Source organism: Leucobacter albus (assembly GCF_039528015.1).
Classification (GTDB): Bacteria; Actinomycetota; Actinomycetes; order Actinomycetales; family Microbacteriaceae; genus Leucobacter; species Leucobacter albus.
In genome coordinates this window covers 1-230686 of the sequence record NZ_BAAAKZ010000003.1, presented here as the reverse complement: position 1 = coordinate 230686, position 230686 = coordinate 1, and the positions used below count along the sequence as shown (strand labels likewise).

The following is a 230686-nucleotide window of genomic DNA, read 5'->3' as shown; positions in this document are numbered from 1 at the left end:
TAGCTCGGATTCATGAGGTCGTGGACGGTTCCCCATCCCGCGGCAGGACGCATCTGGAAGAGTCCGAGCGAATCATGGTCGGAACCGTTCCCGTCATTCGGATAGTCACCCGACTCTGGGTAGCTGCCCGTGTTCGCAAGCATGCGCAGGCTCGATTCGGTCAGCGCTGCCATCAACGCAATCAGCACCCCGGGACGCCCGACCCCGGCAGTCTGCCCACCGACAGTGATGATCGTGGCCGCGTGGGTGAGCTGCGCCCGGTTCAGCGTGATCGTTTCCCCATTCTTCGTGGTCGCCATGAGGGACTCTGGGATCGGTCCTACGGTGAGCGAACCCGGCGTACACGCAGTAATCGCTGGGCTCGCGAGCGCCGCAACAGATACGACAGTGACCGTCGGCCCAAAGAACAGCCCCAGGAGTGCGAGTGTGACAAGTACGTTTCGGAACATGGTCATCACTGCAACGGGGTATCAAGCTGCGAGAGCCGCAACAGTTGGCACTGACCCGCACCGTCATTGTCCTCTGCGTTGCTACCTGATGCGGGGTTGTCGCACACGAGGAACACGGTGAAAGCGACCGGTCGTTCGGCCTCGATAGGTTCGGTGCCCCATGTACCCGCGCGGTGCCGGATACCTGTGACGGTATAGGCCGTCATTCCAGGGAGGATCTGCCCAGGGGCTGACTGCTGCACGGCGGTCTCCCACGTCGCCGGAACCTCGAGCTCGGTTATCGTGATCCATTGCCGGGTTTGATGCGTCCGAAGTTGCACCCAGGCTGCAGGAGTTGGGAAGTAGCTGCGTACATCGCTTGCCGCGGCGTCTGCTTCTAAGGTCGACGTCACATCAGCGACAGCTTGCGCATAGTCCGACGGCGAATATCCGCTCGTCGTATCCCAGACGAACAACCCTTCGATGATCGCCCGAGCAGTCTTCTCGGGGTCGCTATTCATGGGAATCGCCTGAGACCCGTTTCCCTGAGTCGTATCGGGACTCGGTCGTGTCGTTGTCTGTTCTGGCACGTCGGTAGCCGTCCGCTCTCGGGCAGGGCTTGTGCCGGTGAAGAGTCCGTAGAGTCCAATGCCCACCAGAGTAAGAAGCACGAGGCCGCCGGTGATTGCGGCGATGAAGGCGGCGCGGTGGCGTCGATCCGTGAGATCCATCCCGGGGTCCTTCCAAGCAAAATGAGGTCGCTGGGAAGGTACACACGTGCACCCTCATGAAAGAACGGGTTAGGTGATCTCGCGGTGCTGAGGACGGGACGCTCGCGCAATCGCCGCGAACTCATTACTTGCCGAGAGCGTGCGTTCAAACTGCTCCCACTGGGCAGTAGTGAGCTCAGCCCCGATCACAACTGGGTCGTACCGGTCGACCCAGTCAGCAAGATCGTTCCACAGGTAGATAAAAGACCGTGCAGGAAGGAGCGGCTGCACGGACGGTTCGACCAGGCGAGCCACCGGCCCGGAGGCTTTCGGTGTGCGTCGCTTCGTTGTGACTTTTACACGTTCGAGCGCTTGCTGTGCGAGCTGTTCGAGGTCGGCCGCACGAGCAGTGTGTTCTAGCTCACGGACACGCGCAGCCCCAGATATAGCTGCATCTCGTACCCGGGCAGGCTGTGTCTGGTCATTGGCGAGAGCATCAAGTTCAGTGAGCGTTTGTGCAACATGAATGCGCTGCTGTGCGCCGGTGATCGAGCCACCGTCATCGATCCCCGCAAGTTCTATTGCGGCTTGCTCTCTGAGTGGTTCTGGGGTTTCTGGATGTGCGAGGAGTTGTTGCAGTTCGTTAATGCGTTCCAACGATGTGTAAGCGTTACGAGCAGTTACTAGAAGCGCAGCCTGCTTTCGGGTATCACCAGCGGACGGTGCCGCCACCGTGGCGGCACCGTGTGACCTGGGGTTTTCCTCTTTCGATGTGAACTGTGAGGCTACCTGGCGGCGGGTGGCATCCTCGATCATCACTGCTTTCACCTCGGCATATAAAGTGGCCTCCTCAGTACGGGTGAGGGGCTTGTGCAGCACGTTTTCGTCCTGCTCGGCGAGGAGCTGCCCAAGCCGTGTGGAGAGTCCCGACCGCACCCAAACGTTGACGGTCTTCCAGCCGATCCTGCGGATTGCGGCGAGGCGGCGAGCCCCGCAGATCAGCATCCCGTCCGGCGTGATGGTGATTGGTTGCAACAAGCCATCACGTGCAATTGATTCCATCAACGGGTCGAGATCACCGAGGTCCTGTCGGTGCCGTGCACCCACCCAGATCGACCCGACTGAACGTTCGAGTTCGATGTGCCCCGTTTTCGTGCTCAAGGCTGTGCCTTCTGCCTAGCGGCGGGAGCCGAGTGAATGATTTTGGTGACAAGTTCGTTGTCGTGGAGCAAGTAACTGAGTGGTTCCCCGATCAGTAAACGCAACAGAAGGCCGCGTCCGGCGTTGGTGCCTGCGAGGTGCGCGTCTGGGGTGCCGAGAAGAATGCGGAGCGTGCGGAACCAAGTTTCGGATGGCAAGTCGAGTAATGCTTGTGCGTGTCGGTCACGTCGTAGGGATTCGTATGCTCCGGCGCGGGAGGAAGACTCTGCAAGTCTGGAGCACACGTATTCGACTGCGGCCCGGGCGGCATTGGATTCCCAGCCCAGCAGGCTGAGTAGCAGGATGGCGTCGCTGACCGCGGCTGTCACTCCATCAAGGTCATCAGGATGAGTGTCATCGTCGTCAAAGGGTGAGGTTGTGGCATGGAATGCGGGGTGGTAATCGGTGAGTTGGTTTTCTCGGTCCGAGAAGCGTTCCGCGTCATGAAACTGCGAGTAGCGGGGACGACGAGCCTGGTGTACTGAACACAGCAGTCCGTGTGCCCGCCCCTCCGCGATACAGGTGATCTGAACGGCGCGAGTGATGACGGCCCACGGGTCGTCGGCACGTCGCACCGAGGGGGTGCGCATCGCCTCGAATGCTGCTGTTGCTGCTTCCCAGGGGTCGAGGCCATGTTTTCTTGCGAGAGCCGCATACTTCGTGGCCGCATGACGCATCAATTCGGTGGCAGCAGGGTCACTGCGCCACGCATCTGGGCCCGCCTGGTCAAGCCTGATGAGGAGCCGTCGTAGGCTCTCGGGGTGTTCGAACTCGGGTCTGGTTCCTGTCTGATTGCGTCGCATTGCGGCACCTCCTACATGGAAGGTGCACACGCGCTCCCCAGCACCATAGTTGGGTCTCGGGAGCTGGCACATGTCAACTCACCGGAACCCGATCCCGATAGTTCTGCTCTGAACCGATTGACGGTGTGTAGCGGAAGTCTCGAACACGTTGAAGGTTTCGAACGTGTTCTCGTCCTGCGCTGGATGCCGCGCAGGTAGATGATCCTGCCGGCTAGTAATTCGGGCTTGACTGGGAAGGTGGCGCACTCGGGCAGCGAGGTCGGTTTGTAGATTGAGGCCGCGGCCCGCGAGCCGGGCGCTATGGGCGGCGATCAGATCGGACGGGCGTACCCATTCCAGCCCTCGCCCAATCTTGGAACTCGGGTGCGGACGCACCAGCGAAGGATCCTTATGGACCGCTAGCGCTGACCGCTCCGCATCCAGTACTGCACGGTCCGATATTGCGGCAACTGCTGGTAGATCTTGCTCAGGGAATCGCCCTTGAACGTGTTGAGCATCATTCATGATGCACCTTCCAAGGACTCAGCAGGGGAAGGTAAAGCCGGGGTAAACCAGCGGCCCACCGTTGACGGATGTACCCCCAGGTGTCGTGCGATCTGCTTGTTTGACCAGCCCTCGTCATCTCGCAACCGCGAAGCTAACATCCGCCGCATACTCACCGGAACTGTCGCCACTGAGGAAAGTTCAAGCTCATCCTCAACTTCCAACAGACTATTGACGCTTGGCTGTGCAGTGCGTTCAACGGATGGTGTAGCTTCCTCCCTTACTGAGATTTCAACTGATGTTGGGACTACTACTGGCTCGTGTGTCGCGTGTGAGGTTGGTTTGGTGAGGATGACGGTGAGATGGGTGATAGCGAGAAGCACGAGTGGCGGTACTGCGGCGACGCTTGCGGCAAGGATCCTGGGGACATCAGCATCGGCGGCGATCACCGCATGAATTGCGTTCGCGGTGACGGAGACAATCGCGCCGGCCGCAAGCAAGGTCCAGGGATACCAAGTTGGTCGGCGTTGCCCAGCAAGTGCCACCACGGCAACGGTGGCGACGACGATGATCCCGTCCACGATGAGCGGCCACGCCCACGCCTGACCGCCATCGATCCCCGAGCGTCGAGCAAGGTCAGCCAGCGCGGTGAACGACAACCAAAACGCACCAGCCGCGATGAACACCGTCCCGGTGATCGCCGTCACCACGGCCAATCGTCGTCCCTGCGGCATCACAGGCCCGGTCATGACAGAACCCGCCCTGCTTGACCCCTCGCGACGCGATCCGAATCGGCCCTCACTGTTTCGGCCTCTCGAGTTTGTGCGTGGCGTGTGGTGCGGTAAGCGGAGCGGATCGTCGCGATGATTTCTCGCGGTTCCAGTCCGGCGTGCTCTGCCGCTGGCCTCAGCGCATCCAGTGTCGCAGACGGCGGGGTGCCAGTTTCGGCGAGGCGGCAGGCGGCCCAGAACAGGCCGCGGTTGCGTTCGCCCTCACTGCGTGCGGCGACCCACCCGGCCAGCACCCGCGCATCGACATTCTGCCGGATATCGCTCGGCGCGCGGCTGGTTGGGGTCGGGATGGATGGATCGAGGAAGTTCCTCAGTCGAGTTGCGTCCACCGACTCGGAGGGACTGCCGGAAGCGACGATGAGCCGGTACGGCACGCGCAGCCTGTTCGGGCGGACGATTACCGATGGCGGGGCGATGACGTATCCACCGGCACCCCGGAAGTCCACATGCGCCCGCGCTGCCTGCCACGACGGTTGCGGCCGTTCGGCATCAGCCGGGTAGTAAGCGTGCATGCCGCCTGACGGGGTGCGTACCAGCGTCGTCCAACCCGTCGCGTGACCTTCCCGGTGCGCGGCACGGAACGCCGGGAACCCGGTCCCGTTCGAGTTCACATCAACATCGACGACCTCCACACCAGAAGCGGCACCGGTCGGGATCCCGATGTTCGCCGCCGGCCATCGCCTCCACCACGCTGCTACCTGGCCGAAATCAATTGATGCTTCATGGAAGCCATGCTTTACGAGCGGGCGCTTCCCACTCGGCACGCACGGAAACACTGGCACCCCCGCAGAGGCGAACCGCATGACGGCGGCGCGTACCGACAATCCGGCTACCTGAGCAAACACTTCAATGGTGTCCATCAGAGCCTCCTCGCCACAGCACGAATGGAACTCTGAGCAGAAGATTCAGAGAGAGAATCAGCACTCACCACGGGCGCGGATCTCGGCGCCCTCTTTCGAGCGGTCGGGATGTCACGAGTGAGGCCCGGAGGGTCGCCGTTGCCGATCTGCGCGGTATCGAGACCATCGAGGATCGTGGCGGCGGTCTTGCGGACGTACTCGCCCGTTGCCTGCACAACCTCCACCGGAGATCTACCATCGACGTTCCCCGCCCACCCGGCGACATAAGGGATTGTGTAGGAGCTGGTGTCCATACCGTGTGCGGCACCGATCATCAAGGCGACCGACTCGGCCTCGACCTCACCAATCCCACGATGCTGAACCACAGCCGGATGATCCGGACCATGGAGCAGAACATGAGCGAGCTCATGCGCGAGAGTCTTGACCTGCGCAGCAGCATCCATATTGCCCCGCACCGCGACCGACCGCGCCGCGAAATCAGTGACCCCGTTGGCCCCGTGGATCATGCCTTCGTGTGGCACCCGGAACACAGTGAATCCTTCCGTCTCCACTCGCGCAGCAAGACCCTCCCAGAGCCCAGCCGGTGCTTCACCTTCCAACAGGTGCGGGCGCGGTGGTTCCGGAATCGGGTCACCTGTGGTCTGTGATGCGTCCCAAACATAAGCGGGGCGTACTCCGATCATGCGGGAGCGCACTGCCTCACCGGGCTTGGGTTTCTCGAAGCGACCAAGCCTGCGCCACGACTCCGCAAGGTTTGGATTGCTCGACGCGAAACGGCCCGTGACCGGGGCGAGGATCATGTACCCCGATTGCCCCTTCTCCACCTGCCGACCGAGACTCTGCCATTGCTTGAACCCCGCCACATGCGAGGGCATCGGCTCCGGCACACGGCCCGCCTCGAATGCGGCCTGATGCTGCGTCCAGATCAACAACGTGTTGTTGAACGAACGAGCGCGGAATCGGGCGGCAAACTCCAATGCCTGCCGCCAGTCCTCACCCGAGGTCAGTTGCGCGACCGCATCGGTCAGCTTCTCGTGCAGTGCATCGAGCTTCGCATCGCGCGCCGCTCGCGCCTCCTCTATCGTCACCGTGTGCTCCTTCCGGCACGTCACCCCCTACACGGCGGGTAACCCTTGCGACCAGAAGGTGCGCCAGGCGGAACAGCGAATACTTAGAGACGGACGACGGACAAAAGTAAGCGACCGCCAGGTACAACACTGAACCCGACGTGGTCAGACCCGGTCTATCGCACAAGCCGTAACCCTTGTGATCCGAGCACCGATTCATGGCCGTTTCACCCGGATCGACGCGCGTTTACTCCGGGTCCGACCCGGCCGGGCCTTTGCGGCTGATCCGGCGATAATCGCTCGGAGAGACCCCGACACTACGGCGAAACTGACGTGCCGCGAAATCGGGATCGCCCCACCCGACCAACGCCGCGATGACCGAGATCGGCGAGTTAGTAATTTCGAGCAGTCGTGCCATACGCTCTGCACGCAACATCGTCAGATAGGCAATAGGAGATTTCCCGAACGCCTCAGTGAAGACCCGCCGCAGCTGCGACGGAGACAGGTGTACCTCTTCCGCAAGGTTAGGCACCGACCAACGACGGTCGAGCTCATTGGCAAGGAGCTCAGCAACCCTCCGAGCCTCACTGCGTAACGGACGAAATGCCCGGTGCCTGGGTGCCGACGGCACAATCGTGTTCCGCTGTGTCGATGCAACGCGTTGGTGTGTGGTGTCAAGGTTCGGAACTACCACGTCTAGGACAGCAGAGAGTAGCGACTGAGCTCGGTAGAAACTTTCTGCCCGCAGCCCGTCAATGCTCAACGTTGAGAGTTCGTCCAGCCAGGGCATCATCAACCCGGCTCGGCTCTCCCCAAGCCGGACAATCTGAGCAGGCCCGGAGTACTGAGTTTCTAAGAAGTCGCTGGCGTCGATTCGATTTTTGAACCGCGCAGCATACTGCCAAAATACCTGATCGATCACATAATCACGATCCAGATACAGGGTTGTCGTCGTTAGCCAGCCCTCGGGTTCAGCCCCGCATAGTGTGTTCGCAGCAAGAACAATAACGTCACCAACGTTGATGTGGAGACAACCAAACTCGCTAAAGAGACGTGCACCTCCCGCACGAACGATTATGAACTTGACGCAGTCGAACGCGACCGGCGCTACAGGCACGTAGTGGCTCTGAGTACGTACGACGATTGGAGAGTACTGGGCTGGAGATGGCAGTGTTTCAGCGAATGGATCACTCATCACGGATCACAGATCCCCGGCGAAAGAGACAATCTCTCCTCCGCTTATGCGAAACACACGCCAGCACCACCGCAACCGTGTTTCACCTATCGGCCGTTTCCCTCGACCAAATGAGCCAGAGAAATGGAATCTAGAATCGACAGGCGTTTTCGTGCACTTAGCGCTGGTCTCAGAGTGCAAGTGGTTCGTCCGCACCGTAGAAGTTCGCGTAGTGGTCGGGTTTCCCAGGCTTCGGAGTAATGAGAAAAGTCATGTCGCATGATGTCAACTGCGATTGGCAGTAGACCTGAACAGCGAAAGAATAATTCGCTTGACATCTTTAGTCCGTGGTGCTCTCGGTTGGTCAATCAGGGAATCGGTGTTCCAGGATATGGATCACCATTGAGCGTGAACTCGGCGATGAAATTTGGCATGATCATTGCGGTGGCGATTAGATTCACGGTCAGAAGAACCACGCTGACTGTTGCTGCAATCTTGAGAAAGCGATCGCGTTCCAGGAGCTCGCGGCCTTTCGAGTCTCGGGTGCGCCCGAGAACGATAAGTATGACGTCGACCAATGTCCAGATTCCGAAGCCACCGAGGGTGACTAACTTGAGTATTCCGGTGCCAATCTTTCCTAAATAGAAGCGGTCAACACCGAAAGCTCCAAGAAACTGTGCAAGTGCCCATGTACTCAGGAACCCACGTTGTCCGTCAGCCTTGGGAAGGCTGTTTTGAACTTCGGTTTCAGTTGGGTTGGTCATGACGACTTTCCTCATAATTACTCCTTGGTCTATTGGGGGGCAGATAGCGTGTTGAAAGTGACGATCGCGAAAATAAAGACAGCGAGTGTAATGACCATGGCCGGATTACCAAAGTTGATTGCCCAGCCAATTCCAACGCGTCGAGTTACGAACCATGCAGGGTCATTTGGGTTTAGATAAAGCAGACCTCCGAACCAATACTGATCCGTGTCAGGCTCGTCTTTGAATGATGCACCGTTGAGATAATCACGTCTTACTTCTCGCATTTGCATTACATACGTCACTATCTGAAACACGGTCACTGCCCCAAAGCAGGCGAAAAACGCAATAGTTGCTGGCACCAACGGCAAGGGCTGGTTGGGCTCTGCCCAACTGGCCATGCTCAATGCTGATGCGAGAATCGCCGTCGAAAGTGCGACTGTTGCGAGAAGGCTCTGCCCGATCTGATGCTGTTGGTCCGCTCGGAGTCTTGCCTGGCTTTCCGCGTCATTAGGGTGAATCCGTCGCGGCACATGCCGCATAAGATGCGCTAAGCCAAGTAGGCCGGATGTCGCGATGGCGCTTCCAAGAATTCCCCCGAAGACGACGGTCACACTCTTAGCTGCTTGTGCGGACACATTCCCATCGCTGTTCCAAAGCGTCGGGAGTTCGTCCGGTAATGAGCCATAGGAAATCCAGCCCACAAGCGAGGTCACGATGATGACCGCATAGCTGGCCATGTATGGCCACAATCGCACTCGGGGACGGACTGTGTCCTTGGCGGTCATAGTCGCCACCATTCTCGTCTTCGCATCTTTGAACCAGTCGCCTTCTTGCTTCGCACGCACAATACGGTTGCGAAATATACCGAAAGCGATCACAACTGAGACGACAAAGGCAACTGGCGTTACGATCTTCGTGGCATCTTCGGAAACAAGGGACAATGCAGCCGCGAGTCCAACGCTGAGAAGTCCGATGCAAACGACCGCTACGCGGAACCGAAGAGCTGTGGAGCGAATAATCTGCTCATCGACTCGATCACCCGGGATACCCACGCCCATCGGCATGGTTGGACGTGATAGCGAGGGCATTGCGAGGAAGACGGCTACCAAGAGACACAACTCGGCGAGAGAGCTTTGAAAAGAACTGATCGCGAAAGTCATAGTGCACCGTCTGCATGCGCACGAATATTTGCATACTGTGCATGAACTATATGCGTGACGATATCTGATATTCGATCCATTACTGACACGTCAGATATTCCCTGTGCAAGCGCTTCTGAAATGAGTGTGCGGACACGATCCTCCCACCCGTTAACGAAGCTTTCTGGAGTTTCAATTTCGGATGTGTCGCCAATGACGGAGCCAGACTTGTGGTTCGTGCGGACGAGACCTTCTTGACGTAAAGAGTCATAGGCCTTCACGACCGTCGCGCTGTTGATCCCAAACTGACCTGCAAGTTGTCGTACTGACGCGAGGCTGTCTCCTGGACGTAGGTCGCCCCGGGCAATCGCTTCAACGATTCGGTCACGGATCTGTTGGTAAATCGGTACCTCCGACCGTGGATCAATCTCGATCATTCTCGCTCCTGTCTGATCTGTATTAGAACATATACTACAGATTACAAACAGCCTGTGGCTAGCTCGTTTCACCCTGTGCTGTGTATTTCTCGAGTTTGGAGCGCAGTCTGCCCGAGGCATCACTTTGCTCTCAGGATGAGTGGAGACTGAGTAACACCTTCCTAGGTTCCGCCTGATCTTCTGGGAAGTTGCCTTTACATAGAGGGTGGGTTTCGGAGAGATCTATTTCGAAGTTCAATGGGCAAGAGCCCGAAGCGCAAGATCCGCTTGGAGCGGCAAAACACCATTCCCAAGCGCGGTGATTTGCTGGTTAACAGAAAGGCCAAAGCTAGAGTCGACAACCCAGCCAGTGTCGAGGCCCATCAGCCATTCGAGAAATGCTGGTGCGGGTCTAGGCGTGCCCGTCTCGTGGAAAAGTGCAGGCGCGGGAGCCTCGTGTCCAGTGATGTGTTCCCATCGGGCTATGGCGTCGGCATACTTTCCCCAGCGGTGAAGATTCCGTCGATCAGAGTCCACAACGTCTCCGATTCGTTCCGCCATGCTGGCGAGCCGTAGGGCCCGTGTAGGGCGAGGTCGATGATTTGGTGGGAAATGGCGATCGTACCTCGGCGTGCTCGCACCTGGTCCAGGCTCTCTCCACCCCTGGTTGAATCTGAGGCGAGCGGGGTGCGCAGCAGTGCGACCGGCAAGAACGAAAATCCGGAACCGAGGATGTGGTGCGCCGATTGCGGAAGCGGGTAGACCGATCCATGCCGCATCCATCCCGAGGTCGGCCAGGTCTCCCAGAACTGCTCCTGCTGCCCGAAGAGGTCGAGGTGTGGAATCTCCCAAAAGCCAAGGGTCGGGTTCCAAACGGCGAGGGGTTGCACCGGTTGGGGTTGCGGAATGGATGTTGCAGTGCGCATCGTTGCCTCCTTCTGAGTATTCGCGGATCGCAGGTGCGGAGAGCAGCCCGCGGACGTTCTCGATGACGACCCACTCTGGTTGCAGCACTTCGATCGCGGCGACCATGTGCGCCCAAAGTCCCGAACGGGTGCCAGGTTTTAGCCCGGCCATTTTCCCGACGGTGGACACGTCTTGGCAGGGAAAACCCCCGCAGAGAATATCCACGGGAGGAACGGTGCTCCAGTCGATGGTGGTGATGTCGCCAAGGTTCGGGGCATCTGGCCAATGGTGAGAGAAGACACGGGCGACTGGTTCATTTATCTCGGCGAACCAGATTGTTTTGGCTCCGAAAACTTCCTCAATGGCTAGGTCGAGTCCTCCGTAGCCGGAGAATAATGATCCAACTCGTAGCGGTTGAGTTTGGTCTGGGGTCGGCAGGTTGAACATGTAATGCCTTTCTGGACAGTAGGTCCCGAAGTTCAGCCGATGGCGATGGCTTCGAACTGGTCACCTGTCAGGTGCACAATCTCTCCCAGTGAGCACCGACAGGACTCGCACGCGGCTACTGCGCTTGTCCTCTCTAAGGCCGTCTGCTGTGTCCCGGTTGAGTCGTCTTATGAGTTGCCACGCGTCTTGCAAGCGAGGTCCGGCACCCGATTAGCCGGGCGGCGGAGGGGGCTGTGGAAGGGTGATGACGCCTACCTCGTTCTCGAACGAAGGACGGTGTGTGGTGACAGTTTCGATGCGGGTGATGTCCGCAGGTGACGGCTACAAGTACCTGCTGCGTACGGTCGCTTCCGGGGATGGGGATCGTGATCTGTCGACCCCTTTGACGCGCTACTACGCGGAGAAGGGCAGTCCGCCCGGTCGTTGGCTTGGCTCTGCTGTGGCTGCCCTTGGGGGCAGTGCGATAACTGTGGGCGATCAGGTCACCGAGACTCAGCTTCAACTCTTGGTCGGGATGGGGCGTGATCCCGTGACCGGTGACGCTCTAGGTAGTGCGTACCGGAACTATCCCACTGCGACCGAACGCATCCAAAAACGCACTGCTGCCCTTGACTCCGGGCTCGGCCCAATGGAACGAGCAGAGGCGGTCGCTGCGATTGAGGAGGAAGAAGCGACGAGAGGCACGCGAAAGGCTGTTGCAGGGTTCGACTTCACCTTCTCGATCCCGAAGTCCGCATCTGTGCTCTGGGCGGTATCGGATGCGGGGACGCAATCATTGATTGCGGACGCACACCGTGCAGCGGTTGCAGAGATGGTTGCGTTCATGGAACGCGAGGTTGCGGCAACCCGTGTCGGTGCAACCGGACGCAACGGGGCTGTCGCGCAAGTAGACGTAACAGGACTGATTGCCACCGCATTCGATCATTACGACTCCCGTGCCGGCGATCCACACCTCCACACGCACGTCGTCATCTCGAACAAAGTACAGACTGCGCACGACAGGAAATGGCGTTCACTTGACGGACGCCCTCTCCACGCCGGAACAGTCGCACTATCTGAACTACACGAGGCAGCGTTCGCCGACCACCTCACTCGTACCTTCGGCATCGAGTGGGAGGCCCGAGACATGGGTCGCGACCGCAACCCGGCATGGGCAATCAGCACGGTTCCAGAGGAGTTAGTGGTGGAATTTTCCTCGCGGGCTCGCCATATCGAGCAGGAGAAGAACCGGCTCATTGCAGAGTACGTCGAACGGCACGGACGGCAACCGTCGCTGAGAGCTATCATCAAGTTCCGCGCCCAAGCGACACTTAGCACTCGCCCAGAGAAGCAGGTTCGGTCTCTCGCTGACCTCACCACCGAGTGGAGAGCACGCGCATCCCACCTCCTCAGCAAGGACTCCACCTTGTGGTCGCGTACCGTCACTACAAACAGCGCACCATTACTGTTCCGAGCCGACGATATACCGTTGGAGGTGATCGCCTCGCTTGGGCGCAGAGTGGTCGAGGCCGTTGGAGAGAAACGGTCGACGTGGCGGCGGTGGAACCTCACTGCCGAAGCTGCCCGCCAAACCATGCAGTATCGGTTCGCCACAATGCAGGATCGCGAGGCAGTCCTCGGTATGGTTGTGGATGTCGCCGAGCAAGCATCGTTGCGACTCACCCCGCCTGAGCTCGCGAGCAACCCTGCCGTGTTCCGCCGTTCTGATGAAACGAGTGTGTTCCGCCCCAAGGGATCAACGGTCTACTCGTCGGACGAACTACTGGCCGCAGAAGATCGTCTTCTCGAACGATCCCGCGTCAGCACAGCTCCGACCATCCCGGTTGAAGTGATCGAGAAGGTGACCACACTTCCTGACAGAGAAGGCCGCATGCTTGGAGACGACCAAGCCAGGGCTTTGGCGTCGGTCGCTGTATCAGGGCGGGTGTTGGATGTGCTGGTCGGCCCCGCAGGGGCGGGGAAGACCACGGCGATGCGTGCCCTTCGTACAGCGTGGGAGGGCACCTATGGACGTGGCAGTGTCGTCGGGCTGGCACCGTCGGCTGGCGCTGCGCAAGTCCTTGCGGACGACCTCGACATTCGAACCGAGAACACTGCGAAATGGTGGGATAGCCACCAGCGCACTGGTTCCACCTTCCGAGCGGGGCAGTTGGTCATCATCGATGAAGCATCGCTTGCAGGCACGTTCTCGCTGGACCGGATCACGGCCCTGGCTGAGCAGGCCGGGGCGAAGGTACTGCTGGTGGGTGACTGGGCGCAACTCCAATCCGTCACCGCAGGCGGTGTGTTCTCCCTCCTCGTCCATGACCGTGACGATGCCCCCGAACTGATCGATGTTCACCGCTTTGTGAACGAGTGGGAGAAAGCCACCTCCCTGGACCTCCGCTATGGCTGCTCCGAAGCGATCGATGCCTACGCCGATCATGACCGCATCACAGGCGGTGAGACGGAGACAATGATCGATGCCGCTTACATATCCTGGCGCGCCGATGCTCTCGCCGGACGAACAACCGTGCTGATCGCTGACGCCAACGAATCTGTACGTGCACTGAACCAGCGCGCCCGCGCCGATCTAATTCTCGATGGCACCGTCGACGCTCTCCGAGAGGTTGCGCTCCACGATGACACCCGCGCCTCGCTCGGTGACGCGGTCATTACCCGCCGTAACGACCGGCGCCTCCGAGCCGGACGCGATTGGGTTCGCAACGGCGACCGCTGGACGGTCACCCACGTAGGAGGCGATGGCTCCATTACCATCCGCCGCGCTGGCACACGCCGCGGCAGCTCCGTGGTGTTACCCGCCGCGTATGTCGCTGAACATGTCGAGCTTGGGTATGCGGTTACCGCGCATCGCGCCCAGGGCATCACAACCGACACGGCCCACATCCTCGTCGACGCGAGCACCACGCGGGAGAACCTGTATGTCGCAATGACCCGAGGCCGCGAAGCGAACCGCGTCTATGTTGCCACTGATAAACCCGACGACTCGCACGACGGTCCACACCCGAGTGACAATCCAGATGCCACTGCACGGTGCGTGCTCTATGGCGTGCTCCAGCACGTCGGCGCAGAACTGACCGCGCACGAGACCATCACCACAGAACAGGACGTATGGGGGTCGATAGCGCAGCTCGCAGCGGAGTACGAAACCATCGCCCAAGCCGCACAACACGACCGCTGGGCCACCCTAATCCGAGCTTGCGGGTTCACACACGAAGACGCGGAAAACACGATCCGCTCTGATGCTTTCGGGGCGCTCACCGCAGAACTCAGACGTGCGGAAGCGGAACACCACAACGTCGAAGCATTGCTCCCACGCTTGGCTGAGGCCCGAGAATTCGGGGACGCTGATGACATAGCAGCAGTCCTACATCACCGTCTCGCACGCGTCACCATTCGGCCCGCTAACTCAGGACGCGCCCGTAGAGTGCCTCGACTAATCGCCGGCCTAATCCCAGAAGCCACAGGTTCAATGACCATCGAGATGAGGAGAGCCCTCACCGAACGACGCGACCTCATTAATCAACGAAGTAATGCCGTCCTCGACCAAGCTTTCTCGGAAGGACAGGATTGGACGAGATCGCTTGGGGAGGTACCTTACGATGCGAAGACAGCCGCAATATGGCGGTGGCAGGCACAAACAATTGCTGCGTATCGGGATCGCTACGGTGTCTCCGCCCCCACACCCCTCGGCCCAACGCCCGACGGCGATGCGCAAAAGATTGATGCTGCCCGCGCAAGAACCGCTCTCGCGAAAATCCATGACCTCAGAACGCCCGAGCCCGGAGAAAGCTCAACGCGACCGGCTCGACGCGACGTTGTCAGTCAGACGCTGTGATGACCACCCTTCCGAATGCCACCCTCACGTCGTACCCTGTAACAGAGGCGGGTTTCCCTTGATATAACGTCCCTCGGGACAGGCTACGGCCGCTCTTACACGCACCGTTTCAAAAAAAAACATTGTGCCTGTGAGAGGAACCCATCATGATCCGCCAGCTTTGGATGCTTAGCATCCTCACCCGCACCATACTGCGTCGGTACTTGCCCACCAACATCCTCCTCGGCGCGATCCGCACTAGACGAGGACTCAAATGGGGAATCCCAGCGATGTTGCTTTCCATGCCCTACCTGATCGTGGCGAGCATCTGCACAACTCTCATCGCTGACAGCGGGCCTGGTTGGCTTAACTTTCTCGTTTTCCTATGCCTATGGAATGCGATGAAATTTATTGTCATGGGTCCTGTAAGTCTCGTGCTCCTCCTCGTTCCCGCCTCCGAGAAAGCCCCGCAGCACGCGCGGACCAACTCACTTCGGTGAGGAACGTTGGTGAGTCTGTAGAGGAGAGATTACGGAGGCGGTCGATAGGCTGGGACCGTGCGTAATTGAAATTTGCTAGAGATGATTCGGTTTGCATGTCAAGAAGCGGAAGCTTCACGTTCTTGTAATTAGTTCAGCCCGGTGATCTCACCGACGAAGATGCCGGAGACACGATGACGACTACCCCGACCCCTCACGCCCTGACTTTCATCAAAGGCAGCAAACGATATGACGAGGCTTCGAGCTCAACAACACAACAACTTCCATACGAGCTAGCGAAGAGTGATTTCAACGAGGTCCTGTCCTCAAAAAATTTGACATTCTTGTTCGGGTCAGGCTGTTCGTCGCATATTGACCCCAAAAAGGGAGAGCAAGGTATTCCCACAATGGGGCCGCTAGCTCAAGGCATTCTGGCGGACGGCAAGGCGGAAGTCGCAGAGAAGTATGGACTAACAGCAGAAGTGAGAAATTCACTTCTGGGTGACCTTGGCATTGATCTGAGCGATGACGACTACGCATGGAATCTCGAACGGCTCATGGAAGTGATGTTCGGGTTTCAGTTCGCACTTGCCAAGACCAAGAAAGACGCACTTATCCAGGCAAAAGTTTCGCTGGATACCGCAATCGAAGCCATTAAACGTTATGTTTTCGACTCCTGTAAAGACGGACAAAGCCAAGAGTCCGCGGAAGTTGTTCTCGATTTTTATCAGACCTTTTACCGCAAGCTATCTCAACGTTCTAGGTCGCTCCCGCGTCCTACGATCGCTACCACCAATTACGATCTCTTCAACGAGATCGCAATGGACCGTACGAGCATTCCGTACATCAATGGCTTTTTGGGCTCGGTCGAGAAAAGATTCAATCCAGCATCCTTCCGGTACACGATTGCTCAGCGGCTCGATATGACATCGCAGCGGTGGACGTCCCTGGATAATTTGGTCTATTTCTTGAAGCTTCACGGGTCTCTCAATTGGCACAGTACTGATACAGGGCTCTTCCCTGTAGAGGAACGCTCTCTGGGCGAGAGCGAAGGTGGCAAAGCGATGCTGATTTATCCCACCCCGGCAAAACAGAATGCCAGTTTTGCGGCCCCATACTCCGACATGTTTCGCGAGTTTCAAACAAAAGTGGTCCAGGAACAGAGTGTGCTTGTCACCGTCGGATATAGCTTTGGTGACGAGCACGTAAACAACATCATCTATCAGGCGTTGACCATCCCAACATTCAGATTAGTGATTCTGGCGAAGCCAGCAACCGATGACGAGGCCAGCAATAAGCAGTTAAAAACACTGCAAGACCTGGGAGACCCACGGATTTGGGTTATAGGTACTGAAGACTCAGCCTCAGAGTGGAAAGCGCATTACTTCAGAGACTTCGTCGAGGACATCATGCCGACTGGCGAGCTCGACCCCGCCGAGGACGCGATCTCAAAGATCCTTGAGCTTATTGGCGAAGGCAAGAAGGAGAAGAAGGAGAACGAAGATGGCGGCCAGTAGTGCTCAACGCCGCAGACTCGGAACGGTCGTCGATGTCTTGGCGGATCGATTCCGAGTGGAAATGGTTGAGACCGCAGACGGCTACACTCTTGTCGGATTCGACGGCCAACACTACGTGGCTCGTATTGGTTCTCTCGTTCTTATACCTCTCACTAACGCATACGTCGTCGCAGAGGTCACCGGATTGCAAGAGCGCCCCGACTCTGGGGAAGGATCAAGCGCTTCTAGGTCGTTAGAAGATGTAACACACGCCTCGTCCCGACAACTGGATCTCTCACCGCTTGGGACACTCCCATTCGATGCTAAGGAGAGCTTTGCGTTCGGAGTATCCGAATTCCCGCCGCTCTATGCTGATGTGCTCCACGTCGAGAACAAAGATCTCGACAGGATTCTCAATGTAGCGGACCAAGAAGTGCCAGTTCCCGGCTCTTCACCGCAGGCAACGAAGCTAAAGACGCTAACTGTCGGCACTTCTGCTGTATTCAGTGACTACGAAGTGAAAGTGCGAATCAACGAGTTCTTTGGAGCCCATTCTGCAATTCTAGGAAACACCGGCAGCGGAAAGTCATGCACAATTTCAAGTTTTCTCCAGGAAGCTCTAGGGAAACAATCTCTGGCCCCTGCGGGTGGCAGTACTTTCATTCTCTTCGACACAAACGGCGAGTACCGGCAGGCCGTCTCGGAACTTCCCCTTCCAATTCACCGTCACTACGCTCGCATTAATCATTCTCACGCGGCCCCGCTCGAACCCTCGGACCCGTATGACGACAGAGAGACCCTGGAAGACTTCCAATTGCCTCATTGGCTATTGTCTCCTGAAGAATGGGAGCTGCTCTTACAAGCTAGCGACCGAGTCCAGCGCCCGGTCCTCCGAAACGCGCTCGGACTCACCTCTCTGTTTTCCGCGACCACGCCACCTGGCTCTCTCACGGAACTGCAGGATCATATTTTGGCGTCATGTTTGTTGCAGGTACTTTTCGATAGTGAAAACGAAACCGCGGCAAGATCGCAAATTTTGGGTCTTCTCAACGTCTACCAATTCAATGGCGTTACGGCTGACTCGACTGGCAAAAACGTATCTCCAAACACATATATTCCAACCCAAATCGGACTGAATTATGGGTCGTTTGGTCAACAGCAACGAGCCAATCTTGAAACCATTCTCAAGCGATTCAAAAAGAATGATGCAGAAATTCCGGCATATCAGAATGCTCCGTTCCCGTTTTCACAACTAGTATCGGCACTCGAACTCGCCATCCTATTCGAAGAAAGTCATGGCAACCGACGCGTTCGCGATAATTGTTCAACCCTTCTGACTCGTGTGAAATCCCTACAAACACGAGATGAGTTTGATTTCCTCCGAGCAACACCAGCACCTGGTGGCCCAGGGAGTCTCACCCCATCCCTCTTCATCGACCGACTCTTAGGTATCGCATCTGAAGGAGGAACCAAGAAGAAGCGCTCTCAGGTATACATCCTTGACCTCAGCACGGTCGACGATGAAGCAGTAGAAGTCGTCTCGTCGGTAGTAACTCGGCTCCTTTATGACCGCCTTAGACGCGCAACATCTCGAAACACCTACCCTGTCAACCTCATTCTTGAAGAAGCACACCGATACGTTCCTCGGCAGTCCAACGGCGCGAGTACGCTAGACGCCCCAAAGATATTCGAAAGAGTCGCAAAAGAGGGCCGAAAGTATGGTCTCTTCCTAATGCTCTCCTCACAACGGCCAAGCGAGCTTTCCGGAACTGTTCTATCGCAATGCTCGAATTACGTTATCCATCGCATCCAGAACCCTGAAGATCTCCAACATATAAGACGAATGACGCCATTTATCTCTGACTCGGTGCTCAACAGACTCGCTTCGCTCCCGAAGCAGTTCGCTCTCGTTTTTGGAACATCTGTGAGTATTCCGACAACCTTTAAAGTGCGCACAGCCAACCCTCTCCCCAATAGTGACGACTCAGATGTGAGCGCCTTCTGGTATCGAGAGGCGAAGGAAATTGATGTTCTTCCAGCATGAGGAAGTTAGGATTTCACTACCTGCTGGCCCCAAATGGATCGATTAGGCTGTGTAGCCCACATTGCGCGCAGATGAAAGCGATGCGAATCCCTTTGTCGGTCGGGAAGGGATCCGGCTCACAGTCGCTACCGCACTGGGAGCAAGTGCGGTAATCCTCGTTCAGAGAATGCTGCATGTCCCAAGGGTAATACGTTTTGCTTTTTGCCGAGCCAGGCAGGATCCCTAGTGCGCCCGCAGCCATGCTTGGGTCAACTGGCCTGCATCGTCGTCAGCGCATTGAAACGACCCTCAACCTGAAACTAACGATCTTCATTTGAATGATCGGTGTTGCATCCCATTTAAGATCTAGAATGGCCAGACTCTGGGCTCTTCAAGTTCCTTCGGCACAGTGACCGCTACTGCATTTGGATGAGATTGAAGAAGTTGCCGAACGGTTCGCACGGCGAGGTAGGACTCAACAATTAGACGACGTTGTTCCGTCCAAGTCGCAAGATCGTACTCGTTCGCGCGCAGGGTATGAGCCACGTTGGATCGCGTCTTTCGAATTTCCCGAAGTATCGCTGCTGCGGAAGTCACGAGACCGTTCGGGTCATGTGTGACTGTTCGCTCCATCCAGTCGATCAGCATGCTCAGCGTGCCCCGCTGGCCCTGGTAAGTATTTCCCTCCCCATCACTCCTCTCTTCTTTGAGTGGCATGCCCATTTTGCCAAAGAACTTCTGGTCGAGATTGTCGATTAGAAGTTTGTTCAGTTGCTCAGTGAAGTTTGACAATTCCCGCTTTGTTGGGCGAATCAAGTAGCCATAGTCGGTTGGGCGGTCTTCGCCCTCGTAGAGATTCCGAAAGAGCTTGGGGTATCCGATCGTGTCGCATATCTCATTAACCAGATTCATTTCCATGAGGATCGCTGTATAGGGGCTAATGCGCTCAGGAAACTCGCCCATAAGATGCGGGCGCACCCAATCTGGGTGAAGCACCCAGTCCTGGCGATCATGCTCGAACGACTTCCAGTACGACTGCTCGGCGGGTGAGAGGTCGTGGAGGTACCGAAGAGGAACACCGACCACAATCTCGTCGTTGCCCGTATCGCGATCAAAGCCGATACTGAAAGTCGTCAGGTAGGTCTCAAGTGGAGTGTTCTCCTGCGCTCGAATCTCGCCACCGATGTCCAAGGTGTAGTCGTAGCGAGGATCATCGCGGTACCTGCCAAGCACCTCGGCTTGGAAGAATACCGATTCAAGTTGGGCGTGACCAAGCGCGAGGGCTGCTGAGTAGGGAGCGCCCGGGTATCGGTCGCCCGCGGACATCGAGCCAAGTGTGTGTCGCGTTGGATAAAGCACCGCTGAATGAATCTCGCCGCGCCGCTGCACTTCTGCCAGGTTGTTAGCGGCTGACTGGTGCGGGAACCCGAGAATGTGTGGGTTGACCATCTCGTGCCCAAAGTTTGCGTAGATCACCCCCTCGGCCACGAGTTCAGTGAGTAGCGCTGTGGCGTTAGCCGGCAACTTTTCAACCACACCCATGAGCTGAGGCGCAGCAACGCCGTTGAAGTCAGAAGAATCGAGATACTGCGTGACAATCTGCTCGCACAAAAACTCTTTGATGTCTTCCTCTGAATTGGAGGTGGGTTCAGCTTCGACCATGATCCAATCGTCTCGTAGATTGTCTCCCGACGCGAGCAGCCTTCCATCGACAGGTAGCCCCTGTCGAATTCGATGGCTACTCGGATCGCTCTTTGGTACAATATTTTCAGGCGGTCTGGACTGCCTGTCTCCGAGTCTGAGCCCCCACGCGGCGAAGACGTCAAGGACAACCGAATATGCGGAATCCAGAGAAGCAGTACCTGTTGGTTCGAGAACATTCTCTCATGTCACAGGGCTTGTAGGCGTGGGGTGCATAGCCCGGAACACGAGATTGAAATGACCCCCAACAACGTCCCGAACCGTGCGCTCCAGCAGGACGCGCGAGCTTGGTCTAAGTTCACCGGCACAAAGTACACAGCTGCTCTCCGCCAGATGAGTTCCCCGCTCGCCCAAGGGCTGCTCGGGAAGCGCGTCAGCGCTCGCCAGCTGATTCGCACACTCACCGAGCACGATCTGGTCGGCGTACGAGGCGGGGATCCTGTCCTCGGTGAGAACGGGTTCCGCTCGGAATCACCGTGGCAGTTCGACGGTAAGACGGACTTCATCGAGCTTGCCCTGATCACGGACTTCCTTCGGTTGTTCACGCCCACCTCGACCGCGGATGTGGGCAGTTACTCCCTGAAGTACACCGCCGAATGGTTCCTTAGCCCGCACAATTCCTACGTATCCAATGGTCGGCTGATCTGGGCTGCAGCAGCGATGGGCCTCTCGATCACTGACCCTGACGGTGAGGGCCCCAACCTCCTGATCGGCGTCTCCGAGCGTGAGCACGATTACGTGCGCCGAATGGTCGGGCCCGGTCAGAGGCGGCCTCACGTCGACCACTACCAGCCCTCCGGGTACGAGTACCTGCGGGACGCAATCACAAAGGCCGCAACCGGCGAACTCATCGCAACTGACTGGGTGCCGCCGTTGCCCGTGGGTGAGCCTGCACCGTTCCATGACTGGCTGATCCGTCAGGTCGGCCGAAACGATGTCGTGGGCGACCTTGCAGGAGACTACTCGGCAGGCATCCGTGACAGCGATCACCGTATCGCTCGAACCGCTGGTGACCTCCTGACGGTTTTCCACGAGGTTTCACATTCCCCTGAGGCTTACGATGCAGTCGTAATGTCGATCGCGGAGTGGATGCGAGCGGCGCCCTCCGCGACTCCAATTCGTACCGCGCTGATCGGCGGAAGTAAAGACGATCATCAGGGGTGGGGCGCAGGTGCGGGAACCACAGAACAGTATGAGTACCTGTGCCCCTGCGGCGCAGGGACGATTATCGAGGAGCACGACAACATCCCCGGCTTCCGCGATCAAGACGTGCGGATCTTCTGCGACAAGTGCCGCGAAGAATGGCGCTTCGTTGGTGGCAGAGGCGTGCGGGACTGGGCGCTGGAGCCCACGGCCATGAGTACCCCCGCATAGCAGTCTCCTCGTGAACCAAGTGCCGCATCAAGCAAAAGCGCGACTCAGCTTGATGCGGTGCTTAGGTCTGGGCGGCTACGCTGACCCGTCGCGGGCAGGTGGATGAATCATCTGCACATTTGAGATACCACCTTGATTTACGCAGTCCTGAGCGAACTCGTGAACGCGCCAGAAGAAGTCCAATGGCGGTTTGACAGCGTTCACAGAGATCTCAACCGGCGTATAGCGATGCAGCGGGACTGAGACGCCATCATACGCGAAACCCATATTGTCCTTCGTTAGAATCATCAACGGCCCTTCCCCAGCCCACTCAATCCCCAGACGCAGGTCGTACTCATTGTTATCGGTTGCCTCCGCCGTGGTGCGCATGAGTGCCATCAGATCAGCGATAGCGCACTCTATAGCTGCAGACTCCACCTGCCAGCCCTCAAAGTAGTCACCGCTCCTCGTGCGATGCCCGCCGACGGCGGCGGCGACGGTCACCGAGCCGTCGTGGTGGATACTTATCCACGCTTCACGCCACACCGAGCGTTCACCGGTCGCCGTATTCACCGCGACCCAGCGGCGCAGCCCAGGACGAGGGTTGTCGCGATCGACATTTTCTAGTGGGTGGATACCTCCGTGCCCGGCATACGTCAGCGCCAGCCCCACGGTGTTCGTCATTATCTCTCTTGCTTTTTCACGGGTGAGGCGGTCACGGAATCGAGGGATTCGGGGGTGAGCCACCGCGATCAGCCAGGAACGCTTGCCACTATCTCTGCCCGCTGCGGCCTCGGCATAGAGCGCGTCCAATGCTTCGGCGGCATGTCGCCGTTCCTCAAACCGGGCCCTGTACATGGCCTCGACTTGGCGCTCTTTCATCCATGCGGTGTCCGCGTCGTTGCGAACAGGAGCGCCGAAAAGGTCGTTCTTGTAGATCAGATGCGGGCCGTCGACGCTCGCAGGGATAGTCACGGCAACGGCTCGCGTGTCACTTCCGAGGCGTTCGATCTGCAGCCCGAATACAGGGGGTGAGATCGCAGTGACGGCGGCGCTTCTATAGGCCCTCTCATGCACCTCTGTCAGCTCACCAACATCCACTCGGCTGATAGCCGCTTTCTGATCTTCCTTGACACCGTAGACGATCATTCCGCCGCCACTGTTAGCCATCGCTGCGATGTCCTTCGGGACATCCGTCTGGGAAAGGTTCTTTATCGGTGGTAGCTCAGATTTCCAGTCCAGGTCATCGGTTTCGACCGCACCGACAGCGACCGCAGCGTCCAATATCTCGTCGGTCAGGGAACTGGGCGGGAGGCCAAGGGCTCGGTGTAGCGGTGTGAAGCTCATGCTCCAAGGGTATGGGGCAGCTCTGACACTGTGACCACTTAGCACAAGACGAACCGGCGAGATCTCTTCGACGATGAGTCTGCTCCTGTTTATCCGTACTCCTAATCAGGAGGCAAGTGGTTGTCGATACGAAAGGTGGGACTTGCGATACAACAGCGAATCAGAAACACCCGCTATCAGGGGTGTCGGGAGCGAGTACATGCTCAAGAGCGAATGGTGTCTGAGGGCAGTAAAAGCTCGATAGCGGTCGGCTACAACGGTGACTTCGTAGTTCATGTTAGCTATTGACTTGACGTGCCTGATTAGGAAGTCCCTGCAAGTCACCAGTGCGCCGAGCTCCCTTGTTGTTGGAATGGGGCACCCAATTGGGGTGTACTTTCCATGGCTTGCTGAGGCACGCAATAGCAAGTACGCCATCGGAAGTTGAGATGTCAGCGGTTCGGTCGAATTCGGATGGGTCCGGAAGGCTACCCAAGCGGGCGTCAGGCTGTCGCCCGCTTTCTGTGCAAGCACCGGGTGATGGGCACAAAGTGAACAGCGACTGAACTCTTCGCTGGGATTGTGTTTCAGGGTTGAGAGTTGGATCGAACATTGTCAATATAGATATATGTCAATTCAAGATGTTGAGTTAGTGATTGTTGGCTCCGGCCCCGCTGGGTATACGGCAGCGGTGTACGCCGCGCGGGCTGGACTTGCCCCGGTCGTGCTTGCGGGCTCAGTTACTGCCGGTGGTGCACTGATGACAACAACCGAGGTAGAGAACTTCCCAGGGTTTGTCGACGGAGTCCAGGGGCCGGAACTGATGGACGCGATGCGTGCGCAGGCCGAACGGTTTGGGGCTCGAATCGTGTATGACGATGCAACCAGTCTCGATCTAGAAGGTTCGGTCAAGACGATTCACACCGGTGCTGGCGAAACGTTTACGGCGGCTGCGGTCATACTCGCCATGGGATCTGCATATCGCAAACTTGGTCTCCCCGAGGAGGAACGACTCTCTGGTCACGGTGTCTCGTGGTGTGCCACCTGTGATGGGTTCTTCTTTCGAGAGAAGCACATCGCAGTTATCGGTGGTGGAGACTCTGCAATGGAAGAAGCGCTGTTCTTAACCCGCTTCGCCTCGAAGGTCACCCTTGTGCACCGCCGCGACGAGTTTCGTGCTTCGAAGATTATGGCTGAACGGGTCCTCGCTGATCCCAAGATCGAGGTGGCCTGGAATTCAGAGGTTGCAAAGGTTCTGGGCGACGATCAGGTCACTGGCCTGCTACTCAAGTCCACCGTTGATGGCTCAGAGCGTTCCCTGGATGTGACCGGGGTGTTTGTCGCAATCGGTCATGATCCACGTTCTGAGCTAGTCGCTGACCAGGTCACGACCGACGCAGATGGATATGTCACAGTCTCACACCCTTCTACACGCACGAACCTGACGGGCGTATTTGCTGCAGGTGACCTTGTGGATCATACCTACCGCCAGGCGATTACCGCGGCAGGCACAGGTTGTGCAGCGGCGCAAGATGCTCAGCACTATCTCTCTAGCCTCAGCACCACCGAGCACCGCTCGGATCTCGCAGCGGTGGTCACAGAATGAGCGTCAACAACACTATGACTCGTGTCGCGCCGAAGCGCATGTCCACCCTCGACAAGTGGCTGGCCGTATGGATCGGCCTCGCAATGATCGCCGGGCTTCTACTCGGTCGCTTCATCCCGGGCCTCTCTGAACTCCTGACCAAGCTTGAAGTTGGCGGGATCTCGGTGCCGATCGCGCTGGGGCTCCTCGTGATGATGTACCCCGTACTCGCGAAGGTTCGCTACGACAAAGTCGCAGCGGTCACAGGTGACAAGAAACTACTTGTCTCGTCACTCGTACTGAACTGGCTAGTCGGCCCGGCACTGATGTTTACACTCGCGTGGATCTTCCTCGCAGATCTACCGGAGTACCGCACTGGCGTGATCATTGTGGGTCTCGCACGCTGCATCGCAATGATCGTCATCTGGAACGACCTCGCTTGCGGCGATGGTGATGCCACCGCCGTACTTATCGCAGTGAACTCTGTGTTCCAGGTGGTCATGTTCTCTGTGCTCGGCTGGTTCTATCTGACAGTGTTGCCAGGCTGGCTCGGGCTCGAAACACAAGGCCTTGACGTCTCGATATGGCAGATCGCACTCAACGTGATCATTTTTCTTGGCGTACCGTTGGCAGCCGGGTTCGCGTCGCGGTGGATCGGCGAAAAGCGTCGTGGCCGCGAATGGTACGAGGCAAAATTCCTCCCGAAGATCGGCCCCTGGGCACTCTACGGGCTGCTCTTCACCATCGTGCTCCTGTTCGCATTCCAGGGTGAAGCCATCACCAAAAACCCGCTCGACGTTGCACGCATCGCGGTACCCCTACTGGCATACTTCTCCATCATGTGGTTTGTGGGCATGCTCGTCGGAAAATCCATCGGCCTCGGCTACGCCCGCACAACCTCGCTCGCGTTCACCGCAGCAGGCAACAACTTTGAACTCGCCATCGCCGTCGCCATCGGCACCTTCGGGGCAACCTCAGGCCAGGCACTTGCCGGTGTCGTAGGCCCCCTCATCGAGGTCCCCGTACTCGTGGGGCTGGTCTATGTGTCGCTCTGGATGGCACGAACCTGGTTCAAGGCAGACCCATATGCGAACGAATCGAGAACATCATGACCACATTGAACGCAGCGCTCGAAGTAGATAACTGCACTCCGACCGCCGAACACGCAATGGGCGTAGACGCTGCGGCTTCCGTTGCCAACACATTGAAAGCGTTGGCTGAACCACTTCGGCTACGCATGCTCTCCGCCATCGCCACCGACCCTCGCGGGGAATCCTGCGTGTGTGACCTGGCGGAGCTGGCTAACGTTTCACAGCCCACCGTCTCACACCACCTCAAAGTGCTGAAGGATTCTGGTCTCCTTGCGTCGGAACGCCGCGGAACGTGGGTCTGGTATCGGATTCTTCCTTCGCGCAAGAACGCGGTCACCGCGCTTCTCGAATCATTTGCGCCAGCAACCCTGCTCGAGTCTGAAGAAGATGCTGAGGCACGCGCAGAAGCACTGCGGACAATGGATGCGCGAGTGACACGTCTGGCTGACGAGCTTGCGAATGAGCTGACAGACATGAGCCGTGATCTGGTGGTCGCGATCGTGCGTGAGTCCTATGCCGGGCTGGTACGCAGCGCGAAGCTCACACAGCACATGGTCCCGCTCACTGAACGATTCGCGCGGCAGCGCCTCGCAGACCTGGCGCGCACCCGAGAGTCTGCCGTGCCACAGGTTCTCTTTGTGTGCGTTGCCAACGCGGGCCGTTCGCAACTCGCAGCAGCCCTCCTGAACAAGCTCTCCGCTGGCACCGTGATCGCTCGGTCTGCGGGCTCAACGCCAGCAGCCGACGTGCATCCCAGCGTCCGCAAGCTGCTCGCGGAGATCGAAGCGCCTGAACTCGCTGACGCAGCGTTCCCGAAGCCACTAACTGATGACGCGGTTCGCGCCGCCGACGTCGTCATCACGATGGGTTGCGGAGACGTGTGCCCCATTATTTCGGGCGTGCGTTACGAGGACTGGGCCGTGGGTGACCCGGCGCTCGCTTCCGAAGCGGGCACGGCTGCAATCCGCGACGACATCGCGACCCGAGTACAAACACTCCTGACTTCACTCACCTAATCAAAGAAGGCTCTGGACTATGACTGACACCAAACCATCCGTTCTGTTCGTCTGCGTACACAACGCCGGCCGTTCACAAATGGCCGCCGGATACCTCCGCCACCTCGCAGGCGACCGTGTCGAGGTACGTTCAGCGGGATCCATGCCCGCTGACCAGATCAACCCCGCAGCTGTCGCTGCGATGCTTGAAGAGGGCATTGATATTGCGGCAGAACAACCCAAAGTGCTTACCGATGAGGCTGTAGAAGCCTCAGACGTTGTCATCACGATGGGGTGTGGTGATACTTGCCGGTTCTATCCTGGCAAGCGGTACGAAGACTGGGTTCTCGAAGACCCTGCAGGCCAAGGTGTTGACGCTGTCCGGCCCATCCGTGATGAGATCAAAGCCAGGATTGAGGCACTCCTCACAGATCTTCTCGGCCAGTAACGCCTCGCAATACTAGTAAGGGCTGGTGGGAACAACTGTTCCCACCAGCCCTTCTTTCACATGTCAGCTTGTGGCTTGTGCACCCACGAGCTCGATGGGCTGCGGTGAAGTTGAACAGCATGAGGTGCTCGCTGTCTCGACCGCTGGAACCCCACAGGATTCGCTACTTGCTGAATCTTGCGCTCCGGGTTGAATGCCGCACGAGTTCCCGACATTCTCTTCGCTGGGAGCGTCGAATAGGCCTGCCCCTCCGCACACGCCGGTGTCAGGGAGCACGAGATCGACCCGCTGTGCACCCTCGTGATCGCCAGCGAGTTCCGCAGCAACGCTACGGACCTGCTCGAATCCGGTGAGTGCTAGGAACGTGGGTGCACGCCCATAGGACTTCGCGCCGACGATGTAGAGGCCTGCGTCTGGGTGGGCGAGGTCTGCTGCTCCGGTCGCACGAATCGAACCACACGAGTGGATGTTTGGATCTACCTCGGTGGCAACGCGTGACGGTGCCTGCAGCCGAAGATCCATGTCCAGGCGAACTTCCGACAAAATCGAGAGATCGGGACGGAACCCAGTGAGCACGATAACCCGATCAGCAGGCTCAAGTGAGCGGCCGTCGTCAGCCGTCAATACGGCCCGTGGGCCATTCATCGACACTGAATCTGTTCGGAACCCAGTAACGAGAGTGACGAGCCCATCAGAGACGGCCTTCTCAGCAAGCTGTCCCAGCGCGCCACGTTCGGGGAGCTCGTCTGCGGCACCACCGCCGAAAGTGTTCCCCACAACGCCACGACGCAGCACCCAAGTGACCCGAGTGGACGGATCTTGCTTCACAACGCGAGCAAGTTGCGAAATCGCAGTTTTCGCAGACGCACCGTTCCCGACGACCACGACGTGTTCTCCAGCTAGCGTTCTGACATCTTCCATCGAGGGAATCTGGTAGCAAATAACGCCTGACGCTGCGGCGGTACTTTCACCGATTGCAGGGAGTCCACCTGACCCAGCAGGGCTGGGAGCGCTCCAGGTGCCAGACGCATCGATAACGGAGGTGGCTTCGATCCGCTCCTCGCTGCCATCAGTGTTCAGCACATGAATAACGAAAGGCTGCTCCTCCCGACCAGCATCAACTGATCGATCGCGGCCTTTTTTGCTCACGCCGATAACTCGTGAGCCATAACGCACCCGGTCGCCGAGCGCGCCAGCAAGCGGTGCCAAGTACTGTGAAATCCACTGTTCACCAGTGGGATAGCCGTCGCCAGGTTCGACCCAACCGGTAGTCGCGAGGAGTCGCTTACTTGCGCCGTCCATGACCTCGTCCCACTTCGAGAAGAGTCGCACGTGCGCCCACTCGGAAACCGCCGAAGCCGGGCCCGCGCCCGCTTCGAGCACGAGGGGATCCATGCCCCGCTCAAGCAAGTGGGCGGCAGCAGCAAGTCCCTGCGGACCTGCTCCGATTACGACAACTTGGTGCATCACAAATCTCCATCCATTGACATTCTTCGATATGAAGAATCTACCTTCTCATATCGACAAGTGTCAATATGTGGGGCAGAATGAGATGCATGGAAACTTTGCAAGCTGTCGACGCCTCGGATACTCAGCCAAGCTGCTGCAGCGCACAGGACGAACTTGTTGTTGGAGACGAACAGGCGCAGCGGCTCGCAAAGGTGTTCAAAGCGCTCGGCGATCCAACGCGAGTGAAGCTTCTGTCTCTGATTTCCGCCAGCGCAGATGCTGAGATGTGCGTATGTGACTTGACGGAGCCGGTCGGTCTCTCGCAGCCGACGGTGTCACATCACATGAAGCAGCTCGTCGAGGCAGGGCTCGTGACCCGGGAGCAGCGGGGGCGCTGGGCCTATTACAGCCCGGTAACTTCCGTGCTTACTGAAGCAACAAGATCCTTGACCGCATAGCGAGCTTTGTGGAGCGGGGAGCGTTCTGCAGCGTGAGTCTAGTTCTGTCCGCGCCGTTGAATCAGCGGTAAACTAGCGTCACATCTAGGGTGTACTTTCCATTGGGTGCTGAAGCGCGCACGATGACCACTACACCCCGTGTAACCGGCGCTGCATGAAGTAGTTCTTGGGAGAAGTGGCTGTCCTATATGAGGAATCTCTTGCGGGACAGTCGCTATCGCGGCCACTTTCTCTGTGCTTTTCAGCGCTAAATATCGCATTATTTGCGAAGCTAAATGTCGCAGTCCCAAGACTCGAAAGTTGTCTCGCCCAGCTAAGGTGCCAGTCCACCGGGCGACCGTGAAGCAGCCCAAGCCTCTTATGGGACGCGCGAGTCAATGGTTGCCCTCTTATCGACCGGCAGGCATTCCTGGCCACGACACCCGCAGCTACCGGGGCGGACCGTTGCTCAGATGTATCGGCAGACCTGGTCGGCTGAACAGGCGTTCGGCTCAGGGGTGCTGGCATTTTCGTGGAGCTGGGAGATGGTTTCCCTGAGGGCCAGGAGTTCGGAGATCTGGGCATCAAGTTCCCCCATGCGCTGCCCCAGCAGCCCCTGGACGTGCGAGCACGGTGTCTGGCCGTGCTCGCGGATCTTCAAGATCTGCCGGATCTGGCCGAGGGTCAGCCCGGCGGCCTGGCCCCTGTGAATAAAACCGATCCGACCCACCGCATCCTCGGCATAGTCCCGGTAGCCGGAGGCCAGGCGCTCGGCCGGAGGGAGCAGCCCCGTCTCCTCGTAGAACCGCAGAGTCTTGGTCGTGGTTCCGGTCGCTTCCGCAAGCTGTCCGATCCTCATGTTTGTTGGTTCCTCTTCCGATGGCCGCCACACTTGACCTTCCATTGTACTGGAAGGTTCATAATTGCTCATAGGACGTTTTGACCCACAGAAGAAGAGGCACCTAATGAACAACGAACAGCTCGATTTAGCGATCATTGGCTCCGGCGGCGGAGCGTTTGCGGCCGCGATCCGAGCCACTGGCCTGGGCAAGCGCGTCGTTATGGTGGAGCGCGGCACTGTGGGCGGGACATGCGTAAATACCGGCTGCGTGCCGTCCAAGGCCTTGCTTGCCGCCGCCGAGGCCCGCCACGTGGCGCTGAACTCCGCCCGCTTCCCGGGGGTGGAGACCTCTGCGAGCCCGGTGGACATGCCCGCCCTAATCCAGGGCAAGGCCGCGTTGGTGGAAAGCATGCGGTCGGAAAAGTACGTCGATCTGGCTGCGGACTACGGCTGGACCATGATCGAGGGGGACGCCTCGTTCACTGGGGCCCAAGACGCACCGCTGCTTAACGTCGCCTCCCCGAACGGCGCACTGCGAACGATCGAGGCCGAACACTACCTCGTGGCCACCGGAGCCGCGCCATGGGTGCCGCCCGTCCCCGGGCTGGCCGAGGCAGGGTACCTGACCTCAACGACGGCGATGGAGCTGGACGAGGTGCCCGAATCCATGCTGATCCTGGGCGGGGGCTATGTTGCCATGGAAATGGCACAGCTTTTCTCCCGGCTGGGCTCCCGAGTGACCATGCTGGTTCGCTCCCGGTTGGCATCACAGGAAGAGCCGGAGGCTTCCAAGGCCCTGGCCGGGGTGTTCGCCGACGAGGGCATCCGGGTGGTCAGGCGGGCCACCGCCAACTCCGTGGCCTCCGGCCCGGACGGGGTCTCGGTGACGGCAAGCGTGGCCGGGGGCGAAGAGGAATTCCGCGCTTCCCACATCCTCGTGGCACTGGGCCGCCGCCCCGTCACCGATGGACTGGACCTTGACGCCGTCGGCGTGAAGACCGGCACCACGGGCGAGATCGTGGTCGACTCCCGCCTGGCCACGTCCAACCCACGCATCTGGGCCGCCGGGGACGTGACCGGCCAGAGGGAGTTCGTTTACGTCGCGGCGGCCCACGGCGCGATGGCCGTGGACAATGCGTTCACCGATGCCGTGGCCGAGGTCAACTACCGGAACCTGCCGCGGGTCACCTTCACCAGCCCCGCCCTCGGGTCGGTCGGGATGACGGAGAAGGAAGCTGTCGCTGCGGGGATCCGTTGTGAGTGCCGGGTCCTGCCCCTGGAGTACGTGCCGCGCGCTGTGGTCAACCGCGACACGCGTGGCTTCATCAAGGTTGTTGCTGAGTTGGGTACCGGACGGATCCTGGGCATCTCCGCAGTGGCCAGGGACGCCGGGGAAATCGCGGCCGCTGGCGTCTACATCCTCGAAGCGGGAATGACCACCGCACAGGTCGCCGCCGCTTGGAGCCCTTACCTGACGATGGCCGAGGGCATAAGGATCGCCGCCAAGGCATTCACCACCGACGTCGCAAAGCTCTCCTGCTGCGCCTGATCCGCAGCCCCCACGACCGAAGCAAGTGACGGCCAGCCATTGTCGTTTGTCTCGCTATGCAGAGAGCGAACCTTGACCGCGACGGTTGTTCAAGATTTGCGATCCTGAACAGACCGCACAAAACGCTCATGTTCTATCGGGATGAGCACTAGGGTGGACCCTTGCGGCTGGGCACGTCAACCAATGATCAGTGATTTGAGATATCATCATGAAATGCTGATCAATCAAGATGCTTCGATGGATGCGTGCGGGCTGGACCCCGCTGCCGCCTTGTTCCATTCCCTTAGCGACCCGATTCGATTGAAGATCGTCAGGCGTATGGCCCACGGTGAGGTGCGCGTTAGTGACCTCACCCGCGAACTTGGCCTGGCCCAGTCCACGGCCTCGATGCACGTGGCCTGCCTGCGCGACTGCGGCCTGGTCGAGGGCCGCTCCGAGGGCCGCAGCGTGTACTACTCGCTGTCCCGCCCGGAGCTGATGGACATGCTCGCCCAGGCCGAGATCCTGCTTGCCGCCACCGGCAACGCTGTCAGCCTCTGCCCGAACTACGGCCCCGACAGCACCACCGCCCCAATGATTGAAAAGGAGAACGCCCGATGAGCGACGCATGCGGATGCAGCGACGAGACAACCGAGAACGGTGAAGTCGAAGAAGCTCTGGGGTTCTGGCAGGTAACCGAGGTCCGAGCGGCTGCGGTGGCCGGGGTGCTGCTGCTCGCCGGATGGATCATCTCGCTGGCCGGAGGCCCCCGGTTCGTAACGCTTCCGTTTGAGCTCGGTGCGCTGCTGGTTGCCGCCTGGACGTTTGTGCCCTCCACTCTCCGACGCCTGTTCAAGGGAAAGATCGGCGTCGGTACGCTGATGACAATCGCCGCCGTTGGCGCTGTGGCCTTGGGTCAGTTCGAAGAAGCCGCGATGCTGGCCTTCCTGTACGCAATTTCGGAGGGACTTGAGGAATACTCGCTGGCGAAGACCCGGCGGGGCCTGCGGGCACTGCTGGACCTGGTTCCGGCCGAGGCACGAATCCTGCGCAACGGCATCGAAACCACCGTGTCCCCCTCCGTCTTGATCCCCGGGGACCGCATGGTTGTGAGGCCCGGGGAACGCCTGGCCACCGACGGGCGGGTAGTCACCGGACGCACCTCCCTGGACACCTCGGCCCTGACCGGCGAATCGGTCCCCGTCGAGGCCGGCCCCGGCTCCGAGGTCTATGCCGGGTCCATCAACGGCACCGGCCCACTGGAGGTTGAAGTCACCAGCACAGCGGAGAACAACTCGCTGGCCAAGATCGTGCACATCGTGGAAGCGGAGCAGTCCCGCAAAGGTCCGGGCCAGCGGCTGGCCGATTCCATCGCCAAGAAACTGGTCCCGGGCATCCTGATCGCCGCGGCGCTGATCATCGTCTTCGGCTTCATCGTCGGGGAACCGGCACTGTGGTTCGAACGTGCCCTGGTCGTGCTGGTGGCTGCCTCGCCCTGCGCGCTGGCCATCTCCGTGCCCGTGACCGTGGTGGCCTCCGTTGGCGCTGCCAGCCGGATCGGTGTACTCATCAAGGGCGGCGGTGCCCTGGAAACCCTGGGGAAGATCCGCACCATCGCCTTGGACAAGACCGGAACCCTGACCCGGAACAAGCCTTCGGTGATCGAGATCGTGGGCACCGGGTCCGCGACCCGGGAACAAGTCCTTGCCCTTGCAGCAGGCCTGGAAGCCCGCAGCGAACACCCGTTGGCCCGCGCCATCCTCGCTTCGACCACCGGCAGGGCATCGGTCACCGACGTGGACACGATTCCCGGGGCGGGCCTGGAAGGGCAACTAGAGGGCAGGCGTGTCCGGCTCGGCCGCCCAGGTTGGATCATTCCCGGTGCCTTGGCCCCGGACATAGAGCGGATGCAGCGCGCCGGGGCCACCGCTGTGCTCATCGAGGACGACGGGCAGGTCATCGGTGCCATCGGCGTCCGTGACGAGCTGCGCCCCGAGGCCCGCGAGGTCGTCGCCAGGCTCACGGCATCCGGCTACACCATGGTCATGCTCACCGGGGACAACGTCATCACCGCAACGGCCCTGGGCAAGGCAGCGGGCATCACCGAAGTCCATGCGGACCTGCGCCCGGAGGACAAGGCGGAGATCATCCGCACCCTCAAGTCCCGGCAGCCGACCGCAATGGTCGGGGACGGAGTCAATGACGCGCCAGCCCTGGCAACGGCAGATACCGGCATTGCCATGGGGGCCATGGGTACAGACGTGGCCATCGAAACCGCAGACATCGCGCTGATGGGCGAAGACTTGAATCACCTGCCACAGGTCCTGGACCATGCACGCAACACCCGTCGGATCATGCTCCAGAACGTGGGCCTGTCGCTGCTGCTGATTGCCGCACTGATCCCTTTGGCACTCTTTGGGGTGCTCGGCTTGGCAGCGGTGGTCCTCATCCACGAGCTGGCCGAAATCGTCGTGATTGCCAACGGTGTCCGGGCCGGTCGGCTCCGCCGCAAAACCGCGCTACAGACCGTGCAGCCAGCCTCGATCCTGGAACCCTCGGCATGAGCGGCCAACTTGTGGCTCGTTCCTCGGCGCAGGTTCGAACCGCGCGTATTGTCAGGGCCGCGATGCTGCTTGGAGCCGTTGTGCTGGTCGGTGTGGATCTAGCCCTCAAGGCATTGGCCGAAAGCTTGCTTTCCAACGGCCAGGTAATTGACCTAGGGCTGATCAACCTCCGGTTGCTCTATAACCCGGGCGTCGCGTTCAGTTTTGGCGCGGACCTTCCCGCCTGGGTCATCGTGGCGGTCACCGGGCTGATCATCGCCGGACTGACCTGGTATGCGGTTTCCTCGGCACCGACCATGGGCAGAATGTCCCGGGCGGGTGCGACGTTGCTGCTCGGCGGGGCGTTTGGCAATTTCATTGACCGGTTGGACGGGCGCGGCGTGGTGGACTACCTGCACACCGGGTGGTTCGCCACCTTCAACCTGGCAGATGTGTTTGTCACTGCGGGAGTTGTTCTGTATGCACTCGGAGCGCTTCGTGCCGCCCCTTCCAAGGACGGCGACTGACCACCTCTGCGCATGCGCGCTGACATGCTGGCGAAACTAAACCACCGACGTCCCGTATGACGAACGGCAAACGGGAATGAGAACTATTCCTTCAAGTCGATACTTGACCAGGCCGAGGACGGAAAGTCCGAGTTTCCCTCAGTATCCGCGCGTTGAGTGTGGGCTGAGCCCTACCGGATAAGGTCCCTGCCCCACTTCTGCTTGTGTGCCTTCGCAATTTGACGAAGATTGCCACGAATTTGCTTCAACTCGATCGTGCTAGGTGCACCGTCATCATGATTTCCTGGATTGAGCACCTTCGGGATCACCTGCCATTTCCCTTTCTCATCAGCAGATAAAGTGAACGGTCCCAGCAGCGGGATAAGATCTCCGAGCATCGTCGCTTCCTGTTCGACGTCTGTAACGGATGTAAAAATCCCAGAAGCGGTTCGGTTTGTCGCAATAATCTGTTTGGCGAGCCGTTCGGCTGCACTTCGATATGCGGTGCATGCACCACGGCGACCGACTGCCGTGGGAGCGTTCAGTCCGTCCTCTCCTTGCAACATGTAATTACTGAACAAGTCAGAGGATTGCACTGGCTCGGTGCCTTCTGCGACGTTGAGAAGGGTCAAGTCGTAAGTGATCGGCCCCCAAGACTCATTAAGTGTCTGGGCAAGTTCGGCAAGCTTTGGGTCGTAAGTGGTAACAATTACTTGAAAACCCGATGAAAGTAGCTCGGCGAGGGTGTTTTGACAGAAAGTTAGACGATGATCTCCGTCGCTTCCCGGGATCGGGTCATCAAGAAACACGAAAGGTGATTGAACGAGTTCAGCACGGGCGAGAAAAGTGGAGAGCCCGAGCGCGTTCAATTGGGAGTCGCTAAATACGCCGAGAGCGTCGCGTTCGACAGCGTTTCCTTCGGCGTCCGCCTGCAACGCGGCGACAAGGTTGACGAAAATAGCTCCAGCTGCGCGGCGTTTGACTCCAGCAAACCCAACAAGTTCTTCCGGTCGGATCGAACCCCACCATCGCATGATTGCGGAACTCATCTTGGCGAAGCGATCGTCGAGTACGGTGCCAATAGCCTTCTTTAGGGCTCCATCGGCACTTTTTAAGCGCTGCAGAACTATGGTGCGTCGCTTCTCCGAATACTGTTCCGCCACGAGTTCTTCGAGCAGCCTCAAAACGTCCAGCAAGTCCTGGGTCCCTTCGGACTGAAGACGGGTGCTTAATAGCGGTTGGACTGCTGTCCGCAAACTTACGATCTCATTATCAGCGGATAGCTCATCCAAGAATTCGGATAAGAGTTCCTCGAGGTCGACCAACGAGATGGTTGCTCCATCTGGAACATTTACTCTTCGATGGACAAGATCCACCATTTCTGCCGCTGTGGCATCCACATGCCGGGCGGCATCGACAACTTCTTGTGCACGGGCAGCAATGCGCCTGACGTACTCTAGCGCCGCGGTCAGTAAAACAGGGATCTCTGTGCTCAGACCCGCAGCTGCGGAGGCCACAGCCTGCTCGCGGGTGTGGTCCCAGGCGGTGGCGCTCGGAATTGAATTCTTGACCGAGTTGGCCCAAGTTTGGAGATGAGTGCGAAAGTTTCTCACGGCGTTCTCCGCGGCAGAGGACGCGGCTGAGAGTTGTGTTGTGTCGCGTAGACGAGTCTGGATATCCTTGACGCGTTCGGGCGTGAGTCCATCCGCTGTCAAACAGACCGGGCAGTCAACCGGCTGATCAATGTGTGCGATTTCAGGCACCCGCAGGACTGCAGTCAGAACTGGAAGAAGCGTCGCCGAGATCTCGTCCGCGCGTCGGATCTCTTCAATGTATGTGCTCAGATCAGGCACTGGGGGAAATTCTGTTGGGAGCGCAACAATGAAGTCATTAAGTGGAAATACTAGATCATTGCGCTCCCGAACCAACTGATCGAGCGTCTCAATTAGGTGCGAGATCGATTCGCTCTCCCTCCCAAGAACGTCTGTACCTGCTTCGAGTAGTACTTGTTCCATGCTCACACGCAAAGTTTCGCGATTTGGTACGTCGAGCTGCTGAATCTTGATTGCAAACGCAGCAAGATCCGTCTGAGAGAGGCGCTGCAACGACAGAAGTCCTGGACCCGTTGAGACATGTTCGAGATCGGCTGCTTGTGCACGGACACGTTCTCTAAACAGGTCAAGATCGGATAGTGCGAGAAGAGCCTTGAAATAGGTAGCACGCTGTTTGGGCTCAGTCGACAAGACATATCGCAGGGTGTGCTGCAGCAACACAGGTGCTGCAATCGCACCTTCGATCGTGTCAATACCAAGGAATGATAGTGATGAGACTTCTTCTCCATCGACGGTGAGGCGAGAATCGCAGTCCGTTGCTCCGGAGAAGTCAGTTACAAGTTCACGCCGAACCTCTCGGATGATGCCGGCATCGTTGCGAATCCCGGCTGCGACCCACACCGGATCATTAGCTGGTAGGTGCGCATTGCGCAGGCTCTCGTTGTACTCGGCTTTTGCGCCACCGAACAGATCCCGCCTACTACTACGGCCAGTCACAAGGAACTCAACTGCCTCTGCGAGACTTGTCTTTCCCTGGCTATTTCCAGCGTGCACCACTATTAGATTTGAAGTCAGATCCATGCGACGCGCTTCCGAACCGAATGCTCGGAAGCCCCGAATCTCAAGCCACTCAAGTCTCATTTGTTGACGTGTCTTCAAGACAACCATTCCTGAACGATCGCGGAGAGCGCCTGATCAAGCTCAGTGGATGTCTCAGCGGTTGCTCCAGCAATCGCTAACTCGCGTGCGTCAACGGCCGCTTTGGTGTCAGGGAGCGCGGCGAGCAGATCATCAATGTTCGGCAAGAATGTGGTCATGGAATGATCCTCCCATCATTCACTGACCCATTCCGCTTTCGACACCGACCGAAAGCTCGCCGGGTAACTGAACAAGTAGAGCTTCTCTCTAGAGTCCCGTCGGCAACTAGGGTACTCGGCAATCGCGCGTCCCAAGACACCCGCCTGCGGCAATGTCCGGTGAGCGATGCAATTCGGTGCAGTTAATTTTGGTGAAGTAGGGGCTGTCTGGGATGGGAAGTATCATTCCTCCGAGGTGTTTCTCTTGACAGCGCAGTGGTAAACTGGGAGCCAACCACAGGGTGTACTTTCCATTGGGTGCTGAGGCGCCCGAGTTTGGCCGAGCCGTGCTCGATGACCTGCGGGAGCCGCTCGAGTCGGGCACCATCACCATCTCCCGCGCACGAGTTCACACGGTGCTGCCCGCGAAGCTGCAGTTGGTGCTTGCGTCAAACCCCTGCCCCTGCGGCAACGCCGGCGCCCCCGAGACCGCGCTCGACTGCACCTGCAGCCCGCACACAAGGGTGCGCTACCGGAGCAGGCTCTCCGGCCCGCTCACCGACCGCATCGACCTGCGGGTCACCGTGCACCGCGTGAGGAGCGTGCTGCAGCACGCCGCCGCCGCGCCCCGCACCAGCGTCGAGCTACGCGGCCTGGTCGAGCGTGCGCGGCTTCGGGCGAGGGAGCGCCTCGCCCAGACCCCGTGGGAGCTCAACAGCGAGGTTCCCGGGGAGTGGCTCCGGGGCGAGACCGGCCGGCTTCCCGCGCAGGCCACGGCGACCATCGACCGCGCCCTCGCCCACGGGGCTCTCACGGTGCGCGGGTACGACCGGTTGCTCAGGGTCGCTTGGACAATCGCTGATCTTGCAGAAATCCACCAGCCAGGGCGCGCAGAGATCGCCAGGGCGCTGATGTTGAGAGGAGCACCCGCATGAACACCCACCCAACCGGTGACAACGAGGTCGTTGCCCCCGAGTCGCAGCACCCCGCCCCAGCCGAGGGCGGCATCCACGTCGACGACGAGCTCCGCAGGCTCCTCGTGCGGCTCTGCGGCGAGCGCGAGCTCACCGCGGCCGACCTTGAGAGCGCGCTCGCCCGCGCCGTCTGGTCTCGGCTGTCAGAGCCGGGTGACGCGGTGGCCGGGCTGATCGTTGCCAGGCTCGGGCCGTTCGCGGCGCTGAAGCTGCTCGAGCTCCCCCACGCAGCCCGCAAGCTCGCCCAGGCGCTGCAGGCCGCTGGGAACGACACCCCGGTGTCGGTTCGCAAACTCGGCGAGGGGGTCAAGCGCTGGCTCCCGCGCCTCGATCGCACGGCGACGGTGAAAGACTTGATGACTGCCGTGCGCACGGGCATGTCGTTGCTCACGAGGGAGTCGCCGAACTGGCCGGAGCGCCTCGACCTGCTCGGAGACCACGCCCCGCTCGCGCTCTGGGTGCGGGGCAGCGAGTCGCTGCTCAGCGGCACGGACGCCGAGCCGCAGCCGCAGCCCCCGGTGACCGGCTCCCTCGCCGTGATCGGGGCGCGCGCGTGCAGCGGCTACGGGGCCCACGTCACGGCCGAGCTCACGGGCATCGCCTGCGCCGCGGGCGTCACAATTGTCTCGGGCGCCGCGTACGGCATCGATGCCGCCGCGCACCGCACCGCCCTCGCGACCGGCTCCCGCACCATTGCCGTGCTCGCGGGCGGCGTCGATCGCCCCTACCCCATCGCCCACACCGACATGCTCAAGCGCGCCGCCGAGCGCGGCAGCGTGTGCTCGGAGATGGTTCCAGGGTCGTCGCCGACGCGCTGGCGTTTTCTGCAGCGCAATCGCATCATCGCGGCGCTGTCTGACGCGGTGCTCGTCACCGAGGCCGGCGTTCGCTCAGGCACGCTGAACACTGCCGGGCATGCCGCCGAGCTCGGCCGGCGCCTGGGAGCGGTGCCGGGGTCGGTGACGTCGGCCTCCTCGGCGGGGTGTCACCGCCTTATCCGAGAGTACGGCGCGACACTCATTGGCAGCGGCCCCGACGTGCTCGAGCTCGTTGGGGTTGACCCGGTCGCCGGCATGTTCGACACCGACGAGCGCGACCCGAGCGATGTCGAGCGCCCAACCTCGCTGCACCTGCGCCTCATGGATTCGCTGCCGCTGCGCGGAACGCGTTCGCTCGAAGACGCGGCCACCCACGCAGGAGTCACCCTCACGGAGGCGCAGCACTCGCTCGCTGAGCTCGAACTGCTCGGCCACGTGACCCGCGTCGAGCTGAGCGACACGGGCTTCACGGAGTGGCGGCTGATTCGGCGCGCGTAGGTGCCGCGGTGCCGCGATGCCGCGATGCCGCGATGCCGCGGTGCCGCGATGCCGCGATGCCGCGATGCCGCGGTGCCGCGGTGCCGCGGTGCCGCGCGATTGTTCTCGGCACCGCGCGCATTCCAGCGCCATCGGCGACAATAGGAGCATGACTCTCAGCGAGGCGGTAGCGGCGTTTCTCGATGCGGCGCGCCTGGAATACGGGTACTCGGAGCACACGATTCGCTCGTACCGGCGCGATCTGCTCGGGTTCACGGAATACGCCGAGGCACAGGGCGTGCGCGGGCTCGACGGCATCGAGCTCGAGCTCATGCGCGGCTGGTTGTTCGAGCGGCAGCAGCGGGGGCTCGCCCCAGCGACGATCGCCCGGAATGTCGCGACGCTGAAGTCGTTCGGCTCCTGGCTCGAATCGCGCAGCCTCGTGCCCGGCAACCCCGCCTCGCGGCTGCGCACCCCGCGCACCCCGAAGAGCCTGCCGCGCGTGCTCACGCAGGAGCAGATGTCGCGGGTGCTCGACCGGGCAGCGGAGCGCGCGGCAACGGGCGACCCCGCACAGATTCGCGATCACGCTGTGCTCGAGCTGCTGTACTCGTCTGCGCTGCGCGTCTCGGAGCTCACCTCGCTGCAGCTCACGGGCTTCGACCGCCGCGAGCGCAGCGTGCGCGTACTCGGCAAGGGCAACAAAGAGCGGGTCGTGCCCCTCGGCGCACCGGCCGCGCGTGCGCTCGAGCGCTACCTCGCCGAGGCGCGCCCTGCGCTGCTCGCACGCGCCGCCGATACCGCCGCCAACACCGCGACCGCTGCCGGGAAGACGAGTGCTGGCGCTCCGGTCAGCCCAGCGCCCGCCCCGCCGACGACAGCACTGTTTATCGCGAACACCCGAGGCCAGGCAATGAACGGTGGCGCGGTGTATCGCCTCGTGTCTCGCGAGCTCGAGCGGGAGCCAGGCGGCGGGCCGAGTGGCCCACACACGTTCAGGCACACCGCGGCGACGCACCTGCTCGACGGCGGGGCAGATCTGCGCGTGGTGCAAGAGATGCTCGGCCACGCGAGCCTGTCGAGCACGCAGGTGTACACCCACGTCTCGATGGAGCGCCTCGCCGCGACCTACCGGCAGGCCCACCCGCGGGCCTAGGCCCCTCACCAGGGCAGCAGCACCGGGCGATCGTAGAAGTAGCGCAGCGGGTTCACGTAGGCGTCGTCGACGCGCACCCCCAGATGCAGGCACTCCGCGAGGCAGTGCCCTCCCTCAGCGAGCACCCCGATCGCCTGCCCGCGCTCGACCGCGTCGCCCTCGGCAAGGCCCGACTCGGCCTGTTCGAGCGGTTCGAACGAGACGACGGTGCGCGCGTCGACGCGAATCGAGAGCACGTGCCGATCAGCTACCGGCCCAACGAAGCTCACGACCCCTGAGACCGGCGCGAGCGCCCTGCCCCCCGGCGACGCGGGGAGGTCGATGCCGCGATGCCCCGGAGCATATGGCGACGGTGGGGGCCGGTACGGCCCCGATACGCTCAGCGGCGGGCCGAGCGGCGGCAGCCATGCCCCGCGCCGGGCTGGCGCGGCAGCGCCAGCGAGTGCGGCAACGGGGGCGGCAGCGAGTGCGCCAGCGGGCACAGCAGCGCTGAGCGTGTCGGGCACAGCGGCAGGCACAGCGGCAGGCGCAGCACCGGGCGCAGCGGTCGGCACCGCCGCGTGCACGGCAGCGGCAAGGCCAACAAGGGCGAGGGAGATACGCGCCGCGCCAGACCGAGAGGCAGCCGCGAGGGCATCGGTCACGGGCGCAGCGATTTTGGGGCGCGAAAACCTGGAACGTGGGAACATGCACCCAGTGTGCGGCGCAGTGCGCCAGCGGGCGCCCCGGGGTCAGCGAGCGTGGGCAGTGCGGCGCACCCGCTCCCCCAAGCACGCCTGGGGAGAACGACTACTCGTCGATCGACAGCTCCTGCGGCAGCTTGAACTCGCGGGCCGACAGCTCCTCGACGTTCACGTCCTTGAACGTGAGCACGCGCACCGACTTCACGAACCTGTCGGAGCGGTAGACATCCCACACCCACACGTCGCTCATCGTGAGCTCGAAGTAGAAGTCGTTCCCCGCATCATTGCGCTTCAGATCTACCTCGTTGGCGAGGTAGAACCGGCGCTCGGTCTCGACTACGTAGCGAAACTGGCTCGCGATATCGCGGTATTCGCGAAACAGCGCCAGCTCGGCTTCGCGTTCGTAATCCTCAAGATCGTCCTCATTCATCACCCACCATCCTATGCCGCTTCGCCGACACGCGGGCACCACCATCTCCAGCTTGACTCATTCGAACATATGTTCGAATATGGTCGCATGAGTTCCGCGGTCTCGCTCCCAGATCTGCGGCAGCGCATCAGCGAGATGCAGCCGCTGCGCATCGACGAGCGTGCCCTGCCCACAGCCCCGGGGCTCGGGGCGCTGCTGCCCGGCGGCGCGGTGCGCGCCGGGGCGGCGTATTCGGTGCGTGGGTCGTGGCAGCTCGCGCTCTCGTTTCTCGCCGAGGCCTCCCAGGGCGGCGCGTGGTGCGGCGTGCTCGGCTGCCCGGCGTTCGGCGCCGAGGCGGCGGTCGCGCTCGGCATCGCACTCGACCGCTGCGTGCTCATCCCGGCACCGGGCAAGCACGCCCTCACGCTCGCCGGCACGCTGAGCGAGACGCTGTCGGTTGTCGTCGCCCGCTTCGATGCCAGGGTCTCCCCCGCAGACATCGAACGGCTCTCGGCCAGGCTGCGCGAGCACGGCTCGGCGCTCGTGGTTGTCGGAGATTGGGCGCGCAGCGAGTCGCGGCTCACGGTGACCTCATCGCGCTGGGTGGGGCTCGGGGAGGGCCACGGCGCGCTCGCGACGCGGGAGCTCACCGTGCAGTCGGAAGATCGCCGCGGCGCGAAGCACCACTCGGTGCGATTCGAGCGCGGTGGGCTCTCGGCCACGAGCCGCCAGGCACCCGCGGCGCGCGCCCTGAGGGCGGTGTGACGTGCCTCCCGAACGCGTGATCGTGCTGCACTTCACCGAGTGGGGCCGCGACGACGAGCCAGAGGCCCCGAGCGATTTCGCCCCGGTGTTTGCGAGGCTCACCGAGCTCGTGCCAGCTACCGAGGAGCTTCGCCCCGGCCTCGTCGCGATGCGGGCGCGCGGCCCGGCGCGCTACTACGGCGGCGAGCCCGAGGTTGCGCGGGCGCTGCTCGAGTTCGCGCGCTCGGAGGCGCTCGGCGCGGCGCGGGTCGGCATCGCCGACGGCCGGTTCGCCGCTGAGCAGGCGGCGACCGCGGAGCCGGCGCCAGCCGACGGCGTGCGGGTCGTCGCAGTCGGCGGATCCGCGGGGTTTCTCAGCGATCTCCCCGTCACGTGCGCCACCGACGAGAAGCTCGGGGCGCTGCTGCCAGGGCTCGGCATCTACACGCTCGGCGCGTTCGCGGCGCTGCCCGAGGATGCGGTGCGCGCACGCTTCGGCCCCGGCGGCGTGCTCGCGCACCGGCACGCGCGCGGGGAAGACGGCGAACGCGGCGAGCCGGTGCGCCCGCAGCTGGCCGCGAAAGACTTTGCGGTAGGCATCGAGTTCGAGCCGCCGCTTTCGGGCACCGAGCAGCTGTCGTTCGCCTGCAGCACGCTCGTCGAGGGGTTCATCGGCGCGCTCACCGCCGAGCGGCTCGTGTGCACGTCGCTGCGGGTCACCCTCACCGACGATCTCGGCATTCGCCACGAGCGAGACTGGGCGCACCCGCGATTCTTCTCACCGCAGGATGCGCTCGCGCGGCTCCGGTGGCAGTCGGAGAGCCTCGTGGCGGGGTTCGCCGGCGGGGCGGGCGAGGAGCGAGCGGGGGCTGGCATTGCCGCGGTGCGGATCGCGCCGGTGCGCACCGACCGCACCGCTTCTCACGAGCCCGGGCTCTGGACGAGTGGGCCAGACGAGCGCGTGCACCACCACCTGAGCCGCGCGCAGGGGCTGCTCGGCCCGGCCGGGGTCGGCACGCTCACCCTCGACGGCGGCAGGCTGCTGCACGAACGCCAGCGCTTCACGCACTGGGGCTCGGCCCCGAGGCGCAGCCGCGCGACGGGGCCGTGGCCCGGAGCGCTCGCCACCCCGCAGCCGACGCTCGTGTTCACCCCGCCGCTGCGCGCGCGGCTGCTGAATGCGCACGGCGACCCCGTCGAGATCGACGAGGCCGATCTGCTGGCGGCGCCACCGGTGACGCTCAGGGTTGAGGGGCACACAGCCACCGGCAGCGTGCGCGGCTGGTCAAAGCCATGGCCTATTCGCGAGCAGTGGTGGGCGGGCCGGCCCGAGCGGTTCCGCGTGCAGGTTGAGCTCGACACGGGCGACGGCTGGCTGCTGCTCGCCCGCGTGCGCGAGGCCGCAGCAAGCGCGCACGCCACGAGCTGGTACGCGGAGGGCCGCTATGACTGAGCTGGCACCCGCCCCGGGGCCCACCGGGTACGCCGAGCTGCACGCGCACTCGCACTACAGCTTTCTCGACGGCGCCTCCTCCCCCGAACGGCTCGTCTCCGAGGCGCGCGCGCTCGGGCTCGCGGGCCTCGCCCTCACCGACCACGACGGGTTCTACGGCGCGCCAAGGTTTGCCGAGGCCGCGCTATCTGCGCCCGATTTCCTCACGGTCTACGGCGCCGAGCTCACGCTCGGGCTCGACGCTCCGCAGCTCGGCGCCGCCGACCCGGCGGGCAGCCACCTGCTCGTGCTCGCCCGCGGCGCCGCAGGCTATCACCGGCTCGCCTCGGCGATCACCGAGGGGCAGCTCGCCGGCGGCGAGAAGGGTCGCCCGGTGTACGACCTCGAGGAGCTCGCGGCCCAGGCGGGCGACGACTGGGTCGTGCTCACCGGTTGCCGCAAGGGGGCCGTGCGGCGGGCGCTTGCGCACGGCGGCGCGGCGGCAGCCGGTGCCGAGCTCGACAGGCTACGCGCACTGTTCGGGGCCGACAGCGTGTACGTCGAGCTCACCCACCACGGCCACCCCGGCGACGACGAGCGAAACGCGCGCCTCGCAGAGCTCGCAGCGACAGCCGGGCTCCCCACGGTCGCGACTGGGGCTGTGCACGCCGCCACCCGCCCCGAGACCCGCACCGCAGAGGCGATGTCGGCGATCCGCGCCCGCCGCAGCCTCGCCGAGCTCGACCCGCACCTGCCTGCCTCTGGCGCCGCGCACCTGCGCAGCCCCGAGGCGATGCTGCGCCACTTCGCCCTGCACCCGGGCGCCGTGGCCCGCACCGTGCCCCTCGCGCGCGAGCTCGCGTTCTCGCTCAGGGAGGCGACGCCGAGGCTGCCAAAGCTCGCGCTGCCCGAGGGGCACACCCAGATGAGCTGGCTGCGCGAGCTCGTCTGGCAGGGCTCCGCCGAGCGCTACGGCGCTGGTCGAGACGCGCTCGACGCGCCACGCCGGGAGCGCATCGAGCGCGAGCTCGACGTCATCGAGCAGCTCGACTTTCCCGGCTACTTCCTCATCGTGCACGACATCGTGCGCGAGGCGCGAGCCCGCGGTATTCTCTGCCAGGGCCGCGGATCCGCCGCGAACTCGGCTGTCTGCTACCTGCTCAAGGTCACCTCCGTCGACTCGATCTTCTACGGGCTGCCGTTCGAGCGCTTTCTGTCGAGCCTGCGCGAGGAGGAGCCCGACATCGACGTCGACTTCGATTCGGAGCGGCGCGAGGAGATGATTCAGTACGTCTACGAAAAGTACGGCAGGCGCAACGCGGCCCAGGTCGCGAACGTCATCACGTACCGGCCGAAGGCCGCCATCCGCGACGCCGCGAAGGCGCTCGGTTACAGCGTCGCCGAGCAGCGCGCGTGGACGAAGCAGCTCAGCCACCACGACCCGTTCCCGGGCGATATCGGCGGGCCGCAGGCGGCCGGCGAACCTGACGAGCCGAGTAACGCTCGCGCGCGAACGCGGCGGCAGCCGCCGGGCTCCCGCATCGCGGCAGCAGAAGCCGAACGCCGCTCCCCCTACGAGGCGATTCCCGAGCCGGTGCTGCGGCTCGCAAACGCGCTCAAGGGCGCACCGCGCCACCTCGGTATCCACTCGGGTGGCATGGTGCTCACCGAGCGCCCCGTCGGCGAGGTCTGCCCCATCGAGCACGCGCGCATGGAGAAGCGCACGGTGCTGCAGTGGGACAAAGACGACTGCGCGGCGATGCGGCTCGTGAAGTTCGACCTGCTGGGCCTCGGCATGCTCAGCGCGATCGATAAGACGCTGCGCATGGTTCAGGCCGCAACCGGCGAGGAGTGGACGTTCGACTCGATTCCGAAAGAGGAGGCGGGGGTGTACGACATGCTCTGCCGGGGCGACGCGATCGGGGTGTTTCAGGTCGAGAGCCGGGCCCAGCTGAACACGCTGCCACGGCTGCGCCCGAGGAGCTTCTACGACCTCGTCATCGAGATCGCGCTCATTAGGCCCGGCCCCATTCAGGGCGGCGCGGTGCACCCCTACCTGCGCAGGCGTGCGGGGAAGGAGGCGATCACGTACTCGCACCCGAGCCTCGAGCCCGTGCTCGCTCGCACCCTCGGAATTCCGCTGTTTCAGGAGCAGCTCATGCAGATCGCGACGACCGTCGGCGGGTGCACGGGCGAAGACGCCGACCTACTGCGGCGCTCGATGGGCTCCAAGCGCGGCAAGGAGCGAATGGACTCGCTGCGCGCGAAGATCTTCGCTGGCATGCGCGAGAACGGCATCGATGGCGAGCAGGCGGAGCTCGTCTACACGCAGCTCGAATCGTTCGCAGACTTCGGCTTCGCCGAGAGCCACTCGATCAGCTTCGCGCTCATCGTGTACGTGAGTTCGTGGCTGAAGCTGCACTACCCCGCCGTGTTTCTCGCCGGGCTGTTGCAGTCGCAGCCCATGGGGTTCTATTCGCCGCGCAGCCTGGCCGAAGACGCGAAGCGGCACGGCGTGCGGGTGCTGCCGCCAGACGTGCAATTTTCGGCGGTGCACGCGGGGGTCGAGGCTGGGGCAGGCGACGTGCCCGCGGCGGGCGGCGGATCCGCGACTGTCGCCGGTTCCTCGGTCGCCGGCGTGCCCGCGACTGTCGGAGCCGCTCCCCCAACGCCCCAGCCGACCGGGCTGCCCGAGTGCGCCTCCGGAGATCACCCGCCGGTTGGCCCGTTCGACGAGCACGCACCAGACACGAGCGGCAAGCACCGCCGCGACGGCAGATTCGCGGTGCGGCTCGGGCTCGCCGAGGTGCGCGGCATCGGCTCGAGGGTCGCCGAGCGTGTCGTCGCGGCCCGCGCCTCCGGCCCGTTCTCAGACCTCGCAGATCTCGCCAGGCGCGCCGATCTCGACCGCGAGCAGCTCGAGGCGCTCGCGTCTTCCGGTGCCTGCGCGGGGCTCGGCCTGACGCGCCGCGACGCGCTCTGGGGCGCGGGGCCAGCCTCCGAGAATCGCGATCGGTTTCTGCCGGGCATCGCCGTGCACGTGCAGCCGCCGCTCCTGCCCGTCTTGTCAGACGCCGAGCAGACCTCGCTCGATTTGTGGACGACGGGGGTCGCCACGGGCACGCACCCGCTCGCACTGCTGCGCGAGCCGCTCGACGCCAGGCGCGTGCTGCGCTCGGACCTCGCGCGCGCCTCACCAAACGGCAGCACCGTCGCCGTCGCGGGGCTCGTCACGCACCGGCAGCGGCCCGGAACCGCGGCGGGGGTCACCTTTCTCACGCTCGAAGACGAACGCGGCACCGTGAACATCGTCGTGTGGGCGAAGGTGTGGCAGGAGCACCGGTTCGTCGCCCAGTCGTCGCCAGCGCTCATCGTGCGCGGCGTCGCCGACCGCTCCCCCGAGGGGGTGTTCAACGTCATTGCGCACGGCTTCGAGCCCCTGCCGGCGCCGCAGGCCGTCGCGTCGCGCGACTTCCGGTAGGCCCGGCGCCGGGGCGCGCCTGGCCGGCTCGGCGCCCGGCCCGGGGCAGCGCGCTGCCGGGCACCGCGGGCCCGGCAGCGCCGGAGCGAGCCGGCGCCCCGGCGCCGCGGCGCCGCGGTGGGCCTACGCGCTGCGGCGGCGAATGCGAATGTGGCGCTGCTGCATCATGCCCTGCAGCCCCTCGGGGCCGAGCTCGCGCCCGAAGCCCGACATCTTCCAGCCGCCAAACGGCGCCTGCAGCTCCGACACATCGTTGATGTTCACGCCGACACCGCCCGCGTGCAGCCCCTCGGCGACGCCCCAGGCGCGGTCGAGGTCGTCGCCGTAGACATACGCTGCGAGGCCGTAGTCGCCGCGGTTCGCGAGATCCACCACACTGTCGTTCGCCCCGAACCGGTGCATCGCGACGAGGGGGCCGAAGCTCTCCTCGCGCATCACCAGCGCGTCGATCGACACGTGGTCGAGCACCGTCGGCTCGAAGAACATCGACCCGTCGAGGCCGTCACGCACGGCGGCGTGCTTGCCGCCTGCGCCGAGCGTGGCGCCCCCGGCCACAGCCTCGTCGATGTGCCGCCGCGTCTTCTCGATGACCGCCGAAGTGGTCACCGGGCCGCCGGTGATGCCGGCCTCGACGCCGTGGCCGAGCGTGATCGCGCGCGCCTCGGCGGCGACCGCCTCGGCAAACTCGTCGGCGATCGTGTCGGCGACGAAGATGCGGTTCACGGCGATGCAGATCTGGCCGGCGTTCGAGAACGACCGGCGCGCTGCGGCCGCTGCCGCCTCGGCGACGTCGGCGTCGTCGAGCACGATGAACGGCGAGTGCCCGCCGAGCTCGAGCGTGACGCGCTTCATCGTGCCAGCCGCCGAGCGCATGATCGCCTGGCCCGTCGCGGTCGACGCGGTCGCGGTGATCGCGGCCACGTCGGGGTGCTCCGACAGCCTGGAGCCTGCCTCGAAGGCGCCGGGCAGGTCAGAGAGCACGCCCTCGGGCAGCCCCGCGTCGATGAAGCACTGCACGAACGCGGCGATCGCGAGCGGCGCCTCAACGGGCGGCTTCACCACGACCGAGTTGCCAGCGGCGAGCGCCGGCCCGATCTTCCAGGCGTAGAGGTCCACGGGGTAGTTCCAGGGCACGATCGCGGCGACGACCCCGAGCGGCTCCCAGGTGACGAGCGAGCGAATATCCTTGCGCACGGTCGGGCGTATCGAGCCCCACACGCGCCGGCCCTGCTCGGCGTAGTAGCGAATCACCTGCGCGCCAAAGGAGATCTCCTTCACACTGTCGGGGATCGGCTTGCCCTGCTCGCGGGTGAGCAGCTCGGCCATCTCAGGGGTGCGCTCGTCGACGAGCTGAGCCGCGCGCAGCAGAATCTGCGCGCGCTCGTCTGCCGTGAGCAGGTTCCAGCGCATGAAGCCTGCCTGCGCCGCTGCGACGGCGCGGTCGACGTCGGCGGCATTCGCCACCGCGCTCGTACCGACGAGCTCGCCGGTCGCGGGGTCGCGCACCTCGATGGTGTCACCGCTGAGCGACGGCACCCACTCGCCCCCAATGCAGAGGGCGCGGTTTGTGCCGGTCATGGTTACAGCACCTCCGGCGCCGAGAAGTCGCGCGAGCGCAGCCGGCGCCACAGCTCGGCGTAGTTGCGGTCGTTCTGCTGGTGCGCGAGCTTCGTGCGGTTCGAGTTCGTGTTCACCATGATCATCGGCGTCTCACCGCGGGCGACGAGGGCCGCCGAGGTCGAGGCGTTGATCGCGTGGCCGACTGCGACAGCGATCGAGGTCGAGGTCGGGCCGACGGGAAACTCGAGGCCGTCGATGTACTGCGACGCATCCTCAAGCGGAATGCCCGTGTCGATGACGACGTCGGCGATCTCGTAGAGTCGCTTGCCGCTCGAGTGGCGGCTTTCGACCTGCGAGGAGTGCGGCACCGAGGTCACCGCGATCACCTTCAGGCCGCGCTCCTTGAACTCGACTGCCATGTCGAGAATCACGGCGTTGATGCCGGAGTGCGAGAACAAGATGAGCGAGTCGCCCTCCTTGATCTGGTGGGAGCGCAGGATCGCCTTGCCGTAGCCCTCGCGGGTGTGCAGGAAGCGGTATTGCGCGGTTCCCTGGTCGCCGATGACGTGGTGCATGAGGGCGATCGAGCTCTCGACGATCGGGCGGAAGCCTGTCACGCCGCCGGTGCGGGGAAACATCTCGAGGGCGGCGAAGCCGCCGTGGCCGGTGCCGAAGGTGAAGACGAGGCCGTCGTTCTGAATCGAGTCGGCGCAGATCTCGGCCGCCTGGCGAATCGCGTCGTCTTGCGAGTCGCGCACGCCGGCGAGCTTCGCGATGACGTCGTCAAAGTATCCGCTTGCAATGCTCATGGGTTTTCCTTCTTTCGTGTGTGGTGTTGACGGGGTCGGGCGGCTCCGCCCGACCCCAAGCTGTTCGGGGCTGTTCGCAGCTGTTACGAGACGAGCGTCTCGAGGCCCGCGCGCAGCAGGTCGAGCTCGGCCTGGCGCCGGTCTTCGCCGTCGAGCTTCGCGAAATCGTCGCCCGAGACGCTCGCGAGGCAGAGCGAGGCTGCCGCGATGCCGCGGGCCCGCGCCACGATGAACACGGCGCTCGATTCCATATCGGTCGCGACGATGTGCTGGGCGCGGCGGCGCGCCATGAGCTCGGCCTGCCCGACAGGGTTATCGCGACGCATGAGATCGGTGTAGAAGCCGTCGGCGCTCTCGTAGATGCCCGTCACGACGGGGCGGCCGGTCGCCGCGGCAGCTGCCTCGGCCTTCGCGGTGAGCGCGAAGTCGGGCACGGCCGGGTACTCGGCGGGCAGGTAGCCGTTCGAGGTGCCCTCGCCGCGGGTCGCGCCGTGCGCGACGACGAGCGCACCGAGCTCGGTGTCGCCCGCGGTCATCACCGTGCCGAGCCGGAGCACCCGCTTCACGCCGATGTAGGAGAGCTCCTCGACCACCACGGCGGCGATGGGGGCGCCCATGCCGAACGCGCTGATCGTGATGCGCCGGCCGCGGTAGGTGCCGGTAGCGGTTGTCAGGCCGCGGTCTTCGTTGAGCAGCTCGGCGTCTTCGAGCAGCTCGGTCGCGAGGAGTACCCGGCCACGGTCGCCCACGATGATGGCGTCTTCGCCGACCTGGTCGGGCGTGCAGTGGATGTACCAGGCTTCTCTTGTTGCAGTCATTGTTTCCTCTTCGTGTTGTGGTCAGTGTCGCTCGCGTCGCCTGGCGCTCAGGCGCGGGCGGCGAGCATGCGCGCGGTTGCCGCCGCGGCCTCGGAGATGTGGGCGAGCAGTGTTGCAGTGTCGCGCTCCCCCTGCCCCGCGATGAGCGCGGCGAGGGTGCCCGAGAAGGTGTCGCCGGCGCCCGTCGTGTCGACGCCGCGCACGGGCTCCGCCCCGACTTCTCCGACGGTCTCGAGGGCAGCGCCACCGGTGACGCGGCGCAGCTCGGAGCCCGCGGCTCCGCGGGTGACGACGATGTGCGTGCCCGGCCGGGCGTTCGCGGCGATCGTGGCGAGATAGCCGCTCTCGCCCTCGCTGAGCGTGACGATGTCGGCGCGCCCAGCCAGCCTCGTCGCGAGGTCTGCCGGCAGCGAATCGGGGTCTTGTTTCAGCACCCAGAACACCGTGCACTCGGCGCTGATCGCGTCGAGCAGCTCGCGCGTCGCCCGCTCGGGCCCGATCGTCACGACGACCGTGGTGGCGCCGGCGAGCAGCTCGCGCTGCGCAGCGCTGAGCCCCTCGGTGTGGCAGTCGCCCGGGTCGAACAGGCAGATCGTGCCGTCGCCCTCTGGGTAGAGCAGATACGCGTTCGGGCTGCGCGAGCCGAGCACGGCGATGCCCGTGGTCGCCGCGTTGCCAGCTGCGACCGCGTCGATCCACCCCGCTCCTGCTGCGTCTTCGCCGACCCACGAAAGCGCCGCGACGCGCAGTGCGCCTGCGGAGTCACCGGCAGCCGCTCCCGCCGCGGCCCCGCCAGCCGAGACGCTGCCCGCCGCGCGCGTGACGTGGGCGATGCCGCCGTAGCGCGGCCACTCGTCTGCGCGGCCGCGGATCTGGGTCGTCGCGTCGACGCCCTGGAACGGGGCGAGCTGGAGGGCGAAGTCGACGCTCGCGTAGCCGCTCACGACGAGCAGCGCCTCACCGCTGCTCACAGCAGCTCCAGCGCATCGGCAAGGCTCACGACGCTGCCGAAGTAGCGCTCGATGTCTTCGAGGCTCGCCGCGGCGAGGTGCGGGCGGTTTGAGTTCGTCGCCTCGCGCGGCACGACGACCTCGAAGCCGCCAGCGAAGGCGTCTTGCACCGTCGCGCGAATGCACACGTTCGTTTTCACCCCGGCGACGATGACGCGCCCGATGCCCTGCTCGCGCAGCACGAGATCGAGGTCGGTCGCGTAGAACCCCGAGTAGCGGCGCTTGGGCACCACGATCTCGTTCGCGCGCTCGACCGGCTCAAACCCCGGGAAGTAGTCTGCGTCGTGCTCGCCGCTCTGGTGGTGCCGGGGCAGCTTCGCGAACTCGAAGTCTTCGAGGCCACGGTAGTGCCGCTCGACCGAGTGCACGAGCAGCGCGTCGCGCTCGCGTGCGGTGTCGCGCAGCGCGGCGAGCGCGGGCAGCGTCGCGGCCACCTCGGGGTAATAGTTGGGTTGCCCCGCCTCGTAGAACGAGTTGATCACGTCGACGAGCAGCAGCGCCGTCTTGGGTGAGGAGGTAGTCATGAGTGATTCCTATCGAGGGTTCTGTCGGGGTCACACGGCGACGCGGCTGCGGCGACGGAGGGTCGTGTAGCCGGTCCAGGCGAGCACCGCGACGACTGCGACATACGGCAGCGTCTGAATGAGTTCGGTGGGGAACACGCTGTTCGTCTGCATGCGAATCTGCAGCGCGTCGAAGAACGAGAACAGGAGGCAGGCGAGCGCCGTCGGCAGCGGGCGCGAGCGCCCGAAGTAGAACGCCGCCAGGGCGACGAACCCGCGCCCCGCGATCATGTTCTCGTTGAACAGGCCGCTCACGCCGAGCGCGAGGGCGACGCCGCCGAGGCCGGCAAGGAGGCCGGCGAGCGACCCCGCGACGTCGCGCACCGCGAGGGTGCGCACCCCGAGCGAGGCCGTCGCGAAGTCGTTTGCCCCGGTCGCACGCGTGCGAATGCCCCAGCGGGTGTTCGAGAACACCCACGCGAGGAGCGGCACGAGCGCGACGGCGAGCCAGAACAGAACGTCTTTGCCGCTGAGCACCGCGCCGAGCACGGGCACGTCGGAGACTCCAGGGATCGTGAGCTTCGGAATGCGTGGCTGCTCGGGGAACCTGAGCGTGCCAGACACCCCGTAGTTGCTGCGCAGAATAAAGCCGACGACGCCGAGCACGAGAATGTTGAAGCCCAGCCCGACGATGATCTCGTTTGCAGCCAGCCTCGTGATCACGAGGCTCATAATGAGGCCGGCAACGGCGCCTGCGGCGCCGCCGACGAGCACGCCGACGACCCAGCTGCCGGTCGCTGCGCTCGAGATGATGCCAGCGAACGCGCCGACGAGCATCTGGCCCTCGAGGCCGATGTTCACCACGCCCGCGCGGCGGTGGATCGCGCCGCCGAGGGCGGCGAGCACGATCGGCACTGCGAGCAGCAGCGTCGAGTTGATGATGCTGTCGATCATGCTGCGACCTCCGTGTTCTTCTCTGCCCTGCGCCGCTTGAGCAGCCGCGGCACGGCGAACTGGGCGACGGCGAGCAGCATGACGGTGCCCTGCAGAATGCTGATGAGCTGAATAGGGATGTTGACGAACAGCTGAACCGTTGCGCCGGCGGCCGCGAGGGCGCCAAAGGCGACGGCCCCGATGATCACCCCGACGGGGTTGAAGCGCGCCAGCAGGGCAATCGCGATGCCCGTGAAGCCGAAGCTCGCGGAGAACCCGACCGAGAAGCGATGCACGACGCCGAGCGTGTGCACCGCGCCGCCGAGGCCGCCGATCGCGCCGGAGATGAGCATCGCGCTCATGAGCACCGTGCGCACCCTGAGCCCCTGCGCGAGCGAGAACCGCGGCGCCTTGCCGACGGCGTCGAACTCGAAGCCGAGCTTGGTGCGCTTGATCCAGAAGCCGTAGAACACGATGAGCACGACCGCGATCACGAAGCCGGCGTTGAGCTGGCCAGGGGGCGCGAGCGCCGGGAGCTCGGCTGCGGGGGCGACGTACTCCGTCGCAGAGTTCGCCTGCCCGGGAGCGAGAAAGAAGCTCTGCACCAGCCAGGCCGTCACCCCGGTGACAATGAAGTTGAACATGAGCGTCGACACAACCTCGTCGACGCCGAGCCAGGTGCGCAAGAGCGCGGGAATCAGCGCGACGAGCACACCGGCGATCATGCCTGCGAGCAGGCATGCGGTGACCGCGAGCACGGGCGACAGCCCGCCGACGTTCACACCGACGACCGCGGCGGCGAGCCCGGCGAAGCCGAAGCTGCCCTCGACGCCGACGTTGAAGACTCCGCCGCGAAACGCGATCGCCGCGGCGAGGCCGGTGAACAGCAGCGGCGTTGCCGCCGTGAGCGTCGCGTTCAACCGCGCAGCGTCGCCGAATGCCTCCTGGGCGAGCATGCCGTAGATCTCGAGCGGGTTCGCCCCGCCGAACAGGAGCGCGACCGCGCCGACGAGCAGCGCGATGACCACGGGAACCGCGATGCGCCAGGCCGACTCCCCCGCGGCGCTCCATGAAAAGCCGCGCCGCACCGGCGTCGGCACGTAGCTCGTGTGTGCGCCAGTGTCTGGCGTCTGTTGCTCCGTCACGCTGTCTCCGATTCCGCTGACTGGCCGGCCGATTCGCCCGCGTGCGCCATTCCCAACATCAATTTGCCGAGCACCACCCTGTCGGCGTCGCGCCCGAGCTCTCCGACGATCTGCCCCTGGTGCAGCACGAGAATGCGATCGGCGAGCGCCTGAATTTCGTCGAGCTCCTCGCTGAAGAGCACGACAGCGCTCCCCGCGTCGCGGGCCGCAAGCAGCTGCTGGTGAATAAACGCGATGCCGCGAATGTCGACGCCGCGCGTTGGCTGACTGGCGACGAGCACCTCAGGGCGCTCCCGCAGCTCGCGCGCGATGACCACGCGCTGCTGGTTGCCACCCGACAGACTCGCAATCGGATCCTTCTCTGACCCGTAGCGCACCGCGCCTGTCGTGAGCACCGAGCTCACCGCCTCGCGCACGCGCGCCGGCACGAACCAGCCAGCGCGGGTGAGCGCACCGAGCGCCGGCCCCGCGATCGCGTTCACCGCGATCGACAGGTCGAGGGCGAGCCCCTCGTGCTTGCGGTCTGCGCTCACGTAGCCGAACCCGGCGCGGCGGCGCACGCGAGCCGAGACGCGCGTGAGTTTCGCGCCGCGCAGCGACACCGAGCCGCGGCTCGGCCTGCGCAGGCCGATGAGCGTCTCGGCCAGCTCATCCTGTCCGTTCCCAGAGACCGCCGCGATGCCGACGATCTCGCCCGCGCGAACCGCGAAGTCAACGCCGGCGAGCCGCTCGGTGCCGCGATCATCGCTCGCCGCGAGGCCGCGGCACTCGAGCACAATCTCGCCGGGGCTGCCGGCAGTGACGGTCGCGTCTGGCTGCGCTGCCCCGCCCATGATGAGCTGGGCGAGGCCCTCAGTGGTGGCCTCGGCCCGCGGCATCGGCGGCTCGGTCTCGCCCGAGCGCAGCACGGTGATCGCGTCGGCGACCCGCATCACCTCGCCGAGCTTGTGGCTGATAAAGATCACGGTCTTGCCGTCATCGACAAGGCGGCGCAGCAGGTCGAGCAGCTGTGTCGCCTGCGCCGGAGCGAGCACCGCCGTTGGCTCGTCGAGAATCAACAGGTCTGCCCCGCGCCCGATCAGGCGCAAAATCTCGACCTGCTGCTGAATCGCGATGGGCGCGTGCGCGGCCTGCACCTCCCAGTCGATCTCGGTGCCGACCGACTCCGCGAGCACCGCGGCCTCGCGCCGCGCCCGCTTCCAGTCGATCCGGCCGCCTGCGATCGGCTCGTTCCCGAGCACGAGGTTCTCGAGCAGCGACAGCTCGGGCACGATCGCCAGCTCCTGCTGCACGAGCCCGATGCCGCGCTTGATCGCGTCGCGGGCGCTCGTCAGCCGCACCGGCTCGCCGTCAATGAAGATCTGCCCCTCGTCGGGCTGGTCGAGCCCGTAGAGCATCTTCATGAGCGTGCTCTTGCCCGCGCCGTTCTCGCCGATCACCGCGAGCACCTGGCCGCGGTACGCCGTCAGCGAGACGTCTCGGTTTGCTCGGACCGGGCCAAAAGATCTTGCGACCCTGCGCGCCTCGATCCGGGGAGGCGGCGCGGTGTGGCCGCCCGCCGCCCTGGTTTCGCTTTGCATCGATTCAGACTTCCCTGTCGAAAAGAGTGTGGTTACTGACCCTTGAAGTAGTCGGGGTAGCCGTCGGTGACGACGTTGTGCACGGTGATGTCGCCCGCGACAATCGCCGCCTTGAGCTCCTCGATCTTCGCGAGCGTCTCGGGCGCGATGGCATCCTTCGTGAATTCGAAGTCGGTGAGGCCAACCGCGTCTTCCTTCAGCCCGAAGGTGATCGTCTTGCCGCCGGGGAACGAGCCAGCGGCGTAGTCTGCGACGACGCTCTCGACCGCGAGATCTGCGCGCTTGAGCACGCTCGTGAGCACGTTGCCCGGCGCAACACCATCCTGGTTGTCATCGACGCCGATCGCGTAGCGGCCCGCATCTTGCGCCGCCTGAATCACGCCGGCCCCGGTGCCGCCCGCGACAGCGTAGACGATGTCTGCGCCCTGCTCGAACATCGACTGCGCCAGCTGCTGGCCCTTCGCCGGGTCGGCGAAATCGTTCGAGTATGCGGTGAGCACCTCGACCTCGGGGTCGACCGCCTTTGCCCCCTCGATGAAGCCGACGAGGAACTTGTCGATGCCGACGCTCGATGCGCCACCGATGACGCCGAGCACCTTCTCTGGGTTGATGTTCGGGTCGCTCGTGTTCGTCGTCTGGAGCGCGGCGAGGGCGCCCGCGAGGTACGACCCCTCCTGCTCCTGGAACAGCACCGAGGCGACGTTGTCGCCCTCCGACTCAGCGTTGAAGATCACCCAGTTGCTGTCGGGGAAGTCTGCGGCAACCTTGCCGATGACCTCGTTGTGCGAGAACTCGAGGTCGACGACGAGGTTGATGCCCGCCTGGCCTGCGCGGCGAAGCAGTTGCTCGCCCTGGCCAACGATGTCTTCCGACTCGATGGTGCTGCCGTTGAGCCCGGTGCTCTCGAGCACCCGCTTGTAGCCGACGTTCGCGAGATCGTTGTACGACTGGTCGCCGAGGCCGCCCTGAGCGACAACGAGTGCGACCTTGTCGCCGGCGGCGCCGCCTGCGTCGCCGCCCGAGCTACTCGGGGCGCACGCCGTCAGCGCGATGAGCGTAGCCGCCACCGGTGCGCAAAGCAGTAGTCGAGTTCTGTTCATGTGATCCTCCATTGGATGGGTGAGTGAGAGTGACGCGGTACAGGTAGTGAGTGCCGAGGTAGCGTGCCCTGACGTGCTCGAGCAGCTGGCCTGAGGAGTCGCGGGAGTGCCGATCCACCTCGATCAGCGCAGCACCAGGGTCGACAGCGAGCTGCTCGGCCTCGAGCGGCTCCGCGTTGATCGCGCGCAGCGTCTCCTCGCCGGCGGCGAGCTGCAGGCCCGCCTCGCGCAGCGCGCGGTAGAACGAGAAGTCTGGCTGGGCTGCGGCCACCTCGGTGAGGTCGGCCTTCTGCGCGACGTGCTCGGGCACGATGAGGCGCTGCAGCCCGACGGGCGTGCCGCCAACCGTGCGCAGACGCTCGATCATGACGATGGGAAACGACACGGGAAAGGCCGAGCTCGGGCGCTGCGGCGCGTCTGGGGCGAACACCGCGTAGTCGAGCAGCACGCTGCCCGGGCGCAGGCCGAGGTTGCCGATGTGCTCGCTGAAGCTGCCGAGCTCGGGGAGATTGCGCTCCATCGGGCGCGATCGCACGAACGTGCCCTTGCCCTGGCGGCGCGAGACGAGGCCGCGGTCAACGAGCAGTTCGAACGCCTTGAGAATGGTGGCGCGCGACAGGTTGTTCTCAGCCGCGAGCGTTGGCTCGCTCGGGAGTTTCGTGCCCGGAGCGAGGTTCGCTCCCACAATGTGGGCCTCGAGCGCGTTGGCCAGCTGCATGTACAGCGGTGGCGCGCCGCGCGTGTTATCGAGCTCAAACAGCATCTTTGCCTCCTGGGCGAAACCCAACTTATCCGGTTGTCCGGACAAGTATATGCCCAGAGCGGCGGCGCGCAAATCGATTCGGGAAATTTCCCAGCTTTCCGGTCTCGCCTGGCTAAGCTGGCGATGTGCATACCTCAACTGCTTTGCTCACCGATCACTACGAGCTCACCATGGTCGACGCCGCACTCAAGGCCGGCACCGCCAACCGCAACAGCGTGTTCGAACTCTTCGCCCGCAGGCTCTCGGGTGCCCGCCGCTACGGCGTCGTCGCCGGCACTGGCAGGCTCCTCGAAGCCATCGCAGACTTCAGGTTTGGCGACGCCGAGCTCGAGTTTCTGCGCGCTAACAGCGTCGTCGGCCAAGACACGATCGATTGGCTCGCGAACTACAGGTTCACCGGCGACATCTGGGGCTACCCCGAGGGCGAGGTCTTCTTCCCCGGGTCGCCCCTCGTGACCGTCGAGGCGAGCTTCGCCGAGGGCGTCATTCTCGAAACGCTGGCGCTCAGCATCATGAACTACGACTCCGCTGTCGCAACGGCCGCCTCGCGCATGGTCTACGCCGCGAGCGGAAAGCCGCTCGCCGAGATGGGGTCGCGCCGCACGGGAGAACGCAGCGCAGTTGCGGCCGCCCGCGCGGCCTACGTCGCGGGCTTCAGCGCGACATCAAACCTCGAAGCTGGCCGCAGCTACGGCATCCCAACAATGGGCACCGCAGCCCACTCGTTCACGCTGCTGCACGACAGCGAGCGCGAGGCCTTTGCAGCACAGGTTGCCGCGTTCGGGCCCGACACGACACTCCTCGTCGACACCTACGACACCGAGCAGGGGGTGCGCACCGCCGTCGAGGTTGCCGGCACCGGGCTCGGGGCCGTGCGCATCGACTCCGGCGACCTGCCCGTCGTTGTCGTCGAGGTGCGCGAGTTGCTCGACTCGCTCGGCGCGACAAACACCCGCATTACCGTCACCAACGACCTCGACGAGCACACCGTCGCCGCCCTCGCGGCCTCTCCGGTCGACTCATTCGGCGTCGGCACCTCGGTCGTTGTCGGCTCCGGGAGCCCCACAATGGGCATGGTCTACAAGCTCGTCGCGCGCGAAGACGACAATGGCGAGTGGGTCTCTGTCGCGAAAAAGAGCGCAGACAAGGCCTCCGTCGGTGGGCGCAAGAGCGTGCGGCGCCTGCTCAACGCGCGCGGCGCAGCCCGTGCCGAGCTCATCTACCTCGGCGACGGCCCCGGCGGTGAGGCCGAGGGCGCCGAGGTGGCCGATTCGAGCCGCGAAATTCTCGAGCCGCTCGTCGTCGGCGGCGAGATTCAGCAGCAATACGTCGGAAGCGACGGCATCGAGCTGGCCCGCAAGCGGCACCGTTCGAGCGTCGCGGAGCTCCCCCGCGTCGCCATGAGCCTCACCCGCGGCGACCCCGCGATTCCCACGGAGTACCGCTAGGGGTGACCCCGGAGCGCCTGGGGGCGCCTGGGGGCGCCTGGGGGCACCTGGGGCGGCCCGCTGCGCTCGCACTGGGATCTGCACAAGATAGGCCAGATCGGGCGGGAATGGGCCGTGGTTCGGCCGATCGCCTATCGAAGAGCGTGCGCTCCGGGGTGGCGCCCCGGGCAAGCACGTAAGTAGGGCCGTAAGCGGGGCCGTAAGCGGGGCCGTGAGCAGCGCCGGGTTAGCGCGAGAAGCCCCCTACTTCTTCATGCGCTCGTAGACTTTCTTGCAGTCGGGGCACACGGGAAAGCGCTCGGGGTCGCGCGACGGCGTCCACTTCTTGCCGCACAGGGCGCGCACGGGCTTGCCCGTCACCGCCGACTCGACGATCTTGTCTTTGGGCACGTAGTGTGAGAAGCGCTCGTGGTCGCCGTCTTCAATCTGCGAATCCTCGAGCAGCTTCTCGAGCTCACGGTCCATGACGTCGAGGCCGCCGCCGGTCTCTGGTTCGTTACGCGAGAAAATACCCATGCCAGGCATTCTACCCTCTCAGGCCCGCCGCGCCCACCGCCCGTCGCGCCCGGCACCCGCCTAGTCGAAGATCTGCGTCACCGCGAGAATCTCGGGGCCCTGGCGATCGAAGATCTTCCCGCCGATGGCGACGCCGCCGAGCAGCACCACTGCCCCGAAACCAATACCGAAGACGAGCGCCCACATATTACCGATGAATGACACGTCGGCAATCGCCGCTGCAGACACCCACACGGGCGCCACCGACAGCACGAGGGCGACGAGCATCGAGACAGTCTGCGACGTGCCCGAGCCCGAGCCCGACCACTGCGGCTGCACGAACGGGCTGTCACCCGGCCGCGTCGCCGGGTATGGCATGAGCGCTGAGAACACGCTCGCCACTCCGGTCGCGATGCAGAGCACCCCGATGTTCATGCCGATCACGGCGGGCAGCACCCGCCAGTCACCCATGAATGTCACCGTGACGCTCGAGCCGATAATTGCCGCGGGCACGCCAAACAGCAGCGCGGGGGCGAGCCTGCCCGCGCGATCCGCCCAGCCGCGAATGCCGCTCGCGACATGCTCCCAGATCGCCGTAGAATCCATCGCAATGTCGTTGTGCTGCGACCACCCGAGCAACAGCATGAAGATCGGCAGCGGCAGCGCGGCAGCGAGCATCACGTCGGCACCGGCGACGAGGAAAGCCACGACGATCGCCACCGGAGCGATGGGCATTGCGATGAGCGCAATTCTGTAGCGGGGGTCGCGCTGCCAGTAGGTGAGCTGTCTGGCCGCGATGACGGGAGCAGGCCGCGCAGGGAAGCGCTCAAACCACCCGAGCCCGCGCCTGGCGCTCAGCACGTCGCGCGGGCGTTCGATCGAGTTCAGCGAACGCGCCACGATTGCAAACCACGCGATCGCGAGCACGACCGCGACCCCACCGACGACTGCGAGCCGCATCATTGCGGCAGCCGTATCGCCCGAGCCGGCCTCGCCGATCGCGGCGAACGCCGCACCGAACGGCGTCCACGCGACCACGCCCGCGGCGTCGACGAGCACCTGGTTGGTGTCGGAGCGCAGGCTCTCGGCGATGACGAACACGAGCAACGGCAGCAGCGCAATGCACAGCACCCCGCCCGACAGCCTGAGCCCGCCGGCAAAGCGCTCGCCGACGAGCAGCTGCGACAGCCCCGCGCCAACGCGCACGGCGACAACCGCAAACAGCGCGGCGAGCACGAGCGCGGCGACCGCGAGGCCACCGGCCGCCCGCCACTCCGGGCGCGCGAAATACATTGCAACGAGCCAGGCGACGAGCACCACAAACGACCAACTGACGACGGTCGTCACGAGCATCGACCAGGCAACCTTGCCGGCGCCCGCGGGAAACAGTGAGAACTGCCGCGGCGCAAGATTGCGCCTGCTGTCGAACAGCGGCACGAAGAAGGCGCCCGCGAGCACGACGCCGCCGACCAAGATATCAAGCACGTTGCGCAGCTCGCCCGGCTCGGTGAGCCAGGCGACGGCGAACGGCGTCACCGCGGCAGCGCCGACGCACACAAGCAGCCCGAGAGTCACCCTGACCGCGCGCCCAAACGAGCCCCGAAACAGGCCCCCGGCGAGCGCTACTCGGAGTCTGAAGAGCCGTGCAACCACTGCAGCCCCTTCTGCGTCTCGTCGACGCCGGTGAGCGCACGGAAGCGGTCTTCGAGGCTCACGCCGTCGCGCACGGCGTCGACCGTGCCCTGCGCGATGACGGAGCCGTCGACAATAATCACGACGTGGTCGCACACGCGCTGAATGAGTTCGAGGCTGTGGCTCGACATCACGACGCTGCCGCCGCCCGCGACGTACTTCTCGAGAATGTCGGTGACGTTCGCGGCCGAAACAGGGTCAATCGCCTCAAACGGCTCGTCGAGCACGAGCACGCCTGGCGCGTGAATCATCGAGCAGGCGAGCGCGATCTTCTTCTGCATGCCCGCCGAGTAGTCAGACACGAGCCGGTCGAGCGCAGATTCGAGGCCGAACGCCTCCGCGAGTTCACCGCTGCGCTTTGCGACCTCGGCCTCTGCGACGCCGTGCAGCACGCCCGAGTAATACAGCAGCTGTGCGCCGGTTAGCCGGTCGAACAGTCGCAACCGGTCGGGCAGCGTGCCGATGAGCCGCTTCGCCGCGGCGCCGTCTGCCCACACGTCGACATCGCCGACGGCGACGCGACCGGAGCTCGGGCGGAGCAGCCCGCTGATCATCGAGAGGGTTGTCGTCTTGCCCGCGCCGTTCGGGCCAACGACGCCCGTGAGCGAACCGGCGTGCACCTCGAACGAGACCTCGTTCGCGGCAACCGTCGCACCGAACACCTTCGTGAGCATTTCCGTGCGCAGCACCACGGGGTTCTGCTCGGCGATGCGGCCGCGCTCGCGGGCGCGCACGACCGACGGCGTCGGCACCTCAATGCGGCCTCGCGCCGGCGCTGCGTGAGACTCAGGGGCCGCCTCAGCCGCGGGCGCTACGGGCGCCGCGGCTGCACCCTCGGGCGCGGCGCTGCGGGTGCGCCTTGCGCGCGACGCCGCGACGGGCATCGCGATAGTGTCGTCGCCGGGCGTGGCGGCGGCAGCTTCGGGTGACGACGGCGGATCCGCGGGCGCTGCAGCAGGCGTTGCGGCCGGCGGAACAGCAGCACCGAACCCCGTGCCCGGAAGTGATTCGGACGGCGATGGCGGGGTTTCTGGCAGCACCCCCCTAACTTATCAAATGAATCGCCGCCCGCGAGCATGCTGCGGAGCACAGGCGAACGCGGCAAGATAGACACTGTGAAAGCATCCGAACATCATCACGGCGGAAACCGTGGCTCCGCGTGGTCTTCGCTCTGGCTGCTGACGAAGCGCGACCTGAAGGTGCGCTACTCCACGTCGGTGCTCGGCTACCTCTGGTCGGTGCTTGACCCGCTGCTCATGAGCGTCATCTACTGGTTCGTGTTCACGCAGGTGTTCGATCGCTCGGTCGGCGAACAGCCCTACATCGTGTTTTTGCTCGCGGCGCTGCTGCCGTGGATGTGGATCAATGGCTCCCTCACCGACGCGACGCGCGCGTTCTTGCGCGATGTCAGGCTCGTGCGTTCGGTCGCGCTGCCGCGCTGGATCTGGGTGGGGCGCATCGTAGCTTCCAAGGGCATCGAGTTTCTCCTGAGCATTCCGGTGCTCGTGCTGTTCGCGGTGTTCTCGGGCGCGCGGGTCTCGTGGGAGCTCGTGCTGTTCCCGCTCGGCATCGTGCTCCTCGCGACCCTCACGCTCGGCCTGAGCCTGATCATCGCGCCGCTCGTCGTGTACTTTCGTGACCTCGAGCGCGCGGTGAAGCTGATTCTGCGCGTGCTGTTCTACGCCTCGCCGATCATCTACGGCGCTGCAGACCTCCCGGAGTTTGCACAGCCACTCGCCTGGCTCAACCCGCTCTCCGGCATCTTCGGCCTGTTTCGCGCCGGCTTCTTCCCTAGCCAGCTCGATTGGGGCCTCGTCGCGGCGGCGGCTGCCATCTCGCTGCTCGCGCTCGCGCTCGGCCAGTGGGTGTTCCGCCGTTCTATCGGCGGCGTATTGAAGGAAATTTGACCCGAATGAGCAACGAAGTTCCCATCATCTCCGTGACAGACCTCGGCGTGCGGTTCAAGCGCAATCGAAGCTCGAGGCGCAGTTTCAAAGACCTCTTCGCCGGCGGCGCGCGCCGCACGAGGCCCGGTGAGTTCTGGGCGCTACGAAACGTGTCGTTTGACGTTGCCCCAGGCGAGGCGATCGGCGTCGTCGGCCGCAACGGCCAGGGTAAGTCAACCCTGCTCAAGCTCGTTGCCGGCGTGCTGCTGCCCGACGAGGGCAAGGTCAGCGTGCACGGTGGCGTCGCCCCGCTCATCGAGCTCACCGGAGGCTTCGTCGGCGACCTCACGGTGCGCGACAATGTCTGGCTCACTGCCGGGCTGCACGGCCTCTCGAAACGCGAGATCGCGGAGCAGTTTGACGAGATCATTGGCTTCGCCGAGGCCGAAGCTGTCGTTGACACCCCGTTCAAGCACCTGTCGAGCGGCATGAAGGTGCGCGTCGCGTTCGCCGTCGTGTCGCAGCTCGACGAGCCGGTGCTCATCGTCGACGAGGTGCTCGCCGTCGGCGACAAGGCGTTTCGCGCGAAGTGCTACCGCCGCATCGACGAGCTGCTCGCCGAGGGCAAGACGCTCTTCCTCGTCTCGCACAACGAGCGCGACCTCAGGCGGTTCTGCACCCGCGGCCTCTACCTCGACAAGGGTGCGCTCGCTCTCGATGCCGACATCGACACGGTGCTGGAGCGCTACAGCAAGGAGCACCCCGCATAGCGCGGTGCCCGGCTAGCCAGCGGCGCCCGGCTAGTTGGCCGCCTTCGCCGAGCGCTCGGCATCGGCGCGCGCCAGCAGCTCGTCGATAGCGGCGTGAAAGCGCTTGGTCGGCGCACCCGGTGAGGTGTCGCCGAAGTACCTCGTCGACCACTCGCCGAGCCGCTCGCGCGCGCCCTCGTCGCCGATCACCCGGTCGAGCACCGCGGCGATATCGGGCGTCTGCGACGCGTCGAGCCACTCGCACACCGACAGGTAGCCGCCCTCATCGACTTCAGCCTCGGCGGCGGCCGGGCGGGTCACCATGAGCGGCCGCCCGGTCGCGAGCCGGTCGTAGATCATCGCCGAAATATCGCAGATCGCAACGTCGGGCTGCAGCAGCTGCCACCCGAGAGTCGGCGCTGTGTCGTACACGTGCTGGGCGGCAGCATCGGCCTGGTTCGCCGCGGCGAGCATCGCGATGATGCGCTCGTTCGCGGCGCCAAACTCGGGGCTCACGACACCGGAGCGCGGGTGCGGCCGGTACACTACGCGGTGGCGGCCAGTCGCGATCAGCTGGCGCACGAGCTCCTCGCCGTGGGTGAGCACCGAGCCGTAGAACGCGGCGGGCCGGTCGCCCTCCCACGTCGGCGCGTACAGCACGACCGTGCGCTCGTCTGGTGTGTAGGCTGGCTCGCCCGACAGGTGGTCGGTTTGCGGCCTGCCGATTGCGAGCGTGCGGGTGTTCACGTCGTAGTTCCACAGCGCCTTCGACAGCCTGGCACGCGCCGCGTCACCGGCAACGAAGGCGTAGTCGTACGCCTTGTGCTGGTTGCTCGTCATGTACATCTTGTCGCTCTCGCCGTGATTGACGAAGACGTGCCAACGCTCGCCGTAGCGCATCATCTGGAAGTTTCTCGTGTTTTGGTTCACGTAGAGCATCACGTCGAGCTGCTGCGTCTCGATGAAGTTCTCGATGCTCGTGACCTTCGGCACGAAGGCGACGTCGAGGCCGCTCTCGCGCATGAGCTGCAGCGCGCCAGCCGCGTTGCGGGCGAGCACGACAACGGGCTGGGTCTTCGACAGCTCGACGAGCGGGGCATACCACTGCCGCATCTGATAGATATTCACGTCACTGTCGGCGAAGTAGACGCCCACCCGGTAGCGCTGTTCGGGGAGATCCCCGCGCTCCGCGAGCAGCGCCTTGAGCTCGAAGAACGCGCGCCGCCCCTTCAACACGCGCTTGGCAAGCTTCACCGCGCGTTTGCTGTCCTTCACAATCTGCATCCCACCAGAATACCCGGCGCCCGCGGGGCAGGCGCTCCGAGGCGAAAACCGGCCACGCGCCAAGCGCCGCGCGGCGAAGCCAAAGCCCGCTGTGGGAAGATCGTGGCGTGACTGATTCGCCCCTCCCGCCCCTCCCCGCGCTCCCCGCGGTGAGCTATGTGATGCCAGTGCTCAACGAAGAAGGCTTCCTAGCCCGCGCGGTGGAGGCCGTGCTCGCCCAGGCCTACGACGGCGAGAAAGAGCTCGTGCTGGCGCTCGGCCCATCGCGCGACCGCAGCACGCAGATCGCCGAAGGCATCGCTGCAGCAGACCCCCGGGTGCGCCTCGTCGACAACCCCGAACGCGACATCCCTGCGGGTTTGAACCGGGCCATCCGGGCGAGCACGCACCCCGTCGTGATTCGCGTCGACGCCCACTCAGAGCTCACGCCCGACTACACCGCGCGGGGCGTGCAGGCGCTGCGAGACACGGGCGCGGCGAACGTTGGCGGCGTGATGCGCGCCGCCGGCACCTCGCCGGTGCAGCGGGCGATCGCCCGCGGCTACAACAGCCCGTACGGCCTCGGCGGCGGCGCCTATCACGGCGACGGCACGCCGGGGCCGGCGGAGTCGGCCTACCTCGGCATTTTTCGCCGCGAGGCGATCGACGCGGTCGGCGGGTACGACCCCGGCATCCTCCGCGGCGAAGACTGGGAGCTGAACCTGCGCATGCGCCGCGCCGGCTACACGGTGTGGTTCGAACCGGCGCTCGGCGTGACGTACTGGCCCCGCGCGAGCTTCGGCGACCTCGCGAAGCAGTTCTTCGCGACGGGCACCTGGCGGGCGGTGCTCGTGCGCAAGTACGGTCGCGCGAACCCGTGGCGGTTCTTTGCGCCGGGCACGCTCGTCGTGTCGCTCGCCGCGTCGCTCGTGGTAATGCTCCTGCTGCTCACATCAGTGCTGCCGTGGGGCTGGTGGGCGCTCGGGCTCGCCCCGCTCGCGACCTACGCGCTCGCGATCGCGTTCGCGGTGTGGCGTATCCCGGAGCAGCGCGGCGCCCGCGACCGCCTGCTCACCGCGGCGGCGCTCGTGACGATGCACACGTGCTGGGGTGCGGGCTTTCTTCGCGGCATCACACTCGGCGGCGGCCGCGTGGTGGATCGCTCGCGCGCGTAGCCCGCGCGCTGCCCACAGAGCGCGGCCCACAGAGCGCTGCCCACAGAGCGCGGCCCACAGAGCGCGGCCCTGAACGAACCGCCAGTAAACGCCACCCTCAGAGCGCGCCGAGCTCGGTGAGCCGGTCGACAACCCTGGCGGCGGCGCGCCCATCGTCGTGCGGGGTGAACGTTGCCCGCCAGGCGGCGTAGCGGTCGCGGTGCTCGGCGATCCACCCGGCGGCATTGCCCTGCTCGCTCAGCTCGCGGGCGCGCGCGACAACCTGCTCGCGGCGCTCGAGCAGCGGCCCCGGCGCCAGCGCCTCGAAATCGAACGTGAAGCCGCGCTCGCTATCGCGGTAGCTCGCAAGGTCTGGCACGAAGAACGCGAGCGGCACCCCGGCAACCGCGGCGTCAAACATCAGCGACGAGTAGTCGGTGACCACGAGATCGGCCGCGAGAATGACGTCGTTGATATCGGGGTGCGTTGACGCGTCAATCACCCGCGGATCCACTCGGAGGTAGCCCCCGAACGCGTGCGTGCGCGTGTGCCCGCGAGCCACAACGACCCAGTCGTCGCCGAGCTCTGCCGCGAGCGCGTTCACGTCGAGATCGTCGACGACGCTCGTGCCGCGGTCGCGCCACGTCGGCGCGTAGGCGAGCACGAGCTTGCCGTCGGGCACGCCGAGCGCGAGCCGAGCCGTCTGCGCGTCGATCGGGTTGCGGGAGCCGCCGAGATCTGCCCGCGCCAGCCTGTCGTCGCGCGGGTACCCGGTCTCAATGATCTCGCCGTCGAAGGCGTAACTGCGCCGAAACTGCTCGGTGGAGTGCGGGTTCTGCGACAGCATCAGACTCCACCGCCGGCTCTCGCGGCGAATCGCCAATCGCGTGCGCAGCGACACGTTCGGGCGGCCGAGTGCGAGGTGCTTGAGCATGGTGCCGTGCCAGGTCTGCAGCACGGTCTGCCCGGCGGCGCGCCTGAAGCTGTAACGCAGCCAGTCGTTCACGACGACGAGCTTCGCCCCGCGCCGCGCCGCGAACCACTCGCGCCCGCCAACGAGCAGCGGCGTCGCCCCCGCCGGAACGCGCTGAGACTCGCTCGTCACGCTCCAGTAGCGCGCAAGGCCCGGCTCGCGCGACGCGATCTCGCGGTCGATCGCGAGCGGGTTGCAGCTCACCTGGCGGCCGTAGAAGCTCTCGAAGAACACGCCGCCCGGGGGCACGAGCTCCGCGGCGGGGAGCCCGAGGCGGTCAATCGCCGCGAGCACGCGCGCGGCCGAGTTGCCGTCGCGGTGCGGGTGGAAGCGTGCCGCGAGCGCACGCGCGGCACGCACCGATTCGCGCTTAGCCGGGGTGGCCTCGGTGAGCACCCCGGTGAGCAGCTCGCTGACGCCTGCCCAGGTTCGCTCGATCGGCGTCGCCGCCGTCACCTCGAGCGCCTCGTAGAGCCCGCGCGTGCGCGAGTACTCGTCGAGGTCGGGCGCAAACCACAGGATCGGCCGCTCGAGCAGCGAGAAATCGACCGCGATTGAGGAAAAGTCAGTGATGACGGCGTCAAAGGCGCCGAGGAGCGGGGTGATATCGCGCGCAAGTTCGCTGCCGAAGAGGTGGATCCGCGGGCCAGCCGCAGCACCGTACTCCCCCTCGCCCAGCGGGTGCGAGCGAATCACGAGGCGCGAGCCCGTGGCCGCAAGCGCCTCGTTGAGCCCGGCGACCTCGGCCGGCGTCGGTATCGCGGGGTCGGGGGCGCCGTCGCGCCAGGTCGGGGCGTAGAGCACGAGCTTCTCGCGCTGCGCGATCGCCGGCGCGCCCTGCGCCTCGAGCGCCGCCGCGACCGTGTCTCGCGCCGCTGCGGCGAGCGCGGGCTCGAGCGCCTGCCTCGCGAGCGCGTCGTCGCGCGGATCGCCGAGCACCAGCACCTTGCCCGGGGCGACGCGAAATGCCGAACGGAGCCGCTCGGCAGCCGTCACCGAACCAGCAATGTACAGGCTCACCTGCTTCGTGCCGCGCTCGTACATGCGTTTGAGCAGGCCGCGCACGATCGCAGGGCCGCGCACCGCGGTGGTGACGGGCGAATCGAGGTGGATGCGTTTGAGCGGGGCACCGTGCCAGAGCTGCACGACGGCGCCGCCGAACACCCCAAAGCGGTTCACATCGCCGAGCCCGTGCGTGACGACGAGCGTGCCAGCGCGCAGCGTCGCCCAGTACCCGTGCCGGCTCGCGCGACGGATCGGGGTGAAGCCCTCGGCGGCCGCGAGGTCGCGCTCCGCGTCGGTTGCGACGAGCCACGCGATGGGCGCGTCTGGCCGGTCGCGCCTGAGCTGCCTGGCGAGCGCGAGGGCGCCCTCGCCGACGCCGACGCCGCTGCCAAACACCCAGCGCTCGCTTGCGCGCGGCACGAAGAACGCGAGCACCCACGACAGTGCGTACTTGGGTATGGCTAGGAGCTTGGCGAGGTTGCCACTCGCGAAGTGGAATCGGCTGGTATTCATGTGACTCTAACTGTAGAACACGAAAGCGGGCACCGTTTCGGGTGCCCGCTTTCGTGAGAGAGAAGAGGGTGTTACCAGTCGAGCGTGCCGAGCTTCGCCTCAACCTGACCCGCGACACCCTGCCGGGTGTAGTCGATCGTCACCTCGCTGTCGCCAGCGTGCATGCGAATCAGCGCCGAGACTGAGGTGCCGTCGGCGGCCGGAACACCGTCGACCGCGGTAATCACGTCGCCGACCTTCAGGCCCGCGTTTGCCGCGGCACCGCCGCGCACGATTTCCTTGATGAGCCCGCCCGCGTGGTTTGCATCTTCGTCATCGTCGAGGCTCGAATCTGCCACGCTCGCGCCGAGCATGCCGTGGCTCGGCTTCTCCCCCGCGATGATCTCGTCGGCAACCCGCGTTGCGAGATCTGCTGGGATAGCGAAGCCGAGGCCCGCGCTCGAGGCGTTGCCCTCGGTCGCCCCGGGTGACGCGATCGCGACGTTGATGCCGATGAGCTCGGCGCGCGCGTTCAGCAACGCTCCGCCGGAGTTACCCGGGTTGATCGACGCATCGGTCTGCACCACAGGCAGTGTGACCTGCCCGCCGGTCTGCTGCTGGGTCTCGGGCTCGCCCGGGCGGTCAAACCTGAAGTCCCACGGGAAGCCGCCGCCACCGTCTTGTTCACCCTCGCCGCCCTGATCTTCCTGGCCCTCTTGGCTCGGGTCTTGTGGAATCAGCGCGCTGCCTACCGAGATGCCGCGGTTCAGCGCGCTCACGACGCCACTCGTCACCGTGTTCGAGAGACTCATCGGCGCTCCGATCGCGACGGCCAGGTCGCCGACGTTGACCTTGCTCGAGTCTGCGACCGCGATCGGGGTGAGGTTCTCGGCCTCGACCTTCACGACCGCGATGTCTGAGTAGGGCGCGACGCCCACAAGCTTGCCCTCGAAGACGCGCCCATCGCTGTGCTTCACGCGAATGCGCGGGTCTGCGGCCGCGCCGTCGAGCGTGACCACGTGAGCGTTCGTGATGATGTAGCCGTCTTCGCTGTAAATGACCCCAGAGCCCGAGCCCGCCTCGGTCTGCGATTCGACCGAGATGGTGACGACGCTGGGGGTGCCCACGGCCGCGACACCCGAGATTTCTGTCGCGGTCTCAGGGTTGTTCAGCGTCACGGTGCCCGGCTGTTGCGAGACCTGGCCGCCCTTCGGCGCGGCATTCGCCATCACCAGCGAGGAGACGCCGCCGCCGACGATGCCACCAATGAGCGCAGCAACGGCGAGACCCGCGAGGAACGTTCCGGTCGAGTGGCCGCGCTTCGTCGTGGCTGGCTTGCCCTGCGGGCCGGGGTGGCCCGCAAACTGCTGACCAGCGTGGCTCTGGCCGGGCTGCGCCTGGCCAGGGTGCTGGTCGCCGGGCAGCGGCTGGCCGGGCAGCGGCTGGCCGAACGCGTCGTGCAGCGGCACCGTCGGGTGGTCGTGCGTGCCCTGTTGGTACGGTGCCTGCTGCTCCCGCGACTGTTGCCTCGCCCCGAGATTCGTCGGCACACCGGGGAGCCCATTCGCGGGCACACCGGGGAGCCCGTTCGCGGGCACACCGGGGAGCCCGTTCGCGGGCACACCGACCTCCGGGGTCTGCGCTGCCGGGGCCGGCGTGGAGCCGGGCGCCGGGTAGCCGCCCAGCTCGCCAGCAGAGGGGTTCGGCTGCGGCGCATCCTGCCGCGCATCGTCGTGCTGGCTCGGGCCCTGGCCGTCTTCCGGCCCTGTGGGCGTCGCACCCGCTGACGGGGGCAAAGTATTCTCAGCCATCGTGGCTCCTCTCTCGATGACTCAAGCATTCCGGTTGAACCTATGAAAATCATTTGGGAACGCTGCAGAGCGACTGGAGATCCGAAAACCTGTCGCCCCGCTCGCACCCGCCGCGCGCCATGCTGACGCCCCGCATTCACGCCAAGAGCGCGCGCTTTCGCCGCATCCCGAGGAGCCCAAGGCACAGCCCGCCGACCCCAGCGACCGCGACGCCGAGCGATATGTACCCTTCTCGCGAGGCCCAAGGCGCCGGGCCGACCGCGCCCGTTGCCGCGAGCTCGCCAACAACCTGAGCGGTCTCATCGGGCACCCCAAAGTCATCGCACCACTCAACAAACTTGCCGGCGATCTCTGGCGCCTGGTCTTCATCGAACAAACATGCTCGTACAGCCACCCACCCCTGCACTGCGTCTGGCACAACAAACGGCGGGGCCTGCTCCCAGGTGTCGGGCGCCGAAAGCGCCACGCGCACCTCGCCAATTTCGCGGGCGGCCGCGGGTGGGTCTGGCTGCTGCGTTGGGCGGCTGTCGAGCTGATAGAAGGTCAGCCGAATGACGGGGCGCAGCCGCTCGCCGGTTTCGTCGCGGAGCCACTCCCCGCCGAGCAGCGTGGCACGCACCCTGTCGATCAGTTCCCGGCTGTCAGGGCTCACTGAGTGCTGCACGAGGCGCGTCTCCCAACGCAGTTCGGTTGGCACGATCTGACGTTCCGTGAGCACCCCGAAGCGGTCTGCGAACACCGCACCAAGCTCGAGAACTTCTGAGGCACGAATCTCGTCGCTCTGCCGCTCTTCAGCGATCGACCACACCCAGTAGTAGTACCCAGCGGCGGCGCCAGCCAGCGCGAGCTCCGCCTCGTAATCGCCGGGGCCGCGCGAAATGTCGAGCGTCGCGCGCGCCGCGATCGGCGCGTCGGTGGGGGCGAAGTCCGTCTCGGCCTGTGGCTCGGCGAAGGGCCCAAACAGCACCCCGTCTGCGAGCAGCGGGAGCGGCTCGACCTCGTCTCCCCGAGTCGGCCAGCGCCCCTCTGCAACCCCAACGCTCACGCGGTCACGAAACACGCCCTCTGCCCCGGTCACGATCTCCTCAGGAACCTGCGTGCCGAGCGTCGGCGCAAAGCGCGCATCGAACGTCGCGACGACCGGCGCCAGTTCACCCCGGTTCTCGCCCACGACGGGCGTGACGCCTGCTCCCAGCCGCTGTTCGGCGTGCTGGGTTGAAGGGTGCACAATGAGTTCGGCGGGCCAGTACTTTTCGGCAAGCGCCCAGTCGGCGCGAATTGTCACGTCGTTGAAGCGTTGCCAGGCCGGCTCGTGCGGCGTCGCCGACCACTCGACGGTGCCGGGTTTACCGTTCGCCACGGTCAGCTCCGTCTCACCGCCGGCGAACACGCCACCCTCAATTGTGAGCGCCGTGGTGCCCGCCGGGTAGCTCACCGTGCCGTTGCCGTGCTCGTCGACGCTGTCGAGCTTCAGCTCCCCCTCCGGGAATGCGTTGCCTGGCCCGAGCGCTTGTGTTCGCGCCTCAGCCGCTAGCCGTTTGCCCGCTTCAATGTGCGGAGCGCCGCCATGGCTGCGAAACATCTCGTACTTGCCTTCGATCCACCCCTCATTGCCCGGGCCGCGGCGAAGCTCCCACAGCGCGATTTGCACCGCGACCGCGCGCTGCTGATCTTGAGTGTCGCCGTGCTCCGCGAGCACCCAGTTCAGCTGCCTGAGCACCTCACCCGAGGCGGGGGCCGTGGTGACCTGCCCCCGCCACCCCCACTGATCGTCGACCCAAATCGAATAGCCCGGCAGCTCGGTGACCCGCACGGGCTCGAGTTGATCGCTGAGCGGCGCCTGCGCCCCGGGTTCAAGGCAATAGGCGAGCGACCCGTCGGCGAGCCCGAAGCCGCCGATCTCATAGGTTCCGAACTTAAACATCCCTTCGAGCGACGCGGCCTGGGCGCTCGTCACTGCAGCAGGGAGCATGAGCGGTGCCGCGAGTAAGGCGGCGAGTACGCGGCGACGCGCCCGCCCGCGGCGCGTTGGTGTGGTGACAGTCATCGGTGAAAGCCTCTCGTGTCGTGGTAGCTGGGCTGCCAGCATGCACGCGAACCGGCACGACTGGCGCGGCCTCTCCACAGGCGCAAATCGCCGCCGATTGGCGCACCACACAAATCGGTGCTAGAGTAAATTCTTGTGCCGCGGGGTGGAGCAGTTCGGTAGCTCGCCGGGCTCATAACCCGGAGGTCGTAGGTTCAAATCCTGCCCCCGCAACCAGAGATTGGCCCCTGATCAGGAATTTATTCCAGATCAGGGGCCTTTCGCTTTTCGCCAAACGCCCACCAACCCCGGCGCCCCGGCTGCGGCACCCAGCGTCGATCCGGCCGGCCCGGCCGCCCCGAAGCCGCGAAGGCGCTCTCGGGCAGCCCGGCCTAGCGCCGGGTTCGCCCACCCACCATCATTGAATTTCTCAACGCTTCGGCCGCTGTGGACAACGCTTCGGCCGCCGCGAGCAACGCCTCCGCTCGACGCCATGCCCCGGGCCCAGCGCCACCGGGCAACACGCCCCGGGCACCACCGGGCAACACGCCCCAGGCACCACCGGGTTCGCGCCCCTCAGCCACGCCCTGTACAGTAGTAACTACGCCGCGGGGTGGAGCAGTTCGGTAGCTCGCCGGGCTCATAACCCGGAGGTCGTAGGTTCAAATCCTGCCCCCGCAACCACGAGAAAGGCCTTTGGCCCGGAAGCATTTCCGAGCCAAGGGCCTTTCGCCTTCCCGCAGCCAGCGGCGCAGTGCCCGCCCAGGGGAATCTCACTGCCAGGAGGGTCGACGCTTCCGTGGCGATCGCGAGGCGGCCCCAGAGACCGAGCTTCGCTACCCGACGGTCAGCGCATACCCCAACTGTCGACGCGACCCTGTAGGCTGGCAACTTCCCCGTGGGTGCACAACACCAGATGCGCGACACGTCTTGCACTACTAAGATCTCGGTCGAGATTCCTGCTATAGCCACCCAAACGAGGGCCCAACAGCCCCGCACGCTCCGCCCGCCGCGGCCGTAGATAGGCAATCTGCCGTCAATCGCATCAGATCGGCGACACGGAGGCTAGCTTGTGCAGATCACCGGGCTACCGCAGACAATATCGGCCGCGCAGGGGCTATCTTGTGCAGATCACCGGGTTACCGCAGACCAGAACGACGGCGCAGCCGAGAGCCCCCGCCTACTTCTTCTTCGCGCGCAGCGTCTTGAACAGCATCTGCCCGAGCACGAACGCGAGCAGCAGCGAGAATGCGACGTTCGAGGCGAACGGCGTGATCTTTGTGGCGAGCACAGACCCGAGCGGCGACAGCACGCTCGCCGCGATGCCGAGCACGAGCGCGCTGCGCAGGTCGACGTTGCGGCGGCGGAAATTGCCGAGCGTGCCCGAGATCGAGCCCGGAATGAGCATGATGAGCGAGGTACCCTTCGCAACCAGGTCGTTCGAGCCGAAGAAGAACATGAGCGCCGGCACGACGATCACGCCCCCGCCGACACCCAGCAGGCCAGAGAGCACGCCGGTGACGAGGCCGAGCGCGACAAGGCCCACCCCGATCCACACGGTCATTTCGATCTCGGCCTCGCGCTGCGGCACGACGAACCACAGGCTCACGACGATGCCCAGCAGAAACACCATGAAGAGCCACCGCAGAAAGCCCGTCGGCACTTTCGCGAGCAGGTAACTGCCGATCTGCGCGCCGACGACAATACCGACGGCAAGCAGCACCGCAGCGATCCAATCGACGTTGCCCTGCACAGCGTAGCCAATACCGCCGACAACGGCCGCTGGCAGAATCGCGGCGACGGAGGTGCCTGCCGCGAGGCGTTGCTGGTAGCCGAGGAAGATCGTGAGCAGCGGAACGAGCACCACGCCGCCGCCAATGCCGAAGAGGCCGGAGAGCATTCCGGTGAGCGCGCCGAGCAGCGCGAGCACCAAGATCGAGGGGCGGGGCAGGTCAAAATCAGTCGAAGTCATCAGGGCCTTTCAGTGTGTTCGTGGGTGCGAGGGGCGGATCCGCGGATCTGCAGCCCGCTATCCCGTTGCAGCCACGACGATCGCCGAACCGTCGGAGCGCGGATCGCTCGCCGCGGTGTACCCGATGGCACCCTCGTCATCGCGATCAATTCTTACGACATTGGAGTGCCCGAGCGACTCGTCGCGGGAGGGCACCGTCACGAGCGCGAACCCCGCCGCCTGGATGGCGGCCCTCGCGCTCTCTGGCACATCGGCCTCCGCGACAACGCTCGCCTGGGTGTCTCCGGTAACCTCCTCGACCATCCAGCGCGGGGCGTGGGTGGCGCTCGCAGGCTCCTCCCCCGCCAACATGCGCTGCAGCAGGTGCGTGTGCACCTGCGGCTGGGCGGCGCCGCCCATCGTGGCTGGCACGTACCTGAGGTCGTCGCCGTCGAGCACCATCACGGGCATCAGCGTGTGCCGCGGGCGCTTGCCCGGGGCGAAGGCGTTTGGCGACTCGGGGTCGAGTGAGAACGAGGTGCCGCGGTTCTGAAAGATGATGCCGGTCTCTGGCTCCAAAATGTAGGAGCCGAAATCCCAGTAGACAGAGTTAATGAACGACACGGCCCAGCCGTCGGCGCTCACCGCCGAGAACCCGACGGTGTCGCCGCTCGCCTTCGCATCGCCCCGAATCGGCCGGTCAGGGGCCGCCGCCGCGACGAGCTGCTCGCCGGTTGCGCCGTCGAAGGTCGGGTCAGACAGGAGCTGGGTGCGCACCAGGTTGCTCTCGTAGAACGCGCGAGCGAGTTCGCCCGCACCCGCGCCGAGCGGGTCTTCGATGCCGTCGGTGATCGCGTTCAGGGCGCGCAGGAACATAAACCCTGAGGTGTTCGGCGGGCCGGTCAGTACGCGCAGGCCGCGAAACTCAGTCTCGATCGGCTCGTCCCAGAAGGGCCGGTATGCGGCCGTGTCGGCCACCGTGATCTTGGAGCCGCGCGCCGCAAGGCCGGCCACCCACGAGCTGGCGAGGTCGCCCGAGTAGAAGGCATCGGGGCCGCCCTCGGCGAGCTGCTGTAGCGAACGTGCGAGCGCGGGCTGCACGAGCTGCTCCCCCTCGGCGAGCGGGGCGCCGTTCGGGTAAAACACCTCTCTGGCGCCGGGGTCCCGCGAGAACTCGGGCTGGGCTGCCCGCAGCTCGCGGGCGACCGAGCGGGAGTTCGGAAAGCCGTCGCGAGCGAACGCTATCGCTGGCTCGAGGTGCTGCGCCCAGGTTCGGGATCCGCCGAGCTCGTGCAGTGCCTCCCACCCACGCACGCCACCCGGCACCGTCACCGTGTCGATTCCGCGCAGCGGCAGGGCGTCGCCGTGCCGCTCGCGGAGCGCTTCGAGGCTCTGCCCGGCCGGTGCGGTGCCCGTGGCGTTCAAGAAGCGGATCTTGCCATCTGGGCTGCGGACAATGGCGACCAGGTCGCCACCGAGCGCAACGTTGTTGGGGTAGACGACGCAGAGCGTTGCCGCCGCGGTGATCGCGGCATCGATGGCGTTGCCACCCGCGCGCAGCACCGCCGCGCCCGCCTCGGTGGCGAGGTGGTGCGAGGTCGAAATCGCTCCGAGAGGTGCGGCGGTCATATACCTGTCTCCTGATCTGCCGATGGCTGGGTGGTTGGCGCTCCGGGTGCCGGTTCGGCGCCCTGTTTGCCGGCGATCGCAATCTGCGCGGCGATATCGAGCACGTGTGCGCGTGCCTCGGCCTCGGCGAGGTCGCCGTCGCCCGCGGCAATCGCCTCGAAAATGCGCCGGTGCGCCGCGCTCGACACCTGCCGCCGCTCGCGGGTCTGGTATCGGCTGCCGCGGCTCGGCGCGATCTGCTGCGCGATCTGCTCGTTGATGAGCTCGAGCAGCGGGTTGTGCGTGTACTGGGCGATGGACTGGTGGAAGGCGCGGTCGAGCTCTGCGTAGCGCTCCTTCGTCGTGTCTTTCTCCATTGCCTCGACAAGCTCGCGCAGCTGGGCGAGGTCGCGCGGTGTCGCCCGCCCCGCCGTGATTCTGGCTATCGGCGGCTCGACTATCGCGCGCAACTCCATAATGTCGCGAATCTGGGCGTCGGCAGCATTCACCGCCTCCCCGATGCGGTCGGCGAGGCCCGTGCGCTCCCCCGGGCCAAGCACGACCGTGCCGCGACCCGGCTTGCGGTCGATCAACCCGCGGTTCTCGAGCTCCCGCAGGGCCTCGCGAATCGACACGCGCGAGACCCCCAGGTGCTCGGCGAGCGCGCGCTCAGGGGGCAGCCGGTCACCTGGCGACAGCTCGCCGTCGAGAATGAGTCGCTCGAGATCAACCGAGAGGCGGTCGGGCAGCGACAGCGTCGTCGCGGGCTTCATGGAGTTCCAGTCCATCGCCGTTCCTTTCGTTCGCTAGTGGGTTTCGCAGCTCGCCGAAGCGCCAACTCCTCGAAACTATCGGGTTTTCGCTGGCGCCCCGCCGCAATTGACGGATCGCGTCACGGCAGTGTATATTTGCGAATCGTTCGGGAAGTTGGTCTGACCAACTGCTCATTAGCCTACACCGAACGCCATCACATTCGATACCCGCTGAGCCCGGCCCTCACGCCACACGCGCGAACACGGCACGGCCCTGCCCGTATGCCCATGGAGAATCAATGACGAAACCCCGCCCAGCCAACACGGCCGCGTCAGGCGCGCCCGAGCCGCCACCGCACCCCGGAACCGGGGTGACAAGCGCACTCGGCATAGTGGTCGACGACGCCAAGCCAAGCGGGCTGCTGACGCTCTCGGGCGTAGAGATGTGGGAGCGCTTCAGCTTCTACGGGCTCCAGGTGCTGCTCGCCTACTACCTCTACTACTCGCTGAGCGAGGGAGGGCTCGGCCTCCCCCAGCCCGTCGCTCTCGGCATCGCCGGCGCGTATGGCGGGCTCGTCTACATTGCGCAGATTGTCGGCGCGTGGGTGGCTGACCGCGTGCTCGCACCGAAATACGTCGTGCTCGTCGGCGGGTCTGCGATTCTCGCCGGCCACATCATGCTCGCCGTCGTGCCCGGCCTTGCCGGCCTGGTGATCGGCCTCGCGCTTATTGTCATCGGCACCGGCGGGTTGAAGGTCAACACGACGATGATGGTCGGCGAGCTGTACCCTAACGGCGGCCCGCGACGCGACGCCGGGTACTCGATCTACTACATGGGCATCACCCTCGGCGCCTTCGCCGGGCCGCTCGTCACCGGCTGGCTCAACCAGGCGTGGGGCTTCCATATCGCCTTCGGCGCCGCCGCGGCGGGAATGGCGCTCGGGCTCGGCCAGTACATCTTCGGCATGCGTCGGCTCCCCGCGAGCACCGGCAGAGTGCCCAACCCGCTGCCCCCGGCAGAACGGATGCGGTGGGTCATCATCGCAGCGGTCGCCATCGTCGCAATCGCCCTCGCCGTCGCGTTCGGGCTCGTTCGGCCAGACAACATCAGCAACGTCGTCGCGCTCGTCGTGCTCGCGGCAACACTCGGGTTGTTCACGATGCTGCTCACGAACAAGAAGGTCACCGCGCCCGAGCGGCGCGCGGTCGTACGCTATGTACCGATCTTCCTCATGAGCCTGGTGTTCTGGACGCTGCTGTTCCAGCTGTTCACGGCCTTTGCCGTCTTTGCCGACACCAAGATCAACCTCACCGTCGGGTCGCTGACAATGCCGCCCTCGCTCATCGTGACGCTCGAGAGCCTCGCCGTTGCCGCGATCACCGCCCTGCTCGCTGTGCTGTGGACCCGCAGTCGCGCTTCGCGCATGCGGCCCGTCACAAAGCTCGTCGTCGGCGTCATCGCCATGTCTGTCGGCGCGGCCGTCATCGTCCCCTTCGGTCTGAGCGCCGGCCAGTCGATGCCGCTCGTCATCGCGCTGCTGGTGATGGTGTTCTTTGCGCTGGGCGAGTCGTTGTTTGCACCGGCGGCCCTCTCGTTCACCGCCGAGCTCGCACCCAAGGCGGCGAACTCGCAGATGACCGCACTCTACTTCCTCACAATGGCCGGCGGTTCGACCTTCGCTGGGTGGATCTCGCAGTCGTACCGCGAGGGTGCTGAGGCGCAGTACTTCGGCATCGTCGCAATCGTGTCGTTCGCACTCATCGCTGGCCTCGGTGTCGCCTACAGGTTCGTGGAGCGCGCAACGCTCAAACGGTAGAACCGCTCGTAACAGCCAACAACAACGGCACCAACACGAGAGTGGGCCCGGGGTTACCCCCGGGCCCACTCTCGTGTTTCAGCAATCAGAACGACTGGCGCTATGCGCCGGCCTGCAGCGCCCGCTCCAGCGCCTCCGAGAGCTTCTTGTCGGCCTCAGCAAACTTCGTGAGGTCGCCCTCCTTCATCGCCGCATCGCGCTCGTCGATCGCAGCCTTCATATCTTTCAGCGCCTGCGTGAGTGCCGCCGGCGTCTTGCCGCCCGAGCTTTCGCCCGGCTCGGCTGGCTCGCCGTTGCCGTCACCATCGCCCTCGGCCGGAGGCACCTCGGCGTCGCTATCGCCGTCACCGGCGTTCGCACCTGAGTTACCACCAAAGAGGGTGTCGAGCGCGCCGTCAAGCGTGTCTTCGAACGCGATGTCATCGCCGAACGAAACAAGCACCTTCTGCAGCAGCGGGAACTTCGTGCCCGACGACGCTTCGAGGTACACGGGCTGCACGTACAGCAGGCCACCACCGACCGGGAGGGTCAGCAGGTTACCGCTGATCACGCGCGTGCCGCCCTGCCTGAGCAGGTTGAGCTCGGTCGAAACCTTCGGGTCGGTGTTAAAACTGTTCTGCACTTGGCCGGGCGCCGGAATGGTGTTGCTCTTGGGGAGCGTCAGCAGTTTCAGCGTGCCGTAGTCTTCCGAGACCTTGCCCGCCTCGGAGCCAGCGTTCGAGTTTGCGGCGAGATACCCGGTGAGAATATCGCGCGCGCCCTCGCCACGAGCGTCAGGAATGTACGTCGAGTAGATCGAGTAGGTCGGCTCGGCACCAACGCCCGCAGACAGGGTGAGGTAGTACGGCGGCTGAGCTGGCGCGCGCTCAGTCTCGCTCGCGGTTGCTACCGGGTCATCTGGCGTGCGCCACGCGTCTTCGGCCGAGTAGAACGCCCCGGCATCGGTCACGTGGTACTTGCTCAGCACCTCGCGCTGCACCTTGAACATGTCGGTCGGGTAGCGCACGTGGCTGAGCAGCTCGCCGCTCATGTCGTCGACGCTCTTGAGTGTGCCCGGGAAGATCTTGCCCCACGACTTCAGCAGCGGGTCTTCGGTATCCCAGGCGTAGAGGTCAACGCTGCCGTCGTAGGCGTCAACGGTTGCCTTCACCGAGTTGCGAATGTAGTTCACCGGTTTCGCCATCATGCTCACGCGCTGGTTGTCTGCGTCTACCGTGAGCGCGTTCATGTCGGTGACCTCGGAGTACGGGTACTGCGCTGAGGTCGTGTAGCCGTCAATAATCCACTTCAGCTTGCCGTCAACAACCGATGCGTAGGGAGCGGCATCGATCGTGAGGTAGGGGGCCACCTTCTGCACGCGCTCGACTGGGTTGCGGTCGAACAGCACCTGCGAGCCGTCGACGACGGCGCCCGAGAGCAGAATCTCGACGTCCTGGAACTTCAGGGCGAACATGATCTTCGTGAGAATGTTGTCGAGCTTCGGCCCGCCATCGCCCTTGAAGGTTGTGAGGTTCGCGCGGCCACCGACCGCGGCCTCGACCTCGGGGTCGAGATCTTCAGCCGGCACGTCTTCTTCGGCAGGCGCATCACCGTTCGCGTCGCCTTCAGCAGCGGCGTCGCCGTCAGCAGCGGCGTCGCCGTCAGCCGGGTCTTCCTTCGCAGTCACCGATGCCACGGTCGATGCGGCGCTGCCGCCCTCCGCGGGAGCCGCGTCTTCGGCGTCGGCTGCCGGCGCCTCTGGGGTGCTCTCGATGTCTGACGGGAAGTCGAGCTCGATAGCCTTGTCCCGTTCGCCACCGACGATCGAGTAGTCGGGCGAATCCATGCCGAAGTACACCCGCGGTTCGAACTTGCCGAGGCGGCCGTCGGTCGGAATGCCACCCTCGAGGAACACCGGCTCGCCGCCGGGCGAGCGCTGGTTACCGTAGGCTGCGACGAGGCCGTAGCCGTGGGTGAACACGAGCGTGCGGTTGTACCAGCTCGACTGCCCCGAGATGTCGATGTCGCGAATCGCCGAGACGGTGTCTTCGACCTGGCCGTCAAGCTCGTAGCGATCGACGTTCAGCGACTTCGGGAACTTGTAGTACTGCTTGGATTGCTCGAGCTGCGCAAAGGTGCGCGAGATGACCTCTGGGTCCATAATGCGAATGTTCGAGGTGGCGACCGCGTCATTGCGCAGCGCGCCGGGCTCGGCGTCGGTCACCGCGTCGTAGCGCTCAATCTTCACCTCGTCGAGGCCGTAGGCCTTGCGCGTCGCGTCGATGTTACGCGAGATGTACTCCGACTCCATGCTCTGCTCGTCGGGAACAACGCGGAACTGCTGGATCGCCCAGGGGTAGCCGACGCCAAGCACGAGGCTCGACACGATGAGCAATGCGGTGCCGATGACCGGAATGCGCCACTTGCCAGTGATCGCGGTGACGATAAAGAGCACGGCGACAATCGCCGCGATGCCCGCAAGAATCTGCTTACCCGGAATCGTGGCGTGCACGCTCGAGTACATTGCGCCCGTCGCGTAGCCGTCGGTGCTCGTCACTGTCGCGTACTGGTCGAGCCACAGGCTTGCGGCCTGGATCAGGAGGTACAGGGTCGCGAGAATAGCGGTCTGAATGCGTGTCGACTTCGACACGCGCAGCTCACGCTCGGTGAACGAGATACCACCGTAGAGGTAGCTAGTCGCGGCACCTACGAGCAGCGAGATCAGCACGGCGGCAGAGGCAAACCCCGCGATCGACTGCCACAGCGGCAAATCGAACAGGTAGAACGAGATGTCAAAGCCGAACTGTGCGTCTTTCTCGCCCGACGGCTCCGAGTTCCACCACAGCAACACGGTGCGCCAGCTCGAGGCGGCCGCGATACCGGCGAAGATGCCGAGCACTGCCGGCAGCACCCATTTCACCAGCCTGCGCAGCGGCTCGACGACCTCTTGGTAGCGGTCGAGCTGCGCGGTCAAGCGAGCATAGACCGGGCGTTTGCGGTACGCAATGTCAATGGAGAGAAACACCGGAATCGACATCGCGAGAAAGCCGACGATAAACATGGCGCCTGCCGCTATCCACTGCGTCGCAAACACGGGCAGGTACCCGAGCTGGTTGAACCATAGGACCTCAGTCATCACTGACGAGACCGCGAGGAACGCGATGATCAGCACGACCACGAGAATGATCGTGATTGCGAGCGGGGAAAGTCGGCGCGATCGGGGGGCAGAAGTAGTCTGTTCGGTCACCCAACGATCGTATCGTTCGCCCGCTGAATAAGTTGTGGGAGCTACAACACATTCGTAACTGTTCGCAGTGGGCGCAATACAATCGCGCGTCTCACGGCGGCGTCTCACCTCGCGTGCCGTAGCGTTATTACCAGTACGAGGCATGAGGAGAACGCCGTGAACAACGACGATACACAGCCAGAGGGGCCGAACGAATCGTCGAGCCCCAATTTCGAAGAACTGCAGCGCTTGCTGCAGAACATGCTCAGCGGGCAGCAAGACGCCGAGCTCGATCCGTCGGTGCTCGCCAAGGCCGCGGGCATCTCTGCAGACCCCGCTGTGCTCGGCGCGCTGTTCTCGACGCTCCGGGGCGCAATGTCGAACCCGAGCGACAAGATCGATTGGTCGGTCGCGCGGCGCACGGCGCTCGATGCCGCTGGCGGTGAGCCCGCGACCGATTCGGCCGCGGCAGATCGCGCGTTCCCAGTCGCGTCGCTCTGGCTTGACGAGGCAACGCAGCTCGGCCCGGTGTCTGATTCGCCTCGCGTGGTCAACCGTATCGAGTGGGTGCAGCGCTCAATCGATACGTGGATTAGCCTGGCCGAGCCGGTCGCGGAGTCGGTGTCGCGCGCACTCATGAACTCCGTGAACAGCCAGATGCCCGAGGAGATGGCGGCGGCCCTGCAGCAGGCGACGCCGATGCTCCGCAGCGTTGGCGGTGCACTGTTCGCGGTGCAGCTCGGCTCGATCGTCGGGCAGCTGTCAGGCGAGGTTGTGTCGGCGGGCGATGTTGGCATTCCCCTCTTTTCCGGTGAGGGCAACGAGGGCGGGGCCTTGCTCCCGGGCGGCATAGCCAAGTTCGCGGAGGGCCTTGACCAAGATCTTGAGGCGGTGACGCTCTACCTCGCAGTGCGCGAGCTCGCTCACGCGCGGTTGTTCCGGCACACCAAGTGGCTCCGCTCGCACCTGCTCACCGCGATTACGGATTACGCGCGCGGGATCCACATCGACACCGAGCGCATCGAGGAGGTCTCGCGCGAGATCGATCCGTCGCGGCCAGATCAGCTCCAAGAGATTCTCGCGAGCGGGGCGCTGTTCCCGCCAAAGACCGAGGCCCAGGAGGCGGCCCACGAGCGCCTCGCCACGATGCTCGCACTCATCGAGGGGTGGGTCGACACCGTGACAGAGGACGCGACGCGCAGGTTGCCCGGCGCCAACGGCATCGCCGAGATGGTGCGCCGTCGCCGCGCGACAGGTGGCCCTGGCGAGCGCGCGTTCGCCGCCCTTGCCGGGCTCGAGCTGCGGCCGCGCCGGCTGCGCGAGGCCGCACTGATGTGGCGCACCGTGGTGGATCGCGGGGGGCAGTCGGCTCGCGACAACCTCTGGTCGCACCCCGATATCATGCCCTCGGCCGAAGAGATCGACGCACCAGATCTGCTTCTTTCCCGCATCGGGCTGCTCGGCGACGGGACTGCCCCGGTCGATCCGTTCGACGACGAGCTCAAGAAGCTCCTGAGCAATGAGCTCCCGCCACGCGATCTCGGCGCTGGTGATACCGACGGCGCCGGTGGCGACGGCGATGCTGACGGCACCGGTGATTCTGGCGGCAGCGAGCCGGGAGCATCGCCGCGCGCGTAGCACGACGGGTTGTTCACACCGCGCTGAAAGCCGTCGGCGTTCGATTATGCGTGTGGACAACCCGGTAGCGCGGCCAGCGCGCCCCAGACTGCTGAGATGACCCACACAGTTCCCACCACTCAGCTCACCCCAGACCGCCCTCTCGTATGGGAAACTCCCACCACGCTGCGCGTCGGCTTCGACCGCGTCGTCGCCCGCGTCGAGGCGGCCTCGCCGCAGACGCAGCGAGTCATCGCCATGCTCGTGCACGGCGCCACGGCCGAGGAGCTCGCGCGGCACGACCCGGGCGAAGCACAGCGGGTGCTCGACGCGCTGCGCCCGGCGCTCGTCGCCCGGGAGCGCCTCGTCGACCCCGTGGCAGATCAGCTCCCCGCAGAGGCCGACGGCGGGCCGCCCACCCGCCTGAGCGCTGCCCCTCATGCCCCCGTCTCCCCCGCGCTCCGACACGCGTCCATGGAGCTCGCGTACAGCGCGCGTTCGGTCGCCACTCGCCAACGCCTTCGCACCGCAATCTACGACGACGGCAGGGCGCTGCCGGGGCTGCGCCAAGCGCTCGAGGCGAACCGGCTGTGCTCCTGCGAGCGCAGCGGCGGCGAGCCAGAGCTGGCGATCGAGGTGCTGCGCTATCTCGAGCCACTCGGCCGCAGCAGTCGCTGGCTGCGAGCCGGCGTGCCGCACCTGCTCATTCGATTCACCGACGACGCTGCGAGGGTCGGGCCGCTCGTGTCGGCGAGCGGAGCGCCCTGCCACGGCTGCGAGGCACTGCACCTCACCGACCAAGACCCGGCTCTCCCTGCCATCTCAGCACAGCTCTACGGCTGGGTACCGGGCTCAGAGGCCCCCGAAACGATGCCCTTCGTCGGCGCAGCAGCAGCGCACTACATCGCGTGTTGGCGCCGCGGCGCGCGGTGGGTGCATAAGCGCCAGCTCATTCTTCCCGTCGAGCACGGCGCACTCGCCGCGCTCCCCTCGTTCACCACGCTCACCACACACCCCGAGTGCGGCTGCGCGATTAGAAGTGCACCCCGGCCTCCGCCACGAACCGCGACGGTGGCCGAGATGAGCGCGCCGCACTCGCGAAGCCCGACATCAGCAGTGAATCGCGCGCTCTCGTGAACGCGACGTAGGCCAGCCGGCGCTCCTCCTCGATGTCTTCCTCACTCTGCGCGTGCGAGATCGGAAAGATCCCTTCGCTCAGGCCGACAACGTGCACCAGCGGCCATTCGAGACCCTTCGCGGCGTGCACTGCGCTCAGCGTGACCGCTTCCATTCGCGGCTCGTGCTGCGCCTGCTGACGTGCCTGCAGCTCTTCGCTGAACCCGACGATGCCGGTGCCTGGTGGCATGTCGTCTGCGAGTGACAGTATCGAGCTCAGTGCTTCCCAGCGCTCGCGCTCCGCTGCGCCCTCAGGTGGCTTCGCCGTCCACCCGACAGCCCGCAACATGTCACTGACAATCTGAAACAGCGGCCGATCGTCTGCGACCTTGGCCTGGCCCCGAATAAGCAAGATCGCGCGCCGCACGTCTGCACGGTCATAGAACCGCTGCGCGCCGTGCACGCGCACCGGTATGCCCTCGGCTGCGAGCGCCTCTTCGAGCCTCGCAGACTGCGCGTTCGTGCGGTACAGCACCGCGATGTCAGAGGCAGCGACCCCCTCAGCGCGCGCCTGCGAGATCGCCTGGGCCACCCCCCGCGCCTCGTCTTGCTCCGTTTGGAACCAGCCGAACTGCGGCACACTGTCGCTCTGTTCGCGCATCGGGCTCAGCTGCAGCGCCCCCGGTTTGTCGCGCATCAGCCGGTTCGCGCCGACAACGATGGGCGGCACAGAGCGGTAGTTGCGTTCGAGCCGAAACTCGCGGGCGTTCGGGTGCTCGCTGCCGAACCGCAGCAGGAATGAGCTTGTCGCGCCGGCGAAGGAATAGATCGTCTGGCTCGCATCGCCGACGACACACAGGTCGTCGCGCGCCCCCAGCCACAGATTCAGCAGCCGGTGCTGCAGGGGCGACACGTCTTGAAACTCGTCGACCGTGAAGAAGCGGTACTGCTCACGCACCTGCAACGAGGCGCGTGGTTCGACCTCGAGCATGCCCGACAGCAGCACCAGCACATCCTCGAAATCGATCTGCCTGCGCTCCTCGAGCAGTTTGGTGTAGCGCTCCTGAATGTCGATGACCTGTTCGGGCGACAGCCCAGCGAGTGCCGGCCGGGAGTCGAGGCGCTCCGCGTAGCTCTCGATGCTCAGCATCGACACCTTGCGCCACTCGATCTCGGCGGCGATGTCGCGCAGCGTTTCACCGCTCAGTCGCAAACCGAGCGACTCGACGGTTTGCGAAAGCGCTGCGACCTTCCCCGGCAGCAGCTGTGGCGCGTCTCCCCCAACAAACTGCGGCCAAAAATGGCTGAGCTGCGCGAGCGCCGCCCCGTGAAACGTGCGCGCCCGCACACCGTCTGCGCCGAGCTCGCGCAGCCGCCCCTGCAGCTCGCCGGCGGCCTTTCGCGTGAACGTGACGGCCAGCACGCGCTGCGGGTCGTACACCCCCGTTCGCACGCCGTAGGCGATCCGGTGCGTAATGGCGCGGGTCTTGCCTGTGCCGGCGCCGGCGAGCACCGACACAGGGCCGCGCAGCGCCTGGGCGATCTCGCGCTGGTCGGGGTCGAGCGCTCGCAAGATCTCCGCGGCGTCGCCGGTCACTGATCTGCTTCCGCGGCCCACGAGTGCAGCAGCCACCCCGCGATCGAGAGCTCGCCTGGCAGCTTGATGCCCGAGTGCGGCGAGCGGATCTCTTCGCGCGTGAACCAGCGCAGCTCTGAGATTTCGGCCGGGTCGGCAGCGAGCTGCTCTGGGTCTTGGTCGGCGGCGAGCGATGCGTGGAAGCCAAGCATGAGCGAGCGCGGGAACGGCCATGGCTGCGAGGCGACGTAGCGAATCTCGCCGACGCGCACCCCGGCCTCTTCGAACACCTCGCGAGCGACCGCGTTCTCGAGGGTCTCGCCGGCCTCGACGAACCCTGCGAGCAACGAGAATCGCCCGGTCTCCCACAGCACGTTCGAGCCGAGCAGCACCCTGTCTTCGTGAGTGATCAGCACGATAACCGCGGGGTCGGTGCGCGGAAAGAGCTCGCCGCCCGCGGCCGTGCGGCGCGACCACCCGCCGTCGGCGACTGTGGTCGGTTCGCCGTCGCGGGGCGAGAACCCGGCGGCCTCGTGCCAGCGAATCACTGCGAGCGCCATTGTCACGAGCTCGCGTTCGGCTGGGGGCAGCCGCAGCACCGACGTGAGCACGTGCTGCCAGGTCACCCCCGGTTCGCTCTCGGTTTCTTCGGCCGCAATGGCGAACACCGCTGCACCATCGTGCAACCCGAGGTAGATGCGTTCATCGACCGGAGCATCGACCTCGCGTGCCGAGACAAGGGCGAGCACACCATCGCGATCCCGAATCGGAATGCTCTGCGCCGCGACGCGAAGCACCACCGTGCCGGGCTGCTCCCAGGCCCGCTCGAGCAGTTCGGCGGAGCCCCGAGTTGCCGCGTCTCGATCGATCAGGCCTCCGGCCAGCGGCACTTGTTCCACACTCATACATCGATCTTCTCAGACTTCGAGGTGCTGCCAGCGCACGGTTTGCTCTGAGACTGCTGCGCGGTGCGCGTGGCGCGGCCCGTGATGCGGCCGGGGTGCATACGCTAATGGGCATGGCCACTCTCACGCTTACCCTCGCAGCGCTCGCGACGTCAGCGGTGCCCGGTCTCGTCGCCGTGGCGGTGCGACCCCATCACGCGTCTGGCGATGAATTCGCGGCGGCGATTCTCACCACTCCAGACGACGAGATTATGGTGAGTGTGCCACGCACGCAGCAGGCCGAGACGCTCCAGTCTGCGACCGTGCTCGGGCTGGCCGCGCTCACCGAAGGCGCACGCGCGGAGCTGCCGTTCGAGGCGCCACGCTCGCTTGGCATGACCCGCGCGGGAGACACCCGTGCGGTCGCCACAACATTCGTGCAGGGTTCGCGCTTCGACGTCGCAGACCTGCGGGCCGACGCTATCTTAATTGACTCGATCGCAGAGAGTCTCGCGGCTATCCACGCCCTCCCGCGGAGCGTTGCGCAGCAGGGCGGCCTGGTCGAGCGGAGTGCGCGCGATCAACGGCTGCTGGTGGCTAGGGTGGTCGATCGCGCCCAGTCAACGCGCTATCTGCCGGAGACCGTTCACGCACGGTGGACAGAGGTGTTGGAGGCCGCCGAGCTGTGGGATTTCGAGCCCCGCATCGTGCACGGCACGATGGGTGCAGACGCTCTCTTGATCGACGACGATCGCATCGTCGGCGTGCTGGACTGGTCGGGGCTGTCAGTCGGAGACCCGGCGAGCGACGTCGCCTGGCTGTGCGAGGCCGGATCCGATGTCTTCGACGCAGTGATGAGCCGCTACGCCAGGCGCTCGGGAGTCGGTGACTCTGCTGCGCTGCGGAGCCGCGCCGCCTTCTACCACGAGCTCGAGATCGCCAAGTGGCTGCTGCACGGCGTCGACACGCACGACACCCAGGTCATCGAAGACGCCGTTGAAATGCTCGACAGACTAGTCGACAGGCTGAGCCTGCTCGACGTACCCGTGCCGAGCCGCGAGCCTATCGGCGAAGCCGCCGCGCTCGACCTGCTCGACCAGACGCCAGCCGTCTCTGACAGGCTGTCTGAGACCGCAGCCTACGAGGCGCTCGACGAAGATCGAATGTTCGGCTTCGACACCGACTTTATTGAGCCGCTGCCAGAGGACGGTGCCGGTGCTGGTGCTGGGCACGCGGAGGGCGCCTCGCCCGCCGAGGGTGCCTCGCCCGCAGAGGGTGCCTCGCCCGCCGAGCTTGGCGAAGCAGGGGCTTCTGGCGCCGCTGGGCCCGGGGTGGCTGACGCCGTCGGCAAACCGGGTAGCGACGGGCGGGCCGCGCCAGACGAGCAGCTCACCGAACCCGTCGACGACCTGCTGACCGAGCCGATCAGCGACGAGGATCTGCCCGACGCGCCGCGCCGCTAGCGAGCGCCGCGGCGCCCCGCGCCAGGCCCCGCGCTGCCCGCGCCAGGCCCCGAGCTACCCGCGCCAGGCCCCGAGCTGCCCGCACCAGGCCCCGCCCCGCGCGGAGCCGCCCCGCGGAGTCTCGGGCCCCGCCGATCGCCGACCCCTGCAGGTACCTCCGAGCACACCCCCTCGCAGCCCTGCACAAGGGTCCGGCTCGGGGGCAACGCAAGGGTTCGCGGCCGCGCGACCCCGGCAGGCCGCGCTGCCCCAGCAGGCCAGGCGGGCCCAGCAGGCCAGGCGGGCCCAGCAGGCCAGGCGGGCCCAGCAGGCCAGGCGACCCCGGCAGGCCGCGCTGCCCCAGCAGGCCAGGTGGGCCCAGCAGGCCAGGCGGGCCCCGCGCCTAGTACTCAGCCAGCGAGGCGCTCGGCCGCGCCCAGCCACAACTCCTCGAGCTCGGCAAGGGTGCGCACGGCGTCGCCGCGAATCTCGACGTTCTCGGCGACGTAGAACAGCGACACATCGATGCGCTCGGGCGCGACGTCGGCCCACTGCGCGTAGGCGTGACGGTACAGATCGAGCTGGAAGAACCTGCTCTCGCGTTCCGCGTCGTTCGCCGGGGCTCGCCCCGACTTCCAGTCGACGACCTCGAAGCGAGGGAGCCCCTCGTCGGTCGGCTGCTCCAAACGGTACACGGCATCGAGCTTGCACACGAGCGTGCGCCCCGCGAACGGGAGCGAAACCTCAAGTTCGACCGCGATGGGTTGCCGCGTCGCCCACCTCGATTGCTCGTATACCTCGATGAGCGGAGCAAGTTCAGACTCGGCGTCAAACTCGCCCCGGCCTGGGTCCCACTCCTCCGGGTCTAACCCGAGCAGCGGCAGCGCGGTGCCGCCAGGCGTCGTCGCGCGCCGCTCCACCCACTCGTGGAAGCGGTTGCCGACCCTGGTGCGGCGATACGGCCGCTGCGGCACCGGGCGAAGTCTGTGGCGCTCGGCGCCCTTCGGATCCGCCACGAATTCGTGGAACGTCGACGCGGTGACGCGCTCGGGGAGCGAGGCGGCAACCGCCGCGGTACCCGCGCGCACCCGCTCGGCTGCTTCCCGCTCGGCCAGCAACAACCTGACGGTCTCGTCAACGGGGCCGCGCGCGGGGCCATCGGCCATGTCGGCATCACCGGCTGGCCTCTCGCTGATCGCCTCGCGCACCGCACGCGCGGCCCGGAAGACCCCAGCGGCGCGATTGCCGAGCGGGTCGAGCGGCCAGTTCGCGGTGAGCTCGGCGAGCTGGCTCGGGTCAGCCTCGTGTGTGCTTTGCTCTGGCAACTCCGGCACGAATCGCTCGCGCAGCTCCTCGAGGTACACCGACGGCTTGCGCTGACGCGTCTGCCCTCCCCAGAACGAGCCAGAGAGCAGCAGCAGCCCCGCCGAGCGGGTGATTGCCACGTAGGCGAGCCGCCGTTCCTCCTCGGCGTGCCGATCCTTCAGCTCGGCCCGGTACTCGTCGAGGCGCTCGCACAGTTCTTTCTGGGTGGTCGCGATGCGCCAATTGAGCTGCGGCCGCGCGGCGCGATCGCCGCGCAGTTCGTCGGGCAGCTCTCCCGTGCGAAGCCAGCCTGCCCCGCTCCTAGCCGCCCCGGGAAACTCGCCGTCGACGAGCCGCGGCACCGCGACGATATCCCACTGCAGCCCCTTCGAGCCGTGCGCGGTGATGAGCTGCACGGTGCCGGGAAGCGGCGCCGCGACATGCTCAGCGACCTCGTCGTCTTCGATCGCTCGCTCGACCCACTCAAGCAGCGAGGCGAGCGTGCCGCGGGTGTCGATTGCGAGAAACCCCTCAGCGAGCTCGGTGAATGCCTCGATATTTGCGAGCGCACCGGCGGCCACTCCCCTGGCTTCGTTCGCCTCAAGCTCGATGTCGAGGCGCAGCGCGTGCGTCACCGCCCCAATAAGTTCGGAGGTGCTCCCGCCGACGCCCTGTCTGAGGTCTCGCAGTAGCAACCCAGCCTCGCGGAGCCGCTCCCGCCCCGTCTCGGTGACCCCCTTGAGTGCGCTGTGATCGAGGTCGCGCATGCTTGCGATCGCGTCGAGCGCGTCAATGAGGGTGAACTCCCGGTCGGGGTCTGGCAGCACGCTGTCGGTTGCGCGATCGAGCTCGTCGAGGGGCTGCTGCCGCACGTCGCGCCCCCCGAACCAGCGCGCGGCGTCGCGCAAGCCTGCAAGGTCGGCGACACCGATGCGAAAACGCGGCCCTGCGAGCAGTCGAATGAGGTCGCCGCCCGCATCGGCGTACCAGAGCGCCCGCAGGCAGCTGACAATGTCGGTGATTTCGGGGGTGCTCAGCAGCCCCCCGAGCCCGACGATGCGGTTTGGCACGCCGGCCTCGGTGAGCGCTGCGGCGAACCCTGGCATCGAGGCGCGCTTGCGAAAGATCACCGCGGCGGTCGGAGGTTCGCCTTCTTTGCCAGGGACGTCGCGCCTGGCGCGCGCGATCCACTCGGCGAGTTGCTCGCGCTCTTCGTTCACTGTTTCGGGGTAGATCACGTCGACGCTGCCCTCGCCTGCGCCGGGCCGCGGCCGCAGCTCGGGCACGTCGACGGCGGCGTTAGCGCGCAGCTCCGCTGACACAGCGTTGGCCGCTTCAAGCACGAGGGTCGGGTTGCGCCAGCTCACCGAGAGCGTGAGCGTGGCGGCGGCGTCACCGCCACGGAAGTCTGCGTGGAACGAGCGGAGCCCTTCTGCCGATGCGCCGCGCCACGCGTAGATCGACTGGTGCGGGTCGCCGACCGCCATCACCGGTATACCGCCGAACAGTTTTGCGAGCAGCCTGGTCTGCCCGACGGAGGTGTCTTGCACCTCGTCGAGCAGCACCGCCTGGTAGCGGCCGCGCAGCACGCCAAGGGCCTCGGGAGCAGCCTCAAGCGCCTGCGTCGCGAGTGACAGCTGGTCGGAGAAATCGATGAGGCCGCGGCGCTCCTTCTCGGCGCCATACGCGCGCGCGAGCCTGGTGATCAGCGGGGTCTCTTCGATTGCCTTCACCGCGTCGCGAACCTTCGCGTAGACCTTGCCGCTCGGCTTTTCGGGGTCTTCTTTCTCGTTGTAGGGAAGCCTGGTTACTCCGCGAAACTCTGCGACGAGCTGGTCGACACGGTCGAAGCTCGTGAGGTGGTCTGCGACCGCACGATCCATCGCGATGACGTGACGAATCAGCGTCGGCGTGCGCAGCTCGCTCGTCACCAGCTCGGCGTCGTCGCTCGCGAGCAGGGTCTCCCGAGCCACCCGCCAGGCCGTTGCATCATCGATGACGACTGCCCCCGGCGCGAGCCCGGCCGACGCACCGAACTCCTGCAGCACCCCGGCGGCGAAGGAGTTGTATGTGCTGACGTCAGGCAGCTCGAGGCCGTCTGCGAGGCGCTCCTGCAGCTCGAGAGCCCGCCCAAGCTCGGGCTCGGTGAGCTCGCCGCGCTCGCCGAGCTCGGTGAGCCGCGCAACGAACGCGCCGAGGCTCCCGACGATGCGCTCCCTGAGCTCTCCCGCCGCTTTGCGGGTGAAGGTGAGGCCGAGCACGGAGTCGGGCGCGGCGAGGCCGTTCGCGACGAGCCAGACGACGCGGTTCGCCATCGTTTCTGTCTTGCCGCTGCCGGCACCCGCAATGACGAGTGTGCTCCCCGCGAGCGGGTGTTCGATGACGGCGCGCTGCTCGTCGGTTGGCAGGAGCGGCTGCTCCCCCGGCGCGGCAAGAATCTCTGCGACGCGGGCGGCCGAAAACACCGGAGCGCTCATGCGTGGCTCACCGCCTGAATGATGTGCAGCCGACAGTTGCCCGGCCGGTGCGGGTCGGAGCAGTGGTGCTCGATGCGCGCCGTGAACTCGCCGGCGGCCATGATGTCGGCCACTCCCGCGACGCGCTCGATGAGCTGTTCACGCGCCTCGTCGCTCAACCCCGATTGCTCACGCACGACGTACCCCTTTCCCTTCGCCGCATCTGGGTGCACGTACAGCAGCCGGGCCGCCGTGTGGATCGCCTCGGCGCCGGCAGGCTCGGCGCAGGCAGCCTCGGCGCCGGCAGGCCCGGCGCCGGCAGGCCCGGCGCAGGCAGGCCCGGCGCCGGCAGGCTCGGCGCAGGCAGCCTCGGCGCCGGCAGGCCCGGCGCCGGCAGGCTCGGCGCCCGCGGCCTCGCCGAGGTCAAACGCCCCGAGCATCACCCCGAGCTGGTAGGCCTGCAATTGCACGTGTTGTTCGGCCTCTGGCTTCGTCGCCGGGGTGCGGCCCGTCTTCAAATCAACGACAGTGATCTCGGCACCCTGCGGGGTGCGACGCAGCTCGAGCCTGTCTGCGATGCCCCGCAGCTCGGCGCGGCCGGCCCGGAGGCTGAAACTCGACTCGCGGCCGAGAAGCTGCTTGCCAGACGCCTCGAACTCCCGGAGATAGTCGGAGAGGCCGCCGGCCATCTCGGCCGCGGTGCGACGCGCGCGCTCCGACTCCCACTCCGCGTCGAACGGGAGCTTCTTCCACTCGGCCAGAATCGCGTCGAGCAGCTGCTCGGGGTCGTGCCCGGTCACCGTTTCGAGCGCGTGGTGCACGAGCGTGCCCAGGCTCGCCTGCACGCTGCCGGTGCCCCCGCCGAGTGCACCGATCACCCAGTCGAGGGCACACGTCTCGGCCTTGTCGAGCTGCGAGGGGCTGACCGGCACCGGCCGCGGCTCTTCGCCCTCGGGCTGCGCGTAGAGCGGCAGCGTGCTCGATGGCTCAAGCACCCCGTACCAGTCGTCGGGGCTCGCCCCGCCGACGCCGGCCTCTGCGAGAGCCGCCAGTGACGTCACCGCCAGGTCATCGCTCGGCGCCTCGACGGCCCGCCGGCGCATCGCCGCGGTGATGCCGCGCAGCGTCAACCTAGAGCTCGGCAGGCCCTCCACACGAAACTCGGAGCCGAGGCCGAAGAAGGGGCTGGGGTGGCTGTCTTCGTCGGCCACGGCGACGACGAGCAGCTCGTCTCGCGCCCGCGCGCAGGCGTGCAGAAAGAGCCGCAGTTCGTCGTGCGTAGTCTCGCGCCGCGACGGCATCAGCGCCTCACCACCCCGCAGCCAGCGTTCGAGCGCCGCTGCGCCGAGCAGCGAGCCACGCGCGCGCAGGTTCGGCCACGAGCCGTCTTGCACGCCGACGACCGCGACGAGCGAAAACTCGCGCCCAATCAGCCCCTGGGGCGTCGTCACCGTTACGGTTTGGCGCTCGCCGCGCCGCGCAAGCGAATCTTCTGGCACGGTGTTGCGCAGAATGTCTTCGAGCAGCTCGCTCACTGGCTGCTCGCTGTCTTGCTCCTCGTGACGCTGCAGCGCGAAAAACAAGCCGACGACGGCGTCGAGCGAGCGGTTCGCCTCGTCGGCGCGCAGGCCTCGCCCGGATATCGCTTCTTCTTGCCAGCGGGCGGCGAGCTTGGCCGCATCCCACAGGGCCCAGAGCACCTCGCGCGGGGTACCGCCGTTGTCGTGCACCCGGGTGCCGGCGGCGGCCATCAGGCCGAGTCGGCGAATCGCACGGCCCCCCGCGCTGTCGATCGCGGGGCTCGGGCCAGGAAACTCGAACGCCTCGAACAGCACCTCGTCGACGCTCGCGGGCTCCCTGCCCTCCTCGCGGGCGAGGCGCCGCTCATCGAGCAGCAACGCACCCCGCAGCCGACGCACCGCGACCGGATCGAGCCCTCCGGTGACGCCGCCGGCGAGGCGGAGCACCCCCGCGGCGTCGAGCGGCGCGATGCCAAGCGCGTGCTGCAGCAGCGCGACGAGCTCGCGCACGATCTGGTGCTCTCGCAGCACAATGCCTCCGGCGGCAACGCCGGTCGGAACCTGATGCCCCGCGAGCAGCCTGGCGACTCGCGTGACCTCGGAGCGCGTGCGGCAGACGACCGCCATGTCGCCCCACTCGAGCACCCGGCCGGTGTCGAGCCCGAGCTTTCGCGCGCGCATGCGATGTGCGACGGCGCCGAGCTGCTCAGCTGGCGTTGCGACCCGCGCAAACTCGACCGACCCGCTCGCCTCGGCCCCGGCGCCAGCGGCCCCGGCGCTCTCGGCCGCCCGCTGCTCCCCCGTGCCCGACGCGCCGATCTTGCCGCTGAGCTCTCGCACAAACCCGCGAATCTCCGCGCCGTGACGATACACGCGCGTGAGCACGACGAGCTGTTCGACGGCCCCCGGCGTAGCGACCCAACCGCGCCGCCCGAGCTCGGCGCTCAGGCCGGCGAGCACCCGCGTATGCTCGCCCTGAAATGCGCTGGTTGCCAGGTCGGGGTCGCCAAAGACCCACACAGCGCTGCCCACTGACGCGCACGCGGCAATCAACGCGAGCTGCCCCTCACCCAGCTCTTGCGCGTCGTCAACGATGAGCAGCTTCGGCACCTCGGCCCGCCCCTCGCGAATTGCCTGGGCTGCGAGCCTGAGCAGCCCGCTCGAGCTCACCTCGCTGCCGCGGGTCAGCGCGAGCGCCTGCTGTAGCTCGGAGAGCAGCCCCAGCGCCTCAAGCCACCGGCCGGCAAGCGCGGGGTCTGGGCCGGCCGTGTAGGCCTCGCCCGCTCCCGCTTCGAGCACACGATGGAGCTCTGCGGCGAGCGCACTCGGCTCGTAGCCAAAGTCGTCGAGTACCCGCCACAACTCGCGCAGCTCTGCGCGAAACGGGGCGCTGAGCAGCACCTCGGGGGCCAGGGTGTCACCCGCGCGGGCGGAGGGGCCGCTCCCCTGCCGCCCGTGCGGGCCGTCAGGGAGCGGGGTGCCCATCTCGTCGGCAGCGTTGCTTGATTCGCTGCCGCCAGCCAAGCGCGCGAGCACAATTTCGGCAATGGCCTCGTCTTGCACGGTGCCGGTGAGGAGCCGCGCGGGCGCTTCACCGGCGACCGCCGCCGCGCGACCGAGCACCGAGAAGGCGAACGACGACGCGGTGCGCACCGGCGCGCCACCCATCGCCTTGGCCACCCGCGCGTGCAGTTGTTCGCGCAGTCGAGCCGCGACGAGCCGATTGGGCGCAAGCACGAGCGCGTCGCCCTCGCTCCACCCGGCGCGCGCGAGTACGCGGGCAAAGCTCTCGACCACGAGCGCTGTCTTGCCCGTACCCGGAGCCCCGAGTACGCGGGCGTGCTCGGTGGGGTCGAGCCCGAGCACGAGCTCTTGCGACGGGTCAAATTCGATCATGCATTCAGCCTACTGAGCACCTCAGACATCGGCGGCAGCGTGTGGCATACTCAAAGTTGGCTCCGTGCAGTCGCACGGCCCTCAGAGTGGAGGAACGATGACCCAGGCTGCAGACGCGCTGTCGAACACCGCCGCGAACGGTTCGCCGAAGAAGAAGCGGCGGGGCCTGCGCGTCGTCGGGTGGATCCTCGCCTCTCTCGTGGTTATCGCCCTCGTGGCCGCCGGGCTCGGGGTATGGACAGTGCAGCGATCCTTCCCGCAAACCACTGGCAGCGTCACCGCCGCTGGCCTGAGCGGCGATGTCACCGTGCAGCGCGACGCACGCGGCATCGCGACAATTACCGCCGACACGAGCGAGGATCTGTTCTTCTCGCAGGGCTATGTGCACGCGCAAGATCGGTTCTGGGAGATGGATTTTCGCCGTCACCTCACGAGTGCCAGGCTCTCGGAGCTGTTCGGCGAGTCGCAGGTCGGCACCGACTCATTCCTGCGCACGCTCGGCTGGCACCGTATCGCCGAGCAGGAATATAAGAATATGAGCGATGAGGCGCGCGGCTACTACGAGGCGTACGCCGCCGGTGTGAACGCCTACCTCGAGGAGCGCCAGGGTGCAGCGCTCTCGCTCGAGTATGCCGTGCTCGGGCTGCAGAACCCGGGCTACGAGCCGGAGCCGTGGGAGCCCGTCGACTCGATCGCGTGGCTCAAGGCGATGGCGTGGGATCTGCGCACGAATATCGAAGACGAGACCGCCCGCGCGCTGCAGGCGCAGTTTTTGAGTGCGGATCAGCTCGCAGAGCTCTACCCGGGCTACCCTTTCGAAGAGCACCCCGTGATCCTCGCCGACGACCCGGCCGGGCGCCGCGTCGTCGCCGTCGGCAAGCTCGAGCAGGGCGCCGCCTTTGTCGAGGAGCAGTTTGGCAAGCTCATCGAGTCGCTGAACCTCACTCCGCTCGAAGAGCTGCTCGGCAAGGTTGACTCGCTCATCACGTCGCAGGCCGAGGGCGTCGGCTCGAACTCGTGGGTCGTTTCGGGCGAGCACACAACAACCGGCAAGCCGCTGCTCGCGAACGATCCGCACCTGGGCGCGGCACTCCCCTCGGTGTGGACCCAGCTCCAGCTGCGATGCTCAACGGTGTCGGAGGAGTGCCCCTTCGACGTCGCCGGCTACAGCTTCTCTGGCCTCCCCGGCATCGTGATCGGCCACAACCAAGACATCGCCTGGGGGTTCACGAACCTCACCACCGACGTCGCCGACCTCTTCGTCGAGAGCGTCGAGGGCGACAAGTACTGGTACGACAACGAGTGGCACGACATGACCACGCGCGAGGAGACCATCAGGGTCGCGGGCGGGGACGACGTGCAGCTCACCGTGCGCGAAACCGGGCACGGCCCCATCGTCTCTGGCCTCACGGGCGAATTCACCGCGATCGCCGAGAACCCCCGTGCCGAGACGCCCGAGGGCGAGATTCTCCCGGTTGGGCCCGGCACCATGGGCGGCACCATGCCGTACTCGGAGGCGGCACTCGCGCTGCGGTGGACGGCGCTCGACGCCGGATCCACCCCCGAGGCGATCTTCATGCTCAACCGGGCCGAGAACTTCACCGACTTCCGTGAGGCCGCGAGCAAGTTCGACGTGCCGGGGCAGAACCTCATCTACGCAGACCCCGAGGGCAACATTGGCTACCAGGCACCCGGCAAGCTGCCGATTCGCGCCCAGGGCCAGGAGGGCTACCTGCCGACGCCGGGCTGGTCGAGCGCGTACGACTGGCAGGGGTTCATTCCGTTCGAAGAGCAGCCCTGGTCGTACAACCCGAAGGCCGGCTACATCGTCACCGCGAACAACGCGATTGTGAACGACGACTACGCCCACTTCCTCAGCCGCGACTGGGACTACGGCTATCGCGCCGCCCGCATCGTCGAGCTGCTCGAGGAGAAGATCGCAGCCGGGCCGGTGAGCGCTGCAGACATGGCCGCGATCCACATGGACAATCAGATGCCTGCGGCGAAGGCGCTCAAACAGGCGTATGCCTCGGTGAAATCAGACGACACTAATCTGCAGGCTGCGCTCGAGCTGCTCGCGGGCTGGGACGGCCAGAACTCGATGGACTCGGCGGCCGCCGCCTACGCGAACGTGCTCTGGGAGCACGTCACCGCGCGGCTCGTCTCGGGGCACGACGGCGACATTCCGCGCGACGACCAGTCGCGGTTCGCGCGCGTGCTCGAGCTGCAACTCGAAAACCCAGACTCGGAGTGGTTGACCACGAACGGTTCAGAGACCACAGACGAGTTCTTGCTCGGAGCCGCCGACGACGCGCTCACCGAGCTCACAAAACTGCAGGGCAAGAACGCCGAGAAGTGGAACTGGGGCAAACTCCACGCCATCACCCTCACCCACGGCACGTTCGGCGAGAGCGGCATCGCGCCCATCGAGGCGCTCTTCAACCGCGGCCCGTACGACACCCCGGGCGGCTCGGGCGTGGTGAACGCGACCGGCTGGTCGCTCGGCGAGGGCTACGCGACCTCGACCGCGCCATCGATGCGCATGGTCATCGACGTTTCAGACTGGGATGCGTCGACCTGGCAAAACCTCACGGGCCAGAGCGGGCACGCGTTCCACAAGAACTACACCGACCAGGTCGACGGGTGGACGCGCGGCGAGCAGTACGCGTGGGCGTACACCCCGGCTGCGGTCGAGGCGGTGACGAAGGACACGCTGACGCTCACACCCGCGAAGTAGGCCGCCTGCGGGCTGCGGGCTGCGGGCTGCGGGCTGCGGGCTGCGGGCTGCGCAGGATCGCAGATCTGCAGTAGAACGGTAAGCACCGGCCCGCTCCGGCCGACCCTGTGCAGATTTCCCCGGTTACGGCTGCGCTGACGGCGAACGGGGGCCGATTTTGGGGCGGCAGCAGCACCCGCGGCCATACACTCAGATACAGACAGGGTTGCGGCTCGAGCCGCCACCAAACACGATGTTTCCAGGAGGCAACTGTGGAAGTACGGATCGGCATCAACCAGTCGGCACGCGAGCTCTCGTTCGAAACCGACGCAACTGCCGACGAGCTCGGCGCGCTGATCCAGGCAGCGCCGACGGGGCTCGTCTCCATCGCTGACAGCAAGGGTCGCACCTTCCTCGTGAACCGCGAGTCGATCACCTACGTCGAGCTCGGCAGCGACACCTCGCGCAAGGTCGGCTTCGTCAGCTAGCTCCTCCCGGGCCCCGATCACCGAGGCCCACCGCGGCCCAGCCTGGTGGCGCGGGCCAGCGGGTCCCCGCACGCACAGACCCCGCGGAATTCTCGAAGTCCGTGTCACTTTCCCCCAAGTTCAGACCCGAAAACGGGGCTTTGCTGGGGCAAAGTGACACGGACTTTCTCGTGCGCCAGGCCGCCGGCGAGCCGAACAACGCTGTCGGCCGCCGCAAGATCGTCTGGGTCATGGGTAACGCAGGCGACAGCGACGCCTCGGCTTGCCTCTGCCGCGAGTAGGGCTCGGGTGCGCGCACGGCTATCGGCATCGAGACCAGCCGCCGGCTCATCGAGCAGCAAGATGCCCGCACCGACAGCAAGCCCCTGCGCGATCAGCACACGCTGCCGCTGCCCACCCGACAGCTCGGCAAACGGCCGGTCAACAAGGTCGAACGCGCCCACCCGCGTGAGCGCGTCGGTCACACGCTCAGCACGCCCGACTCGCTCAGCAAGCCCGACTCGCCCGACACGCTCAGCACGCCCGAATAAGCGGGCCCCAGCGCGATCCCCCGCCCGGCGGCGAGCGCTTCGCCCTGCCGGCGCCGCGGCCCCGAGGGCGACCACCGCGCCGGCGGTGAGCGGCAGCTCGGCCGGCGCCAGGGGTCGCTGCACGACGAGCGCGACTGCGGCGTCGCGTTCCACCCGCCCTTCGTCGGGCAGCCGCACCCCAGCGAGCAGCTCAATGAGGGTTGATTTGCCGGCCCCATTGGGCCCGGCGATCGCCGTGACACGCCCGGCCGGCAGCTCGAGGCTGACATCGCTGAGCACGGGCGTGCGGTCGTAGGCATAGTACAGAGCGGTTGCGCGCAGCGGCGAGAGTGAGACCATGCTCAACAACCTAGCATGTTGAGAATGGTTTTCATTATCTGTAGTGTCTGTGTCCATGCACTGGATTCTCGACGCCCTCGGCTCCGCCTTCTTCGTGCGAGCGCTGCTCGGCGGGGCGCTCGTCGCCGTCACCTGCGGCGTCGTCGGCACGTGGGTCGTCATTCGCGGAATGGCGTTTCTCGGTGAGGCGATCGGTCACGGAATGCTGCCCGGCGTCGCGATCGCCACCCTCGTCGGCGTTCCCCCGGTCGTCGGCGGCGCCGTGTCGGCGATCACCATGAGCGCGCTCATTTCCACGCTGCAGCGCCGCGGCAAACTCTCGTACGACACGAGCATCGGGCTGCTGTTCGTCGCGATGCTCGCCACCGGGGTCATCATCGTCTCGCACTCAGGCAGCTTCGCAACTGACGCCACCGCGCTGCTCTTCGGCGATGTGCTCGCGATCTCTGCGGCGAGCGTGTGGCTGCTCGCAGGCGTCGCCGTCGCCACCTGCGCAATCGCGTACGCGTGTCACCGCGCGTTCGTCGCGCTCGCATTCGACCCACGGGTCGCGAGCAGTCTCGGCTATCGCCCGAGACGCGCCCAGGCCACGCTCGTTGGCCTCGTCGCACTCGCGGTCGTCGCTTCAGCCCAGGCCGTCGGCACCCTACTCGTCGTCGCGCTATTACTCGGGCCCGCCGTCGCCGCGCAGCCCTGGCGCACAGGCATCCCAGCCCGCATGGTGCTCGCGGCGTGCCTCGGGGCGGCCGCGGTCGTCACCGGCCTCGCGATCTCCTGGCTCGCGGGGAGCGCCGCCGGATCCACCATTGCGGCGACCTCGATTGCCGTCGCCGCACTCTCCCACCTCGCGCGCACCGCGCGCCGGGCGTCGCCAAGCGCTGCCCCAGCCCTCGCACAGTCCACACACTAGAAAGCCCGACATGAAACGACTCTTGTACATTGCCCTCGCCTGCGGTGTCACGCTGCCGCTCGCCCTCGTGGCGTGTGCGCCGGCCTCGCCGCAGGCCCCGGCGCCGCCCACGCAACCAGCATCACCGCACGCCGATGCACCCGGGCACGGCGCGATCTCGGGGGCGACGGAGGCGGCGGAGCCCCAGCTCCAGCTGCTCACCGTCTCACATTCAGGAGAAGTTGGCCTGCTCAACCTGCTCGATGGCTCCGAGCGAACCCTCGACCCGCTCCCCTCTCCGCAGAGCCTCATCACCGACGGGCGCTACGTGTTCGGCGTCACAAGCGACGGGGTCACCGTGACAGACGGGGGCGCCTGGACGTGGGATCACGGAGACCACTTCCACTACTACTCCGCGGAACCGGCTCAGCTCGGGCTGCTTCGCGGAGCCGGGCCCGCTCGTGTCACCGGCGGCCCGCTGTCGACCTCGGGAGGCACGGGAGTCTTCTTCGCTGGTTCGGGCGAGGCGGTGCTGCTCGACAACGCGAAGCTCCACGACGGCACGATTGGCGAGCGATTCCGAGTGTCGGTCGCGCCACACGACGGCGTCATCGCCCCTCTTGGCGACGGCGCCGTCGTCTCGGAGCCCACTCAGCACGGGGCGAGCGGGCAGCTCCGTGCCTACGCCCCAGACGGCGCGGCGACCGACACTGTGGCCCCATGCGATTCCCCGCACGGGGCAACCGCGACGCGAGCCGGGGTGGTAGTTCTGTGCACCGGAGGCGCCGTGCTTGCAAGCGCCGAGGGCGCGAGCGAGGGCGCGGGCGCCCTCCCAGAGGTCACATTCACGGAGATTCCGGTCGCCGCCGCGACCCCAGACCAGTTGCCGCTCGAGCTCGCCGGCCGCAAGGGCCGCCCAACGCTCGCCGGGGTCGCCGCTGACGGCTCGGGCGTATGGGTGCTCGACGCGAGAGCGCGCAGCTGGAGCTGGATCTCGGCCGCCGCACCGCTCACGCACGCCACCGCGGTGGGTGACGACGCCGAGCACGTCGTTGCACTCGACACGAGCGGCCGAGTTCGGGTGTATCGCGGCGGCGAGGAGATCGGCCTCTCTGAGCCGCTCCTCGACCCAAGCGATCTCGGCGCGACGGATCTCGGCTCGACGGATCTCGACCCGACGGGTCTCGACCCGAGCGCCCTCGACGCCGACGCCCGCGCCCACGCCCGCGTCACGCTCACCGTCGACGACAGTCGCGCATACGTCAATTCCCCCGCGCGCGGCGTCGTCTCCGAGATCGACTTCGCAGACGCGGCGAGGGTCGCGCGCGAGCTGCGCCCCGGTGTCTCCCCCGTGCTGTTCGCCGAGGTCGGGCGATGAGCCCGCGCCGCGCCGCCAACCGGCTGCGTGCCAGGCTCGGCGCTGGGCTCGCGGCCCTGTCGCTGGCCGTGATCGCAACGGGGTGCGCCGCCGGTGCTTCAACACCGGAGCGCGTGAGCATCGTCGCGACCACAAACATTCTCGGGGACGTCACCTCCCAGATCGTCGGCGATGCAGCCGAGGTCACCACGCTCATGCAGCCCAACGCAGACCCGCACTCGTTCGAGATCTCCGCCCAGCAGGCTGCCGCGATGGATCGGGCGTCGCTCGTGGTCTCGAACGGGCTCGGGCTCGAGGAGGGGCTGCAGCAACATCTCGACCGGGTCGCCGCGGCGGGCGGCTCGCAGTTCATCGCCGGTGCTCACGTGAGGGTGCTCGACTACGGCGCGACGCCCGCTGCAGCTGCGGGCACCGATGACGGGCGGCCGCTCGTCGAGCAATCTGGCGTGACTGCGGCGCCCGATCCACATTTCTGGACGGATCCGCAGCAAATGATTGCCGTGGTGCGCGCACTCACCGCTGAGGTCAGCAGCCTCCCCGCGCTGAGCGCCGGTGCCCGCGCGGCGATCACGAAGCGCGGCACCGACTACCTCGCGGAGCTGGCGGCGCTCGATGACACGCTCACGGCCGAGCTCGACCGGGTGCCGCAGGATCGGCGGGCCCTCGTCACGAACCACCACGTCTTTGGCTATTTCGCCGCCCGCTACGACTTTCGCATCCTCGGCACGGCCATCCCTGGAGGAACGACGCTCGCCGCCCCGAGCGCCGCCGACCTGAGCGACCTTGTTCGCGCCATCACCGAGGCGGGAGTGCCGACAATCTTTGCCGAGTCGTCGGCGCCCGACCGGCTCATGCGGGTGCTCGCTGCCGAGGCAGGAATCGAGGTGCGCGTGGTGCCACTGTTCACGGAGTCACTCACGCCACCTGGCGGAGGCGCCGCGACATACATCGACATGCTCACCGAGAACACCACCCGAATCGTTGACGGCCTGGCGCCGCCAGCAGACCAACCCCATCCGCATCACCAGTGAAGTAAGGAACACTATGCATCACCACAATCGACCACACGGGTCCCTCCCGGCGCGCCCGTCACGTCTCCTCGCCGCCGCTGCTGCGGCGCTCGGCATCGCGGTGCTTGCCGGGTGCAGCGCGAGTGCGGCCCCGGAAGAGACCGGTTCGGGCGGAGCGCCCGGTGCCAGCACGAGCGCAGCGGGGAGCAACACCAGGCTGGCGGTGACCACCCCCGGCGGCATCACCGTACTCGACAGCGATGTCGCTGGCGGCTCGCTCTCTGTCGCCGGCAGCGTCGACACCGAGGCCTTCACACGGCTCAACGCATTCGGAGACGGCAAGCACCTGCTCGTGACCACTTCTCAGGGGTTCGAGGTGCTCGATACCGAAACTGCCGCGTTCACAGGCCAGACCTTCCCCGCCACGGCGGCTGGCCACGTGGTGCGCCACGGTGACGCGACCGTGCTCTTCGATGACGGCACCGGGCGCACAACCATCCTCGATCGCGACGGGCTTCTCGGCGACGCAAGCTCATCGACGCCGCGCCACCACGACGCCGCAGATCCCCACCACGGCGTCTCCATCGTGCTCGCCGACGGCACGCTGCTCACGACCGTGGGCAACGCAGATGCGCGCAGCGGCGCGGTCGCGTTGGAGCCCCACGACGACCACTGGCACGACCTCGCGCAGTCAGACGAGTGCCCGAGCATTCACGGCGAGGGCACCGCCGCAAACGAGGCCGTCGTCTTCGGGTGCGAGAACGGCGCGCTGCTCTACAGCGACGGCGCGTTTACCAAGCTCAACGCCCCCGACGCGTACGGGCGCATGGGCAACGCGTACACGAGCGAGCACAGCCCGCTCGTCGTCGGCGATTACAAGAATGACCCCGACGCGGAGGGGTACCTGTTGAGCCAGGTCGCGCTCATCGACACCGCGGCGAAAACCCTCGCCGTGCACGAACTTCCGGAGCGGGTGCGCTACACGTACCGCGATGTGGTTCGCGGCCCCGAGGGGCACGCGTACATTCTCTCCACCGACGGGTCGATCCACGTGCTCGATGCGAAGACCGGGGAAATCGTTGACGAGTTTGCTGTCGTCGCCCCCTGGGAGGGGCCCGCAAACTGGCAAGACGCACACCCGACGATCGTCGCCGACGGTGACATCGCCTACGTGACGGAGCCAGCGGCACGCGCGGTGCACACCGTCGACCTTGCGAGCGGCAAGGTGATCGCAAGCGTCACGCTCGATGCCGCACCAAACGAGATCGCTGTCGCACTCGGCTAGCCCGGCAGGCGTTTGGGTGGCTCCGCGAAATGCGGGGCCACCCAACCGCGGCCGACGCTCAGGGGCGCGGGGCGAGCCGCCGTGCCGCCATCACCGAGAGCACGACAAGCAACACCATCGTCGTCACGTCGGCCGCGATGTAGATGTAGTGCCACGGCGACTGGCCGGGGTCGGCGCCGGCGAGCACGAGATCGGTGCGCGCGTTCAGTGGCGGGCGGATCAGCAACACCTTTGCGAGGTACACGACCGTCACCGCCGCGAGCACCGTCAGTTGACCGCGCGTCGCGCGCAGCGCGGGCGCAACCCTCGGCCACAGCGTGACGGCGATGAGCGCGGCGAGAATGAGCCCCTCGGCGATGTTTAGCGCGAAGAACACGAGGCGACCGATGCCAAGGCCGAGCGGAATCGTGATGCCGGGAGCCTGGAACTTCAGCGGCGCCTCGATGAACGAGATCGCCGCGATCATGCCAAACCACAGAATGGGCAGTGCGAGCCGCCAGACGGGCAGCGCCGCTCCACGCGTGGGTGCAGTCATTCGATTCCTCCGGTTGGGGTGTTCGGTGCGAATACCTGGGTGTTTGGGTGCGGGTGAGCTTGTCAGTCTCCGAGCGCGCTCTCCGGGAGATTGAGCTCGGCCACGACCGCGTCGAGCAGCGCGTCGGCTACCGCCCGCTTCGTGCCGGCAGTCGCCACGACGACGTCGCCCTCGGCGTCGAGCACACGCACCTCGTTGGTCTCGGATTCGAAGCCCTCGCTCCACCCCACCGCGTTCACCGCGAGCAGGTCGACGCCCTTCCGCGCGAGCTTGCGCCTGCCGCGCTCCAGCAACTCGTCTTCGTCATCGACCGTCTCGGCGGCAAAGCCGACGATCACCTGATCGTCTTGCCTGTCGCGCACGAGGCTCACGAGAATGTCGGGGTTCTCGACCAGGGTGAGCGTGGGAGCCGCCCCAGGCGAATCCTCCTTGCGTATTTTCTGGTCGGCCACCTCGGCGACGCGGTAGTCGGCCACCGCTGCCGCCATAATGACGACCCGGGCCCCGCGAGCTGCGGCGTGCACGGTGGAGTCGAGCTCGGCGGTGGTGCCGACCGTCACGAGCCGCACCGCCTGGTCTGACGAGACGGCCTCGAGCACTGCACCGTCGATATTCGCGGCGAGCAGTACCACTTCGGCGCCCCGATCCGCCGCGGCGGCAGCGATCGCAACGCCCTGCCGCCCGCTCGACCGGTTGCCGAGGAAGCGCACCGGGTCGATCGGCTCGCGGGTGCCGCCCGCGGTGACGAGCACGCGCACCCCCACAAGGTCGCCGCGCGACCGCTTGGCGGTGTCGACAACGCCGGTAGCCGGAGCTGCTGCACCACCGACATCAGCGGCGCGGGCATCAGCGAGCATCTCTTGCACCCGCTCAAAGATGTCGGCAGGCTCGCTCATGCGGCCCGGGCCGCTGTCGTTGCCCGTCAGCCGCCCGCTCTCCGGGCCGACGACGGCGACGCCCCTGGAGCGCAGAATCGCGACGTTGTCTTGGGTGGCGGGGTGCTGCCACATCTCCGTGTGCATTGCGGGCGCGACGAGCACGGGCGCACGCGTCGCAAGCAGCGTCGTGCCGAGCAGGTCGTCAGCGAGCCCCGCCGTCATGCGCGCGAGGGTGTTCGCCGTCGCCGGGGCGACCACCACGAGGTCGGCGTTCTGACCGAGCGCGACGTGCCGCACCTCTGGCACGTCGTCGTGCACCGAGGTGGTGACGGGGTTGCGGCTGATCGCTTCCCACGTGGGCTGGCCGACGAAGCGCAGCGCATCGGCGGTCGGCACGACGTGCACCTCGTGCCCGGCCTCGACGAGCAGGCGGGCGAGGGCGACGGCTTTGTACGCGGCGATCCCGCCGCTCACTCCGAGCACAATATTCTTCACGCCCCCATCCTCGCACTGGTCGACGCTTTCCAACACATACAGTGCCGGCTCTCGACCTACAGTGCCGGCTCTCGGGCGCAACGCGGCTCCCCCGATCTCCGAGCAGGTGCGCCCCCGCCCGCACTCGGGGGTCTACCGGATGGGCGAATGCTGTGTGTTTCGAAAGAGTGGAAGAATGATCAACACGCTTCCGACCGACCGGTTCTCCGGTGAGGGGTACACGCAACACATGAGCTACGTCCAACAGTGGAAACACACGCCGCGATACGCCGGTTTCTTGTTCGCGAGCTTTCCCGTCGCGCTCGTCGTTCTTGCGATCGTCATCTCGCTGTTCTCCGTGGGGCTCAGCCTCGCCCTGTTCGGCGTCGGGCTCGTCATCTGGCGCTTCGGCCTCGTACTGTCGCGAGACCGCGGCGCGGTGTGGCGTGACTGGGTCGTGCGCGCTGACGGCCGCCCGATCGCGGCTCCGGCCGTGCCCGGCCCTCCCGCGCACGCCGAGTCGTGGGTGGCGGAGATGCGCCGGGCGCTGTCGGTGCGCAGTGACTGGCGTGCGATGCTGCACCAGGGGCTGCTCGGCTTCATGGTCGCGGCGCTGACGTGGTCGGTCGCGCTGCTGTGGGCGGTGACCGCCGTCGCCGGGCTCCTGTACTGGGCGCTCGTGCGTGTGGTGCCGCAGCACCCCGATAACATCAGCGTGTCTGAGCTCATCTGGCCAGACCGCGTCGGCGTCGACATCTCGCCGATCGCGGCCGATTCGATCCTCTACGCGGCGCTCGGCCTTGTCTTCCTCGTGACTCTGCCACCCATCTACCGTGTGCTGGTCGCGGCGAACTGGCAGCTCGCGCGCGTGCTGCTCGGCGAGAGCGAGAGCGACGCGCTGCGGCGGGAGGTAGCGGATCTCGAGTCGTCCCGCGGCGCTCAAGCCTCGGCGGAGAATCGCACGCTTGGGCAACTCGAACGCGACCTGCACGACGGCCCGCAGCAGCGCCTGGTGCGCCTCCAGATGGATCTCGCCACCGCGGAGCGCCGCCTCGCAGACAACCCTGACGCAGCGGCCGAGGCCATCGGCGAGGCGCGGAGCACGGCGCGGGAGACGCTCGACGAGTTGCGCGCCCTCTCCCGCGGGTTTGCGCCGCCGATCCTCGCCGACCGCGGGCTGCGGGCCGCGCTTGGGACGCTGGCCGCTCGCGGCCCGATCCCGATCTCGCTGGCGGTCACCGCCACCGTTCCGCTGCCGGCAGAGATCGAGCGCGGGCTGTATTTCGTTGCGACCGAGTTGATCGCGAACTCGGCGAAGCACTCGGGTGCCTCGCAGATCAGCGTGACGCTCGCCGATGGGCCCGGCCCGCTCGATGTGACGCTCGTCGTGCAAGATCATGGCTCGGGCGGCATCGTCGAGCTCCCCGGCCACGGCATCGCGGGCCTCAGGGAGCGCGTGCGCGGCATGGGCGGGTCGTTTCAGGTCGTGAGCCCGGCCGGCGGCCCGAGCATCGTGAGCGCCACGGTGCCGGTTCCCCGCCAACCCGTATCCTAGACAGCGTGCCAGAACTCCATCGCCCGCTCCGTGTCGCCCTCGCCGAAGACTCGGTGCTGCTGCGCGAGGGGCTCATCCGCCTCTTCGATGAGGCCGGCTACGACACTGTGCTCGCGGTCGGCGATGCGGAATTGCTTCTCGCGGGCCTCGACGAGGCCGCACCCGACCTCGTCATCCTCGATGTGCGCATGCCCCCGACGTTCACCGACGAGGGCGTGCGCGCGGCGATCGAGATTCGGAGGCGCGCACAGCGGCCAGCGGTGCTGCTGCTCAGCCAGTACGTCGAGGTCGTCTATGCGGCCGAACTGCTCGCGGGCGGCGCGGAGGGCGTCGGGTACCTCCTGAAGGATCGGGTGGTCTCGCTCGACGAGCTCGAAGACGCCGTCGCGCGGGTGTCGCGCGGCGGCACGGTGCTCGACCCGCACGTGGTGCGCGAGCTCATGAGCCGCCGATCCGACCCGATCTCGCTGCTCACAGCGCGCGAGACCGAGGTGCTCGCCGCGATGGCCGAGGGGCGCTCGAACCAGGAGATCGCGGCCACCCTCGTCGTCGGCCAGGGAGCAGTTGAGAAGCACATCTCACAGATCTTCCAGAAGCTCGCGCTCGACGATTCACAGGGCGGGCACCGCCGGGTGCTCGCCGTGCTCGCCTGGTTGCAGCGCGGCTAGGCGGCGCGGCTAGGCGAGCGCGGCTAGGCGAGCACGGCTCAGCAGCCGAGCACCGAGCGACCCCTGCCCAGCATCGCGCCGCTACACTCGGGTGCATGTGCACCGTCGTCATCGAGGTTCCCCAAGACACTTCAACACCAACCCGCGTGCTCGCGGTTCGCGACGAAGACCCGAACCGGCCGTGGGACCCGCCGGGCGAGTGGTGGCCCGAGGAACACCCGGGAACGCTCGGGGTGCGCGACCGGCGCGCGAACGGTGCCTGGCTCGCGCTCGCGCCGCAGGCGGGCCGGCTCGCCGTCATGGTGAACCGAGCGGCGGAGATGACCGAACCGGCTGGCGGCTTCACGTCGCGCGGCGGCCTCGTGCTCGCGTCGGTCGCTGGCGACGCCGTTGCCGACCCGCCGACGGCGGCCCCGTTTTCGCTCGTCGAGGTCGACGGGCACAGCGCTCGGGTCACGGCCTGGGACGGCGTGCGCTTGCGCCGCGAAGAGCTCTCCCCCGGCATCCACATGCTCGCCCACCACGACGTCGACGACAACCGCTCGGAGCGCATCGCGCGCTGGCTGCCAGAGTTTCATCGGCTCGCGGGCGCGCCGCAGGAAAGCTGGCGTGCGCGCTGGCTCGAGCTGCTCGCCCGCACCGCAGAACTCGAACCGACCCACGACGAGGCGATCGTGCGCGACAACCGGCCGCTCGGCTACCCGACGCTGTCGCTGCTCGCCTGCGTCGCCGACGTTGCGGCCGACTCCGTGGAACTCGAGTGGGCACCGTTTACGCCGCCGGGCACCTGGGGCGATCCGTTGTTTCGCGCCGCCTAGCGAATCAGCCGCGGATCACCGGCGGCAATAGGGGCTTGCCGCGTTAGGCAAGCGGGGGTAGCATGCTGCCATGCCGCGGCCGCAGAAGTACCGAGACGTGATTAGGTTCTTGCGCTCGAAAGGATGGGTGCTTCTGCGGCAGGGCAAGGGGGCGCACGAACTGTGGGGGCACCCCTCTGGGACGCCTCACCTGTCGGTTCCGCGGCACCGAGAAATCAGCGCGGGGATCGTCAAACAAATCACGGACGTCTTCCCTGACGCTCCGCAAGCATGGAGGTAAACACGATGATCACCAACTACGACGTTGTTGCGTACCGCGACGGCAAGTGGTGGACCTTCGAGATTCCCGCGCTCACCTCGCCATCACCCAACACACCCGGCCACCCCATTGTGGCGATGGGCCAAGCTCGAACGGTCGCCGACATTGCCGAGGAGGCCCGTGACGTCATCGCCCTGTGGGCTGAGGTCGATGAGTCGAGTGTTTCGGTGGAGGTGTCGTACCGCCTCCCTCCCGCCGTGCAGCGCGCTCTCGACGACGCCAAAGGCCTTGACGCGGCCGGGCGGGCAGCCCTCGATGAAGCTGCGGCGCTCCGCCGCGACGCCGTGCGTCAACTGCGGACTGTCAGTGGCCTCAGCCAGGCCGACTCTGCTGCGGTGCTCGGGTTATCACGTCAGCGCGTGCAGCAGCTCGAGGCAACAACAAGACAGTAGCCGGTGGGAGAGGCGCCGGCGGTGAGGTCGGTAGGCGCGCTACGCCGCGCGCTCGAGCAGCACGGCAACTTCGAGGTGACCCGTGTGCGGAAACATGTCGAACAGCCTCGCCTCGCGCACTCGCAGCGACGGCATGCGCGCGAGGTCGCGGGCGAGGCTCTCGGGGTTGCAGCTCGAGTAGATGACGTGGCGGATCGCGGAGCCCTCGATCCACCCCGCGAGGTCTTCGCCGATGCCGCGCCGTGGCGGGTTCACCACGACGAGCTCCGGCAGTTCAGCGGGCGCTGCGGCGAGCGCGAACTCGGTCGCGTCGCCCGCCAAGAACCGCGCCGCGATCCCCGCCTCGCCAGCGGAGCGCTCGGCCGAACGGATCGCCTGCTCGCTGAGCTCGACGCCGAGCACGTCGCGCGCGGCCCCGGCTGCCGATCGGGCAGTGAACAGCGCGAACCCGCCGACGCCGCAGTACAGGTCCCAGAGTGACGCGGGATCCACCCGGTCGACCCACGCGCCCGCCTGCTCGTAGAGCGCGAGCGCCACCCGCGTGTTCGTCTGGAAGAAGCTCTGGGGGCGCAGGTACAGGGTGATCGGTTCGAGCCCGTCGCCCAGCTCCATCGCGAGCGCCGAGCCAACGAGCGGCTCCTCGCGCTCGCCCTCGAGCACGGCCTTGTGCTCTGGCAGCAGATTCACCGAGATCACGGCCGCCTGCGGCAGCAGCTCGCCAAGCTCGCGCACGTGGCGGCGGATCGCGGCGAGCCCCCGTTCGCTGCGCACCACGAAGCGCAGCATGAGCTCGCCGGCCGGGCTCGCGGTAACGTGCACGTACTTCAGCTCGCCTGAGCGCTTCGGCACCGAGTACGGCCGAATGCCGAGCTCGTTCACGAACGCCGCGATCACCGGAATGGCGTCGTGAATCGCGGGCTCGTGAATGAGGCAGTCGGTGAGGTCGACGCCGCTACCACCGCGATCGAGAATGCCGAGGGTCACCGCGCCGCGCGCTCCCCCGACGGCGAGTTTCGCGCGGTTGCGAAAGCCTGCGACGCCGCCCGAGACTGCCGGCAGCCAGGCGGCGGCCGGAATCTCGGGCAAGAGTTCGACGCAGCGCGCCTGCTTGGCTGCGAGCTGCTCATCGATGGGGGTCTCGATGAACGTGCACGACTGGCACACCCCCGCGGTGAAGTAGCGGCAGTTCGGCGGGGCTAGCAGGGTTGTGGGCACGGGAGACACCGGTCTCTAGGCGGTGAGGCCGAGCCCGTCCATGCGGCGAATGTGGTCGGCGATAAGCTCGGTGAACACGGGCTCGACCTCGCTCTCAACAAACTCGCGCTGCTCGCTGAGATTCAGCACGGCGCGCGACACGAGCAGGGTGTCGCCGACGAGGCGGCGCCCCCAGAGCGCGAGCCAGCTCGAGAGCTTCGGGTCGTCTTCGAGCGCCTGTTCGAGCAGCCCCTTGAGCGCCTGGCGCCCCTCACCACCGGTGAGCACGGCAATCACCTCGGTGCGATACGAGTCTTTCAGGCCCGTCGCGAGGCTCGCGAAGAAGTCATCGAAGAGCCCGCCAACGAGGTAGAGCGAGAGCACGTGCTGGTGCCAGTCTTCGGTGTCGATGCGCTCGACGTAGTCGTTGATCACCTTCGTGTAGGGGCGCATCACGGCGTGCGCCTCCTCGCCGCGGCGGCGAATCTCGTCTGCCAGGCGCTGGTGCTTCGACAGGGTTTCGCCAGCGACCCGGGCGAGGGTTTCTTTTGCCTCGAGCGTCGCGGCGCCCGAGACGCCCCGCGTCGCTGCCTCGTAGAGTTCGAGCTGCAGATAGGCGGTCAGGCCGAGAAACGGCATGATTCCCGGGGCAAACTCGGCGAGGTCAACCCGCTCGGTCGTCGTCTCGCTGGCATGCGACAGCGATGCCTTTGACGTCGTCTGCTTCTTGCGCAGTCCCCGGATCCACTCGAACACGTTGTTTAGCTTACCCGCGGTTCGCGGTCGCGCGGGAATACCCTCTCGCAGAACCCCTCTGCCCGCGCGACCGCCCCGGCGCCAACGTTCGTGCCATAGAAATAGCACAGTCAGAATCACGCAGATGTCGCCTGCACCCATAGACTGGAGGGACACGTATTATTCTTCGCCACCGTTGGAGTGGCGAAGGCTGCGCCCTGTACGACGCGCAGCACTGCACAATCGAACACAGAACAGGACCAGCGTGACCACATTCGTAGAACTCGGCATTGACCAAGACATGGTCGATGCGCTCGCCGAAAAGGGAATCACCGAAGCATTCCCGATTCAGGAGCAGACCATCCCCCTCGCCATCACCGGCCAAGACATCATTGGCCAGGCGAAGACCGGCACAGGCAAGACCTTCGGTTTCGGCCTGCCGCTCTTGCAGCGCCTCGGCGAGAACCCAGAGCCCGGCGTGCAGGCGCTCGTCGTCGTGCCCACCCGCGAGCTCGCCGTGCAGGTGTACGAAGACCTCGAGCTCGCAACCAAGCACCGCGGCACCACCGTCGTGCCGATCTACGGCGGCAAGGCCTACGAGGGCCAGATCGAGCAGCTCAAGGCCGGCGCGCAGGTCGTCGTCGGCACCCCCGGGCGCCTCCTCGACCTCGCGAGCCAGCGCATCCTCGACCTCGGAAACGTGCGCGAAATGGTGCTCGATGAGGCCGACAAAATGCTCGATCTCGGCTTCCTCGCCGACATCGAGAAGCTGTTCTCGAAGACCCCTGCGAGCCGCCACACCATGCTGTTCTCGGCGACCATGCCCGGCATCATCGTGTCGCTCGCGCGCCGCTTCATGGCGAACCCGATCCACATCCGCGCGACCGACCCCGACGAGGGTGCAGCGCAGGCGAACATCGAGCACATCATCTACCGCGCGCACTCCCTCGACAAAGACGAGGTCATCGGCCGCATCCTCCAGGCCGAGGGGCGCGGCAAGACCGTCATCTTCATGCGCACCAAGCGTGCTGCAGCCCGCCTGCAGGAGGAGCTCACCGACCGCGGCTTCAGCGCGGCTGCGGTGCACGGTGACCTCAACCAGGATCAGCGCGAGCGGGCCATGGCGGCGTTCAAGGCCGGCAAGAAAGACATTCTCATCGCGACCGAGGTTGCCGCGCGCGGCATCGACGTCGACGACGTCACCCACGTCATCAACCACACGGTGCCCGACGACGAGAAGGCCTACCTACACCGCGTCGGCCGCACCGGCCGCGCAGGCCGCACCGGCATCGCGGTGACGTTCGTCGATTGGGACGACATGCACAAGTGGGCGCTCATCAACAAGGCGCTCGACTTCGGCATCGCGGAGCCAGTGGAGACGTATTCGTCTTCGCCGCACCTCTTTACCGAGCTGAACATTCCCGAGGGCACGAAGGGGCGGCTGAAGGCCACCCCCGTGAAGGAGAGCGCGCCACGCGGCGAGCGCAGTGAGCGCAGTGAGCGCAGTGAGCGCAGCCGCACCCGCACCTCGGGCGGCCGCTCGGGTGGCTCGGGCGCTGCTCGCTCCGAAGGCGGCTCGTCGAGCGACGCCGAGGGTGGCGCGACGCGCACCCGCCGCCGCACCCGCAGCGCGAACCCGCAGGGCCGCGGCCGGCATGAAGCTCACGGCCACGAGCAGCACGGCCACGATGCCGACGGTGGCAGCGAGCCGGGCGCACCCGCCCCGACGACCGGCCCCGATGGCGAGGCGGCTCCTCGCAGGCGCCGTCGCCGCGGCGGCCGTGGGCGTGGTGCCGGCGCTAATGCTGGTGCTGCGGCTGCTGGCGGCGAGGCTTCGGGCGCCGGCGAGGCATCGGGCGCAGAGCGCGCCGGCGATGCCCCGGTCACCGCGTCGGCACCGGCCGCGTAGCGCCGGCCCAGCGCCCGGCCGCGAGCCCGGCTCCCGGGCCCGGCTCCCGGCCGCGAGCCCGGCTCCCGGGCCCGGCTCCCGGCTCCCGGCTCCCGGCCGCGAGCCTTCGCGCCAACGTATATGGCAGTAGTTGTCGTCATTCCTCGCGGCAGGCGACAACTACTGCCATATTGGCGGTGGCCCGGCGGCGGCAGGTCGCCCGCCCGCGGCTAGCGCGGCGTGACGACCCGCTCGCGCAGCAGCGCGACCGTCGCGGCAGGGGTCGTATGGGCGCCGAGCCGGTTCGGCTTGCCTGCGCCGTGGTAGTCGCTCGACCCCGTGACGAGCAAGCCGGCGACCGCCGCTGCCTCGCGCAGCGGCGGCAGCCAGTCTGCGCGATTCTCGGGGTGCTCGAGCTCGATGCCCGTGAGCCCGGCCGCAGCAAACTCGCGCACGGCGTCGGCCGATGTCGGGGTGCGCTGCCGCTCGGCGACGGGGTGCGCGAGCACCGACACTCCCCCGGCCGCCCGCACGAGCGCGATCGCCTCGAGCGTGTCGAGCGCATACGTCGGCACGTAATACGGCGAGCGCGGGTGCAGCACCTCGGCGAACGCGGCGCTGCGATCAGGGAAGTAGCCGGCGGCGACGAGCGCGTCGGCGATGTGCGGCCGACCGACAGCGATGGTCTCAGAGGCCCCGACCACGAGGTCCCAGCTAATGGCGTAGTCGGCCGCGAGCCGATCCACCATCTGCCGCGCGCGCCCGAAGCGCGACTCGCGCACGCGCGCGAGCGCCCCCATGAGTTCGCCGGCGAGCGGGTCGATGCCGTAGCCGAGCAGGTGCCGCGATTTCCAGTTGTGGATCGTGGTGAGCTCGATGCCAGGCACGAAGTCGATGCCGTGGCTCTTCGCGGCCTCGCGCGCCTCGCCCCAGCCGGTGACGGTGTCGTGGTCGGTGAGCGAGAAGCCCTCGAGCCCGAGCCCCGCGGCCTCGGCCGCGATCTCGCTCGGCCTGGTCGTACCGTCGGAGTGCACGGAGTGCGTGTGGAGGTCGTAGCCCGGGCGCCCTGTCATTCCCTCAGTCTATGCATGTTCACGGCTTTTCCGTGCCCGGCACCAAGGTCAGCGCCTTCCCTCAGCAGAAGGTGAAAGAATGGCGGCATGACCGAAAACGCGAATGCCACCCACGAGGCTGAGATCGATAACTCGAACCGGAGCACAACTCCGCAGACCGAGACGTTTCTGAACTACATTTCGTCGCACTGGGCCGACCGTGTTGATGAGCTGCCGGCCGAGCTTGGCGTTGCGAAATATGCGGCGGATCGCCGGCTCGCACTCGCAGCACAGTTCCCTGGCAAGCGGCTCGTCATCGCAGCCGGCGCCCTCAAGCAGCGCTCGAACGACACGTTCTACCCATACCGCCCGCACAGTGCCTTCGCCCACCTCACCGGCTGGGGCTCGGAGTCGGAGCCGGGCGCGATCCTCGTGATCGAGGCCTCGGGTGCGACGACGCTCTACTTCCGCGAGCGCGCAGGCCGCGATTCAGACGAGTTCTTCGCGAACCCCGAGATCGGCGAATTCTGGATCGGGGCGCGCCCCTCGCTCGCGCAGGTCGCTGCGCTGCTCGGCGTGCAGACCGCGCACCTCGCGGAGTTCGCGGCGGCAGACGGCGACGTCACCCTCGACAACGACGAGCTCGCCCGCGCGGCCTCAGAGCTGCGGCTCGTGAAAGACGAGTACGAGCTCGCCGAGATGCAGGACGCGGTCGATGCGACCCAGCGGGGCTTCGACGAGGTGCTCGCTGCCCTCGGCGACGCGAGCGCGCACCCCCGCGGCGAGCGCATCGTCGAGGGCGTCTTCAACCAGCGGGCTCGGCTCGACGGCAACGAGGTCGGCTACGAGACCATCGCCGCTGCAGGCCCGCACGCGTGCACGCTGCACTGGATTCGTAACGACGGGCCCGTGCGCGAGGGCGACCTGCTGCTGCTCGATGCCGGCGTCGAGCTCGACAGCCTGTACACCGCAGACATCACCCGCACGATTCCGATCTCGGGCACCTTCTCCGAGACCCAGCGCAAGGTGTACGAGACCGTGCTCGAGGCGGCAGACGCCGCGCGCGCGATCGTGAAGCCGGGGATTCGCTTCGGCGATGTGCACGACGCCGCGATGGCCGTGATCGAGCGCGCGACCCGCGAGTGGGGCTTCCTGCCCGAGGCCGACGGCACGCCCTACCACCGGCGCTACATGGTGCACGGCACGAGCCACCACCTCGGCCTCGACGTGCACGACTGCGCGCAGGCGAGGCGCGACATGTACCTCGACGGCATTCTCGAGCCAGGCATGGTCTTCACGATCGAGCCCGGGCTCTACTTCCAGCCAGACGACCTCACCGTGCCGGCCGAGTTCCGCGGCATCGGCGTGCGCATCGAAGACGACATCGTCGTCACCGAAGACGGCTGCGTGAACCTCTCGGCGAACATTCCGCGCACCGCCGACGATGTCGAGGCGTGGGTGCGGGGCGCCCGCACGGCGTAGCCGCGGTTCGTCATAGGCCGGGTTCCGTTGGGTGTCTTCCCAGCGGGACCCGGTTTATTGCGCGCCGCACACTGGTGGTTTAGTTCCAGGCCCCTCCGAGATTTCTCGGGTCGTTGCGATCGCACCGCCTGACCTATGCACAACCTCACTCGATGCCACGTTCCTCATCAAATGCTCTCAGCGCAGCGAGTGCCTCTGCCTGCGTCGCTCTGCGCGCTTCCCGGAAGGCAACGACATCCCCGAGTAGGAACCGATGGTGTGAACCAACGCGGCGAGATTCCAGCAGCCCGTTGGTGACGAGTTGCATCAAGGTGGGACGAGAAACTCCAAGAAAGCTGGCCGCCATGGTCGTGGTCAGCTCCTCAGGCACTTCCCGCATGCGCACCTCGCCATGAGCCAGGCCGGCTATCAACGGCGCAATCATCGCAACAACCTCTTCCGGCAGAACCAGTTCGCTGCCGTCGTCCATCACCAGGGTGGTCGCAACGATCTCCCGACCCTGCGACTGCGAGAGCAATTCGCGCGCCTGGCTTCGCACCGACTCGGCTACGAAGGTAGTCTGCGCCACTCGAGACCCTGCGGCCCCCATCTCAACCTCCCAAACGCCTCAGCTCCAGCGCATCGGCGTGCGCGTCGAGGACTGAGCGACTTCCCTCCGCCAGTACCGCTTCCCTCGATGACGACGTACCATGGGTATATGTTGGGCTCAGCACTGAAGAACCAGCTCGATGACCTCACGCCTGCTGAGCTCGTCGAGCTGAGAGATGTCATTCAAGCTAGGATCGACGACATTGAGTCGGATGAAGTGAACAACCTCCTCACACGACGCGTTGCAGAGGCGGACGCGGCTCCCCGCGACTACCTCTCTTTGGAGGAGTGGAAAGCTCGACGACGCTCGTCTCAATCCGCATGACCTACAGCGTGCGGCTCATGGCCGCCGCGCTTCGTGATCTGGATGCTATCGAGGGGTACTACGAGCAGCACGCCCCTCGAGATACCGAACGTTGCCTTGATGCCATTGAAGCCACGCTTGGTCGCCTATCACTGCATGCCCATCAGGCGCCTCAGCGCCGGCTCGGATTGCGGCGCGTCAGCACAGAGGCATTCCGTTACCACGTCTGGTACAGGCTCTTCGAGTACGAGCGCTTCGTGCAGGTTGTCGCTATTCTTCATCACGCACGCGGTGATGAGGCGTTGGCCAGCCGACTACCCTAACGGAGCGGCGCTGGTTGTTACATCTCTGACGTGGGGGCAAGGCGCATACCGCGGACGCACACGTTCGCTGCGAGGCGTTCAAGCACCCTGCTCTGCCTGAATGCGTATATCAGGGTGAACGAGCTGACGCAGTGAGCGTTCCAAAATGGCCCCTGGTACGTCACGACACAACATCAGCATACGCTGGAGTGATGTGTCTCCAGGCGCCGAGTGCGCTCTCAGTACTGGCGCAACATAGGAACCGGCCGAGCGCAGTTCGATAGTATCGCCGGCTTCTCTAAGCCAGGCCTGTGCGCGCAAGACACGATGCCCGTGATGCGCCAGGAGAACGACCAACCAGGTATGCAGCGCGAGCCATGAGACGCTGTCAGGAAGCAAAAATTCATGGGCATCGAAGGGTACACGGGCCTGTGCCCGACCGTTGCAGCCGCTCACTCTGCTGGGGCGACTGTGCCGGCCAAGGTTTGTGCGGCCCGCCCCCTCTGTGCCCACCGGCTGCTGCCAGAGGAGCCGGGTCAACGGGTACGCCGAAGTGAACTCCTCCGAGAACGCATCACGCTGATTCGTGTCAACTAGTTCTGAATTCACCACCACGCACTCGGTGGCAAATACTGCGCCCACCAACCCACGGGCTGTTTGCCCGCAGCGGAGCATCTCCCCATCAACAACATGAACAATGCGAGGCATGGTGATCTGGTGTCGCAGTCGCGGGTGCGCGTTGATACGCTGCAACACGGCAATGGGATCGGCTTGATCGTGAAGCACGACCGCTATCGTGTCGTGCCCGTCTGGAGGCCGCGAAACCGCAGCCTCCAGAGCGAGCAGGAGCGCACTGTATCCGTCGCCACATCGGCAGCCAATCGACCGCTCAGAACCACAAGCGCATGTGTCGCCACCGGAGTAACTCATCGTGCCTGGCCAGTGTTCCGGTTCTGGCACCAGCAGGAGGGCCGCGCCGAGCGACAGCGTCTGCATCAGACCCGCGAATGCGCTCACTCCACCGGAGCCAGCGTTTCGAGTCACGAGCACGAGTGGGAAGCTCATCGTTGACCGCCCGGCTTGCTCAACCAACTCACATCCAATACATCGATTGGCGCCCCGGTGAGTGTGAGGAAGCCGGCTGCGAGCCCAATAGCACCGTCGACGATGATCCGATTCCCCGTGCCACCTGTGAGCATGAATCTATCGTGGTCAACGTCAGCAACTCCAACGTTTGACCCGTCGAAGAGCTTCTTGATCACCTCACCACGCTGAGCCTTCGCGATAGCACGATCGGACGGCGCAGACTCTGCCCACACCGAGCCCCATCCCGAGGACGAAGCCGGTCTACAAGAAACACACACGGGCAATGTCCTTTCTCTGCGTCAGCGCGCACCCCGCTGCCACGTTCAGTCCACCCGAACGGCCCCGGGAGGGAGACTACGGGCGCCAAGAATCACAACAGCAGCGATCACTGTGGGCACCACTCCCCACAGCATGGCGGTTGTGTTCCAGCTCACGCCCGCTCCGAGACTCGCGGTAACCAGGATTCCGGCGATCACTGCCCCGACTTGACCGCCGGCATTGATAATTGCGCCGCCCGTAGCGCGGGTGTGAACCGGAAAGCTCTCTCCGTTGAAGAACAGCAGCGCCGCAAACGGGCCGATCAGAAAGAACAGACCGGCGGAGTACCAAACGATGATGAGCACAGATTGCTCAGATGGCGTCCAGACCATCGCCGCAAACGACAGCCCCGCCAGCAACCACCCCAAGGCGATCGTGTTCCTTCGCCCGATCCGGTCCCCAAGCCAACCGTGAAAAAGGTAGCCGAAAAAGGCTGTGCCGTTCGAAATCATCAAGATCAACAAGGAGTCGCTGAAGTCGATGTCCTTGCCTGTGGCAGACGTCAGCAATGAAGTTCCCAAGATCACAAACACCAGCACACCGAACCAGCTCAGGGTGAATCCGAGCCCGATGCATACAACCGCGCGAAGGGATTCTCCTTTAAACACCGCGCTCAGGGGTGCAGTCTGCTCTTCGATGCTTACGCCGGCAGCGGCAGCGAAGGCTCGCGCCTCGGCCACGTGACCCGCACGAAGGAGCTCGAGCGCCGCCTTGCGATTCTTGAATTGCGGGCTCTCTTTGAGCCAGATACCCGCAATCGCAATGAAGATGGCGGGAAAGACAGCCACAACGAAGCAGAGTGCCCACCCGCCAATCGGGAACAACACATACACTGAAGCAGCCGCGATAACGCTGCCGATAGGCCACCCTGACTGAACCATGGAGTAGATGAACCCGCGACGTTTGGCCTGCTCGGGCGATGTGTACACCTGCGCGAAGAGCTCGTTCAGGTACGTGGCGTTGAGCGCTTGTTCTCCGTAACCGAGCCCCGCAACTGAGCGCACGAGAAGCAAGAAGACGAGCCCGATCCCAGCGCTCAGGCCAATTGCCCAGCCCGCTACCGCTGTCAGCGCAGACGCCACTGCCGCACCGATGACAGAAATGATGATTCCCTTTCTGCGCCCGATCTTGTCGACGATTGGCCCGATACCGAAAGCGACAACCGCCGTTCCGACAGTGACCCAGGTATTCACCGTGGTCGACTGAGCCTCAGTCCACCCCATGTCGGCCGCGAAACTCGGCAGTAGGTTGCCAAAGAGTACAAAGTCGTAGACAGCAAACGTCCACGCGAAGAAGCAAATCCAGGTCGCTACCCGCACGTCTTTCAAGGTGACTTGATGAAGTTCGGGCATGCGTATCGTGGGTGAAATGGTCATCGAGAGATCCTCACTGATCGTCGAATTGAATTGAAATATGCTGTGAAGCTACATTGCTTCGGTTGCGAACCTGTGGGACAGCTCGGCCCTGCTTGCTCCGGCAGCGAGTAGCAAGCGCAGGAGCACCCGAGCCTTCACCCCGTCCAAGACGCCACCACTGGTAAGGCCGTGTCTGAGCAGATCTTTCTCTGCCCCGGGGAAGCCGTATGTTGCTGAGTAGACTTGCCCAGCCCCGGTACGGGAGACAAATACGACCGGCATCCGAGCCGCCAAGTTCGCGAGACGAGCTACGTCCCAGCTCGGCAGATGGCCTCCGCCCATTGCCTCGACCACGACGGCGCTGTATCCGCGAGCATCCAGATCTTCCAGGACACGCAGGTCGTCATCCATGCCAACCGTTATCAAGGCCACCTCGGGCAGCGAATCGACGTCGACACCGTTGACTTGGACCGGTCGTGTCCGTTCCCTGGGAAGCAGCGGGAGGTGGACAACGCCCTCGGTGACCCACCCAACCGGGCCGAGATTCGGTGACCGAAACGTATCGACAAATGAGCTATGAGTCTTTCGCACGTACCTGGCGAGGTGAATCTGATCGGCGAACACGACGAGCGGGCCGTACCCGCGAGCCTGAGGCGAGGCGGCAACGTGCACTGCCGCAAGAAGATTAGCTGGCCCGTCAGCTCCGGCAAGCCCCGGGTTGCGCATAGCGCCTGTCAGCACTACTGGCTCATCTACGTCGAGCAACAGGTCAAGCAGGTAGGCGCTCTCCTCCAGGGTATCTGTACCCTGCGACACCACAACCCCGGTTGCGCCCGAAAGCAGTTCACTGCGAATCGCTGAGGCGAGGTCAAAGATCGCACGAAAGGTGAGATCGCCCGAGGCATGTTGACTGTATGTTACAGCGCGCACTTTCGCGTGTTCGGCGAGTCCGGGAATTCCGGCGACCAGGTCGGAAGCGTCGAGCGTCGGCACGGCGGCCTGGCCGGGCGCGGTCGGGATAGATGCGATAGTGCCGCCTAGCGTAAACAGCACAACGTTGGGGAGCGTGGGACTCATTCTGGCCAATCGTAGAATGTGAAATTATTGAGGACGATCTCGGTGGTGCGCCCGCCCCGGGCGAGCGCACCACCGCTGCCGCGCTAGGGCAGTTCTCGGTCGAAGGGGTAGCGGCTGTTCTCAGCGAATGGGAACCTGGCCCGAAAGTCTTCGGCGACGTTCTCGAAGGTGTCAAAGGTCACGCCCGGGTGCCGTTGCATATGTTCGATGAGCCGCTCGAGCATCATCAGCACCTGAGGGCGACCCGATACGTCCGGGTGAATGGTGATTGGGAAGATTGCGTAGTCGTATTCCCGGTATACCCAGTCAAACTGTTCCCGCCACATGTCTTCAATGTCGCGCGGGTTCACGAAGCCGTGCGAGTTTGGGCTTCCCTTAATGAACATCATTGGCGGGAGGTCGTCTACGTACCAAGAAAAGTTGATCTCCACGAGGTCGATTTCTTTGCCGCGCACGAGAGGCTTCATCCAGTCGGCCGCGTTTCTTGAAAAATCTATGTTCGTCCACGTATCGCCGGTTCGCGCATAGAAGGGCTGGAAGTCATGGAACGCCTGGCTGTGGTCGTAGCGGAAGCCGTTCTTGAGCAGCAAGTCGGTCGTGACGGGAGAGAGCTCGCACCAGGGAGCGATATAGCCGCGGGGCCGCAACCCCGAGAACTGCTCGATGAGTTCGATGCTCTTGTTCAGCACGTCCTCTTCTTGCTCGGGGGTCATCGCGATCGGATTCTCGTGGCTGTACCCGTGCGCAGCCAGCTCGTGACCAGCTGCAACGATCTGTTCGATGCGATGCGGAAAGGTTTCGATCGAGTGCCCGGGCGCGAACCATGTCGCACTGAGGTCATACTTTTTGAACAGGTTGAGCAGCCGAGGGATTCCGACCTCCCCCGCAAACATTCCCCGCTGAATGTCCGCAGGTGAGTCTTGCCCACCGTACGATCCCAGCCCCCCTGCTACCGCGTCAATGTCTGCTCCGATGCAGACCTTGATTTCCTTAGGCATCTCTCGTCCTTTCAATTGTGCGAAGACTTCGGTGTCTCAGAATCATCCCTCCGGGAGGAGATTCGACGCTGCGCCGCACGATCGCAGTAACGTCAGCCTAGGGTACACAATCGTTTGGGTCAATCGTTTGCGTCAAACGATTGTGTAAAACCAAATTGTGACGAGGCGCCGATGACCAATGCACCCGTGCGCCGCGTGGGAGGCTCAGCGTCGAGTGCTCGCGCGCGCCACGATCTCAGGCATCAGCGCCTCCGACTCGAGCTGTTTGCCGTCTGCGAGGTCAGCCAGCATCGCCATGCTTCGCTCACCCATCTGTTCCATCGGCGAGCGCACACTTGTGAGGTTCACGCCTTCCGCCAAAGGCGTGTCGTTAAACCCACACATCAGCACGTCCTCCGGAACCCGCAGCCCGCGCTCGCGGAGCAAGCCAGTGGCCCCGATCGCAGCGAAGTCGTTTGTAGCAAACACCGCTTCAGGTACGCCGGCGATGTCGAGTATCCCCGCCATCGCCTCACGACCAGACACTGCGTCGAAGTTGGTGTAGATCGCGGTGATGCGGGAATCTGGGATTCCCGCTTCAGTCAGCGCGTCTATGAACCCGGCGACGCGATCCTGCGCGGTTGAGGCACCGGCCTGGCCAGCGAGCACCCCAAACGAAGTTCTGCCAGTACCGAGCAGATGCTCCGCAGCAATGCGCCCTCCCGCGTAATCGTCGCAGGTAACAGAGAGCTCACCAGGTAACCTCCGACTAACAAGGAGATAGGGCACACCACGCTTGGCGAAGTCTGCGAAGAAACCGGGGCTGTCGAGATGCGCATCACCAAAAATCAGCCCTGCGACGTGTCGATCGAGAATCTGGTCAGTGAGCGCGCGTCTTCGCTGCTCGTCGTCGTGCGAGCTTGAGACGATGGAATAGTAACCGCGCGTCGACGCCTGCCGAGCGATCCCCTCGTAGATCGAAGCGAACACGTAGTCTTGCAGGCTCGGAGCGATCACTCCGACCATGTTGGAGCGCGACGTGCGAAGCGAGGCCGCATGCGGGTTGCGCGAGTAATTGAGCTCGTTCGCCAACCGGTGAATCCGCGCAACAGTCTCAGCCGACGCCCACCGAGACGATCCCTCGTCGGGGTCATTGAGCACCCGAGAGACCGTCGATGGGCTCAGCTCCAACGCGGCAGCAAGATCCTTGAGCGTGACCGTACCCGTCGTACCCATCTTGTCACGTGCCTTCCACTCGGGTTGCAGCTAGCGTATCGCGCTTCGCGCTGCGCCTCACTACCCAAGCAGCCAACCCCAAGCATCACCCAAGCAGGGCGAGCGCGAGCCGCGCCTACTCCCCCGAGAGCACCCGGCGGGCCTCGTGCAAAAGCTCGGGCTCGGTGATGAGGTCGTAGCGGGTCGCAACCATCTGCATGATTGACGAGAAGTCGCGGCGGTTGCGGTTGAGCGCGTACGAGAGCAGGCCGAACAGCATGCCGAAGCCCGCACCGATGACGATCGCCGAGAGGAACACCCCGCCGATGCCGGCGTTGTCTGGCTGGAAGATGAAGAGCAGAAGGCCGAGGAAGAGGCCGAGGTACGCGCCGGAGAGCGCGCCCATCCACGCGATCTTGCTGTAGCTCAGTCGGCCGGTGACGCGCTCGACGCTGCGCAGGTCGTTGCCGAGAATCGAGACGCGCTGCACGGGGAAGCCGCTGCGGGCGAGCACGTCGACGGCGTGCTTCGCGTCTTCGTAGCGATCGTAGGTCGACACGATCTCACCCTTCGGGATCTCGGGCTGCATGGGGGCGCGAGAATTCGGGAATCCGGGAGTGCTCATGGCTTGATTCTTCCACAGGAGCCACAAAGATGCCCGGATTGACTGGATTTCTCCTGCCCGGGTTCACGGCGGGCAAGCGCGAGCCTCGCGCCGGCGGGGCCCCGGGCACAGCGCACCTCCCGCGCCTGCGTGTCGCGCACCTTCTCCAGCCGAATCCGACCCTGGCGCGGTACCGTAGAGGGGTGAGCAGTTCGCGGGTTTTTGTCGGCCGTCTCGCCGGTCGCGGTGTCTTTGACCCCGTCGGTGATCAGATTGGCAAGGTTCGCGATGTCTTGATCGTGTACCGCGCGGCCGCAGCGCCGCGCGTTGTCGGCCTGATCGTCGAGATCCCTGGCAAGCGCCGCGTGTTCGTGCCGATCAGCCGCGTCACTTCTATCGCGTCTGGCCAGGTCATCACGACGGGTCTCATCAACATTCGCCGCTTTGAGCAGCGCCGCGGCGAGACCCGCATGATCGCGGAGATGATCGGCATGCGCGTTGACCTCGCTGGCGATGCCGGGCAGGCGAGCGTGCGCGCCACCGTCGAAGACGCGGCGATCGAGCGCACGCGCGCCGGCGAGTGGATCGTGTCTGAGCTGTTCGTGCGCACCCCGAAGACCGGCGCGGCGTTCGGCCGCGGGCCGGCGCGTACCGTGCGCTGGTCTGAGGTCGAGCGCCCGAGCGAAGACGGCGGCCCGCAGTCAGCCGAGCTGCTCGTGCAGACCCTTGTCGACCTGAAACCGGCCGACCTCGCAACGACCCTGCTCGAGCTCCCCCAGGGGCGCATGGCACCTGTGCTCGAGGAGCTCGCCGACGACAGGGTCGCAGACGCGCTCGAGGAGATGAGCGAGACCGATCAGATGGCGATCCTCGCCCTCATTCCCTCTGGTCGCACGGCCGACGTGCTCGACCGCATGGAGCCCGACGACGCGGCCGACCTCATCTCCGCGCTCCCCGCCGCGCAGGGCGCGGAGCTCCTCGATCTCATGGAGCCAGAGGAGGCCGAAGACGTTCGCCGCCTGCTCGAGTACGAGTTCGACACCGCAGGCGGCCTGATGAGCCCGACACCGATCGTGCTCGCGGCCGAGTCGAGCGTCGCCGAGGGCCTCGCGATGATTCGCCGCGCTGAGATCCCGCCTGCCATGGCTTCGGCCGTCTACGTCACCCACCCGCCCTACGAAACACCGAGCGGCGAGTATCTCGGCATGGTGCATTTTCAGCGCATGCTCCGCTTCCCGCCGCACGAGCGGTTGAGCGCGCTGCTCGACTCCGAGATCGAGGCGGTGCCCGTCACCGCGAGCGCCGCCGAGGTGTCGCGCAGGCTCGCGAGCTACGACCTCGTCGCGCTGCCCGTCGTCGACGATCAAGACAGGCTCGTTGGCGTCGTCACAGTCGACGACGTGCTCGACCACCTGCTGCCAGATGACTGGCGCCACGCAGACTCCGACCCGAACGAGCTCGGGGGTCGCGCATGAGCCGCTTCACGCGCCGCAAAGACCTCGCAGCACCCCGCGCTGGCATCGCCTCACGCGGCCCGGCGAGCTCGCGCGTTGACGGCAATGAGCGCTTCGGCCGCTGGACGGAGGGCATCGCCCGCGGCATGGGCACGCCCTGGTTCTTGCTCGCGCTCACGCTGTTCTGCGTGCTCTGGCTGGCCTGGAACACGTTCGGCCCGAAAGAGCTGCGGTTCGACTCCCCCTCGCTCGGGTTCACGGCGCTCACCCTCATCCTCTCGCTGCAGGCCTCGTACGCGGCTCCGATGATTCTGCTCGCGCAGAATCGGCAAGACGACCGCGACCGCGTGCAGATCGAGCAAGACCGCAAGCAGGCCGAGCGCAACCTCGCAGACACCGAGTTTCTCGCCCGCGAGGTCGTCGCGCTGCGGCTGTCGATCAAAGATCTCCCCGACCGCGATTTCCTGCGGCAGGAGCTTCGCTCACTGCTCGCGGAGCTCGAGCAGACCGAGGCGGATCAACGGGCCGCGGGCGAGCCAGCGCCCGCCGACCGGGGCGAAACTCCCGGGCACCCCACCCAGGACCCAGCCCCAGCCCCAGGCCCAGACCCAGACCCAGCCACGCAGCCGGCAGGACAGGAGCAGCGCAATGACTAGCCAGACCCGAAGCTCGGCAGAGCAAGGCCTCTGGGATGCGCTGTCGCGGGTCAACGACCCCGAGATTCACCGCCCGATCACCGAACTCGGCATGGTCGGCGAGCTGCGCGTCGACGAGGCGGGCGCGGCCGAGGTGCCGCTGAAACTCACGATCGCTGGTTGCCCGGCGGCGCAGCGCATCGAGCGCGAGGTGCGCGAGGCCACGCTCGCCGCTCCGGGCATCACCGCGGCCGCGATCGACGTCAGCGTGATGAACCCTGCCGAGCGGCAGGCTTTCGTCGAGCTCGTGCGCGGGCCCGCAAGGCCAGTGCAGTTCGGGCCAGACTCGCTCACCCGCGTCATCGCGGTGACGAGCGGCAAGGGCGGGGTGGGCAAGTCATCGCTCACGGCCTCGCTCGCGGTCGCGCTCGCGCAGCGGGGGCTGTCGGTCGGCCTCGTCGACGCAGACGTGTTCGGCTTCTCGATCCCCGGTATCCTCGGCCTCAGCCGCGACGGCGTGACCGCGCAACCAACGCGCGTCGGCGACATGATTCTGCCACCGGAGACGCACGGCGTGAAGGTGATCTCGATCGGCATGTTCCTCGGCGACGCCGACCCCCGATCCACCGCCGTGTCGTGGCGCGGGCCGATGCTGCACCGCACAATCGAGCAGTTCTTGCGCGACGTCTGGTTCGGCGACATCGACGTGCTGCTGCTCGATCTGCCGCCCGGCACTGGCGACATCGCCATCAGCATCGGGCAGCTCCTCCCCCAGGCCGAGGTGCTCGTCGTGACGACCCCGCAGGAGGCAGCGGCCGACGTTGCCGTGCGCAGCGCGCTCGTCGCGCGCCAGACCGGTCAGCGCGTCATCGGCGTGATCGAGAACATGGCTGGGCTCGCGCAGCCAGACGGCACGGTGCTCGAGCTGTTCGGCACGGGCGGCGGGGCTGCCGTGGTTGATCGGCTGAACTCCTCCGAGAGCGCGGCCGGCCAGCCGCCTGTGAAGCTGCTCGGGAGCGTGCCGCTGAGCCCCGATTTTCGCGCGGGAGGCGACAGCGGATCGCCGGCTGTGCTCACACGGCCCGATGACCCGGCGGCGGCCGTGGTACTCGAGATTGCCGGCCGGATAGCGGCGCAGGGCCGCGGGCTTGCCGGCAAGTCGCTCGGCGTCACGCCCACACGTTAGGCGCGTGCCAGACGGCCCGCTGCGCGCGGCACCAGCCCATGCGCGGGCCGGCGCGCGTGCCGACGCTTCGGGGCAACGCTCGGTCCGACGTCTTCTGAGCTACGTCGCCTCGTCGTCGAAGCGCACGGTGCTCACGCCGTCGGCAGAGATACCCTGCCTCGCCCGGCGGGCGGCGGCGAGCTCCTCGAGGCGCTGGCTGCGCTCCTCCTGCCGCGCCTCGCGCTCGTCTTCCACGAGCGCGTCCCTGATGATGCGGCGCGGGTCGTACTGCCGCGGGTCGAGCTGTTTCCAGTCAACGTCGTCAAACTCCGGACCCATTTCATCGCGCAGCCGCTCTTTCGCGCCGTCTGCCGCGCGCTTCAGCGAGCGAATGAAGTCGCTGAACTTCTTCGCGTAGATTGGCAGCCGAGTTGGGCCGAGCACAAACATCGCGATCACCAAGATGATGAGAATCTTCGGGATGCTGAGGCCGTCCATTCACTCATCGTACCGAGAAGCCGCTGGCGTTGGCGACTCGCGCGCCCAGGGTCGCACCCGAGCGTCGCAAACTCGCCGGGCTGCCCTGGGCCACCACGGCGAGCCAGTGCGCGAAACACGCCAAACCGCTCTATCATGTAGTCGGCATAACGACGGCAGCGGTAGAAGAGGAAATGTGAGCAAGCTCGAACGCAACTGGCAATACACGGAGCAGTATCCGAGCGAGACTGACGCGCTCGTGCGCGCCCGCCGGGTGTCGCTGGAGATCGGCATCGAGCCGGTGTCTCGGGCTGTCTCTGCCGAGCTATCTGCCCTCGCGGTGCTCTCGGGCGCCCGCGCGATCTGCGAGATCGGCACAGGCGTTGGGGTCAGCGGCCTGTCGCTGCTGCGCCACCGCCCCGAGGCTATCCTCACCTCTATCGAGATCGAGCCGGAGTACCTGCGCGAAGCGCGGGCCCTGTTCAGCGACGCCGGCATTCCCGCCTCGCGCGCCCGCCTCGTCGAGGGCGATGCGCGACACGTCATGCCCCGCCTGAACCTGGCAGCCTACGACATTGTGCTCCTCGACGCCGAGCAATCACAGCTGCTCGAGTATTTTGAACACGCCCTCGGCATCGTGCGACCGGGCGGCGCCATCGTCGTTCCGAGTGCACTCGCGCACGGCCGGGTTCCCGACCCCGCAGCGCGCGACGAGGCTACGCAGGCCATGCGCGATCTCCTCGCGGTCGTCGCCGACTCAGACGCGATCGCGCCAGCCCTCTCCCCCGTCGGCGACGGGCTGCTCACCGTCGTGAAGCTCGGCGCTTAGCCGCTCACACAAAAAGAGGGCCCCTCGGGGCCCTCTTTTTCTGCGTGTGTAGTCGGCTAGTCGCCGAGCACGCCCGCAAGCACATCACGAAGCTCAGCGGCCTCCTCGTCGTTGACTGACACCACCAGACGGCCACCGCCTTCCAGGGGAACACGCACCACGATAACGCGGCTCTCGCGAACCGCTTCCATGGGCCCGTCTCCGGTCCTGGGTTTCATTGCCGCCATGACGCCTCCTCGCATGTTTGGTCGTTCCCCTCTATTATCTCCCGAGAAGCGGGGTCGCGGAAATTCTATGAACCTTTTATGCAATCCTGAGCAATAAATGTCGGATTGGGTGCACAGAATGCGCTATTAGCGCCCGAGGTGGCGCTCACCCGAGCCCAAGTACAGCTGCTGGGGGCGGCCGATCTTCGTCTGGGGGTCGAGGCGGGCCTCGCGCCACTGCGCGATCCAGCCGGGGAGGCGCCCAATTGCGAACAGCACGGTGAACATGCGAGTCGGGAAGCCCATGGCCTTGTAGATCACGCCGGTGTAGAAGTCGACGTTCGGGTAGAGCTTGCGCTCCTTGAAGTAGTCGTCCTCGAGCGCGATCTGCTCGAGCTCCTGCGCAAGCGCGAGCAGCGGATCGTTCACGCCCAGCTCTTCGAGCACCTTCGCGGCCGAATCCTTGACGATGCGGGCGCGCGGATCGTAGTTCTTGTAGACGCGGTGCCCGAAGCCCATGAGCTTCACGCCGTCTTCCTTGTTCTTCACCTTCTCAACGAAGGTCTTCACGCTCTGCCCCGAGTCGCGAATCTGGGCGAGCATGTCGAGCACGGCCTCGTTGGCGCCGCCGTGCAGCGGGCCAGAAAGAGCGTTGATACCCGCGGAGACGGAGGAGAACATGTTCGCCCCGGTCGAGCCGACAAGCCTCACCGTTGAGGTCGAGGCGTTCTGCTCGTGATCGGCGTGCAGAATGAGCAGCTTGTCGAGGGCATCGACGAGCACAGGGTTCATCTCGTACGACTCTGCCTTGTTGCCGAAGTTGAGTCGCAAGAAGTTCTCGACGAAGCTCAGCTCGTTCTTGGGGTAGAGGAACGCCTGGCCGATCGACTTCTTGTGCGAGTACGCGGCGAGCACCGGCAGCTTCGCGAGCAGGCGAATCGTGTTGACCTCGACGAACTCGGGCACTGCGGTGTCGAGCGAGTCTTCGTAATAGGTCGACATGGTCTGCAGGCCGCCGGAAAGCATTGCCATGGGGTGCGCGGTGTGCGGCACCGCCTCGAAGTAGTACCGCATGTCTTCGTGCAGCAGGGTGTGATGGCGAATCTCGGTATCGAAGCGGGTGAGCTCTTCGGCGCTCGGCAGCGCGCCGTAGATCAGCAGGTAGGCGACCTCGAGAAATGTCGATGCCTGCGCAAGCTCATCGATCGGGTAGCCGCGATAGCGCAGAATGCCTGCTTCGCCGTCGATGTAGGTGATCTCGGATTTGGTCGAGGCGGTGTTCACGAAGCCGTAGTCGAGCGCGGTGTAGCCGCTCTGCTTCGTGAGCGTGCTCACGTCGATCGCATCAGGCCCGTCCACCGAAGCAATGATCGGGAACTCAGCGGACCCTCCAGGGAAGCTCAGTTTGGCGGTGGCCTGAGCCGCAGGTGTTTCAGTCACGTCATCTCCTCGTGAGGTCCGTTCGAGCACGCCCCTAGGGTGTGGGCAGCGGTCATTTTCACCTTACCCGCAAACACGGGGGTTCACGAACCAAATGGCTGAATCATGCCGCTTTCTGACAGAAAGTACTTCGACATCAAACAAAATACGCGGTTTTTGGGGCCCGACTCTCGGCGTGTCACAACCCCGACCCACGCCCCCAATGAGCGAGTCTCAGGTCTCCTGTGGCGGCAGCGCCGCAATGATCGGGTGGTCAAAGTTATACACGCCAACCTTCGCCGCGCCCCCGGGCGAACCGATCTCATCGAAGAACTCGACGTTCGCCTTGTAGTACTCGGCCCACTCACCCGGCAGGTCATCTTCGTAGTAGATCGCCTCGACCGGGCACACCGGCTCACACGCGCCGCAGTCGACGCACTCGTCGGGGTGGATGTAGAGCATCCGCTCGCCCTCGTAGATGCAATCGACGGGACACTCGTCAACACAGGCACGGTCTTTCAGGTCCACACACGGAAGCGCAATCACATAGGTCACAGTGCCCGCCTTTCAAATCAACCTGCGAATATGTCTATCCTATCGCCGGTGAGGCTCACTCCCCCGCATCGCGAGCACGAGCGACTAAGAGCCCACTGGGACGCGCATCACCATGAACGTCGCCCACGAGGCCCCGAGTACGATCGGGCCGACCGCCACCTCGCCGGTACCGCGAATCAGCGCGGAGACGCCAAGCACCAGCACACCCGCGAGCAGCAACCCCAGGAACACGAATGAGACGTTCACTGCCGCGGGCCCAGCAAGCCCCCATGCGGCCGCATATGCTGCCAACGGTATGAGCTTGACGTCGCCGGCGCCGATAGCTCCCGATGCTCGCAACCAGATCAGCACGCACAGCAGCGTGATCACGCCGGTGACTAGCCACGCACCGACGCCAGCAACCCCGTCGCCACGCAACTGGCCCGCGAGTGTGAGTAGCGGTAGCGTCCAGAGCGTTGCCCACACCAGCAGACCGTTCGGCAGCGTGTGCGTGCGGTGATCCACACGGGCAAGCACCGCCGAGAAGAACCCAAAACCAAGGTACGCGACGAGCGCGAGCACCCATGCGAACACGGCGCCCCAGCCGGGCAGCTGCTCGCCGCGCACCCACGCCCCGCCGTCGCCGGAGGGCAATGGCAGGAGCACCGCGTAGGCGGCGCCACCTGCGATGGCGCCAAAACCGCCCGCAATGAGATCCTCAAGCGCGACCGCCGGAGGGAAGATACCGGGTTTAGCCCGCGGTGACTTCCGTGCCAATGCCCTGCTCCGTGAAGATCTCGAGCAGCACAGAGTGCGGTTCGCGGCCGTCGATGATCGCGGCCTTCGGCACGCCACCCTCGACCGCGTCGAGGCAGGCGCGCATCTTTGGGATCATGCCTGACTCGAGTGTGGGCAGCATCGCTTCAAGCTCGCCCGCGGTAATCGATGAGACAAGCGAATCGCGATTCGGCCAGTCCGAGTAGAGCCCGGCAACGTCGGTGAGAATCACGAGCTTCTCGGCGCCGAGCGCCTGGGCGAGCGCCGAGGCGGCGGCGTCTGCGTTCACGTTGAGCGACTCCCCCGGGTGGTCGACGTCTGGGGCGATCGAGGAGACCACGGGAATGAGCCCCGCGTCGAGCGCGGCGAGCACCGACTCCGGGCGCACCCCAACGATGTCGCCGACGCGCCCCAGGTCAATAAGCTCGCCGTCGACCTCGAGGGGCGGGCGGCGGCGGCCGATGAAGAGCCCCGCGTCTTCGCCCGTCGTTCCCGAGGCGAGCGGGCCGTGGGCGTTGATCTCGTCGACGAGTTCGGGGTTCACCTTGCCGGTGAGCACCATGCGCACAACATCCATGGTCTCGGGCGTCGTCACGCGGTAGCCCCCCGCGAAGGTGCTCTCGATGCCCAGCCGGTCGAGCATGCGGTTAATCTGCGGGCCGCCGCCGTGCACGATCACCGGGCGAATACCGGTGTGGCGCAGGTACACGACATCTTCAGCGAAGGCCTTCATCAGCGCGTCGTCGATCATCGCGTTGCCGCCGAACTTGATCACCATGATGCGATCGCGAAACTTCTTGAGCCAGGGCAGCGACTCGATGAGCACCGCGGCTTTCTCGGCGGCGATTCCGTGCTCGAGCGGGGGCGTAATGTTTGTCATCGGCTTCCTAGCTCGAGTACGCGGAGTTCTCGTGCACGTAGTCGTGCGTGAGGTCGTTCGTGCGCACCGTCGCGGCGAAGGCTCCCGCGAAGAGCTCGATCTCGACGTGCGTCTTGCGCGGCGTGAGGTCGCACTCATCGACCGGGCGATCTGGGGCACCGGCGTGGCAGAGCCGCACACCGTTGAAGCTCACGTCGACCGCGTAGGGGTCGAACGCGGCCTCGGTGGTGCCGATCGCGGCGAGGACGCGGCCCCAGTTCGGGTCGTTGCCAAAGATCGCTGCCTTGAACAGGTTGTTCCGCGCGACCGAGCGGCCCACCTCGAGGGCGTCTTCAACGCTCGCCGCGCCGCGCACCTCGATGTCGATGTCGTGGCTCGCGCCCTCGGCGTCTGCCTGCAGCTGGGCGGCGAGCGAGTCGCACACCCCCGCAAGCGCCGCGGCGAACTCGTTCTCGTCGGGGGTGACCCCCGAGGAGCCGCTCGCGAGGAGCGTCACCTGGTCGTTCGTCGACATGCAGCCGTCGGAGTCGAGCCGGTCAAAGCTCACCGCGGTCGCGCGCCGCAGCGCAGCGTCGAGCGCAGCGTCGTCGAGCTTCGCGTCGGTCGTGATCACGACGAGCATTGTGGCGAGGCCCGGCGCGAGCATGCCCGCTCCCTTCGCCATCGCACCAATCGCCCAGCCATCGCCCTCGTGCACCGCGGTTTTCTCGACCGAGTCGGTGGTGAGGATGGCGGCGGGCGCGGTGGTGTCGTCTGCGGCGAGCGCGGCCACGAGCGCAGGCACGTTGTCGACGATCTTGTCACGGAACGTCTGGTCGCCGGTGCCGATGAGGCCGGTGGAGCACACGAGCACGCGCTCGGAGCCGCCCTCGATCACCTCGGAGGGAACCGCCGCGTTCGCGTCGGTTTGCACCGCGAGTTCACGCGCGACGGCCTCCGCGGTGAGACGGGTCGTCTCGTAGCCAAAGTCGCCGGTGAAGCAGTTTGCGCCGCCCGAGTTGAGGATCACGGCGCGAGCTGGGCCGCTCTGCGCGACCTTGCGGCTCCAGAGAATCGGGTTCGCCTGGGCACGGTTCGACGTGAACACGACTGCGCTTGCCGGGGCCGGGCCGTCGTTCACGACGAGGGCGAGGTCGGGCTTGCCAGAGCTCTTCAGACCGACGGTAATGCCCGCCGAACGGAAACCTGCGGGGGTAGTGACGGTCACGGGGCGACTCCATTCACGCTCAGGCCGGTGGCTTCTGGGATGCCAAGGGCGATGTTTGCCGACTGGATAGCGGCGCCTGCCGTACCCTTGGCGAGGTTGTCTACTGCGGCGACGACGACGACGCGGCCCGCGGCCTCGTCGATCGCGATGCCCATGAGGCAGGTGTTTGCGCCGATCGTGTCAGCGGTTCGCGGGAAGACGCCCTCGGGCAAGACGTGCACGAACGTCTCGCCTTCGTAGGCCGCTTCCCAGGCCGCGCGAACATCGGCCGCGCTCGTGCCGGGCACGATGCGGGCCGTTGAGGTCGCGAGGATGCCGCGGCTCATGGGAACGAGCACCGGGGTGAAGCTCAGCGTCGGGTTCTTCGTCGCGCCTGCGCCGCGCAGAGCCTGCTGAATCTCTGGGATGTGCCGGTGCGTGCCGCCGACCGCGTAGGGGTTCGCGGTGCCCATGAGCTCGGCACCGAGCAGGTGGGTGTGGGCGGCCTTGCCTGCGCCCGAGGGGCCGACGGCGAGCACCGAGACGATGTCGGTCGGCTCGATGACGCCCGCCGCGATGCCGGGGGCGAGCGAGAGCGCGACGGTCGACGCGTTGCAGCCGGGGGCCGCAATGCGCGTAGCGCCCGCGAGGTGGTCGCGCTGGCGGGTCGGTTGGGCGCCCTCTGCAGCGCCTTGAACGATGAGCTCCGGAACCCCGTACGCCCACGCCTCGTTGTAGTCGCCGCCGTAGAACGCGGCCCAGTCTGCCGGGTCGCTCAGGCGATGATCCGCCCCGCAATCTACCGCGAGGCGCACGTTCGTGAGCTGCGCCGTGAGCGCACCCGACGCCCCGTGCGGCAGCGCGAAGAATACAACGTCGTGACCGTCGAGCACCTCGGGGGTCGTCTCGCGCAGCGTGAGGTGCGCGAGCGAGCGCAGGTGCGGCTGCGACGCGATAAGCGGTTTGCCGGCGTTCGAATGCCCGGTGACCGTTCGAATCTCAAACTCCGGGTGCTCAGCGAGCAGCCTGAGCAGCTCGCCCCCCGCATACCCGCTCGCTCCGGCGACCGCCACACTGTACGTCATCTGCACCCTTTCTCGCGCACCTCTATTCTGGCACCTTGTGCGGGTGCGCAAGAACGGGCGGCGTGCGGCTGTGGATAGCGGCGATTAGCGGTGCTTGAAGTTCGCCTCGCGCTTCTCGGCGAAGGCGCGCATGCCCTCGGTCTGATCCTCCGTCGCAAACAGCGCCTGGAAAGCGATCTGCTCGACGCGCAGACCCTCGCTCAGCGACGACTCCTCGGCGGCCTGCAGCGCGTTCTTCGCGGCGTACAGGGCCGGAAGCGGCTTCGAGGCGATGAGCGCTGCGGCCTGCTTGACCGTGTCGATGAGCTCGGCCGCCGGCACAACGCGCGAGACGAGGCCCGAGCGCTCGGCCTCCTCCGCACCCATCATGCGGCCGGTCAGCACCATGTCGGCCGCCTTGTACTTGCCGATCGCCCGCGGCAGGCGCTGCGTGCCACCGAAGCCCGGAATCACGCCGAGGTTGATCTCGGGCTGGCCGAACTTGGCGTTGTCTGCTGCGATGATGATGTCGCACATCATCGCCAGCTCGCAGCCCCCGCCGAGCGCGAAGCCCGATACCGCAGCGATCGTCGGGGTGAGCATTTGCTCGATGCCGCCCCACGAGGGGAACGCGCCGCCCGCGAGCACGTCGGAGTACTCGAGCTCGAGCATGCCCTTGATGTCGGCGCCCGCAGCGAAGGCGCGCTCGGAGCCCGTGATAATGATCGCCCCGACATTGGGGTCGGCATCGAACTTCGACGCCGCGTCGACGAGCTCAGCGATGAGCGTGTTGCTCAGGGCGTTGAGCGCCTCGGGGCGGTTCAGGGTGATCGTCGCAACGCGACCCTCGACCTCGGTAATGATTGCGGTGTACTGCGTCTGCTCTGACATGGTGACTCCCTCTGGGTACGTGGCTTGTACCCCCACGCTATCGGGTCAACCGTCAGAATTCGGCGATGACGATCTTCTTCATGGCGAGCAGCTTCTCGTACGCCCCGTCGCGCTCCATGAGCTCGCCCATGTTCGCGGGAACGATTTGCCAGCTCACGCCGAACTCGTCGACGAGCCAGCCGCACTGCTCGGCCTCGGGCACCGCCGAGAGGCCAGCCCAGAGCGCATCGATCGCCGCTTGGTCTTCGCAGTTCACCTGCAGCGACACTCCGTTCGTGAAGCCGTGGGCAGTGCCAGAGCCGTTGTCGGAGGCCATGAACCACTGCTCCCCCACTCGAAACTCGCCGAAGGCGAGCGCCTCCGCGGTCGCGTCGCCCGCTGGCTCGCCGTAGGGAAACTGCGTTCCGACGGCGCTGCCGCCGGGGAGCCCCGAGAACAGCTCGACGTAGCGGGCGGCTGCCGCCGCCGCGCGGTTTTGCGCCGGGCCGTCAAACATCAGTGCTGGGATGATGAGCGGCCGCGGATCTCCTTCGGGCCGCGTGAGCATGAGCTGCCAGCTCACACCGAACCGGTCTTGCACCCAGCCGTAGTGCGCCGCGAACGGGTACTCCCCGAGGGGCATCATCACGAAGCCGCCGTCGCTGAGCTTGCCCCAGAGCGCGTCGAGCCTGCGTCGGGCCTCTGCCGCGGGGGTGTCGGCCCCGACGGTACCCGGGCCTGCGCCGTCTGAGCCTTCAGCACCGAAGAACAGCGGGTCGAAGTTGACCATGAACGAGATCGAGGGGTTCGGCGAGAACTCGGGGCCAGCGTTCACCAGGGCGAGCTGCGTACCCTCGATAACCACGTCGACGACGAGCGCCTCGCCCGCGAGATCGCGCTGAAAGTCGAGCAGCCCCTCGGTCGGGTAGCGCGCCGACACCGCTGCGCGGGCGTCAAACCCGGCCGAGCCGAAGGCGTCGGCGTAAAACTCGCCCGCCTCTTCGGCCGTGCGATTGCACCAAAAGTTGGGAATGACGTGCTGCGTCATGGGTTACCGCGCTCCCTCCGCGAGCCAGTCTTCATAGCTCACACTGTCGATCTCTGCCCCGGGGCCGGGTAGGCACCCTCCGGTACGAATTGCCCGCCCAAACTTGCCTGGCAGCGGCAGCTCGATCACGGTCTGGCTGAGCCCGTGAGTCTCGAGCACCATGCGGCCGAGGTCGGCCATCCAGAGCTCGTCGGGGCCAGCGAGCTCCCCTGCGAAGCCCCGCGGCGGCCCGGATGCCAGCTCGACGAGGCGTCGCGCGACGGAGCTGGCGGCGACCGGTTGCGAACGCATCTTCGGCATCACCGTCCACGGGCCGAGCGAGAACGAGCTCTGGTCGGCGAACTCGAAGAACTGCGTCGCCCGGAGCACAGTCCACGGGGTCTCGCCCTCGCTCACGAGCCGCTCCTGGAGCGCCTTGCCGGCGTAATAGCCATACGGGTGCTGCGCAGCACCGACTATCGACAGAGCGACGTAGTGCTGCACGCCGGCGGCGGCTGCGGCTCGCAATAGGTGTTCCGTGACTGCCCCGAAGAACGCCTCCGAGCCAGAGAGCTTCGGCGATGCCGAGACATCGATGACTGCGTCGACGCCCGAGAGATCGAGCCCCGCTGCGGTCGTGAGGTCGACCGGCAGAGTAGTGAGCCTGCCGGTTGTGGCGTCGGGCAGGGGCTCCCGCAGCCCGCCCGGGTGGCCATCGCCGCCGGGGCGCCTCGCGAGACCCAGCACATCGTGCCCGGCCTGGAGCGCCTCGCGCATCACGTGAGCGCCGACCGTGCCGGTGCTACCTGCGACTGCGATTCGCATGGGCGCCTCCTTTGTCCGGTCAATGAGCTGCGCACGCCGACGCACAGCGGAGTGTTTTGTGCGGCTAAGACTACGCCCGCGAGCGACGCAGCGCCAGCGATACCCGGGGCACAGCGGCAATTCCCGGGCTCCCCGGCAACACACAGCGGGCGGGCCCGGCACACAGCCAGGCCCGCCCGTCGCGGTCAATCGGTCTGCCAGCGGCAGCCGGCACGCAGCTAGTCGCGCAGCTTCGCCCCAAACGCCCGCTCGGCGGCCGCGACACCGGCGAGCTTCGCCGCGCTCGCCTCCTCGGCCTTCAGCGTGCGGTCGGCCGCACGGAAGCGCAGCGCGAACGTGAGCGCCCGCTGCCCGTCGTCAATGCCCTGACCCCGGTAGTCTGCGACAACGTGAGCGTGCTCGAGCAGCTCGCCGGCGCCAGAGACTACCGCTGCGAGCACGTCGCCCGCAGGCACCTCGGTCGCAACCACGAGCGTCAGGTCTTGCGTGGCGGCGGGGTAGCCCGACAGGTTCGATGTCTCGGGCTCGCGCGGGGCGAGCTCCATGACGCGCTCGAGGTCGAGCTCGAACGCGCTGACCCTGCCCGGCAGGTGGTACTCGGCGACCAGCTCGGGCAGGAGCTCGCCTGCGACGCCGACGACCTCGCCGGCAACGATGAGCTCAGCGGTGCGGCCGGGGTGGAACGCCCGGTGCGCGCCCTGGCGCACGGTGAGCGCCGCAGAGACTGCCCCGACCGTGATGCGCGCAGCATCGATCGCGTCGGCCCAGTCGTATTGGCGCCCAGGCTCCCCCGGCTGCTGCTCGATCGCGTCACCGAGCAGCAGCGCGGCGGCGCGGTGCGGCTGCACCGGAATCGAGGCGTTCAGCGCCGCGAGCGTGGCCTCGGCGGGCCGCTCGGCGAGCGGCGGCACGGTGTCGGTGCCGAGCTCGCCCGCGGGCGAGACGGGTTCAAAAACCCGCCCGAACTCGACGAGGGCGAGGTCGGTGATGCCACGCGAGACATTGCGCTGCGCGGCGGTCACGAGGCCCGCGAGCAGCGAGCGGCGCATGAACGGGGTCTCGCCGTCGAGCGCGTTCGCGAGGCGGATCGCGTCAACCGGCTGACCCGAGGCGCCACCAGCGGCAGCGCTCTCTGGGCCGTACCCGAAGTTGTCGAGCTGCGCGCGGGACACGAACGGGTAGCTCTGCACCTCGTCGAAGCCAGCCGCGGTAATCACATTCGCGGCACGGCGGCGCAGCCGCTGCGAGCGGGTGAGGCCGCGGCCTGCTGGCGCAACGGGCAGCTCAGACGGAATGCGGTCGTAGCCGACGATGCGCGCGACCTCCTCGACCAGGTCGGCCGGGCGGGTGAGATCGGAGCGCCAGCTCGGTGCTGTGACACTCAGCGTCGGTGTAGCGGCCGAAGCATCGGTAACCGTGCAGCCGATCATGGTGAGTGCGCCGCGCACCTCGTCGTCGCTGTAGTCGGTTCCGAGCAGCCCGTTCACGCGGGCGATGGGCAGCAGCACCTCGGCTGGCGCCCACGGGGCGATGAGGTCGCTGCCGAAGGTGTCTGCGGTGCCGCCTGCGAGCTCGACGAGCAGGTCGACCATGCGCTGCGCAGCCGCCTGGGCAACGAGCGGATCTACGCCGCGCTCGAAGCGCTTGGAGGCCTCGCTCGAGAGTTTGTGCCTGCGCTGGCTGCGCGCGATCGAGATCGGGTCGAACGTCGCGGCCTCGATGAGCACGTCGGTCGTGTCGTCGTCGACCTTCGTCGACTCACCGCCCATGACGCCGGCGAGGCCGATGGGGCCGGACTCGTCGGTGATGAGCAGATCTTCGACGTCGAGCTTTCGTTCCTGGCCGTCGAGCGTCTCGAGCGTCTCACCCGCACGCGCGCGGCGCACGGTGATGCCCCCGCTGAGCTTCGCGAGGTCGTACGAGTGCAGCGGGTTGCCGAGCTCGAGCATCACGTAGTTCGAGATGTCAACCGGAAGCGACAGCGCGCGAATGCCGGCGAGCTGCAGCCGCGCCACCATCCACGCCGGCGTCGGCTTCGTCGCGTCGATGCCGCGCACGACGCGGGTGATGAACCCCGTCGCGCCGACGCGGCCACGAATCGGTGCGTCGTCGGAAATGGTCACCGAGAAGCCGCTCGCGGGCGCGAGCTCGCGAATCGCCGGGTCGGTGAACGCCTCGCCGGTAGCGTGCGAGTACTCGCGCGCAACGCCGCGCACCGAGAACGCGTAGCCGCGGTCGGGTGTGACGTTGATCTCGACCGCGGTGTCGGCGAGCCCGAGGAGCTCGAGCGCGTCGGTGCCGACCTCGGGGTCGGTGCCGTTCTCGGCGCTGAAGCCGAGGCGCGAGAGCACGATGATGCCATCGTGATCTTCGCCGAGCGTGAGCTCGCGCGCCGAGGCGATCATGCCGTCGGAGACGTGGCCGTAGGTCTTGCGCGCGGCGATCTTGAAGTCGCCGGGCAGCACAGCGCCCGGCAGGGTCACAACGACCTTGTCGCCCGGCCCGAAGTTGTGGGCACCGCAGACGATGCCGCGCACGTCTTCGCCGCCGTCGGCGGCACGCTGCCCCTCGGGCGCGACGCGCACCTGGCACCAGTTAATGGTCTTGCCGTTCGACTGCGGCTCTGGCTCTGCCGAGAGCACCTCGCCGACCACGACGGGGCCCGAGATGTCGAAGCGGCGCACCGACTCCTCTTCAAAGCCGACGCGCACGAGCTTCGCGTGCACGTCTTCGGGGGTGGTGTCTGCGGGCAGCGAGACGAACTCGCCGAGCCAGCTGAGTGGGATCCGCATTAGACGAGGCCTCCGAACTGTGCGTTGAAACGAATATCGCCCTCAACCATGTCGCGCATGTCGTTGAGGTCATTGCGGAACTGGAGCGTGCGCTCGATGCCCATGCCGAACGCGAAGCCCTGGTACTCCTCGGGGTCGATGCCAGCGGCGAGCAGCACGTTCGAGTCGACCATGCCACAGCCGCCCCACTCGACCCACCGGGCTCCGCCCTTGGCGTTCGGCTGCCAGACATCCATCTCGGCAGACGGCTCCGTGAACGGGAAGAAGTTCGGGCGCAGGCGAATCTTCGCCTCGGCGCCGAACATCTGTCGCGCGAAGTGCTCGAGGGTGCCTCGCAGGTGGGCCATCGTCAGCCCCCTGTCGATCGCGATGCCCTCGATCTGGTTGAAGACGGGGGTATGGGTCGCGTCGAGCTCGTCGGTGCGGAACGTGCGACCGGGGGCAACGACGTAGACGGGCAGCTCGCGGTCGAGCAGCGAGCGCACCTGCACCGGCGAGGTGTGCGTGCGCAGCAGCAGGTGGCGGTCGGCTGGTTCCACGAAGAAAGTGTCCATGAGTGTGCGCGCCGGGTGATCGGGGTCGAAGCCGAGCGCGTCGAAGTTGAACCACTCGTGCTCGATCTCGGGGCCCTCCGCGACTTCCCAGCCCATGCCGACAAAGATGTCGCTCGCCTCGTCCTTGAGCTGCTCAAGCGGGTGGCGCGAGCCGGCGCGACGGCGCACCGGCGCCTGGGTCACGTCGACGGTCTCGGCGACGAGACGAGCCTCGGCCTCGGCAGCTGCGAGCTCGCTCTCGCGGCCCTTAAATGCTCCCTCGAGCCGACCCCTGGCGGCTCCCATGAGCTTGCCAGTCGCTGCCTTCTCGTCTTTCGGAACCTCGCGCATGAGCGCGTTGAGCGTCGCGATGGCTGAGTCGTCGCCAACGTGCTCGGTCCGCGCGGCCTTGAGCGCCGCGACTGAGTCGGCCGCACTAAAGGCGGCAAGAGCTTCAGCGACGGCGGCTTCGACCGCTTCCTGCGAAATCGGGTTGGGGTTCGTGGTGTTGTCTGACACGAGCACTCATCCTACCGTGCTTCACCGCGCAGCGCCCCGGTGCGCGGCACGGCAGGGCGACTGCGAGGCGCAGCTCAGGGTGCGCAGGTTAGGATTAGCCCTATGGCCAGGCGACCGCAGCCGATGAGCCGCGCGGCACGCACCGCTCGCGGCGCAATCGGCGCTGCGCTCTCGGCCGTGCTCGCGGCGTCATCGCACTCGCTGGCCGGCGGTGAGGTGTCGGCGTTCGCGGTGTTCGTGACGGCGACAATTGCCCTGCCGTTCTGCGTCGCGCTCGCCGGCCGGGTTGCCTCTCTCTGGCGCATCGGGATTGCCGTCGGCGCAAGCCAGTTCCTCTACCACTGGGCCTTCGCCGGCATCGGGGTGTCGACGTCGCTCGGCGCAGCACCCGAGTTTCCGAGGGGCTCGCACGCGGCTCACCTCGCGTCGCTCGAACGCTTCGTACCGAGCGTGGTTGAGGCGGGCTCCGCCGATGCCCTGATGTGGGGCCTGCACGCGGTCGCAGCCGTGTTCTCGACCCTGCTCATCGCTCGCGGCGAGCGCGCAGCCCTTGCCCTCGGGCGTTCCATTCGTCGAGCGCTCCCCCGCCCGGTGCGCGTCGCCGCCTTCGAAGGCCCCGTGGTGGTGCCGGCACGGCTCGATCCACCGCTGCTTCGCGATCAGATTTACACCCTGTCGTCGCGTTCCCTGCGGGGCCCGCCGCGCGCCTGCGCGATCCCCCAGCACTAGCAAGCAGTAGGAACAACCGCCCGGGCTCCGGGTTAGACAGGATCAGCGATGCACACGCATACCCAGATTCAGGATGCAGCGCGGCTGCCGAAGGCTCTCACGGCACTGTTCGCCGCGCTCCTCGGCCTCGTATTCGCCGCGTTCGTAGCGCCGGGCACCCCGGCGCAGGCGCACGACCAGCTCATCGATGTCACGATCGAGACGAGCGACGCGGGTGAGGCGCAGGCATTGCGACTCACCTTTAGCGACAACGTGCTCGAGATAGGCACCGAGATCCACGTGACCGCGCCCGACGGAGGCGACGCCGCAAACGGCACGCCGACGTTTAACGGCCGCGACGTGACGCAGCCATTCAAGACCCCGCTCACCGACGGCAACTACACGTCGGCCTGGCGCGTGGTCTCGAGCGACGGGCACCCGATCGAGGGCGGTTTCACGTTCGACATCACCGAGGGTGCGGCGGGCGAGATTCGCCCCTACACGGGCACCGAGGAGCAGGGCTCAGACGCCGACCAGAACGCCGAGACGGCCATGGCGGAGTCTGACGGGCCGGGGATCGCACTCCCAGCAACGATCGGCGCGGCGGTGCTCATCGCCGCGGCCGTCGCCATTCCGATGTTTATTCGCATGCGCAAGAGCGCACCATCCGCGGAGGGCCAAGACCCCCGCGCAAGCGAGGAGTAATTCATGTTCATCACACACCGCACCCAGCGTTCGCGCCGTGCGGCGGTCGGCCTTGCCGGCGCCGCTGCAGCGTTTGCGCTCGTACTCGCCGGCTGCTCGTCTTCGAGTGCCCCAGAGAACTCGGCCCAGGAGCAGAGCGCACCCGCCGCTGAAACCGGCGTCACCGCGAGCGACATGTGGGTCAAGGCAACCGCCCCAGACGTGCAGCCCGGCGAGGCGATGAGTGGCGTTTTTGGCACACTCGAGAACCACGGCGACGAAGATCTCGTGATCACCTCGCTGAAGAGCGACGTCGCAGGCGTGACCGAGCTCCACGAGGTCGTCGACGGCAAGATGCGCAAGATCGAGGGCGATGTCACCGTGCCAGCCGGGGGCAAGCTGCAGCTCGAGCCCGGCGCGAACCACATCATGCTCATGGATATTCAGCAGCCACTCTCCCCCGGCGATGACGTCACCATCACCCTGACGTTCTCCGACGGGTCGACGCTCGAGATCGTGGCGCTCGTGAAAGACACCTCGGGGGCGAACGAGAGTTACGAGGATATCGAGATGGATCACGGCGACATGGACATGTCTGAGGGCATGGACATGTCGGGTGACGCTGACGCGATGTCCCATGGCTAAGGAGCACCTCAAAGCATCAGAGAACGAGGCGCACCGCCTGAGCCGCCGCGCCCTCCTCACGGGGGGCGCGGTCGGCGCGGGCATCGGCGCGCTGCTCGGCGGCGCCGGGGGCGTAGCCGGCGGGTACGCGCTCGCCGAGCGCGACCGCGCGAACGAGCCGCGCTTCGACCCGGAGGCCGAGCCGGCGCTCACGCCGTCAGCCGACCGGGAGGGGTTCGGGGGCGAGGCGCTGTCGTGCCACGGCGATCATCAGGCGGGCATCGTCACGGTGCCCGCGACGCACGTGCGGCACATCGCCTACACGCTTCGCCCCGAGACCGACCGCGCCGCCATTGCCCGCATGCTGCGGCTACTCACCGGCGACATCGAGGCGCTCACGGCGGGCGTTGCCCCGCTCGCAGACCCGGAGCCCGAGCTCGCCGAGCGGCCGGCCCGGCTCACCGTGACGCTGGGCGTCGGCGCCGAGCTTGTCGATCGCGTCGACCCGGCAAAGCGCCCGGCGTGGCTCGCACCGCTGCCCGCGTTTACGCTCGATCAGCTCGGCAACGGCTTCGACGGCGGCGACCTGCTACTCATCGTGCAGGCCGACGACCAGCTGCCGGTCGCGCACGCTGCCCGCATGCTGCACCGCGACCTCGACCGGTTCGCCGAGGTCGCATGGGTGCAAGAGGGTTTTCGCCAGGCCCGCGGCGCCGAGGCGAAGGGCGCCACGATGCGCAACCTCATGGGCCAGGTCGACGGGACGGTCAACCCCGCCCCCGACGATGCCGATTTCGACTCGCTCGTCTGGGTCGATAGCGCAGCCGGCCAGCCGTGGCTCGTCGGCGGCTCGGCGTTCGTGCTTCGGCGCATTCGCATGGAGCTCGACACCTGGGACAGGGTCGACCGGCCCGGCAGGGAGCAGACCATCGGGCGCACACTGGCAGACGGCGCCGCGCTGTCGAACCCACACGGCGGGGAGAACGCGCCAGCCGACTTCGACGCGAAGAACGCACTCGGGTTGCCGATTATCTCGTCGGCGGCGCACATTCGCCGGGCTACCTCGCAAGACCCGAGCGAGCGTATCGTGCGCCGGGCGGTGAACTACGACACGGGGCACGAGGCCGGGCTGCTCTTCGGCTGCTACCAGCGCGACCCGCTTCGGCAGTTCGTGCCCATTCAGCGCCGCCTCGACGAGGCAGACCTGCTCAACGAGTGGGTGACGCACACCGGGTCGGCGGTGTTCGCGGTGCTCCCGGGGTTTCGCAGCGGCGAGACCCTGGGGGCCGCGCTGCTCGCGTAGCTCGAGCTGGTTCGGCGCGCTGGGCGCTGTGTCGGGGCGGATCCTCGGCGCAGCGCCCAGCGGCGTTGTGCCCGCTCCCTCCCCTTGCGGAGCCTCACGAGGCCGCCGATCACGACACCCCAAAGCCAGTCCTGCTATGGTAGAAAGGTTGTTAGCCGACGGATGGTTGAGATCACTGTTCTCCCGACCGCACTGGCCTTCCCCGCGGGCGCCGCAGCGCGCATTCTCGCGCGTTTCGGCCACGCCAGCGCGACCGGCTAACGGCACTATGAGAGTGAGGATGAGTAGTAACGTGAATGGGAATAAGCGAGTAGCAATTATTGGGGCCGGCCCGAGCGGCATGGCCCAACTCAGGGCCTTCGAATCGGCCGAGCGAAGGGGCATCGAGATACCCGAGCTTGTCTGTTTCGAGAAGCAGGCTGACTGGGGAGGCCAGTGGAACTATTCCTGGCGCACCGGCCTCGACGAGCACGGGGAGCCCGTGCACTCGAGCATGTACAGAAACCTGTGGTCGAACGGCCCAAAGGAGGGCCTCGAGTTCGCCGACTACTCGTTCGATGAGCACTTCGGTCGCCCCATCTCGTCGTACCCGCCACGCGAGGTGCTCTGGGATTACATCGCGGGTCGCCTCGAGCAGAGCGACGTGCGCAAGTATGTTCGTTTCACCACGGTAGTGAGGCTCGTCACCTTTGACGAGGCAACGCAGCTGTTCACGGTGACGAGCGAGCACCTGCCGACTGGCGAGACGACAACCGAGGAGTTCGACAATGTCGTCGTCGCGAGCGGGCACTTCTCATTTCCGTTCGTTCCGACCGTCGACGGCATCGAATCGTTTACCGGCTTCGTGACCCACGCGCACGACTTTCGCGGCGCCGAGGCGCTCGCGGGCAAGGACGTGCTCGTTGTCGGGTCGAGCTATTCTGCCGAAGACATCGGCAGTCAGGCCTACAAGATGGGTGCGAGCTCGGTCACCGCTGCCTACCGCACCGCGCCAATGGGCTACGAGTGGCCGGAGCGCTTCGAGGAGCGCCAGGGCCTCGAGCGACTCGAGGGCAACACGGCGTTCTTCGGCGACGGCACGACGAAAGAGGTCGACGCGCTGATCTTCTGCACCGGGTATGTGCACAAGTACCCGTTCTTGCCGCAGCAGTTCGCGCTCTCGGGGCCGAACACGCTCTACCCAGAGCGGCTGTACCGCGGCGTCGTGTGGCACGACAACCCCGGGCTGTTTTACGTGGGTGCGCAAGACCAGTGGTTCACGTTCAACATGTTCGACGCGCAGGCGTGGTACGTGCGTGACCTCATACTCGGCACGGCGGCGATGCCGACGGCGGCGGAGCGCGAGCGGTCGATGACCGAGTGGCAGACCCGCTACGCCAACACCGCAGCAGCAGCGGCCGACCAGATTCGCTTCCAGGGCGACTACGTGCGCGACCTCATTCGCGCGACCGACTACCCCGAGTTTGATATCGACGAGGTCACCGAGATCTTCATCAGCTGGTACATGGATAAGAAGACCAACATCATGGGGTACCGCGACTACTGCTACCGGTCGGTGATGACCGGCACGATCGCGACGAAGCACCACACCCCGTGGATTGAGGAGCTCGACGACTCACTCGAGCGCTACCTCTCCCCCGGCCCCTCAAGCCGCGAGCCGGCAACCGCCAGCAGGCCGTAGCCGTTCGCGAGGCGCGACCGGTGTTAGCGCACCGGCCGCGCCTCGCCCTGCTCGAGATCGTAGCGATCGCGGTAGGCCACGATCTCGGCCTGGTGCGTCGCTGCCCACTCGGCGATCGCCATGACCGGGCCGACGAGGGTGCTGCCGAGCTTCGTCGCCCGGTACTCGACGCGCGGCGGAATCTCGGCGTAGACGGTGCGCTCGACAAGCCCGTCGCGCTCCAGCTGCCTGAGCGTGAACGTGAGCATGCGCGCGGAAATGCCAGGGGTCATTCGCTTGAGCTCGGTGAAGCGATAGGGCCCGCGCTGCAGCATGCCGATGAGCATCATGCTCCACTTGTCGCCGACGCGGGCGAGGATCGAGCGGAACACCTCAGCCTGTTGGTCGTCGACGTCGCAAATGTGCTGCATGCTCGGCTCGCTCTCGCCCGAGTGTGGGAGTGCTACCGGTGCGCTCGTGGCGAACGTCGGGCCCTGCCGCGCTCCCGGATCCACCCCGCGGGGCACTTCGGCGACCCCCGTCGTTCCAACGATTTCACTGCGCATTCCGCTCCCCTCCCGCGCATCCCCGCCACGCGCTAGTTACACCGAGGTAACTCAGTCACGTTGCGGTGCCCGAGGCCCCGTAGTCGATACTTACTCACTGTACCTCAGTTACCTTTAGTTACCTTTGGAGTTAGTGCAGTGCTCGTTCTTTCAATCATCACCTGGGTGCTCACGGGCATTCTCGCGCTCATGTTTCTCATGGCTGGCGGGATGAAGCTCGCCAAGCCGCACGCAGACATGCCAATGGCAACCCTGCAGGAGCTCACCCCCGGCCGCGTAAAGTTCATCGGTGCCGCAGAAGTGCTCGGGGCGATCGCCATCGTCGCGATCCCGCTCATCGGCATCGTGCCGGTGCTCGGGCCCCTCGCCGCGGTCGGCCTCGCAGTCATTCAGTTCCTCGCGATTTTTGCGCACCGCAGGCTCGGCGAGCCCTTCCACATGAACATCGTGCTCATGCTGCTCGCGATCGCCGTCGCGGTGCTCTGGTTCGTGGCGCTGTGACAGCCACGCCGACCGGGCAGGTTCCGGCCCAGCCACAGGAGCAGAGTTCGCCGGGCGCACGAGCTGGTGCACAGCCCAGCACACGGCCCAGCGCACAGCCCGGCTCGCGGCCCGGCGCGACCGGCACGCAGGCGATCTGGCTGCTGCTCGGGGCCGCGTTTGTCACGATCTTGAACGAGACTGTGATGGGCGTCGCGCTCCCCCACCTCACCGAGGATCTCGGCATTTCGCTGAGCGCGGCGCAGTGGACGACAACGGCGTTCATGCTGGCGATGGCGGTCGTGATTCCGACCACCGGGTACCTGCTGCAGCGTTTCACCACGCGGCAGATCTTCACGCTCGCGATGTCGCTGTTCACGGTGGGCACGCTGCTCGGAGCGGTCGCCCCGACCTTCTCACTGCTGCTCTTCGCCCGCGTCGTGCAGGCGAGCGGCACCGCGATGATGATGCCGATGCTCATGACCACGATCATGGCGCTCATTCCTGCCGACTCACGCGGGCGCTTCATGGGCCGCATCACCATCGTGATGGCTGTCGCCCCCGCGCTCGGCCCGACGGTGTCTGGCCTGATCTTGAACACGTTCTCGTGGCGCGCGCTGTTCTGGTTCGTGCTGCCGATCGCCATCGTCATGCTGCTTATCGGCCTCGTTCGCCTGCCGAACATCGGTGAGACGCGCAAGACCCCTCTCGATGTGCTCTCGATTCCGCTGTCGGCCATTGGCTTTGGCGGCCTCGTCTACGGGTTCTCGACGATCGGCTCCGGTGGGCGCATCGCCGAGGGCGGCATCGTGCTCGCAGCCGGCGTTATCGGCCTCGTGCTCTTTGTGTGGCGTCAAATCGTGCTGCAGCGCGCAGACGGTGCACTGCTCGACCTCAGGGTGTTTCGGTCGCGGCCGTTCGCGCTCTCGGTGTCGCTCGTTACCATCATGATGGCGGCCATGTTCGGCACCCTCATTCTGCTGCCGATCTACCTGCAGAACGTGCTCGGGCTCGACCCAGTGACCACGGGGCTCACGATGCTGCCAGGTGGCCTCATCATGGGGCTTATTGCGCCGCTTGTCGGCCGCCTGTTTGACCGCTTCGGGCCGCGGCCGCTCGTGATTCCCGGCGCGATGCTCGCGAGCGCGGTGCTGTGGGCGCTCACGCAGCTCACCGAGCACACCTCGCCGGTGCTCGTCACGCTCGCGCACGTTGGGCTGTCGCTCGGGCTCGCCTTCATGATGACGCCGCTCATGACGAGCGCGCTCGGGTCGCTCAAGCCGCAGCTCTACTCGCACGGCTCGGCGACCGTCGGCGCGGTGCAGCAGGTCGCAGGCGCGATCGGCACGGCGCTGTTCGTGACGGTGCTCGGGATGCGCTCGGCGAGCTCCGCTGCCGCCGGCGCGAGCGAGGCCACGGCGAGCGCCGACGGGATCGCCTTCGCGTTCTTCCTCGGGGCGATCCTGTCGCTGTTCGCCGTCGTCGGGGCGTGGTTCGTGCGGCGCACGCCGGCTGCGTAGTTGAGCGCTTCAGGTCGGGATCGGAGCGCTTCAGCTCAGCCGCGGCGCACGCAACTACAACGCAGGGCCCCCGGAGAGATTCTCCGGGGGCCCTGCCGCTTTCGTGCGAGACTAGCGCGCGGCCTGGCTCCGCTCGGGCGCGTGCACCGCGGCGCCCGCCGCCTCGAGCCTCGCGATGACCTCGGCCTCAGCGAAGCTCCCGGCGAAGATCTCGGAGCCGGGCTCGAGCGCCCGCCCCGCTGCGAGCGGCGTCGCTGCGACGACGTCGAAGCCGAGGCTTCCGACGAACGTGGCGGCCGCTTCGGCGGCTGCGGCATCATCAGACACCGCCGCGAGGCCCCGTCGGTCAGGGGCGCCAGCCGGCCGCGCGTCTGCCTCCATCTCGTGGTACCCGACGTGATTCAGGGCCTTCACCAGCCGCGCGCCCGCGAGGTGCGCGGCAACAGCCTCGCTCGTGCTCTCGTGGCCGTCGAAGATGGCGGGCAGCGCGCCGTCGGTCGGCTCCCAGTGGTTCATCGCGTCGAGCACGACCCGCCCCGTAAGCATTGCGGGGTCAAGGCTCGCGAGCTTCGGCAGCGGAATCGAGAGCACCACGATATCGCTCCCCACGACCGCGTCGCGCGCCGCGGCGACAGCGACGCCCGGAGCCATGATCTCGGTGATGAAGCGCACGGGCTCGGGGTCGCCCGAGCCCGCAACGGTGACCTCGTGCCCGGCCGCGAGCGCGGCACGCGCGATCGCCGTGCCAACCTTGCCAACGCCGAGCACCGCGACGCGGGTCACTTGCTCGCCCCCGCGCGGCCGGCACCGGTGGCGGGATCCGCGACTGCCGAACCGGCCGAAGCCACGGGCGACGCCCCCGATGGCAGCACCGCGTCGAGCGGGCTCGGCACGACCTCGGGCTCGGCGCCAAGCTCCGCGTCGACGAGCGGCTTCACCTTTGTTCCGAGCAGCTCGATCGAACGCAGCAGGTCGCGCTGCGGCAGGCCGAGGAAGTCCATCTGCAAGAACTGCCGCGCATGGCCCATCGCCCCGTGCAGCCGGACGATGCGGTTCGCGATTTGCTCGGGTTCGCCGATGAACAGCGCGCCCCGCTCGGCCTCGATGTCGTAGTGCTCGCGCACGGGCGGCGCGAAGCCTCGACGCTTACCGATGTCAGACATGCTGCGATACCAGGCCGGCCAGAACGTGTCGCGGGCGCCGCGGTCGGTCTCGCCGATGAAGCCGGGGTTGCCGACAGAGATGAGCGGCTGCCTCGTCGTCTCGGGGCCAGCGGCCCAGGCCCTGCGATAAAGCTCGGCGAGCGCTTTGAAGCGCGCCGGGTCGCCGCCGAGAATGCCGTACGACACGGGCAGCTGGAGCTGGCCCGCGCGCACCGTCGAGTTCGGGCTGCCGCCCGTGCCGAGCCAGATTGGCAGCGACCCCCGGTCGGGCCGCGGCACGACGAGCTGCTCCTCGAGCGCCGGGCGCACGGAGCCAGACCACGTGACGACCGGCTGCTCGTTCACGCGCAGCAGCAGCTCGAGCTTCTCGCTGTAGAGCCTGTCGTAGTCTTCGAGCCGATACCCAAACAGCGGGTACGACTCGACCGATGAGCCGCGGCCAGCGGTGATCTCGGCGCGGCCGTTCGACAGCGCGTCAAGGGTCGCGAACTGCTGAAAGATGCGCACGGGGTCGTCGGTGCTCAGCACCGTGACGGCGCTTCCGAGCCTGATGCGTTTCGTGCGCGCAGCCGCGGCGGAGAGGATCACCGACGCCGCCGAGGCCGGCATCTCTTCTGTATGGTGCTCGCCGATGCCGAAGAACTCGAGCCCGACCTGGTCGGCGAGTTCGATGGCTTCGAGTAAGTCGCGCTGCGCCTGCGCGGTGCTCACGAGCTTGCCCGTCGCCGGGTCTGTCGCCTGGTTTCCGAAACTGTAGACGCCGAGTTGCACGCCGCTCCCCCTTCAAATTCGATGTGTGTACATCTCACTGTGAAGCAGCGGGCGGCCAGGCTCAACTCTCAGGTTAGTCACTTACTATTGGTTAGCATGAGCACCATGATCGAGCATCAGACTACGGCGGCGGCCGGCACCTCAGCCCCGGCGACGGGTGCCGCCACCGCGGTTCACGCGATCGACGACGCCGAGTGCCGCCTGTTCCGCGAGGCAGCGGAGCTCGCCGGGCGCAAATGGACCGCGGCGATCTTGCTCGCCCTTGCCCGCGGCGCCGAGCGCTTCTCCGAGCTCCACGCGAGCATCGACGGCATCTCCGACAGGCTCCTCGCCGCGCGGCTGCGCGAGCTCGAGAGCCAGGGGCTCGTCACCCGCACCGTCGTGCCCAGCACGCCCGTGCAAATTCGCTACGGCCTGACAGGCTCGGGCGCAGAACTGATTGCTATTCTGCAGCCACTCGTGCGTTGGGCGAAGCGCAGCGAGTCGCGCCAGCAGGGCCCGTCGGCGTAGCTCCCCCGCTACGCCCGCTGCGCGAAGGCCGTCTCGTAGAGCAGCACGCTCGCGGCCGTCGCGAGGTTGAGCGACTCCGCGGCGCCGAAGATAGGCAGCTTGATCGAGCGGCCGATTGTCTCGCGCTCGGCCTCGCTCAGCCCGCGAGCCTCGTTGCCAAACACCCACGCAACGTTGCCCCGCAACTGCGAGCGCGCGTCGGTGATCTCAACACCGCGCACGTCGGCGGCGATGGTTTCGAGGCCGGCCGCGCGGGCGGCCTCAACGACCTCGTCAAGCGACCCAGCCGTAACGACGGGCAGGTGGAACAGGGAGCCCGTCGTTGAGCGCACAACCTTCGGGTGCCACGGGTCGATCGACTCGCCCGCGAACACGACCGCGTCTGCTCCGGCCGCGTCGGCCGCGCGGAGCACCGTGCCGGCGTTGCCGGGGTCGCGCACCTCGTGCAGCACCGCGACGAGCCTCGCCCCGGCGAGGGCCTCGGCGAGCGGCGCCTCGGGAATACGTGCGACAGCGAGAATGCCCTGGGGCTGCACGGTCTCTGCCATGGCAGCGAGCACCTGCTGCGTCACGCGCTCGACGGCGACGCCAGCCTCAGACGCGAGCCGGTCGAGCTCCAGCTGCCAGCCCTCGTCACCCATTGTCGTGTAGACGACCTCGGCGAGGGTGGGGCGGTAGGCGAGTAGCTCGCGCACCGCCTGCGGCCCCTCGACCAAGAAGCGGCCCGTCTCGGTTCGTTCCTTCTTGCGGGCGAGCGCTGCGACGCGTTTCACGCGCGGGGCCTTGGGGTTCTCGATGAGTTCAGTCACCACACCAGACTACCGCCGCCGACACGCCTCACACCGCTGGCCCAATGCCCGCACGAAAAGCCCCGCGTGAGAAACGCAAAAACCCCGCCACCACGAAACCGTGGGGCGGGGTTCTTGGGCGCTAGTTACGCAGCAGCCTTCGGCGCCGAGGTGTCCTCGGGCAGAGCCTTCTTTGCAACCTCGACGAGCGTTGCAAACGCAGCGGGCTCGTTGGTCGCGAGCTCCGAGAGCATGCGGCGGTCAACCTCAACACCGGCGAGCGCGAGGCCCTGGATGAAGCGGTTGTAGGTGAGGCCGTTCGCACGTGCACCAGCGTTGATGCGCTGAATCCACAGGCGACGGAAGTCGCCCTTCTTCTTGCGACGGTCGTTGTAGGCGTACTCGAGCGAGTGGATGACCTGCTCTTTTGCCTTGCGGTACAGGCGCGAACGCTGCCCGCGGTAGCCCTCGGCGCGCTCGAGAATTACGCGACGCTTCTTGTGGGCATTGACGGCCCGTTTAACTCTTGCCATTTCAGTTCTTCCTTAACGAGATAAGTTGTGGGCCGGCTTTAGTGACCGAGGAGCTTCATCGCCTGCTTGGCGTCACCCTTCGACAGCACCTGCTCTGCGTTCAGGCGGCGCTTGCGACGCGAGGACTTGACCTCAAGGTTGTGGCGCATGCCGGCCTGCTGCTTCATCAGCTTGCCGGAGCCGGTTACCTTGAAGCGCTTCTTGGCCCCCGAGTGGGTCTTCTGCTTTGGCATCGGTTTTCTCCTTGTTGTGGTGCACCGCCGAAGCGGCTGCGTCATGGGCGCGCGACAGAACTGGGCTATCGCGCAGCCACGGGTCTTATTCGGCGTTGTCTGCGGCCGGCTTCTCAGCGGCGCGGCGGTTCGCCTTCTCCTCAGCGCGGCGAGCATTCTGCTCCGCCTTCGCCTCGGACTTGTTCTTCACGGGGGCGATGACCATCACCATGTTGCGGCCATCAATCCGGGGGTTCGACTCGACAGTGCCGTACTCGGCAATGTTCTCGGCGAACTGCTGCAGGAGGCGCACACCCTGCTCCGGGCGCGACTGCTCGCGGCCGCGGAAAAGGATCATTGCCTTGACCTTGTCGCCCTGCTCGAGGAAGCCGATCGCACGCTTGACCTTGGTCTCGTAATCGTGCTTATCGATCTTCAGTCGGAAGCGAACTTCCTTGAGAACGGTGTTCGCCTGGTTGCGGCGCGCTTCCTTGGCCTTCTGAGCCGCCTCATACTTGAACTTGCCAAAGTCCATGATCTTGGCAACGGGAGGCTTAGAATTCGGCGCGACCTCAACGAGATCGAGATCCGCCTCTGCTGCAAGGCGCAGGGCAGTATCGATCGGCACGACTCCGACCTGCTCGCCACTGGGTCCTACCAGTCGCACCTCGGAAACGCGGATTCGGTCATTCGTACGGGGCTCGCTGATCGCCTACTCCTCTGATCTCATGTGATTAACACTGCTCGACGGTGTCGAGGCTCACGGAAATGAGATCGGGAACGCACGCGTACCCACACCCTTTAGCTGCCGCATGAAATGCGACGGAGTGCCAACTACCCGATAACCTTGTAGAGGTTCCGGGTGGGAGAATCTCCTCTTCCGTAGCACCGGCAAGATTGCCGATAACCTTCAGAAGCTTAGCACACTGAGCGAAGAAATAGACAGGGGCGCTTTTATGAGCGAGCAGCAGGCCGACGCGGCAGCACACACAACAGATCACGACGCGGTCTACCCGGAGGGTGACGAGGCCGCGCAGGCCGTGCGCGACATCGCCGATGTCGCCGCGGTCGAGGTCATCACCACCGCGGCAGTGCACCTGCTCAGCGCGGCCGCCGTGAAGGTCGGCCTCGCCGACGACCCCGACAACCAGATCGACCTCGACGAGGCCCGCAAGCTCATCAACGCGCTCGCCGGGCTCATCACCGCGGGCGCCCCCGAGGTGAGCGACATGCACGCCCGCAGCCTGCGCGACGGCCTGCGGTCGGTGCAGCTCGCCTTCCGCGAGGCCTCCCCCATTCCCGATGCGATCGGCAAGGGCCCCGGCGAGAAGTACACCGGCCCGGTGAACTAACTCCGCGAGGCGAATGCAAAGGGGCGGATCCGTGAGTGTGCACTCACCGATCCGCCCCTTTGCGCATCCCGCCTAGTCAGCGACGCCTCGGTCACAGTGCCGCACTGGGGTGCCGCGCAGGGGCGCCGCACTGGGGCGCCGCGCCGACCTGTGCGACCCCGCGAACCGCTACGGTAGCTCCGCGAGCGGCGCCCGATCCACCGCCGAGATGTCTGGCAGCGGCCCGCCGAGCCGCGCCTCCCGCCACAGATCGATGCCGGCGTCGACCGCGAACTCGTCGATCTCGGCGACCTCGGCCGCGGTGAAATCGGTGCGGGCAAGCGCCGCGAGGTTCTCGGTGAACTGGGCCGAACTGCTCGCCCCGGCGACGAGGCTCGTCACGCGCGCGTCGCGCAGCGCCCACGAGATCGCGAGCTGCGCGAGTGACTGCCCGCGCGCCTCGGCGATGGCGGCGAGCCCACGCAGCCGCTCGATGACCTCGCCCGTGAGCGCCTGCGAGTTGAACGAGCCGCCGGCCGCCGCGCGGCTCCCCTCGGGAATGCCCGCGAGGTACTTATCTGTGAGCATGCCCTGCGCGAGGGGGCTAAAGCCGATCACCCCAAAGCCCTCCTCGGCGGCGACGTCGAGCAGGCCGTCTGCCTCGATCCACCGATTCATCATCGAGTACGAGGGCTGGTGGATGGCGAGCGGGGTGCCGAGCCCGCGAAGCAGCGCGGCCATCTCTCTGCTCGCCTCGGCGCCGTACGACGAGATGCCGACGTAGTGCGCGCGCCCCGAGCGCACGATGAAGTCGAGCGCCGCGGCGGTCTCTGCGAGCGGCGTCTCGGGGTCTGGCCGGTGGTGGTAGAACACGTCGACCCTGTCGACGTCCATGCGCTGCAGCGAGCGGTCGAGGCTCTCAACGAGGTACTTGCGGCTGCCGCCCGTGCCAAACGGGCCGGCCTGCATCGCCCAGCCGGCCTTCGTCGAGATCACGATCTCGTCGCGGTGGGCCGCGAGGTCTTCGCGCAGAATGCGGCCGAAGTTGATCTCTGCCTGGCCGCCGAGCGGGCCGTAGTTGTTTGCGAGGTCGAAGTGGAACACGCCGGCGTCGAAGGCGTCGAGCACCGTGCTGCGCTGCGTGAGCGGGTCGCGGGTGTTGCCGAAGTTTTGCCACAGCCCGAGCGACAGCGCGGGCAGTTGCAGCCCGCTCCTACCGGAGCGGCGAATGGGGGTGCGGTCGTATCGTTCTGGTGAAGCGGCGTAGCTCATGCTCCCAGCCTAGCCGCGCGCGGCGCGACCGGGAGCCCGGTGTGCGAGAGAATGGGAGGCATGTCTGCCGCTGCCACCCCCTCCGCCCCGGGCTCCCGGCGCAGCGAGGCACTCCTCGGCGTGCGCGACTCGCTCGGCGTCGGCATCGGCATCTTCCCGCTCGGGGTCGCGCTCGGCATTCTCGTCGTGCAGGCCGGCCTGCCGCTGTGGGTTGCCCCCGCCCTGTCAGTCGTGATCTTCGCTGGCTCGGTCGAGCTGCTCCTCGTCGGCATGCTGGCGGCCGCAACTCCGCTCCTCACGATCGCCATCACCGTCTTTGCCGTGAACTTCCGCCACGTGTTCTACGCCTTCTCGTTCCCGCTCTCGCGGGTGCGGCCAGGGCTGCCGCGCGCGTACTCGGTGTACGCGCTCATCGACGAGGCGTACGCCACCTACGTGATGATTCCGCCTGAGCGGCTCACGAGCACGCGCATCGTGAGCGGCCAGGCGATGATGCAGCTCTACTGGGTGGGCGGCGGGCTCATCGGCATCGCGATCGCGAGCGCGCTTTCCGCCCCGATCGAGGGCTTCGAGTTTGCGCTCGCGGCAACGTTTACGGTGATGACGCTCGACGCCGTGCGCTCCAAGCGCGAGGTGCCACAGGCGCTGCTCGCGGCGCTCGCGGTCGCCGTCGCCGTCGCGGCGTTCCCCGACAGCACGATGCTCGCCGCGCTCGTCATCTTCGTCGCGCTGCTGGCGGTGCGCTACGCGGTCGCCGCCCGGCGACGGGGCGTGGCGGATCCTGAGCCGCCTGACGAGCGGCCCGCCGACGGCGAGACGGGCGAGACGGGGGCAGCGGCATGACCTGGTACCTCATCGCTGCGATCGCGCTCGGCGGCATCATCACGCTCGGGCTGCGGGCGCTGCCCTTCGCGATGCTCAAGCCGCTGCGCCGCTCGAAGTTCGTGCGGTCGCTCGGCGAGTGGATGCCCGCCGGCATCGTGCTGATTCTCGCGGTCGTGGTGCTGCGAGACGAGATCGTCGCTCGCGGCGCCGACTGGTGGATGGTGCTGGTCGCAACCGCGGTCACCGTCGCGGTGCACCTGCTCGCGGGCCGGCGGATTCTGCTCAGCGTCGCCGCCGGCACCGCCTGCTACGTCGCGCTCGTCAACCTGCTGTGACGGGTGCGCGCAGGCTCACGAGGAACAGCTCGGTGAGCTGCTCAGGCACCGGGCTTTCGGCGGTGAACTTCTCTGCCGAATACCAGTGGAAGAGATAGTGCACGTCTGAGAAGAAGTGCGCGATGAGCACGGCGACGGGCACGTCGTCGCGAAAACTCCCCTCGCGCTGCCCCTGCCGCAGGAGGTCGCCGAAGGCGTCGTTGTAGATGCGCCGCCGGCGCACGACCTCGGCGCGCCTTGGCGCCGAGAGCATCTCCATGCTCCGAAAGAACACCGAGCCCTCGGCGAGGTGCTCGATCGATGTTTCGAGCACGTCGACGCAGGCGGCGCGCACCACGTCTTCGGTCGCTCCCCCGGCGGCGATGATCGCGTCGAGCCGGCTCTGCTGGAGCGACAGCAGCGAGTCGTAGATGCCGAACAGCAGGTCGTCTTTCGACTCGAAGTAGTGGTACATCGCCCCCTTCGTCACCCCGGCGGCTGCCACGATGTCTTGCACGCTCGTGTTGGCGTACCCGCGCTCGGCGAACAGCGCAACCGCCGCCCGAATAACGCCCTCGGCGACCTGCGATTGCTTCATTCAACCCATTCTTCCCTATGAACCGCTAGAGAATTGGCCGAATGCTGCCGCCGCCGTCGATCGGCAGCGTCTGCCCCGTGACCCACGCGGCGTCGCTCGACAGCAGAAACGCGACGGGCCCCGCGACATCGGCGGCCTCGCCGAGCCGCCCGAGCGGGTAGGCGCTCGCGGTCTCGGCCTCGTGCCCCTCGTAAAGTGCGCGCGCAAACGATGTCTTAATCACGGCGGGCGCGACCGCGTTGACGCGCAGCCGCGGTGCGAGCTCGAACGCCAGCTGGGCGGTGAGGTTCACGAGGGCGGCCTTCGAAACGCCGTAGAAGCCGATGCCAGGGCTTGCGGCGAGCGCGGCCGCCGAGGCGAGGTTCACGATGCTCGTGGTGAGCCCGGCGGCCACCGCGTCGCGGCTCCAGTCGAGCGCCGCGATGACGTTGACGTCGATGATCTTGCGAGCCGCACCAGTGTCGACGTCTGCGAGCGGGCCGTAGGCGGGGTTGATGCCCGCGTTGTTCACGAGGTGGTCGAGCCTGCCGTGCCGTTCGGCGACGTGCGCGAAGACCGCGGCCCGGTGCTCGGCGTCGTCGGCGCGCCCGGCGACGCCCGTGGCCTGTGGGCCGAGCGCGTTGAGGGCGGTTTCAAGGCCCTCCTGTTTGCGCCCGGTGATGACTACCGAGCCGCCCTCGGCGACGAGCCGCTCCGCGATGGCGAAGCCGATGCCGCGGGTCGCTCCGGTGATGATGGTAACGGTGTCAGCGAACCGTGTTGCTGTCATGACGCCTCCTTGCGTTGGCCGGCGAACCGGGGTGGGTGTGAGTGTGAGTGCGCGGTCGGGTGCGTGGTCGGGTGCGTGGTCGGGTGCGTGGTCGGGTGCGCGGGCCGTCGCTTGCCCCGTTGGGCGCGGCGGCCGGCGCTAGCGCCGCAGTTGCGCGCGGCCGAGGCTGTTGAGGTGCACCTCGTCTGGCCCGTCGGCGATGCGCAGGGTGCGCACCCCCGCGTACAGCGCGGCGAGCGGCGTGTCGTCGGAGACCCCGGCGGCGCCGAAGAGCTGGATCGCCCGGTCGATGATCGCCGCGACCGCGCGCGGCACGGCAATCTTGATCGATTGGATCTCGGTCATCGCCGCGCGATTGCCGACGGTGTCCATGAGCCACGCGGTTTTCAAGACGAGCAGCCGCAGGGAGTCGAGCTGGATCCGCGACTCCGCGATCCACTCGCGAATCACGCCCTGCTCCGCGAGCGAGCGGCCGAACGCGTGGCGCGAGTTCGCGCGGTCGACCGCGAGGGCGAGGGCGCGCTCGCCCATGCCGAGCGCGCGCATGCAGTGGTGGATCCTTCCCGGCCCCAGCCGTGCCTGTGCGATGGCGAAGCCGTCGCCCTCCGCGCCGATGAGGTTGCTCGCCGGTACGCGCACCCCATCGAAGCTGATCTCAGCGTGGCCGCCGTGGTCGCGGTCGTCGTAGCCGAACACCGTGAGCGGCCGCACAATCTCGACGCCGGGGGTGTCTCGCGGCACGAGAATCATCGACTGCTGGCGGTGCCGCTCGGCATCGGGGTCGGTCTTGCCCATCACGATGAAGATCTCTGCCTCGGGGTTCATCGCCCCCGTCGACCACCATTTGCGCCCGGTGATGACGTAGTCGTCGCCGTCGCGGCGAATCAGTGTGCCGATGTTGGTGGCATCGCTCGAGGCGACGTCTGGCTCGGTCATGCAGAACGCCGAGCGAATCTCGGCGCGCAACAGCGGCGCGAGCCAGCGCTCCTGTTGCGCTGGGGTACCGAAGTCGGTGAGCACCTCCATGTTGCCGGTATCGGGCGCGGCGCAGTTGAGGGCCTCGGGGGCGAGCCTGGGGCTCCACCCCGTGATCTCGGCGACCGCGGCGTACTGCACGTTCGTGAGCCCCGCTCCCCCAGTGACCTCGGGGTCGCCCGGCAGAAACAGGTTCCACAGGCCGCGCTCGCGCGCCTTCGCCTGCAGCTCCCGCACGATCGGCTGCGTCGCCCAGTTCGTTGGGTCTGCCGCGAGCTGTTCGTCAAGCACGGTCTCTGCTGGGATGACGAACTCATCAAGAAACTCTTGTACCTTTGCGGTGAGTTCGACGGTCTTCGTGTCGTGCGCGAAATCCATTAGAGCACCTGCAATCCGTTCTCGACGAGTGGGCCAACAAGCTCACCAATGCGATCGAAGCCTTCGCCGACGGTGCCGCCGGCCTGGTAGCGGTAGTGAATTCCCTCGAGAATCACCGCGAGTTTGTACGCCGCGAAGGCGCGGTACCAGTTGAGCGCTGGCGTGGCGATGCCCGCCCGCGACGCGTAGTGGTCTGCGAGCTCGGCGAAGCTTGGGTAGCCGGCCGCCGGGTTCACCGCGCTCGGAATGGCCTCGCTGCCGGGCAGCTCGGCGATGTCCCAGTACAGGGCGAACATGCCGAGGTCGACGAGCGGGTCACCGAGCGTCGCCATCTCCCAGTCGAGAATCGCTGAGATGCGCGGCGGGCGACCGTCGACGAGCGCGTTATCGAGGCGGTAGTCGCCGTGCACGATGCCGGTTCGCGTGGTCGTGGGGGGCGCAGCCTCGAGCGCCGCCTGGAGTCTGTCGAGCGCGGGCAGCTCGCGCGAGCGCGAGGCATCGAGCTGGCGCCGCCAGGTGGAGAGCTGCCTGCCGAGGTACCCCTCGGGCTTGCCAAAGGTCGTGAGGCCGACGGCCTCGACGTCAACCGAGTGCAGCGCCGCGAGGTGGTGCACGAGCTCGAAGCTCAGGCCCCGCAGCTCCTCCCGGCTGTACGCCCCGTTCTGCTCAGGGCTGGCAATCACCGCCCCCGGCGCCTTTTCCATGAGAAAGAACGGCGTGCCGGTGATCGCGCCGCCCGTGTCGTCGATCAGGTCGATCGCTGCGGGAACGGGAATAGAACTGTGCTCGAGGGCCGAGATGACGCGGTGTTCTCGGGCCATGTCGTGGGCGCTCGAGAGCACGTGGCCCAGCGGCGGCCTGCGCAGAATCAGGGGAAACCGCGCCCCTTCAATCGCGTAGGTGAGATTGGAGCGGCCCCCGGCGATGACCCTTGCGCGCAGCGGGCCAGCCGCGAGCCCGGGGTGGGCCGCGGCGAGCCACCCCGTGAGCGCCGCTGCGTCGAGACCCGGCGTCGCTGGCGTTTCGTGCGTGGCTGTCGTGGCCGGCAGCTTCGGCATATGCACCTGTCTTTCCGCGGCTCTTCATCGACCCGCTGAGGCCAGCATACCGGATGGTCGGTATGTATGGAAGAAACGCCGGTTCGCTGGCGGTGCTGCCGGCCCCGCGCGCTAGCCGTCGACGCGCAGCAGCAGCCGAAACGCAGCTCCAGCGCGCTCGACGCTCGGCTCGTCGCCCGAGATCAGATCAGCGTACGAGAACGACTCAGACACCCGCGACAGCAGGTAAGCGAGCCCCGCCGGGTCGATCGCGCCCCCAAGCGGCCGCTCGCCAAGCTCCCGGCGCACGAGCCACTCGACGGTCGCGAGAAAGCGCCGCTGAATGGGGCTCTCCTTCGTCGTCAGCAATCTGAGCGCGCGGGCGGGCTCGCGCCGCAGGAACGTTCGAAAGTAGGTCGCGTTAATCAGCCCGTCGACAAACTCCGTGAGCATCGCGACCAGCCGCGGTGCCCCCGACAGGTGAGCTGAAGCCTGCTCGGCCTGCACCCAGGTCGGCACCGCGAGCGACCACAGCACCTCGCTCAGCAGCGCGTCACGGTTGCCGACCCAGCGAAACAGAGAGGTGCGATCAACCCCGAGCTCCGCCGCGAGTTCTCCCATCGAAATGCGGTTCCCCTCAATGAACGCTTCGCGCGCGCGGTCGAACGCGCGCACGGCGTCGTCTCGGGTGTCGAGGCGATCAGAGAGCAGCGACGGGGCCGCCTCGAGCCCCACCCGCGCAATGTGCGCGCCGTCTATGCTGTGCATCCGTTTACTCTATCCGGCGACTATCGTCACGGTGCAACAAATTCAAAAACAGTGTGCACATTCTGAAATATGATGCATACTGGACACGGTCGCTGACGACCGGAGGGCCGACGAGACCGCCTCAGGCGCGTGCGTCGCACCGGTTGCGAGCGATGCAGCCCGGGCGCGCAACGACGCCGCGCCGATCCGCCACCAGAGGAGCCCCCATGTCAGAGGCATTTATCGTTTCCACCGCACGATCCCCCATCGGTAGGGCCCGCAAGGGCTCGCTCGCGTCGCTGCGCGGCGACGACCTCGCCGCCGCGATGGTGCGTGCGGCGCTCGACAAGGTCCCCGGCCTCGACCCCACCCGCGTCGAAGACATCATCCTCGGCACCGGCCAGCCTGCTGGCGAGCAGGGCTTCAACCTCGCCCGCATCGTATCGGTGCTCCTCGGCCTCGACACCGTGCCCGGCACGACCGTCAACCGCTATTGCTCCTCGTCATTGCAGAGCACGCGCATGGCGTTCCACGCGATCAAGGCGGGTGAGGGCGATATTTTCGTCTCGGCAGGCGTCGAGATGGTCAGCCGCTTCACCCAGGGCATGGCAGATGCCACCCCCGGCATCAACATCGAGAACCCGGTGTTTACCGATGCCGTCGCGCGCACGCAGGCTCGCACCGCTGCGGGCGCACCGACCTGGAGCGACCCGCGCGAGGCCGGGGCGCTGCCAGACGCCTACATCGCCATGGGGCAGACCGCCGAGAACGTCGCCCAGCTCCGCGGCATCACCCGCGATGAACAAGACGCCTTCGCGGCCCGCTCCCAGCAACGCGCCGAGGCGGCGATCGCGTCAGGCTTCTGGGAGCGCGACATCACACCGGTCACGCTCCCCGACGGCACCGTCGTCTCGGCCGACGACGGCCCCCGCCCGGGAGTCACCCTCGAGGCCCTCGCAGGGCTCGACCCCGTGTTTCGCCCAGACGGCACCGTCACGGCCGGCAACTGCTGCCCGCTCAACGACGGCGCCGCGGCCCTGGTTGTCGTCTCTGAGCGCATCGTCAACGAGCTCGGGCTCGAGCCCCTCGCGCGCATTGTCTCCACGGGCGTCAGCGGCCTCTCCCCCGAGATCATGGGTCTCGGCCCGGTCGAGTCGTCACGCCGCGCGCTCGCAGGCGCAGGCCTGTCGATCGACGACATCGACCTCGTTGAGATCAACGAGGCCTTCGCCGCCCAAGTCATTCCCTCGGCCCGCGAGCTCGGCATCGATGAGGAGCGGCTGAACGTGCACGGCGGCGCCATCGCCGTTGGCCACCCCTTCGGCATGACGGGGGCGCGCATCACCTCGACGCTCATCAACGGGCTGCGAGAAACGGGCGGGCGCTACGGGCTCGAGACCATGTGCGTTGGCGGCGGGCAGGGCATGGCGATGGTGCTCGAGCGGGTGTAGCCCGCACCACCGCACCGTTAATCACTTCCGCACTCCGTCACACCAGCATCACGACCCACTTGAGAGGACACCTCACATGACACGCACTGCCATCGTTACCGGAGCGGCCCGCGGCATCGGCGCCGCTACCGCCATTCGTCTCGCAGCCGAGGGCCACGCCGTCGGCGTGCTCGATCTCGACGAGGCCGCCTGCGCCGACACGGTCTCGGCAATCACCGAGGCCTGCGGCCGCGCCATCGCCGTCGGCGCAAACGTCGCGGACGGCGCCGCCGTCGCTGCTGCTGTCGCCCGTGTCGCCGAAGAGCTCGGCGCCCCGACGATTCTCGTGAACAACGCCGGCATTATTCGCGACAACCTGCTCTTCAAGATGTCGGAAGACGACTGGGATGCGGTGCTCGGCGTGCACCTGCGCGGCGCCTTCCTCATGAGCCGCGAGGTGCAGAAACACCAGGTCGAAGCCGGGTGGGGGCGCATCGTCAACCTGTCGAGCACCTCGGCGCTCGGCAACCGCGGCCAGGCCAACTACTCGGCAGCGAAGGCCGGCATGCAGGGCTTCACGAAGACGCTCGCGATCGAGCTCGGGCGCTATGGCGTCACCGCAAACGCAATCGCCCCTGGCTTCATCGTGTCAGACATGACCCGGGCGACCGCCGAGCGCATGGGGGTGTCGTTCGACGAGTTCGTCGGGCACATGGTCGCAGATATTCCGGTGGCCCGCGCTGGGGAGCCCGGCGACATTGCCAACGCTGTCGCGTTCTTCTGCTCCGAGGCCGCTGGCTTCGTCTCTGGCCAGGTGCTGTACGTCGCGGGAGGGCCCAAAGCATGACGATCACCGTTGCCACACCGGCGGAGCTCGCGGGCAAGGTGGGCGAGACCGCGACGGGCGGCTGGCTCTCGATCGATCAGCAGCGCATCGACGCGTTTGCGCACGCGACGGGCGACGAGCAGTGGATTCACGTCGACCCTGAGCGCGCAGCCAGCGGCCCCTTCGGCGCAACGATCGCCCACGGCTACCTCACGCTGTCGCTCATTCCCCACCTCGCCGGCGGGTTGATGGCCGTCGAGCGGCTTGCGATGGCCGTGAACTACGGCCTCGACCGGGTGCGCTTTCTACGACCCGTGACGGTGGGCTCACGGGTGCGAGCCACGATCGAGATCACCTCTGCCGAAGAGAGCCGACAGGGCTGGCGAGTCGGCAGCCGCACGACCGTCGAGATCGAGGGCAGCGAACAACCGGCCCTCGTCGCCGACACTATAGCGCTCTACGTGCCGGAGCGGTAGCCGCAGGCGCGGGCGGGGCTGGGTGCGCCGCGGGCTCGCCCCGCTACGACGCGAGCCTGGGCACGACGCGCATCGAATCGACGCGCTCGGCGATGACACCCTCGCGGGCCCAGCGCTCCTGCAGCCCGGCGAGCATCGCGGTGAGTGCTTCGCGATCGAGGCCATCGTCGATGAGCAGATGCACCTCGGTCTCGGGCGCCGTGAGGTCGCCTGCGGGGTCACCCGGCAGCAGGGCGAGCGCGCGGAGGGAGACCTCGCCAGCCGCCCCAGCCAAGAAGGCGTCGCGCACCACCGGGTCGGCCCAGGCGGGCGGCCCCGTCTCGCCGAGGGCGACAGCCTCGAGTTCGGGCCGCCGAATGCCAAACTGAGTGCCGGGCGACCCGGGGTCGACGATGATCAGGTCAGTGCCCTCTTGCGCCGCCGCTATCGCGGCCTGCGGGCCGGGCACCGGAATCGGGCGCGACCCGGGGTTCCAGCGCTGCATCGCGGCCACCGATGAGAACACCGGCATCACGCGCCGCCCATCGGGGCTCGCGACAGTCACGATCGAGAGCTCCTGGGTCTTCTCGACGATGCGACCGTCTGGCGTCTCCCCCAGCTCGCCGGCCTCGGCGAGCAGCGGCACCAGCACGCGGCAGCGCGACAGCTCCATGAGCACGGCCTGGCGCAACGTCGACAGCTGTGCAATGACCTCGGGCGCCGCACCGCCTGCGCGGTAGCCCTCGGCCGCAGCCCGCATCGCGGCGAGCGCGGTGGCGAGCGCTGGCGGGGTCTCGCCGTCGTCGTCGGCGAACGCGGTCTCGTGGTGGTCGAAGGTGCGACCCGCCCACGGAAACCCCGCCGAATCGGCTGCCCCGCCGGCAACCAAGCTGTCGGGCACGCCCGTCGCCCTCGGGGTGTCGCCGGTCGACGGCAGCTTCTTGATCGCCATCTCGCGCCCCGCGCTACCTGCCAGCTACGTCGAGCGCCGCTGGCAGCGTAAACGCACCGTCGTACAGCGCCTTGCCGATAATCGCGCCCTCGACGCCGTGCGGCACGGCCTCGCGGAGAGCCGCGATGTCGTCGAGGCTCGAGATGCCGCCAGAGGCGATCACCGGGCGATCGGTGCGCGAGCAGACCTTCTTGAGCAGTTCGACGTTCGGGCCGGCCATCATGCCGTCTTTCGTGACGTCGGTGACGACATAGCGCGGGCAGCCCGCCTCCTCGAGCCGCTCGAGCACGTCCCACAGGTTTCCGCCGTCTTCGGTCCAGCCGCGGGCCGCGAGGGTTTCGCCGCGCACGTCGAGGCCGACGGCGATCTGCTCGCCGTAGTGGGCGATCACGGCGCGAGTCCATTCGGGGTTCTCGAGGGCGGCGGTTCCGAGGTTGACGCGGGCGGCGCCCATCTCGAGGGCCGCTTCGAGGCTCGCGTCGTCGCGGATCCCGCCCGAAAACTCGATCTTCACCCGGTTCCCGGCCCTGGCGATGATCTTGCGCGCGATGCCGACGTTGGAGCCGCGCCCAAATGCTGCGTCGAGGTCGACGAGGTGGATCCACTCGGCGCCCTGCTCGATCCAGTCCATTGCCGCGTCAACCGGGCTGCCGTAATTGGTCTCGGTGCCTGCGGCCCCCTGGGTGAGGCGCACGGCCTTGCCGTCGACCATGTCGATGGCGGGCAGCAGCTGCAGCTTCGGGCTCGTCGCGAGCTCGGTCATTGGTTCTCCTTGATGGGGCGTGCGGGGGTGAGCGAGCCGATCCAGTTGCGGAGCAAATGGATGCCGGCCTCGCCCGATTTTTCGGGGTGAAACTGGGTCGCGCTCAGCGGGCCATTCTCGACCGCGGCGACGAACGGCTCGCCGTAGTTCGACCAGGTGACCCTCGGAGCGGTCGCGGGCGTGCGCCCCTCGAGCGACCACTCGGTGGCCGCATTGGAGTGCACGAAATAGAAACGCTCGGCCTCGATGCCCCGCAGCAGCACCGAGCCTTCGGGTGCCTCGACGGTGTTCCACCCCATGTGGGGCAGCGTCGGGGCTTCGAGCTCTCGCACCGTGCCCGGCCACTCGCCGAGGCCCTCGGTCTCGACGCCCCGCTCAATGCCGCGCTCGAACATGACCTGCAGCCCGACGCAGACGCCGAGCACGGGGCGACCGCCCGCGAGCCTGCGGCCGATGAGCTCGTGGCCCTGAATCGCACGCAGCTGCGCCATCACGGCGTCGAACGCACCGACACCGGGAACGAACAGGCCGTCGGCGCCGAGCACGCGCTGCGGGTCGCGAGTGAGCTCGACCTCGGCGCCGGCGCGCACGAGCGCCTTCACCGCAGAGTGAACGTTACCCGACCCGTAGTCGAGCACTGCGACGCGCGGGGCATCGCCTCCGCTCACAGCGCGCCCTTGGTGGAGGGAATGCCGGTCACCAGTGGATCCTTCGCTTTTGCCGTGCGGAATGCGCGCGCGAAGGCCTTGAACTCCGCCTCAGCGATGTGATGCGGGTCGCGGCCCTCGATGAGGCGCAGGTGCACCGACAACCTCGCGTTGAGGGTAATCGCCTCGAAGAAGTGCCGCACCATCGAGCCCGTGAAGTGGCCGCCGATGAGGTGAAACTCGAACCCCTCGGGCTCGCCCGAGTGCACGAGGTACGGCCGACCCGAGATGTCAACGACGGCCTGCGCGAGCGCCTCGTCGAGCGGCACGAAGGCGTCGCCGTAGCGCGAGATGCCGCGCTTGTCGCCGAGCGCCTCGAGAATCGCCTGGCCGAGCAGAATGCCGGTGTCTTCGACCGTGTGGTGCACGTCGATGTGCACATCGCCCTCGGCGCGCACTGTGAGGTCGGTGAGCGAGTGCCGCGCGAACGCGGTGAGCATATGGTCGAAGAACGGCACACCGGTTTCGATATCTGCTTCGCCGGTACCGTCGAGGTTCAGGGTCAGTCGAATAGCGGACTCACTGGTGGCGCGCTCAAGCGTCGCGATGCGTGCAGCTTCGGTCATGCTCTCGATCCTATCGCGAGGCATCGCTCTGGCGCTGCCTGGCCCGCCAGCGCATCACGGCCCAGATGCCCAGCCCGGCGACGGCTGCGACGCCGAGCACAACGAGGTCGGAGACGCCAGCGGTCGCCCGCATCACGTTCGCCTCGACGCCCGCCTGGGTGCTCGCATCGAGCATGCCGCCAAACTTTTGCGCCCCGTCGGTTGCGAGCATGAACACGCCCACCGCGATCGTGATGAGCCCGCCGATCACGTTCGACCAGGAATTGCGCCACCGCCCGATCACGAGCTCGCGCGGTCGCATCAGCTTACGCACCCCGGGTATGCGGTTCCACACCAGCGCAAGCAGAGCGAGCGGCACCGTCATTCCCGCGGCGTAGAGCAGCATTGTTGCCCCGCCCATGAGCGCGTTGCCGCCGAACGCCGCCATCGCGAGCACGGCGCCGAAGATGGGCCCCGCGCAGCCCCCGGCGAGCCCGTACACGGCGCCGAGCGCGTACACGGAGGCGACCGAGGTGCCCCGGGCGCTCTGCTGCTTGGTGAGCGCCGGGAGCGGAATGCCGAGCAGCATCACCGCGCCGAGCACGATGACGAGAACCAGCACCCACGTCATGAGGCCGCTGCGGTTGGCCGCGACCCACGCGCCGAGCGTACCGGCGAGCAGGCCGAGCGGCACGAGCGTCGTCGCGAGGCCAAGGAAGAAGGCCCCCGTGCGCGAGGCGAGCTCGCTCGGCCCCTGAAACGCGTACGCGAAAAACGCTGGCAGCACCATCACCGAGCAGGGGCTCAAGAGCGCGAGCGTGCCGCCGAGAAACGCTCCGAGCAGGCTGAGATCCACCGCGCGACGCTCCCTCTTCGCTAGTTCTTCTTTGCCTCGCGCGCCGCAGCCACCGCGGCGTCGAGCTGGTCACGGAAGGTGTCGACAGGTTGCGCGCCGCTCATGACCTGCCCGCAGTTGCTCGTGGCGAAGAACGGTACGCCCGTGACGCCGATCGCCTGCGCCTCGGCTGTGTCCTTGCGCACCGCGTCTTCGAACTTGCCGCTCTCAACGTCGGCCGTGAATGCGGCGATGTCTGCCACGCCAGCGGCCTTCGCGAAGCCAACCAGGGCCTCGAGGTTGAACTCGCCGTTCTCGTCTTTCGCGCTGTCGGGTGCGTGGTACACCTCATCGTAGAACTCGAAGTACCTGCCCTGATCGCCAGCTGCGCGCGACGCTGCGGCAATGAGAATTGAGTTCTCCCCGCCAACGAGCGCCGCGTCGTGAATCTCGAGCCGCACCTTGCCGGTCTCGACATACTCTTCGATCAGCACGGGCAGCGTGTCGCGCGAGAACGAGCCGCAGTAGGGGCAGCGGAAGTCGGTCCACTCGTGGAGCACGACCGGCGCGTCGACATCGCCGAGAGCGCGCGGGTCGTCGGGGTCGCGCCTGTCGGTGACGGGGCAGGAGTCAGCCGACTGGTCGGCCCCGCTGGAGTTGCCCGCACTGTTCGCCGATTCGCCACCCGAGCGAGGCGCGGCCCCCGCGCTGCCCGTGAAGCCCTGCGCGCCGAGCGCAGCAACGAGCAGCAGCGAGACACCGGCGAGAATCACCGTGGCGAGGCGCATGCGCCGGTAGCGGCGTTCGAGAGCGGGGCGGTCGAGAGCTTCAATCGGCTGCGGCATACCGTCGAGCCTAACGGGCTTTGCAGGGAGCTTCGCCCAGGAAGTGTTCACGAGCGAACCTGCGGGGTACTGCGATGGGCTTAGACACTCCCCGCCGGGCCGAAGGCCGTGATCGCGTCGATCACTACCTGCGTCTCTTCGGCAGTGCCGGCGGTGATGCGCACGTGCCCGGGAATGGCGAGGTCGCGCACCAGAATTCCCTGGTCGCGCAGGCGCTCGAACACGGCCCCAGGGTCTCGGAAGCCACCGACGAGCAAAAAGTTCGAGCCCGACTCGTGCACGACGTAGCCGAGACCGCCTAGGGCCTCGCCGAGCCTGTCACGCTGCGACCTGATCTCGTCGACGGTCGCTAGCATCGCGGCCGAATGGGCGACGGCGGTGGTCGCCGCCGCCTGCGTGAGGCCCGACAGGTGGTAGGGCAGCCTCACAAGCCGCAGCGCATCGACCACGGCGCTGTCTGCCGCGAGGTAGCCGAGTCGCACGCCGGCGAACGCGAACGCCTTGCTCATGGTGCGGCTGACGATCAAGCGGTGCCTGCCTGGCAGCAGCGAGATCGCGGTCTCGGTGTCGGTGTCAAACTCCTTGTAGGCTTCGTCGACAATGAGAATGCCGTCGAACGCGTCGTAGGCGGCGCGAATCGTCTCGAGGCTCATCGGGGTGCCCGTCGGGTTGTTGGGCGCGCACAGCACCACGATGTCTGGCTTGTGCTCGGTGATGGCCGCGACGGCGAGCTCGGGCGAGACCGTGTAGTCGTCGGCCCGTGGCACGTCAACCCAGCCGGTGTCGGTGCCGTCGGCGAGCAGCGGGTACATGGAGTAGGTCGGAGTGAAGCTCATGAGGGTGCGGCCTGGGCCACCAAACGCCTGCAGAATCTGCTGCAGCACCTCGTTCGACCCGTTAGCCGCCCACACCTGCTCCGGGGTGAGCCCGTAGCAAAGGTAGCCCGCGAGCGCCTCGCGGAGCCCCATGAACTCGCGGTCGGGGTAGCGATTCACGTTGCGAAGCGCTGCTGCGAGAGCCTCGGTGGCGTCGGCGATGAAAGCCTCGGGGAGCGGGTGCGTGTTTTCGTTCACGTTCAGGCTGACAGGCACCGCTGCCTGCGGCGCGCCATACGGCGCCTTGCCTACGAGATTGTCACGGAGGGGAAGATCACTGAGTTCGGCCACTCGCCCAGTCTAGCCAGCCGCCGCCGGCCGGTGAGCATGCGCCCCGTAGCCTGTGAAGCATTGGACGATCAGAACGCAATCGAACTAGATCGGCGCGGTTCGAGGCCCGTCGACGCAGCGACCCGGCCCGGCGTTCGCGCCGGTCGCGCCGGTCGCGCCTTGTGTGTGTCTCGCTACTCGCCGAATCTTCTGTTCGCCGACCGCGGCGTTTACCCGTCTTACTGCTCGATGAGCGCACCGCACACCGGTCGCGCTATGCGCGAGTCTTGCTACTCGCCGATCGCGGCGAACGTGAGGTCACTGCCCTCGAAGCGCAGCGGCACCGCGATCGAGTCGCCAGCACGCAGGTCTGCGGCATCGATCTGATTCAGCCGCTGCAGCTCGGCGACAATGTCGCGAGGGTCTGCGGCGGGGTCGAGCGCCGAGGCAATGCTCCACAGCGAGTCGCCCGACTGCGCGAGCACGTAGGGGAACTCTTGCGAGCTCACCGTGCCGTTTGCCTCTGCGCCCGGCGCTGCGAACGCCGCAGCCACACCGAGCGCCCCGGCGATCAGCACCGTGGCGAGGCCACCGAACACGATGCGCCCGCGCCTCGTCAGGCGGAGCTTGGCGGGGCCGGCCACGGTCGAAGCAGCCGCGCCAATGCGGGGGCTCAGCGGGGTAACGATTGCCGTTGCAGTCATGAGGAGTTCCTCTCTCGAGATTGTTCGATCACACTTCAGCAGTTCGAACATCTATTTCGAATATATCTTCGAATGAACGAAACCGCAACCGCAAACTTCGAACAAATATCGCAGCTATTCACACGACACTCGAACGAATGTTTGCCCCGCCTCGAATATCCGAGCTAGGGTTTCGAACAACGAGTTCACCCAATCAGTGACCTCCGACATTCACGCTCACCCCGGCCTGAGCCCCCGAACCCCCCTGAGCAGCCGCGCTCCGGCGCACACGACGACCGCACCACGAGAGGACGAGCGATGAGCGATCTGGCCTCAGCGCCGCGAAAGCCGCTGACAGAGAAGCAGCAGGCGATCCTGGAGTTCATCGCACGCTCGGTCGAGTCACGCGGGTACCCACCGAGCATGCGCGAGATCGGAGACGCCGTCGGGCTCTCCTCACTCTCGAGCGTTACGCACCAGCTGAGTCGGCTCGAACTCGGCGGCTACATTCGCCGCGACCCCAATCGGCCGCGGGCACTCGAGATTCTCGTGGAGCTCGCGGTCACGAGCAGCGCGCTTGCCGACTCCCCCTCGGTCGAGGCACAAGAGACTGCCTTCATCCCGCTCGTCGGCCAAATCGCCGCAGGCGTGCCAATCACGGCCGACCAGCAGGTCGAAGAGATCGTTCCGCTCCCCCGGCAGCTCGTCGGCGACGGGCAGCTGTTCATGTTGAAGGTCGTCGGCGAATCGATGATTGACGCTGCAATCTGCGACGGCGACTTCGTCGTTGTGCGCCAGCAGCGGGAGGCCGACAATGGCGACATCGTTGCCGCCATGCTTGACGGCGAGGCTACGGTCAAAGTCTTCCGCAGGCGCGACGGCCACACCTGGCTACTGCCGAGAAACAGCGCGTTCGAGCCGATTCTCGGCGATCACGCCGAGGTGCTTGGCAAGGTTGTCGCGGTCTTCCGCTCCGTGTAGCGACGCGCACCGCCCAGCACCAGAAACCCCCTGCAGAAACAGGGGGTTTCTGCATTCCCACGGCCCGAGCCCGCGCGCCCGAGCCTATTGAACGCAGATCACCCCGGTTTCTGCAGCCAGCGCCCCGCCGCGCACGGACCCAACCCCACAGCTCGCACGCAGCCGCGCCCGCAGCAACAGCGCGGAACGCCAAACTACACCATCTTGATTTGTTAGACGCAGTCCAACTAACATGTTGGTATGCGCTCCATCACCGCAGCTGGCCCGGTCACGCCAGCGCCGCCACCGTGGCCCGCCCCCGCCCAATCGCACCGGGCAACCCCGAGGTTTGTGACAGCCGGGCTGGCCCCGAACTTCGTCGACTACGCGCTCGGCCTCGAGCTCCAGGCCGAGGCCAGCGCCCGGCTGAGCCAATCGAACCCACCAGCGGGTTCGAACCCACCAGCCGCATCACACCCACCAGCGGGTTCGAACCCACCAGCCGCATCACACCCACCAGCGGGTTCGAACCCACCGGCCGCATCACACCCACCAGCCGATTCGAACGAAGTGAGTGCACGGAGCAACCCAGCCGCGCTCGCGCGACCGGGCGACGCGCACGACGCCGGCACGGTGCTCCTGCTCGAGCACACTCCGGTCTACACGGCTGGCCGCCGAGCAGAGGCGCATGAGTACCCGAGCGACGGCACGCCGGTCGTCGCCGTGAATCGAGGCGGCAAGGTCACCTGGCACGGGCCCGGCCAGCTCGTCGCCTACCCGGTGATTCGGCTCGCGAGCGGCTTTGGCGGGGCCGACCTCGTGCGCGCGCTCGAGGGCGCGCTCATCGCGGTCGTCGCCGAGTTTGGCATAGCGGGCACCCGCGTCGACGGCCGCACCGGAGTGTGGACCGAGCTGCGGGCCTCAGCCGCACCCGCACCAACACTCAGCAAGCTCGCCCAGATCGGCATTCACGTCAGCCGGCGCATCGTCACGCACGGCATCGCGCTGAACTGCAGCAATGACCTCGCCCCGTTCGCAAACTTCGTACCGTGCGGCATCACCGACGCCGGGGTCACCACCCTCAGCGACTGCGTCGGGCGCACCGTCACTCCCGCCGAAGTCGCCCCGGCACTCGAGCGCCATCTCGCTCCCGTACTCGAAAGGTTCGCCGTATGAGCGCCCAGATACTCCCCGCAACGGGCACGCGCCCCGAGCCCGAGCAGCGCAGGCTGCTGCGGGTCGAGGCCAAGAACGCTGAGACCCCCATCGAGCGAAAGCCCGAGTGGATCAAAACGCGCGCGAAAACCGGCCCCGAGTACCTTGCCGTGCAGCAGCTCGTGCGCTCCGAGGGGCTGCACACGGTGTGCGCCGAGGCGGGCTGCCCGAACATCTACGAGTGCTGGGAAGACCGCGAGGCAACGTTTCTTATCGGCGGCTCCATCTGCACCAGGCGCTGCGATTTCTGCCAGATCACCTCTGGTAAGCCGCTCCCTCTCGACCGCGACGAGCCGCGCCGCGTCGCCGAGTCTGTGCGCACGATGGGGCTGCGCTACGCGACAATCACGGGGGTGACGCGCGACGACCTGCCTGACACCGGAGCGTGGCTGTACGCCGAGACGATCCGCCAGATTCACGCGCTCAACCCCGGTTCGGGGGTCGAGGTGCTCGCCGACGATCTCGGGGGTCGACCAGAGCACCTCGCGCAGGTGTTCGAGGCTGCCCCCGAGGTGTTCGCGCACAACCTCGAGACCGTGCCGCGCATCTTCCGGCGCATCAGGCCTGGGTTTCGCTACGAGCGCTCGCTCGAGGTGATCGCCGAGGCGCGCGACGCGGGCATGATCACGAAATCAAACCTCATTCTCGGCATGGGCGAATCGCGCGACGAGGTGTCGGCGACGATGCGTGAACTGCGCGACGCGGGCTGCGACATCCTTACCCTCACCCAGTACCTGCGCCCGTCGAAGCTCCACCACCCCATCAATCGTTGGGTGCGCCCCGAGGAGTTCGTCGAGCTCACCGCCGAGGCCGAGGCGCTCGGGTTCGACGGCGTGCTCGCCGGGCCGCTCGTGCGATCCTCGTACCGCGCGGGTCGGCTGTGGGCTCAGACGATGCAGCGCAAGGGCCGCGCGGTGCCAGCGGAGCTGCGACACCTCGCGGAGCGCGCTGCCGGCGCAGACGTCACGGCAGACTTCCCGCAGGCCGTCGCCACGGTGTAAGGGGCAACCCGCAACGCGGACCGCAGCACCCAGCACCTCCCCGAACCGCGCAACCCCTAGACCAACAGATCCAGCTCCTCGAGCACCGCGAGCACCTGCTCGTGCCGGTTGAACGTGTAGAGGTGGATCGACGGCGCGCCGCCGGCGAGCAGCTCGCGCGCGAGCGAGATCGTGTGCTCGACCCCGAGCTCGGGCGCGAACCCGCCGGCCGCCTCCATCGCGCGCTCGAGCGAAACGGGCGCCGGGCGCCCCGCGAGCGAGGCGACCTTGCGCAGTTGCCCGCTCGTCGAGACGGGCATGAGCCCCGGCAGAATCGGCATCTTCAGCCCGGCGGAGCGGGCGGCGTCAACGAAGCCGAGGTACTCCTCCGCTAAAAAGAACAGCTGTGTAATCGCAAACTGCGCCCCCGCGGCCTCCTTCGCGAGCAGCCAGTCAATGTCGGCCGACTGCCCGCGCGACAGCGGGTGCCCGTTCGGGTAGGCGGCGACAGCGGTGCGCCCGACACTCGTGAACGCAGGCCGCTCGGCCCGCGCCTCGGCGATGAGCTCGGTGAGTTCGAGAGCGCTGAGCGACCCGGCAACCTCCGGGCTCGTTTCGTCGAGCCCGCGAGGTGGGTCGCCGCGCAGCGCGAGGAAGTCGTGGATGCCCGCGTCCATCACCCGGTGGATCGTCTCGCGCACAACCTCGCTGCTCTCGCCGACCGTGGTGAGGTGCGCGAGCGGCAGCGCCTCGGTGTGGTCGCGCAGGTAGGCGAGCAGGTCGAGCGAGGCGTCGCGGTGCGACCCATTCGCTCCGTAGGTCACCGAGATGAAGTCGGGGCCGACCGCAGACAGGTGCTGCACGGAGTTGCCGAGCGCGAGCGCCGCGGCCCCAGACCGCGCCGGGAAGACCTCGAACGAGAAGCGCGCGCGGGTCGGGGCACTGCCGGTGAGCAGGGTCGCGTTCATGGTGTGCCCTCCGTCGCCGGTGCGGATCCGCCACCGCTGGCGGCCGAGCCCACGCTCGAGCCGCCGCGCTCCGATCCACCAGCCACCGCACCACCAAGCACCGAACCACCAAGCACCGACCCGCCGAGCACCTCACCGGCAAGCTCCGTGCCGCGCACACGCGCGGCGACCTTCGCGAAGGCGACGTCGCGCGCGTGGTCAGGTGAGCCGTGCCGCGGTTTCTCGTCGATGAGATACGGCGAGAAGCCGCAGTCATCGGTCGAGCCGAGCAGCTCGGGCGGCACGAACCTCGCCGCGCGCACGAGCTGGTCGCGCACCTGTTCAGCGGTCTCGAGCTTCGGGTTCGTCGGGTTCGTTACGCCGAGCAGCACCCGGGGTGCCTCCCGACCAGCGGCCGCGAGCGCCGAGATTTCGCGGCCTACGAGCCGCGCGACGCGGTCGGGCTCCTTCTCGCTCGCTGCCTGCACGAGAAAGTAACCCGCCTCGATCTGAAACAGCTCGGGCAACAGCTCGGCGTAGTCGACGTCGGCGCTGTGCGCGGAGTCGTTGTCGTTGCCGGGGCAGGTGTGCACGCCGACGTGCGCGCGCTCGGCGTCCGTGAGCTCGCCGAGCACGCGGTTGAGCAGCTCGATGAAGCCCGCGAGCGCCCTCGGGCCGGCCCACGGGGCGCGCACGTCGCGCCTGAGTGCGAGCCTGCCCTCGGTGAAGTCGATCGAGACGCGGCTCGCGCCAGCGGCGAAGCACCGCCTGATGTCTTCGGCGCAGCCAGCGACGACGTCTGCAAGAAACTCCTCGCGCGAGTAGCCGCCGAGGCCGGCCTCCGGCACCGTGAGCGAGAGCATCGACGGCGAGATCACGGCCTGCTTCAGCGGCAGCTCGGTGTGCATGCGCGCCCGCGCGACGTCGTCGGCCGCCCAGCTCTGAAACCGAAACGGCGCCGTGGTGAGCCTGGGCACGACGCGGTGGTGCCCGTCTGCGAACACCGCGAATACCGGCCCCGCCTCGACATCGCCGCCCGCGAGCGGGTAGCTTGCGAAGCTCTGCCTGCGCTGCTCGCCGTCGCTCACGATCGGCGAGCCCGTCGCCGCGAGCCTGTCGAGGGTGTCGCGCACCGCGAGCTCCTGCTCTGCCTCGAGCTCCGTTGCCGAGATCGCGCCGATCTCGGCGTCGAGCACGGTGCGCTGCAGCCGGGCCGGGCGCGGCAGCGAGCCGACCTGCTCGGTGGGCAGCACGCCCACCGGCCAGGCCTCCGCCGCGCCCACAGATTCCGCGCCCACTACGCCTCCGCGCGCACGGCCTTCGCGGCCAGCACGAGGTTCGTGAGGCTCGCGACGGTCTCGTCGTAGCCGCGGGTCTTCAGCCCGCAGTCGGGGTTCACCCAGAGCTGCTCGCCCGGAATGCGCGCGGCGGCGATGCGAATAAGCTCAGTCTGCTCGTCGACGCCCGGCACGCGCGGCGAGTGAATGTCGTAGACGCCGGGGCCGATGCCGCGGGAGTAGCCGTGGTCGCCGAGCGGCTCGACGACGTCCATGCGGCTGCGCGCAGCCTCGATCGAGGTGACGTCGGCGTCGAGGCCGTCGACCGCGTCGATGATCTCGCCGAACTCCGAGTAACACAGGTGCGTGTGGATCTGCACGTCTGCTCCGGCTCCGCCAGTCGCGAGCCGGAACGCGCCGACCGACCAGTCGAGGTAGGCGGCCTGGCGGTCGCGGTCGAGCGGCAGCAGCTCGCGCAGCGCCGGCTCGTCAACCTGCACGATGGAGATGCCGGCGTCGACGAGATCCGCAATCTCATCGCGCAGCGCGAGCGCGACCTGCGATGCGGTGTCTGACAGCGGCTGGTCGTCGCGCACGAACGACCACGCGAGAATCGTGACGGGGCCCGTGAGCATGCCCTTCACCGGCCGCTCGGTGAGCGACTGCGCGTAGGCCGACCAGCGCACCGTCATCGGCGCGGGCCGCGACACATCGCCCCAGAGAATCGAGGGGCGCGTCGCGCGGCTGCCGTACGACTGCACCCAGCCGTGCTCGGTCACCGCGAAGCCGTCGAGCAGCTCTGCGAAGTACTGCACCATGTCGTTGCGCTCCGCCTCGCCGTGCACAAGCACGTCGAGCCCGATCTCCTCCTGCAGCGCGATCACGCGCGCGATCTCCTCGCGCAGGAAGCCGTCGTACGCCGCCTCGTCGATCTCGCCGCGCACAAACGAGGCGCGGGCGTTACGAATCTCGGCGGTCTGCGGGAACGAGCCGATCGTCGTCGTCGCGAGCGCGGGGATGTTCAGGCCGTGCTGCGCCTCCCGGCGGTCGGCCTCGCTCACGCGGGTGCGATCGGCGTCTCCGGCGGCCGCAGCGCGGGTGCGGATCGCGTCGACGCGCACGCCTTCAGCCGCGTCGCGGTCGGCGAGCACCCGATCAACCTCGGCGAGCTCTGCCTCGATCGCCTCCTCGCCCTCGGCGAGCCCGCGCGCAAGCACCGCGACCTGCTCGACCTTCTGGTCGGCAAACGCGAGCCACGAGCGCAGCTTCGCGTCGAGCTTTGCCTCGTCAGCGACGTCGTGCGGCACGTGCTGCAGGTTGTTCGACGTGCCAACGACGGTCTGAATGCCGGCGTCTGCGAGCGAGCGGAGCGTGGCCGCTGCCTCGCGCAGGTCGGTGCGCCAGATGTTGCGGCCGTCGACGACGCCGGCGACGAGCTGGGTGCCTTCGAACGCGGCGGCGAGCGAGCCGTCTGCGAGCTCGGCCGTCGGCAGCGAGCCGCGCACGAGGTCGGCCTGCACAGCCTCGACGGGGAGCTTGGCGAGACGGGCGAGCGCAGCTGACGCGTCGCCGTAGGGCGCTGCGATGAGGATCCGCGGGCGATCCGCCCCCGCACCGAGTGCCCCGTACGCGCGCTCAACAAGCGCGAGCGTTTCCTCGCGCGTCGTGCGCAGCGAGTCAGACACGAGCGCCGGCTCGTCGAGCTGCACCCAGGTCGCCCCGGCGGCGGCGAGCGCGGCGAGCAGCTCGGCGTAGACGGCGACGACCTCGTCGAGGCGCGACACGGGGTCGAAGCCCTCGCCGGCACCGTCTGCCGCCTTCGCGAGCAGCAGGTAGGTGACGGGGCCGACGATGACGGGCCGGGCCTCAATGCCCTGCTCGCGCGCCTCACCGAGCTGCGCGACGAGCGCCTTCGGGTTCGCACTGAACGCGGTGCGCTCCGAGATCTCGGGCACGCTGTAGTGGTAGTTCGTGTCGAACCACTTCGTCATCTCGAGCGGCTGGTGGGCCTTGTCGCCGCGCGCGAGCGTGAAGTAGGTCTCGAGGTCGGAGCCGGTGACGCCCGCGAAGCGCTCGGGAATCGCGCCGAGCGCGAGCGTCGCATCGAGCACCTGGTCGTAGAAGCTGAAGCTCTCTGGCACGGCCCCGCCCTCGGCTGGCAGCCCGAGCTCGACAAGTCGCGCCCGAGTCGCCGCGCGCAGCTCGGCCGCGGTCTGCTGCAGCTGCTCCTCGGTGATGCGGCCGGCCCAGAAGGCCTCGACGGCGCGCTTGAGCTCGCGGCGCCTGCCGATTCTCGGGTAGCCGGCGATGGTGGCGAGTGGAAGCGATGCAGCGGTCATGGGGCCCTCCGTCAGGTACAGTGCGTGCGTGTGACGGGCGGCGCCGAAGCGCCTTGCCGTGGTGCCCGTCTGCTGCAAAAGTACCCGGCGAGGCACCCCAAACCGGCCCCGATTTCGCACTGTTACCGCGTGCGACGAAGTGTTACGCCGCGCGCGAGATCGCGGCTGGAATCGGGTAGGTGCGCGGCGGCGGCGCTAGACGAGGAAGTCGTCGAGCTTCGAGAACATCTCCGGCGTCACGAGCGCGCGCACGCGCGTGCCGGCCTCGTCGTAGTCGAGCTCGAGCACGCGGTTGCGCTCGTGCAGCTCGGCGACGAGGTCGCCCCTGTCATACGGCACCACGACAGTGACCTCGCGGTCTGGCGCCGGAATCGCCGCGTCGACGCGCGCCATGAGCTCGTCGACGCCCTCGCCGGTGCGCGCCGAGACGAACACGCCGTCTGGCGCGAGCCCGTGCAGCAGCAGCCTGCGGGAGTCGTCGATGAGGTCGGCCTTGTTGAACGCCACGACCTCGGGAATGCCCTGCGCCTCGACCTCGGCGATGACCTCGCGCACGGTCGCGAGCTGCGCCTCGGGGTCGGGGTGCGAGGCGTCGACGACGTGCAGAATCACATCTGATTCCCCCACCTCCTCGAACGTCGAGCGGAACGCCTCGACGAGCTGGTGGGGCAGGTTGCGCACGAACCCGACGGTATCGACGTAGGTGAAGTCGCGCCCGTCTTGCGTCTCAGAGTGCCGCACGGCGGTGTCGAGGGTCGCGAACAGCTGGTTCTGCACGAGCTCCTGGGTGCCCGTGAGGCGGTTCAGCAGGCTCGACTTGCCGGCGTTCGTGTAGCCGGCGATTGCAACAGACGGCACCTCGCCGCGCTTGCGGTTCGCCCGCTTGGCTGCGCGCGCTGGCGCAAAGCCGGCGATCTGCTTGCGCAGCTTCGCCATGCGGGTGTTGATGCGGCGGCGGTCGAGCTCGATCTTCGTCTCGCCGGGGCCGCGCGAGCCCATGCCGGCGCCCGCCGCGCCCACTTGGCCACCGGCCTGGCGCGACATCGACTCGCCCCAGCCGCGGAGCCTCGGCAGCAGGTATTCGAGCTGCGCGAGCTCGACCTGCGCCTTGCCCTCGCGGCTCTTCGCGTGCTGGCTGAAGATGTCGAGAATCACGGTGGTGCGGTCGATGACCTTCGCGTTCACGACGTCTTCGAGCGCGCGCCGCTGGCTCGGGCCGAGCTCATCGTCGGCGATCACGGTGTCGGCACCGAGCGCGCGCACGAGCTCGGCGAGCTCCTGGGCCTTGCCCTTGCCGAGGTAGGTCGCGGGGTCAGGGTTCGCGCGGCGCTGCAGCACCCCGTCGAGCACCGTCGCGCCAGCGGTTTCGGCGAGTGCAGCGAGCTCGCGCAGCGAGTTCTCCGCATCTTCGAGCGCGTCTGCGGCAGACTGACTGCGGCCCGAGTTGAAGATGCCGATGAGCACTACGTTCTCGAGGCGCAGCTGTCGGTACTCGACCTCGGTGACGTCTTCGAGCTCCGTGGAGAGGCCCGCGACGCGCGTGAGCGAAGCGCGATCTTCACGGTCCATCTGAATGCCGTGGCCGGCCTCGCCGAGCTCGTCGTGGTCTGAGCTGCCGAGCGCCTGCGCATCGGAGAGGTCGCGAATCACCGAGGCACCGGTGCCACCGGCGCGCTTGAGTAGCCGCTCGAGCGGGTCTGTGGGCGCGGCCGCAGCTTCGTCGCCGCTCGCGGTCGCATCGGCCACGGTCTCGCCGCTCGCGGTCTCGTCGCTCACTGTCTCGTCGGTCTTGTCGTTCGTGATATCACTCATGTGCTTCCCAAGTGTACGGTGATCGCGCCACCAAAGCACGGATGTTCGCTTCGGGCATGTGGCCTGGGGCACGGGCTGGGATACTGGGGTGGTGAATCAGCACTACTTCTCAGAATCCCCCGCCGGCGACTTCACGCCGCGCGAGATCGAGGTCGAGCTTGCGGGCAGGGCGCGCAGCGTGCTCACCGCGGGCGGCGTCTTCAGCCCCGAGCACCTCGATCAGGGAACGGCGCTGCTGCTCGACACGCTCCCGGGCCTGACTGAGCTTCCGCTCGTGCCGGCCGGCGAGGCCGCTGATGCTGATGCTGATGCTGATGCTGCTGCTGCTGCTGCCACCGTCGACCACGCGACTGCTGCCGGGCCCGCTGGCGGCGGCCCCGCTGTGGCGGAGGCGCCGGGCGCGGTCGAGGCCCCCGGCACGGCGGCGAGCGCAGCCCCAATTCTCGATATCGGGTGCGGTTGGGGGCCGATCGCCCTCGCCGCCGCACTCGAGCACGCAGACCGTGAGGTCTGGGCAATCGACGTGAACGAGCGCTCTCGCGAGCTCACCAGGCGAAATGCCGAGCGGCTCGGGCTCGCAAACGTTCGGGTCGCGTCTCCCGAGGATGTACCGGCGGGGCTCGAGTTCTCCGAGCTTCGCTCGAACCCCCCGATTCGTGTCGGCAAGGAGGTGCTGCACGGCATTCTCTCCGAGTGGCTCCCCCGCCTGGTGCCCGGCGGGAGCGCGTACCTCGTCGTCGCAAAACACCTCGGAGCAGATTCGTTGCAGCGGTGGATCGCAGCGTCGTTCACCGATTTCGAGGTGGATCGCGTCGCCCGCAAGAAGGGGTTCCACGTGCTGCGCGCGATGCGCGACTAGGCCTGCGGCCCGGCCAGCCCTCGCGGGCCCCGCGAGTTCCACCACCTTCGGGCGCCCCGCGAGCTCCGGGCGCCCCGCGAGCTCCGGGCGCCCCGCCAGCTCCACCAGCTCCCCTGCTCCCCGCGCCTGCACCACCGGCGCCCCGCGCCTGCGCTCGATAGGCGATCTGCGGTAGATAGGCAGCAAATGCGACCTTTTCTCGTGTGCAGCGCCGATTTGCTAGGGAGCGCCGCGCTCGGCCCGCCGAATAGGACGGGTAGGCCCCGAAATTGGGTGGATCTTTGCTCGAGCCCCCATATTCTTGTGAAAAGACTACTGAGTCTTTGTTTGTGCCCCCTGAGGAGCAAGTGGGATACAAAGCAGCCTGCTCGGCCCGTCGTATGATGCTGGCATTCGATCATTCCACGACGGCGTGAGGAGGTACAGTGCACGGTGTATTCCACGCGCTCCGAGCAACCGAGCTCGCCGCAGCAACAGCGGCGCTTCAGTTGCCCGGCGCTGTGCTGTTGCTCACGGGCGAACCGGGCGCGGGCAAACACGTGCTCGCGCGGCAGGTCATCGAGCAAATCATCGACCAGCGCCTCCCTGCAGACGACGCAGCGGGGCAGCCTCGAGTCATCACGCTGAACGCTTCAGAGACGCTCCAACACATTCCGTTCGGGCTGCTCCACACCGCGTTCCCGGCGGCGGGGCTGCCCGAGTCACGTGACCTTGCCGAGGTATACCACGCGGTGCTCGCCGCCCAGCAAGAGTGTTCGGGCGGCGCGATCGTTCTTGTCGACGACGCAGACAGCGCCGACGATGAGAGCCTCCGCGTCATTGCGGCCCTCGGCGGGCACCCGGGCTTCCAAGTGCTCATCACCGCTCGCGATCGCAACGACCTACCGGGGCCAATCATGCGGCTCGTGCGCGACCGCAGCGTCTCCGAGGTCGAGCTCGCTCCCCTCGCATTCGCACAAACCAAATCGCTTGCAGCGCACCTGCTCGGCACGCCCGCCATCGAGGCGGAGACGCTCTCTCGGCTGCACCGGGTCAGCGGCGGCAACCCGCTCTTTCTCACGGAACTGGTCGCGAGTCTTAAGCGCTCCGGGTCACTCTCCCGTTTCGACGACCTCGTCAGCTGGAGCGGCGACAACGGCGAGATCCCCCCGTCGCTCCCCGCCTTTCTCGTCGAAGAGCTCTCGCGAGCGCACCCCGAGACCCGATCCGCCCTCTGCACCGTTGCGCTTGCCGAACCGGTGACGCTCGCGACAATCGCGAAGCTCGCCGATGTCGCGGCCCCCGCAGCCCTCGACCGGCTTCTCACCCACCGCGTGATTCGCGAAGACCTCGCCCCCGACGGCACACCGCTGCTGCGCACGAGCAACCAGCTCATCGGGGACACTGTGCGCGGCGCGATCCCCGCCGGTGAGCGAATTCAACTGCTGCGCAGCATCGCCGATACGCTGCCAACCCCGCTCGAGCTCGCGCCGGCAGAAACCCTGTTGCGCGGGGTGCACGTGCTGCTCGATGCTGGTCGCACGCCGCCGAGCCGCGCACTCTGGCGAGCCCTCGGCCTTGCAGTCGCCAGCAACAATTTCGGGCTGACGGTACGCGTTGCCAGGGCGCTGAGCGCACACCCCGGGCTCAGCCTCACCGAACGGCTACAGGCGACCACAGCACGGCTCCAGGCCGCCAGATTTTCGGGAATCTCGGAGTTTCTCGTCGCCCCAGATCTACTCACCGCACCGTTCACCGCCGACAGCGGGTTCGGCGCCGGGCCAGGGGCCGCGTTCGCGCCTTCATTCGAGCCTCCATTCGAGCCGTCGTTCGGTGTGCTTCCGGTGCCCTTCGAGGCACCGGCCACCTCAGCTGCACGCATCGACCTCGGCCTCGCCCGCGCCGATATCCTGCTCTACCGCGACGACGATCGCGCCGCGGCCCGCGCCCTGCTCACGTCGATGCTCGAGGCGGCAGGGGTCGCAGAGGCGGGTGCCGCGCACGTCAGCGACACCCCGGCGGGCGCCCGCACGCACCCGGCTGAGCCGCCGGGAACGAGCACCAACCCGGCGCCACCGTCCCCTGCCGGAGAGCTCTCTGCCCAGGCCTTAGCCGGGGCCTACATTCGCCATGCATACGCCGGAGAGTTCGCTGCCTCTGACGCGCTCCGCACCACGGCCGGGTTCCCCCGCAGCCTTCCCCGCCTCGTCTCGGTCGCTGGCGCAACGATCCTCATCGCGGCGCAACGCGGCGAGCTCAAATCGGCACGCGCCATCGCCCGTGACACGCTCCCGGCGGCCCTTGGCCGCCCGTCGGAGTTCCACTCCGCTGGAGGCGAGATCTTCGGAGCCCTCTGCATGAGCGAGCTCCTCAACGGCCAGGTCGCCGCGGCGGCGAGGCTCCACGTCGCCCTTCTCAACTCGCTGGAGCACCCGACCGGCCCGTACCGCGGCGGCACCGGCTACGTCGGAACATTCACTGGGATGCTCGCGCTCGCAGAGGGCCGCTGGGGCGAGGCGGCGTCGGAGTTCGCGGCGGCGATAAGCGCCTTCGGTCGCGCCGATGGCATGGGGTTTCTCGCCGTGGCGCTCTCGGGCCGGGCGCTCGCGCTCGCGTCGGCCGGCCGCACCGCGCTCGCCGCAACGGTGCTCGACACGCTCGAACAGACGCAACTGCGCGCGAGCCGCATCGTCGAGGGCCCGATACGACTCAATACGATCGCCGCGCGACTCTGGATAGAGGACCCAACCGCGCAGGAAGCCGCTCTCGAGCTCGTCGAGTGGGCGCACCAGCGAGAGTTGCACCTCGTCGAGTTGCGGGCGATCCACCTCGCCAGCAGCGCGCCCGCGAGGCTCCCCGCGGCGCACTTTGATCGCGCCAGCGAGCTCAGCGCCCGCATCGATACACCGTTCGCGCACACGCTCGCGGAGGCCACCGGCGAGCGCGCCGACGGCGGACCCGTGCAAGACTCTGCGGCGGTGCGCAGGCTCGCGCGAGGCGGCATTCGTGGCCCCTTCTTGTGGCGGGCGGCGCTGACGCAGCGTGAGCGTGAGGTCGCAGGGCTTGCCGTTCTGGGGTACTCAACCAAGCACATCGCTGCCACGCTTCGCGTGTCGACGCGCACGGTCGACGCGCACCTCGCAAAGGCGTTCGCAAAGCTTGCGGTCAACGACCGCGAGGGGCTCGCGCTGCATCTCGATCGGCGCGGCTCGCTCTGGGCCACGCCCTGACCGTCGCGGGCCCGATAACCCAGGCGCGTTGACCCCGCGCCCCCAAACCCGGCGAACCCTGCACTTCCCTCCGACACCACCCAGTTGTCACCGTGTGCAATGGGGGTGTCTCGGGGGGAAGTGCAGGGGTGATGCCGGAGCCCCGGCGTTCGCTGGTCTACCGCCGCTTCAGGGGGCTACTCACCGCGGCTCGCGTTCCCCGCGTGAGCGCCCCGGGCACCGCTGGCACCCCGGGCCCCGTGAGCGCGACGCCCTGCCATCAGCATTCCCCCTGCGACAAGCAGCGCCCCGAGAGCTCCAAGCGCACTCATGTTTGTCGCTCCGGTCTCGGCGATGCGCTGCGGCGAGGCCGCGGGCCGAGCTACACCCGGAGCTGCTCCCGGGGGCACGACGGGCACCACTGCCGGCGGCGTTGTGACCGGCGGCCGGGCCGCACACTCGGGCGTTGCCGGCGGGTACACGGCCGTGGCGGCCGCGGTCGGGTTGATGCGAATCTCGATGATCGTCTCGCCACGCAGGTCGTAGAACGGAGCCGATGGGTCTTCGAACCAGGTGCCGTCTGCTCGCTGCGTCCACCCCGGCCAGCCCGTTGGGTTGCCTGCCTCATCGATCGAGGCGCCGGGCCAGAGCATCTGGCCGGTCAGCTGCTGCCCACTCACCCAGCCATCTGGGTAGGGCAGAGTGTCTACCTTCGCCGCACCGTTCGCCAGGATTGCGGCGTGATCCGAGGCCGGAATCGCCGCGTCCCGCGCGGCATAGGCCTCAGGCGCCCACCAGATAATGGCGATCGGCAGCTCGCCCTCGTCACTGATGCCGGTCGGCGTCACCGCGTAGGTGAACCACGGGGTGTCGTTCACGCAGGCGGCGGTACCCGATACGGTCACGCTTCGCACGGGGGTTGTCGCCTCGCCGCAATCGTTGCCCGGGTTGTTGTCTGCTGTGTCGGCGGGCTCACCGACGCTACCGCCGTCGCCCTCGCCGTCGCCGTCGCCACCGCCGTCGCCACCGCCGTCGCCACCGCCCTTGCCGTCGCCCTCGGCACCGCCGTCACCGGCTCGGGCCGCTGGCCGCTCGGGCCACACCTGCGCAACCGCGCCGTCGCTCGCTACGCAGGCCCTGTTCACGACCTCGCCGGCCTCGGGAGCCGAGGTCACCATCGCATCGAACTCGATGACGGCTTCGCCGGCAAAGGCTCCCTCGTAGCTTGCGGTGACCGTTGTGCCGCCGGTCACTGTCCAGCCGACCGGGGCACTCACCCCGTCGGCGAACGCGAGGCCAGTGGGGAGTGCGTCGGTGACGACGGGGTTCAGCGCCGCGTGTTCACCCGAGGCCGTCACCGTGAGCGTGTAGCGCACGAGGTCGCCAACCTCCGCCGCGCCGTCGGGGGCCTCTGCCGACTTCTCGAGCGCGAGGTCGAAGTTCGGCTCCGGGCAGGCGTTCACCGTGACGGTCTCACTCTCAGACGCCTCGCCGTGGCTGAGAGTCACGGTGTACTCGCCCGGCCCCTCGATCGCCACGGTGACCGACCCTTCGCCGTCGACTCCGCGCACGGTGCGCACGGGGCTCGTCACCCCGTCGTGAGTCACGGTGAGCGAGTAGTCGAGGTAGCTGAGCGTCTCGTCGAAGAAGACCTCGAGTTCGGTCGGTAGGGAGTCTCCGAGCATGACACACTGATCGACATCGACCCAGATCTCAGGCTCGGGCACCGGTGGGTTGTCGCAGCCGTTCTCGAAGATCGCCTGCCCTTCCTCGCCCCAGTTCAGGCCGGGGAACTCGACGAGTTCGCCGTTCTCGATGTAGCTGAACGGCGGGATAATGTCGCGGTTATCCTGGTGATCAACGTGCCCGCGCAGCACCCCCATTGTGTTCGGCGAGATCGACACCCACTTACCGTCTTGACCGGTCGCGTGGCAGAGGCCCACCGGTGCTGGTTCTTCAGGGCACGGTGTGACCGTCAGCGATGCGGATCCCGATCCTTCCTCAGCGGTCGCGCCAACACGGGTGACCGTCAGTTGGTAGCCCCCGACGCCGAGCAGCGGTACTTGCACGGCCTGCGCCGCGGCGGTCGCGGTCACTACCATGAGCTCGAACGAGTCGCTGTCACCGATGGCGAGCGTCAGGCGGTACTTCTGCCCTGCGGTGAGCCCGGCGAGGTTCGCCGTGCCCGTGGCCGGGAGTTCGCCGCCGGCCGAGAGGCACTGCGACACGGTCAGGTCGACGCTGGGTGTGCTGTACACCGGTTGCTCCGGAGTCTCGCACCCGTTGTTGTAGATCGCCTGCCCGGCCGCGTCCCAGTTCAGGCCCGCGAAGTAGCGTTGCTCTCCGTCGTCGCGGTAGCTGAACGGTGGGATGATGTCGCGGTTGTCTTGGTGGCCAGCGTGACCGTTGAGGTCGCCGCTCTTCGCTGGCTCGTTGTAGACCCACTTGCCCGGGTTGCCCGTCGCGTGGCAGATGCCAACCATTTCTTTGTCGCCTCGCGGCGTGGCCGCGGGTGTTTCGCTCGACGATTGGGTTCGCGCGGTGGCTGGCGTGTCGACGGCCTCGGAGCCGCCCGAGCCCGCAAAACCCTCGCTGCTCTCCGTTGCCTCGGGCACGAGCTCGGGGCTCACCACCGGCTGCGGTGCTGGCGCTGGAGCTGGCTCGGGCGCTGGTGCTGGCGCAGGCGCTGGAGCTGGCGCTGGCGCTGGAGCTGGCTCGGGAGCCGGAGCTGGAGCTGGAGCTGGAGCTGGAACCGGATCGGGTGCCTGAGCCGGAGCTGGTTCGGGGGACGGCGCTGGCGCCGCCGGCTGCGCCTCAGGGGCTGCGGCTCCCGCGGATGCGTCAGGGGCGGCCTCGTCGGCGAAGGCCGCGAGCGGTGTCGGGCCGAGCACGAGCGCTACAGCCGCGAAGAGGGCGAGCCAGAACCGGCCCGCCCTCGGTGTTGCGTGGAACTCACCGGGTTCTCGGCGAGATGTCTGGAACATGATCGGGGTCCGATTTCACTCGCGGGAACGCGAGTGGCGCCCCCAAGCCAAAGTGGGGTCAACCGGTTTCCTGATCGGCCCCGACGCAGGGACCGACGGCTCCTACGCCATCAGCACCAGAAACTCAGCGGCGCTGCGGCCTCGGTGCACGATACGTGCAGCGTACGAGTGCGCCAACCAGTGGCGCATCGGTAGGAATTACCTAGGGCAGATCGATGGTGCCTCGGTAGACAAGCTCGGCGGGGCCAGTGAGCGAAACGTGCTCGCCCTCCTCGGTTGCGAACATCCGCACGCCGAGCCTCCCGCCCGGCACCGTCACACTCCAGCTGTTTGGCATCTGATCGCCACCCCAGTGGCGAAACGCGAGCGCTGCCGCTGCGGCGCCGGTGCCACACGACAGCGTCTCACCGACGCCGCGCTCGAAGACACGCATGGTGATGTGGGCGACGCCGTTCACGAGCAGCTGCTCTGCGGGCACCACGAACTCGGCATTCGCGCCGGCCGCGGGCACCGGCTCGAACGTCGGCGCGACGTCGAGGTTCAGCCCGTCGAGCTCAGCCTGGTCAGCAAGCACGGTAACAACGTGGGGGTTGCCCACCTCGATACCGAGGCCTGGGCGGGCGACCGAAAGGCCCTGCGAGGCGACGAGGCGCTCCTTGCCGAGGCGCCACCGGCCAAGATCCACCGTGTACCCCGCCGCACCGACGAGCACGTCTCGCACCCCGGCCCGGGTTCCGAGCGGCAGCGTGTCGCTCCGCTCGGGCGCGACGAGCCCCTCGTTGATGAGATAGTGCGTGTACACGCGCACCCCGTTGCCGCACATCTCGGCGACCGTGCCGTCGGCGTTCCAGTAGTCCATAAACCACTCGGCCTCGGGCTCGACCGCAAGCACGTCGGTGCCCTCCGGCAGCGCCCGCGACCGCACCGCACGAATCACTCCGTCTGCGCCAATGCCGAAGCGGCGGTCGCAGAGAAACCGCACGAGCTCGGGCGTCAGGTCGACCGTGCCCTCGGGGTCTGTGAACAATACGAAGTCGTTTCCTGTGCCGTGCCCCTTGGTAAATGTGAGTGCGGTCATGCGAAACCCCTTCGAAGGTCAGTGCGGCATTTGTGGGGTTCAGGTTATCGCACGGAGGCTGGGTGGGCGGCGAGGCTGGGTGGGCGGCGAGGCAGCGGGTCAATGCAGCAGCGCACAGGCTCGGTGATCTGCAGCAGCACAGGTTCGGAGGTCTGCAGCAGCGCACAGGCTCGGTGATCTGCAGCCGCTAGGTGCTCCGGGGCCATACTCGACCGTGGGAGCGCGGATCGCCTATCCGACGCAGCCGGCGCCGCCCCGTAGCCGCGTCGCCGCGCACGGGCGCTGGCTGCAGTGCATCGCATATCTGCAGTTCATCGACTCGAGCGGGCGCTTCCGGGGCCGTGTTCTGCAGATTACCTAGCGATGGTCGGCAGCGGTGGCGAGTTCGTCGAGAGCCGCGGTGTTCTTGCCGGCCGTCTGATCTACCCAGGTGGTGTTGGCGTATCGCTTGAACCAACTCACCTGTCGGCGCGCATACCGGCGCGTGAGTGCCTGCGTCTCGGCAATGGCCTCGGCCTCGCTCAGCTCGCCCCGAAGCTCGGCGAGCGCCTGCGCGTACCCGATCGCCCGGCTCGCGGTCTTGCCACGCTCGAGCCCGCGCGGAATGAGCCCGCGCACCTCGTCGAGCAGCCCGCTCTCCCACATCTGCTCCACCCTGCGGTCGAGCCGCGCGGTAAGGGTCTCGCGCTCGCACGAAATCCCGACGATGCGGGTGCCGGAGTGCGCGCGACCGGAGAGCCAGAGCTCGGGCTCGCTCGGGAGCGTCACCCTCGCGTCGCCGCCCAGCAGCGCGACCTCGAGCGCACGTACGACCCGCCTGGGGTTTCGCTGATCGACCGCGGTGGCGACATCGGGAGCGAGTTCGTGGAGCCTGGCGAGCAGCGGGCCAACCCCGGCCTGCTCGAGCTGCGCCTCGAGCTCTGCACGCACCCCCTCATCGCGTGGCGGAAACTGAAAGTCAAAGATCACACTCGACACATACAGCCCCGAGCCGCCGACGAGAATGGCGTCGGACCCGCGCGACAGCAATGCTGCGATGCACTCGCGCGCCGCAGGCTGGTAGCGCGCAACCGTAGCTTCCTCGGCCGGGTCGAAGACATCGAACAGGTGGTGTGTGACCCCGCGGCGCTGCTCGGGCAGGAGCTTTGCCGTGCCGATGTCCATGCCTCGATAGAGCTGCATCGCGTCGGCATTCACGACCTCTGCGCTGACGCCGCGGGCAGCGTACAGCCGCTCGGCGAGGTCGAGCGCCGCCTCAGATTTACCGGTGCCAGTCGCCCCGACGATCGCCCAGAGCGTCGCCACCCTACTGCCCGATGCGCAGCGTCGGCAGGCCGAGATTCACCGCACGGCCCCCGCCGGAGGCCGCTGGCGCTGGTGCACCGCAGCTGTCGGCCTGACGCCTATCCCAGGCGTCGCCCGCCCGGGTGCGGCGCACCGCGTAGCGCGCGGTGTCGTCGGCAATCACAAAGTGCGGCGCTGCCGCAGTCACCGTCGTCGTCACCATATCGCCGGGGCGCGGCTCCTCGCCGCCGTCTGGAATGGCAAAGTGCACGAGCCTATTGTCGGCCGCCCGGCCAGAGAGCCTGCGCGTCGCTCCATCTTTGCGGCCCTCGTGGCCCTGCACAAGCACCTCGACGGTCTCGCCGATCTGCGCCTGATTCTCCTCGAGCGACAGCCGCTCCTGCAGCGCAGCGAGCCGCTCGTAGCGCTCCTGCACCACGGCCTTCGGAATCTGATCTGGCATCGTCGCAGCGGGCGTGCCCGGGCGGACGGAGTACTGGAACGTGAACGCGCTCGCAAAGCGCGAGGCCTCAACGACGCGCAGCGTGTCTTCGAAGTCAGCATCGGTTTCGCCGGGGAACCCGACGATGATGTCTGTCGTGATTGCGGCGCCCGGAATACGTTCGCGCACGGCATCGAGAATGCCAAGAAACTTCTTCGAGCGGTACGAGCGGCGCATCGCTTTGAGCACGGTGTCTGAGCCTGACTGCAGCGGCATGTGCAACGAGGGCATCACGTTCGGGGTCTCGGCCATCGCAGCGATCACATCGTCAGTGAACGCCGCGGGGTGCGGGCTGGTGAAGCGCACGCGCTCGAGGCCCTCGATCTCGCCCATGGCCCGCAGCAGCTTGCCGAAGGCTTGCCGATCACCGAACTCGACGCCGTAGGTGTTGACGTTCTGGCCGAGCAGCGTGACCTCGATCGCACCGTCGTCGACGAGCGCCTGCACCTCGGCGAGAATATCGCCGGGTCGACGGTCTTTCTCCTTGCCACGCAGCGACGGCACGATGCAGAACGTGCAGGTGTTGTTGCAGCCCACCGAGATCGATACCCAACCGCTCGAAGCTGAGTCGCGCTTGGTCGGCAGCGTCGACGGAAACACCTCAAGCGACTCGAGAATCTCGACCTGCGCCTCGGCGTTGTGCCTGGCACGCTCGAGCAGCGCCGGCAGCGAGCCCATGTTGTGGGTGCCGAACACGACATCGACCCAGGGGGCTTTGTCGACGATCTCGCCCTGGTCTTTCTGCGCGAGGCAGCCGCCGACGGCAATCTGCATGCCCTCGCGCTCGCGCTTCACAGCGGCGAGCATGCCCAGGTTGCCGTAGAGCTTGTTCGCAGCGTTCTCGCGCACTGCGCACGTGTTGATCACATACACGTCGGCGTCGTCTGGGCTCTCGGCAGCGACGTAGCCGGCGGCCTCGAGCGAGCCAGACATGCGCTCCGAGTCGTGCACGTTCATCTGGCAACCGAGCGTGCGTACCGTGTAGCTACGGGCCGACCCGTCTGGGCGTGTCGCGGCTGGCGACGGTTCGATCTTCACTGCTTCGACGGTAGGCATGGCATCAATTCTACCCGCGACCAATCACAACGAGGAATCGGCCGGCTACTGGAATCTCACCGTGCCACGCCCCTGCGAGCGCGTGCCACCATCGAGCGCCTCGCGGGCAGCCCGAGTCGCGCGTTCGCCAGACCAGCCGCGCCGGGCGAGAAAGCCCAACAGGCGACGCTCGGCCGTCTGCCGATCGAGCCCTGTGAGCCGACGGGCACGCTCGCGCGCAGTCTGCGTAAGCAGTTCGAGCTCATCATCGTCGTCGAGGCCCTCGAGCGCGGCCTCGATCGCGGCATCTGGCAGCTGGCGCTCCCGCAGCTTCTGCCGAATTCGTGCCTTGCTCTCACCCTTCGACGACCGCAGCTTCTCGGCGACCGTGACGGCAAGATCAGCGTCGTCGAGGTAGAGCGCGTCGACGCATTCGGCAACCGCTTGCTCGGCGTCGACCTCGGGGTGGCCGAGCGACACAAGCGCCCGCTGCAGCTCGCCGCTCGAGAGCGCGCGGCGGGCCAGCAGCTTAACGGCGCTCTCGTAGGGAGTCGGGCCAGAGCATTCGGCCTGTTCGGCATCAGGCGTCGTCGCGCTCAGACCCGAGGCATGCACGCCCGAGGCATGCACGCCCGAGGCGAGCACGCCCGAACCATCTGCCACCGCATCGGAGGCTGGGCCCAGCAGCGCACGCAGTGCAGCAGCCGGGCGCGCACCGCCTGCGCCCCTAGGCTCCCCCTGCTGCCTGGAGCCGCGAGCTAGCCGATCAACGGTCGCCGCCCCGCGGGCCAGCGGATCAGCGACGGCCTCCCCGCGGCGCGGTGCCTCGTCGGGGGCAGCGGGCTCCGGCCGGCGAAGCCTGCTGCGAAACTCGATGACCTCTGCGAGGTCTCCCTGCTCCTCGCGCTGTGCCCGCGGCCGCTCTTCCGGGGGCGGAAGAAACCTGACCGCCACGGCTATGCGCTCGCGGCGAGTGCCTCGCCAGTATCGGCGTTTGGCTCGGCCGGCGCCTCCTCTTCCTTGCGACCGTTCACACCGAGCTTCGTGAGAATCTTCTCTTCGATCTCGAGTGCGGTGTCGGGGTTCGCGAGCAAGAAGCGGCGGGCATTCTCCATGCCCTGGCCCAACTGGTCGCCATCGTAGGTGTACCAGGCACCGCTCTTTTTCACGAGGCCGTGCTCGACGCCGTAGTCAATCAGCGAGCCCTCACGTGAGATGCCAGTGCCGTACAGAATGTCGAACTCGGCCTGCTTGAAGGGCGGGGCCATCTTGTTTTTCACGACCTTCACGCGGGTGCGGTTGCCGACCGCATCTTGGCCATCTTTCAGTGTCTGAATGCGGCGAATGTCGAGACGAACCGAGGCGTAGAACTTCAGCGCCTTGCCACCCGAAGTCGTCTCTGGGCTACCAAAGAAGACACCAATCTTCTCGCGCAGCTGGTTGATGAAGATCGCAGTCGTCTTCGTGGAGTTCAGGCTGCCGGTAATCTTGCGGAGCGCCTGCGACATGAGCCTGGCCTGCAGCCCGACGTGGCTGTCGCCCATGTCGCCATCGATTTCGGCCTTGGGCACGAGGGCTGCAACGGAGTCGATGACCACGAGATCGACCGAGCCCGAGCGAATCAGCATGTCGGCGATCTCGAGTGCCTGCTCACCGGTGTCTGGCTGGGCAACGAGCAGCGCGTCGATGTCAACGCCGAGCTTCTTTGCGTACTCGGGGTCGAGGGCGTGCTCAGCGTCGATAAACGCGGCGATGCCGCCCGCGCGCTGGGCGTTTGCAATCGCGTGCAGCGTGAGCGTGGTCTTGCCCGAAGACTCTGGGCCGTAAATCTCGATGATGCGGCCGCGCGGGAGGCCGCCAATGCCGAGGGCAACGTCGAGCGCGACCGAACCGGTGGGAATAACCTCGACGGCCTGCCGCTCCTGGCTCCCCATGCGCATGACTGCGCCCTTGCCAAACTGGCGATCAATGAGTGCGAGAGCCGATTCGAGGGCCTTCTCGCGATCCTTCGGTGCTGCCATGATGTCTTCCTTACGTGTTCGCGCGGCCAAACCGCTCAGTTGCTGCCTACCGTCTGTCAGGGCATCGCGTTTGATGCTGACAAGGCTGGGTAATTCCCTGGTTTCAGACTCTAGATCGAACCACCGACATTGTGCGCGGGCGGCTTCGAATCGAGGAGTTTGAGAACAGATTCACTACCTGTGGACGAAGATAACACTGTTCGAACACATATTCGAACGCGGCCACGCGGCGTGTCGCACAATCACCGCGGCAGCAGAGGCGCAGCGTTCGTGCCATCGCGGCCCCGGGCACGCAAAAGGCCCGAGCCGCGCTAGGCGCGACCCGGGCCCTCACTCAGCCGTCTTGCGGATCGGCGAGGCCGCGCCCGTGACGGCGCACCTCTGGAACCTCGAACTCCACGCAGAGCGCCTCCCAGACCTCGCGGGGCGAGACGCCACGCGCAAGAGCTTCGTCTGGCGTGGAGCCCAGGGCGGCCAACCAGTAATCTCGCAGCAACACCCCGGAGTGAGCTTCACCAAACTCCTCGGCGACTGCGGCACGAAAGGCGCGGTGGCGCATCTCTCGCTAGCGGGTGACGAGCTCGGGGCTGTACCCCGACACAAGATCTACCGGAACGGTGTCGGGAACCCGGCTCGGCATGGGCATCGACAGCCCCTCGACAATTGCCAGGCGCTCGCTCACTTCACCGAGAATCACCGACAGCGGGGTGTCTAGGGCGTCGGCAACTGCGGCGAGAATCTCGCTCGAAGCCTCTTTCTGGCCGCGTTCAACCTCGCTGAGGTACCCGAGCGCAACGCTCGCATCGCCAGCAACCTGCCGGAGCGTGCGCCCCTTCTGCAAGCGGAAGTCGCGGAGCACATCACCGATTTCTTGACGTACTAGCAGCATGTGCAACCTCCTTGAATCTGCACGACCCCGCGGCCGTGCATGTTACTTTACCCGGCAAACGCCAGTTCGGCATTCACCACCACTTACCGTGACACTGGGAACAACCAAGAGACTACCCCGTCTATTCCCCGAATTCCCTGAACTTGAGTCGGCTACACTCAGGTATTGTCGAATTCTCAGGGTTTTCCAGGAAATAACTGAGCCTATCGCCCCTCGAGCAGCGCGATCTCGGCGGCAAGCAGCTCGAGCGCCCCGCCCACCGAAGCCTCACGGATCGCCGCTCGGTCGCCTTCGGCGCCCGCGAGCCGCTCGGATCGGTCACCGAGCGGTGAGCTCACGCCGATCCACACGGTGCCAGCCGGCTGACCGGTTTGCGCGTCGGGAAGCGGGCCCGCGACCCCAGTCGTAGCCACACCGATGTCTGCTGGCAGGGGCGCACCAGAGACCGGCTCCCCGGCGGCTGGCGCGGCACACGCCACCCGCACGCCGGCGGCCATCTGTCGCGCCACCTCGGCGTCGACGGGGCCGTTGGCCGCGAGCCGCTCCGGGTCGACACCGAGCAACGACGCCTTCAGAGCGGTGTCGTACGCGACGATCGCCCCGGTGAGCACCCGGGAGGCCCCCGGCACCGAAACGATGCGAGACGCGAGCATTCCGCCTGTGAGCGACTCGGCTACTGCGATGCGCAGCCCCAGCCGCGCCGCTCTCTCAACGATCTCGGCCGCCAGCAGGTCGGCAGGTGCAGGCGCGGCGCGCCCAGATTCAGGCATTGCGCGTCGCCGAACCCCGGCCGCGCACGAAGGCAACGATGTAGTCGATGCCGCTCGCGATGGTCAGGAAGACTGCGATCGACATCGTGACGATGTTGACCCAGGTAAACACTGCTCCCGCTGCCCCCGAAAGGTGCGCGAGCGGGGTGAGGGCGAGCGCGATCGCGATCGATTGCGCAACGGTCTTCAGCTTGCCCATCCAGGCCGCAGCGACGACAACGTCGCTCACGATCATGAGGCGGTGAATCGTGATTCCGATCTCGCGGACGAGCACGACCGCCACGACCCACCAGGGCAGCTCGGCGATGATCGCAAGCCCGACCAGCGCCGCACCGGTCAGCGCCTTGTCGGCGATCGGGTCGAGCAGCTTTCCGAGGTCGGTAATCAGCCCACGCGAGCGCGCGAGGTAGCCGTCGAGCGCGTCGGTCGCAATCGCCACCACGAAGAATGCTGCGGCGCCCCAGCGCATCGCCTCGTTGCCCCCCGCGGCGAGCAGCAGCCAGAGAAAGAACGGTGTGGCAACGATGCGAGCCGCGGTGATGATGTTCGGCGCGTTCCAGTTACTGGGCGTTGCGCTGCTGACCGCCTGAGAGTTCATGCGCCAACTCTACCTGGGCGAACGGCTCTAGTCGCGGCCCGTGAGCTGCCAGGCATCTTCGGAGCCCTCGTCATCGTCATCGTCGCCGTAGTCGTAGGCCTCTGTCGCCGCGGCCTCCCGCTGTGCCAGCGGGTCGTCGTATCGAGAGTCGGCCTCGAATGTGCCCGCGCCCGCCTCGACTGGCACGATGACATCGGTGGCGGCCTCGCCTGCGGCGGGCGGCTGCGCGGGGGGCTGCGCGGGGGGCTGCGCCGGTAGCTCGGCGGGCGCCGGGGCCTGCTGCGCCGCCGGGGCGGATCCGAAGCTTGGCTGCGAGCCACCGCCACGAATGCGGTTGAGCACCTCGCCGAGCTGCTCGGGGGCAACGAGCACGTCGCGGGCCTTCGACCCCTCGGAGGGGCCGACGATATCGCGCGACTCCATCAGGTCCATCAGCCTGCCTGCCTTTGCGAACCCGACGCGGAGCTTGCGCTGCAGCATAGACGTCGAACCGAACTGAGACGTGACCACGAGCTCGATTGCGGCGACAAGCACCTCGAGATCGTCACCGATATCGGCATCGATCTCTTTCTTCTCGGCTGCCTGCTGCACGTCTGCGCGGTACTCTGGCTGCGCCTGGCCCTTCACGTGAGCAACGACGCGGGCGATCTCGGTCTCGTCGACCCAGGCGCCCTGCACGCGCATCGGGCTAGATTCGCCGTTGAGCAAGAGCAGGCCATCGCCCTGGCCGATGAGGCGCTCGGCGCCGACCTCGTCGAGAATCACGCGCGAGTCTGTTCCCGAGGCCACCGCGAACGCGTAGCGGCTCGGAACGTTCGACTTAATGACACCGGTCACGACGTTCACCGAGGGGCGCTGCGTCGCGAGCACGAGGTGAATGCCTGCCGCGCGGGCCAGCTGCGTGATGCGCTGAATCGAGTCTTCAACATCGCGCGGCGCGATGAGCATCAGGTCGGCGAGCTCGTCGACGACGACGAGCAGATACGGATACGGCTTGAGCTGACGCTGACTGCCCTCTGGGAGGCGAATGGACCCGTCGCGCACCGCCGCGTTGAAGTCATCGATGTGCCTGAAACCGAACGACGCGAGGTCGTCGTAGCGCATATCCATCTCTTTCACGACCCACTGCAGTGCTTCGGCAGCTTTCTTGGCGTTCGTGATGATAGGCGTGATGAGGTGCGGAACGCCCTGGTAGACGGTCAGCTCGACGCGCTTCGGGTCGACGAGCACCATGCGCACCTCGGCGGGGGTGGCCCGCATGAGCAGACTGGTGATCATCGAGTTGATGAAGCTCGACTTGCCGGAGCCAGTCGCGCCAGCGACAAGCAGGTGCGGCATCTTGGCGAGGTTCGCCAGCACGAACTCGCCCTTGACGTCTTTGCCGATGCCCACGGTCATCGGGTGAGTGCTGCGCTGCGCCTTCGCGCTGCGCAGCACGTCGCCGAGCGCGACGTTCTCACGATCTTTGTTGGGAATCTCGATGCCGATCGCGCTCTTGCCCGGAATCGGCGAGAGGATGCGCACCTCGTTCGAGGCGACGGCGTACGACAGGTTGCGCGACAGCGCCGTCACCTTCTCAACCTTCACGCCTGGGCCAAGCTCGACCTCGTACTGGGTGACGGTTGGGCCACGCGAAAAGCCCGAGACCACCGCGTCGACCTTGAACTCCTCGAACACGCGCGCAATCGCCGCCATGATCTGGTCGTTGGCCTCGGTGTGGGTCTTCGGCGCGCTGCCAGCCGACAGCAGCATCTGCGCAGGCAGCGAGTAATCGGCCTGCGTGGCCGGCGCGTGCGGCGGCGCGACGCTGAACTCGCGCTGCTCGGCGGCGGGCTGCTGCTCTGGCTCTGCGAGGGGCTCGGCAAAACTGTCGAAGGAGTCGTCGCCGAGGCCCGAGCCGCGCCTGGTGCCGGCTGCGGCCTGCTCGACGCCCTCGAGGCTGTCGAGCCCCTGGAGGCCGGCGAACACGTCGCTCTCGAACACATCGGTCGGTTCTTCTGGCGTGAGCGCCGACTCGAAGGCGCCCGGCTGAGGCGCGTCACCCGACGCGAGCACCTCGTCGATCGCCGCGGGATCGGGGAGGAAGTTCGGGTCTTCTTCGCGGCCGGTCGCGTTGCGGCGCCACCACGGAAGCGAGTCGCCCTTCTCGTCGGAATGGTCGAAGAGTTCACTGCTCTTCGCTTGTTCGTCGCCGGCCTCTGCCGCGGCGCGCGGCTCACGCTGCTCGGGCGCTGGCGCACCAAACAGATAGGCGTAGCCCTCGCGCAGCCGGTGAACGATCTTGCCAGGAGGGGTCTTCGTGACGATGAGAATCGAGAACGCGAGCAGCAAACTGAGCACGGGAACCGCGACCCACACCGTTGCGAGGTTCAGGGGCGCACCAATCAGCCAGCCGAGCAGACCGCCTGCCTCGGCGAGCCTCGCCATACCGTCGCGCGGCTTCGGCGCACCGCCGAGCACGTGCGCGAGCCCCGAGGAGCTCGCGAGCGCCAAGAACAAGCCGATCGCAATGCGTCGGTTATCGTTTACCGTCGACGGGTTGTTGAACAGCCACAGCGCAAACCCCGCCATGATGATGGGCAGGCCGAACGCTATGCGGCCGAACAACCCCCCAAACGTCCAGATATCGAGCTGCGTCGCGACGCTGTTGCCGATAAGAAACCACTCGATGACCGCACCGGCGAGCGCCAACAGCACGAGGAGCATCGGAAAACCGTCGCGCCTCGCGTCTGCCTCGAGCGGCTCGGAGCGGAACGCACGCGCACCCGCCCCGACCGCGTGTGAGAGCCCGAGCCAGGCGCGCACGGCGAAGCCCTCGCGCTCCTCTTCGACCATGAGCACCTTGGTCGTGGCCGAAGTGCGGGTGGAGCCGCGCGCGCCAGAGGCGCGCGACTGCGCACCCTTTGAGGCGCCCTTCGAAGAGGCACCCTGCGTTCGAGAACCGGCAGAGCCCCCGCGCGGCGAAGCGTTTTTGGCCATGTGAATACGGTACAAGGCGCCGCCGACATTACGTTCGCACGTGGCGGCGTGCCCCGAGACTCGCTTAGAAGTAGATGCCCCGGTTTGCCATGAACGGCCGCGGGTTCGTCGGAACACCGCCAACGAGCGTTTCAAAGTGCAGGTGCGGCCCGGTCGAGTTGCCAGTGCTGCCAACGTAGCCGATGAACTGGCCGGCGCCAACGTACTGCCCCAGGCTCACCGACGGGGTGTACTGCATGTGGCCGTAGAGCGTCGAGACTCCCCCGCCGTGGTCGATGCTCGCCATGTTGCCGTAGCTATATTGCCCGGCCCAGCCCGAGAACGAAACCGTGCCAGCAGCCGCTGCGTAGATCGGTGTGCCCTGCCCGATAGCGAGATCCATGCCGGTGTGGCCGTAGTAGCCCCACCACTCGGTCGACACCCAGTAGCCTCGCGGCAGGGGCAGCGCCCAACCGGTGGCCGTGCCGCCGCCACCGCCGGGGTTCGTGGTACCACCGCCGCCACCGGGAGCGGTGCCGCCACCGCCGCCGTTGTTGGCGTTGTTCGCCGCCTCTTCGGCAGCGCGCCGCTCCGCCTCACGCCGCTCTGCCTCGAGCCGCTGACGCTCCTGCTCCTCGAGCACGAGGCGCTCTTGGTAGCCCTTGGTGGTGTTCGTGGTCTTGTCTTCGAGGGCCTCAAGCTGCTGTTGCAGCTGCTTCTCGTTGGCCTCTTGCTCGAGCTGCTTCGTGCGAGCCGCGTCGGCGATCTCGGCGGCGCGCTGGCGGTTGTCGTCGGCCTCCTGAGCAAGCTTGTCACGCTCGGCTCGGGCCGAATCCGCCTGCTCGCCAAGTGTCTGGGCAGAGTTCATCGCGCGCTCGGCGTTCTGCCAGATGGTGGTGTTGCGCTCGGTTGCCTTCTCGGTCTGGGCCAGGCGGTCGAGCAGCGCGTCTGCGGTGCTGCCGTCAGATTCAAGGAAGAGGCTGAGGTTGCGATCGACCCCACCTGAGCGGTAGATCTGCGAAACGAGCCCGGCCGCCTGCTCAGAGGCCTGACCGGCCTCTGCCTCACTGGCCTTCGCCTGGGTGTCGAGCGTCTCCATTCGCGCCTGCGCGTCGCGCAGCTGCGACGCGGCCTGGTCGTACTTCACGGAGGCGGTCTCAGACTCGGCCCTGGTGCGCTCGACCTCTTGCTGCACCTGCACCAGCAGCGCCTTGATCTCCGTAACCTTCGCAGCGGCGGCGGCCTCGTTCTGCTTAGCGTTCTCGACGTCTTGCCAGGTCGGCAGGTCGGAGACGATGGCGCTTGCTGGCGTGAGCCCACCAACGCTCAGGCCACTCAGAAGCACGGCACCGGCGGCGGCCATGCCGAGCGTAAGCCCCGCCCTGCGGCGCAGTCTTGGCTGTGACGTGCTCGTCATTGTGAGATCTCGCTCCCTGTGTGATTCGGCGCTGCAACCGGCGCGGCGGAAACAACTATCTTGCGTAACCTACCAGTTGAACGTGAGGGTTTCCAGGCCAGGAGGCCAATTTCGTGGCCGATCTGGGGAAAGCACCCTCAACAATTATGCATCACACGCTCGCTATCGACGCAACACCCGACGAACGAGCCCACTTGCCTCTGGGACGCGCAACAGCAAGAGCATCGCAACGTAAATGATTCCCATAACCGCAGAAATAGCCAGGGCAAAGATAATTGCGAGAACGACGCCAAACTCGGGCGCTATGATCGCGCTGAGATTGCTCAGCGCGTACCCCGCGATGAGCGCGGGCAGCGCGGCCAGCGTGAAGCGAACGAAGCTCCCACAGAGCTCCTTCACCCCGAAATCGCCGATCTTCCGTTTCAGCAGCCAGAGCGCAAACAGGGCCTGCCCCACCGTCGTGAGCGTCCACACACCGGCGTACGCGACCCCAATCTGCGCCTTCTCGACGTACAGCACCGCAACGCTGGTGCCCACGATGAGCAGTATCAGCTGGGCCAAGATGAAATAGAACGGCGTCTTCGCGTCAGACAGGGCAAAGAAGCCGCGCTGCGTTGTGAACATCAGGCTGTAGGCCGCGAGACCTACTGAGTACACGCGAATCACCTGTGCGATGATCGCGATGTCTTCTGCGGTGCCAGACGCCCACATCACCCGGCTCACGAACGGCGCGGCCATGAACAGCAGCGCGGCGGCAAACACCATGAGCATCGACACCTGCTTCGAGGCGGCGACAAAGCTCCGCTTGAACTCGGGAATGTTGCCAGCCTGCCCGAGCTCGGCAAGGTTCGTGAAGTAGGCGGTGATGAGCGACACCGCGATCACCGAGTGCGGCAGCATGAAGACGAGCCAGATCTGCTGCATGGCGAACAGCGCTGGGCCCTCCCCCGATGCCATGTTCATGATGCGCGTTGTCACGAACCCGCCGAGCGTCATCGCGGTGACCGCTGCGAGCCCCCAGAACGCGGTCTTGCCGGTCTGCTTGAGCCCGACGCCGCGCCACTGGAAGTCGGGCGAGAAGCCGAGCCCCGCCCGGCGCCACGGCCAAATCAAAATCAGGGCCTGCGCCGCGATGCCGAGCGTCGCGCTGCCGCCGAGCAGTGCGATCGACCAGCCGTTCCAGCCGCTCACCGGCGGGTTGTTCGACGCGCCAAAGATGAGAATGTAGGCGAGAATGCCCGCGATCGCGACGACGTTTGCGATCGCGGGGGCCCAGGTAAACGGCCCGAAGACTTTCTTCGCGTTGAGCGCCTCACCGAGCACGGTGTACCAGCCGTAAAAAATGATCTGCGGAATGCACCAGTACGAGAACGCGATCGCGAGGTTACGCTGCTCCTCTGGCCACTCGGGCGAGAGGAGCCAGATCAGCGCCGGGGCCGCGACGAGGGCGAGCGCGGTCACCGCGAAGAGCGCGACCGACACCAGGGTGAGCACCTTGTTCAGGTACGCACGCCCACCGTCGGGGTTGTTTACCGACTTCACGATCTGCGGCACGAGCACGGCGTTCAGCATGCCGCCGGCGAGCAGCATGTACAGCGTGTTCGGCAGCACGTTGCCATTGGCAAAGGCGTCGGCCGAGCGAGACAGCTGACCGATCGCGTAGATGAGCAGCATGCTCTTGGCGAGGCCGAGCACGCGCGAGACCATCGTGCCTGAGGCCATGATCGCGCTCGCGCGCTGCAGGGCTGAAGCCATTAGTAGAACACATCCTTGCGTACGGCGAGCGCGTGACGCCGGGCGATTCGATCACCCACCATCTTCCACAGCTTCGCTTGGCGCGGACGCAACGCGAGGTCGAAGGTGCCAACGAAATCGGTCACGTCTTTTGAAAGACGAAGCTTATACTGACCGACTCCGTAGAGCCTGTGGGATTTGTTGTCGAGCTGATCGCTCGGCGGGGTGCCGATGAGGTCGTGGCGGGTCGCGCCCTGCTCCTTGCCCCAGCGGATCAGCTCGAGCTGCATGCGATACATCGCACCGGTTGGCAGTTTGGCCTTCGCCGACGCGCCGTCTTTGTACCCGCTCGTCTGCCCGAGCGCCGTCGCGAACATTCCCGCCACGGGCACGTCGCCGTCGTAGCCGAGCACGAGCTGGCCTCGACCTGCCGCCTGGAAACTCTGCCAGAAGTCACGGAAGTACTCGTACGGGCGCAGCTCGAACTTGTCTTCGGCAGTGCCCGAGAGCAGATCGAACATGATGCGGCAGTTCTCTTCGCTCGCAGCAACGCGGCGCACGTCAAACCCCTCGCGATCCGCCTTGCGAATCTTCGTGCGGGTGCTTGACGAGAACCCCGCCATGATCTCGTCTTCATCGCCCGAGATGTCGAGCACGATTGTCGAGACATGCGGCAAGACGTGCGCGCCCGGCTGGTAGCCGGCCGCGGCGAGCGTGGCGAACGCCTCGTCGCTCGCGATGAGCCGCGGCTCCACCTTCAGCAAGAACACGCCCTCGGCGCGCGCGAACTCGACGAGACGCTCCGCGCGCGCGACATATTCCGTCGCGCTCATAGGCGTTCCAGCCGCGTCGATCGACACGTCGGGGCCGCCGGGCACGTACCAGAAGCGGCCCAGCAGCGGGATCTGCTTTTCGAGCACGAGCGTCGCTGGATATTCCTCACCGACGACGTAGCGGGGCGAGTAGCGCTGGTGGCGCTTCACCTCCGCGTACTCGCGGCTCTGCCAAATCTCACCGCCGCCCGGGGCGCGCTCGACGAGCTCGTCCCACTGCGTAATCTCGTGTGCGGTAGCGTAACGAAGATTGTGCACCGTTAGACAACCACCACAACGGGAACGATCATCGCCTTGCGGCGCAGCTTCGTGCCGACCCACCGGCCAACGGTGCGGCGCACGACCTGCTGCAGCGCGTGCTGGTCGGTGACGCCCTCCTTCATCGCCTTCTCAATCGCGTCGGCGACCTGCGGTTTGATCTTGTCGAACACGTGATCAGCCTCGGCAACACCCTTGGCGTGAATCTCGGGGCCCGAGACAATCTGGCCGAGCGTCGTCTCGACGACCGTGATGACCGAGATAAAGCCCTCTTCCGCGAGGGTGCGGCGATCGCGCAGATCGTCGTCTGTCACCTTGCCGACGCTCTTGCCGTCGACGTAGATGAAGTCGATCGGTAGCTGGCCAACGATGCGCGCAACCCCGTCGTTAAGATCCACGACCGTGCCGTTCTCGGCGATGATCGTGCGGTTCTGCGGCACTCCGGTCTCGATCGCGACGCCGGCGTTCGCGATGAGGTGCCGGTACTCGCCGTGAATCGGCATGACGTTCTTCGGCCGCACGATGTTGTAGCAGTACATGAGCTCCCCGGCTGAGGCGTGCCCCGAGACGTGCACCTTCGCGTTGCCCTTGTGCACGACGTTGGCGCCAAGCTTCATGAGCCCGTTGATGATGCGGTAGACCGAGTTCTCGTTGCCCGGGATCAGGCTCGAGGCGAGGATCACGGTGTCGCCCTCGCCAACCTCGACCTGGTGCTCCTTGTTGACCATGCGGCTGAGCACGGCCATCGGTTCGCCCTGCGACCCCGTCGACATGTAGACGATGCGGTGGTCTGGGATGTCGCCGCTCTTCTTGAGGTCGACGAGCACGCCCTCTGGCACGTTGAGGAAGCCGAGGTCGGAGGCGATCTTCATGTTGCGCACCATCGAGCGGCCGAGCAGCACGACGCGGCGGCCGTTCTTCGAGGCGGCGTCGAGCACCTGCTGCACGCGGTGCACGTGGCTCGAGAAGCTCGCGACGACGACCTTGCCCGTCGCCTTTTCGATGACGCGCTCGAGCACCGGCCCGATGTCTTTCTCGAGCGCAGTGAAGCCCGGCACCTCGGCGTTCGTCGAATCGGTCATGAAGAGGTCAACGCCCTCTTCGCCGAGGCGAGCGAACGCGCGCAGGTCGGTGATGCGGCCGTCGAGCGGCAGCTGATCCATCTTGAAGTCGCCGGTGCCAATGACCATGCCCGCGTCGGTGCGAATCGCGACGGCAAGCGCGTCGGGAATCGAGTGGTTCACCGCGATGAACTCGAGGTCGAAGGGCCCGAACTTCACGCGGTCGCCCTCGGCGACGAGCGTCGTCTTCGGGCGAATGCGGTGCTCCTTGAGCTTCGCCTCGACGAACGCGAGGGTCAGCTTCGAGCCGACGAGCGGAATGTCTTCGCGCCGCTTGAGCAGGTACGGAACGCCGCCGATGTGGTCCTCGTGGCCGTGGGTGAGCACGACCGCGACGATGTCTTGCAGGCGGTTCTCAATCTGGGTGATGTCGGGGAGGATCAGATCGACCCCCGGTTGGTGCTCCTCCGGGAAGAGCACGCCGCAATCGACCACGAGCAACTTGCCGTCAATTTCGTAGACGGTCATGTTGCGGCCGACCTCACCGAGGCCACCGAGTGGTGTGATGCGAAGCGTGCCCTTCTTAAGCTTGGGCGGAGCGTATGGAGCGTTGGGCACTTGGCCTCCTGTTATTAGCGGGTGGTGCCTGCAATCTTGGGCAGGGCACCGCCGGCAGCCGCGTTGCGGTCCGGCCTGAAGTTTGAAAGGTCGACGCCGGGCACGTCGCGAACGAGTGCGAGGTCGTCTTCGATGAGCGCTGCTTCCCACTCTTCCGGCCCGACAAGCGGGAGCCGAACGCGGGGGCTCGAGATGCGGCCGAGGCCGTGAAGAATATACTTTACCGCGACTGTGCCTGGGACGTGCGTCATTGCGGCGCGCACGAGCGGCTCGAGCTGCTGGTGAGCTGCACGGGCGGTGTGCAGGTCGCCCGCGTTCACCGCGTCAACAATGACGCGGTAGGGCGCGGCCGCGATGTTCGCGGTCACGCCGATGAGCCCGGTTGCGCCGATCGAAAGGTGCGGCAGCACGTTCGGGTCATCGCCCGAGAAGTACATCAGGTCAGTCTGGTTGAGCACGCGGCTCACCTCGCTGAGGTCTCCCTTGGCGTCTTTCACCGCGAGAATGTTCGGGTGTTTCGCGAGCCGCAGGATCGTCTCGTACTTGATGGGAATGCCGGCGCGGCCCGGAATGTCATAGAGAATCACGGGCAGATCGGTCGCGTCGGCGACCATGCGGAAGTGCGTGAGCAGGCCAGCCTGCGTGGGCTTGTTGTAGTACGGGGTGACGATCATGACACCGTCGGCGCCAGCCTTCTCGCTGGCCTTGTACATCTCGATGGCGTGCGCAGTCTCGTTCGAGCCGCCGCCCGTGATGACCTTCGCGCGGCCGCTGCTGACCGACTTCGCGACCTCGACGAGCTTGAGCTTCTCGGGGTCGGTGAGCGTCGAGGTCTCGCCCGTGGTGCCGGTGACGACGATGCCGTCTGCGCCGCTCACGATGCAGTCGTCGATGTGCTGTTCGGTCGCGGCCCAATCGACCTCGCCCTCCGAGTCGAAGGGGGTGATGAGCGCGACGAGCACCTGCCCGAAAGGATTCTCTACGTTTGCCACTTCACTAGGCTACCGGATTGCCGGGCGCTGAGCGGCAGACAGAGCCGTAAGCGCCCAATTGCCCCCGCAACTACGCGGCAGCGTCGCTCCGCTCGTAACGCTCGAAGCGGTACCCGATGCCGCTTGCCGCGGTGTGCGGATCCCCGGCATCGACGAGCTTCCACTCTGCACCGATGACGGGCGCGAAGGTGTCGGCGTCGGGTGCCGTGACGTCGATGCGGGTGACAACGAGCTCGCTCGCGAGCGGCATCGCCTCGCGGTACAGCTGCCCGCCCCCCATGACCCAGGCTTTGGCTCCGCGCACCCTGGCGACGGCGGCAGAAAGCGAGGTCAGCGTCACCGCGCCCTCGGCCACAAAGCCGGGGTCGCGCGAGATGACGATGTTCTCGCGCCCCGGCAGCGGCCTGAAGCGCTCCGGGAGCGACTCCCAGGTGCGGCGGCCCATGATCACTGGCGCGCCAAGCGTGGCCTGCTTGAAGTGGGCGAGGTCTTCTGGCAGGTGCCACGGCATCGCTCCCGCCCGGCCGATGGCGCCGTCGTTTGCCTGCGCCCAGATCATGCCGAGTTCGCTCATACGGCCACCGGTGCCTTGATGCCGGGGTGGTGCTCGTAGCCGACGAGCTCGAAGTCTTCGTAGGCGTAGTCGAAGATCGAGCCGCGCTCGGCGAGTCGCAGCTGCGGGTACGGGAACGGGTCGCGGCCCAGCTGGGTGGTGACCTGATCGACGTGGTTGTCGTAGATGTGGCAATCGCCGCCAGTCCAGACAAACTCACCTGGCTCGAGCCCGGTCTGCTGCGCGATCATCAGGGTCAAGAGTGCGTACGAGGCGATGTTGAAGGGCACGCCGAGGAACATGTCTGCAGAGCGCTGGTAGAGCTGGCACGACAGCTTGCCGTCTGCCACGTAAAACTGGAAGAAGGCGTGGCAGGGGGCGAGCGCCATGTCGGGGATGTCTGCGACATTCCAGGCAGAGACGATGAGCCTGCGCGAGTCGGGGTTCGAGCGAATCTGCTCAACGACCTCGGCGATCTGGTCGATGTGCTCGCCGCCCGGCGTCGGCCAAGAGCGCCACTGCACCCCGTAGACGGGGCCGAGGTCGCCCTGCTCGTCAGCCCACTCGTCCCAGATCGTCACGCCGTTGTCGCGCAGAAACTCGACGTTGCCCTCGCCGCGCAGAAACCAGAGGAGCTCGATCGCAACCGACTTGAAGTGCACCCGCTTTGTCGTGATCAGCGGAAACGACTCGGCAAGGTCGAAGCGAAGCTGCTTACCAAACAGGCTGCGGGTGCCCGTGCCCGTTCGGTCTGACTTCGGGGTGCCGTGCTCGAGCACCTCCCTGAGAAGGTCTTCGTAGGGGGTAGGAATCGCCGCTGCAGTCATGCTCTCCATCGTACCGCCACCGAAATCTGCGCAGACCCTGAGATCTGCACGAGATAGGCAGCACAGGCGGGGTTCGAGCAGATCTAGGGTTGATTGCCTAGCGAAGCGCCACGCAGTCACGCAGGCACGCGAAGGCCCGCCCCCGGAACCCCGGGGGCGGGCCTTCGCTTGGCGCGCCGAGACTAGCCGTCGAGCCCGTCGTCGAACAGCTCCATTGCCGAAGTATCGTTCGTTGCGTCCGTCGTGCTCAGCACCTGCCCCTTGAAGAACCGGGGTGACACGCGCGACTGGATGAGCATGAGCACGACGCCCAGGCCAAGCATCACGATGCCGATGAGGCCGACCAGGCCGATGCCGGCGATGTTGCTTCCGGAGCCGGCAGCGGGGTCGAGGCTGTCGATCGTGGTCTGCACGAATACAACGAGGAGCAGCACGCCGCCAAGACCCGGGAGAATCACCTTCGAGATGAGCGCACCGGCGCCCTCGCGCGGCGCCTGCTTGCGGAAGTACCAGGTGCTCGCGAGCGCGGTGATGCCGTAGTAGAAGCACACCATCATGCCGAGCGCGGTGATCGTGTCCCAAAGCACGTCTTCGCTGATGAAGCGCATGATCGCGTAGAACACCGACGCGACGATCGACGACAGGAACAGCGCGACGTATGGCGACTTGTGCTTCGGGTGAATCTTCTTGATCGCAGCCGGGATCGCGCCGTAGTGCGACATCGCGAGCAGCGTGCGGGCCGGCGAGATAGCGGTCGAGTTGATCGACGCCATTGCCGAGACGAGAATCGCGAGCGAGAGGAAGATGGCTGCCGGGCCCATCACCGGGTGCGCGAGGGCTGCGAACACGTTCTCGGCGATGTCGGTGTTGCCGAGCCCTGTCGGGCCGTCCTCGATGCCGGCGTAGGCGACCGTTGCGGCCGCGGTGCCGACATACATCACGACGAGAATGAACACGAGAATCATCGCGGCCTTGCTCTCGGTCGAGATGCGGCCCTTCGATTTCTTCGTCTCTTCGCCCATCGTGAGCACGGTGTCCCAGCCCCAGTAGACGAAGATCGAGACGGCGATGCCGGCGGCAAAGGCGCTGAAGCTCGACACCTCGAGCGGGTTGAACCACGACAGCTCGGGCATGCGGCCCTCGGTGTTTGCGGGGTCGGCCGCGCCGATGAACATTGCGGTCGCGAACCAGAGCATGACCGCGACCTGGAAGAACACGGTGATGTATTGGAAGATCTTCGTCGAGGTCATGCCGCGGTACGAGATGAACGTTGCGATAGCCATGAAGCCGAGGCAGACGGCGATGTTAATGAACTTGTTCTCAGACAGGAGCGCGATATCGGGGTTATCGGCGATGATCGAGATCGATTGGAACAGGAACTCGACCGCGATGCCCGCGAGGTTTGAGAGCACGAGCACGGTGGCCGCGATGAGCCCCCAGCCGGCCATCCACCCAATCCAGGGCCCGAAAGCGCGCGTCGCCCAGGTGAACGAGGTGCCCGAGTCTGGCATCGCGGTGTTCAGCGCCCGGTAGCCGATCGCGACGAGCAGCATCGGCAAAAAGCCCATGAGGAAGATCGCGGGGGTCTGGTACCCGACCTCGCTTGCCGCCGGCCCAATTGCCGAGGTCAGCGTGTACGCGGGGGCACACACCGAGAGACCGATCACGAGCGCGCCCATCACCCCGACAGTGCCGGACTCGAGGCCCTTCTTACTGATTCCCGAGACTGAATCGAGTGTACGGGTAGCCGGATCGGCCTCGCCGAGGTCGTATTTACTCATCGCGTTCTATCGTCCTCCATCGGATGCAAACGGCCGGTTGCCTTGTGGGCTGGCCATTGTGTTACGCGGAAGATTGTAAGCCGATTCGGTCGATATGCCCTAATTCATCGGCAAAAGAACACGAAATTAGTCGCCCCGCAACGCAATCGCTTGCCGAATCGCACTTCTCGCGCGCTTTCTGTCGCCGGCGGCGTCATAGATGAGGCCGAGCCGCATATATGCTCGCCAGCTCCGCGGATCCGCCTCGGCCGCCTCTCGATACCGCGGAAAAGCGGCGTCGGCGACCTCGCGCACCTCGGCGCGCGTCACCTCGACGTCGATGAGCTCCGGCGGCAGCTCCCCCGCCGCCTCGAGCTCGTCGACGAGCTTCGTCGACGAGAAACCAAACATGATTTCGCGCGCGAGCGCCCACACCCCGAGCAGCGGAAACACCAGCAGTGCCACGCCCATAGCGATGGCGACGACATCACCAGAGCCGAGCAGCGCGACGGCTTTCACGCCCGCGAGCGCGAAATACAGCGCGAGCAGCACGCTCATGAAGATCACGCCGAGCACGGCGCGCGCGCGGGGGCTCATGCGCGCCCGCCGATGCCGAGAATGCGGTCGAGCCCGACGGTGAGCCCCGTCGCCCCGCGCACCGCCTCGAGCGCCGCGCGAATCCCGGCGACGTAGCTCTCGCCCGAGAGCGTGTCGTGGCGCACGGTGAGCACCTCGCCGGCGCCACCAAACCGCACCTCCTGTTGCGCGACAACGCCCGAGAGTCGCAGGCTGTGCACGGCGATGCCGCCGACGAGTTCGCCGCGCGCCCGCTGCTCGGCGAACGGGGCTGTGACGGGCGCCGCCCCCGCGGCCTCGCGCGCTGCGGCCATGAGCTCCGCGGTGCGCACTGCGGTGCCCGACGGCGAGTCGATCTTGCCTGCGTGGTGGGCCTCGATCACCTCGATCGAAGAGAAGTACGGCGCGGCGATCTCGGCAAGTGTGGTGCCGAGCACCGAACCGAGCGAGAAGTTTGGCACGAGAATCACGCCGGCACCGGGAACGTCGGAGACGAGGCGCTCGAGCGTTGCGAGCCGATCTGCAGACCACCCGCTCGTGCCGACGAGCACCCGTTGCCCGCGCCGAAGCGCGCGCTCAACGATCGCGGGCGACGCATCGGGGGTCGTCACGTCGACCAGAATGTCGGCGGCTGCGCCCTCCTCGGGCGCGCTGCGGCTCGTCAGCCGCGCAGCGAGCGAGAACTCGGGGTGCTCGGCAACCACCTCGCAGATGAGGCTGCCCAGCCTGCCCGACGCTCCGGCAACCGCAACACTTCGTACACTCTCGCTCATGCTTCGAGTCTAGCGATGCACCGCTGCGGTACTCTCGATGCATGACTGCTGCTCAGCCGCCGAGGGCGACGCTCCGCACGCTCGACGAGATCAAGACGTACCTCGCCGAGTCACCGCAACCCATCTTCTACATCAGCCGCAGCGCGACGAACCTGCTCGGCGTCGACCGCGTCGTCGGCGGGTTTCGCTACGTCACGCTGAGCGACAGCTGGGACGGGGCGCACCCGAACGCCTTCGCCCCGACGAACGTGCCGAAGCTCGAGCCGCGCGGCAACCTCAACGTGGTGAACTGGCTGCTCGCCAACGACCAAGTGCAGGCCTACATTCGCAGGTCAACGCCGGCCGGCTACACGCCGCAGGTCGTGATCTCGATGTTCGACGAGGAGTCTGAGCGGCTGTGCCGCGAGCTCGGCTACGAGCTCATCATGCCGCCGGTGAGGCTGCGCGAGCGCCTCGATTCGAAGATCGTCACGACGCAGATCGGCAACGATGCCGGGGCGCAGAGCGTGCCGAATATTCTCACGACTGTGTCGGGCTGGGACGATCTGCGCGAGCAGGCCGCTGCCGCGGGCCTCGGCGACGACCTCGTGGTGCAGCTGCCGTACGGTGACTCGGGCCGCACGACCTTCTTCGTGACCTCGCAGGCCGATTTTGACAGGGTTGCCGGCGAAATTTCTGGGGGCGGATCCGCGGCGCCCGAAATCAAGGTGATGCGGCGCATCAACCACCGCTCGTTCGCCGCCGACGCGGTGATCACGCGGGCAGGCACCGTCGTCGGCCCCGTGCTGCGCGAGATCACCGGCCACCCCGAGCTCACGCAGTACAAGGGTGGCTGGGCGGGCAGCGAGCTCTACCCCGGGCTCATATCGGAGCAGACGAGGCAGCGCGCGGTCAGCCTCGTGCAGCGCTTCAGCGACCGGCTCGCCGAAGAGGGGTATCGGGGCACGCTGGGCATCGACCTGCTCGTCGACACCGACTCGGGCGAGGTCTACCTCGGCGAGCTCAACCCGCGCATCACCGGCTCTGCGTCGCACTCAAACCTGCAGGGCCTCTCCACGACCCCCGCGACCGGCCGCGAAGCCACAGATGCGCAGACGACGCTGCCGATGTTCGCGTACCACGTGCTCGAATACTCTGGCGCCGATTTCGAGCTCGACCTCGACGAGATCCAGGCGGAGCGCGGCCGCGCCCTCGACGGCCAGACCTGGAGCACGCTCGTGATTCAGCACCAGCGCCCCGCAACGGAGCGCACCGACGTGGCCCCACGCACGGGCCGCTACCGCATCGGCGCTGGCGGGTCGCTCGAGTTCCTCTCCCCCGACCTCGACTGGCAAGAGATCGACGAGCCTGACGAGGCGTTTTGGTTTCGCAGCAGCGGGCCGGGCGAGATCGTATCGCGCGGCGTCGACATTGGCATGCTGATCACCCGCCGGCGCTCGCAAGAGGAGCATCACGCACTCAACGCTGAGACAAAGCGGCTCATCCCGTCGCTGCTCGGCAAGTACGAGGGCAAGCGGTTGCCGACTATTCAGCTGTACTGGCGCGCCGGGCTTCGCCGGCTGCGCGGGGAATAGCTCGGGCAACGGCGCCCGGCACGCCGCGGTAGCGCGATCCGCCCACCGTGGCCATCGAGCGGGGCGGATCGCGGCGCGCTACAGCCCCGACCTCGCGGTGTCGCCGACAGCGACGACAGTGAGCGGCGCGTTTGCGAAGTGCGCGGCGACGGCCTTGATCTCGTCTTGGGTGACCGCAGCGAAGCGATCGAGCGAGGTATCGAGGTCATAGAGCTCGCCAGCGCCGAGCTCGGCGCGCGCGAGGCGCCCCATGCGGGTCTCGGTGTCTTCGAGCGCGAGCGCCGACGAGCCAGCGATCTGCCCGAGGGAGCGCTCGAACTCCTCCTCGGTAATGCCGTCTGCTGCGAGCTTGGCGAGCTCCTCGCGACTGAGCTCGATCACCTGCGCGGTCTTCTCGGGCGCGCTGCCCGCGAAGATCCCGAAGAGCCCGGCGTCGGAGTAGCTCGCGCCGAACGAATAGGTCGTGTAGGCCAGGCCCCGCTTCTCGCGAATCTCTTGGAAGAGCCGGCTCGACATGCCCCCGCCGAGCACCGAGTTCATCATGCCGAACGCGAACCGCCTGGGGTCGCCCGCGACGAAGCCGGGGGCGCCGAGCAGCAGGTTGATCTGTTCGCTCGGGCGCTCGACCTTCACGATGTTCGGGGCCGCCGCGGGTGTTGCTGACACTGACGCCGCAGCCGGTGCCGCAGCCACTGCCTCAGCACCGCGCGCCCTGCGCTCGGGCGTGCGCGCCGTGTCGGTGTGCCAGCGCTCCTCGTGCGAGGCATTGAGCGCCGCGAGCACGAGCTCGACGAGCCTGTCGTGGTCGACCGCACCCGCGGCCGTCACGACAAGCGTCGACGGGTCGTAGCGGTCGCGGTAGTGCCGGTCGACCGCATCGCGATTTGCGGCGCGGATCGTCTCGGGCGTGCCGCCGATGGGCCGACCGAGCGGGTGGCCAGCGAGCACTTCCTCGAAGAAGCGCTCGCTCGCGACGTCGCCAAGGTCGTCGGCGGCCATCGCGAGCTCTTCGAGAATGACGTCGCGCTCGTTTTCGAACTCGGCCGGGTCGAGCACCGAGTTCGCCACCATGTCTGCGAGCGAGTCGACGGCCTGCTCAAAGTCGGCGTCGCGCACCTTGGCGTAATAGCACGTGTATTCCTTCGCCGTGAGGGCGTTGTGCTCGGCACCGATGCGATCGAAGCTCGTGGCGATCTCGTAGGCGTCGCGGCGTGGCGTTCCCTTGAAGAGCAGGTGCTCGAGGAAGTGCGTCGAGCCGAGGCTGCCGGGCGCGTCGCTGCGCTCCGCCTGCTCATCGCGCGAACCGATGCCCACCCAAAACCCGATCGTCACTGAGCGGGCGGCCGGCATGTGCTCCGTGAGAATTCGCAGGCCGCTCGGGTGCACCGTGCGGCGAATCGTGCCGCCGCCGAGTTCAACGGCGAGTTCGGGGAGATCGAGTGGAAACAGAATGGGTTCGCGCATCCCACCAGACTAGCCCGCCCGGCGCAGCCGCGATGCCTCGCCTAGTTCTCGGCTGCGCCGTTCGCCTGCTTCGCGGCGTTAATGAGCCGGAGCATTGATTCGTGGATCGCGGTGAGCTCTGGCAGGCTCATGCCGAGTCGCCGCGCCATCTCGTGCGGAACCGCGGTCGCCCGCTCGCGCAGCGCCTCCCCCGCTTCGGTGAGCGTGATCTCGAGCCTGCGCTCGTCGCTCGTGCTGCGCACGCGAGTCACGAGCCCCTCCCGCTCGAGCCGCTTCACGAGCGGTGACAGGGTCGATGGCTCCTGGCTGAGCAGTTGCGCGAGCTCGTTGAGCGACAGCTGGCGGTGCTCCCACAGCGCGAGCATCACGAGGTACTGCGGGTGCGTAATGCCGAGCGGGTCGAGCACTGGCTTGTATGCGCCGATCACGCTGCGGGAGGCAACGGAGAGGGCGAAACACACCTGGCGCTCAAGCAGCAGCGGGTCTACGTCTTCCATGCCCTCATTCTCGCGCATTTTTGCGGCGTCGCCTATACTTGCTTTGTACAGCATTCATTCGTGCCCCAATCATTTGTGAGGTAAGTTATGTCGCTCGGCGAATCCACCACCGAGAAGTCCGCCCCAGAGCAGCTCTTCGAGCCCAGCCCGACGCCGCGCATGCCGGTGTCAGAGGTGCTCCTCGTCGTCTTGGCTATGGTGCTGGTGTTCGGCGGGTTCTACATGATGGGTATGTCATTCAGCGTGCCCGAGTGGGCCTTCTGGTTGTTCGGCGGCGGCATCGTCGTCGACGCGGTCGGCTTCTGGGTCGCGTTCGGGCTCATCCCGAGCCGCGACAAGTAACCAGGCCCGGCGCTGCTCCCCCGCAGCGTCACCCCCAAAACCACGAAGCGCCCGCCGCATCCCTCTCGGGAGCGACGGGCGCTTCGTGTGTCTACGCGAGTTACTCGGCGTCGGCCTCAGCGGCTACCTCGGCCGGAGCCTCAGCAGCGGCCTCTTCGATGACGGGCTCGAGCGAGAGCTTGCCGCGATCGTCGACCTTCGTGATCTTCACGAGGATCTTCTGACCGACCGACAGCACCTCATCAACCGACTCGATGCGCTTGCCGCCGACGAGCTTGCGCACCTCGGAGATGTGCAGCAGGCCGTCCTTGCCCGGGAGTAGCGAGACGAACGCGCCGAAGGCGGCGTTCTTCACGACAGTACCGAGGTACTGCTCGCCGACCTCGGGGTTCTGCGGGTTCGCGATGGCGTTGACCTGCAGGCGGGCAGCCTCGGCCGAGGGGCCGTCGACAGCGCCGATGTAGACGGTGCCGTCGTCGTCGATCGAGATGTCAGCGCCGGTCTCGTCTTGGATACCGTTGATGGTCTTGCCCTTGGGGCCGATGAGCTCACCGATCTTGTCGACCGGGATCTGCACGCTGATGACGCGCGGCGCGGTCGGCGCCATCTCGTCGGGAGCGTCGATCGCCTGATCCATGACGTCGAGGATCGCGGTGCGAGCCTCCTTCGCCTGCGCGAGAGCGCCGACGAGCACGTCAGACGGGATGCCGTCGAGCTTGGTGTCGAGCTGCAGCGCGGTGATGAACTCCGAGGTACCTGCGACCTTGAAGTCCATATCGCCGAGCGCGTCTTCCGCACCGAGAATGTCGGTGAGGGTCGCGTACTGCGTCTCGCCGTTCACGGTGTCAGACACGAGGCCCATCGCGATGCCCGCGACAGCGGCGCGCAGCGGCACACCGGCGTTGAGCAGCGACAGGGTCGATGCGCAGACCGAGCCCATCGAGGTCGAGCCGTTCGAGCTCAGGGCCTCGGAGACCTGGCGGATCGCGTACGGGAACTCGTCGCGTGCGGGCAGCACGGGAACGAGCGCGCGCTCAGCGAGGAAGCCGTGGCCGATCTCGCGGCGCTTCGGGCTGCCGACACGGCCGGTCTCACCGGTCGAGTAGGGCGGGAAGTTGTAGTGGTGCATGTAGCGCTTGCTCGTGATGGGCGAGAGCGAGTCGATCTGCTGCTCCATCTTCAGCATGTTCAGCGTGGTGACGCCCATGATCTGGGTCTCGCCGCGCTGGAAGATCGCCGAGCCGTGCACGCGCGGAATGACCTGCACCTCTGCGTCGAGCGCACGGATGTCGCGCAGCCCACGACCGTCGATGCGAGCGCCCTCGGTGAGAATACGGCCGCGAACAACCTTCTTCGTGACCGACTTGTACGCGCCAGAGACCTGGCCCTCTGCCTCAGCTGGCAGCTCACCGGCGGCAACCTTCGCCGCGATTGCCTCCTTGACGCTCGCCTTCAGCGCGTCGTCTGCGTTCTGGCGCTCGACCTTGTCGGCGACCTGGTAGATCTTTGCAAGCTCGGTCTCGGCGAGTGCCTCAACCGCTGCGTAGACCTCATCGGTGTAGGGCAGGAACACGGGGTATTCCTGAACTTCCTTTGCCGACTGCGTCGCGAGCTCCTCCTGCGCCTTCACAAGCGCGGTGAGGAACGGCTTTGCTGCCTCGAGGCCCTGTGCGACGATCGCCTCGTCGGGGCGCGTCGCGCCACCCTTGATGAGGTTCCACGAATCCTCGGTAGCCTCGGCCTCAACCATCATGATTGCGACGTCTTCGGTGCCGTCAGCCTTGGTGACGACGCGGCCTGCAACCATGAGGTCGAAGACCGCGTCCTTCAGCTGCTCAACGTTCGGGAACGCAACCCACTGGTCGCCGATGAGCGCGAGGCGCACGCCTGCGATCGGGCCCGAGAACGGCAGGCCCGAGATCTGGGTCGACATCGATGCAGCGTTGATCGCGAGCGCGTCGTAGAACTCGCCGGGAGCGATCGACAGCACGGTCACGACGATCTGCACCTCGTTACGCAGCCCGTCGACGAACGACGGGCGCAGCGGGCGGTCGATGAGACGGCAGACGAGGATAGCCTCGGTCGAGGGGCGGCCCTCGCGGCGGAAGAACGAGCCGGGGATCTTGCCGGCGGCGTACGAGCGCTCTTCGACGTCAACGGTGAGCGGGAAGAAGTCGAAGTGATCCTTCGGCTGCTTCGATGCGCTCGTGGCCGAGAGGAGCATCGTCTCCTCGTCGAGGTATGCAGCAACGGCACCCTGTGCCTGCTGCGCGAGGCGGCCGGCCTCGAAACGAATGGTGCGCTTACCGAACTTGCCGTTGTCGAGAACGGCCTCGGCGAACTTGATTTCAGGACCCTCCACGGGTACTCCTTACATACGTGAGCGCGCGGGGGCAGTCCGGAAGCGCTGATTGCGCTGGCGCTGTGCGATCCGGAGCTGATGTTCAGTAGACGACCACCCTGGCGAAAGATTCAGGGGGATCCACCACCGAAGACCAGCCCACCCACCGACGGGCTCGATTCAACATTGACGCGGGCATGTGCCCGCTCTCACAGGATAGCACCGGGCCCCTCAAAACGGGCGGAGCGCTCCCGTGAGCGCCCCAGCGAGAGGCTCACCGGCACGCAGAAGGGGCCGGGGCGAACGATTTCGCTCCCGGCCCCTCCGTGCGGTGAGTTACGCGTCGATGACGACCGCGCGCGCCGACTCGGCGCCGATCGATTCTGCGAGCGCGTCGACGAGCTCCTCGGCGAGCGGCGAATCAATCGTCAGCACCGAGAGCGCCATGCCGCGCTTCTCGTCGCGCGCGATCTGCATACTCGCGATGTTGATGCCGGCGTCACCGAGCTTGCCGCCGAGCGTCGCGACGATGCCAGGGCGGTCGGTGTAGCTGAGCACGAGCAGGTGCTCGGTGAGCGGGAGTTCGACGTCGTAGCCGTTCACCTCGATGAGCTTCTCGATTTGCTTCGGGCCGGTGAGGGTACCGGAGACGGAGAGCTGCGTGCCGTCGGTGAGCGAGCCGCGAATCGTGATGATGTTACGGAAGCTCTCGGCGACGGCGTCTGCCGAGAAGCGGACCTCGACATTGCGCTGCTCGGCGAGCAGCGGAGCGTTCACGTACGAAACCGGGTCGGAGACGATCTTCGAGAAGACTCCCTTGAGCGCCGCGAGTCGGAGCGCCTCGACGCGGTGCTCGGCGAGTTCGCCGTGCACCTCGATGTCGATCGACGCCAGCGGGCCGGCTGCGAGACCCGCGAAGACCTGGCCGAGCTTCTCGGTGAGGGGCAGGCCTGGCCGAACGTACTCGTCGATGCCCGCACCGGCGACGTTCACTGCGTCGGGGACGAGGTCGCCGGCGAGCGCGAGCCGCACCGACTTCGCGACGGCGACGCCAGCCTTCTCCTGCGCCTCTGCGGTCGATGCGCCGAGGTGCGGCGTCACATTGACGTTCGGCAGGCCGGTCAGCGAGTTGTCGGCCGGGGGCTCCTGCACGAACACGTCGAGCGCTGCGCCCGCGATCTCGCCGGCCGTCAGCGCCTCGGCCAGCGCCGCCTCGTCGATGAGGCCGCCGCGGGCGACGTTGACGACGTACGCCGTCGACTTCATCGCCTTGAGCTGCTCGGCGCCGATCATTCCGAGGGTCTCGGGCGTGCGCGGCATGTGGATGGTGAGGAAGTCGGCGCGCTCGACGAGCTCCTCGAGCGACACGAGCTGCACGCCGAGCTGCTGGGCGCGGGGTGCGGTCACGTAGGGGTCGAAGGCGATGAGCTCGACGCCGAACGGGCGCAGTCGCTCGGCGACGAGCGCGCCGATGCGACCGAGGCCGATGATGCCGACGGTTTTCTCGTAGAGCTCGGTGCCGGTGTAAGACGAGCGCTTCCACTCGCCGGCCGAGAGCGACCCGTGCGCACGCGGCAGGTGGCGAGCGAGGCCAAGGATGTGGGCGACGGTGAGCTCGGCGGCGCTGATGATGTTCGAGGTCGGCGCGTTCACGACCATGACACCAGCCTGCGTTGCGGCCTTGATGTCGACGTTGTCGAGGCCGACGCCGGCGCGGGCAATCACCTTCAGGTTCGGCGACCAACCGATGGCCTCGCTATCGAGCTGCGTTGCCGATCGCACGAGCACGGCGTCGGCGGTCGACAGCGCCGAGCGCAGCGCGTCGCGGTCGGTGCCGTCGACGTTGCGAACGTCGAAATCCGGCCCGAGGGCAGCGATAGTGGCGGACGAAAGTTCTTCGGCGATCAGCACGACCGGCTTTGTCACGAGTGGTTCCTTCGGCATAGTTGAAGCGTCACAATTGCTACGCGTAAGCGCAGAACCATCAGTCTAATGGCCAGGGCAACCCCGAGCATGCATGCGGCGGGCGCTCGGCACCCAAAAACCGGCCGCTACGACATGAGGTGCATGATCTCGAGCTGCACCGCAGCCGCGACGCACAGCCCTGTGGCGAGCAGCAGCACGCGCACCCACGCCGTGCGGCCGCGGGCGAGGATCAACGCGACGACGAGCGCCACGATCGGCGCTACGACCGTCAGCCCGAGCAGTGCCCACGGCAGCGGCCCGAGCACGTCTCCGAGAAACGTCGACATGCCCACGAGGTTGCCAATGCCAGCGGCCACCGCATAGGCATAGAGCCCGAGCACCCCGACTGCGACGACCCACGCCGATACCACCCTCGCGCTCACAGTGCCGCTCCGCTCGAGAAGACCATCGGCAGCGGGAACGTCACAACAAGCCCAATGACGAGCGCCGCGACGAGTACCCTCGTGCGCTTTCTGGCGAGCACAAGCGCAGACAGAAACCAGAAGACGGGTGCGAGCGGCGCAATCCAGAACACGATCTGCTGCAGCGCGCCGCCGATCGATCCGCTCCCCGCAACCGTGGCGGCGTTCACGCCGGAGTAATACTGCGCCCAGCTCATCCATACCCAGGCAAAGAGCAGAAACAGCCCGCCGGTCAGGCCAAGCAGCACGACCGTGAGGCTGCCCATCTGGGCTGGGCCGGCCGCCGCTTCGGCGTCGTCAGCTAACTCGCCCTCGGGCGACAGCGCCGCAACCGGGTCGACCGGTTGAACCGGCGCGGCCGGTTCAACGCTCTCTGGCGGCGCCTCGACGGTCCACCCACTCTGCAGGGCGCTCTCGCGCTCCCCACCACTTCCGGTTCGCATGCTCATAATGTTACCGAGATTCAACAACAGACTTCTGGGAACGGGCCAGCGCCGCGACTACACTTAAAGCGACTTCATAGAAATCGCTACAAAGGAATACAGCACCGTGGTTGAATCCAGCAAGAAGCAGTCGGGCAAGGCCGCGGCCGCAGCAGACGCCCCCGCGACGAACGAGCCAACGTGGGCCCCCACTGCGGCCGCCAAGGCCACGGCCACGAGGTTCCGTTGGATCGCCGTCGCCCTCTGGGCCGTCGCCATCGCACTCGAGGCGGTCTCAATCTTCTGGCTGCTGCGCCAGCGCGAGTTCGTTGGCGAAGACGGCACGCTCGTGCGCGACGCCGACACCGGCCTGCTCGAGGCGCAGGGTGCAACGGCGACGTTCCCGCAGTGGGCGTTCGTCACGCTCATCATCGCGCTCGTCGTTATCGCCGCGCTCGCAATCACCGGCTCGATGCTCTGGAAGAAGGCGAACCGCCTCGACCCGGCCCGCCAGGCTGACAGGGTGCGGTTCTTTGTGCAGAACCAGCTGGGTGCGATCATCGCCATCATTGCATTCCTGCCGCTCATCATTCTGATCTTCACGAACAAAGACATGGACGGCAAGCAGAAGGGCATCGCCGGCGCGATCGGCATCGTGCTCGCGCTCGCCGCTACCGCCCTCGGTATCGACTACAACCCCGCCTCCGTCGAAAAATACAACGCCGACCAGTCAGCTGTCATCCAGCTCCTCGGGCAAGACCAGGTCGTCTGGGTCGACGGCGGCTCCGTCTACCACGTGTGCGAAAACGTCCCGGACATTCAGACCGGCAGCGACAAGCGCTTCGGCACCACCGCAGAAGCGATCGAGGCGAACAAGAACCGCCTGACGCTGAAATTCGCGAGCGAGCTCAGGGCATGCGGGCTCAACGTGCCAGAGAACGCGCAGGCCATCGAGGCCGCGCTGAAGGAGATTCAGGGCGGCGCGACCGGTGTCACGCTCCCCGCGCCGGTCTGGGCAAACCCCGCCGACGCACCGATCGAGATCGCTGACGCGGCACCCGCCGCCTAGCGGCTCGCGCCGCCTAACGGCTCGCGCCGCCTAGCGGCTCGCGGCGCCTAGCAGCTCGCGGCGCCTCAGCGCCCACGTCGCACGACGGGTGGCCTCCGGTGATACTTCCGGGGGCCACCCGTCGTTATGCTGCCGCTGCGATTGCGCCGGCCCTTCTAAGATGAACTGATGAGCACGCACCGTTTCGACCTCGCCGCGATCGGCGCTGGGCTTCCCGTAGCGGCATCGCACGCGCTCATCGAGGCCGCCGTGCAGACGGGCGCCGCGGTCATCACCGCTCCCCCTGGCAGCGGAAAGACGACCTACGTGCCAGCCCTCGTCGCGGCGGTGCTTGCCGAGCGCAGCGCGGTCTCGGCCTCTGCCGGGGCGCGGCCCGAGGACAGCCGGGCAGAGCGCGGAGAGCGGCCGGCGCGCACACTGCTCAGCCAACCGCGCCGCGTGGCTGTGCGCGCCGCGGCGCGGCGTATCGCTGCGCTCGACGGCAGCGCGCTCGGCGGGCCGGTCGGATTCACGGTGCGCGGTGAGCGCAGGGTGGGCCCCGACACGCTCATCGAGGCGCTCACCCCCGGAGTGCTGCTGCGACGGCTGCTCACCGACCCCGGCCTCGACGGGGTCGGCGCCGTCATTCTCGATGAGGTGCACGAGCGCTCCGTCGACAGCGACGTGCTGCTCGGCATGCTCGCCGAGGCCCGCGAGCTCAGGCCAGACCTCCTCGTTGTCGCGATGTCGGCAACGCTCGAGTCGTCGGCGCTCGCCGAGCTACTCGGGGCCGCGGTCGTAGACGTGCCAGCTGCCCTTCACCCCCTCACAGTTGAGTACGCGCCAGGCCCCGGCACCCGGCTCGACCAGCGCGGCGTCACTCGCGAGTTTCTCGGGCACATCGCGGAGCTCGCCGTCTCCGAGCAGGCACGCTCCGAGCACGACGCCCTCGTGTTTGTGCCCTCTGCACGCGATGTCGATGAGGTCGCCCGCCGAGCCCGCACGCTGCTCGCCGAGCGCGGGGGCCCGAGCGTCGAGGTGCTGACGCTGCACGGCCGGCTGGCCGCGAGGGAGCAGGATAGGGCTGTGTCTGGCAGACAAGCCGGGGATCCGCCCCGCATCGTGGTGAGCACCGCGCTCGCCGAAAGCTCGCTCACCGTGCCCGGCGTGCGGCTCGTCATCGACGCGGGCCTCTCGCGCGAACTCAGGCGCGATCGCGCGCGCGACATGGCTGGCCTTGTCACGGTCAGCGCCTCACGCGCAAGCGCGGAGCAGCGTTCCGGGCGCGCGGCCCGTCAGGGGCCCGGGCGCACGATCCGCGCCTACTCGGCAACCGACTTCGCGCGCATGCCCGCGGCGGCGACCCCCGAAATTCTCTCGGCCGATCTCACCGACACCGCGTTGCTGCTCGCGGCGTGGGGCACCCCGGGCGGCGCAGGGCTGCGGCTGCTCACGCCACCGCCCGCCGCGGCGATCTCGGCGGCCACCGCGACGCTGGCGACGCTCGAACTCGTCGACGCGGCCGGCCGCACGACCGCGCTCGGCCGCCGAGTCGCCGCGCTACCGGTCGGCGTGCGCGAGGCGCGTGCGCTGCTCGAGGGAGCCGCGCACACGGGCGACCCGGCGGCAACGGCGGCGATCGTTGCCGCCTTCTCAGGCGATTTCCGGGCGCCAGACGGCGACCTCGGAGGGCTCGTCAGGGAGCTCAACACGGGGCGCGCCCCCGGGGCCGAGCGCTGGCGGCGGGAGCGCGATCGGCTCGCGCGAATTGTCACCGGTGACCGCGAGGGTGCTGGTGACGGCGCTGGGGGCGGATCCGCGGGCACCGACGTACGCCCCGCCTCGCGCGGTGCCGGCCCCTCCCAGCGCACTGCAGGCCGCATCACGGCGCTCGCCAGGCCCGAGTGGATCGCCAGGCGCACCGGCCCGCACGCCCGCAGCTACCAGTTCGCGAGCGGCACCCGCGCGGCGCTGCCAGAGGGCAGCCCCCTGACCGCGCACGAGTGGATCGCCGTGCGCGAGGTGCAGCGGGCCGAGGGGCGGGCCGCCGACGGCACCGGCGCCGTCATCCGCCTCGCGGCGCAGCTCAGCGAGGCCGAAGCGCTCGAGGTCGGAGCGGCCCTGCGCAGCGAGTCGCGCGCCGCGTCGATCGAGGGCGGGCGCGTTCGCGTGCGCGAGGAGCAGCGGCTCGGCGCTATCGTGCTCTCCTCGCAGCCGGCGCGCGCCAGGAGCGACGACACCGGCCCGGCGTTCGCTGCCCACCTGCGCGACACCGGCCTCGCAGGTCTCCGCTGGAGCGAGAACGCGGCAGCCCTGCGCTCGCGGCTCTCACTGCTGCACCGAGAGCTCGGGGCACCATGGCCCGACGTCTCCGACGCCGAACTCGTCGAGACGCTCGACGACTGGCTCGGCCCCGACCTCGCCCGCCTCGCTCCGACGGCCTCGCTCACGACCCTCGATCTCGCAACGGCGCTGCGGCGAATGCTCCCCTGGCCCGAAGCGAGCCGTCTCGACGAGCTCGTTCCCGAGCGGCTCGCGGTGCCATCAGGTTCACAGGTCACGATCGACTACGGCGCGGTCACCGGCAGCGAGGGCCGCCCCATCGTCGCCGTCAAGCTGCAGGAGCTGTTCGGGCTCAGCGCGACGCCGCGGCTCGTCGCGGGGCGCGTGCCCGTGCTGTTCCATCTCCTCTCCCCCGCCCGCCGCCCACTGGCCGTCACAGACGACCTCGAGTCGTTCTGGAACGGGCCCTACCAGCAGGTGCGGCGCGAGATGCGCGGCAAATACCCGAAGCACCCCTGGCCAGAGGATCCGTGGACAGCGCAGGCGACTGCGCGCACGAAGCGGGCGCTCGGCGGGTGAAGCGCCCGGTAGGGGCCCAGCTCCGTGTCAGTTTGCCCCAGGTTTGGGGCAAACTGACACCTACTTCGGGGCCCGTGGTTGCAAAACGGCCTGTGGCCCCCGCCCGCTGAGCGGGTGGGGGCCACAGGCCGTTAGCACAGTCGTCGCTAGCGCGCAGCGCTGCCGTCGACGTAGTCCGAATCCTGCTGCTGCCATGCGAAGAGCTTGCGGAGCTCGACGCCGGTCTTCTCGATCGGGTGCGACTCCTCCTTCTCGCGGAGTGCGGTGAACTCGGGCGCGCCCGCGTCCTGATCCTCGATGAAGCGCTTCGCGAAGGTGCCGTCCTGGATGTCCTTCAGCACGCCCTGCATGCGCTCCTTGACACCAGCATCAACGATGCGGGGGCCCGAGACGTAGTCGCCGTACTCGGCGGTGTCGGAGATCGACCAGCGCTGCTTGGCGATGCCGCCCTCCCACATGAGGTCAACGATGAGCTTGAGCTCGTGAAGCACCTCGAAGTAGGCGATCTCGGGCTGGTAGCCGGCCTCGGTGAGGGTCTCAAAGCCGGCCTGCACGAGGTGGCTCATGCCACCGCAGAGCACTGCCTGCTCGCCGAAGAGGTCGGTCTCGGTCTCCTCGGTGAAGGTCGTCTTGATGACGCCGGCGCGGGTGCCGCCGATTGCCTTCGCGTACGACTTCGCGGTCTCCCAGGCGCTGCCCGACGCGTCGACCTCGACGGCGATGATGTCGGGGATGCCGCGGCCGGCCTCGAACTCGCGGCGCACAGTGTGGCCGGGAGCCTTCGGGGCAACGAGAATGACGTCGACGCCCGCGGGAGCCTCGATGTAGCCGTAGCGAATGTTGAAGCCGTGAGCGAAGGCGAGCGTCTTGCCCTCGGTCATGTGCTGCGCCACGTGGTCGTTGTAAATGCCGCGCTGGTGCTGGTCGGGTGCGAGCAGCATGATGACATCAGCCCACTCGGCCGCGTCTGCCACGTTCTTGACGGTGAAGCCGGCCTCCTCGGCCTTCTGGATCGACTTGGACCCTTCCTTCAGCGCAATAACGACCTCGACGCCCGAGTCGCGGAGGTTCATCGCGTGCGCGTGCCCCTGCGATCCATAACCGACGATGGCAACCTTCTTGCCCTGAATGATCGACAGATCGGCATCGCTGTCGTAGTACATTTCAGCCACTGGGCGTTCTCCTTTGTTGTGTGGTTTGTAAAACTTGCAGGCCTTGCGGCGATCGGGCGATCAGCCCGTCGACCGTCACTAGACCTTAAATACGCGCTCGGAAATCGACTTCGATCCGCGACCCATTGCGATGAGCCCCGACTGCGCAATCTCCTTGATTCCGTAGGGTTCGAGCACCCGCAAGAATGCCTCGATCTTCCCGGAATCTCCCGTGACCTCAATGGTGAGGGCCTCGGGCACGACATCGACAACGCGAGCCCGGAAGAGGCTCACGGCCTCGAGCACGTGCGAGCGGGTTTGGTTGTCCGCGCGCACCTTAATCAGCACATGCTCGCGCTGCACCGAGTTGCTCGAGTCGAGTTCGACGATTTTGATGACGTTCACGAGCTTGTTCAGCTGCTTCGTCACCTGTTCAAGGAGCACCTCGTCTTCGTCTACGACGACGGTGATCCGTGAAAGTCCATCCATTTCGGTCGGGCCGACCGCGAGAGATTCGATGTTGAACCCGCGGCGGGCGAACAGCCCGGCGACGCGGGTCAACAGGCCCGGCTTGTCTTCGACAAGGAGGCTGAGTACGTGACGAGCCATGATTACTCTTCCTCCCACTCGGGGGCTTGCTCAAGGGCATACTGGACATCGCTGTTCGAGGTGCCCTGACGCACCATCGGCCAGACCATCGCGTCGGCGCTCACGACGAAGTCGATCACCACGGGGCGGTCGTTCGTCTCGAGCGCAAGCTTAATTGCTGAGTCGATGTCTTCTTCTTTCTCGACCCGGATCGCGAGGCAACCGTAGGCCTCCCCCAGCTTCACGAAGTCGGGAACCCGCTGCGAGCCGTGCCCGGTGTTGAGCTCGGTGTTCGAGTAGCGGCCGTCGTAGATGAGGGTCTGCCACTGGCGCACCATGCCGAGCGAGGAGTTGTTGATCACTGCGACCTTGATGGGAATGTTGTTCACCACACAGGTCGCAAGCTCCTGGTTCGTCATCTGGAAGCAGCCGTCACCATCGATCGCCCACACGACACGCTCGGGCTCGGCGACCTTCGCCCCCATGGCCGCGGGAACCGCGTAGCCCATGGTGCCCGCGCCACCGGAGTTCAGCCACGAGTTCGGGCGCTCGTACTTGATGAACTGCGCGGCCCACATCTGGTGCTGGCCGACGCCCGCGGCGTAGACACCCTCGGGGCCGGTCAGCTCGCCGATGCGCTGGATGACGCGCTGCGGCGAGAGCAGCCCGTCGCTCGTCTCTGCGTAGCCGAGCGGGTAGGTCTCTTGCAGCCCGCGCAGGCGCTGCCACCACGCAGTCATGTCGGCGAAGTCTCGGCCGAGCTTCGCGGTCGAGACCGCCGCGATGAGGTCGGAAATAACCTCGGCGGCGTCACCGACGATCGGCACATCGGCCGCGCGGATCTTACCGATCTCTGCCGGGTCGATGTCGGCGTGGATCACCTTAGCGTCTGGTGCGAACAACGCCGCCTTGCCCGTCACGCGGTCGTCGAACCGGGCGCCGAGGGTGATGAGCAGGTCTGATTCTTGGAGCGCGAGCACCGCGGGAACGGTTCCGTGCATGCCGGGCATGCCCAGGTGCTGCGGGTGCGAGTCGGGGAAGACGCCGCGCGCCATCAGCGTCGTCACGACCGGCGCACCGACAAGCTCTGCGAGCTGCAGCAGCTCCTCGGCCGCTCCGGCGCGGTTGACGCCGCCGCCGACGTAGAAGACGGGGCGCTCGGCCTCGGCGATGAGCTCGGCAGCGGCTTGAATCTGCTTGCTGTTCGCCTTCGTGATGGGGCGGTAACCAGGCAGATCTACCCGCGGATCCCACACGAAATCGAGTTCGCCCTCCTGGGCGTCTTTCGTGATGTCGACAAGCACCGGGCCCGGTCGGCCGGTCGACGCGAGGTGGTAGGCGGCGGCGATCGCCGCGGGCACCTCGGCGGCCGTCTTCACGAGGAACGAGTGCTTCGTGATGGGCATCGTGATGCCCATGATGTCGGCCTCTTGGAAGGCGTCTGTTCCCATGAGATGGGAGAAGACCTGGCCGGTGATTGCGAGCAGCGGCACGGAATCCATGTAGGCATCGGCAATGGCGGTAACGAGGTTTGTCGCACCGGGGCCAGAGGTCGCGATGGCGACACCGACCTTGCCCGACGCAGCAGCGTACCCCTCGGCGGCGTGACCGCCGCCCTGCTCGTGGCGCACGAGGACGTGGCGCAGGTGTTCATCACCCATGAGGGTGTCGTAGAGCGGCAAGACTGCGCCCCCGGGGAGGCCGAAGACATCGGTGACCCCGAGCGCGTCGAGGCTGCGGACGACAGCCATGGCGCCGGTCATGCGTTCGCCGCGCGCTGGCGGCTCGCCGGTGTGACGTGGAAGAGCGTTCGACTCCAGAGTCATGTTTTCTTTCTTACGGTAAGAGTTGATTCGCGAATCGCGGATTGATCGAGGCATAACGCAACCGGGGCCTAGCCGGTGATGGCACCTTCAGATGCCGAATGCACGAGCTTCGCGTACTTCGCGAGCACGCCGCGCGTGTACCGCGGGGGCAGCGGGGCCCAGTTCGCACGTCGGGCCTCAAGCTCAGCGGGGTCTACCAGCAGATCGAGCGTCTGTGCCGCGATATCAACCCGTATCAGGTCACCGTCGTGCACGAGCGCTACTGGGCCTCCATCCGAGGCCTCAGGCGCAATGTGGCCGATACACAGGCCGGTTGTGCCGCCTGAGAATCTGCCGTCTGTCAATAGTAGTACATCTTTGCCGAGCCCCGCGCCCTTGATCGCGCCAGTGATCGCAAGCATCTCGCGCATGCCCGGCCCGCCCTTGGGGCCCTCGTAGCGAATCACGACAATATCGCCCTTGCCGATCTTGCCCTCGGTGAGCGCGTCCATCGCCGCGCGCTCGCGCTGGAAAACGCGAGCCGGGCCCTCAAACACTTCGGCGTCGAAGCCGGCGGTCTTCACGACGGCGCCCTCGGGCGCGAGCGAGCCGTGGAGAATGGTGATGCCGCCGGTCTCGTGAATCGGGTCGTCGAGCTGGTGAATGACCTCACCGTCGATCGGATCGGGGTTGAGCTCTGCGAGGTTCTCGGCCATTGTCTTGCCCGTGACCGTGAGCGCATCGCCGTGCAGCAGGCCGGCGTCGAGCAGCGCCTTCAGCACAACGGGAACGCCGCCCTGTCGATCGATGTCGGCCATCACATACTTGCCGAAGGGCTTCATGTCTGCCAGGTGCGGAACCTTCGCGCCGATGCGATTGAAGTCGGCGAGCGTGAGATCGACCTCGGCCTCGCGCGCGATCGCGAGCAGGTGGAGCACCGCGTTCGTGGAGCCACCGTAGGCCATGAGCAGCGTGATCGCATTCTCGAACGCCTTCTTGGTGAGAATATCGCGGGCGGTGATGCCCTTCGCGATCATGTTCACGACGGCCTCGCCCGAGCGGTGCGCGAAGTAGTCGCGGCGGCGGTCGTACGAGGGCGGCGCGGCCGAGCCGGGGAGACTCATGCCGAGGGCCTCAGCGATCGAGGCCATCGTGTTCGCGGTGTACATGCCACCGCAGGCTCCCTCGCCCGGCACGATCGCGCACTCGATGCGCTTCAGGTCTTCCTCGCTCATCGTGCCGGCTTTGCAGGCACCGACAGCCTCGAAGGCGTCGATGATGGTGACTTCTTTTTCCGTGCCGTCGGTGAGCTTTACCCAGCCGGGGGCAACGGAGCCCGCGTAGAGAAACACCGACGCGAGGTCGAGGCGGGCCGCAGCCATGAGCATGCCTGGCAGCGACTTGTCGCAGCCCGCGAGCAGCACCGAGCCGTCGAGGCGCTCCGCCATCATGACGGTCTCGACGGAGTCTGCGATCACCTCGCGCGAGACGAGTGAGAAGTGCATGCCCTCGTGGCCCATCGAGATGCCGTCAGAGACCGACACCGTGCCGAACTGCAGCGGGTAGCCGCCGCCCGAGTGCACGCCCTCTTTCGCGCCCTGCGCGAGCCGGTCGAGGCTCAGGTTGCACGGCGTAATCTCGTTCCACGAACTCGCGATGCCGATCTGGGGCTTGTCCCAGTCTTCGTCGCCCATGCCGACAGCGCGAAGCATGCCGCGGGCAGCGGCCTTCTCAATGCCGTCGGTAACGTCGCGACTGCGCGGCTTCATATCGATTGCTGCCTTCTCTGCCATGCGTTCATCCTACGCCTTGGGAGATTCCGCTGCCGTGACGTACAACGACTGTGGGCGCCCCGGTCAGTGACCGGGGCGCCCACAGCGCGGCAGCGAGCGCTGCTACTTGCCGAGCTTCGGCAGAATGGTAAACGGCAGAACGAAGCCGATCACCGAAAGCACGAGGCCCCCGGCGAACAGGAAGAGCTCGGTCGTTGCCCCGAGCGAGGGGTTGAAGCCGTAGCTCGCGAGCACGATGCCGCCCATTGCGAGCGCAAATGACAGCACGAAGACGACCGCGGTGATAGCGCTAACCGAGCCCTGTGAGCTCTCTTCGAACAGCTGCTCGCCCTGCTTTGCCATGTCTCTATTCCTCCGTGTTCAACGCTTTTTCGCGCGTGCGTGCGCAATTGCTCTCCAGCGTAGCCTAGCGGGGCGTCGAAGCCCACTGGGCACCCCCACGCAGTAGGGTGGAATCGGGGTTCTGATGAGCCCCGAAACGCAACGCAACTCTCCCGGAGGTGTCATTTGGCTCGGCAACGCATTGAGATCGGCAAGTACCTCACCAACATCGGTGTGCTCGGAGCCGCCGCCGGTGTCGTCTCAACCGCACGGCGAACGAGCACGATGCCCCGCGACTGGCGGCGTTTCATCGTGTGGGGCGTCTGGGTCGCCGGCCTTGTGCTCGCGATCGGCAGCGTGGCTATGCAGGAGCGCGACGCGGAGCTCGATCTCGATTAGTTTTCGGATTGCCCGGCGCCACTTGCCAGCCCGGGGCAAGGTGCGATAGTTTTCAGCGGTTAGGTGTGTCGGGAAGTCTGGTCGACGTTCAGTTCGACCAACCCACTCTGAGGAGCCTTCGATGACGAGCCCAACGCCCACCACACCAATTCCACACGCCCCGAACGCGCGCAGTCAGCGGCGGCCGCGGCGCCGGTTGTTTGCGTATGTCAGCCGGCGCGAACTCGTTCGCGTGAACAGGCTACTCAAGCGCGAGTTTGTCGGCGGCCTCATCATTATGATTGCAGCCCTCCTCGGGTTTGTAGCGGCCAACAGCCCCCTCTCCGAGTGGTTCCTTTCGCTGCGCGAGTTCAAGCTCGGCCCGGAGTCGCTCGGTCTCAACATGAGCGTGAGCCACTGGGCCTCCGACGGCCTGCTCGCGATCTTCTTCTTCATGGTTGGCCTCGAGCTCAAGCGCGAGTTCGTCGAGGGCGACCTACGCTCGCCCCGCACCGCGATCGTGCCGGTGGCAGCGGCCGTTGGCGGCGTGATCTTCCCGGCAGCGATCTACCTCGCGGTCAACGCAGGCAGCGACACGACGCACGGCTGGGCGATCCCAACCGCAACCGACATCGCATTCGCGGTCGCCGTGCTCGGCCTCATCGCGCCTCGCATCAACCCCGCACTGCGCATGTTTCTGCTCACCCTTGCCGTGGTCGACGACTTCATCGCGATCGCCATCATCGCGATGTTCTACACCGACGGTGTGAACCTCATGCCGCTACTCATCGCGGTCGCGCCCGCGCTCGTTTTCGCACTCCTTATGCGATGGAAGGGCGAATGGTTCGCACAGTCGCGTTGGGGCGCCTGGCTGATCCTCCTCCCCCTCGGCATCATCACGTGGGCCCTCTTTTACAACTCGGGCATCCACGCGACAATCGCCGGCGTCGTGCTCGCCTTCCTCGTGCCCGTGCGCGGCAAGAGCGGCGGTCAGGTCGCTGAGACCCTCAACTCGCGGTTCCACCCGCTGTCAGCGTTCATCGCCGTGCCCATCTTTGCGCTGTTCGCCGCCGGGGTGTCGCTGGGCGGCGCCTCGCGCTTCCCGTTCGACCCGGTTGCGATCGGCATCATCCTCGGCCTTGTGGTGGGCAAGCCTCTCGGCATCACCCTCACAACCTGGCTGCTCACCCGTTTCACCCGCGCGACGCTCGGCACCTCGGTGCGCTGGCGCGAGGTAATCGGCGTCGGCGCGCTCGCCGGTGTTGGGTTCACGGTTGCGATGCTCGTTTCAGAGCTGAGCTTCACCGACCACAGCGATATCGACACCGGCAGGCTCTCGGTGATGGTCGCATCGCTGCTCGCCGTCGTCGTGGCGGCCGCCGTGCTCATGCCCGGTGCGCGCAAGCGCGCCAAGCAGCCGATCACGCAGGCCAACCTCGTCGTCGGAGACGACTCGGCGGCCTAGCCTCCGCGGCGCCGCTTCTGCGGCGCCGCGGCACACGCGGGATACACGGTTTCGGCCCTCGATTTGATTCGATGAAAATTTGCGTGCTATCGTTAACTCCGTTGCACAGCGCAACAGGCGCCTTTAGCTCAGTTGGTAGAGCAGCTGACTCTTAATCAGCGGGTCCACGGTTCGAGCCCGTGAGGGCGCACAGATTAGCCCCGAGATCATCATGATCTCGGGGCTTTTTTGGTAGCGAACGCACCGCCGCTGCGGCGGGCAGATCCGCTGGTCGACACGCGCGTCACTGCCGCCAGCACGCAGACGCGAGATCAGGGCTATCGGCCAAAACGTGTGGATGGCGTTGGGCGTGTCTCACCCTCTCCCTGCCCAACCGCTGCGGA

General features: G+C 66.6%; 199 protein-coding genes, 3 tRNA genes and 1 pseudogene (1 of these 203 cut by a window edge). 74 read left to right on the top strand and 129 right to left on the bottom strand.

Annotation, left to right across the window (positions count from 1 at the left end; genetic code table 11):
• The 13 genes and pseudogenes from ABD115_RS04675 to ABD115_RS04615 form a co-directional block, all read right to left on the bottom strand.
• Positions 1 to 299 carry the 5' portion of a M23 family metallopeptidase gene (locus ABD115_RS04675; protein WP_343958705.1) on the bottom strand. Its footprint begins 724 nt before the window's first position, so the window shows 299 of its 1023 coding nt (coding positions 1–299); it begins with the start codon at positions 297 to 299; its stop codon lies beyond the left edge, outside the window.
• A gap of 155 nt (positions 300 to 454) precedes the next feature.
• On the bottom strand, positions 455 to 1159 hold the full coding sequence (locus tag ABD115_RS04670) for a hypothetical protein (RefSeq protein WP_343958703.1): 705 nt from the start codon (positions 1157 to 1159) through the stop codon (positions 455 to 457).
• Positions 1160 to 1228: 69 nt separating this feature from the next.
• A complete protein-coding gene (locus ABD115_RS04665; RefSeq protein ID WP_343958701.1) occupies positions 1229 to 2299 on the bottom strand; it encodes a ParB/RepB/Spo0J family partition protein in 1071 nt (356 codons plus the stop codon).
• Complete coding sequence (locus ABD115_RS04660) at positions 2296 to 3141, bottom strand: hypothetical protein (RefSeq protein WP_343958699.1); 846 nt, start codon at positions 3139 to 3141, stop codon at positions 2296 to 2298. The genes ABD115_RS04665 and ABD115_RS04660 overlap by 4 nt, the downstream gene beginning before the upstream one ends.
• A 500-nt stretch (positions 3142 to 3641) precedes the next feature.
• A complete protein-coding gene (locus tag ABD115_RS04655) occupies positions 3642 to 4373 on the bottom strand; it encodes a DUF2637 domain-containing protein (RefSeq protein WP_343958697.1) in 732 nt (243 codons plus the stop codon).
• Positions 4370 to 5275 carry a bifunctional DNA primase/polymerase gene (locus tag ABD115_RS04650; protein ID WP_343958695.1) on the bottom strand — a complete coding sequence of 302 codons (906 nt, stop codon included), beginning with the start codon at positions 5273 to 5275 and terminating at the stop codon, positions 4370 to 4372. Before ABD115_RS04650 ends, ABD115_RS04655 begins: the two co-directional genes overlap by 4 nt.
• A complete protein-coding gene (locus ABD115_RS04645) occupies positions 5275 to 6363 on the bottom strand; it encodes an ArdC-like ssDNA-binding domain-containing protein (protein WP_343958692.1) in 1089 nt (362 codons plus the stop codon). Before ABD115_RS04645 ends, ABD115_RS04650 begins: the two co-directional genes overlap by 1 nt.
• 226 nt (positions 6364 to 6589) lie before the next feature.
• Entirely contained in the window at positions 6590 to 7537 is a 948-nt protein-coding gene (locus ABD115_RS04640; RefSeq protein ID WP_343958690.1) for a helix-turn-helix domain-containing protein, read from the bottom strand.
• Between the two features lie 347 nt (positions 7538 to 7884).
• On the bottom strand, positions 7885 to 8280 hold the full coding sequence (locus ABD115_RS04635; protein ID WP_343958688.1) for a TM2 domain-containing protein: 396 nt from the start codon (positions 8278 to 8280) through the stop codon (positions 7885 to 7887).
• Between the two features lie 29 nt (positions 8281 to 8309).
• On the bottom strand, positions 8310 to 9422 hold the full coding sequence (locus ABD115_RS04630; RefSeq protein ID WP_343958686.1) for a DUF5808 domain-containing protein: 1113 nt from the start codon (positions 9420 to 9422) through the stop codon (positions 8310 to 8312).
• Complete coding sequence (locus ABD115_RS04625) at positions 9419 to 9838, bottom strand: GntR family transcriptional regulator (RefSeq protein WP_343958684.1); 420 nt, start codon at positions 9836 to 9838, stop codon at positions 9419 to 9421. The genes ABD115_RS04630 and ABD115_RS04625 overlap by 4 nt, the downstream gene beginning before the upstream one ends.
• A gap of 461 nt (positions 9839 to 10299) precedes the next feature.
• The gene (locus ABD115_RS04620; protein ID WP_343959898.1) at positions 10300 to 10743 is read right to left on the bottom strand and encodes a hypothetical protein; all 444 of its coding nucleotides are present in this window, start codon (positions 10741 to 10743) and stop codon (positions 10300 to 10302) included.
• 34 nt (positions 10744 to 10777) lie between these two features.
• Positions 10778 to 11170: pseudogene (locus ABD115_RS04615) on the bottom strand (DNA cytosine methyltransferase); the annotation flags it as partial.
• A 295-nt stretch (positions 11171 to 11465) separates the two neighbouring features.
• On the opposite strand from ABD115_RS04615, the gene mobF reads away from it, so the two are divergent.
• The 3 genes from mobF to ABD115_RS04600 all read left to right on the top strand — a co-directional run bounded on the left by mobF (position 11466) and on the right by ABD115_RS04600 (position 19006).
• Complete coding sequence (gene mobF / locus ABD115_RS04610) at positions 11466 to 15008, top strand: MobF family relaxase (protein WP_343959843.1); 3543 nt, start codon at positions 11466 to 11468, stop codon at positions 15006 to 15008.
• 652 nt (positions 15009 to 15660) lie between these two features.
• On the top strand, positions 15661 to 16983 hold the full coding sequence (locus tag ABD115_RS04605; RefSeq protein ID WP_343958682.1) for an SIR2 family protein: 1323 nt from the start codon (positions 15661 to 15663) through the stop codon (positions 16981 to 16983).
• Positions 16970 to 19006 carry an ATP-binding protein gene (locus tag ABD115_RS04600; RefSeq protein WP_343958680.1) on the top strand — a complete coding sequence of 679 codons (2037 nt, stop codon included), beginning with the start codon at positions 16970 to 16972 and terminating at the stop codon, positions 19004 to 19006. Before ABD115_RS04605 ends, ABD115_RS04600 begins: the two co-directional genes overlap by 14 nt.
• Positions 19007 to 19351: 345 nt before the next feature.
• Here the strand turns inward: ABD115_RS04600 and ABD115_RS04595 are convergent, their stop codons facing one another.
• Positions 19352 to 20647, bottom strand: coding sequence for a hypothetical protein (locus ABD115_RS04595; RefSeq protein WP_343958677.1), 1296 nt, complete (start codon positions 20645 to 20647; stop codon positions 19352 to 19354).
• Positions 20648 to 20923: 276 nt separating this feature from the next.
• On the opposite strand from ABD115_RS04595, the gene ABD115_RS04590 reads away from it, so the two are divergent.
• Complete coding sequence (locus tag ABD115_RS04590) at positions 20924 to 22060, top strand: hypothetical protein (protein WP_343958674.1); 1137 nt, start codon at positions 20924 to 20926, stop codon at positions 22058 to 22060.
• A gap of 75 nt (positions 22061 to 22135) precedes the next feature.
• On the opposite strand, the gene ABD115_RS04585 is transcribed toward ABD115_RS04590, so the two are convergent.
• Positions 22136 to 23386, bottom strand: coding sequence for an AlbA family DNA-binding domain-containing protein (locus ABD115_RS04585; protein ID WP_343958672.1), 1251 nt, complete (start codon positions 23384 to 23386; stop codon positions 22136 to 22138).
• A 607-nt stretch (positions 23387 to 23993) separates the two neighbouring features.
• Between ABD115_RS04585 and trxB the strand changes: the two genes are divergently transcribed.
• The 4 genes from trxB to ABD115_RS04565 are packed head-to-tail and all read left to right on the top strand — an operon-like array spanning position 23994 to position 27484.
• A complete protein-coding gene (trxB, locus tag ABD115_RS04580; RefSeq protein ID WP_343958670.1) occupies positions 23994 to 24971 on the top strand; it encodes a thioredoxin-disulfide reductase in 978 nt (325 codons plus the stop codon).
• 14 nt (positions 24972 to 24985) lie between these two features.
• Positions 24986 to 26062, top strand: a complete 1077-nt coding sequence (gene arsB, locus ABD115_RS04575) for an ACR3 family arsenite efflux transporter (RefSeq protein WP_382389322.1) — start codon at positions 24986 to 24988, stop codon at positions 26060 to 26062.
• On the top strand, positions 26059 to 27057 hold the full coding sequence (locus ABD115_RS04570; RefSeq protein WP_343958666.1) for a metalloregulator ArsR/SmtB family transcription factor: 999 nt from the start codon (positions 26059 to 26061) through the stop codon (positions 27055 to 27057). The genes arsB and ABD115_RS04570 overlap by 4 nt, the downstream gene beginning before the upstream one ends.
• A 19-nt stretch (positions 27058 to 27076) precedes the next feature.
• Complete coding sequence (locus tag ABD115_RS04565) at positions 27077 to 27484, top strand: arsenate reductase ArsC (RefSeq protein WP_343958664.1); 408 nt, start codon at positions 27077 to 27079, stop codon at positions 27482 to 27484.
• A gap of 63 nt (positions 27485 to 27547) precedes the next feature.
• Here the strand turns inward: ABD115_RS04565 and ABD115_RS04560 are convergent, their stop codons facing one another.
• Positions 27548 to 28951, bottom strand: a complete 1404-nt coding sequence (locus ABD115_RS04560) for an NAD(P)-binding domain-containing protein (protein ID WP_343959841.1) — start codon at positions 28949 to 28951, stop codon at positions 27548 to 27550.
• 89 nt (positions 28952 to 29040) lie between these two features.
• Here ABD115_RS04560 and ABD115_RS04555 point away from each other — a divergent pair, with 89 nt between their 5' ends.
• Positions 29041 to 29391: an ArsR/SmtB family transcription factor gene (locus ABD115_RS04555; RefSeq protein WP_343958662.1), complete on the top strand. Its 351-nt coding sequence runs from the start codon at positions 29041 to 29043 to the stop codon at positions 29389 to 29391.
• A 448-nt stretch (positions 29392 to 29839) separates the two neighbouring features.
• Here the strand turns inward: ABD115_RS04555 and ABD115_RS04550 are convergent, their stop codons facing one another.
• A complete protein-coding gene (locus ABD115_RS04550) occupies positions 29840 to 30229 on the bottom strand; it encodes a heavy metal-responsive transcriptional regulator (protein WP_343958660.1) in 390 nt (129 codons plus the stop codon).
• A gap of 106 nt (positions 30230 to 30335) precedes the next feature.
• Here ABD115_RS04550 and merA point away from each other — a divergent pair, with 106 nt between their 5' ends.
• From merA to lspA, 4 genes are all read left to right on the top strand, one after another.
• On the top strand, positions 30336 to 31760 hold the full coding sequence (gene merA / locus ABD115_RS04545) for a mercury(II) reductase (protein WP_343958659.1): 1425 nt from the start codon (positions 30336 to 30338) through the stop codon (positions 31758 to 31760).
• A 213-nt stretch (positions 31761 to 31973) separates the two neighbouring features.
• A complete protein-coding gene (locus ABD115_RS04540) occupies positions 31974 to 32360 on the top strand; it encodes an ArsR/SmtB family transcription factor (protein ID WP_343958657.1) in 387 nt (128 codons plus the stop codon).
• The gene (locus tag ABD115_RS04535) at positions 32357 to 34303 is read left to right on the top strand and encodes a heavy metal translocating P-type ATPase (protein WP_343958655.1); all 1947 of its coding nucleotides are present in this window, start codon (positions 32357 to 32359) and stop codon (positions 34301 to 34303) included. Before ABD115_RS04540 ends, ABD115_RS04535 begins: the two co-directional genes overlap by 4 nt.
• Positions 34300 to 34809 (top strand): signal peptidase II, encoded by a 510-nt coding sequence (lspA, locus tag ABD115_RS04530; RefSeq protein ID WP_343958653.1) that lies wholly within the window; start codon positions 34300 to 34302, stop codon positions 34807 to 34809. Before ABD115_RS04535 ends, lspA begins: the two co-directional genes overlap by 4 nt.
• 170 nt (positions 34810 to 34979) lie before the next feature.
• Here lspA and ABD115_RS04525 read toward each other — a convergent pair whose 3' ends face one another.
• Together ABD115_RS04525 and ABD115_RS04520 are read right to left on the bottom strand one after the other, a co-directional pair.
• Positions 34980 to 37481 (bottom strand): AAA family ATPase, encoded by a 2502-nt coding sequence (locus ABD115_RS04525; RefSeq protein WP_343959838.1) that lies wholly within the window; start codon positions 37479 to 37481, stop codon positions 34980 to 34982.
• A 14-nt stretch (positions 37482 to 37495) separates the two neighbouring features.
• Positions 37496 to 37657: a hypothetical protein gene (locus tag ABD115_RS04520; protein WP_343958651.1), complete on the bottom strand. Its 162-nt coding sequence runs from the start codon at positions 37655 to 37657 to the stop codon at positions 37496 to 37498.
• Between the two features lie 281 nt (positions 37658 to 37938).
• Between ABD115_RS04520 and ABD115_RS04515 the strand changes: the two genes are divergently transcribed.
• From ABD115_RS04515 to ABD115_RS04505, 3 genes are all read left to right on the top strand, one after another.
• Positions 37939 to 38571, top strand: a complete 633-nt coding sequence (locus tag ABD115_RS04515; RefSeq protein ID WP_343958649.1) for an ATP-binding protein — start codon at positions 37939 to 37941, stop codon at positions 38569 to 38571.
• Positions 38568 to 39926 (top strand): DNA-processing protein DprA, encoded by a 1359-nt coding sequence (gene dprA / locus ABD115_RS04510; RefSeq protein ID WP_343958647.1) that lies wholly within the window; start codon positions 38568 to 38570, stop codon positions 39924 to 39926. Before ABD115_RS04515 ends, dprA begins: the two co-directional genes overlap by 4 nt.
• 148 nt (positions 39927 to 40074) lie before the next feature.
• Positions 40075 to 41061 (top strand): tyrosine recombinase XerC, encoded by a 987-nt coding sequence (locus ABD115_RS04505; protein ID WP_343958645.1) that lies wholly within the window; start codon positions 40075 to 40077, stop codon positions 41059 to 41061.
• Positions 41062 to 41066: 5 nt separating this feature from the next.
• Here ABD115_RS04505 and ABD115_RS04500 read toward each other — a convergent pair whose 3' ends face one another.
• Entirely contained in the window at positions 41067 to 41705 is a 639-nt protein-coding gene (locus tag ABD115_RS04500; RefSeq protein ID WP_343958644.1) for a M23 family metallopeptidase, read from the bottom strand.
• 145 nt (positions 41706 to 41850) lie between these two features.
• Positions 41851 to 42174 (bottom strand): DUF2469 domain-containing protein, encoded by a 324-nt coding sequence (locus ABD115_RS04495; RefSeq protein ID WP_042542541.1) that lies wholly within the window; start codon positions 42172 to 42174, stop codon positions 41851 to 41853.
• A gap of 87 nt (positions 42175 to 42261) precedes the next feature.
• On the opposite strand from ABD115_RS04495, the gene ABD115_RS04490 reads away from it, so the two are divergent.
• Genes ABD115_RS04490 through dnaE form a run of 3 tightly spaced genes read left to right on the top strand, consistent with a single transcriptional unit; the run spans position 42262 to position 47810 of the window.
• Positions 42262 to 42918, top strand: coding sequence for a hypothetical protein (locus ABD115_RS04490; RefSeq protein WP_343958642.1), 657 nt, complete (start codon positions 42262 to 42264; stop codon positions 42916 to 42918).
• Between the two features lies 1 nt (position 42919).
• On the top strand, positions 42920 to 44350 hold the full coding sequence (locus tag ABD115_RS04485) for a DNA polymerase Y family protein (protein ID WP_343958640.1): 1431 nt from the start codon (positions 42920 to 42922) through the stop codon (positions 44348 to 44350).
• Positions 44343 to 47810, top strand: a complete 3468-nt coding sequence (gene dnaE / locus ABD115_RS04480; protein ID WP_343958638.1) for a DNA polymerase III subunit alpha — start codon at positions 44343 to 44345, stop codon at positions 47808 to 47810. Before ABD115_RS04485 ends, dnaE begins: the two co-directional genes overlap by 8 nt.
• A gap of 123 nt (positions 47811 to 47933) precedes the next feature.
• Here dnaE and ABD115_RS04475 read toward each other — a convergent pair whose 3' ends face one another.
• The 10 genes from ABD115_RS04475 to ABD115_RS04430 all read right to left on the bottom strand — a co-directional run bounded on the left by ABD115_RS04475 (position 47934) and on the right by ABD115_RS04430 (position 58031).
• Positions 47934 to 49388 (bottom strand): aldehyde dehydrogenase family protein, encoded by a 1455-nt coding sequence (locus tag ABD115_RS04475; protein WP_343958636.1) that lies wholly within the window; start codon positions 49386 to 49388, stop codon positions 47934 to 47936.
• A gap of 2 nt (positions 49389 to 49390) precedes the next feature.
• The gene (locus tag ABD115_RS04470) at positions 49391 to 50179 is read right to left on the bottom strand and encodes a sugar isomerase domain-containing protein (RefSeq protein WP_343958634.1); all 789 of its coding nucleotides are present in this window, start codon (positions 50177 to 50179) and stop codon (positions 49391 to 49393) included.
• Positions 50180 to 50262: 83 nt separating this feature from the next.
• A complete protein-coding gene (locus ABD115_RS04465) occupies positions 50263 to 50997 on the bottom strand; it encodes a phosphorylase family protein (protein WP_343958632.1) in 735 nt (244 codons plus the stop codon).
• A 47-nt stretch (positions 50998 to 51044) separates the two neighbouring features.
• Positions 51045 to 51968 (bottom strand): PfkB family carbohydrate kinase, encoded by a 924-nt coding sequence (locus ABD115_RS04460; RefSeq protein ID WP_343958630.1) that lies wholly within the window; start codon positions 51966 to 51968, stop codon positions 51045 to 51047.
• The gene (locus ABD115_RS04455) at positions 51965 to 52531 is read right to left on the bottom strand and encodes a cysteine hydrolase family protein (protein ID WP_343958628.1); all 567 of its coding nucleotides are present in this window, start codon (positions 52529 to 52531) and stop codon (positions 51965 to 51967) included. The genes ABD115_RS04460 and ABD115_RS04455 overlap by 4 nt, the downstream gene beginning before the upstream one ends.
• Positions 52532 to 52561: 30 nt before the next feature.
• Complete coding sequence (locus tag ABD115_RS04450; protein WP_343958626.1) at positions 52562 to 53464, bottom strand: ABC transporter permease; 903 nt, start codon at positions 53462 to 53464, stop codon at positions 52562 to 52564.
• Complete coding sequence (locus tag ABD115_RS04445) at positions 53461 to 54588, bottom strand: ABC transporter permease (protein WP_343958624.1); 1128 nt, start codon at positions 54586 to 54588, stop codon at positions 53461 to 53463. The genes ABD115_RS04450 and ABD115_RS04445 overlap by 4 nt, the downstream gene beginning before the upstream one ends.
• Positions 54585 to 56168 (bottom strand): ABC transporter ATP-binding protein, encoded by a 1584-nt coding sequence (locus ABD115_RS04440; protein ID WP_343958622.1) that lies wholly within the window; start codon positions 56166 to 56168, stop codon positions 54585 to 54587. Before ABD115_RS04440 ends, ABD115_RS04445 begins: the two co-directional genes overlap by 4 nt.
• Before the next feature lie 32 nt (positions 56169 to 56200).
• Entirely contained in the window at positions 56201 to 57268 is a 1068-nt protein-coding gene (locus ABD115_RS04435) for a BMP family lipoprotein (RefSeq protein WP_343958620.1), read from the bottom strand.
• A complete protein-coding gene (locus ABD115_RS04430; protein WP_343958618.1) occupies positions 57192 to 58031 on the bottom strand; it encodes a GntR family transcriptional regulator in 840 nt (279 codons plus the stop codon). Before ABD115_RS04430 ends, ABD115_RS04435 begins: the two co-directional genes overlap by 77 nt.
• A gap of 125 nt (positions 58032 to 58156) precedes the next feature.
• On the opposite strand from ABD115_RS04430, the gene ABD115_RS04425 reads away from it, so the two are divergent.
• Positions 58157 to 59479, top strand: coding sequence for a nicotinate phosphoribosyltransferase (locus ABD115_RS04425; RefSeq protein ID WP_343958616.1), 1323 nt, complete (start codon positions 58157 to 58159; stop codon positions 59477 to 59479).
• Positions 59480 to 59722: 243 nt separating this feature from the next.
• Here the strand turns inward: ABD115_RS04425 and ABD115_RS04420 are convergent, their stop codons facing one another.
• From ABD115_RS04420 to ABD115_RS04410, 3 genes are read right to left on the bottom strand one after another with little or no spacing between them, the layout of a single operon-like run.
• Positions 59723 to 59995: a DUF3039 domain-containing protein gene (locus ABD115_RS04420; RefSeq protein WP_343958614.1), complete on the bottom strand. Its 273-nt coding sequence runs from the start codon at positions 59993 to 59995 to the stop codon at positions 59723 to 59725.
• A 60-nt stretch (positions 59996 to 60055) separates the two neighbouring features.
• Positions 60056 to 61627, bottom strand: coding sequence for a hypothetical protein (locus ABD115_RS04415; protein ID WP_343958612.1), 1572 nt, complete (start codon positions 61625 to 61627; stop codon positions 60056 to 60058).
• A complete protein-coding gene (locus ABD115_RS04410) occupies positions 61597 to 62706 on the bottom strand; it encodes an ABC transporter ATP-binding protein (protein WP_343958609.1) in 1110 nt (369 codons plus the stop codon). The genes ABD115_RS04415 and ABD115_RS04410 overlap by 31 nt, the downstream gene beginning before the upstream one ends.
• A 75-nt stretch (positions 62707 to 62781) precedes the next feature.
• Between ABD115_RS04410 and ABD115_RS04405 the strand changes: the two genes are divergently transcribed.
• Complete coding sequence (locus ABD115_RS04405) at positions 62782 to 63573, top strand: ABC transporter permease (protein WP_343958607.1); 792 nt, start codon at positions 62782 to 62784, stop codon at positions 63571 to 63573.
• A 5-nt stretch (positions 63574 to 63578) separates the two neighbouring features.
• Complete coding sequence (locus ABD115_RS04400; RefSeq protein WP_343958605.1) at positions 63579 to 64322, top strand: ABC transporter ATP-binding protein; 744 nt, start codon at positions 63579 to 63581, stop codon at positions 64320 to 64322.
• Positions 64323 to 64352: 30 nt separating this feature from the next.
• Here the strand turns inward: ABD115_RS04400 and ABD115_RS04395 are convergent, their stop codons facing one another.
• Positions 64353 to 65585, bottom strand: coding sequence for a CDP-glycerol glycerophosphotransferase family protein (locus ABD115_RS04395; protein WP_343958602.1), 1233 nt, complete (start codon positions 65583 to 65585; stop codon positions 64353 to 64355).
• A gap of 107 nt (positions 65586 to 65692) precedes the next feature.
• Between ABD115_RS04395 and ABD115_RS04390 the strand changes: the two genes are divergently transcribed.
• A complete protein-coding gene (locus tag ABD115_RS04390; RefSeq protein WP_343958600.1) occupies positions 65693 to 66739 on the top strand; it encodes a glycosyltransferase family 2 protein in 1047 nt (348 codons plus the stop codon).
• A gap of 97 nt (positions 66740 to 66836) precedes the next feature.
• Here the strand turns inward: ABD115_RS04390 and ABD115_RS04385 are convergent, their stop codons facing one another.
• The 3 genes from ABD115_RS04385 to ABD115_RS04375 all read right to left on the bottom strand — a co-directional run bounded on the left by ABD115_RS04385 (position 66837) and on the right by ABD115_RS04375 (position 73046).
• Positions 66837 to 69209, bottom strand: a complete 2373-nt coding sequence (locus ABD115_RS04385; RefSeq protein ID WP_343958598.1) for a CDP-glycerol glycerophosphotransferase family protein — start codon at positions 69207 to 69209, stop codon at positions 66837 to 66839.
• 71 nt (positions 69210 to 69280) lie between these two features.
• The gene (locus ABD115_RS04380) at positions 69281 to 70999 is read right to left on the bottom strand and encodes a S1C family serine protease (RefSeq protein ID WP_343958596.1); all 1719 of its coding nucleotides are present in this window, start codon (positions 70997 to 70999) and stop codon (positions 69281 to 69283) included.
• Positions 71000 to 71135: 136 nt separating this feature from the next.
• The gene (locus tag ABD115_RS04375; protein ID WP_343958594.1) at positions 71136 to 73046 is read right to left on the bottom strand and encodes a hypothetical protein; all 1911 of its coding nucleotides are present in this window, start codon (positions 73044 to 73046) and stop codon (positions 71136 to 71138) included.
• A 139-nt stretch (positions 73047 to 73185) separates the two neighbouring features.
• Between ABD115_RS04375 and ABD115_RS04370 the strand changes: the two genes are divergently transcribed.
• A tRNA-Met gene (locus ABD115_RS04370) sits at positions 73186 to 73262 on the top strand.
• 370 nt (positions 73263 to 73632) lie between these two features.
• Positions 73633 to 73709, top strand: a tRNA-Met gene (locus ABD115_RS04365).
• A 496-nt stretch (positions 73710 to 74205) separates the two neighbouring features.
• Here ABD115_RS04365 and ABD115_RS04360 read toward each other — a convergent pair.
• The 3 genes from ABD115_RS04360 to ABD115_RS04350 are packed head-to-tail and all read right to left on the bottom strand — an operon-like array spanning position 74206 to position 77372.
• Positions 74206 to 74997, bottom strand: a complete 792-nt coding sequence (locus tag ABD115_RS04360; protein ID WP_343958592.1) for a sulfite exporter TauE/SafE family protein — start codon at positions 74995 to 74997, stop codon at positions 74206 to 74208.
• A 57-nt stretch (positions 74998 to 75054) separates the two neighbouring features.
• On the bottom strand, positions 75055 to 76605 hold the full coding sequence (locus ABD115_RS04355; RefSeq protein ID WP_343958590.1) for a gamma-glutamyltransferase family protein: 1551 nt from the start codon (positions 76603 to 76605) through the stop codon (positions 75055 to 75057).
• Positions 76602 to 77372 (bottom strand): FadR/GntR family transcriptional regulator, encoded by a 771-nt coding sequence (locus ABD115_RS04350; RefSeq protein WP_343958588.1) that lies wholly within the window; start codon positions 77370 to 77372, stop codon positions 76602 to 76604. The genes ABD115_RS04355 and ABD115_RS04350 overlap by 4 nt, the downstream gene beginning before the upstream one ends.
• Positions 77373 to 77635: 263 nt before the next feature.
• Between ABD115_RS04350 and ABD115_RS04345 the strand changes: the two genes are divergently transcribed.
• A complete protein-coding gene (locus ABD115_RS04345; RefSeq protein ID WP_343958586.1) occupies positions 77636 to 79153 on the top strand; it encodes a peptide MFS transporter in 1518 nt (505 codons plus the stop codon).
• Positions 79154 to 79253: 100 nt separating this feature from the next.
• On the opposite strand, the gene ABD115_RS04340 is transcribed toward ABD115_RS04345, so the two are convergent.
• A complete protein-coding gene (locus tag ABD115_RS04340; protein WP_343958584.1) occupies positions 79254 to 82379 on the bottom strand; it encodes a UPF0182 family membrane protein in 3126 nt (1041 codons plus the stop codon).
• Between the two features lie 156 nt (positions 82380 to 82535).
• Here ABD115_RS04340 and ABD115_RS04335 point away from each other — a divergent pair, with 156 nt between their 5' ends.
• Complete coding sequence (locus ABD115_RS04335; RefSeq protein ID WP_343958582.1) at positions 82536 to 83996, top strand: zinc-dependent metalloprotease; 1461 nt, start codon at positions 82536 to 82538, stop codon at positions 83994 to 83996.
• 96 nt (positions 83997 to 84092) lie between these two features.
• Positions 84093 to 85112 carry a hypothetical protein gene (locus ABD115_RS04330; RefSeq protein ID WP_343958581.1) on the top strand — a complete coding sequence of 340 codons (1020 nt, stop codon included), beginning with the start codon at positions 84093 to 84095 and terminating at the stop codon, positions 85110 to 85112.
• On the opposite strand, the gene ABD115_RS04325 is transcribed toward ABD115_RS04330, so the two are convergent.
• Both ABD115_RS04325 and nudC read right to left on the bottom strand, forming a co-directional pair.
• Positions 85009 to 86688, bottom strand: a complete 1680-nt coding sequence (locus ABD115_RS04325) for an ATP-dependent helicase (RefSeq protein WP_343958579.1) — start codon at positions 86686 to 86688, stop codon at positions 85009 to 85011. The two genes, ABD115_RS04330 and ABD115_RS04325, sit on opposite strands and share 104 nt — an antisense overlap.
• On the bottom strand, positions 86685 to 87572 hold the full coding sequence (nudC, locus tag ABD115_RS04320; protein ID WP_343958577.1) for an NAD(+) diphosphatase: 888 nt from the start codon (positions 87570 to 87572) through the stop codon (positions 86685 to 86687). Before nudC ends, ABD115_RS04325 begins: the two co-directional genes overlap by 4 nt.
• A gap of 113 nt (positions 87573 to 87685) precedes the next feature.
• On the opposite strand from nudC, the gene ABD115_RS04315 reads away from it, so the two are divergent.
• On the top strand, positions 87686 to 89014 hold the full coding sequence (locus tag ABD115_RS04315) for a phosphotransferase (RefSeq protein ID WP_343958575.1): 1329 nt from the start codon (positions 87686 to 87688) through the stop codon (positions 89012 to 89014).
• A gap of 389 nt (positions 89015 to 89403) precedes the next feature.
• Here ABD115_RS04315 and ABD115_RS04310 read toward each other — a convergent pair whose 3' ends face one another.
• On the bottom strand, positions 89404 to 92775 hold the full coding sequence (locus ABD115_RS04310) for an ATP-dependent helicase (RefSeq protein ID WP_343958573.1): 3372 nt from the start codon (positions 92773 to 92775) through the stop codon (positions 89404 to 89406).
• Positions 92772 to 96170 carry a PD-(D/E)XK nuclease family protein gene (locus tag ABD115_RS04305; protein WP_343958570.1) on the bottom strand — a complete coding sequence of 1133 codons (3399 nt, stop codon included), beginning with the start codon at positions 96168 to 96170 and terminating at the stop codon, positions 92772 to 92774. The genes ABD115_RS04310 and ABD115_RS04305 overlap by 4 nt, the downstream gene beginning before the upstream one ends.
• 97 nt (positions 96171 to 96267) lie before the next feature.
• Between ABD115_RS04305 and ABD115_RS04300 the strand changes: the two genes are divergently transcribed.
• Together ABD115_RS04300 and ABD115_RS04295 are read left to right on the top strand one after the other, a co-directional pair.
• Positions 96268 to 98907, top strand: coding sequence for a penicillin acylase family protein (locus ABD115_RS04300; RefSeq protein ID WP_343958568.1), 2640 nt, complete (start codon positions 96268 to 96270; stop codon positions 98905 to 98907).
• A gap of 251 nt (positions 98908 to 99158) precedes the next feature.
• Positions 99159 to 99374 (top strand): DUF3107 domain-containing protein, encoded by a 216-nt coding sequence (locus tag ABD115_RS04295; RefSeq protein ID WP_343958566.1) that lies wholly within the window; start codon positions 99159 to 99161, stop codon positions 99372 to 99374.
• A 104-nt stretch (positions 99375 to 99478) separates the two neighbouring features.
• On the opposite strand, the gene ABD115_RS04290 is transcribed toward ABD115_RS04295, so the two are convergent.
• Positions 99479 to 100243 (bottom strand): metal ABC transporter ATP-binding protein, encoded by a 765-nt coding sequence (locus ABD115_RS04290; RefSeq protein ID WP_343958564.1) that lies wholly within the window; start codon positions 100241 to 100243, stop codon positions 99479 to 99481.
• Positions 100244 to 100298: 55 nt separating this feature from the next.
• On the opposite strand from ABD115_RS04290, the gene aztB reads away from it, so the two are divergent.
• Genes aztB through aztD form a run of 4 tightly spaced genes read left to right on the top strand, consistent with a single transcriptional unit; the run spans position 100299 to position 104805 of the window.
• Positions 100299 to 101153: a zinc ABC transporter permease AztB gene (gene aztB / locus ABD115_RS04285; protein WP_343958562.1), complete on the top strand. Its 855-nt coding sequence runs from the start codon at positions 100299 to 100301 to the stop codon at positions 101151 to 101153.
• A gap of 10 nt (positions 101154 to 101163) precedes the next feature.
• Positions 101164 to 102510, top strand: a complete 1347-nt coding sequence (locus ABD115_RS04280; RefSeq protein WP_343958560.1) for an ABC transporter — start codon at positions 101164 to 101166, stop codon at positions 102508 to 102510.
• A complete protein-coding gene (locus ABD115_RS04275) occupies positions 102507 to 103541 on the top strand; it encodes a metal ABC transporter solute-binding protein, Zn/Mn family (RefSeq protein WP_343958557.1) in 1035 nt (344 codons plus the stop codon). Before ABD115_RS04280 ends, ABD115_RS04275 begins: the two co-directional genes overlap by 4 nt.
• Positions 103542 to 103554: 13 nt before the next feature.
• Entirely contained in the window at positions 103555 to 104805 is a 1251-nt protein-coding gene (gene aztD / locus ABD115_RS04270) for a zinc metallochaperone AztD (RefSeq protein WP_343958555.1), read from the top strand.
• A gap of 58 nt (positions 104806 to 104863) precedes the next feature.
• Here the strand turns inward: aztD and ABD115_RS04265 are convergent, their stop codons facing one another.
• Together ABD115_RS04265 and ABD115_RS04260 are read right to left on the bottom strand one after the other, a co-directional pair.
• Positions 104864 to 105340 carry a hypothetical protein gene (locus ABD115_RS04265; RefSeq protein ID WP_343958553.1) on the bottom strand — a complete coding sequence of 159 codons (477 nt, stop codon included), beginning with the start codon at positions 105338 to 105340 and terminating at the stop codon, positions 104864 to 104866.
• A 62-nt stretch (positions 105341 to 105402) separates the two neighbouring features.
• Entirely contained in the window at positions 105403 to 106713 is a 1311-nt protein-coding gene (locus ABD115_RS04260; protein ID WP_343958551.1) for a bifunctional phosphopantothenoylcysteine decarboxylase/phosphopantothenate synthase, read from the bottom strand.
• 175 nt (positions 106714 to 106888) lie between these two features.
• On the opposite strand from ABD115_RS04260, the gene ABD115_RS04255 reads away from it, so the two are divergent.
• The 5 genes from ABD115_RS04255 to ABD115_RS04235 all read left to right on the top strand — a co-directional run bounded on the left by ABD115_RS04255 (position 106889) and on the right by ABD115_RS04235 (position 110444).
• On the top strand, positions 106889 to 108247 hold the full coding sequence (locus tag ABD115_RS04255; RefSeq protein WP_343958549.1) for a sensor histidine kinase: 1359 nt from the start codon (positions 106889 to 106891) through the stop codon (positions 108245 to 108247).
• A gap of 5 nt (positions 108248 to 108252) precedes the next feature.
• Positions 108253 to 108915, top strand: a complete 663-nt coding sequence (locus ABD115_RS04250) for a response regulator (protein ID WP_343958547.1) — start codon at positions 108253 to 108255, stop codon at positions 108913 to 108915.
• A 95-nt stretch (positions 108916 to 109010) separates the two neighbouring features.
• Positions 109011 to 109733 carry an NRDE family protein gene (locus ABD115_RS04245; protein WP_343958545.1) on the top strand — a complete coding sequence of 241 codons (723 nt, stop codon included), beginning with the start codon at positions 109011 to 109013 and terminating at the stop codon, positions 109731 to 109733.
• A 70-nt stretch (positions 109734 to 109803) separates the two neighbouring features.
• Positions 109804 to 110013 carry a type II toxin-antitoxin system HicA family toxin gene (locus ABD115_RS04240; protein ID WP_343958543.1) on the top strand — a complete coding sequence of 70 codons (210 nt, stop codon included), beginning with the start codon at positions 109804 to 109806 and terminating at the stop codon, positions 110011 to 110013.
• 5 nt (positions 110014 to 110018) lie between these two features.
• The gene (locus tag ABD115_RS04235) at positions 110019 to 110444 is read left to right on the top strand and encodes a hypothetical protein (RefSeq protein ID WP_343958541.1); all 426 of its coding nucleotides are present in this window, start codon (positions 110019 to 110021) and stop codon (positions 110442 to 110444) included.
• Between the two features lie 39 nt (positions 110445 to 110483).
• Here the strand turns inward: ABD115_RS04235 and ABD115_RS04230 are convergent, their stop codons facing one another.
• A complete protein-coding gene (locus ABD115_RS04230) occupies positions 110484 to 111659 on the bottom strand; it encodes a methyltransferase domain-containing protein (protein ID WP_343958539.1) in 1176 nt (391 codons plus the stop codon).
• 15 nt (positions 111660 to 111674) lie between these two features.
• Positions 111675 to 112394 (bottom strand): ferritin-like fold-containing protein, encoded by a 720-nt coding sequence (locus tag ABD115_RS04225; protein ID WP_343958536.1) that lies wholly within the window; start codon positions 112392 to 112394, stop codon positions 111675 to 111677.
• Positions 112395 to 112674: 280 nt separating this feature from the next.
• Between ABD115_RS04225 and ABD115_RS04220 the strand changes: the two genes are divergently transcribed.
• Positions 112675 to 114282: a DEAD/DEAH box helicase gene (locus ABD115_RS04220; RefSeq protein WP_382403218.1), complete on the top strand. Its 1608-nt coding sequence runs from the start codon at positions 112675 to 112677 to the stop codon at positions 114280 to 114282.
• A gap of 209 nt (positions 114283 to 114491) precedes the next feature.
• On the opposite strand, the gene ABD115_RS04215 is transcribed toward ABD115_RS04220, so the two are convergent.
• Positions 114492 to 115334 carry a PHP domain-containing protein gene (locus tag ABD115_RS04215; RefSeq protein WP_343958531.1) on the bottom strand — a complete coding sequence of 281 codons (843 nt, stop codon included), beginning with the start codon at positions 115332 to 115334 and terminating at the stop codon, positions 114492 to 114494.
• Between the two features lie 87 nt (positions 115335 to 115421).
• Between ABD115_RS04215 and ABD115_RS04210 the strand changes: the two genes are divergently transcribed.
• Positions 115422 to 116795, top strand: a complete 1374-nt coding sequence (locus ABD115_RS04210) for an aminopeptidase P family protein (RefSeq protein ID WP_343958530.1) — start codon at positions 115422 to 115424, stop codon at positions 116793 to 116795.
• A 145-nt stretch (positions 116796 to 116940) separates the two neighbouring features.
• Here ABD115_RS04210 and ABD115_RS04205 read toward each other — a convergent pair whose 3' ends face one another.
• Positions 116941 to 117363 carry a helix-turn-helix domain-containing protein gene (locus ABD115_RS04205; RefSeq protein WP_343958528.1) on the bottom strand — a complete coding sequence of 141 codons (423 nt, stop codon included), beginning with the start codon at positions 117361 to 117363 and terminating at the stop codon, positions 116941 to 116943.
• Between the two features lie 129 nt (positions 117364 to 117492).
• Between ABD115_RS04205 and ABD115_RS04200 the strand changes: the two genes are divergently transcribed.
• Together ABD115_RS04200 and ABD115_RS04195 are read left to right on the top strand one after the other, a co-directional pair.
• A complete protein-coding gene (locus tag ABD115_RS04200; RefSeq protein WP_343958526.1) occupies positions 117493 to 117708 on the top strand; it encodes a hypothetical protein in 216 nt (71 codons plus the stop codon).
• Entirely contained in the window at positions 117705 to 118010 is a 306-nt protein-coding gene (locus tag ABD115_RS04195) for a type II toxin-antitoxin system RelE/ParE family toxin (protein ID WP_343958524.1), read from the top strand. The genes ABD115_RS04200 and ABD115_RS04195 overlap by 4 nt, the downstream gene beginning before the upstream one ends.
• A 1040-nt stretch (positions 118011 to 119050) precedes the next feature.
• On the opposite strand, the gene ABD115_RS04190 is transcribed toward ABD115_RS04195, so the two are convergent.
• From ABD115_RS04190 to ABD115_RS04165, 6 genes are all read right to left on the bottom strand, one after another.
• A complete protein-coding gene (locus ABD115_RS04190; RefSeq protein WP_343958522.1) occupies positions 119051 to 119251 on the bottom strand; it encodes a hypothetical protein in 201 nt (66 codons plus the stop codon).
• Positions 119252 to 119398: 147 nt separating this feature from the next.
• Complete coding sequence (locus ABD115_RS04185) at positions 119399 to 120769, bottom strand: MFS transporter (protein WP_343958520.1); 1371 nt, start codon at positions 120767 to 120769, stop codon at positions 119399 to 119401.
• A gap of 48 nt (positions 120770 to 120817) precedes the next feature.
• Positions 120818 to 121825: an asparaginase gene (locus tag ABD115_RS04180; RefSeq protein WP_343958518.1), complete on the bottom strand. Its 1008-nt coding sequence runs from the start codon at positions 121823 to 121825 to the stop codon at positions 120818 to 120820.
• Positions 121826 to 121908: 83 nt separating this feature from the next.
• Entirely contained in the window at positions 121909 to 122823 is a 915-nt protein-coding gene (locus ABD115_RS04175; RefSeq protein WP_343958516.1) for a polysaccharide deacetylase family protein, read from the bottom strand.
• A gap of 204 nt (positions 122824 to 123027) precedes the next feature.
• A complete protein-coding gene (locus ABD115_RS04170) occupies positions 123028 to 124038 on the bottom strand; it encodes a LacI family DNA-binding transcriptional regulator (RefSeq protein WP_343958514.1) in 1011 nt (336 codons plus the stop codon).
• Positions 124039 to 124153: 115 nt separating this feature from the next.
• Positions 124154 to 124642, bottom strand: coding sequence for a YflT domain-containing protein (locus ABD115_RS04165; RefSeq protein WP_343958511.1), 489 nt, complete (start codon positions 124640 to 124642; stop codon positions 124154 to 124156).
• A 182-nt stretch (positions 124643 to 124824) separates the two neighbouring features.
• Here ABD115_RS04165 and ABD115_RS04160 point away from each other — a divergent pair, with 182 nt between their 5' ends.
• Genes ABD115_RS04160 through ABD115_RS04150 form a run of 3 tightly spaced genes read left to right on the top strand, consistent with a single transcriptional unit; the run spans position 124825 to position 127896 of the window.
• The gene (locus tag ABD115_RS04160) at positions 124825 to 126096 is read left to right on the top strand and encodes a magnesium transporter MgtE N-terminal domain-containing protein (RefSeq protein WP_343958507.1); all 1272 of its coding nucleotides are present in this window, start codon (positions 124825 to 124827) and stop codon (positions 126094 to 126096) included.
• Positions 126093 to 126731 carry a DUF1003 domain-containing protein gene (locus ABD115_RS04155; RefSeq protein WP_343958505.1) on the top strand — a complete coding sequence of 213 codons (639 nt, stop codon included), beginning with the start codon at positions 126093 to 126095 and terminating at the stop codon, positions 126729 to 126731. Before ABD115_RS04160 ends, ABD115_RS04155 begins: the two co-directional genes overlap by 4 nt.
• On the top strand, positions 126724 to 127896 hold the full coding sequence (locus ABD115_RS04150) for an Mrp/NBP35 family ATP-binding protein (RefSeq protein ID WP_343958503.1): 1173 nt from the start codon (positions 126724 to 126726) through the stop codon (positions 127894 to 127896). Before ABD115_RS04155 ends, ABD115_RS04150 begins: the two co-directional genes overlap by 8 nt.
• Before the next feature lie 99 nt (positions 127897 to 127995).
• On the opposite strand, the gene ABD115_RS04145 is transcribed toward ABD115_RS04150, so the two are convergent.
• On the bottom strand, positions 127996 to 128373 hold the full coding sequence (locus ABD115_RS04145) for a twin-arginine translocase TatA/TatE family subunit (protein WP_343958501.1): 378 nt from the start codon (positions 128371 to 128373) through the stop codon (positions 127996 to 127998).
• Between the two features lie 175 nt (positions 128374 to 128548).
• Between ABD115_RS04145 and ABD115_RS04140 the strand changes: the two genes are divergently transcribed.
• Entirely contained in the window at positions 128549 to 129181 is a 633-nt protein-coding gene (locus ABD115_RS04140; protein WP_343958500.1) for an O-methyltransferase, read from the top strand.
• A 56-nt stretch (positions 129182 to 129237) separates the two neighbouring features.
• Here the strand turns inward: ABD115_RS04140 and ABD115_RS04135 are convergent, their stop codons facing one another.
• The 12 genes from ABD115_RS04135 to pheS form a co-directional block, all read right to left on the bottom strand.
• Complete coding sequence (locus ABD115_RS04135) at positions 129238 to 129408, bottom strand: DUF3117 domain-containing protein (RefSeq protein ID WP_083506522.1); 171 nt, start codon at positions 129406 to 129408, stop codon at positions 129238 to 129240.
• A gap of 126 nt (positions 129409 to 129534) precedes the next feature.
• Positions 129535 to 130827, bottom strand: coding sequence for a citrate synthase (locus ABD115_RS04130; protein ID WP_343958498.1), 1293 nt, complete (start codon positions 130825 to 130827; stop codon positions 129535 to 129537).
• Between the two features lie 213 nt (positions 130828 to 131040).
• Positions 131041 to 131361 (bottom strand): ferredoxin, encoded by a 321-nt coding sequence (gene fdxA / locus ABD115_RS04125; RefSeq protein ID WP_343958496.1) that lies wholly within the window; start codon positions 131359 to 131361, stop codon positions 131041 to 131043.
• Between the two features lie 84 nt (positions 131362 to 131445).
• Positions 131446 to 132117 (bottom strand): hypothetical protein, encoded by a 672-nt coding sequence (locus ABD115_RS04120; RefSeq protein ID WP_343958494.1) that lies wholly within the window; start codon positions 132115 to 132117, stop codon positions 131446 to 131448.
• The gene (argB, locus tag ABD115_RS04115; RefSeq protein ID WP_343958492.1) at positions 132092 to 132997 is read right to left on the bottom strand and encodes an acetylglutamate kinase; all 906 of its coding nucleotides are present in this window, start codon (positions 132995 to 132997) and stop codon (positions 132092 to 132094) included. Before argB ends, ABD115_RS04120 begins: the two co-directional genes overlap by 26 nt.
• A 7-nt stretch (positions 132998 to 133004) precedes the next feature.
• Complete coding sequence (argJ, locus tag ABD115_RS04110; protein ID WP_343958490.1) at positions 133005 to 134204, bottom strand: bifunctional glutamate N-acetyltransferase/amino-acid acetyltransferase ArgJ; 1200 nt, start codon at positions 134202 to 134204, stop codon at positions 133005 to 133007.
• On the bottom strand, positions 134201 to 135268 hold the full coding sequence (gene argC, locus ABD115_RS04105; RefSeq protein ID WP_343958488.1) for an N-acetyl-gamma-glutamyl-phosphate reductase: 1068 nt from the start codon (positions 135266 to 135268) through the stop codon (positions 134201 to 134203). The genes argJ and argC overlap by 4 nt, the downstream gene beginning before the upstream one ends.
• An 84-nt stretch (positions 135269 to 135352) precedes the next feature.
• A complete protein-coding gene (locus ABD115_RS04100; RefSeq protein ID WP_343958486.1) occupies positions 135353 to 136138 on the bottom strand; it encodes an enoyl-CoA hydratase-related protein in 786 nt (261 codons plus the stop codon).
• A gap of 52 nt (positions 136139 to 136190) precedes the next feature.
• Entirely contained in the window at positions 136191 to 137165 is a 975-nt protein-coding gene (locus tag ABD115_RS04095; RefSeq protein WP_343958484.1) for a VOC family protein, read from the bottom strand.
• Positions 137166 to 137168: 3 nt separating this feature from the next.
• Positions 137169 to 137969, bottom strand: a complete 801-nt coding sequence (locus ABD115_RS04090) for an SDR family oxidoreductase (RefSeq protein WP_343958482.1) — start codon at positions 137967 to 137969, stop codon at positions 137169 to 137171.
• A gap of 218 nt (positions 137970 to 138187) precedes the next feature.
• On the bottom strand, positions 138188 to 140761 hold the full coding sequence (gene pheT, locus ABD115_RS04085; protein ID WP_343958480.1) for a phenylalanine--tRNA ligase subunit beta: 2574 nt from the start codon (positions 140759 to 140761) through the stop codon (positions 138188 to 138190).
• Positions 140761 to 141813, bottom strand: coding sequence for a phenylalanine--tRNA ligase subunit alpha (pheS, locus tag ABD115_RS04080; RefSeq protein WP_343958478.1), 1053 nt, complete (start codon positions 141811 to 141813; stop codon positions 140761 to 140763). Before pheS ends, pheT begins: the two co-directional genes overlap by 1 nt.
• A 102-nt stretch (positions 141814 to 141915) precedes the next feature.
• On the opposite strand from pheS, the gene ABD115_RS04075 reads away from it, so the two are divergent.
• The 5 genes from ABD115_RS04075 (at position 141916) to ABD115_RS04055 (ending at position 146813) form a co-directional block, all read left to right on the top strand.
• Entirely contained in the window at positions 141916 to 142542 is a 627-nt protein-coding gene (locus tag ABD115_RS04075) for a hypothetical protein (RefSeq protein WP_343958476.1), read from the top strand.
• A gap of 48 nt (positions 142543 to 142590) precedes the next feature.
• Positions 142591 to 143226: a copper resistance CopC family protein gene (locus ABD115_RS04070; protein ID WP_343958474.1), complete on the top strand. Its 636-nt coding sequence runs from the start codon at positions 142591 to 142593 to the stop codon at positions 143224 to 143226.
• 3 nt (positions 143227 to 143229) lie between these two features.
• Positions 143230 to 143850 carry a copper chaperone PCu(A)C gene (locus tag ABD115_RS04065; RefSeq protein ID WP_343958472.1) on the top strand — a complete coding sequence of 207 codons (621 nt, stop codon included), beginning with the start codon at positions 143230 to 143232 and terminating at the stop codon, positions 143848 to 143850.
• Positions 143843 to 145132, top strand: a complete 1290-nt coding sequence (locus ABD115_RS04060) for a Dyp-type peroxidase (protein WP_343958470.1) — start codon at positions 143843 to 143845, stop codon at positions 145130 to 145132. Before ABD115_RS04065 ends, ABD115_RS04060 begins: the two co-directional genes overlap by 8 nt.
• Positions 145133 to 145412: 280 nt before the next feature.
• Complete coding sequence (locus tag ABD115_RS04055) at positions 145413 to 146813, top strand: FAD-dependent oxidoreductase (RefSeq protein WP_343958468.1); 1401 nt, start codon at positions 145413 to 145415, stop codon at positions 146811 to 146813.
• Positions 146814 to 146836: 23 nt separating this feature from the next.
• Here the strand turns inward: ABD115_RS04055 and ABD115_RS04050 are convergent, their stop codons facing one another.
• Positions 146837 to 147358, bottom strand: a complete 522-nt coding sequence (locus tag ABD115_RS04050; protein WP_343958466.1) for a winged helix-turn-helix transcriptional regulator — start codon at positions 147356 to 147358, stop codon at positions 146837 to 146839.
• Positions 147359 to 147496: 138 nt separating this feature from the next.
• On the opposite strand from ABD115_RS04050, the gene ABD115_RS04045 reads away from it, so the two are divergent.
• Together ABD115_RS04045 and ABD115_RS04040 are read left to right on the top strand one after the other, a co-directional pair.
• Positions 147497 to 147859 (top strand): DoxX family protein, encoded by a 363-nt coding sequence (locus tag ABD115_RS04045; protein WP_343958464.1) that lies wholly within the window; start codon positions 147497 to 147499, stop codon positions 147857 to 147859.
• Positions 147856 to 149358: an MDR family MFS transporter gene (locus tag ABD115_RS04040; protein WP_343958462.1), complete on the top strand. Its 1503-nt coding sequence runs from the start codon at positions 147856 to 147858 to the stop codon at positions 149356 to 149358. The genes ABD115_RS04045 and ABD115_RS04040 overlap by 4 nt, the downstream gene beginning before the upstream one ends.
• Positions 149359 to 149469: 111 nt before the next feature.
• Here the strand turns inward: ABD115_RS04040 and ABD115_RS04035 are convergent, their stop codons facing one another.
• A complete protein-coding gene (locus tag ABD115_RS04035) occupies positions 149470 to 150141 on the bottom strand; it encodes an NADPH-dependent F420 reductase (protein WP_343958460.1) in 672 nt (223 codons plus the stop codon).
• Complete coding sequence (locus tag ABD115_RS04030) at positions 150138 to 151292, bottom strand: LLM class flavin-dependent oxidoreductase (RefSeq protein ID WP_343958458.1); 1155 nt, start codon at positions 151290 to 151292, stop codon at positions 150138 to 150140. The genes ABD115_RS04035 and ABD115_RS04030 overlap by 4 nt, the downstream gene beginning before the upstream one ends.
• Before the next feature lie 96 nt (positions 151293 to 151388).
• Between ABD115_RS04030 and ABD115_RS04025 the strand changes: the two genes are divergently transcribed.
• Positions 151389 to 151802, top strand: a complete 414-nt coding sequence (locus ABD115_RS04025; protein ID WP_343958456.1) for a winged helix-turn-helix transcriptional regulator — start codon at positions 151389 to 151391, stop codon at positions 151800 to 151802.
• An 8-nt stretch (positions 151803 to 151810) separates the two neighbouring features.
• Here ABD115_RS04025 and ABD115_RS04020 read toward each other — a convergent pair whose 3' ends face one another.
• The 4 genes from ABD115_RS04020 to infC all read right to left on the bottom strand — a co-directional run bounded on the left by ABD115_RS04020 (position 151811) and on the right by infC (position 154044).
• The gene (locus ABD115_RS04020) at positions 151811 to 152614 is read right to left on the bottom strand and encodes a TrmH family RNA methyltransferase (protein WP_343958454.1); all 804 of its coding nucleotides are present in this window, start codon (positions 152612 to 152614) and stop codon (positions 151811 to 151813) included.
• Positions 152615 to 152736: 122 nt separating this feature from the next.
• Positions 152737 to 153123 (bottom strand): 50S ribosomal protein L20, encoded by a 387-nt coding sequence (gene rplT, locus ABD115_RS04015; protein ID WP_343958452.1) that lies wholly within the window; start codon positions 153121 to 153123, stop codon positions 152737 to 152739.
• 38 nt (positions 153124 to 153161) lie between these two features.
• Positions 153162 to 153356 carry a 50S ribosomal protein L35 gene (gene rpmI, locus ABD115_RS04010; RefSeq protein ID WP_119284241.1) on the bottom strand — a complete coding sequence of 65 codons (195 nt, stop codon included), beginning with the start codon at positions 153354 to 153356 and terminating at the stop codon, positions 153162 to 153164.
• Between the two features lie 85 nt (positions 153357 to 153441).
• Positions 153442 to 154044: a translation initiation factor IF-3 gene (infC, locus tag ABD115_RS04005; protein WP_343959836.1), complete on the bottom strand. Its 603-nt coding sequence runs from the start codon at positions 154042 to 154044 to the stop codon at positions 153442 to 153444.
• A 247-nt stretch (positions 154045 to 154291) separates the two neighbouring features.
• Here infC and ABD115_RS04000 point away from each other — a divergent pair, with 247 nt between their 5' ends.
• Entirely contained in the window at positions 154292 to 154687 is a 396-nt protein-coding gene (locus ABD115_RS04000) for a DUF1844 domain-containing protein (protein WP_343958450.1), read from the top strand.
• 168 nt (positions 154688 to 154855) lie between these two features.
• Here ABD115_RS04000 and ABD115_RS03995 read toward each other — a convergent pair whose 3' ends face one another.
• Positions 154856 to 155938, bottom strand: coding sequence for an aldo/keto reductase (locus ABD115_RS03995; protein WP_343958448.1), 1083 nt, complete (start codon positions 155936 to 155938; stop codon positions 154856 to 154858).
• 60 nt (positions 155939 to 155998) lie between these two features.
• On the opposite strand from ABD115_RS03995, the gene ABD115_RS03990 reads away from it, so the two are divergent.
• Both ABD115_RS03990 and ABD115_RS03985 read left to right on the top strand, forming a co-directional pair.
• Positions 155999 to 156781 carry an AzlC family ABC transporter permease gene (locus ABD115_RS03990; RefSeq protein WP_343958446.1) on the top strand — a complete coding sequence of 261 codons (783 nt, stop codon included), beginning with the start codon at positions 155999 to 156001 and terminating at the stop codon, positions 156779 to 156781.
• Positions 156778 to 157098 carry a branched-chain amino acid transporter permease gene (locus ABD115_RS03985; RefSeq protein WP_343958444.1) on the top strand — a complete coding sequence of 107 codons (321 nt, stop codon included), beginning with the start codon at positions 156778 to 156780 and terminating at the stop codon, positions 157096 to 157098. The genes ABD115_RS03990 and ABD115_RS03985 overlap by 4 nt, the downstream gene beginning before the upstream one ends.
• Here ABD115_RS03985 and ABD115_RS03980 read toward each other — a convergent pair.
• The 5 genes from ABD115_RS03980 to ABD115_RS03960 all read right to left on the bottom strand — a co-directional run bounded on the left by ABD115_RS03980 (position 157085) and on the right by ABD115_RS03960 (position 161602).
• Positions 157085 to 157675, bottom strand: coding sequence for a TetR/AcrR family transcriptional regulator (locus ABD115_RS03980; RefSeq protein WP_343958442.1), 591 nt, complete (start codon positions 157673 to 157675; stop codon positions 157085 to 157087). The genes ABD115_RS03985 and ABD115_RS03980 overlap by 14 nt on opposite strands.
• Positions 157676 to 157700: 25 nt before the next feature.
• Positions 157701 to 158444, bottom strand: coding sequence for an SDR family oxidoreductase (locus ABD115_RS03975; RefSeq protein WP_343958440.1), 744 nt, complete (start codon positions 158442 to 158444; stop codon positions 157701 to 157703).
• Positions 158445 to 158582: 138 nt separating this feature from the next.
• On the bottom strand, positions 158583 to 159797 hold the full coding sequence (locus tag ABD115_RS03970) for an acyl-CoA dehydrogenase family protein (protein ID WP_343958438.1): 1215 nt from the start codon (positions 159795 to 159797) through the stop codon (positions 158583 to 158585).
• Positions 159797 to 160855: a phosphotransferase family protein gene (locus tag ABD115_RS03965; protein WP_343958436.1), complete on the bottom strand. Its 1059-nt coding sequence runs from the start codon at positions 160853 to 160855 to the stop codon at positions 159797 to 159799. The genes ABD115_RS03970 and ABD115_RS03965 overlap by 1 nt, the downstream gene beginning before the upstream one ends.
• 111 nt (positions 160856 to 160966) lie before the next feature.
• Positions 160967 to 161602: a QsdR family transcriptional regulator gene (locus ABD115_RS03960; protein ID WP_343958434.1), complete on the bottom strand. Its 636-nt coding sequence runs from the start codon at positions 161600 to 161602 to the stop codon at positions 160967 to 160969.
• 206 nt (positions 161603 to 161808) lie between these two features.
• On the opposite strand from ABD115_RS03960, the gene ABD115_RS03955 reads away from it, so the two are divergent.
• The 3 genes from ABD115_RS03955 (at position 161809) to ABD115_RS03945 (ending at position 164313) form a co-directional block, all read left to right on the top strand.
• Positions 161809 to 163032: an acetyl-CoA C-acetyltransferase gene (locus ABD115_RS03955; RefSeq protein ID WP_343958432.1), complete on the top strand. Its 1224-nt coding sequence runs from the start codon at positions 161809 to 161811 to the stop codon at positions 163030 to 163032.
• A 76-nt stretch (positions 163033 to 163108) separates the two neighbouring features.
• Positions 163109 to 163858, top strand: a complete 750-nt coding sequence (locus tag ABD115_RS03950) for an SDR family oxidoreductase (RefSeq protein ID WP_343958430.1) — start codon at positions 163109 to 163111, stop codon at positions 163856 to 163858.
• Complete coding sequence (locus ABD115_RS03945) at positions 163855 to 164313, top strand: MaoC family dehydratase (protein WP_343958428.1); 459 nt, start codon at positions 163855 to 163857, stop codon at positions 164311 to 164313. The genes ABD115_RS03950 and ABD115_RS03945 overlap by 4 nt, the downstream gene beginning before the upstream one ends.
• 43 nt (positions 164314 to 164356) lie before the next feature.
• Here the strand turns inward: ABD115_RS03945 and ABD115_RS03940 are convergent, their stop codons facing one another.
• The 8 genes from ABD115_RS03940 to ABD115_RS03905 form a co-directional block, all read right to left on the bottom strand.
• A complete protein-coding gene (locus ABD115_RS03940) occupies positions 164357 to 165244 on the bottom strand; it encodes an SseB family protein (RefSeq protein ID WP_343958426.1) in 888 nt (295 codons plus the stop codon).
• A 13-nt stretch (positions 165245 to 165257) separates the two neighbouring features.
• A complete protein-coding gene (gene priA, locus ABD115_RS03935) occupies positions 165258 to 166007 on the bottom strand; it encodes a bifunctional 1-(5-phosphoribosyl)-5-((5-phosphoribosylamino)methylideneamino)imidazole-4-carboxamide isomerase/phosphoribosylanthranilate isomerase PriA (RefSeq protein ID WP_343958424.1) in 750 nt (249 codons plus the stop codon).
• On the bottom strand, positions 166004 to 166675 hold the full coding sequence (hisH, locus tag ABD115_RS03930) for an imidazole glycerol phosphate synthase subunit HisH (protein ID WP_343958422.1): 672 nt from the start codon (positions 166673 to 166675) through the stop codon (positions 166004 to 166006). The genes priA and hisH overlap by 4 nt, the downstream gene beginning before the upstream one ends.
• Entirely contained in the window at positions 166672 to 167280 is a 609-nt protein-coding gene (gene hisB / locus ABD115_RS03925) for an imidazoleglycerol-phosphate dehydratase HisB (protein WP_343958420.1), read from the bottom strand. The genes hisH and hisB overlap by 4 nt, the downstream gene beginning before the upstream one ends.
• A 10-nt stretch (positions 167281 to 167290) precedes the next feature.
• Positions 167291 to 168115 (bottom strand): cytochrome c biogenesis CcdA family protein, encoded by an 825-nt coding sequence (locus tag ABD115_RS03920; RefSeq protein WP_343958418.1) that lies wholly within the window; start codon positions 168113 to 168115, stop codon positions 167291 to 167293.
• Positions 168116 to 168135: 20 nt separating this feature from the next.
• Complete coding sequence (locus ABD115_RS03915) at positions 168136 to 168990, bottom strand: DsbA family protein (RefSeq protein WP_343958416.1); 855 nt, start codon at positions 168988 to 168990, stop codon at positions 168136 to 168138.
• Positions 168991 to 169019: 29 nt separating this feature from the next.
• Entirely contained in the window at positions 169020 to 170105 is a 1086-nt protein-coding gene (locus ABD115_RS03910) for a histidinol-phosphate transaminase (RefSeq protein ID WP_343958414.1), read from the bottom strand.
• Positions 170106 to 170374: 269 nt separating this feature from the next.
• A complete protein-coding gene (locus ABD115_RS03905) occupies positions 170375 to 170788 on the bottom strand; it encodes a LysM peptidoglycan-binding domain-containing protein (protein WP_343958412.1) in 414 nt (137 codons plus the stop codon).
• Positions 170789 to 171085: 297 nt separating this feature from the next.
• On the opposite strand from ABD115_RS03905, the gene lexA reads away from it, so the two are divergent.
• From lexA to lipA, 3 genes are all read left to right on the top strand, one after another.
• Entirely contained in the window at positions 171086 to 171748 is a 663-nt protein-coding gene (gene lexA, locus ABD115_RS03900) for a transcriptional repressor LexA (RefSeq protein WP_343958410.1), read from the top strand.
• 549 nt (positions 171749 to 172297) lie between these two features.
• On the top strand, positions 172298 to 172903 hold the full coding sequence (gene lipB / locus ABD115_RS03895; RefSeq protein WP_343958408.1) for a lipoyl(octanoyl) transferase LipB: 606 nt from the start codon (positions 172298 to 172300) through the stop codon (positions 172901 to 172903).
• Entirely contained in the window at positions 172900 to 173943 is a 1044-nt protein-coding gene (lipA, locus tag ABD115_RS03890) for a lipoyl synthase (protein WP_343958406.1), read from the top strand. The genes lipB and lipA overlap by 4 nt, the downstream gene beginning before the upstream one ends.
• Positions 173944 to 173999: 56 nt before the next feature.
• On the opposite strand, the gene ABD115_RS03885 is transcribed toward lipA, so the two are convergent.
• The 4 genes from ABD115_RS03885 to hflX form a co-directional block, all read right to left on the bottom strand.
• Complete coding sequence (locus ABD115_RS03885) at positions 174000 to 174890, bottom strand: methylenetetrahydrofolate reductase (RefSeq protein WP_343958404.1); 891 nt, start codon at positions 174888 to 174890, stop codon at positions 174000 to 174002.
• On the bottom strand, positions 174887 to 176167 hold the full coding sequence (locus ABD115_RS03880) for a uroporphyrinogen decarboxylase/cobalamine-independent methonine synthase family protein (RefSeq protein WP_343958402.1): 1281 nt from the start codon (positions 176165 to 176167) through the stop codon (positions 174887 to 174889). Before ABD115_RS03880 ends, ABD115_RS03885 begins: the two co-directional genes overlap by 4 nt.
• Positions 176167 to 178485, bottom strand: a complete 2319-nt coding sequence (gene metE, locus ABD115_RS03875) for a 5-methyltetrahydropteroyltriglutamate--homocysteine S-methyltransferase (RefSeq protein ID WP_343958400.1) — start codon at positions 178483 to 178485, stop codon at positions 176167 to 176169. The genes ABD115_RS03880 and metE overlap by 1 nt, the downstream gene beginning before the upstream one ends.
• A 195-nt stretch (positions 178486 to 178680) precedes the next feature.
• The gene (hflX, locus tag ABD115_RS03870; protein WP_343958398.1) at positions 178681 to 180297 is read right to left on the bottom strand and encodes a GTPase HflX; all 1617 of its coding nucleotides are present in this window, start codon (positions 180295 to 180297) and stop codon (positions 178681 to 178683) included.
• A gap of 91 nt (positions 180298 to 180388) precedes the next feature.
• On the opposite strand from hflX, the gene ABD115_RS03865 reads away from it, so the two are divergent.
• On the top strand, positions 180389 to 181156 hold the full coding sequence (locus tag ABD115_RS03865) for a class I SAM-dependent methyltransferase (RefSeq protein WP_343958396.1): 768 nt from the start codon (positions 180389 to 180391) through the stop codon (positions 181154 to 181156).
• Positions 181157 to 181581: 425 nt separating this feature from the next.
• Complete coding sequence (locus tag ABD115_RS03860) at positions 181582 to 184365, top strand: LuxR C-terminal-related transcriptional regulator (protein ID WP_343958394.1); 2784 nt, start codon at positions 181582 to 181584, stop codon at positions 184363 to 184365.
• 176 nt (positions 184366 to 184541) lie between these two features.
• Here the strand turns inward: ABD115_RS03860 and ABD115_RS03855 are convergent, their stop codons facing one another.
• The 21 genes from ABD115_RS03855 to dapB all read right to left on the bottom strand — a co-directional run bounded on the left by ABD115_RS03855 (position 184542) and on the right by dapB (position 209865).
• Complete coding sequence (locus ABD115_RS03855) at positions 184542 to 187328, bottom strand: hypothetical protein (RefSeq protein ID WP_343958392.1); 2787 nt, start codon at positions 187326 to 187328, stop codon at positions 184542 to 184544.
• 202 nt (positions 187329 to 187530) lie between these two features.
• Positions 187531 to 188406: a diaminopimelate epimerase gene (dapF, locus tag ABD115_RS03850; RefSeq protein ID WP_343958390.1), complete on the bottom strand. Its 876-nt coding sequence runs from the start codon at positions 188404 to 188406 to the stop codon at positions 187531 to 187533.
• Between the two features lie 357 nt (positions 188407 to 188763).
• On the bottom strand, positions 188764 to 189711 hold the full coding sequence (gene miaA / locus ABD115_RS03845; protein ID WP_343958388.1) for a tRNA (adenosine(37)-N6)-dimethylallyltransferase MiaA: 948 nt from the start codon (positions 189709 to 189711) through the stop codon (positions 188764 to 188766).
• 1 nt (position 189712) lies between these two features.
• On the bottom strand, positions 189713 to 191248 hold the full coding sequence (miaB, locus tag ABD115_RS03840; protein WP_343958386.1) for a tRNA (N6-isopentenyl adenosine(37)-C2)-methylthiotransferase MiaB: 1536 nt from the start codon (positions 191246 to 191248) through the stop codon (positions 189713 to 189715).
• A 45-nt stretch (positions 191249 to 191293) separates the two neighbouring features.
• Positions 191294 to 192181: a regulatory protein RecX gene (locus tag ABD115_RS03835; RefSeq protein WP_343958384.1), complete on the bottom strand. Its 888-nt coding sequence runs from the start codon at positions 192179 to 192181 to the stop codon at positions 191294 to 191296.
• A 2-nt stretch (positions 192182 to 192183) separates the two neighbouring features.
• Entirely contained in the window at positions 192184 to 193248 is a 1065-nt protein-coding gene (gene recA, locus ABD115_RS03830) for a recombinase RecA (RefSeq protein ID WP_343958382.1), read from the bottom strand.
• A 334-nt stretch (positions 193249 to 193582) separates the two neighbouring features.
• On the bottom strand, positions 193583 to 193807 hold the full coding sequence (locus ABD115_RS03825) for a DUF3046 domain-containing protein (RefSeq protein ID WP_343958380.1): 225 nt from the start codon (positions 193805 to 193807) through the stop codon (positions 193583 to 193585).
• Between the two features lie 6 nt (positions 193808 to 193813).
• A complete protein-coding gene (locus ABD115_RS03820) occupies positions 193814 to 194137 on the bottom strand; it encodes a helix-turn-helix domain-containing protein (protein WP_343958379.1) in 324 nt (107 codons plus the stop codon).
• A 203-nt stretch (positions 194138 to 194340) separates the two neighbouring features.
• Positions 194341 to 194907, bottom strand: a complete 567-nt coding sequence (locus tag ABD115_RS03815; protein ID WP_343958377.1) for a CinA family protein — start codon at positions 194905 to 194907, stop codon at positions 194341 to 194343.
• The gene (gene pgsA / locus ABD115_RS03810) at positions 194900 to 195505 is read right to left on the bottom strand and encodes a CDP-diacylglycerol--glycerol-3-phosphate 3-phosphatidyltransferase (protein ID WP_343958375.1); all 606 of its coding nucleotides are present in this window, start codon (positions 195503 to 195505) and stop codon (positions 194900 to 194902) included. The genes ABD115_RS03815 and pgsA overlap by 8 nt, the downstream gene beginning before the upstream one ends.
• 27 nt (positions 195506 to 195532) lie before the next feature.
• Positions 195533 to 198484 (bottom strand): DNA translocase FtsK, encoded by a 2952-nt coding sequence (locus ABD115_RS03805; protein ID WP_382389498.1) that lies wholly within the window; start codon positions 198482 to 198484, stop codon positions 195533 to 195535.
• A 64-nt stretch (positions 198485 to 198548) separates the two neighbouring features.
• On the bottom strand, positions 198549 to 199880 hold the full coding sequence (locus ABD115_RS03800; protein WP_343958373.1) for a peptidoglycan DD-metalloendopeptidase family protein: 1332 nt from the start codon (positions 199878 to 199880) through the stop codon (positions 198549 to 198551).
• Positions 199881 to 200042: 162 nt separating this feature from the next.
• Complete coding sequence (gene murJ, locus ABD115_RS03795; RefSeq protein ID WP_343958371.1) at positions 200043 to 201635, bottom strand: murein biosynthesis integral membrane protein MurJ; 1593 nt, start codon at positions 201633 to 201635, stop codon at positions 200043 to 200045.
• The gene (locus ABD115_RS03790; protein WP_343958369.1) at positions 201635 to 202705 is read right to left on the bottom strand and encodes a lipid II:glycine glycyltransferase FemX; all 1071 of its coding nucleotides are present in this window, start codon (positions 202703 to 202705) and stop codon (positions 201635 to 201637) included. Before ABD115_RS03790 ends, murJ begins: the two co-directional genes overlap by 1 nt.
• A 2-nt stretch (positions 202706 to 202707) precedes the next feature.
• Positions 202708 to 204384: a ribonuclease J gene (locus tag ABD115_RS03785; RefSeq protein ID WP_343958367.1), complete on the bottom strand. Its 1677-nt coding sequence runs from the start codon at positions 204382 to 204384 to the stop codon at positions 202708 to 202710.
• A gap of 14 nt (positions 204385 to 204398) precedes the next feature.
• Positions 204399 to 205376, bottom strand: a complete 978-nt coding sequence (gene dapA, locus ABD115_RS03780; protein WP_343958365.1) for a 4-hydroxy-tetrahydrodipicolinate synthase — start codon at positions 205374 to 205376, stop codon at positions 204399 to 204401.
• 70 nt (positions 205377 to 205446) lie between these two features.
• Positions 205447 to 205950 (bottom strand): dihydrofolate reductase, encoded by a 504-nt coding sequence (locus ABD115_RS03775; RefSeq protein WP_343958363.1) that lies wholly within the window; start codon positions 205948 to 205950, stop codon positions 205447 to 205449.
• Complete coding sequence (locus ABD115_RS03770) at positions 205947 to 206756, bottom strand: thymidylate synthase (RefSeq protein WP_343958361.1); 810 nt, start codon at positions 206754 to 206756, stop codon at positions 205947 to 205949. Before ABD115_RS03770 ends, ABD115_RS03775 begins: the two co-directional genes overlap by 4 nt.
• Before the next feature lie 182 nt (positions 206757 to 206938).
• Positions 206939 to 208537 carry an APC family permease gene (locus tag ABD115_RS03765; protein WP_343958360.1) on the bottom strand — a complete coding sequence of 533 codons (1599 nt, stop codon included), beginning with the start codon at positions 208535 to 208537 and terminating at the stop codon, positions 206939 to 206941.
• Between the two features lie 126 nt (positions 208538 to 208663).
• Positions 208664 to 209113 carry a hypothetical protein gene (locus tag ABD115_RS03760; RefSeq protein ID WP_343958358.1) on the bottom strand — a complete coding sequence of 150 codons (450 nt, stop codon included), beginning with the start codon at positions 209111 to 209113 and terminating at the stop codon, positions 208664 to 208666.
• Positions 209110 to 209865 carry a 4-hydroxy-tetrahydrodipicolinate reductase gene (gene dapB, locus ABD115_RS03755; protein ID WP_343958356.1) on the bottom strand — a complete coding sequence of 252 codons (756 nt, stop codon included), beginning with the start codon at positions 209863 to 209865 and terminating at the stop codon, positions 209110 to 209112. Before dapB ends, ABD115_RS03760 begins: the two co-directional genes overlap by 4 nt.
• Before the next feature lie 41 nt (positions 209866 to 209906).
• On the opposite strand from dapB, the gene ABD115_RS03750 reads away from it, so the two are divergent.
• Positions 209907 to 211439, top strand: coding sequence for a biotin carboxylase (locus ABD115_RS03750; protein ID WP_343958354.1), 1533 nt, complete (start codon positions 209907 to 209909; stop codon positions 211437 to 211439).
• A 78-nt stretch (positions 211440 to 211517) separates the two neighbouring features.
• On the opposite strand, the gene ABD115_RS03745 is transcribed toward ABD115_RS03750, so the two are convergent.
• Together ABD115_RS03745 and ABD115_RS03740 are read right to left on the bottom strand one after the other, a co-directional pair.
• Positions 211518 to 212903: a M16 family metallopeptidase gene (locus tag ABD115_RS03745; protein WP_343958352.1), complete on the bottom strand. Its 1386-nt coding sequence runs from the start codon at positions 212901 to 212903 to the stop codon at positions 211518 to 211520.
• 41 nt (positions 212904 to 212944) lie between these two features.
• A complete protein-coding gene (locus ABD115_RS03740) occupies positions 212945 to 213400 on the bottom strand; it encodes a MarR family winged helix-turn-helix transcriptional regulator (RefSeq protein WP_343958350.1) in 456 nt (151 codons plus the stop codon).
• A gap of 87 nt (positions 213401 to 213487) precedes the next feature.
• Here ABD115_RS03740 and ABD115_RS03735 point away from each other — a divergent pair, with 87 nt between their 5' ends.
• Positions 213488 to 213742, top strand: a complete 255-nt coding sequence (locus ABD115_RS03735) for a hypothetical protein (RefSeq protein ID WP_343958348.1) — start codon at positions 213488 to 213490, stop codon at positions 213740 to 213742.
• Between the two features lie 100 nt (positions 213743 to 213842).
• On the opposite strand, the gene ABD115_RS03730 is transcribed toward ABD115_RS03735, so the two are convergent.
• The 4 genes from ABD115_RS03730 to ABD115_RS03715 form a co-directional block, all read right to left on the bottom strand.
• Positions 213843 to 216104 (bottom strand): polyribonucleotide nucleotidyltransferase, encoded by a 2262-nt coding sequence (locus ABD115_RS03730; protein ID WP_343958346.1) that lies wholly within the window; start codon positions 216102 to 216104, stop codon positions 213843 to 213845.
• 315 nt (positions 216105 to 216419) lie between these two features.
• A complete protein-coding gene (gene serA, locus ABD115_RS03725) occupies positions 216420 to 218009 on the bottom strand; it encodes a phosphoglycerate dehydrogenase (protein ID WP_343959832.1) in 1590 nt (529 codons plus the stop codon).
• A 125-nt stretch (positions 218010 to 218134) separates the two neighbouring features.
• Complete coding sequence (locus ABD115_RS03720) at positions 218135 to 218431, bottom strand: hypothetical protein (RefSeq protein WP_343958344.1); 297 nt, start codon at positions 218429 to 218431, stop codon at positions 218135 to 218137.
• Positions 218428 to 218913: a hypothetical protein gene (locus ABD115_RS03715; RefSeq protein ID WP_343958342.1), complete on the bottom strand. Its 486-nt coding sequence runs from the start codon at positions 218911 to 218913 to the stop codon at positions 218428 to 218430. Before ABD115_RS03715 ends, ABD115_RS03720 begins: the two co-directional genes overlap by 4 nt.
• Before the next feature lie 106 nt (positions 218914 to 219019).
• Between ABD115_RS03715 and ABD115_RS03710 the strand changes: the two genes are divergently transcribed.
• Together ABD115_RS03710 and hrpB are read left to right on the top strand one after the other, a co-directional pair.
• Positions 219020 to 219961 carry a hypothetical protein gene (locus tag ABD115_RS03710; protein ID WP_343958340.1) on the top strand — a complete coding sequence of 314 codons (942 nt, stop codon included), beginning with the start codon at positions 219020 to 219022 and terminating at the stop codon, positions 219959 to 219961.
• Positions 219962 to 220129: 168 nt separating this feature from the next.
• Complete coding sequence (gene hrpB / locus ABD115_RS03705; RefSeq protein ID WP_343958338.1) at positions 220130 to 222802, top strand: ATP-dependent helicase HrpB; 2673 nt, start codon at positions 220130 to 220132, stop codon at positions 222800 to 222802.
• Between the two features lie 146 nt (positions 222803 to 222948).
• On the opposite strand, the gene ilvC is transcribed toward hrpB, so the two are convergent.
• The 5 genes from ilvC to ABD115_RS03680 form a co-directional block, all read right to left on the bottom strand.
• The gene (gene ilvC, locus ABD115_RS03700; protein ID WP_382389501.1) at positions 222949 to 223965 is read right to left on the bottom strand and encodes a ketol-acid reductoisomerase; all 1017 of its coding nucleotides are present in this window, start codon (positions 223963 to 223965) and stop codon (positions 222949 to 222951) included.
• 87 nt (positions 223966 to 224052) lie between these two features.
• Positions 224053 to 224562, bottom strand: a complete 510-nt coding sequence (gene ilvN / locus ABD115_RS03695; RefSeq protein WP_343958334.1) for an acetolactate synthase small subunit — start codon at positions 224560 to 224562, stop codon at positions 224053 to 224055.
• A gap of 2 nt (positions 224563 to 224564) precedes the next feature.
• A complete protein-coding gene (locus ABD115_RS03690) occupies positions 224565 to 226367 on the bottom strand; it encodes an acetolactate synthase large subunit (RefSeq protein ID WP_343958332.1) in 1803 nt (600 codons plus the stop codon).
• Positions 226368 to 226435: 68 nt separating this feature from the next.
• Positions 226436 to 228139: a dihydroxy-acid dehydratase gene (ilvD, locus tag ABD115_RS03685; RefSeq protein ID WP_343958330.1), complete on the bottom strand. Its 1704-nt coding sequence runs from the start codon at positions 228137 to 228139 to the stop codon at positions 226436 to 226438.
• 102 nt (positions 228140 to 228241) lie between these two features.
• Positions 228242 to 228481, bottom strand: coding sequence for a hypothetical protein (locus ABD115_RS03680; RefSeq protein WP_343958328.1), 240 nt, complete (start codon positions 228479 to 228481; stop codon positions 228242 to 228244).
• A gap of 165 nt (positions 228482 to 228646) precedes the next feature.
• On the opposite strand from ABD115_RS03680, the gene ABD115_RS03675 reads away from it, so the two are divergent.
• From ABD115_RS03675 to ABD115_RS03665, 3 genes are all read left to right on the top strand, one after another.
• Positions 228647 to 228859, top strand: coding sequence for a hypothetical protein (locus tag ABD115_RS03675; RefSeq protein WP_343958326.1), 213 nt, complete (start codon positions 228647 to 228649; stop codon positions 228857 to 228859).
• 121 nt (positions 228860 to 228980) lie between these two features.
• Positions 228981 to 230303 carry a Na+/H+ antiporter NhaA gene (nhaA, locus tag ABD115_RS03670; RefSeq protein ID WP_343958324.1) on the top strand — a complete coding sequence of 441 codons (1323 nt, stop codon included), beginning with the start codon at positions 228981 to 228983 and terminating at the stop codon, positions 230301 to 230303.
• Positions 230304 to 230420: 117 nt separating this feature from the next.
• Positions 230421 to 230493, top strand: a tRNA-Lys gene (locus ABD115_RS03665).
• Positions 230494 to 230686 lie beyond the last annotated feature (193 nt).

Excerpts from the sequence above, each read along its gene's own strand:
- ABD115_RS04350 (WP_343958588.1), bottom strand. The coding sequence starts at position 77,372 with ATGGACTGGAACTCCATGAAGCCCGCGACGACGCTGTCGCTGCCCGAC.
- argB (WP_343958492.1), bottom strand. The coding sequence starts at position 132,997 with ATGACAAACATTACGCCCCCGCTCGAGCACGGAATCGCCGCCGAGAAA.
- ABD115_RS04265 (WP_343958553.1), bottom strand. The coding sequence starts at position 105,340 with ATGACTGCACCCACGCGTGGAGCGGCGCTGCCCGTCTGGCGGCTCGCA.
- lipA (WP_343958406.1), top strand. The coding sequence starts at position 172,900 with ATGAGCGCCCAGATACTCCCCGCAACGGGCACGCGCCCCGAGCCCGAG.
- ABD115_RS04420 (WP_343958614.1), bottom strand. The coding sequence starts at position 59,995 with ATGGGTATTTTCTCGCGTAACGAACCAGAGACCGGCGGCGGCCTCGAC.
- ABD115_RS03980 (WP_343958442.1), bottom strand. The coding sequence starts at position 157,675 with ATGAAGCAATCGCAGGTCGCCGAGGGCGTTATTCGGGCGGCGGTTGCG.
- aztD (WP_343958555.1), top strand. The coding sequence starts at position 103,555 with ATGCATCACCACAATCGACCACACGGGTCCCTCCCGGCGCGCCCGTCA.
- ABD115_RS04135 (WP_083506522.1), bottom strand. The coding sequence starts at position 129,408 with ATGGCGGCAATGAAACCCAGGACCGGAGACGGGCCCATGGAAGCGGTT.
- ABD115_RS04180 (WP_343958518.1), bottom strand. The coding sequence starts at position 121,825 with ATGAGTCCCACGCTCCCCAACGTTGTGCTGTTTACGCTAGGCGGCACT.
- ABD115_RS03950 (WP_343958430.1), top strand. The coding sequence starts at position 163,109 with ATGACACGCACTGCCATCGTTACCGGAGCGGCCCGCGGCATCGGCGCC.
- ABD115_RS04165 (WP_343958511.1), bottom strand. The coding sequence starts at position 124,642 with ATGAGCACTCCCGGATTCCCGAATTCTCGCGCCCCCATGCAGCCCGAG.
- recA (WP_343958382.1), bottom strand. The coding sequence starts at position 193,248 with ATGGCAGCACCGAAGGATCGCGAGAAGGCCCTCGAATCGGCTCTCGCA.
- ABD115_RS04470 (WP_343958634.1), bottom strand. The coding sequence starts at position 50,179 with ATGAGCATTGCAAGCGGATACTTTGACGACGTCATCGCGAAGCTCGCC.
- ABD115_RS04430 (WP_343958618.1), bottom strand. The coding sequence starts at position 58,031 with ATGCTGTTTGAGCTCGATAACACGCGCGGCGCGCCACCGCTGTACATG.
- ABD115_RS04540 (WP_343958657.1), top strand. The coding sequence starts at position 31,974 with ATGCTGATCAATCAAGATGCTTCGATGGATGCGTGCGGGCTGGACCCC.
- ilvD (WP_343958330.1), bottom strand. The coding sequence starts at position 228,139 with ATGGCAGAGAAGGCAGCAATCGATATGAAGCCGCGCAGTCGCGACGTT.
- ABD115_RS03775 (WP_343958363.1), bottom strand. The coding sequence starts at position 205,950 with ATGAGCGAACTCGGCATGATCTGGGCGCAGGCAAACGACGGCGCCATC.
- ABD115_RS04590 (WP_343958674.1), top strand. The coding sequence starts at position 20,924 with ATGACCCCCAACAACGTCCCGAACCGTGCGCTCCAGCAGGACGCGCGA.
- ABD115_RS03815 (WP_343958377.1), bottom strand. The coding sequence starts at position 194,907 with ATGCCTGAATCTGGGCGCGCCGCGCCTGCACCTGCCGACCTGCTGGCG.
- ABD115_RS04505 (WP_343958645.1), top strand. The coding sequence starts at position 40,075 with ATGACTCTCAGCGAGGCGGTAGCGGCGTTTCTCGATGCGGCGCGCCTG.
- ABD115_RS04200 (WP_343958526.1), top strand. The coding sequence starts at position 117,493 with ATGTTGGGCTCAGCACTGAAGAACCAGCTCGATGACCTCACGCCTGCT.
- dapB (WP_343958356.1), bottom strand. The coding sequence starts at position 209,865 with ATGAGCGAGAGTGTACGAAGTGTTGCGGTTGCCGGAGCGTCGGGCAGG.
- ABD115_RS04520 (WP_343958651.1), bottom strand. The coding sequence starts at position 37,657 with ATGACCACATTCTTGCCGAACATTGATGATCTGCTCGCCGCGCTCCCT.
- ABD115_RS04455 (WP_343958628.1), bottom strand. The coding sequence starts at position 52,531 with ATGACTACCTCCTCACCCAAGACGGCGCTGCTGCTCGTCGACGTGATC.
- ABD115_RS03885 (WP_343958404.1), bottom strand. The coding sequence starts at position 174,890 with ATGAACGCGACCCTGCTCACCGGCAGTGCCCCGACCCGCGCGCGCTTC.
- hflX (WP_343958398.1), bottom strand. The coding sequence starts at position 180,297 with ATGAGTGATATCACGAACGACAAGACCGACGAGACAGTGAGCGACGAG.
- rpmI (WP_119284241.1), bottom strand. The coding sequence starts at position 153,356 with ATGCCAAAGCAGAAGACCCACTCGGGGGCCAAGAAGCGCTTCAAGGTA.
- ABD115_RS04560 (WP_343959841.1), bottom strand. The coding sequence starts at position 28,951 with ATGCACCAAGTTGTCGTAATCGGAGCAGGTCCGCAGGGACTTGCTGCT.
- ABD115_RS04375 (WP_343958594.1), bottom strand. The coding sequence starts at position 73,046 with ATGACTGTCACCACACCAACGCGCCGCGGGCGGGCGCGTCGCCGCGTA.
- ABD115_RS04025 (WP_343958456.1), top strand. The coding sequence starts at position 151,389 with ATGAGCACCATGATCGAGCATCAGACTACGGCGGCGGCCGGCACCTCA.
- ABD115_RS03820 (WP_343958379.1), bottom strand. The coding sequence starts at position 194,137 with ATGCTGCTAGTACGTCAAGAAATCGGTGATGTGCTCCGCGACTTCCGC.
- ABD115_RS04185 (WP_343958520.1), bottom strand. The coding sequence starts at position 120,769 with ATGACCATTTCACCCACGATACGCATGCCCGAACTTCATCAAGTCACC.
- lspA (WP_343958653.1), top strand. The coding sequence starts at position 34,300 with ATGAGCGGCCAACTTGTGGCTCGTTCCTCGGCGCAGGTTCGAACCGCG.
- ABD115_RS04240 (WP_343958543.1), top strand. The coding sequence starts at position 109,804 with ATGCCGCGGCCGCAGAAGTACCGAGACGTGATTAGGTTCTTGCGCTCG.
- ABD115_RS04650 (WP_343958695.1), bottom strand. The coding sequence starts at position 5,275 with ATGGACACCATTGAAGTGTTTGCTCAGGTAGCCGGATTGTCGGTACGC.
- ABD115_RS04395 (WP_343958602.1), bottom strand. The coding sequence starts at position 65,585 with ATGCAGATTGTGAAGGACAGCAAACGCGCGGTGAAGCTTGCCAAGCGC.
- dprA (WP_343958647.1), top strand. The coding sequence starts at position 38,568 with ATGAACACCCACCCAACCGGTGACAACGAGGTCGTTGCCCCCGAGTCG.
- ABD115_RS04215 (WP_343958531.1), bottom strand. The coding sequence starts at position 115,334 with ATGACAGGGCGCCCGGGCTACGACCTCCACACGCACTCCGTGCACTCC.
- ABD115_RS03995 (WP_343958448.1), bottom strand. The coding sequence starts at position 155,938 with ATGAGCTACGCCGCTTCACCAGAACGATACGACCGCACCCCCATTCGC.
- ABD115_RS03745 (WP_343958352.1), bottom strand. The coding sequence starts at position 212,903 with ATGCGCGAACCCATTCTGTTTCCACTCGATCTCCCCGAACTCGCCGTT.
- ABD115_RS04070 (WP_343958474.1), top strand. The coding sequence starts at position 142,591 with ATGCACACGCATACCCAGATTCAGGATGCAGCGCGGCTGCCGAAGGCT.
- ABD115_RS04310 (WP_343958573.1), bottom strand. The coding sequence starts at position 92,775 with ATGAGCGCTCCGGTGTTTTCGGCCGCCCGCGTCGCAGAGATTCTTGCC.
- ABD115_RS04255 (WP_343958549.1), top strand. The coding sequence starts at position 106,889 with ATGATCAACACGCTTCCGACCGACCGGTTCTCCGGTGAGGGGTACACG.
- ABD115_RS03905 (WP_343958412.1), bottom strand. The coding sequence starts at position 170,788 with ATGACTGCAACGGCAATCGTTACCCCGCTGAGCCCCCGCATTGGCGCG.
- arsB (WP_382389322.1), top strand. The coding sequence starts at position 24,986 with ATGACTCGTGTCGCGCCGAAGCGCATGTCCACCCTCGACAAGTGGCTG.
- ABD115_RS04330 (WP_343958581.1), top strand. The coding sequence starts at position 84,093 with ATGACCCACACAGTTCCCACCACTCAGCTCACCCCAGACCGCCCTCTC.
- ABD115_RS04535 (WP_343958655.1), top strand. The coding sequence starts at position 32,357 with ATGAGCGACGCATGCGGATGCAGCGACGAGACAACCGAGAACGGTGAA.
- ABD115_RS03940 (WP_343958426.1), bottom strand. The coding sequence starts at position 165,244 with ATGGCGATCAAGAAGCTGCCGTCGACCGGCGACACCCCGAGGGCGACG.
- ABD115_RS04150 (WP_343958503.1), top strand. The coding sequence starts at position 126,724 with ATGACTAGCCAGACCCGAAGCTCGGCAGAGCAAGGCCTCTGGGATGCG.
- ABD115_RS04495 (WP_042542541.1), bottom strand. The coding sequence starts at position 42,174 with ATGAATGAGGACGATCTTGAGGATTACGAACGCGAAGCCGAGCTGGCG.
- ABD115_RS04585 (WP_343958672.1), bottom strand. The coding sequence starts at position 23,386 with ATGAGCTTCACACCGCTACACCGAGCCCTTGGCCTCCCGCCCAGTTCC.
- ABD115_RS03855 (WP_343958392.1), bottom strand. The coding sequence starts at position 187,328 with ATGTTCCAGACATCTCGCCGAGAACCCGGTGAGTTCCACGCAACACCG.
- ABD115_RS04235 (WP_343958541.1), top strand. The coding sequence starts at position 110,019 with ATGATCACCAACTACGACGTTGTTGCGTACCGCGACGGCAAGTGGTGG.
- ABD115_RS04450 (WP_343958626.1), bottom strand. The coding sequence starts at position 53,464 with ATGATCGACAGCATCATCAACTCGACGCTGCTGCTCGCAGTGCCGATC.
- ABD115_RS04055 (WP_343958468.1), top strand. The coding sequence starts at position 145,413 with ATGAGTAGTAACGTGAATGGGAATAAGCGAGTAGCAATTATTGGGGCC.
- ABD115_RS04195 (WP_343958524.1), top strand. The coding sequence starts at position 117,705 with ATGACCTACAGCGTGCGGCTCATGGCCGCCGCGCTTCGTGATCTGGAT.
- merA (WP_343958659.1), top strand. The coding sequence starts at position 30,336 with ATGAACAACGAACAGCTCGATTTAGCGATCATTGGCTCCGGCGGCGGA.
- ABD115_RS03735 (WP_343958348.1), top strand. The coding sequence starts at position 213,488 with ATGTCGCTCGGCGAATCCACCACCGAGAAGTCCGCCCCAGAGCAGCTC.
- nudC (WP_343958577.1), bottom strand. The coding sequence starts at position 87,572 with ATGAGTGTGGAACAAGTGCCGCTGGCCGGAGGCCTGATCGATCGAGAC.
- ABD115_RS04595 (WP_343958677.1), bottom strand. The coding sequence starts at position 20,647 with ATGGTCGAAGCTGAACCCACCTCCAATTCAGAGGAAGACATCAAAGAG.
- ABD115_RS03985 (WP_343958444.1), top strand. The coding sequence starts at position 156,778 with ATGACCTGGTACCTCATCGCTGCGATCGCGCTCGGCGGCATCATCACG.
- ABD115_RS04090 (WP_343958482.1), bottom strand. The coding sequence starts at position 137,969 with ATGCGAATCGCAGTCGCAGGTAGCACCGGCACGGTCGGCGCTCACGTG.
- ABD115_RS04095 (WP_343958484.1), bottom strand. The coding sequence starts at position 137,165 with ATGACGCAGCACGTCATTCCCAACTTTTGGTGCAATCGCACGGCCGAA.
- pgsA (WP_343958375.1), bottom strand. The coding sequence starts at position 195,505 with ATGAACTCTCAGGCGGTCAGCAGCGCAACGCCCAGTAACTGGAACGCG.
- ABD115_RS04360 (WP_343958592.1), bottom strand. The coding sequence starts at position 74,997 with ATGACTTCGACTGATTTTGACCTGCCCCGCCCCTCGATCTTGGTGCTC.
- ABD115_RS04625 (WP_343958684.1), bottom strand. The coding sequence starts at position 9,838 with ATGATCGAGATTGATCCACGGTCGGAGGTACCGATTTACCAACAGATC.
- ABD115_RS04550 (WP_343958660.1), bottom strand. The coding sequence starts at position 30,229 with ATGAGGATCGGACAGCTTGCGGAAGCGACCGGAACCACGACCAAGACT.
- ABD115_RS04305 (WP_343958570.1), bottom strand. The coding sequence starts at position 96,170 with ATGATCGAATTTGACCCGTCGCAAGAGCTCGTGCTCGGGCTCGACCCC.
- ABD115_RS03825 (WP_343958380.1), bottom strand. The coding sequence starts at position 193,807 with ATGCGCCACCGCGCCTTTCGTGCCGCAGTCGCCGAGGAGTTTGGTGAA.
- trxB (WP_343958670.1), top strand. The coding sequence starts at position 23,994 with ATGTCAATTCAAGATGTTGAGTTAGTGATTGTTGGCTCCGGCCCCGCT.
- ABD115_RS04000 (WP_343958450.1), top strand. The coding sequence starts at position 154,292 with ATGAGCGAGCAGCAGGCCGACGCGGCAGCACACACAACAGATCACGAC.
- rplT (WP_343958452.1), bottom strand. The coding sequence starts at position 153,123 with ATGGCAAGAGTTAAACGGGCCGTCAATGCCCACAAGAAGCGTCGCGTA.
- ABD115_RS03945 (WP_343958428.1), top strand. The coding sequence starts at position 163,855 with ATGACGATCACCGTTGCCACACCGGCGGAGCTCGCGGGCAAGGTGGGC.
- ABD115_RS04555 (WP_343958662.1), top strand. The coding sequence starts at position 29,041 with ATGGAAACTTTGCAAGCTGTCGACGCCTCGGATACTCAGCCAAGCTGC.
- mobF (WP_343959843.1), top strand. The coding sequence starts at position 11,466 with ATGCGGGTGATGTCCGCAGGTGACGGCTACAAGTACCTGCTGCGTACG.
- ABD115_RS04280 (WP_343958560.1), top strand. The coding sequence starts at position 101,164 with ATGAAACGACTCTTGTACATTGCCCTCGCCTGCGGTGTCACGCTGCCG.
- pheT (WP_343958480.1), bottom strand. The coding sequence starts at position 140,761 with ATGCGGATCCCACTCAGCTGGCTCGGCGAGTTCGTCTCGCTGCCCGCA.
- ABD115_RS03715 (WP_343958342.1), bottom strand. The coding sequence starts at position 218,913 with ATGCGAACCGGAAGTGGTGGGGAGCGCGAGAGCGCCCTGCAGAGTGGG.
- ABD115_RS04210 (WP_343958530.1), top strand. The coding sequence starts at position 115,422 with ATGACCGAAAACGCGAATGCCACCCACGAGGCTGAGATCGATAACTCG.
- ilvN (WP_343958334.1), bottom strand. The coding sequence starts at position 224,562 with ATGGCTCGTCACGTACTCAGCCTCCTTGTCGAAGACAAGCCGGGCCTG.
- ABD115_RS04175 (WP_343958516.1), bottom strand. The coding sequence starts at position 122,823 with ATGCCTAAGGAAATCAAGGTCTGCATCGGAGCAGACATTGACGCGGTA.
- ABD115_RS04670 (WP_343958703.1), bottom strand. The coding sequence starts at position 1,159 with ATGGATCTCACGGATCGACGCCACCGCGCCGCCTTCATCGCCGCAATC.
- ABD115_RS04655 (WP_343958697.1), bottom strand. The coding sequence starts at position 4,373 with ATGACCGGGCCTGTGATGCCGCAGGGACGACGATTGGCCGTGGTGACG.
- hisB (WP_343958420.1), bottom strand. The coding sequence starts at position 167,280 with ATGACCGAAGCTGCACGCATCGCGACGCTTGAGCGCGCCACCAGTGAG.
- ABD115_RS03990 (WP_343958446.1), top strand. The coding sequence starts at position 155,999 with ATGTCTGCCGCTGCCACCCCCTCCGCCCCGGGCTCCCGGCGCAGCGAG.
- ABD115_RS04600 (WP_343958680.1), top strand. The coding sequence starts at position 16,970 with ATGGCGGCCAGTAGTGCTCAACGCCGCAGACTCGGAACGGTCGTCGAT.
- ABD115_RS04245 (WP_343958545.1), top strand. The coding sequence starts at position 109,011 with ATGTGCACCGTCGTCATCGAGGTTCCCCAAGACACTTCAACACCAACC.
- murJ (WP_343958371.1), bottom strand. The coding sequence starts at position 201,635 with ATGGCTTCAGCCCTGCAGCGCGCGAGCGCGATCATGGCCTCAGGCACG.
- ABD115_RS04050 (WP_343958466.1), bottom strand. The coding sequence starts at position 147,358 with ATGCGCAGTGAAATCGTTGGAACGACGGGGGTCGCCGAAGTGCCCCGC.
- ABD115_RS04315 (WP_343958575.1), top strand. The coding sequence starts at position 87,686 with ATGGCCACTCTCACGCTTACCCTCGCAGCGCTCGCGACGTCAGCGGTG.
- ABD115_RS03960 (WP_343958434.1), bottom strand. The coding sequence starts at position 161,602 with ATGCACAGCATAGACGGCGCGCACATTGCGCGGGTGGGGCTCGAGGCG.
- miaB (WP_343958386.1), bottom strand. The coding sequence starts at position 191,248 with ATGCCTACCGTCGAAGCAGTGAAGATCGAACCGTCGCCAGCCGCGACA.
- ABD115_RS04630 (WP_343958686.1), bottom strand. The coding sequence starts at position 9,422 with ATGACTTTCGCGATCAGTTCTTTTCAAAGCTCTCTCGCCGAGTTGTGT.
- ABD115_RS03740 (WP_343958350.1), bottom strand. The coding sequence starts at position 213,400 with ATGGAAGACGTAGACCCGCTGCTGCTTGAGCGCCAGGTGTGTTTCGCC.
- ABD115_RS04100 (WP_343958486.1), bottom strand. The coding sequence starts at position 136,138 with ATGTCAGAGCAGACGCAGTACACCGCAATCATTACCGAGGTCGAGGGT.
- dnaE (WP_343958638.1), top strand. The coding sequence starts at position 44,343 with ATGACTGAGCTGGCACCCGCCCCGGGGCCCACCGGGTACGCCGAGCTG.
- ABD115_RS03680 (WP_343958328.1), bottom strand. The coding sequence starts at position 228,481 with ATGGCAAAGCAGGGCGAGCAGCTGTTCGAAGAGAGCTCACAGGGCTCG.
- ABD115_RS04620 (WP_343959898.1), bottom strand. The coding sequence starts at position 10,743 with ATGCGCACTGCAACATCCATTCCGCAACCCCAACCGGTGCAACCCCTC.
- ABD115_RS03750 (WP_343958354.1), top strand. The coding sequence starts at position 209,907 with ATGACTGCTGCTCAGCCGCCGAGGGCGACGCTCCGCACGCTCGACGAG.
- ABD115_RS04145 (WP_343958501.1), bottom strand. The coding sequence starts at position 128,373 with ATGGACGGCCTCAGCATCCCGAAGATTCTCATCATCTTGGTGATCGCG.
- ABD115_RS03760 (WP_343958358.1), bottom strand. The coding sequence starts at position 209,113 with ATGAGCCCCCGCGCGCGCGCCGTGCTCGGCGTGATCTTCATGAGCGTG.
- ABD115_RS04660 (WP_343958699.1), bottom strand. The coding sequence starts at position 3,141 with ATGCGACGCAATCAGACAGGAACCAGACCCGAGTTCGAACACCCCGAG.
- ABD115_RS04065 (WP_343958472.1), top strand. The coding sequence starts at position 143,230 with ATGTTCATCACACACCGCACCCAGCGTTCGCGCCGTGCGGCGGTCGGC.
- ABD115_RS04275 (WP_343958557.1), top strand. The coding sequence starts at position 102,507 with ATGAGCCCGCGCCGCGCCGCCAACCGGCTGCGTGCCAGGCTCGGCGCT.
- ABD115_RS04220 (WP_382403218.1), top strand. The coding sequence starts at position 112,675 with ATGGTCGATGCGCTCGCCGAAAAGGGAATCACCGAAGCATTCCCGATT.
- ABD115_RS03690 (WP_343958332.1), bottom strand. The coding sequence starts at position 226,367 with ATGACTCTGGAGTCGAACGCTCTTCCACGTCACACCGGCGAGCCGCCA.
- ABD115_RS03955 (WP_343958432.1), top strand. The coding sequence starts at position 161,809 with ATGTCAGAGGCATTTATCGTTTCCACCGCACGATCCCCCATCGGTAGG.
- ilvC (WP_382389501.1), bottom strand. The coding sequence starts at position 223,965 with ATGTACTACGACAGCGATGCCGATCTGTCGATCATTCAGGGCAAGAAG.
- ABD115_RS04640 (WP_343958690.1), bottom strand. The coding sequence starts at position 7,537 with ATGAGTGATCCATTCGCTGAAACACTGCCATCTCCAGCCCAGTACTCT.
- ABD115_RS04565 (WP_343958664.1), top strand. The coding sequence starts at position 27,077 with ATGACTGACACCAAACCATCCGTTCTGTTCGTCTGCGTACACAACGCC.
- nhaA (WP_343958324.1), top strand. The coding sequence starts at position 228,981 with ATGACGAGCCCAACGCCCACCACACCAATTCCACACGCCCCGAACGCG.
- hrpB (WP_343958338.1), top strand. The coding sequence starts at position 220,130 with ATGAGCACGCACCGTTTCGACCTCGCCGCGATCGGCGCTGGGCTTCCC.
- ABD115_RS04290 (WP_343958564.1), bottom strand. The coding sequence starts at position 100,243 with ATGGTCTCACTCTCGCCGCTGCGCGCAACCGCTCTGTACTATGCCTAC.
- ABD115_RS04345 (WP_343958586.1), top strand. The coding sequence starts at position 77,636 with ATGACGAAACCCCGCCCAGCCAACACGGCCGCGTCAGGCGCGCCCGAG.
- ABD115_RS04300 (WP_343958568.1), top strand. The coding sequence starts at position 96,268 with ATGACCCAGGCTGCAGACGCGCTGTCGAACACCGCCGCGAACGGTTCG.
- ABD115_RS04355 (WP_343958590.1), bottom strand. The coding sequence starts at position 76,605 with ATGACCGCCGCACCTCTCGGAGCGATTTCGACCTCGCACCACCTCGCC.
- ABD115_RS04605 (WP_343958682.1), top strand. The coding sequence starts at position 15,661 with ATGACGACTACCCCGACCCCTCACGCCCTGACTTTCATCAAAGGCAGC.
- metE (WP_343958400.1), bottom strand. The coding sequence starts at position 178,485 with ATGACCGCTGCATCGCTTCCACTCGCCACCATCGCCGGCTACCCGAGA.
- ABD115_RS04380 (WP_343958596.1), bottom strand. The coding sequence starts at position 70,999 with ATGGCTGAGAATACTTTGCCCCCGTCAGCGGGTGCGACGCCCACAGGG.
- ABD115_RS03805 (WP_382389498.1), bottom strand. The coding sequence starts at position 198,484 with ATGGCCAAAAACGCTTCGCCGCGCGGGGGCTCTGCCGGTTCTCGAACG.
- ABD115_RS04525 (WP_343959838.1), bottom strand. The coding sequence starts at position 37,481 with ATGAGACTTGAGTGGCTTGAGATTCGGGGCTTCCGAGCATTCGGTTCG.
- ABD115_RS03975 (WP_343958440.1), bottom strand. The coding sequence starts at position 158,444 with ATGACAGCAACACGGTTCGCTGACACCGTTACCATCATCACCGGAGCG.
- dapF (WP_343958390.1), bottom strand. The coding sequence starts at position 188,406 with ATGACCGCACTCACATTTACCAAGGGGCACGGCACAGGAAACGACTTC.
- ABD115_RS03965 (WP_343958436.1), bottom strand. The coding sequence starts at position 160,855 with ATGCCGAAGCTGCCGGCCACGACAGCCACGCACGAAACGCCAGCGACG.
- ABD115_RS04400 (WP_343958605.1), top strand. The coding sequence starts at position 63,579 with ATGAGCAACGAAGTTCCCATCATCTCCGTGACAGACCTCGGCGTGCGG.
- ABD115_RS04475 (WP_343958636.1), bottom strand. The coding sequence starts at position 49,388 with ATGACCGGCACAAACCGCGCCCTCTGCATTGGGGGCGAGTGGGTGCCG.
- ABD115_RS04155 (WP_343958505.1), top strand. The coding sequence starts at position 126,093 with ATGAGCCGCTTCACGCGCCGCAAAGACCTCGCAGCACCCCGCGCTGGC.
- ABD115_RS03770 (WP_343958361.1), bottom strand. The coding sequence starts at position 206,756 with ATGACTGCAGCGGCGATTCCTACCCCCTACGAAGACCTTCTCAGGGAG.
- ABD115_RS04635 (WP_343958688.1), bottom strand. The coding sequence starts at position 8,280 with ATGACCAACCCAACTGAAACCGAAGTTCAAAACAGCCTTCCCAAGGCT.
- ABD115_RS03765 (WP_343958360.1), bottom strand. The coding sequence starts at position 208,537 with ATGAGTAAATACGACCTCGGCGAGGCCGATCCGGCTACCCGTACACTC.
- aztB (WP_343958562.1), top strand. The coding sequence starts at position 100,299 with ATGCACTGGATTCTCGACGCCCTCGGCTCCGCCTTCTTCGTGCGAGCG.
- ABD115_RS04170 (WP_343958514.1), bottom strand. The coding sequence starts at position 124,038 with ATGGGTACGACGGGTACGGTCACGCTCAAGGATCTTGCTGCCGCGTTG.
- ABD115_RS04385 (WP_343958598.1), bottom strand. The coding sequence starts at position 69,209 with ATGAATACCAGCCGATTCCACTTCGCGAGTGGCAACCTCGCCAAGCTC.
- ABD115_RS04570 (WP_343958666.1), top strand. The coding sequence starts at position 26,059 with ATGACCACATTGAACGCAGCGCTCGAAGTAGATAACTGCACTCCGACC.
- ABD115_RS04465 (WP_343958632.1), bottom strand. The coding sequence starts at position 50,997 with ATGACTGCAACAAGAGAAGCCTGGTACATCCACTGCACGCCCGACCAG.
- ABD115_RS03800 (WP_343958373.1), bottom strand. The coding sequence starts at position 199,880 with ATGACGAGCACGTCACAGCCAAGACTGCGCCGCAGGGCGGGGCTTACG.
- lexA (WP_343958410.1), top strand. The coding sequence starts at position 171,086 with ATGAGCGATCTGGCCTCAGCGCCGCGAAAGCCGCTGACAGAGAAGCAG.
- ABD115_RS04435 (WP_343958620.1), bottom strand. The coding sequence starts at position 57,268 with ATGAACAGAACTCGACTACTGCTTTGCGCACCGGTGGCGGCTACGCTC.
- priA (WP_343958424.1), bottom strand. The coding sequence starts at position 166,007 with ATGACCGAGCTCGCGACGAGCCCGAAGCTGCAGCTGCTGCCCGCCATC.
- argC (WP_343958488.1), bottom strand. The coding sequence starts at position 135,268 with ATGACGTACAGTGTGGCGGTCGCCGGAGCGAGCGGGTATGCGGGGGGC.
- ABD115_RS04060 (WP_343958470.1), top strand. The coding sequence starts at position 143,843 with ATGGCTAAGGAGCACCTCAAAGCATCAGAGAACGAGGCGCACCGCCTG.
- ABD115_RS04490 (WP_343958642.1), top strand. The coding sequence starts at position 42,262 with ATGAGTTCCGCGGTCTCGCTCCCAGATCTGCGGCAGCGCATCAGCGAG.
- ABD115_RS04440 (WP_343958622.1), bottom strand. The coding sequence starts at position 56,168 with ATGCAAAGCGAAACCAGGGCGGCGGGCGGCCACACCGCGCCGCCTCCC.
- ABD115_RS04075 (WP_343958476.1), top strand. The coding sequence starts at position 141,916 with ATGGCCAGGCGACCGCAGCCGATGAGCCGCGCGGCACGCACCGCTCGC.
- ABD115_RS03970 (WP_343958438.1), bottom strand. The coding sequence starts at position 159,797 with ATGGATTTCGCGCACGACACGAAGACCGTCGAACTCACCGCAAAGGTA.